Origin of the sequence: Nostoc sp. FACHB-190, from assembly GCF_014696905.1 — a bacterium.
In the GTDB taxonomy this organism is placed as follows: domain Bacteria; phylum Cyanobacteriota; class Cyanobacteriia; order Cyanobacteriales; family Nostocaceae; genus Nostoc_B.
The window spans coordinates 461,372-681,897 of record NZ_JACJQW010000001.1 but is presented as its reverse complement, the minus strand read 5'-3'; the positions used below and the strand labels follow the sequence as shown (position 1 = coordinate 681,897).

The 220,526-nt window shown below is 41.1% G+C and carries 168 protein-coding genes, 1 tRNA gene and 2 pseudogenes; 91 read left to right on the top strand and 80 right to left on the bottom strand.

Annotated elements, in window-relative coordinates:
* Positions 1-128 precede the first annotated feature (128 nt).
* Positions 129-470, bottom strand: coding sequence for a hypothetical protein (locus H6G28_RS03005; RefSeq protein ID WP_190668838.1), 342 nt, complete (start codon positions 468-470; stop codon positions 129-131).
* A gap of 538 nt (positions 471-1,008) precedes the next feature.
* Between H6G28_RS03005 and grxC the strand changes: the two genes are divergently transcribed.
* Both grxC and gshB read left to right on the top strand, forming a co-directional pair.
* Entirely contained in the window at positions 1,009-1,281 is a 273-nt protein-coding gene (gene grxC / locus H6G28_RS03000; RefSeq protein WP_190587912.1) for a glutaredoxin 3, read from the top strand.
* A 119-nt stretch (positions 1,282-1,400) separates the two neighbouring features.
* On the top strand, positions 1,401-2,375 hold the full coding sequence (gene gshB / locus H6G28_RS02995) for a glutathione synthase (RefSeq protein WP_190587913.1): 975 nt from the start codon (positions 1,401-1,403) through the stop codon (positions 2,373-2,375).
* Between the two features lie 70 nt (positions 2,376-2,445).
* Here gshB and H6G28_RS02990 read toward each other — a convergent pair whose 3' ends face one another.
* The 4 genes from H6G28_RS02990 to H6G28_RS02975 all read right to left on the bottom strand — a co-directional run bounded on the left by H6G28_RS02990 (position 2,446) and on the right by H6G28_RS02975 (position 5,778).
* On the bottom strand, positions 2,446-2,631 hold the full coding sequence (locus H6G28_RS02990; protein ID WP_190587914.1) for a hypothetical protein: 186 nt from the start codon (positions 2,629-2,631) through the stop codon (positions 2,446-2,448).
* A gap of 133 nt (positions 2,632-2,764) precedes the next feature.
* Entirely contained in the window at positions 2,765-4,051 is a 1,287-nt protein-coding gene (gene ftsZ / locus H6G28_RS02985) for a cell division protein FtsZ (RefSeq protein ID WP_190587915.1), read from the bottom strand.
* A 57-nt stretch (positions 4,052-4,108) separates the two neighbouring features.
* Positions 4,109-4,666, bottom strand: a complete 558-nt coding sequence (locus H6G28_RS02980) for a hypothetical protein (protein WP_190587916.1) — start codon at positions 4,664-4,666, stop codon at positions 4,109-4,111.
* Between the two features lie 269 nt (positions 4,667-4,935).
* Entirely contained in the window at positions 4,936-5,778 is an 843-nt protein-coding gene (locus tag H6G28_RS02975) for a cell division protein FtsQ/DivIB (protein ID WP_190587917.1), read from the bottom strand.
* Positions 5,779-6,773: 995 nt separating this feature from the next.
* On the opposite strand from H6G28_RS02975, the gene H6G28_RS02970 reads away from it, so the two are divergent.
* Positions 6,774-8,105 carry a P-loop NTPase fold protein gene (locus H6G28_RS02970; RefSeq protein WP_190587918.1) on the top strand — a complete coding sequence of 444 codons (1,332 nt, stop codon included), beginning with the start codon at positions 6,774-6,776 and terminating at the stop codon, positions 8,103-8,105.
* Between the two features lie 116 nt (positions 8,106-8,221).
* The gene (locus H6G28_RS02965) at positions 8,222-13,246 is read left to right on the top strand and encodes an NACHT and WD40 repeat domain-containing protein (protein ID WP_190668836.1); all 5,025 of its coding nucleotides are present in this window, start codon (positions 8,222-8,224) and stop codon (positions 13,244-13,246) included.
* A gap of 26 nt (positions 13,247-13,272) precedes the next feature.
* Here the strand turns inward: H6G28_RS02965 and H6G28_RS02960 are convergent, their stop codons facing one another.
* Positions 13,273-13,587 carry a hypothetical protein gene (locus tag H6G28_RS02960; RefSeq protein ID WP_190587920.1) on the bottom strand — a complete coding sequence of 105 codons (315 nt, stop codon included), beginning with the start codon at positions 13,585-13,587 and terminating at the stop codon, positions 13,273-13,275.
* Positions 13,588-14,331: 744 nt separating this feature from the next.
* Here H6G28_RS02960 and H6G28_RS02955 point away from each other — a divergent pair.
* The 7 genes and pseudogenes from H6G28_RS02955 to H6G28_RS02930 all read left to right on the top strand — a co-directional run bounded on the left by H6G28_RS02955 (position 14,332) and on the right by H6G28_RS02930 (position 22,078).
* On the top strand, positions 14,332-15,165 hold the full coding sequence (locus H6G28_RS02955; protein ID WP_190587921.1) for a photosystem II manganese-stabilizing polypeptide: 834 nt from the start codon (positions 14,332-14,334) through the stop codon (positions 15,163-15,165).
* A gap of 674 nt (positions 15,166-15,839) precedes the next feature.
* Positions 15,840-16,616 (top strand): RNA polymerase sigma factor SigF, encoded by a 777-nt coding sequence (locus H6G28_RS02950; RefSeq protein WP_190588307.1) that lies wholly within the window; start codon positions 15,840-15,842, stop codon positions 16,614-16,616.
* Positions 16,617-16,778: 162 nt separating this feature from the next.
* Complete coding sequence (locus tag H6G28_RS02945; protein ID WP_190587922.1) at positions 16,779-17,657, top strand: hypothetical protein; 879 nt, start codon at positions 16,779-16,781, stop codon at positions 17,655-17,657.
* A gap of 2 nt (positions 17,658-17,659) precedes the next feature.
* Positions 17,660-17,905 carry a hypothetical protein gene (locus H6G28_RS02940; RefSeq protein ID WP_190587923.1) on the top strand — a complete coding sequence of 82 codons (246 nt, stop codon included), beginning with the start codon at positions 17,660-17,662 and terminating at the stop codon, positions 17,903-17,905.
* Between the two features lie 317 nt (positions 17,906-18,222).
* Positions 18,223-18,573, top strand: a pseudogene (locus H6G28_RS02935) (hypothetical protein); the annotation flags it as partial.
* Positions 18,574-18,720: 147 nt separating this feature from the next.
* The gene (locus tag H6G28_RS37915) at positions 18,721-21,825 is read left to right on the top strand and encodes a hypothetical protein (RefSeq protein WP_524538602.1); all 3,105 of its coding nucleotides are present in this window, start codon (positions 18,721-18,723) and stop codon (positions 21,823-21,825) included.
* Positions 21,826-21,934: 109 nt separating this feature from the next.
* On the top strand, positions 21,935-22,078 hold the full coding sequence (locus H6G28_RS02930) for a photosystem I reaction center subunit VIII (protein WP_190587924.1): 144 nt from the start codon (positions 21,935-21,937) through the stop codon (positions 22,076-22,078).
* A gap of 338 nt (positions 22,079-22,416) precedes the next feature.
* Here the strand turns inward: H6G28_RS02930 and H6G28_RS02925 are convergent, their stop codons facing one another.
* The 6 genes from H6G28_RS02925 to H6G28_RS02900 form a co-directional block, all read right to left on the bottom strand.
* Positions 22,417-22,539 carry a photosystem II reaction center protein J gene (locus H6G28_RS02925; protein WP_062295774.1) on the bottom strand — a complete coding sequence of 41 codons (123 nt, stop codon included), beginning with the start codon at positions 22,537-22,539 and terminating at the stop codon, positions 22,417-22,419.
* A gap of 73 nt (positions 22,540-22,612) precedes the next feature.
* Positions 22,613-22,732: a photosystem II reaction center protein PsbL gene (gene psbL, locus H6G28_RS02920; protein ID WP_071989460.1), complete on the bottom strand. Its 120-nt coding sequence runs from the start codon at positions 22,730-22,732 to the stop codon at positions 22,613-22,615.
* Positions 22,733-22,741: 9 nt separating this feature from the next.
* Positions 22,742-22,879 (bottom strand): cytochrome b559 subunit beta, encoded by a 138-nt coding sequence (psbF, locus tag H6G28_RS02915; RefSeq protein ID WP_015115279.1) that lies wholly within the window; start codon positions 22,877-22,879, stop codon positions 22,742-22,744.
* 9 nt (positions 22,880-22,888) lie between these two features.
* Complete coding sequence (gene psbE, locus H6G28_RS02910) at positions 22,889-23,137, bottom strand: cytochrome b559 subunit alpha (protein ID WP_062295772.1); 249 nt, start codon at positions 23,135-23,137, stop codon at positions 22,889-22,891.
* Positions 23,138-23,257: 120 nt separating this feature from the next.
* Positions 23,258-24,280 (bottom strand): photosynthesis system II assembly factor Ycf48, encoded by a 1,023-nt coding sequence (locus H6G28_RS02905; protein WP_190587925.1) that lies wholly within the window; start codon positions 24,278-24,280, stop codon positions 23,258-23,260.
* A gap of 90 nt (positions 24,281-24,370) precedes the next feature.
* On the bottom strand, positions 24,371-24,706 hold the full coding sequence (locus H6G28_RS02900) for a rubredoxin (protein WP_062295768.1): 336 nt from the start codon (positions 24,704-24,706) through the stop codon (positions 24,371-24,373).
* Between the two features lie 195 nt (positions 24,707-24,901).
* Between H6G28_RS02900 and ndhC the strand changes: the two genes are divergently transcribed.
* The 5 genes from ndhC (at position 24,902) to H6G28_RS02875 (ending at position 29,792) form a co-directional block, all read left to right on the top strand.
* Complete coding sequence (gene ndhC / locus H6G28_RS02895; protein ID WP_190587926.1) at positions 24,902-25,264, top strand: photosynthetic/respiratory NAD(P)H-quinone oxidoreductase subunit C; 363 nt, start codon at positions 24,902-24,904, stop codon at positions 25,262-25,264.
* On the top strand, positions 25,255-25,989 hold the full coding sequence (gene ndhK, locus H6G28_RS02890) for a photosynthetic/respiratory NAD(P)H-quinone oxidoreductase subunit K (RefSeq protein ID WP_062295764.1): 735 nt from the start codon (positions 25,255-25,257) through the stop codon (positions 25,987-25,989). Before ndhC ends, ndhK begins: the two co-directional genes overlap by 10 nt.
* Positions 25,982-26,509 carry an NAD(P)H-quinone oxidoreductase subunit J gene (locus tag H6G28_RS02885; RefSeq protein WP_190668834.1) on the top strand — a complete coding sequence of 176 codons (528 nt, stop codon included), beginning with the start codon at positions 25,982-25,984 and terminating at the stop codon, positions 26,507-26,509. Before ndhK ends, H6G28_RS02885 begins: the two co-directional genes overlap by 8 nt.
* Positions 26,510-26,749: 240 nt before the next feature.
* Positions 26,750-28,042: an ATP-binding protein gene (locus H6G28_RS02880; RefSeq protein WP_190668832.1), complete on the top strand. Its 1,293-nt coding sequence runs from the start codon at positions 26,750-26,752 to the stop codon at positions 28,040-28,042.
* On the top strand, positions 28,032-29,792 hold the full coding sequence (locus H6G28_RS02875; protein ID WP_190668830.1) for a tetratricopeptide repeat protein: 1,761 nt from the start codon (positions 28,032-28,034) through the stop codon (positions 29,790-29,792). Before H6G28_RS02880 ends, H6G28_RS02875 begins: the two co-directional genes overlap by 11 nt.
* A gap of 164 nt (positions 29,793-29,956) precedes the next feature.
* Here the strand turns inward: H6G28_RS02875 and H6G28_RS36660 are convergent, their stop codons facing one another.
* Positions 29,957-30,304, bottom strand: a complete 348-nt coding sequence (locus H6G28_RS36660) for a type II toxin-antitoxin system VapB family antitoxin (protein WP_242054432.1) — start codon at positions 30,302-30,304, stop codon at positions 29,957-29,959.
* Between the two features lie 126 nt (positions 30,305-30,430).
* Between H6G28_RS36660 and H6G28_RS02865 the strand changes: the two genes are divergently transcribed.
* Positions 30,431-30,661: a hypothetical protein gene (locus tag H6G28_RS02865; RefSeq protein WP_313888521.1), complete on the top strand. Its 231-nt coding sequence runs from the start codon at positions 30,431-30,433 to the stop codon at positions 30,659-30,661.
* Between the two features lie 7 nt (positions 30,662-30,668).
* On the opposite strand, the gene H6G28_RS02860 is transcribed toward H6G28_RS02865, so the two are convergent.
* Together H6G28_RS02860 and H6G28_RS02855 are read right to left on the bottom strand one after the other, a co-directional pair.
* A complete protein-coding gene (locus tag H6G28_RS02860; RefSeq protein ID WP_190668829.1) occupies positions 30,669-31,451 on the bottom strand; it encodes a TrmH family RNA methyltransferase in 783 nt (260 codons plus the stop codon).
* A gap of 66 nt (positions 31,452-31,517) precedes the next feature.
* Positions 31,518-31,599 (bottom strand) — tRNA-Leu (locus H6G28_RS02855).
* A gap of 354 nt (positions 31,600-31,953) precedes the next feature.
* Between H6G28_RS02855 and murA the strand changes: the two genes are divergently transcribed.
* Both murA and H6G28_RS02845 read left to right on the top strand, forming a co-directional pair.
* Complete coding sequence (gene murA / locus H6G28_RS02850) at positions 31,954-33,327, top strand: UDP-N-acetylglucosamine 1-carboxyvinyltransferase (protein WP_190588309.1); 1,374 nt, start codon at positions 31,954-31,956, stop codon at positions 33,325-33,327.
* A 217-nt stretch (positions 33,328-33,544) separates the two neighbouring features.
* The gene (locus H6G28_RS02845) at positions 33,545-34,420 is read left to right on the top strand and encodes a M48 family metallopeptidase (protein ID WP_190587933.1); all 876 of its coding nucleotides are present in this window, start codon (positions 33,545-33,547) and stop codon (positions 34,418-34,420) included.
* Between the two features lie 167 nt (positions 34,421-34,587).
* On the opposite strand, the gene H6G28_RS02840 is transcribed toward H6G28_RS02845, so the two are convergent.
* Complete coding sequence (locus tag H6G28_RS02840) at positions 34,588-36,006, bottom strand: DUF3370 domain-containing protein (protein WP_190668827.1); 1,419 nt, start codon at positions 36,004-36,006, stop codon at positions 34,588-34,590.
* A 161-nt stretch (positions 36,007-36,167) separates the two neighbouring features.
* Between H6G28_RS02840 and H6G28_RS02835 the strand changes: the two genes are divergently transcribed.
* From H6G28_RS02835 to H6G28_RS02810, 6 genes are all read left to right on the top strand, one after another.
* Entirely contained in the window at positions 36,168-38,414 is a 2,247-nt protein-coding gene (locus H6G28_RS02835) for an ATP-binding protein (protein ID WP_190668825.1), read from the top strand.
* Positions 38,415-38,419: 5 nt separating this feature from the next.
* A complete protein-coding gene (locus H6G28_RS02830; protein ID WP_190587935.1) occupies positions 38,420-38,869 on the top strand; it encodes a response regulator in 450 nt (149 codons plus the stop codon).
* A 2-nt stretch (positions 38,870-38,871) separates the two neighbouring features.
* Positions 38,872-41,775 carry a response regulator gene (locus tag H6G28_RS02825; protein ID WP_190668823.1) on the top strand — a complete coding sequence of 968 codons (2,904 nt, stop codon included), beginning with the start codon at positions 38,872-38,874 and terminating at the stop codon, positions 41,773-41,775.
* A 241-nt stretch (positions 41,776-42,016) separates the two neighbouring features.
* Positions 42,017-42,403 (top strand): hypothetical protein, encoded by a 387-nt coding sequence (locus H6G28_RS02820; protein WP_190587937.1) that lies wholly within the window; start codon positions 42,017-42,019, stop codon positions 42,401-42,403.
* Positions 42,403-42,735, top strand: a complete 333-nt coding sequence (locus H6G28_RS02815; protein ID WP_190587938.1) for a hypothetical protein — start codon at positions 42,403-42,405, stop codon at positions 42,733-42,735. The genes H6G28_RS02820 and H6G28_RS02815 overlap by 1 nt, the downstream gene beginning before the upstream one ends.
* A gap of 251 nt (positions 42,736-42,986) precedes the next feature.
* On the top strand, positions 42,987-43,625 hold the full coding sequence (locus tag H6G28_RS02810) for a histidine phosphatase family protein (RefSeq protein ID WP_190587939.1): 639 nt from the start codon (positions 42,987-42,989) through the stop codon (positions 43,623-43,625).
* Positions 43,626-43,820: 195 nt separating this feature from the next.
* Here the strand turns inward: H6G28_RS02810 and H6G28_RS02805 are convergent, their stop codons facing one another.
* The 4 genes from H6G28_RS02805 to H6G28_RS02790 form a co-directional block, all read right to left on the bottom strand.
* Complete coding sequence (locus tag H6G28_RS02805; RefSeq protein ID WP_190587940.1) at positions 43,821-44,252, bottom strand: NUDIX hydrolase; 432 nt, start codon at positions 44,250-44,252, stop codon at positions 43,821-43,823.
* Between the two features lie 8 nt (positions 44,253-44,260).
* A complete protein-coding gene (locus H6G28_RS02800; RefSeq protein WP_190587941.1) occupies positions 44,261-44,713 on the bottom strand; it encodes a DUF3531 family protein in 453 nt (150 codons plus the stop codon).
* A gap of 440 nt (positions 44,714-45,153) precedes the next feature.
* Positions 45,154-45,450 (bottom strand): DUF3593 domain-containing protein, encoded by a 297-nt coding sequence (locus H6G28_RS02795; protein ID WP_190668821.1) that lies wholly within the window; start codon positions 45,448-45,450, stop codon positions 45,154-45,156.
* Complete coding sequence (locus H6G28_RS02790) at positions 45,447-45,794, bottom strand: DUF2499 domain-containing protein (protein WP_190588311.1); 348 nt, start codon at positions 45,792-45,794, stop codon at positions 45,447-45,449. The genes H6G28_RS02795 and H6G28_RS02790 overlap by 4 nt, the downstream gene beginning before the upstream one ends.
* Before the next feature lie 175 nt (positions 45,795-45,969).
* On the opposite strand from H6G28_RS02790, the gene csaB reads away from it, so the two are divergent.
* The 5 genes from csaB to H6G28_RS02765 all read left to right on the top strand — a co-directional run bounded on the left by csaB (position 45,970) and on the right by H6G28_RS02765 (position 52,298).
* Positions 45,970-47,007, top strand: a complete 1,038-nt coding sequence (csaB, locus tag H6G28_RS02785; RefSeq protein ID WP_190668819.1) for a polysaccharide pyruvyl transferase CsaB — start codon at positions 45,970-45,972, stop codon at positions 47,005-47,007.
* A 96-nt stretch (positions 47,008-47,103) separates the two neighbouring features.
* Positions 47,104-47,904: a PD-(D/E)XK nuclease family protein gene (locus tag H6G28_RS02780; protein WP_190668817.1), complete on the top strand. Its 801-nt coding sequence runs from the start codon at positions 47,104-47,106 to the stop codon at positions 47,902-47,904.
* Positions 47,905-47,961: 57 nt separating this feature from the next.
* Positions 47,962-48,597, top strand: a complete 636-nt coding sequence (locus H6G28_RS02775; protein ID WP_190668815.1) for a GNAT family N-acetyltransferase — start codon at positions 47,962-47,964, stop codon at positions 48,595-48,597.
* Between the two features lie 53 nt (positions 48,598-48,650).
* Positions 48,651-51,125, top strand: coding sequence for a single-stranded-DNA-specific exonuclease RecJ (locus tag H6G28_RS02770; RefSeq protein WP_190668890.1), 2,475 nt, complete (start codon positions 48,651-48,653; stop codon positions 51,123-51,125).
* 462 nt (positions 51,126-51,587) lie between these two features.
* Entirely contained in the window at positions 51,588-52,298 is a 711-nt protein-coding gene (locus tag H6G28_RS02765) for a choice-of-anchor E domain-containing protein (protein WP_190668813.1), read from the top strand.
* A gap of 411 nt (positions 52,299-52,709) precedes the next feature.
* Here the strand turns inward: H6G28_RS02765 and cobS are convergent, their stop codons facing one another.
* Entirely contained in the window at positions 52,710-53,486 is a 777-nt protein-coding gene (gene cobS / locus H6G28_RS02760) for an adenosylcobinamide-GDP ribazoletransferase (RefSeq protein ID WP_190668811.1), read from the bottom strand.
* A 364-nt stretch (positions 53,487-53,850) separates the two neighbouring features.
* Between cobS and H6G28_RS02755 the strand changes: the two genes are divergently transcribed.
* From H6G28_RS02755 to H6G28_RS02710, 10 genes are all read left to right on the top strand, one after another.
* Complete coding sequence (locus tag H6G28_RS02755; protein ID WP_190587948.1) at positions 53,851-54,303, top strand: hypothetical protein; 453 nt, start codon at positions 53,851-53,853, stop codon at positions 54,301-54,303.
* A 120-nt stretch (positions 54,304-54,423) separates the two neighbouring features.
* Positions 54,424-55,554 (top strand): tRNA guanosine(34) transglycosylase Tgt, encoded by a 1,131-nt coding sequence (gene tgt / locus H6G28_RS02750; RefSeq protein WP_190668810.1) that lies wholly within the window; start codon positions 54,424-54,426, stop codon positions 55,552-55,554.
* Between the two features lie 172 nt (positions 55,555-55,726).
* A complete protein-coding gene (locus tag H6G28_RS02745) occupies positions 55,727-56,533 on the top strand; it encodes an aminotransferase class IV (protein WP_190668888.1) in 807 nt (268 codons plus the stop codon).
* A gap of 93 nt (positions 56,534-56,626) precedes the next feature.
* Positions 56,627-58,465 (top strand): ATP-dependent zinc metalloprotease FtsH3, encoded by a 1,839-nt coding sequence (gene ftsH3 / locus H6G28_RS02740; RefSeq protein WP_190587950.1) that lies wholly within the window; start codon positions 56,627-56,629, stop codon positions 58,463-58,465.
* Positions 58,466-58,647: 182 nt separating this feature from the next.
* A complete protein-coding gene (locus H6G28_RS02735) occupies positions 58,648-59,685 on the top strand; it encodes a WD40 repeat domain-containing protein (protein ID WP_190668808.1) in 1,038 nt (345 codons plus the stop codon).
* Positions 59,686-59,870: 185 nt separating this feature from the next.
* Positions 59,871-60,860, top strand: a complete 990-nt coding sequence (locus H6G28_RS02730) for a metal ABC transporter solute-binding protein, Zn/Mn family (RefSeq protein WP_190587952.1) — start codon at positions 59,871-59,873, stop codon at positions 60,858-60,860.
* A gap of 103 nt (positions 60,861-60,963) precedes the next feature.
* On the top strand, positions 60,964-61,632 hold the full coding sequence (locus H6G28_RS02725; RefSeq protein WP_190668806.1) for a response regulator transcription factor: 669 nt from the start codon (positions 60,964-60,966) through the stop codon (positions 61,630-61,632).
* Positions 61,633-61,748: 116 nt separating this feature from the next.
* A complete protein-coding gene (locus tag H6G28_RS02720; RefSeq protein WP_190668804.1) occupies positions 61,749-63,299 on the top strand; it encodes a sensor histidine kinase in 1,551 nt (516 codons plus the stop codon).
* 154 nt (positions 63,300-63,453) lie between these two features.
* On the top strand, positions 63,454-63,915 hold the full coding sequence (locus H6G28_RS02715; protein ID WP_242048156.1) for a PepSY-like domain-containing protein: 462 nt from the start codon (positions 63,454-63,456) through the stop codon (positions 63,913-63,915).
* A 100-nt stretch (positions 63,916-64,015) separates the two neighbouring features.
* Positions 64,016-65,590 (top strand): iron uptake porin, encoded by a 1,575-nt coding sequence (locus H6G28_RS02710; RefSeq protein ID WP_190668802.1) that lies wholly within the window; start codon positions 64,016-64,018, stop codon positions 65,588-65,590.
* Here H6G28_RS02710 and H6G28_RS02705 read toward each other — a convergent pair.
* The 8 genes from H6G28_RS02705 to H6G28_RS02670 form a co-directional block, all read right to left on the bottom strand.
* Entirely contained in the window at positions 65,587-65,952 is a 366-nt protein-coding gene (locus tag H6G28_RS02705; RefSeq protein ID WP_190587956.1) for a response regulator transcription factor, read from the bottom strand. The two genes, H6G28_RS02710 and H6G28_RS02705, sit on opposite strands and share 4 nt — an antisense overlap.
* A 187-nt stretch (positions 65,953-66,139) precedes the next feature.
* Positions 66,140-67,390: a glycerate kinase family protein gene (locus H6G28_RS02700; protein WP_190668800.1), complete on the bottom strand. Its 1,251-nt coding sequence runs from the start codon at positions 67,388-67,390 to the stop codon at positions 66,140-66,142.
* Positions 67,391-67,454: 64 nt separating this feature from the next.
* The gene (locus H6G28_RS02695; RefSeq protein WP_190668797.1) at positions 67,455-68,918 is read right to left on the bottom strand and encodes an SLC13 family permease; all 1,464 of its coding nucleotides are present in this window, start codon (positions 68,916-68,918) and stop codon (positions 67,455-67,457) included.
* Between the two features lie 942 nt (positions 68,919-69,860).
* Positions 69,861-70,358 carry a DUF427 domain-containing protein gene (locus H6G28_RS02690; protein ID WP_190587959.1) on the bottom strand — a complete coding sequence of 166 codons (498 nt, stop codon included), beginning with the start codon at positions 70,356-70,358 and terminating at the stop codon, positions 69,861-69,863.
* Positions 70,359-70,457: 99 nt separating this feature from the next.
* Positions 70,458-72,041 carry a beta-barrel domain-containing protein gene (locus tag H6G28_RS02685; RefSeq protein WP_190587960.1) on the bottom strand — a complete coding sequence of 528 codons (1,584 nt, stop codon included), beginning with the start codon at positions 72,039-72,041 and terminating at the stop codon, positions 70,458-70,460.
* Positions 72,042-72,087: 46 nt separating this feature from the next.
* Positions 72,088-75,084 (bottom strand): peptidase domain-containing ABC transporter, encoded by a 2,997-nt coding sequence (locus H6G28_RS02680; protein ID WP_190587961.1) that lies wholly within the window; start codon positions 75,082-75,084, stop codon positions 72,088-72,090.
* A 370-nt stretch (positions 75,085-75,454) separates the two neighbouring features.
* On the bottom strand, positions 75,455-76,129 hold the full coding sequence (locus H6G28_RS02675; RefSeq protein ID WP_190668795.1) for a 5'-methylthioadenosine/S-adenosylhomocysteine nucleosidase family protein: 675 nt from the start codon (positions 76,127-76,129) through the stop codon (positions 75,455-75,457).
* Between the two features lie 420 nt (positions 76,130-76,549).
* Positions 76,550-77,401, bottom strand: coding sequence for a ferritin-like domain-containing protein (locus H6G28_RS02670; protein ID WP_190668794.1), 852 nt, complete (start codon positions 77,399-77,401; stop codon positions 76,550-76,552).
* A gap of 288 nt (positions 77,402-77,689) precedes the next feature.
* On the opposite strand from H6G28_RS02670, the gene H6G28_RS02665 reads away from it, so the two are divergent.
* From H6G28_RS02665 to H6G28_RS02645, 5 genes are all read left to right on the top strand, one after another.
* On the top strand, positions 77,690-80,389 hold the full coding sequence (locus tag H6G28_RS02665) for an efflux RND transporter permease subunit (RefSeq protein ID WP_190668791.1): 2,700 nt from the start codon (positions 77,690-77,692) through the stop codon (positions 80,387-80,389).
* On the top strand, positions 80,389-81,372 hold the full coding sequence (hpnA, locus tag H6G28_RS02660; RefSeq protein WP_190668789.1) for a hopanoid-associated sugar epimerase: 984 nt from the start codon (positions 80,389-80,391) through the stop codon (positions 81,370-81,372). Before H6G28_RS02665 ends, hpnA begins: the two co-directional genes overlap by 1 nt.
* A 109-nt stretch (positions 81,373-81,481) precedes the next feature.
* Positions 81,482-82,501, top strand: coding sequence for an adenosyl-hopene transferase HpnH (gene hpnH, locus H6G28_RS02655; protein ID WP_190587966.1), 1,020 nt, complete (start codon positions 81,482-81,484; stop codon positions 82,499-82,501).
* Positions 82,502-82,667: 166 nt separating this feature from the next.
* Positions 82,668-84,470: a serine/threonine protein kinase gene (locus tag H6G28_RS02650; RefSeq protein ID WP_190668787.1), complete on the top strand. Its 1,803-nt coding sequence runs from the start codon at positions 82,668-82,670 to the stop codon at positions 84,468-84,470.
* A gap of 11 nt (positions 84,471-84,481) precedes the next feature.
* Complete coding sequence (locus H6G28_RS02645) at positions 84,482-84,853, top strand: DUF2237 family protein (protein ID WP_190668785.1); 372 nt, start codon at positions 84,482-84,484, stop codon at positions 84,851-84,853.
* Between the two features lie 171 nt (positions 84,854-85,024).
* Here the strand turns inward: H6G28_RS02645 and H6G28_RS02640 are convergent, their stop codons facing one another.
* The 4 genes from H6G28_RS02640 to H6G28_RS02625 form a co-directional block, all read right to left on the bottom strand.
* Positions 85,025-85,855, bottom strand: a complete 831-nt coding sequence (locus tag H6G28_RS02640; RefSeq protein WP_190587969.1) for a squalene/phytoene synthase family protein — start codon at positions 85,853-85,855, stop codon at positions 85,025-85,027.
* Between the two features lie 669 nt (positions 85,856-86,524).
* On the bottom strand, positions 86,525-87,736 hold the full coding sequence (locus H6G28_RS02635) for an aspartate aminotransferase (RefSeq protein ID WP_190668783.1): 1,212 nt from the start codon (positions 87,734-87,736) through the stop codon (positions 86,525-86,527).
* A gap of 161 nt (positions 87,737-87,897) precedes the next feature.
* Positions 87,898-89,085 carry an iron-containing alcohol dehydrogenase family protein gene (locus H6G28_RS02630; protein ID WP_190668781.1) on the bottom strand — a complete coding sequence of 396 codons (1,188 nt, stop codon included), beginning with the start codon at positions 89,083-89,085 and terminating at the stop codon, positions 87,898-87,900.
* A 436-nt stretch (positions 89,086-89,521) separates the two neighbouring features.
* Complete coding sequence (locus H6G28_RS02625) at positions 89,522-90,043, bottom strand: Ycf51 family protein (protein WP_190668779.1); 522 nt, start codon at positions 90,041-90,043, stop codon at positions 89,522-89,524.
* 1,320 nt (positions 90,044-91,363) lie between these two features.
* On the opposite strand from H6G28_RS02625, the gene H6G28_RS02620 reads away from it, so the two are divergent.
* Both H6G28_RS02620 and H6G28_RS02615 read left to right on the top strand, forming a co-directional pair.
* Positions 91,364-92,329 carry a terpene synthase family protein gene (locus tag H6G28_RS02620; protein ID WP_190668777.1) on the top strand — a complete coding sequence of 322 codons (966 nt, stop codon included), beginning with the start codon at positions 91,364-91,366 and terminating at the stop codon, positions 92,327-92,329.
* Positions 92,330-92,419: 90 nt separating this feature from the next.
* Positions 92,420-93,811 (top strand): cytochrome P450, encoded by a 1,392-nt coding sequence (locus H6G28_RS02615; protein ID WP_190668775.1) that lies wholly within the window; start codon positions 92,420-92,422, stop codon positions 93,809-93,811.
* 10 nt (positions 93,812-93,821) lie between these two features.
* Here H6G28_RS02615 and H6G28_RS02610 read toward each other — a convergent pair whose 3' ends face one another.
* Positions 93,822-99,485: a trifunctional serine/threonine-protein kinase/ATP-binding protein/sensor histidine kinase gene (locus H6G28_RS02610; RefSeq protein ID WP_190668773.1), complete on the bottom strand. Its 5,664-nt coding sequence runs from the start codon at positions 99,483-99,485 to the stop codon at positions 93,822-93,824.
* A gap of 524 nt (positions 99,486-100,009) precedes the next feature.
* Positions 100,010-100,402: an MAPEG family protein gene (locus H6G28_RS02605; protein ID WP_190587976.1), complete on the bottom strand. Its 393-nt coding sequence runs from the start codon at positions 100,400-100,402 to the stop codon at positions 100,010-100,012.
* Positions 100,403-100,593: 191 nt separating this feature from the next.
* Between H6G28_RS02605 and H6G28_RS02600 the strand changes: the two genes are divergently transcribed.
* A complete protein-coding gene (locus H6G28_RS02600) occupies positions 100,594-100,995 on the top strand; it encodes a nuclease A inhibitor family protein (protein WP_190587977.1) in 402 nt (133 codons plus the stop codon).
* A 368-nt stretch (positions 100,996-101,363) separates the two neighbouring features.
* Here the strand turns inward: H6G28_RS02600 and H6G28_RS02595 are convergent, their stop codons facing one another.
* Both H6G28_RS02595 and H6G28_RS02590 read right to left on the bottom strand, forming a co-directional pair.
* The gene (locus tag H6G28_RS02595) at positions 101,364-102,218 is read right to left on the bottom strand and encodes a DNA/RNA non-specific endonuclease (RefSeq protein WP_190668771.1); all 855 of its coding nucleotides are present in this window, start codon (positions 102,216-102,218) and stop codon (positions 101,364-101,366) included.
* 774 nt (positions 102,219-102,992) lie between these two features.
* The gene (locus H6G28_RS02590; protein ID WP_190668769.1) at positions 102,993-106,829 is read right to left on the bottom strand and encodes an ATP-binding protein; all 3,837 of its coding nucleotides are present in this window, start codon (positions 106,827-106,829) and stop codon (positions 102,993-102,995) included.
* 742 nt (positions 106,830-107,571) lie between these two features.
* Between H6G28_RS02590 and H6G28_RS02580 the strand changes: the two genes are divergently transcribed.
* Complete coding sequence (locus H6G28_RS02580; protein WP_190587980.1) at positions 107,572-107,808, top strand: hypothetical protein; 237 nt, start codon at positions 107,572-107,574, stop codon at positions 107,806-107,808.
* A gap of 146 nt (positions 107,809-107,954) precedes the next feature.
* Here H6G28_RS02580 and H6G28_RS02575 read toward each other — a convergent pair whose 3' ends face one another.
* Positions 107,955-111,725: a hydantoinase B/oxoprolinase family protein gene (locus H6G28_RS02575; protein ID WP_190668768.1), complete on the bottom strand. Its 3,771-nt coding sequence runs from the start codon at positions 111,723-111,725 to the stop codon at positions 107,955-107,957.
* Between the two features lie 103 nt (positions 111,726-111,828).
* Here H6G28_RS02575 and H6G28_RS02570 point away from each other — a divergent pair, with 103 nt between their 5' ends.
* On the top strand, positions 111,829-112,743 hold the full coding sequence (locus H6G28_RS02570; protein ID WP_190587982.1) for a bestrophin family protein: 915 nt from the start codon (positions 111,829-111,831) through the stop codon (positions 112,741-112,743).
* Positions 112,744-112,754: 11 nt separating this feature from the next.
* Here H6G28_RS02570 and H6G28_RS02565 read toward each other — a convergent pair whose 3' ends face one another.
* Positions 112,755-113,600, bottom strand: coding sequence for a M28 family peptidase (locus H6G28_RS02565; protein WP_190668766.1), 846 nt, complete (start codon positions 113,598-113,600; stop codon positions 112,755-112,757).
* 332 nt (positions 113,601-113,932) lie between these two features.
* Here H6G28_RS02565 and dnaK point away from each other — a divergent pair, with 332 nt between their 5' ends.
* Together dnaK and H6G28_RS02555 are read left to right on the top strand one after the other, a co-directional pair.
* Complete coding sequence (gene dnaK / locus H6G28_RS02560) at positions 113,933-116,029, top strand: molecular chaperone DnaK (protein ID WP_190668763.1); 2,097 nt, start codon at positions 113,933-113,935, stop codon at positions 116,027-116,029.
* A gap of 154 nt (positions 116,030-116,183) precedes the next feature.
* On the top strand, positions 116,184-117,176 hold the full coding sequence (locus H6G28_RS02555; protein WP_190587985.1) for a DnaJ C-terminal domain-containing protein: 993 nt from the start codon (positions 116,184-116,186) through the stop codon (positions 117,174-117,176).
* Positions 117,177-117,214: 38 nt separating this feature from the next.
* On the opposite strand, the gene H6G28_RS02550 is transcribed toward H6G28_RS02555, so the two are convergent.
* From H6G28_RS02550 to H6G28_RS02540, 4 genes are all read right to left on the bottom strand, one after another.
* The gene (locus H6G28_RS02550; RefSeq protein WP_190668760.1) at positions 117,215-119,578 is read right to left on the bottom strand and encodes a heavy metal translocating P-type ATPase; all 2,364 of its coding nucleotides are present in this window, start codon (positions 119,576-119,578) and stop codon (positions 117,215-117,217) included.
* 262 nt (positions 119,579-119,840) lie between these two features.
* Positions 119,841-120,059 (bottom strand): DUF6887 family protein, encoded by a 219-nt coding sequence (locus H6G28_RS02545; RefSeq protein WP_190668759.1) that lies wholly within the window; start codon positions 120,057-120,059, stop codon positions 119,841-119,843.
* A complete protein-coding gene (locus tag H6G28_RS37745) occupies positions 120,059-120,235 on the bottom strand; it encodes a DUF6888 family protein (RefSeq protein WP_397328983.1) in 177 nt (58 codons plus the stop codon). The genes H6G28_RS02545 and H6G28_RS37745 overlap by 1 nt, the downstream gene beginning before the upstream one ends.
* A 282-nt stretch (positions 120,236-120,517) precedes the next feature.
* On the bottom strand, positions 120,518-120,814 hold the full coding sequence (locus H6G28_RS02540; protein WP_190587988.1) for a DUF3288 family protein: 297 nt from the start codon (positions 120,812-120,814) through the stop codon (positions 120,518-120,520).
* A 229-nt stretch (positions 120,815-121,043) separates the two neighbouring features.
* Here H6G28_RS02540 and H6G28_RS02535 point away from each other — a divergent pair, with 229 nt between their 5' ends.
* Positions 121,044-123,485: an ATP-dependent Clp protease ATP-binding subunit gene (locus H6G28_RS02535; RefSeq protein ID WP_190668757.1), complete on the top strand. Its 2,442-nt coding sequence runs from the start codon at positions 121,044-121,046 to the stop codon at positions 123,483-123,485.
* A gap of 574 nt (positions 123,486-124,059) precedes the next feature.
* Positions 124,060-127,578, top strand: a complete 3,519-nt coding sequence (locus H6G28_RS02530) for a WD40 domain-containing protein (RefSeq protein ID WP_190668755.1) — start codon at positions 124,060-124,062, stop codon at positions 127,576-127,578.
* A gap of 372 nt (positions 127,579-127,950) precedes the next feature.
* Here the strand turns inward: H6G28_RS02530 and H6G28_RS02525 are convergent, their stop codons facing one another.
* Both H6G28_RS02525 and H6G28_RS02520 read right to left on the bottom strand, forming a co-directional pair.
* Entirely contained in the window at positions 127,951-128,172 is a 222-nt protein-coding gene (locus tag H6G28_RS02525) for a hypothetical protein (protein WP_190587991.1), read from the bottom strand.
* An 89-nt stretch (positions 128,173-128,261) separates the two neighbouring features.
* Positions 128,262-129,101, bottom strand: coding sequence for a hypothetical protein (locus tag H6G28_RS02520; protein WP_190668753.1), 840 nt, complete (start codon positions 129,099-129,101; stop codon positions 128,262-128,264).
* 302 nt (positions 129,102-129,403) lie between these two features.
* On the opposite strand from H6G28_RS02520, the gene H6G28_RS02515 reads away from it, so the two are divergent.
* Complete coding sequence (locus H6G28_RS02515; RefSeq protein WP_313933864.1) at positions 129,404-129,592, top strand: CopG family transcriptional regulator; 189 nt, start codon at positions 129,404-129,406, stop codon at positions 129,590-129,592.
* A gap of 79 nt (positions 129,593-129,671) precedes the next feature.
* Here H6G28_RS02515 and H6G28_RS36655 read toward each other — a convergent pair whose 3' ends face one another.
* From H6G28_RS36655 to H6G28_RS02505, 3 genes are all read right to left on the bottom strand, one after another.
* Positions 129,672-129,824 (bottom strand): ribbon-helix-helix domain-containing protein, encoded by a 153-nt coding sequence (locus H6G28_RS36655; RefSeq protein ID WP_062289322.1) that lies wholly within the window; start codon positions 129,822-129,824, stop codon positions 129,672-129,674.
* Positions 129,825-130,593: 769 nt separating this feature from the next.
* Positions 130,594-131,331 (bottom strand): 2-phosphosulfolactate phosphatase family protein, encoded by a 738-nt coding sequence (locus tag H6G28_RS02510; RefSeq protein WP_190668751.1) that lies wholly within the window; start codon positions 131,329-131,331, stop codon positions 130,594-130,596.
* Between the two features lie 139 nt (positions 131,332-131,470).
* Entirely contained in the window at positions 131,471-132,106 is a 636-nt protein-coding gene (locus H6G28_RS02505) for a Uma2 family endonuclease (RefSeq protein WP_190668749.1), read from the bottom strand.
* Between the two features lie 201 nt (positions 132,107-132,307).
* On the opposite strand from H6G28_RS02505, the gene H6G28_RS02500 reads away from it, so the two are divergent.
* From H6G28_RS02500 to psb35, 3 genes are all read left to right on the top strand, one after another.
* Positions 132,308-132,727 (top strand): BlaI/MecI/CopY family transcriptional regulator, encoded by a 420-nt coding sequence (locus H6G28_RS02500; RefSeq protein ID WP_062289328.1) that lies wholly within the window; start codon positions 132,308-132,310, stop codon positions 132,725-132,727.
* A complete protein-coding gene (locus H6G28_RS02495; RefSeq protein ID WP_190668747.1) occupies positions 132,728-133,573 on the top strand; it encodes a M56 family metallopeptidase in 846 nt (281 codons plus the stop codon). It abuts the gene before it with no gap.
* A gap of 288 nt (positions 133,574-133,861) precedes the next feature.
* Positions 133,862-134,089: a photosystem II assembly protein Psb35 gene (gene psb35 / locus H6G28_RS02490; protein ID WP_190587996.1), complete on the top strand. Its 228-nt coding sequence runs from the start codon at positions 133,862-133,864 to the stop codon at positions 134,087-134,089.
* 104 nt (positions 134,090-134,193) lie between these two features.
* Here the strand turns inward: psb35 and H6G28_RS02485 are convergent, their stop codons facing one another.
* Entirely contained in the window at positions 134,194-134,616 is a 423-nt protein-coding gene (locus H6G28_RS02485; RefSeq protein WP_190587997.1) for a tellurite resistance TerB family protein, read from the bottom strand.
* A gap of 57 nt (positions 134,617-134,673) precedes the next feature.
* A complete protein-coding gene (locus H6G28_RS02480; RefSeq protein WP_190668745.1) occupies positions 134,674-136,023 on the bottom strand; it encodes a 16S rRNA (cytosine(967)-C(5))-methyltransferase in 1,350 nt (449 codons plus the stop codon).
* 267 nt (positions 136,024-136,290) lie between these two features.
* Between H6G28_RS02480 and arfB the strand changes: the two genes are divergently transcribed.
* Positions 136,291-136,704, top strand: coding sequence for an alternative ribosome rescue aminoacyl-tRNA hydrolase ArfB (arfB, locus tag H6G28_RS02475; RefSeq protein WP_190668743.1), 414 nt, complete (start codon positions 136,291-136,293; stop codon positions 136,702-136,704).
* Between the two features lie 136 nt (positions 136,705-136,840).
* Here arfB and H6G28_RS02470 read toward each other — a convergent pair whose 3' ends face one another.
* Both H6G28_RS02470 and H6G28_RS02465 read right to left on the bottom strand, forming a co-directional pair.
* Positions 136,841-137,230, bottom strand: a complete 390-nt coding sequence (locus H6G28_RS02470; RefSeq protein ID WP_190668741.1) for a hypothetical protein — start codon at positions 137,228-137,230, stop codon at positions 136,841-136,843.
* Positions 137,227-137,694 (bottom strand): hypothetical protein, encoded by a 468-nt coding sequence (locus H6G28_RS02465; RefSeq protein WP_190668739.1) that lies wholly within the window; start codon positions 137,692-137,694, stop codon positions 137,227-137,229. The genes H6G28_RS02470 and H6G28_RS02465 overlap by 4 nt, the downstream gene beginning before the upstream one ends.
* Positions 137,695-137,869: 175 nt before the next feature.
* Between H6G28_RS02465 and H6G28_RS02460 the strand changes: the two genes are divergently transcribed.
* Positions 137,870-138,178, top strand: a complete 309-nt coding sequence (locus H6G28_RS02460) for a hypothetical protein (protein ID WP_190668737.1) — start codon at positions 137,870-137,872, stop codon at positions 138,176-138,178.
* 105 nt (positions 138,179-138,283) lie between these two features.
* On the opposite strand, the gene H6G28_RS02455 is transcribed toward H6G28_RS02460, so the two are convergent.
* The 5 genes from H6G28_RS02455 to H6G28_RS02435 form a co-directional block, all read right to left on the bottom strand.
* Entirely contained in the window at positions 138,284-139,729 is a 1,446-nt protein-coding gene (locus H6G28_RS02455; protein WP_190588001.1) for a glycoside hydrolase 100 family protein, read from the bottom strand.
* A gap of 777 nt (positions 139,730-140,506) precedes the next feature.
* A complete protein-coding gene (locus H6G28_RS02450) occupies positions 140,507-141,682 on the bottom strand; it encodes a M20 family metallopeptidase (RefSeq protein ID WP_190588002.1) in 1,176 nt (391 codons plus the stop codon).
* 296 nt (positions 141,683-141,978) lie between these two features.
* Positions 141,979-142,554 carry a pentapeptide repeat-containing protein gene (locus tag H6G28_RS02445; protein ID WP_190588003.1) on the bottom strand — a complete coding sequence of 192 codons (576 nt, stop codon included), beginning with the start codon at positions 142,552-142,554 and terminating at the stop codon, positions 141,979-141,981.
* Positions 142,555-143,204: 650 nt separating this feature from the next.
* Positions 143,205-144,947, bottom strand: coding sequence for a serine/threonine protein kinase (locus H6G28_RS02440; protein ID WP_190668735.1), 1,743 nt, complete (start codon positions 144,945-144,947; stop codon positions 143,205-143,207).
* Between the two features lie 143 nt (positions 144,948-145,090).
* On the bottom strand, positions 145,091-146,692 hold the full coding sequence (locus tag H6G28_RS02435; protein WP_190668733.1) for a peptide ligase PGM1-related protein: 1,602 nt from the start codon (positions 146,690-146,692) through the stop codon (positions 145,091-145,093).
* Positions 146,693-147,543: 851 nt separating this feature from the next.
* Between H6G28_RS02435 and H6G28_RS02430 the strand changes: the two genes are divergently transcribed.
* Positions 147,544-148,482, top strand: coding sequence for a phosphoribulokinase (locus H6G28_RS02430; protein WP_190588006.1), 939 nt, complete (start codon positions 147,544-147,546; stop codon positions 148,480-148,482).
* A gap of 487 nt (positions 148,483-148,969) precedes the next feature.
* Positions 148,970-149,680: a tetratricopeptide repeat protein gene (locus tag H6G28_RS02425; RefSeq protein WP_190668732.1), complete on the top strand. Its 711-nt coding sequence runs from the start codon at positions 148,970-148,972 to the stop codon at positions 149,678-149,680.
* 329 nt (positions 149,681-150,009) lie between these two features.
* Here H6G28_RS02425 and H6G28_RS02420 read toward each other — a convergent pair whose 3' ends face one another.
* From H6G28_RS02420 to H6G28_RS02400, 5 genes are all read right to left on the bottom strand, one after another.
* Positions 150,010-152,346 (bottom strand): two-partner secretion domain-containing protein, encoded by a 2,337-nt coding sequence (locus H6G28_RS02420; RefSeq protein ID WP_190668730.1) that lies wholly within the window; start codon positions 152,344-152,346, stop codon positions 150,010-150,012.
* 337 nt (positions 152,347-152,683) lie between these two features.
* The gene (locus tag H6G28_RS02415) at positions 152,684-152,932 is read right to left on the bottom strand and encodes a hypothetical protein (RefSeq protein WP_190668728.1); all 249 of its coding nucleotides are present in this window, start codon (positions 152,930-152,932) and stop codon (positions 152,684-152,686) included.
* 229 nt (positions 152,933-153,161) lie between these two features.
* Positions 153,162-153,437 (bottom strand): hypothetical protein, encoded by a 276-nt coding sequence (locus H6G28_RS02410; RefSeq protein WP_190668726.1) that lies wholly within the window; start codon positions 153,435-153,437, stop codon positions 153,162-153,164.
* 233 nt (positions 153,438-153,670) lie between these two features.
* Positions 153,671-153,877: a hypothetical protein gene (locus tag H6G28_RS02405; RefSeq protein ID WP_190668725.1), complete on the bottom strand. Its 207-nt coding sequence runs from the start codon at positions 153,875-153,877 to the stop codon at positions 153,671-153,673.
* 561 nt (positions 153,878-154,438) lie between these two features.
* Positions 154,439-156,016: an alkaline phosphatase D family protein gene (locus H6G28_RS02400; RefSeq protein WP_190668723.1), complete on the bottom strand. Its 1,578-nt coding sequence runs from the start codon at positions 156,014-156,016 to the stop codon at positions 154,439-154,441.
* A 215-nt stretch (positions 156,017-156,231) separates the two neighbouring features.
* Between H6G28_RS02400 and H6G28_RS02395 the strand changes: the two genes are divergently transcribed.
* Both H6G28_RS02395 and dprA read left to right on the top strand, forming a co-directional pair.
* Positions 156,232-157,686, top strand: coding sequence for an aminotransferase class I/II-fold pyridoxal phosphate-dependent enzyme (locus H6G28_RS02395; protein ID WP_190668721.1), 1,455 nt, complete (start codon positions 156,232-156,234; stop codon positions 157,684-157,686).
* Between the two features lie 426 nt (positions 157,687-158,112).
* Complete coding sequence (gene dprA / locus H6G28_RS02390) at positions 158,113-159,231, top strand: DNA-processing protein DprA (RefSeq protein ID WP_190668719.1); 1,119 nt, start codon at positions 158,113-158,115, stop codon at positions 159,229-159,231.
* Between the two features lie 442 nt (positions 159,232-159,673).
* Here the strand turns inward: dprA and H6G28_RS02385 are convergent, their stop codons facing one another.
* Positions 159,674-160,252, bottom strand: a complete 579-nt coding sequence (locus tag H6G28_RS02385) for an Npun_F5749 family FMN-dependent PPOX-type flavoprotein (RefSeq protein WP_190668717.1) — start codon at positions 160,250-160,252, stop codon at positions 159,674-159,676.
* A 124-nt stretch (positions 160,253-160,376) separates the two neighbouring features.
* On the opposite strand from H6G28_RS02385, the gene nrdJ reads away from it, so the two are divergent.
* The 8 genes from nrdJ (at position 160,377) to H6G28_RS02345 (ending at position 172,492) form a co-directional block, all read left to right on the top strand.
* On the top strand, positions 160,377-163,772 hold the full coding sequence (nrdJ, locus tag H6G28_RS02380) for a ribonucleoside-triphosphate reductase, adenosylcobalamin-dependent (protein WP_190668714.1): 3,396 nt from the start codon (positions 160,377-160,379) through the stop codon (positions 163,770-163,772).
* A gap of 301 nt (positions 163,773-164,073) precedes the next feature.
* Complete coding sequence (locus tag H6G28_RS02375) at positions 164,074-164,292, top strand: ssl0294 family protein (protein ID WP_190588016.1); 219 nt, start codon at positions 164,074-164,076, stop codon at positions 164,290-164,292.
* 482 nt (positions 164,293-164,774) lie between these two features.
* Positions 164,775-165,074 (top strand): RNA-binding regulator, encoded by a 300-nt coding sequence (gene rbp, locus H6G28_RS02370; protein ID WP_190588017.1) that lies wholly within the window; start codon positions 164,775-164,777, stop codon positions 165,072-165,074.
* Positions 165,075-165,760: 686 nt separating this feature from the next.
* Positions 165,761-166,810: a class 1 fructose-bisphosphatase gene (fbp, locus tag H6G28_RS02365; RefSeq protein ID WP_190588018.1), complete on the top strand. Its 1,050-nt coding sequence runs from the start codon at positions 165,761-165,763 to the stop codon at positions 166,808-166,810.
* Between the two features lie 293 nt (positions 166,811-167,103).
* Complete coding sequence (gene tal / locus H6G28_RS02360; protein WP_190668712.1) at positions 167,104-168,249, top strand: transaldolase; 1,146 nt, start codon at positions 167,104-167,106, stop codon at positions 168,247-168,249.
* Positions 168,250-168,353: 104 nt separating this feature from the next.
* Entirely contained in the window at positions 168,354-169,883 is a 1,530-nt protein-coding gene (gene zwf / locus H6G28_RS02355) for a glucose-6-phosphate dehydrogenase (protein WP_190588020.1), read from the top strand.
* Positions 169,884-170,047: 164 nt separating this feature from the next.
* The gene (opcA, locus tag H6G28_RS02350) at positions 170,048-171,418 is read left to right on the top strand and encodes a glucose-6-phosphate dehydrogenase assembly protein OpcA (RefSeq protein ID WP_190668710.1); all 1,371 of its coding nucleotides are present in this window, start codon (positions 170,048-170,050) and stop codon (positions 171,416-171,418) included.
* 393 nt (positions 171,419-171,811) lie between these two features.
* A complete protein-coding gene (locus H6G28_RS02345; protein ID WP_242054431.1) occupies positions 171,812-172,492 on the top strand; it encodes a YlcI/YnfO family protein in 681 nt (226 codons plus the stop codon).
* An 875-nt stretch (positions 172,493-173,367) separates the two neighbouring features.
* Here H6G28_RS02345 and clpB read toward each other — a convergent pair.
* From clpB to H6G28_RS02325, 5 genes are all read right to left on the bottom strand, one after another.
* Entirely contained in the window at positions 173,368-176,010 is a 2,643-nt protein-coding gene (gene clpB, locus H6G28_RS02340) for an ATP-dependent chaperone ClpB (RefSeq protein ID WP_190588022.1), read from the bottom strand.
* A 61-nt stretch (positions 176,011-176,071) separates the two neighbouring features.
* Complete coding sequence (locus tag H6G28_RS37255; RefSeq protein ID WP_277877193.1) at positions 176,072-176,203, bottom strand: hypothetical protein; 132 nt, start codon at positions 176,201-176,203, stop codon at positions 176,072-176,074.
* Between the two features lie 285 nt (positions 176,204-176,488).
* Positions 176,489-176,923: a lactoylglutathione lyase gene (gene gloA, locus H6G28_RS02335; RefSeq protein ID WP_190588023.1), complete on the bottom strand. Its 435-nt coding sequence runs from the start codon at positions 176,921-176,923 to the stop codon at positions 176,489-176,491.
* A gap of 290 nt (positions 176,924-177,213) precedes the next feature.
* Positions 177,214-177,783 (bottom strand): HMA2 domain-containing protein, encoded by a 570-nt coding sequence (locus tag H6G28_RS02330; RefSeq protein WP_190668707.1) that lies wholly within the window; start codon positions 177,781-177,783, stop codon positions 177,214-177,216.
* 626 nt (positions 177,784-178,409) lie between these two features.
* A complete protein-coding gene (locus H6G28_RS02325) occupies positions 178,410-178,892 on the bottom strand; it encodes a protein tyrosine phosphatase family protein (RefSeq protein WP_190588025.1) in 483 nt (160 codons plus the stop codon).
* Between the two features lie 325 nt (positions 178,893-179,217).
* Here H6G28_RS02325 and H6G28_RS02320 point away from each other — a divergent pair, with 325 nt between their 5' ends.
* The 6 genes from H6G28_RS02320 to hetR all read left to right on the top strand — a co-directional run bounded on the left by H6G28_RS02320 (position 179,218) and on the right by hetR (position 188,093).
* On the top strand, positions 179,218-179,682 hold the full coding sequence (locus H6G28_RS02320; RefSeq protein ID WP_190588026.1) for a helix-turn-helix domain-containing protein: 465 nt from the start codon (positions 179,218-179,220) through the stop codon (positions 179,680-179,682).
* Between the two features lie 18 nt (positions 179,683-179,700).
* Positions 179,701-180,255 carry a VapC50 family PIN domain-containing toxin gene (locus H6G28_RS02315; protein ID WP_190588027.1) on the top strand — a complete coding sequence of 185 codons (555 nt, stop codon included), beginning with the start codon at positions 179,701-179,703 and terminating at the stop codon, positions 180,253-180,255.
* A 93-nt stretch (positions 180,256-180,348) separates the two neighbouring features.
* On the top strand, positions 180,349-181,395 hold the full coding sequence (locus H6G28_RS02310; RefSeq protein WP_190588317.1) for a zinc-dependent dehydrogenase: 1,047 nt from the start codon (positions 180,349-180,351) through the stop codon (positions 181,393-181,395).
* Positions 181,396-181,535: 140 nt separating this feature from the next.
* A complete protein-coding gene (locus H6G28_RS02305) occupies positions 181,536-182,840 on the top strand; it encodes an inorganic phosphate transporter (protein WP_190668705.1) in 1,305 nt (434 codons plus the stop codon).
* Between the two features lie 638 nt (positions 182,841-183,478).
* Entirely contained in the window at positions 183,479-185,665 is a 2,187-nt protein-coding gene (locus H6G28_RS02300) for a DMT family transporter (protein ID WP_190668703.1), read from the top strand.
* A gap of 1,528 nt (positions 185,666-187,193) precedes the next feature.
* Positions 187,194-188,093 carry a heterocyst differentiation master regulator HetR gene (gene hetR, locus H6G28_RS02295; protein WP_062295448.1) on the top strand — a complete coding sequence of 300 codons (900 nt, stop codon included), beginning with the start codon at positions 187,194-187,196 and terminating at the stop codon, positions 188,091-188,093.
* Positions 188,094-188,654: 561 nt separating this feature from the next.
* Here hetR and H6G28_RS02290 read toward each other — a convergent pair.
* On the bottom strand, positions 188,655-189,266 hold the full coding sequence (locus H6G28_RS02290) for a peroxiredoxin (RefSeq protein WP_062294438.1): 612 nt from the start codon (positions 189,264-189,266) through the stop codon (positions 188,655-188,657).
* 141 nt (positions 189,267-189,407) lie between these two features.
* Here H6G28_RS02290 and H6G28_RS02285 point away from each other — a divergent pair, with 141 nt between their 5' ends.
* The 4 genes from H6G28_RS02285 (at position 189,408) to H6G28_RS02270 (ending at position 196,915) form a co-directional block, all read left to right on the top strand.
* Positions 189,408-191,507, top strand: a complete 2,100-nt coding sequence (locus H6G28_RS02285) for an amylo-alpha-1,6-glucosidase (RefSeq protein ID WP_190668701.1) — start codon at positions 189,408-189,410, stop codon at positions 191,505-191,507.
* A gap of 287 nt (positions 191,508-191,794) precedes the next feature.
* Positions 191,795-193,345: a YcjF family protein gene (locus tag H6G28_RS02280; RefSeq protein WP_190668699.1), complete on the top strand. Its 1,551-nt coding sequence runs from the start codon at positions 191,795-191,797 to the stop codon at positions 193,343-193,345.
* A gap of 722 nt (positions 193,346-194,067) precedes the next feature.
* The gene (locus H6G28_RS02275) at positions 194,068-194,727 is read left to right on the top strand and encodes a PEP-CTERM sorting domain-containing protein (protein WP_190588032.1); all 660 of its coding nucleotides are present in this window, start codon (positions 194,068-194,070) and stop codon (positions 194,725-194,727) included.
* Between the two features lie 427 nt (positions 194,728-195,154).
* Entirely contained in the window at positions 195,155-196,915 is a 1,761-nt protein-coding gene (locus tag H6G28_RS02270; protein ID WP_190668696.1) for a serine/threonine-protein kinase, read from the top strand.
* A gap of 108 nt (positions 196,916-197,023) precedes the next feature.
* Here H6G28_RS02270 and H6G28_RS02265 read toward each other — a convergent pair whose 3' ends face one another.
* The 4 genes from H6G28_RS02265 to H6G28_RS02250 all read right to left on the bottom strand — a co-directional run bounded on the left by H6G28_RS02265 (position 197,024) and on the right by H6G28_RS02250 (position 201,488).
* Positions 197,024-198,694: a phosphatidylglycerol lysyltransferase domain-containing protein gene (locus H6G28_RS02265; RefSeq protein WP_190668694.1), complete on the bottom strand. Its 1,671-nt coding sequence runs from the start codon at positions 198,692-198,694 to the stop codon at positions 197,024-197,026.
* Positions 198,695-198,777: 83 nt separating this feature from the next.
* Positions 198,778-199,680, bottom strand: coding sequence for an alpha/beta hydrolase (locus H6G28_RS02260; RefSeq protein ID WP_190668692.1), 903 nt, complete (start codon positions 199,678-199,680; stop codon positions 198,778-198,780).
* A gap of 5 nt (positions 199,681-199,685) precedes the next feature.
* A complete protein-coding gene (locus H6G28_RS02255; RefSeq protein WP_190668690.1) occupies positions 199,686-200,645 on the bottom strand; it encodes an alpha/beta hydrolase in 960 nt (319 codons plus the stop codon).
* 9 nt (positions 200,646-200,654) lie between these two features.
* Positions 200,655-201,488 (bottom strand): alpha/beta fold hydrolase, encoded by an 834-nt coding sequence (locus H6G28_RS02250; protein ID WP_190668688.1) that lies wholly within the window; start codon positions 201,486-201,488, stop codon positions 200,655-200,657.
* Between the two features lie 114 nt (positions 201,489-201,602).
* Between H6G28_RS02250 and H6G28_RS02245 the strand changes: the two genes are divergently transcribed.
* Positions 201,603-202,547, top strand: a complete 945-nt coding sequence (locus H6G28_RS02245) for a lysylphosphatidylglycerol synthase domain-containing protein (protein WP_190668686.1) — start codon at positions 201,603-201,605, stop codon at positions 202,545-202,547.
* A gap of 501 nt (positions 202,548-203,048) precedes the next feature.
* Here the strand turns inward: H6G28_RS02245 and H6G28_RS02240 are convergent.
* Entirely contained in the window at positions 203,049-203,852 is an 804-nt protein-coding gene (locus tag H6G28_RS02240; protein ID WP_190668683.1) for an SDR family NAD(P)-dependent oxidoreductase, read from the bottom strand.
* A 353-nt stretch (positions 203,853-204,205) separates the two neighbouring features.
* Between H6G28_RS02240 and H6G28_RS36650 the strand changes: the two are divergent.
* Together H6G28_RS36650 and H6G28_RS02235 are read left to right on the top strand one after the other, a co-directional pair.
* Positions 204,206-204,382, top strand: a pseudogene (locus H6G28_RS36650) (IS701 family transposase); the annotation flags it as partial.
* A 520-nt stretch (positions 204,383-204,902) separates the two neighbouring features.
* Positions 204,903-205,988, top strand: coding sequence for a glycosyltransferase family 4 protein (locus tag H6G28_RS02235; RefSeq protein WP_190588041.1), 1,086 nt, complete (start codon positions 204,903-204,905; stop codon positions 205,986-205,988).
* Between the two features lie 93 nt (positions 205,989-206,081).
* Here the strand turns inward: H6G28_RS02235 and H6G28_RS02230 are convergent, their stop codons facing one another.
* Entirely contained in the window at positions 206,082-206,483 is a 402-nt protein-coding gene (locus H6G28_RS02230; protein WP_190668681.1) for a DUF4189 domain-containing protein, read from the bottom strand.
* Between the two features lie 251 nt (positions 206,484-206,734).
* Positions 206,735-207,130, bottom strand: coding sequence for a DUF1499 domain-containing protein (locus tag H6G28_RS02225; RefSeq protein ID WP_190668678.1), 396 nt, complete (start codon positions 207,128-207,130; stop codon positions 206,735-206,737).
* A gap of 428 nt (positions 207,131-207,558) precedes the next feature.
* On the opposite strand from H6G28_RS02225, the gene H6G28_RS02220 reads away from it, so the two are divergent.
* On the top strand, positions 207,559-208,704 hold the full coding sequence (locus H6G28_RS02220; protein WP_190668675.1) for an alanine--glyoxylate aminotransferase family protein: 1,146 nt from the start codon (positions 207,559-207,561) through the stop codon (positions 208,702-208,704).
* A 178-nt stretch (positions 208,705-208,882) separates the two neighbouring features.
* Here the strand turns inward: H6G28_RS02220 and H6G28_RS02215 are convergent, their stop codons facing one another.
* Positions 208,883-209,119 (bottom strand): hypothetical protein, encoded by a 237-nt coding sequence (locus H6G28_RS02215; RefSeq protein ID WP_190588045.1) that lies wholly within the window; start codon positions 209,117-209,119, stop codon positions 208,883-208,885.
* 542 nt (positions 209,120-209,661) lie between these two features.
* On the opposite strand from H6G28_RS02215, the gene H6G28_RS02210 reads away from it, so the two are divergent.
* Complete coding sequence (locus H6G28_RS02210) at positions 209,662-210,669, top strand: cyanophycin synthetase (protein WP_190668671.1); 1,008 nt, start codon at positions 209,662-209,664, stop codon at positions 210,667-210,669.
* Positions 210,670-210,877: 208 nt separating this feature from the next.
* Here the strand turns inward: H6G28_RS02210 and H6G28_RS02205 are convergent, their stop codons facing one another.
* Positions 210,878-212,527, bottom strand: a complete 1,650-nt coding sequence (locus H6G28_RS02205) for a Ppx/GppA phosphatase family protein (RefSeq protein WP_190588047.1) — start codon at positions 212,525-212,527, stop codon at positions 210,878-210,880.
* Between the two features lie 451 nt (positions 212,528-212,978).
* Between H6G28_RS02205 and H6G28_RS02200 the strand changes: the two genes are divergently transcribed.
* The 3 genes from H6G28_RS02200 (at position 212,979) to H6G28_RS02190 (ending at position 215,361) form a co-directional block, all read left to right on the top strand.
* Entirely contained in the window at positions 212,979-213,860 is an 882-nt protein-coding gene (locus H6G28_RS02200; protein ID WP_190668668.1) for a 4-hydroxybenzoate solanesyltransferase, read from the top strand.
* A gap of 427 nt (positions 213,861-214,287) precedes the next feature.
* A complete protein-coding gene (locus H6G28_RS02195; protein WP_190588049.1) occupies positions 214,288-214,866 on the top strand; it encodes a hypothetical protein in 579 nt (192 codons plus the stop codon).
* A gap of 6 nt (positions 214,867-214,872) precedes the next feature.
* Positions 214,873-215,361 (top strand): TIGR00725 family protein, encoded by a 489-nt coding sequence (locus H6G28_RS02190; protein ID WP_190668664.1) that lies wholly within the window; start codon positions 214,873-214,875, stop codon positions 215,359-215,361.
* A gap of 72 nt (positions 215,362-215,433) precedes the next feature.
* On the opposite strand, the gene H6G28_RS02185 is transcribed toward H6G28_RS02190, so the two are convergent.
* Both H6G28_RS02185 and H6G28_RS02180 read right to left on the bottom strand, forming a co-directional pair.
* Positions 215,434-216,456 (bottom strand): GGDEF domain-containing protein, encoded by a 1,023-nt coding sequence (locus tag H6G28_RS02185; RefSeq protein ID WP_190588050.1) that lies wholly within the window; start codon positions 216,454-216,456, stop codon positions 215,434-215,436.
* A 732-nt stretch (positions 216,457-217,188) separates the two neighbouring features.
* The gene (locus H6G28_RS02180; RefSeq protein WP_190588051.1) at positions 217,189-217,389 is read right to left on the bottom strand and encodes a heavy-metal-associated domain-containing protein; all 201 of its coding nucleotides are present in this window, start codon (positions 217,387-217,389) and stop codon (positions 217,189-217,191) included.
* A 347-nt stretch (positions 217,390-217,736) separates the two neighbouring features.
* Between H6G28_RS02180 and alaS the strand changes: the two genes are divergently transcribed.
* Complete coding sequence (gene alaS, locus H6G28_RS02175; RefSeq protein ID WP_190668662.1) at positions 217,737-220,379, top strand: alanine--tRNA ligase; 2,643 nt, start codon at positions 217,737-217,739, stop codon at positions 220,377-220,379.
* Positions 220,380-220,526: the final 147 nt, after the last annotated feature.

Here is a 220,526-nt window from a genome sequence, read left to right as displayed (position 1 = left end):
TGTGATAAAGCTCAGAAAGAAGCTCAGAGCAAGAAGGATGATTGTGACAAGGCTCAGAAAGAAGCTCAGAGCAAGAAGGATGATTGTGACAAGGCTCAGAAACATTCTGACAATAAAAAGTCTGAGGCTTACAACAAGAAAGTAGAGTGTGATAAGGCGGAGAAGGAGTCTGGTACACCCACACCCGCGCCAGCACCTGCACCAGCGCCAGCACCTGCACCTGCACCAGTACCAGTACCAGCACCCGCGCCAGTACCCGCACCTGCACCCGCACCAGCGCCTGAACCAGCGCCTGCACCAGCACCAGCACCCGCGCCTGAACCAGCACCAGTACCAGCGCCTGCACCAGCACCAGCACCTGCACCCGCGCCTGAACCAGCACCCGCACCTGCACCCGCACCAGCGCCAGCACCCGTACCAGCACCCGCACCAGTACCCGCACCAGCGCCTGCACCATCTCCATCTCCCACAACTTACTATCAACCACCTGCTTCTCAGCCTCAGCCAAAGAAGGTACCTGAACCTAGTACATTAGCTGCGTTAGGCTTGTTTGGTCTCTGTACATTCAAACTGAAGAAAGTTAACAAGAAAAATGATGTGTAAGCTTCGGCAATACTTTTAAGCTTTCATCTTTAGCTATATATGGGTTGAGAGGTAACAAAAAACTTCTCGCCCATTTTTTTTGACCAATAATTTCTGGATGCTACAAACCACCAAATTCTCTAGATGCAAACATCCTAGTACAACAAGGCAAAAGTAAAAAGTAAGAATAGTGATACCACAAGCCTTTTAGCAATTCCTTATGGTCACTGAGCGTACTTTTACTGCGCGACTTGCCTTGAGCGTTCGCGCAGCGTCTCCGTCAGGAGAAGTCGAAAGGAGCCGAAGTAGCTGAGGTGTGATCTGTTGATTTACGCCCACCTGTACTAGAGTTGCACAGATTGATTTTTGGCGACACAGATAACAAGGTTTTAGAATTGAGAAGTATAGAACAAAATAGAGGACATTATGGCTGCTAATGTAGAAATTTACACTTGGAGGACTTGCCCGTTTTGCATCCGTGCCAAACATTTGCTGACTAGTAAGGGTGTTGACTTTATCGAATACAGTATCGATGGCGATGAAGAAGCACGGGATAAAATGGCTCAAAGAGCAAATGGCAAACGTTCTTTACCACAAATTTTTATTAACGATCGCCACGTTGGTGGTTGTGATGATATCCACGCCCTCGACCGTCAAGGTAAGTTGGATGAGTTATTAGCCGTTGAAACCAATGTATAAAATGAGCGGGGATATAAATTTTACTCTTTTCTGCTGCTCAGGTTTGTGACTCAGTTAAATCATCAGGAGTTACTCTAAATTGAGTAACTTAAAATTTCCTGGCGATTGAGGCAAACAGCGTGAAACTGGCTTTTATTATTGATCCCATCCATCTGCTTGATCCTTGTCATGATACCAGTGTTGCACTGATGGAAGCAGCACAGATTTTAGGACATGAAGTCTGGATAACTCAGGTAAACTGGCTGAGTGTGGTAGACGGTAAAGCTTGGGCAATTCTGCAACAAGTGGAACTAGTACCAATAGATTTGGTAGAAGGACGTTGGGTAGCAGCTAATCCTTGGTATCGCTTGCAAGAACGCTCCTTGATTTCTTTAGAAACAATGGATGCCGTATTTATGCGGACAGATCCACCAGTTAATGACTCTTACCTCTTTGCTACTTACATTCTTGATTATGTTGACCAAAATAAAACTTTGGTGATTAATAACCCCGATGGGATCAGGAGGGCAAACGAAAAAATGTATGCCCTCCAATTTAAAGAAGTGATTCCAGAAACCATTGTCAGTGCAGATAAGCAGTTGATTCGGCAATTTGTCGAAGCTAAGGGAGCAACGGTTCTCAAACCACTGGGGAACAAAGCTGGGGAAGGGATTTTATTTTTACAAGCAGGCGATCGCAACTTTAACTCCATTGTGGAACTTAGCACCCATCAAGGCAAACTACCAGTGATGGTGCAGACTTATCTCCCAGAAGCTAAGGATGGAGATAAGCGCATTATCTTACTGCATGGTGAACCGATTGGTGCTTTAAATCGGCTTTCTAGTGGTAGTGATTTTCGCAACAATATGGCTGCTGGTGGTACAGTTGCGGAAACAGAAATTACCCCCAGAGAACATGAAATTTGTACTCGATTAGCTGATAAATTACGTCAAGATGGGTTAATTTTTGTCGGGATTGATGTAATTGGTGGCTACCTCACAGAAGTCAACGTCACCAGCCCCACAGGAGTGCGGGAAATTGACAGACTAAGTGGTACTCGTTTAGGGCATCAGGTAATTCAATGGGTGGAACAGCGTCTACAAGCTAAAAAATAAAATAATTGCAATTGTTTTGAATATTCCCGGTCAGCCTTGGTTATCTACTGTTAAGTCACTCTAGAATCAATCAAATAATTTGAGCGATCGCACCTGTCAAGTAAGGCTGAGAGCTTTTGAGACAGGTGCCAATTACCTGAAAATCAATCGTTAATCTACTCAAAATTTTTTCTAAATACAAAACTAGGACATCAAAGCCAGCAGGCTTTTGCCCAAATAAATTTATTCTGTAAATAGTGTGGACGAGTGTTTTCACCAATTCGCCAAATCAAAAATAGCAACAGAATAATTTCTGTTCCTGATGCAATTTAGTCATTAACAAGTTTTATACAGTACTCAGTGCTATCTGAGACTGCAAACTTGATCTCATATCTCGAATCCAAGATCCTTCAATTACGTGGTGGTGTACGCCGTCTTTGCAGAAATTCAGGAATGTCTAAACCTGATTTTTCTTTCGGTTCCACAACTGGTGTTGATGGATTAGCTGTTGGCGATTGTGTGGTTGATTTTTTGGGTGGCGGTGCAACGCGGGGGTTGCTGGCGTTTTGTGGTGGTGCTGCTTGGCCTTCACCAGTGAACCCTGTCGCAATCACAGTAATTCTGACTTCTCCTTGTAAACGGTCATCAATTACTGCTCCAAAAATAATATTGGCGTTGGGATCAACTACCTCATAAATTGTTTCTGCGGCTGCGTTCACTTCATGTAAGGTTAAGTCACTGCCACCAGTGATGTTAAAGACTACTCCTCTAGCACCTTCAATAGAAGATTCTAGCAACGGAGAAGAAATTGCGGCGATCGCAGCTTCCCTAGCGCGTGATTTTCCCGAACTAATTCCAATTCCCATCAATGCTGATCCCGCATCAGCCATCACCGCTCGCACATCTGCAAAGTCAACGTTGACTAACCCAGGGATGGTAATAATATCAGAGATCCCTTGTACCCCTTGACGCAACACATCATCTGCATAGCGAAAGGCTTCTTGTACAGGTGTCTGTTCGGGAATTACTTCTAATAATTTATTGTTGGGGATGATAATCAGTGTATCTACCCGACTTTTCAGTCCTTCAATACCTTGTTCGGCTTGGCTAGTGCGGCGGCGACCTTCAAACACAAATGGCCGTGTGACCACACCAACTGTCAAAGCACCCATTTCTTTGGCTACTTCTGCCACAATTGGCGCAGCACCTGTTCCGGTTCCACCACCCATCCCAGCCGTGATGAATACTAAATCAGCACCCTCTAAAGCTGTGGCAATTTCATCGCGTGATTCTTCCGCCGCTTTTTGACCGATGGCTGGATTTCCCCCAGCACCCAAGCCTCTGGTTAACTTCTGCCCAATTTGCAAGCGACTGGGCGCTCCAGCTAAAGTCAAAGCTTGAGCATCAGTATTAATTGACCAAAACTCCACACCACTTACATCAGACTCAATCATCCGATTAACGGCATTACCACCACCACCACCAACGCCAATGACTTTGATGTTGGCAACTCTACCGGGAACAATCTCGCCAATGCGGCTATTTTCTAAAGATATTTTTTTACTGTCTGGGCCTTGAGCAAAGTTCAGCCCAGAATGATTAAAGGGATTATTTGAGTTTACTGCCAGTGAAAATCCTGGCTGTCCCACAGATTGGGAGTTTTTATAGGTAAGCCCTTGGTTATTATCAAGCGTCATTGGATTTGTGAAAGGTAGATAAACGACTTTTCCGGGTGCTACTCACCGCAGAATCAACTATAGTTTGACACTGCCAAAATCTATAGGTACTGCTCTTGTATTTTGATTATGATTGGCAACTTTAACAAGCTTGTCAATCTGTAAGTCGGCGATTAAAGCCAGCGATCGCCCAACTAATTCTAGAGAAGTATACCTACATTTACCTAAAGTTGATCTGTCTAAATTCAACAAGCTATTAATAGCTTTCCTACTATGTTGCCAAATTGGCACAGTATACATTTTGCATACTGAATGCCCTCCCATGATTTTTGGTGACGATTTAAGTTGGTCATTAATTTTACAACTACCTGTAATGTTTTTTTGGGCGGTAAATTTCGCTTTTCTTGAGTTTAATGAGTAATTTTTATGATTTCTTAATATCAAATAATACTCAAAACTATGATTACTTTTACTTCTATCATATGTAGTCTTGACTAGTTTTACATTGTCAAATACAAGCTCAATGAGCTTAAAAAGCACACTCAGCTTATATAATTGTGCAAATAACATAATTGCAAAAGACACAAGGTAGCGCGTCTTATCTGCTTTAATAATATAGTTGATAGATTTCACCATTGGCGATAATTACAACCTCAAATCTGAAATTTATCTTATATCTACCTATCACTAGATTTGACAGTGCCAGGGAACTATAGACTGATAGCGACAAAGGAGACTTGCAAATTAAGCCTCCTGTCACACCGCATGAAAATTTCATCCTAATATTTTGAGTGTGTTGTCAAAATATGCAAAATTATCAATAAACTTATATATTTATCTATTAGCATCAAATTTCTTAATTTACTGAGAGTAATTGATACACAAAAGTTAATATAGATGATTTGCTAAGGGATTTGAGAGTCAGCCTTTGGAGTTTTTTGGATCATGTGTACTATGGGAGAATCAGGATTTTTGAGATCAATATACTCTATTTGACTAGGATTAATTTTGGCTGGTAAATTTCGCAGTTGCGACAGTATCTTGATTTGTGCTGGCAATAGAGAACTAGGAGTACCCAAATGTACATTACCAATTTCAGTTTTCAGGATTAAATTTGCCAAATCTTGAAAATTAACTTCCATAATTTTCACGGAACTTTGACTTAGCAAAGGATACAGTTGACTCCAAGACTGTTGGTATTGTTCTGGTGTGCCAATCACTTTCAGGCTGGGCAACTTCAACTTAGGATTTACCAATGTATATTTTTCTAACGGTATCCAAACACCATTAGCATCTAGTAAGCCAGTAGATGACTGTTTGTTTTTCGGTTGATTATTTGGTGTAGGTCTTTGGGCTACAGCTACAGGTACTCGTTCTTGGATTTCGATGATTAATCCCGGTGGCAACAGACGACGAGTCACAGTAGCTTGAGCAATAGTTGATTGTTTTTTCAAAGAATCTGCGATCGCTCCAGGTTCAACTTTCCATAAAGATTGCGGATAAGACAGCTTTAACATTGACTTAATTGCTGTTTCTGGGAGGACTTGATTTCCAGTTTTGATCACAATTTGTTTGGGATCACGCAGTACCCAGACAGGTTGTAGGGCTACCCAAAGCAACCCACCAGCTAAACCACTAATAGCCAAAGTTCGCCAAATAGCTTGGATAACTTTCATTTGTCGCTGGCGACGTAGTTTTTTGCGGCGCTGGGACAAATCTGTTTGAGAAACGGATACAATACCTGCCATTCTCACCTCTTATTGATGACATTCTCAATTTTTGGCTAAATTTATCAACCCCTTGAGCATCGGGATTAGCTATGAGAAATTTTGCCTATTCTATTTTGCAGTGCGGAGTTGCCGTTGAGTTAAGTTGATTTTAGTGAATTACCGTCACTGCGATCGCCATAAACTTGACTAGAGAATAATTATTGACAAAAATATTATTCTGTATATGCAAAATATATAACTGCTTTGCAGTAGTTATGCTGTTATGTGATGCAGATCGCACTCAGTGTCAAAAAATCTAGCTAACTTTGTAGATACAGATGTTTTGTGGCCAAAGCAATCTTGTGTAGGACTTACGCATCAAAACGAAAAATCAAGAGTTTTGGCAAGGGTTCAGGGGTATGGGGGTGTACTTATTTAAAATCCTTACACCCCCATACCCCTGAACCCTGACACCCAATCTCCACAGCTAATTTTTGTGCGTCAGTCCTGCTTGTGATCTACATCTAACTCAAGCGACACAACACAATCTTGAGTCCGACATTATAGCAATCTTATTTGATTTGTAAACATCGCCCATCATTAAACAAGAAGCGCGATCTGAGTTATGCCCCATATTCAACATCAAAAATGTGACAAGCATTAAACTGTGGGGCTGCATCCAAATTCGACTACGCATAATTACGTAATCATTTAGCAATAAAACGACTTGTAAATTCTTGCTTTTTAGTAAAATTATTGACTTCCTTTATAACCAGATATTCAGTTGATTAGAAGCTTAAAGATTGTCAAAAGCTACACATAATACAAATAAAAGATGGATATACTGTAAGTATCAGGGACAATAGTGGCTCTAGTCTTGTTTTGATAGTTACTGGTAGCAAAAAATTACAAACTGCTATCCACCCATAATTCACAGCCCAGAAGTGAGTTAACAAAATAACTATCATTGACTAGGAACACTTTGTATATAAACAGACAAACAACACCGTATCTCCAACTGCATCTACATCTAAATGATCAATACAGATTATTTGTCACGCTTTTATAAAGCATGTAACCCTAGCTATGCGCTCAATATGAGCGTTCGCAGTGATCAGCAGTACTATATAGATTTCGCTGATGTCCGTGGCTGCAAGATTGTGGAAGAATTGCAACGGACTATCAGCCGTATTTCTCCCGATGAACCTACCTGTCAGTTATTTACAGGTCATATTGGTTGCGGCAAGTCTACAGAATTACAACGCCTCAAAGCCGAACTAGAAGCAGTGGGATTCCACGTAGTTTACTTTGAGTCCAGTCAAGACCTAGATATGGCTGATATTGATGTCAGCGATATTTTACTGAGTGTAGCTCGTCAAGTCAGCGCCAGTTTAGAAGCAATTAAAATCAAAGTCCAACCACACTACTTCATCAACCTCTTCAAAGAAATCGGAGATTTTTTACAAAGCCCCATAGAACTTTCTGGAGAAGCCGAATTATCTCTGGGGATTGCCAAAATTACCGCTAAAACCAAAGATAGCGCCCAAGCGCGAAATCAACTCCGACAATATTTAGAACCACGTACTAACAGCATTTTGCAAGCAATTAACGAAGAAGTTTTAGAAAAAGCCGTTGAACAACTAAAACTCCGTGGTCAAAAAGGTCTAGTTGTCATTGTTGATAATTTAGATCGAGTTGATATGCGTCCCTTAGCATCTGGGCGGACACAACCAGAATATCTCTTTATCGACCGGGGTGAACAATTACGCCGACTCAAATGTCACGTCGTCTACACCATTCCCCTAGCGTTAATTTTCTCGAATGAGTATGAAACACTCAAAAACCGCTTGGGTGGAGGTATTTCACCAAAAGTCTTACCAATGGTGAGAGTTAAACAAAGAGATGGTAGTGATTACGAACCGGGGATGTTGCTACTGCGTCAGTTAGTCTTAGCTAGAGCATTTCCAGAAGTTTCTTATAATGAAAGACTTTCATTAATCACAGAATTATTTGAACATCCTGAAACCCTTGACCGTTTATGTCGCGTGAGTGGCGGACATATCCGTAACTTATTAGGCTTGCTATATAGCTGCTTGCAACGACAAGACCCGCCTTTTTCGGCACAATGTTTAGAAGCAGTCATTAAAGATTACCGTGATGATTTGCTATTAGCCATTGATGAATATCAGTGGGAACTATTGTTTGAAGTAGTGCAACAGCAAAGCGTTAAAGGTGAGTCTGAATATCAAAGTTTGCTGCGAAGCATGTATTTATTTGAATACCGCGATCCTGTGGGTCGTTGGTTTGGGATTAGCCCAGCATTAGCAGAAACCGAAAAAGTCTTAGCTTGGCAGCAAAAAAGGTAATAAAACTGAGCAAGCAAATAATTATTAGTATCAGTCATTAGTCTAGGTGAGTTTGACTAATGACTAATTTATAATGAGCAATTTCTTCTGTTGAGGCTGTATTCCAGTTTTGAGATATGAAAAAATCCCCATTCACAATAGAGAGCGTGAATCAGAATCAACATTCTCTACAAAGATTAGTTCGCTCAATCAAACTTTCTAAAGGGCAATTTGCTCTGATTTTAGTGCGATGTAATTACAGCCATTTAAGAGAGCAAATGCTAGAAAGCATTCGCTCTCTGACAAAAGATATCAATTTAAAAGAAATTTATTTACAACCAGCAACTAAAGCCTTACATACAACAATCATCAGTAAATTATCTCTAGATAATCCTGCTGTCATGACCGATGCTTTACCATCGGCAGTCATGGTTTTTGGTCTAGAATCAATTCTGGTGCTGGAAGATTTATTAACAAGTCTGAATCAAGCTAGAGATATTTATACAGCTACTTTTCCTTTTCCTGTAGTGTTGTGGCTACAAGATGAAGTAGCAACAATGCTCACTAAGCTTGCACCTGATTTTAAAAGTTGGGCTGCTACCACGATTAAGTTTGAATTAGCCAAGGAAGATTTAATTGCTTTAATCCGTCAAGAGACAGAATCGCTATTTGCTAAATTTTTAGAAGTAGGTGCAGAGAAATTTCTGTCTAATGCTGATTTGAATTTAGCCCCAAAGTCGCAACATCGTCATGAAATTGATGCAGCTAGAAATGATTTATTACGTCTGTATAATGTGCAGTTAGAGCCTGGTTTAGAAGCTAGTTTAGAATTTGTCTTAGGTCGAGATAAATACGCTAATGACCAAATTAATAGTGCATTAGGTCATTATCAAAGAAGCTTAAGTTTATGGCAGAGAGATGGAAAAAGAGAGAATGAAGCTGTTCCGAAAGTAGAGGGTATTGATGACAAGAATGAATGTAACTCTGCTTATCGCATTCGGCAGGCGATAGTTTTATTTCATCTTGGTTTGTGTTATCGCCGGATGGCTGACTTACATCAAATTACAAATAGTAACTATTGTCAACATGCTCTTTCCTGGTTTCAAAAATGTTTAGATTTATTAGAAAAATTACAAAGGCAAGACTTAGTAGCAAAATTTATTATCCCTGCTTGTGAAATGCTACAACGTCTCAAATATTGGGACGAATTAGAAGTATTAGCCCAAAAAGCTTTACGACTGCATGAAACCTATGGTAATACCGCTAAAGTTGCCCAAAGTTATGGTTTTTTAACAGAAGTAGCAGCATCGCGCCATAATTGGGTAATGGCTCATGAATTAGCCAGTACAGCCCTTTCAATTGCAGAATTAGCTACAGAAGTTTCTCGTCAACAAGAAAGTTGGTATCTTTTATTATTAGCGCGGACGCAGAGACATTTAGGGCAGTGGGAAGAAGCTATTAGTCATTTAGAATGGGCGAGGGTTGTTTGTGAATTACAGTATGAACCATCGCTGTATTTAGAAATTTTAGAGGAATTGCGATCGCTATACTTTTTTGAGCGTCATGATTATGCCGAAGCCTTCAATCTCAAGCAAGAAAAAATTCACATAGAACATCAATATGGCTTTCGTGTATTTATTGGCGCAAGTCAGTTACAGCCCAAACGTTATCGAATTAACCCGGTTTTAGATACCCAAACAATTCCCTTTATTCCTGAAGATATTGCTCAAGAAATTGCGGCTTCAGGACGGCTGCAAGATGTTAATCGGTTAATTGAAAGAATTACCCGTGCTGACCATAAATTGACCATTATACATGGACAGTCAGGAGTTGGTAAAAGTTCAACAATTAAAGCAGGTTTAGTTCCGGCTTTAAAGGCAAGAGTGATTGGTGAAAGGATTCCTTTACCTATTGTTTTATCTGGATACACAGATTGGGTAACAGCTTTAGGACGAAGTATCAATCAAGCCTTAGCACAATCAGAATTACCAATTGCGGTGGAATTCAACTCGACTATCTTACTAGAAAAGTTACGTCTAGCAACTGAAGGTAATCATATTATTGTGATTATTTTTGACCAGTTTGAAGAATTTTTCTTTACTAGTAACGCTGACCAAAGATTAGAATTTTATAATTTTTTTAGTGCTTGTTTAAATATTCCTTATGTCAAAATAATTATTTCCTTGCGTGAAGATTATTTGCATTATTTATTGGAGTTTGAGCGTCTTGGCAAGGAAAATACAGATAATTTATATGATTTAGGCGTAATTAATAAAAATATTTTAGATAAAGACATTCGTTATTATCTAGGAAGATTTTCTATAGAAAATACGACAGGCATTATTTATAGTTTTATCAAACGCTCTCACTATGAAATGAGTGATGAATTAATTCATCAACTAGTCCAAGATTTAGCAGGGGAAGCCAAAGAAGTCAATCCAATTGAACTGCAAATTGTGGGAGTGCAGTTACAAGCAGAAAATATTACCACACTAGAACAATACAAAATTTGTGGTGGTTCGGCAAAGTTAGTAGAGCGTTGGCTGGAGGAAGTAATTAAAGATTGTGGGCAAGAAAATGAAGAATTGAGTTGGCAATTATTATTTGAACTCACTGATGAAAAAGGTTTTCGTCCTCTCAAGACTAAATCTGATTTAGCCATTGCTTTAAGCTCACATATTTATCAAACATCAGGAACCCCATCAAATTGGGAGCTAATTCTAGAAATTTTGGTAGGCTCAGGGTTGATTTTGCGCTTACGTGAAGAGTTGGGCGATCGCTATCAATTAGTCCATGATTATTTAGTCGAACCAATTCGTCAACGCAATAGCTACGGCATAGTTGCGGAACTGGAAAAAGTCAAATCTGAAAAAAAACGCGCCGAAGTCGCCCAAAAGCTTTCCCAAGAACATCTGAATTTGATTTTGCAACGGCGGTTGCGGGAAGCACGCATAGCAGGTGTGATTTTGGCAGTCATGGGCGGAACCATAGCTGCTTTGTGGTGGCAAGCTGACTTGCAAAAACGCGCCGCCATTCGTCAAACAATTCGGGCAGAACGTAGCGAAACTAATTTGAAAATTAGCGCGATCGCAGCCACAAGTGAAGCTTTATTCGCCTCCAATAAAGAATTTGATGCCCTCCTAGAAGGGTTACGCGCCTGGAGAAAGCTAAAACAAGCCAACGAAGTATTACCAGAAACTCGAATGCGTGTAGTAACTGCTTTACAACAGGCAGTTTATGGCGTTTCTGAATTAAATCGTTTGGAAGGACACACTGATATTGTTTGGGGTGTCGCCTTTAGTTCTGATGGTAAATTCTTGGCATCGGGTAGTCGGGATCAAACTGTCAAACTTTGGCGATCTGATGGCACTTTACTACAAACCCTCAAAGGGCATACTGAGTCAGTTACCAGTGTGAGTTTTAGTCCAGATGGGCAAAGTCTGGCATCTTCCAGCCTTGATAAAACCGTGCAAATCTGGCAGAAAAACCCCGTAACTGGTGAATTTGACTTACAACCAGCCAAAACCCTAATAGACCGCGATTGGATTTATTGCGTAACTTATAGCCCTGATGGCGAGTTATTAGCCACAGGTAATCGAGATGCTACAGTCAAACTCTGGAGCAAGGACGGTACCTTAGTTAAAGTCCTCAAAGGGCATCAAGGCTGGGTGAATTGGGTCAGCTTTAGTCCTGATGGTCAATTAATTGCCTCTGCGAGTGACGATCGCACTGTCAAAATTTGGCGGCGTGATGGCACACTCGTAAAAACACTGTCCGGTCATCAAAATGGTGTAACCGTTGTGGCGTTCAGCCCAGATGGGCAAATGATTGCATCAGCAGGTAGAGACAAAATCATTAAATTGTGGCAGCGCCAGCAAAATAGCGACAATAACTTTGACTTTCAAGCTTATAAAAATTTAGAACAGCACACCAGTACAATTTGGAGCTTGAGCTTCAGCATTGATGGACAAAAGTTAGCGTCAGGAAGTGATGACAATACGGTTAATCTGTGGAGTAGTACAGGTGCATTAATTAAAACTTTTAAAGGTCATAGTGATGCAGTGGCCAGTGTGGCTTTTAGCCCAGATAACAAAATCTTGGCATCAGGAAGTTATGACAAGAGTGTCAAACTCTGGAGTTTAAATGCCCCCTCGTTACCAATTTTGCGGGGGCATCAAGATCGAGTTTTGAGTGTGGCTTGGAGTCCTGATGGGCAGATGTTGGCTTCTGGTAGCCGCGATCGCACTGTCAAACTCTGGCAAAGAGAAATTATCAATGGCGAAGCCACCACCAGACTTTACAAAACCTTAGTTGGGCATACAGAGAAAGTTCCTAGTGTGAGTTTTGATCCCTTCGGTGAATTAATCGCATCCGGTAGTTATGACAAAACAGTTAAACTCTGGCGGCGCGATGGTACTTTACTCAAAACCTTACAAGGACATACAGATAGCGTCATGGGTGTGAGTTTTAGCCCTGATGGCCAGTTATTAGCATCAGCGAGTAAAGATAAAACCATTAAACTTTGGAGTCGTGATGGTCAATTAATCACAACTTTAGTGGGCCACCAAGGTTGGGTTAATGCCGTTAACTTTAGTCCTGATAGTCAGTTGCTGGCCTCCGCTAGTGATGATCAAACCGTCAAACTCTGGCGGCGTGATGGCACCTTGATCAAAACATTTTCGCCCCATGACAGTTGGGTATTGGGTGTCAGCTTCAGCCCTACTGACCAATTAATCGCTTCTGCGAGTTGGGATAACACCGTCAGATTATGGCGACGCGATGGCACTTTGTTAAAAACACTGTTAAAGGGGTATAGCGATAGTGTGAATTCCGTGACATTCAGCCCGAATGGTGAATTATTGGCTGCTGCTAGTTGGGATAGTACAGTCAAATTGTGGAGTCGAGATGGCAAGTTAATTAAAACCTTGACTGGCCATCGCGCCCCAGTTCTGAGCGTGAGTTTTAGCCCTGATGGACAGACATTAGCATCGGCAAGTGATGACAACACAATTATTTTGTGGAACTTACATTTGGAAGACTTACTGCTGCATGGTTGTAACTGGGCCGAGAATTACCTCAACCACAACTACAATGTCGAGGGGGGCGATCGCTTGTTGTGTGATGGAATTAATCGCAGTCAATCAAAATTTCCCTTGAGGTAAGTCAGTGCGATCGCGCCTCAAGCTTTTTAATCGCCGTTTTCTGCTATCACCTCTGGTTGCAAATTTACTAAAAACGTATGCAATCTCATTCTTTCAATGTAAGGCCAGCCACCCTCAGACTCAATATCTTTCAGGAGTGAGTAAAGTTGCTGGCGATTATCGGGTAGGCTATCCTGAAAAGCACCATCCCGAATTGAGCGATGTAAATACTCCAACTGCCGCAGCAAGGTCAACAGCGCCAATGGATTTCCTTGGCAATCTCTCGCTACATCATGTACAGCTGTGGCAATCTTCTCTAGTTGCTCGACAAAATCTATTGATTCAAAACTTTTGTTGCTCATGCAACTCTCTCTGTCAAAATTAGGTCTACTCAAATTTACCGAAGATTGTCAGCTTTCAGGCGCGATCGCCTCTTACCTATACATAATCCTCACAGTCAGAAAGATAGGGCTTGTGCAAGCTTCTAGGAGTGGCTGTTGAATTATTTTTAGCTGAACTCCTTACACCCAGTCAGGACTTACGCACAAAAATAGTCTGTAGAGATTGGGTGTAGGAGTGAAAGGGTATGGGGGTGTAAGGGTTTTGGATACATACACCCCTACACCCTTCCCAAACCCTTGATTTTTGTCAGTCCTACTTCAACAAACAATCTTGCGGCCTCAGTCCTAAACTAATTTTGCTCACTCAACACAAATTGCATAACATAGCAATTCTCAGCAAAAGAGAGTGGTGGCTTTGATTACAGCCTCTCAGGAAGCTAGATAGGATCAAAGACTTCCTACTTTAAACTAGAGTGCTTTGATTTTGAGTTAAAAAAAATCGTATGATCTGGCTGATTTCCCTATAAAGCAATGGGCTGTATGTAGTGGCAATACATACATAATACAGAACGACTTCAAAAAACCCTGCAAATGCCTATAGTAGTTGCAAGGTGAGAGGTCGGAGCGACGTTAAAAGCGTCATTGATGCAGCAAAGCCTAACTTTCGGGAACAGCTTGCTGTCAGTGAGGACTGCTTTTCGTCAGAGATCAAAACTTCGTGCAGTTTTACAACTTAGATATTAATTTTTGACATTGAGGTTGACCATGAGGTATCGCGCTTTAATTGTTGCATTCTTGGCTTTATGCCTAGGGCTATTAACTGCTTGCAGTGATGCTCCAGAGGCTAGTGTTAGAGAAGTACTCACCTACGAACAAATTCGTGGAACAGGCTTGGCTAACAAATGTCCTCAATTGGCAGAAACCAGCCGTGGCTCTATTCCCCTTGACAGTAGCCAGTCTTACGCCATTAAAGAACTGTGCTTGGAACCTACTAATTTCTTTGTCAAAGAAGAACCAGCTAATAAACGCCAAATAGCTGAATTTGTAACTGGCAAATTGTTAACCAGATACACTTCTACCATTGACCAAGTACAAGGGCCACTGAAGTTCAACTCAGATGGTAGCTTGACTTTTGTTGAAGAAGATGGTCTAGACTTCCAAGCGATTACAGTTCAACTTCCTGGTGGTGAGCGAGTACCTTTCCTCTTCACCATTAAAAACTTAGTAGCTCAAACACAACCTAGTTTGACCAGCATCAATACTTCTACAGATTTTGAAGGCGAATTTAAAGTGCCTTCTTACCGTGGTGCTGCCTTCCTAGACCCCAAAGGTCGCGGTATTGTGACTGGCTATGATAATGCTGTGGCTCTTCCTGCTCAAGCAGATGACGAAGAACTCACCCGTGCAAATGTGAAGCGTGCTGATATTCTCAAAGGCAAGATTTCTCTGCAAGTAGCTAAAATAGATAGTTCTAGCGGTGAAATTGCAGGTACTTTTGAGAGTGAACAACCATCTGATACTGACTTAGGAGCCGGTGAACCCAAGGAAGTGAAGATTCGCGGTTTATTCTATGCCAGAGTTGAATCTACTCGTTCTTAAACTCAGCACATTGCTGGCATTTAAGATCAAAATTTAAAGCCATTAGGCTTCAAATCAGTCTTTAGAAAATGGACAGGTGGATTTTGAGCTAAATTGACCTAAATGGCCACATATTTCACAACTAAAGGGCTTTTCGCCCTTTTTTTATTGCTGTTCAGAACTTAAATATTATGCGTTGAGATGGGTGTATGGGGGTAAGGGTATAGGGGTGTAATGGTTTTGGATACATACACACGCCACTACTCCCAATTCCTTACCTTAAATTTAGGTCTATTGAATATTTGTAAAAATTGTATTAATTCTTTTGTGAGATACCGTAAGCATACTGAAAAATTACCTTTTATTCAGGTAAAAAAATAATCACAAACAAACTTCATACCCAGGTAAACAAATTAAGTACAATCTCGGTTTGAAATTAAGTAAATTATTTTATATTTTGTTGCTATGTAGTTTTTGATTGGCTACAGATAATAACCAATTCTAAATAACTAAAAAACAATTTTGCCGATTTAAATATTGCTTGATTGTTCAAAATTTCATAGTAGTAGCAGTGCTATATGACGACAAAAGCCTTTACATGTGCATATAGCCCGTTACTTGCTGTGAAATTTTGTAATCTTGGCTTGTTTAAACGCACTTACCCTACTGTTTATTTGCTAAATAAATCCGGTGCTATGCCTACCACAGCCACCAACGAACTGAAGCATGAAGTTTGGCAGTTGTTGAGAGAATATAAGCAATCTCGCTCAGAACATATTCGCAACCAACTGGTAAAACTAAATTTTGGACTGGTAAGAAAAGAAGCTCATTACTGGATTAATCAATGTCGTGAAAGTTATGATGACTTACTCCAGGTTGGTTGTTTAGGTTTAATTCGAGCTATTGAAAGATTTGATATTTCTAAAGGTCACGCTTTTAGTTCCTTTGCCATTCCCTATATTCGTGGTGAAATTCAACACTACCTGCGGGATAAAGGCGTGACCGTCAGGATTCCCAGACGCTATTTAGCAATACAACAACAAGCAATTGGGGTGTCTCGTTCTTTACGAGAAAAATATAATCGCCAACCCACAGATGCTGAATTAGCAGCAGCATTGGAAATTACTCTTAGTGAGTGGCAAGAAATCAAATTAGCGTGGATTAATCGCGCTCCTCTCAGCTTAGATGTGCCAGTTCAAGACTCCGAAGAAGGTGCTACTAGTCTAGGAGAATTAGTTCCTGATCCTCATTACCGCAGCTTTCAACTGGCGCAAGAAGACCAACTGCGTTTACAACAAGCATTGTTTCAACTCGAACAGTGTACTAGAGAAGTTTTAGAATGTGTCTTTTTGCAGGATTTGACACAAAAACAAGTAGCAGAACACTTGGGCATTAGTGTTGTGACGGTTTCTCGGAGAGTAAAAAAAGGGTTGGATTTATTGAAACATCTGATGTGTACAGCAGATGATTGAACATCAGCAAAATAAAACCGTATTTGTACTGGTTTAATTATGTAGAAACCAGCCCTTAAAATTTAATAATTTAGGTTATAAAGGTGAAATACTTTGCCTGAAATAAATACAGGCTTAGTTAATTTCCACAAACAAATTTTCTATAGCTTTTGAGAACAGCCAATGGGCAGAAAATCAAAAATTGCAATTGCAACTATTCTAACTTTGGCGATCGCTGGATGTGCATCAGAAAGCACACCACAAGCTAGTACTCCTGCGCCGGCTCCAACGGCTCCAGGAACACCAGCACCACCCGCCGCAGCCCCGGCCGCAGCGCCACCTGCTAAAACACCACCAGCCACGGCGGCTCAACCGTTTAATAACCCTGTGGTGTCCACAAAAAAGGTCACTAACGTTGCTTTTACCTCTCCTACATTAATTCAACCCACTGATGGTAAAACCCGGATAGATTTGGTAACTAAGGGAAGGCCAGATCCATTTGCCCAGCTTGTTACCCCAACTAGTGCTGAAGTTGGCAAAAATCCTAACGTCAAGCAAATTCCTCGCTTACCTCCTTTATCGGTAGCTATTGTCAAAAATCGCAAAGTGCCAATCAGTACTGCTAGTACTAAAAAAACTCCTATTGCATTGGCGGGAACTACCACCATTCTGCCCAAGGTTTTGCCGCAGGTTGTTCCCAGCAACCCTTTTAGTTCTGTATTACCCTCTACACCCCAACCAGATTTGGCTAAATCAGTGGTGGTGACTGGTGTAGTTTTGATTGGTAGAGAACCCCAAGCTATTATTAAAATTCCCAATGAGCCTTCTAGCCGCTATGTACAAGCGGGACAGCGATTAGCAAATGGTTTGTTGATTAAACGCATTGAAATGAATCAGGGTTCAAATCCGATCGTGATTCTGGAACAATACGGTATTGAAGTTGCCAGAATGGTAGGAGAAGCCCCGACTAACTCAACGCCATCAGTCACATCGGCTGCTAATGGCAATGCAATTTCATCAACTCTACCAACCCAAAATCTAACTGCTGTTGGAGCATCTTAAGGATGGATACTCAGGAAAAATTTGAATTTACTGGTTTACCTCTAGCTGTCTATCGAGAGATAGCTGCTCATTTACGTCAAGTTGAAGGAGTTGAGGCGGGTTTAATTCCCCAGTCATCTCAACAATTTGATTACAACCAAAGTCAAATTGATGGTTTATGGATATCTTGGTCGCCTAACTCTCGTCCTGCAAGCCGACAACGTGTGCAGCAAATTTTGGCTTACTATCACAGCCTTTATGGAGTTTGACGACTGAAATTTCCGTAAATTGCTCAAATTATATCAATAAATTTTTAATTAGCTGGGTGAAGTCAATCTATCCGATCAAGTTTGTAGTGATTGGGTAGTGTTTGTCTTGACCCTGTTTAATTATTTGGATACTATCTGGTTTCTTGCTGACTATTGGCGTTTGATCTGTTGTGATATGTGCCAATTGATAAAAAAATGTTAGTGTTTGGCTCAAAACATGATATTAAGTGATGCAATTATAAATTGCTGAGGTAAACTTGCAAGCAAAATAATGCAAAATATTACTCAGCTGCTCTTCGGTCTGGGCATCACTCAAAATGGAACACTGGCAATTTCTCATCCAGAAACAGGGCGATCGCTCTTGGCACACTTTAGAATCGCCAAATCTACAAATTTTAGAGGGTCGGTACAGAGTTTTAGCTCGTTCTAACCTGCCAAATACAGATGTGGAAGTACGGGTAACTCACTCTACAACTCATGAAGTTCCCCCAAAACGACGGATTCAAAAGTTATCGCGGCGCACTAATTCCGAAGGTTTAATGGCGGTGATTCCCTTTACGCTGCTGAAGCCAGGACTATGGGAATTACGCTGTTCTGGCGATTTGATGTCAGATATTTTTGGTAAATCTTGGCAACAAAGTGTTTATCTACAAGTCTTGTCTCAACAGGCAGAAGTTGAAGTCGATAAATTATCTGGTGGTGGGAATTTAGAGCCAAATTCTCTTGACTTTTTCATAATTTCTTTGCCGGATGCTCCTAATATTCATCAGGTTGATATCAATGCTGGTAGTCAGTCAATTTCGCCAACTACAGAGGTGAAGACAGATAGTGACTTAGTGACTAACGAACTTTCGGCGGAAATTGCGTCAATTGCCAGTGATAATGCTATTACGACAACGGCAGAAGCAGTCCCTGAGAGTAATTTAGATGAATTACCTGTAGAAGCAAATTTAGTTACCAGCGATCGCACTTTATCTGTCACCCCAGCCGAAATTCCTGATAGCAATTCCATAAACAGCGAATTGGCGGCGGAAACTTTATCTACAAATGATGAAACATTTGCCGTTACTAGAGAAGAAATTCCTGATCATCACTTGTCTGTCAGTGAAGTAAGCGATCGCACTTTATCGGAAACCACACAGGAAATTTCTGATGATGACTTGCAGGTAAGTGCAGTTTCGGGACAAGAAACTGTCAGCACAGAGGAAATTTCTGATGATGACTTGTATGTACAAGAAACTTTACTTATCAGCGATCGCACTTTATCAGTAAGTACTGAGGAAATTGCTGATGATGACTTGTATGTACAAGAAACTTTACCTACGAGCGATCGCACTTTATTAGTAAGTACCGAGGAAATCTCTGAGCATAATTCGCAGGTAAGTGAAGTGTCAGTACAAGAAACTTTACCTACAAGCGATGATACTTTGTCAGTCACCACAGAAGAAGAAATTTCGACTCATAACTTGGTTGTGAGTGAATCGGCTTTTGCGGAAACTCCAGCAGAAATCCCTGATGGTAGCTTGGTTGTGGCTCAATTTTCTGGTGAAAAATCAGAATATGGTATTGATCAACCTGTAAGTCCGGTATGGCTAAAAGGTGAAACAGCAGAACAAATATTACAAAGTTTAATAGATCAAGCTTTACCCACCTTGTTGTTAGAGGATGAGCAGCTAGAAGAGGAGGAAACGATACAACCATTACCACCACTCAAGCTGACTTTAGAGCAAGAAAACTATGTGGCGCGTTGGGGACAAGGACTCAGCATTAATGCCACTGTGGAGTTACAAACACAGCCTGATTTGGAAGATGAGCTACAGTACCCCACTACTTTTTATGCACTAGAAGCCAAAATTGAGCTACGCTCACCTTTAAGTTCAGAAGTTTTGGCTCAGGTAAGGCAACCTTTAGCAGATAATGTACTGCCTTTTGCAATTAACTCGGCCATTAATATTCCGATTGATTGTGAATCTAAACTGCTTTTGGGTGAACTCAGTTTATATGGCGCAATCAGTGATTTTGATGATGTCACATTGTTAGCTAATAGCTCTTTTACAATTACGGCGGATGTATCAGAATTATTAGCGATCGCTACAGTGGCAAAATCTTATCAGCAAAACTTTTTTGATAACTCTAGTACTTTAGCGGTTTCTCTACCGAGTCAAGAGCCAGAAACATCGGTCAGCTTGGGTTTGGAACTGTTTAACCTGGTCAAAACTACTGCTACACAACCACAAACTATTCTGCCATCACCAAGCCAGCCTTTACCGCCGCAAATTAATTTGTTGTCTCTGAAAAAGTCAGGAGATTGGCGATCGCCACAATTGCCTAAGTTACCAGAAAATCAAACAAGTGCGATCGCAATTAATGATGAGTTAACAGAGGTTCCCCCAGAAGGACAACAAGAAGGGGATTTGCAAGACCAGACACCTCCCATCCCTTTAGCACCCATTAACTTAGAACAGCTAGAAATTAAAAGTCGTCCAGGGTGGATGGCGGGGAATGTCTTTCCTTATCTCAAACGCCGGAAAACTGCACCGACTGAGACGACAGATTTAGAAGATGTTTCTGATTCTCCGATATTTGAAGAGTCTCTGGTAGTTGAGCCAGAAATTGAGAACCCAGAGACAGATAATGCTGTGGTGGAAACTTTGGCTTCCCCAACTTCGGAATTGCAAAACCTAGATTTAGATGATTCTGTAACTGAAACGTTAACTTCAACCGATGCTTTGGAACTGGAAAATCTAGATTTAGATAATTCCGTAGCTGAAACCTTAACTTCAAGCGATTCTGAGTCGGAGAACCCAGATGTCAATGATTCTGTGGTGGAAGAACTAACGCCAGCTAGTTCTGAGTTATTTGCTGTGTCTATGCTAGAAATGCCTGTGACACCAAGTTTGGAATTTAGTGACGACTCCATCTTAGAACCAGCTGCTCCCTTAAGCTCAGAATTGATAGCAGAGGTTAATCCTTATTCCTCGCCGTTAATTAGGAAGTGGATGCAGAGCCAAGGCTATGTTGTACCTGAACTTCCGCCTCTACCAAAGCAACGCCGTAACACAGAAGTTTTAGAGCCTGTTCCTGTGGACGAGGATTTTATAGAGACTGATTTACCAATGCCAAGTTTTGAGGCTGATTTGTCATCAAATCTTGATACAGGGATAGAAACTATTCATGGTGAATCTGAGGCTAATGCGGAAGTGGAGAGTAATTTAAATATCTCTGAAACTGAGGAAATTACAGAGGCGGAAATAAATACAGTAGAATCTGAGCTTGAGGAACATCCAGAGACAAGCATAATTACAGCAGAATCTGAGGAGCTAAATATCTCGGCGGATGTGGAAACAGAAAACATTCCTCTTGAGGAATCTAACTCTTCATTGCCATTAACAGAGCTACCCTTAAATCAAAAGATTAAAATACCGAGAGCTTGGTTAGCGCAAGAGATTGTGGTTGATGATACTGATAGTGAACCTATCGAAGATCATTTTGTCGAGCAACCACAGCAGTCAATTCCGGCTGTAGCGTCATTCCCCTTAGATGGCGAAAAATTGGAACCTTTACCCATTCCGCAATTACATATACCCGCAGGCGAACTGATTGCGGGTCAGTCGGTGCGTGTGCGTGTAGAACTACCAGAAGTTCCTGCGCCAGTGGTGGTGAAATTGTGGATTGAGGATTGCCAAACTCGCGGGTTATTGGATGGCCCTCATGTGTTCAAAGATTTGCTACCTAAAGCCTTGGGTGGTGTAGAGGTGATGACTCAGATCAATATTCCCTTTGGCTGTGTGGAAATTCGTTTAGAAGCGATCGCCTTTAATCCATCTACTCAACAAGAAAGTCACAAAGCATCGGTTGTCAGGACTGTAATTCCACCAGATTTACCAAATTATCAGTTAGATGAATTGTTGGGTTTGTAAACAACAGCTTTACATAACTGTGTTAAAAATCTTTAGAATTTAAAAAATCTGACTGAATTTGCAGTAAGCTCATTTTGAATTGTAGTGTGATTTAACAGGAACCTTTACCATGTCCACTGAACTTTTCCCCCAAATTTTTGCTTATTCTGCATCTTTCTTGTCTCCTATCTTTGTACCTATTATTGGTTGGGTTCTGCCAATAGCAACATTCTCGTTTCTGTTGTTATACATTGAGCGTGATGACATTGCCTAAATAGGTATTTAGTAATAATTAATTGGTAAAAATTTTAGTAGCCAATTAATTATCACTTCCTTACAATTCACTAGATTGTGCAATCAATTAATACTTAAAATACCGCCTAACTCCAAGAGTCAGGCGGTTTTCTTGTACTGATTTCTAAACAAGTGCTAGAAAATTCAGTGAATATATAGAAGTAGTCAGATATATCAGGAAATTGGGAAAGCTCGAATGCTAGGAATAATAAGATTTTTACCTCCTGCCTTTTGCCTTCTGAAGACAGCGCGTTGCGGGGGTTCTCTCCGTTGTAGCGACTGTCGTCCTCCTGCTATATTATGAGGTTCAAACCACTTTTATAGTGAAGAACCAATCCCAGCGTAGGCTCCGTAGAAGAAGATACCTACAACAGTAATTACGCCTAAACCTGCGATTGTAGCGACAACCCACAGGGGAATTCTTCCAGTTCCAGCAGACACAGATTTTCCTCCTCCCTTAATAACAAATCAACACAAATTTTAGATAAACAAAGTTTCCCAAAAATAGTTCCAGTTAGTTAAAGAAGTAACTGGAAAAGAGAATACCTAGAACAAAAATCAGTAGCAATCCCAGGTATAAAGAAGTACGGTTAAGTTCAACCGGTTGGTTATTGGGATTGGGCGTTCTTTCCATGATTTGCTCCTAGCGTTGAATAAATTGCATTGCGGCGATCGCGCCCAAGAAAAACACGGTTGGCACACCCAAGGTATGAACTGCCAGCCATCTAACTGTAAAAATTGGATAGGTAACTGGTTGATTGATGTTATTTCCGCTAGTCATGATTTCAAACTACTTTCCAATAAATTTTTCAACTTGTTTCTTGGCTTCATAACGGTTATTCACAATTGGCAATTCCTGCCGTGTTTGTGTGTAATACTCGTTAGGGCGAGGTGTGCCAAATACATCATAAGCCAGCCCGGTGCTAACAAATAGCCAACCGGCAATAAATAATGCTGGGATGGTGATGCTGTGAATTACCCAGTAACGAATGCTGGTAATAATGTCCGAAAACGGACGTTCTCCAGTGGTACCTGACATTTAGATCCCTACCTTCACAAAGACTGTTATTGAGTTTATTATCCTACAAAGTTTAGAAAGAGTTACAACTTGCAACGCTGTTCTCATAAATCAGAATTAACACTTAAACTTCGGTTATGTCTAAGCTGCTTTTTCTGACGCAGTTTTTTCAGCCCTGGCGTTATATTTCAGCAATACACCGCGATCGCCAATGATAAATCCTTGGTCGGGACTGAGAAAGACTATTTTATATAGATTAGCGGCTACCTGTTCCACATCACGGTCTTTTTCCCAGGTTTTACCACCATCAGTACTCCGCAGCAAGTTACCGCTACCACCGCCTATCCACAGTTCATTGGGTGTGCGATAAGCCAAATCCAGTAAACCCCAACTGGTGGATAACTCTGGATATAAAGCTTCTTGCCATTCTTCGGCGTTATTGGGTTCACTAAATTGAATCTGACCACCGCGTGCTAATAACCACAGTTGGCCATTATCATTGAAACCCATATTTTCTACACGCCGAGAACTAATGCGGTTATGGGGAACCCAAGCATTTTGTCCTGGTTCCCAAGTCGAGTAAAAGCTACCCTTAGCTGAAACTGCGACATATTTACCATCAGCAGAACGCTGCATATTCCGTACTACACCAACAGCAGCTTCGACTTGGGCTTTCCAATTTTTACCACCGTCAGTAGTTTTGTAAATTGCACCCACATCTGTAGCCATTTCGGCTGAGTTGGTTCCCAGTGCATGAACAGAAATGGGATTACCAGGTAACTTTTCGCTCAAAGGAATACGTGACCAAGAACGACCTTCATCGGTGGTATGCAGTAATAGGGAAGGTTCGCCGACTATCCAACCTTCTTTGCCAGAAAAACTGACAGAATCAAAGCGATATCGAGAATCATCCAGTGCTAAGGACAAGGGTTGCCAATTTTTACCACCGTCTTGAGTTTCTAAAAGTGTGGCGTTGCTGCCTACTAAAAAACCATGCTGAGAATCTTGGGTAAAAGCGATATCTAGCAACTTCTCGTTGGTTGGCACAGTAATAATTTCCCAAGGGTTGAAGCTAGTGGAAGGCACTTTACTACAACCTATACACAAAACAACTACTATCAAACAGGCAATTATGCGTTGCCAACTTTTCACAATGGATTGCATCAGTATTTCTTAGTGTTTTCTAAATTCGTTTAAGTTTTACCTTAAGAGATGCGATCGCTCTCTAAAATCGGTAAAGCAAGATAGCGGGTCTTATTGTAAGCCGTAAAGACTGATAAAGAACAAGAAAGCCAGAGCCAAAGCCCCAAAAATTAAGATATTCTTCTGCCCTGGAGTCAGTTTGTTCACACCCAAGCCAAAACCCAGATTTTCTTTAAAACCAGATGCTGTACCAGCCGGGCCAATATTGGTAAAAGCAGTTTTTTTAGCACTACAAACTGGACAACGCCAGTTTACAGGCAAGTCTGTAAACAGTGTCCCGGAAGGGATATCATGCTTATCATCTCCCTTCTCAGGTTCATAAACATAACCGCAGGCGCGACACTCATAGCGGTCTAACGCTGGAGTCTCAACAGCTTGTTCGCTCATGGCTAAGGTCTCCCAGAGGGGAATTATTAAATATACGTTAAAAATTATGACATAACTGTTAGACTTTTCTATCACTCATACAAACGAATCAAATACCTGAAATCCGTCTGTTTCCCAGATTTCAGAAAACTCGAAAAGATATAATGTAAAAGAAAGTAACAGCGTTATTTACACCATAAGCGGTAGAAATTCATTGTGTTTGTCCTTAGCGGTTACGAGTACTTCCTAGGCTTCTTAATTATCTGTAGCCTAGTGCCAGCCCTGGCGCTTTCTGCTTCCAAGCTTCTCAGACCCAGTGGTAACAGCCTGGAACGCCGCACAACTTATGAATCTGGGATGGAACCCATCGGTGGAGCCTGGATTCAGTTCAACATTCGCTACTATATGTTTGCGCTGGTTTTTGTCGTCTTTGACGTAGAAACTGTGTTTTTGTATCCTTGGGCGGTTGCTTTCAACCGTTTAGGGCTATTAGCATTCATTGAGGCGCTAATTTTTATTGCAATTCTTGTAATTGCTTTAGTTTACGCATGGCGTAAAGGAGCTTTGGAATGGTCTTGAATTCTGATTTAAGCACCCAAAACAAAGAGCAAATCATCAACCCCATTGAGCGTCCGACAGTCACTCAAGACCTTTCAGAAAATATTATCTTGACAACGGTTGATGACCTCTACAACTGGGCTAGGCTTTCAAGTCTTTGGCCTTTGCTGTTTGGGACAGCTTGCTGCTTTATTGAGTTTGCAGCTTTAATTGGCTCTCGGTTTGACTTTGACCGCTTTGGTTTAATTCCCCGTTCCAGCCCCCGTCAAGCTGACTTGATTATTACCGCCGGCACAATCACGATGAAGATGGCACCCCAGTTAGTGCGTCTTTATGAACAAATGCCTGAGCCAAAATATGTGATTGCGATGGGCGCTTGTACAATTACTGGCGGGATGTTCAGCGTCGATTCTCCCACAGCTGTACGCGGAGTTGATAAGTTAATTCCGGTAGATGTGTATTTACCTGGTTGTCCTCCCCGCCCCGAAGCGATTATTGATGCAATCATTAAGCTGCGGAAGAAAATTGCTAATGATTCCATGCAAGAACGCGCTCAAATCAAGCAAACCCACCGCTTCTACAGTACAACTCACAACTTGAAGCCAGTCGCAGAAATTTTAACTGGCAAGTATATGCAGTCAGAAACTCGCTTCACTCCACCCAAAGAATTAACAGAAGCAATTGGTTTACCAGTACCACCTGCGCTGCTAACTTCTCAAACCAAGGAGGAATTGAACCGTGGCTGATGAAGAATCTAAACCAGTTCCCGCAGGACAAGATGCTTTAGTGCCGGCTGGGCCGATTTCGCAATGGTTAGCAGAAAATGGCTTTGATCATGAATCTTTAGCGCCGGATAAAAATGGTGTAGAGATTATTAAAGTCGGGCCAGAATTTTTACTCCCCATTGCTACAGCTTTGTATGCTTATGGGTTTAACTATCTCCAGTTTCAATCGGGTATTGACCTTGGCCCAGGACAGGATTTAGTCAGTGTGTATCACTTAGTCAAAGTTGGTGATAATGCTGATAAACCGGAAGAAGTGCGAGTTAAGGTATTCCTCCCCAGAGAAAATCCCCGAATCCCTTCAGTTTACTGGATTTGGAAAACCGCAGACTGGCAAGAACGCGAAACCTACGATATGTTCGGCATAGTCTACGAAGGACATCCCAACCTGAAGCGGATTTTAATGCCAGAAGATTGGGTGGGCTGGCCTTTGCGGAAAGATTACGTCTCGCCTGATTTTTACGAGTTGCAAGACGCTTATTAGGTAGTGCTGAGTTTCAGTTGGTGAGAATTTTGATGTCTCATTCTTAACCCTTCTCCGGTGACGGAGGAGGGTAATGTTTTTTAAACGCGGAGGAATGGGGAGGTTGGCGCAGCGAAAAGTTGCGTGCGGGGGTTCCCCCCGTTGAGCAAACTTTTCAAGACAGAGTTTCGTAGAGGGATATGTTCTAGTTTTGGGTGGATGGGTGATGATATGAATAGTTAAGTTATGCAGTGATGTCTTATGTCTGATGAATTATTAAAGTCTTTTCAGCAAGCTTATAGAAATTTAGAGTTATTACCACTCATTGAGACAAAAGATTTAGATAGATTTAGGGTGAATTATGGTGATGAGGTAATTGAGGAATTAGAGCAGTTAGTCGAAGATAGTCCTAATGGTGATGGCAAGATTATTTTTACCGGACATCGTGGTTGTGGTAAGTCTACTTTGTTGGCTGAGTTTAGTAGAAGAACACAAAACCGTTATTTTGTAGTTTTATTTTCGATTTCCGACACAATTGAAATGTCAGATGTTAATCACATCAATATTTTATTTGCGATCGCTGTTAATTTAATGTATGAGGCAGAAGCCCGTAGAGTCGAAATTCCTAAGTCTGCGAAAAATGCTTTTTATAAGTGGTTTGCTACTCGGACTAAGACGGAAGAATTTAATATTGAAGCTGAAACTTCACTTGGGTTTGATTTGCTCAAGTTGATTAGTAATAAGTTAAAGGCTGATGCGGCTGTTCGCTATGAAATTAAGCAAGAGTTTGAGAGAAAAATTTCTGATTTAATTGCTCGGATTAATGAAATAGCTGCCGTTATTCATGTAGCTACTAAACAAGATGTTTTAGTGATTATTGATGATTTAGATAAATTGGAACTGGAAAGGGTAAATGACATATATAGAGACAATATTAAAACTTTATGTCAACCAAATTTTAGAATTATTTATACACTACCTATTGCTGTTTTACGAGATAAGTTTCTCAGACGACTGATTGAGACGGAAACTAATGATCAAGTTGTAGTTATGCCTGTATTAAAGTTATTTGAACAAGGGCAAAGTCGTCAGGTTGGTGCAAAGCCTCGACCGCAAGCAGAGAATATTTTATGTGAAATCTTACAAAAACGAATCGCATCTGAACTTATAGAAAAACAAACGGCAGAAAAGATTGTTTTAAATAGCGGTGGTGTGTTGCGAGAGTTAGTAAGAATTGCTAATGAATGCTGCCGCATTTGTCTGCGATTAATTAGGCGTAAACCTGGACAAGCTGTGGTGATTGATGAGCAAATTTTAGATGAGGCGGTTAATAATATCCGTAATGATTTTGCTGTGCCTTTGGGGAAACTGGATTATGGCATCTTGCAAACTACTTATAACAACTTTATGCCCGATGATCCGAGAGATTCTGAGTTTTTAGATTTGCTCCACGGACTTTATATTTTGGAATATCGCAACCGCAAGAACTGGTACGATGTTCACCCAATAGTTGTAGAACTCTTAAGAGACCGGGGGTTGATAAATGACAGTTAATGAACTATTTGAAGATGCAAAAAATCGAGATGTTTATGATGATTTAATTGTTTCTATAGAGGCTAAAGCACATCAGTTAAATTTGCTAATTGCTGTTTGTGATGATGCTAGTTTTCGGGATGAAATTATTGCTCAGTATGAATCTGAATTACAGAGGGAAATCCGTCCTTATCGGGTGACATTGGCAAGGGGTGAACCGAGTTTAAGGGCTGCTGTTGCTCAACTAGTAGAAAGTGAAAAGTATTTGCAGCAACATAACCCAGCAGTAATTACAGTCACAGGGATAGAACAGCTTTATTTTCTAAAACTGGGACAGGAACGTTCAGAACAAGAGATTTTTTTCGGTTATTTGCAGTGGACTAGGGAAGGGTTGAGGGAATTTCCTTTTGCGATTGTCTTGTGGGTAACTAATCAGATTTTAGTTAATTTGATAAAGAAAGCTCCTGATTTTTGGAGTTGGCGTAATGGTGTTTTTCACTTTGTGTCTAGAAAGAAAAATACAATTTCTGGTAGAGAATTGGAACCAATTCGTTTTGCTTTCAGTGGCAATGAGTTTTCCGGGTTGGATGATGAGAATCCCTATTTATTACCCATAGAAGATTTGCAAGGATTTATTCAGAATGCAGAAAAGCGAGGTGTTAAAGATGCAACTTTAGCAACTTTGTACTTTAGTTTAGGAGAAATTTATAGAAAAAGACTTGAACGAGGTGAGTTTCAAGATTACAAAAAAGAGCAAGAATTAGGAATTGAATATTTGAGCAAGGCTGTTGAACTGCAAAAAGAGTTAGCTTTAGAAAAGGACTTATCCAGTAGTATCACCAAGCTAGCGTTACTCTACAACTCCCAAGGCAGATACAGCGAGGCTGAACCTCTTTTTATCCAAGCCTTGGCACTCAGACGCAAGCTGTTGGGTGAAGAACATCCTGATGTGGCACTTAGTCTCAATAATCTGGCGTTACTCTACAACTCCCAAGGCAGATATAGCGAAGCCGAACCCCTTTTTATCCAAGCTTTGGCACTCAGGCGCAAACTGCTGGGTGAAGAACATTCCAATGTCGCTTCTAGCCTCAGTAACCTAGCTAATCTTTACCACTCTCAAGGCAGATACAGCGAAGCTGAACCCCTTTACATCCAAGCTTTGGCACTCAGGCGCAAGCTGCTAGGTGAAGAACATCCTGATGTCGCCTCTAGCCTTCACAATCTAGCGGGACTCTACTATTCCCAAGACAGATATAGCGAAGCCGAACCTCTTTACATCCAAGCTTTGGCACTTAGACGCAAGCTATTGGGAAAAGAACATCCCGATGTCGCCTCTAGTCTCAACAACCTAGCGACACTCTACTCTTCCCAAGGCAAATACAGCGAAGCCGAACCAATGTGCATCACAGCTTTGGCACTCAGGCGCGAGCTGCTGGGAGAGGAACATCCAGAGTTTGCACAAAGCCTCAACAACTTAGCGCATCTCTATCACTCCCAAGGCGAATACAGCAAAGCCGAACCACTTTACATTAAAGCTTTGGCACTTAGGCGCAAGCTGTTGGGTAAAGAACATTCCAATGTCGCCTCTAGCCTCAATAACCTAGGGTTACTCTATAAATCTCAAGGCAGATACAGCGAAGCTGAACCCCTTTTCATCCAAGCTTTAGATATTCTAGAACGAGGCTTAGGTGAAAATAATTCAAATACTATTACTGTACGTAAAAATTTAGCAGAGTTGCGCGATCGCCTCCCCTCAGAACAATCATATTGAGTCCCATATCTTTTTTTATCTCGCGCAAAGGCGCAAAGTCGCAAAGAAGAGCGCAAGAGTGTAGTTTCAAGCTCGAAGTTTCGTGTTCTGAGGTGGAATGATGGAGTTGTGAAGGCGATCGCTTGACCTTTTTACTCAGAGTTTTAGGTTCTAAGTTGAAATCCTTATATTGTTTTTGTTTTACTCTCATCAAGGTTGCCTTCCCATTTGAGATTACCTCGATAAGCCTTGATTTTTTCTTGCTGCTTTAGTTTAATCAGTGTCTTCAACCCAAGTTCAATTACTTCTTGTGCCGTCTTCAGCCCAGTGACTCTAATTGCTTCATCTATCAGCTTTTCGTCAATCACAAAATCAGTTTTCATAACAGGTTTAGATGTTTGTATTACGATTTTACTGAAAACTTTGCATTCAGAAGGGGAATAATGGGGTTGAAAGGGCGATCGCTGGAGGATTGTGTCATCTACTCTAGCAACACAACACGATCGCCTAATCCCTTGATTTTGCGGATTCATACTTAAGTGCTAAATGTGTAAAGTAGATACAGCAGATAGCCATCAAGGTTGTATATATGCAAAATAGAGATTTGTAGGAATTGCAATTTAAAACTAAAGTTAGTAAATCAATATTTTTCAGTCAGTATGATGGAGCAAAATGATCATCAACAGCGCCGCGCCGCTAATCAAGAGTTTGAACAATCTCTCAACCAGTTGGAAGGTATTCTACAGCAAGGTCTGACTGAAGACGACGAAACCCAGATTGAAGAACCAATCGATATTGAACTAGCTGATGATTTAACAGAAATTGATTTAGCTGCTTTTGAGGATGCGGTGGCTGATATTGAACAATATCTGGAAGAAAAGACAAAGTGATGCTGCTTTAGTTTGTGGTTATTTGTCGCCGAGCTTCGTATAACATTAAAGCAGCTGCGATCGCCACATTTAAAGACTCGACTCCAGGACTCAGGGGAATATTGACTTGTTTATCTGCCATGTTTGCCAAGTCTGCCGATAAACCTGCGCCTTCGTTCCCCAATAAAATTAAACTGGGTTTGTGCCAATCAATTTCCCAATAAGTTAATTTTGCTGTCGGCAAAGTCGCTATCACTTGCATTCCCGCCTGCTGACTTTGCTGGACTGTGGTTAATAAATCTTCACTCACTGCCATATTTAAGCGAAACCATTGTCCAGCACTAGCACGCAACACTTTGGGATTATCTAAATCTACACTATCACCAGTCAACCATAATCCCGATGCACCAGCCGCAGCCGCCGTGCGAATAATCGTACCTAAATTCCCAGGGTCTTGGATGGTTTCTAAAGCTAAAACAATGCCATCAAAGGGGACTTGATTGATGGACTCGCTGCGTTTGGCTGTGGCGACTACACCATCTGGTTGTATTGTAGTAGCGATCGCTCCTAAAACTTCCTCGCTGACAATTTCTGCCCTTTCACAACTACTACATAACCTCTCCCACAAGGAAGCATGAGCCGCTTGCCAGTCTGGTGTACAACACACCGTTTCTAAGGGATAATTTACCGTACAAGCTTCTTCTAACAAATGCGTCCCTTCCAACAAAAACAACTCCTGCTTGTGACGCTCCTTAGTAGAGTGCAGCTTGCGAATTTGCTTAACGAGAGGGTTTTGTAAACTAGTTAACATTTGCTAATAATTTGCTAGTAGTGGAGCTTTGATTTTACTCAGCACTTAGCACTTTTTACTCTAAAATGCGGAACCCGGGACTTGAACCCGGAAGCCTTGCGGCACTAGAACCTGAATCTAGCGCGTCTGCCAATTCCGCCAGTTCCGCGTGACATTCGTTTTTTAATCGACAATTTCTAATTGTTACTCAATTATTTATTTTTGTCAACTTATATTCAAAATATCTGTATCGTAGATATTTTAAATTCCAGATTGGGAACTATGATGAGTGGTTGAGTTTCCTACAACTCAAAGACCATCCCTAAAAAAACAGCGCCTATAGTCTACTAAGTATTGAAATTTACCATTACATCTGAGATTAATTACCGTTATTTTTTGCCCTCAACTCACGAGCCAAAAAATATATTGATTAATCCAAAATGTAGACAAATGAAATCTTTACTGTAGAATCAAAACCAACTTCAACCCTTGAAAATTAAGTATTATTTTTGGAGGTAGGCTTATTAATCCTTCTACCAGCTTACCAGATGCCAAGCTTGCACCTCAAGCAGACTCCTCAGTCTTGCAAATTTTCGGTGGGCATCGTTTGCACGGTCATGTCAAAATTAGCGGGGCAAAAAATTCAGCACTGGTAATCATGGCTGGAGCATTGCTCTGTTCTGGAGATTGTCACATCCGCAATGTTCCCTTGTTGGCGGATGTCGAAAAAATGGGACAAGTTTTATCAGCTTTAGGTGTAAAGGTTTCACGCCAAGGCGATATTTTAGACATTAACGCCAGTAATATCACTACATCTAAAGCTCCCTACGAACTCGTGACTCAGCTACGAGCCAGTTTTTTTGCGATCGGTTCTATTCTGGCTCGGCTAGGGGTGGCACAAATGCCCTTACCAGGTGGCTGTGCAATTGGCGCTCGACCAGTTGACTTGCATGTCCGGGGACTGCAAGCAATGGGAGCCGAGGTGCAGATTGAACATGGCATTTGTAATGCTTATGTTCCCAATGGTGGCAGATTAAAAGGAGCCAAAATTTACCTCGACACTCCCAGCGTCGGCGCAACAGAAACATTGATGATGGCGGCTACCCTGGCTGATGGCGAAACGATCATCGAAAATGCGGCGCGTGAGCCAGAAGTTGCAGATTTAGCGAATTTCTGTAACGCAATGGGAGCCAAAATTCACGGTGCTGGTACTAGTGTCATCACCATTGAAGGTGTCCCGCAATTGCATTCTGTTGACTACAGCATTATCCCCGATCGCATTGAAACCGGCACCTTTTTGGTAGCTGGTGCAATTACACGTTCGGACATCTTATTATCTCCAGTTGTACCCGACCATTTAATTCCCGTAATTGCCAAACTGCGGGAAATCGGTGTGCAGATTATTGAAGAAGCCCCAGACTGCTTGCGAATACTACCTGCGGAAACTCTCAAGGCGACATATATTGAAACCTTGCCCCATCCTGGTTTCCCCACAGATATGCAAGCACCGTTCATGGCGTTGCTCACCTTAGCAGAAGGTGACAGCATCATTAACGAGTCTGTGTTTGAAAATCGCTTGCGCCATGCTTCCGAGTTAAACCGCTTGGGTGCAGATATTCGCGTTAAAGGTAATGCAGCTTTTGTGCGCGGAGTCCCTAATTTATCGGGTGCGCCTGTTATTGGTACAGACTTACGGGCATCAGCAGCCCTCGTCTTAGCTGGCTTGGCGGCTGATGGACAAACCACTTTCCAAGGCTTGCATCACCTCGATCGCGGTTATGATCGTCTTGATATCAAGTTGCAGCAATTGGGAGCTAAAATCAAGCGCGTCAACGAAGTCTCAACCCCTGGGGTGACTTCTAATGGCAGCACTCCCCCGGTCACAATTGCTAATTAGAGGGGAGTGTAGAGAGAGGGGGGAGTGTGGGGAGTGTGGGGAGAGAGGGGAGTGTGGGGGGAAAGATTTCTTCACCATCCTCCCACACCTCCCACCCCTCCCACCCCTCCCACACTTACCCCCTTCTTCCACCGAATGAATCGTTATACTAGCTTGTGGATGGCTGTTAAATTAGCAGCCAAGTTTTTACAGTCTTTGTGTTCAAGCTGGCTATATCATGTCATTCATTAAAACTCCGCTAATTGGTTTAAAAGCTGACTCCTTTCGTCATCCCTTAGACTTGGAATCTACCAAAGCTCTCAAACAAATACCTGGTATTGATTTGATGGTGCGAAATTGGCTGGGGCCAATGGCGGAGCAGATTTTTTATGTAGAAAATATTGCTTCTAGTGTTTTAGTCAGTGAAAATCAACTGCCAGATTTACATAAATTATTATTAGAAGCTTGCAAAGTTTTAGATATTGAACCGCCGCAATTATACGTCCGACAACATCCAGCACCCAACGCTTATACTTTTGCGATGCGGGGTAAACAACCTTTTGTGGTGTTGCATACTTCCTTGATAGATATCCTCACACCAGAAGAAATTCAGGCGGTAATTGCCCATGAGTTAGGGCATCTAAAATGCGACCATAGTGTTTATTTAACGCCTGTAAATTTACTGGTATTAGCGGCAGCAATTGTGCCGAATGTGGGGAACTTTTTGGCGCAAGCCATCCAAACACAACTTTTAGAATGGGTACGTTGTGCTGAGTTTACCTGCGATCGCGCCGCTTTACTAGCCACCCAAAACCCCAAGGTGGTTATGTCTGTACTCATGAAACTGGCTGGTGGTTCGCCCACACTTGCACCGCAACTCAACCTCGATGCCTTTGTTGCCCAAGCCCGTGCTTATGATGAAATTAGTAAAACAGAATTGGGCGAAATGGTGAAAGTCGCCCGCACAGCCCAATTAAGCCATCCCGTACCAGTGCTACGCGCCAGAGAAATTGACCGTTGGGCGAGTAGTCAAGAATATCAAACTTTACTGCAAACTCATGGGTTGAAAAGTTCTGGTGAAGTACCAACAAAAGGCGGCTGGCGGAACTGGTAAATTGGCATTCAAAGGGAGTAGGGAGTGGGGAGAAGGGGTGTGGGAGGTGTGGGAGGATGGTGAAGAAATCTTTCCCCCCACACTCCCCTCTCTCCCCACACTTCCCCCTCTCTCTATACTCCCCTCTCCCCAAACGTGAGAAATTCGGGGATGAGTAATTTTGATTACTACTCTAAAGTTCGGACAGTCAAAACCTGCGGTGGTGTTGAGTCTGGTGGATAAATCACGTCTACTTGTAGATTTCTTTGGCTGGCGGGTGGGAGAACAAACTGCACCAATGGTTCTAAAACCTGGCCAGTTCTGTGCCATAAATGCACATACCGCGTTTTCTTTTGTCCTTGGTCATCAACATAACGCAGTCGTACTGTCCCGCGAAAGAAGGGAAAATCAAGTGATGGTTTGCGGAAACGAATGCCACCTTGAGATAACTTGTCTTCTTTTAAAGGTGTTTCTAGGGTGACGGTGACTTTTTGAGTTTGGTTTGTCTGATTTTTTAACGGCAAACTCAGGTTATATTCCACCCCATAATTACCGTGTGCTTCGTAGGCGGTATCAGGATAGCGCACCAACATTTTAGCTGTTTGGATTTGGTCAGTACCCAATCGACCGCCCCGGAGAGTAACTAAAGGATAGGAAATACCTTTACCGCGTTCAGGAATAGTTAAATACTGGGCTTTGGGATTATCTACCAAGTTAGCTTGCCATTGGGAACCTTGAGAAACACCAGCCACACGTCCGTAAATAAGAGAACCGCTAGTAGCATTGGGTGGGGTTGGGGTTTTATCTCTCGGCCCGGCAAAACTGCCATTGTTTAATAAAGCTTGCCATTCACTTAAAGTTGGCGCACGGTCAGAATTATCAGCATTTTTTTTAGCAAACATCGCCAAACTAGCCGCGTATACTTTACCGCTACTCTGCAAGCGCAAAAAACTAGAACGACCATTCACAGGCTTGGCTAAATTTCTCACAGGAATTGGATGATTTAATAACATCCGGCTACCACCAGGAGGAATGACGAACCTGGCGGGGAAATCTGCTTGACGCACACCCCGCAACACATCACTGACAGCCCTCGCCCCTGGGCCAGAATAAACCTTGCCATCATTATTTTCTAGGTAAGGCGCTAAGGTCACAAAGGGCGCATCCTGCATTAAATAACTTGCGCCCTGCAAGACATTAACTGTCACAGGTTTTTTACTAGGATTTTGGAGTATGACACCGATATAGAGAGTTTGTAAATCTTTGGGCGTGTGGGTGTAATGATGGGCAAATAAATCGAAGCGTCCCTGAAAGGGAAAATTGAGGTGGGCGGCGGGGACTTTTTTATTATTAGCGGGAAAGGTAGAAAGTAAAATCCCTTCGTTTTTAATCCATTCGGGGCTGTTACTGTTAAACACCGGGATGGTATCTAACTTACCGGGTAAGGCGCGGACTTCTCCTGGTTGGATGATTTCTTGGGGTGCTGGTTTGGGGGAAGTTTGGGCGACAACTGCGGAGTTATTTTTATCAGTTGTGCAGCCGACTGCTTGAATAATAGCCAGTCCAAATAAAAGTGTGAATATTGGTAATGCTAGTTTCTGGGGCATAAATTCAGGAAATGGAAGTGTTGACAATATTTCTGCTAACTACAACGTGAGTTCAACGAATTAATGCAAAATCCAAAATCTAAAATCTAAAATCTAAAATTACAATAAGGGAGATTACGGAGATCAGTTACGGGCAGTGGCTGGAGTTGGGTGGTTAGTGTATGGCTGATGAAATAATAGATTTAACAAATTGCGATCGCGAGCCGATTCACATTCCAGGTTTAATTCAGCCTCACGGAGTTTTGCTGGTTTTGCAAGATGCTCACCTCGAAATTATCCAAGTTAGTGATAACACTGAAAAAATCATTGGTCATCCACCAGAGGCACTTTTAGGCAAACATTTATCAGTTTTATTTGATACCAAGCAAATTCAAAAAATTCAGCAATGCCTCACCGCAGATTTCGAGACAATTAATCCCCTGGATTTATCAATTAAGCATGGCAATAAATTGCGGTACTTTGATGGCATTATCCACCACTCAGACACAGTAATTCTTTTGGAATTAGAGCCGAAAAAAGTTAACCAAAAAGCTGATTTTGTTGATTTTTATCATCAGGTAAAATGCACAATTACCCGGATGCAAAAATCTGTCACACTACGAGAAATGTGCCAAGTTGTTGTTCAAGAAGTGCGGCGGATTACTGGCTTTGAGCGGGTGATGATTTATCAATTTGATGGGGAAGGTGCAGGTTGTGTGATTGCTGAAGATACTGATTTAGCAATTCCTTATCTAGATTTACACTACCCATCTTCGGATATTCCCAAGCAAGCCCGACATCTTTACACCCTCAATTGGCTGCGGTTAATTCCTGATGTTAACTACCAACCTGCACCGTTAATTCCTCATAATAATCCTCTGACAAATCAACCACTCGATTTAAGTTTGTCTGTGTTGCGGAGTGTGTCTCCAATTCATTTGGAGTACTTACATAATATGAATGTGACAGCTTCAATGTCTATTTCTTTGTTGCAAAATCAGCAGCTTTGGGGATTAATTGCCTGTCATCATTCATCACCTAAATATATTCCTTACAATATCCGTACCATTTGCGAATTTATTGGGCAGGTAATGTCTGTGGAACTGGCAAACAAAGAAGCCAGTGAAGATATTGACTACAAAATGCAGTTGAAGTCCTTACAAACTCAATTTGTGGAGGCTTTGTCCCAGTCTAAGTATTTTTTGCATGGGATGGTGCAGTTACAATCTCAATTACTGAATTTGGTGAATGCTACAGGGGCAGTAATTTGCAGTGGTAATCAATTTATCCCTGTGGGTGAAGTGCCATCAGAGGCAGAGGTAAATGCTTTACTGAACTGGATGAAACCACGGCTACATCATAGTTTATTTGCAACGCGATCGCTCTCTCAAGATTATCCCCCAAGCGAGTCATTCCGCGCGATCGCTAGTGGTGTGTTAGCTTTGGAAATTTCACGGGTACAACACAATTACTTGATTTGGTTTCGCCCAGAAGTAATCGAAACTGTCAACTGGGGTGGCAATCCGCACAAACCTGTGGAAGTATTATCTGATGGCAGTTTGCGAATGTCACCACGCAAATCTTTCGAGTTGTGGCAAGAAACGGTGCGGGGTTGCGCTTTACCTTGGAAACCCAGCGAAATTGCCGCCGTTACCGAACTGCGAAGTTTAATTGTCGGTGTTGTCTTACGACAAGCCGATGAACTCGCCTCTATGAATTTTGAATTACAACGCAGCAACGAAGAACTTGATTCTTTTGCTTATATTGCTTCCCACGATTTGAAGGAACCACTGCGCGGGATTCATAACTACGCTAATTTCTTAATGGAAGATTATGCCGAAACGCTCAAGGGTGATGGGGTGGCGAAACTACAAACCCTGGTGCGCTTAACCCAGCGTATGGAAGATTTAATTAATTCTCTGCTGCATTTTTCGCGGTTGGGACGGGCGGAACTGATGCGCCAACCAGTCAACCTGAATGATTTAGTCCAGCAGGTAATTCATACCCTCAGCATTACCCGCCCACAAAGTGAAATAGAATTTCGGCTTCCCCAAACTCTGCCCAGTATAGAATGCGATCGCGCCCAGGTAAATGAATTATTCACAAACTTAATCAGCAATGCCATGAAGTACAACGATAAAGCCCAAAAATGGGTAGAAATTGGCTATATTCCCCAGGAAGACACCTCCCAACAGCCAATTTTCTATGTGCGTGATAATGGCATTGGCATTTTAGAAAAGCACCTCGACAAAATCTTTCAAATCTTTCGCCGCTTACATGGACGAGATGAATTTGGCGGTGGAACTGGTGCAGGCTTAACCATTGCTCGCAAAATTGTGGAACGCCACGGCGGGAGGATTTGGGTAGAATCTACACCCAAGCAAGGTAGTACATTTTACTTTACATTAACAGCAGAGGCAATCAATTGAAGACAATGAGAACTGCGCCCATACCCCTGCTGTTAGTGGTGGAAGACAGCAACGAAGACTTTGAAGCCCTGCAAAGATTGTTGGAGCGATCGCCCATTCAAGTACCGATTCAGCGATGCGTCAATGGAGAGCAAGCCTTGGCTTTTCTGCATCGTACTGGTAACTATAGCGACATCTGCTTTTCTCCGGGCTTGATTGTCTTGGATTTAAATCTGCCGGGAACCGATGGCCGAGAAGTATTGCGCCAGATCAAGCAGGATGATAATCTAAAGACCGTTCCGGTTGTGGTATTTACCACCTCCAATAACCCCAAAGATATCGAAGATTGTTACCGCTACGGAGTTAACAGCTACATCGTTAAACCGATTAATTTTGAGCAGCTAAAACGAGATGTGCAAACATTGATCCAATACTGGTTTGAGGTGACAACACTTCCTGAACACCTGGAGTATTAATCATGGTTCAAGCTCGGTGCAACGTCTTAATTGTCGATGATTCTCCTGAAGACCGAGAATTTTATCGGCAGTGTTTGTTGCGCGATCGCGATTACTCCTACAATATTTGGGAAGCCACCTTGGGGAGTCAAGGCCTGGAACTTTGCCAGCAACAACCAGATGTGATTTTGCTGGATTATCGCTTGCCTGATTTGGATGGCTTAGAATTTCTCGCTCAGTTAAAAGCTTTTAGCCAACAGCCTGAATTACCCGTAATTATGGTAACAGGCCAAGGCAGTGAAGCGATCGCTGTCCAAGTCATGAAAGCAGGCGCACAAGATTATCTCGTCAAAGAACACATCACCCCAGCAACTTTGCAACGAGCAGTTCAGGGAGCCATTGAAACAGTCCAGTTGCGGAATCAATTACAACAGCGCATCAAGCGAGAAAGATTAACAGCACAAATTATCCAAAAAATTCATCAATCCTTAGATTTACAGGAAATTCTGCAAACAACAGTCACCGAGGTCAGACAGTTTCTCCACACAGATCGAGTTGTGATTGTCCGTTGGCAACCAGATAATAGCGGCATTGTTACCAACGAATCAGTCGGTGCAGGATGGACACCACTGTTGTCTACTTGCTTATATAACCCTTGTTTCAAAGAATACTATACTGAATTTGCTCATCAGGGATTAATCTCTGTCAAACCGAATATTTATGATGGCACTCTCAATTCCTGGCACATCGAATTGTTAACAAATTTACAAGTCCAGTCCAAAATAGTTGTGCCGATTTTGCAAGACCAACAACTGTGGGGAATGCTGATTGTGCATCATTGTCAAGCTCCCCGTCAATGGCAGCCTTTAGAAATTGATTTGCTCCAAGAATTAGCCACTGCTCTGGGTATCGCCCTACGACAAGCAGAACTTTATCAGCAAACACAACATGAATTAATTGAACGTCGAAAAGTAGAAACAGAACTGCGAGCCAATGAAGAACGCTTCCGTACTTCCGTAGAAAACATTTTAGATTGCTTGGGGATTTACACAGCCATCAGAAACGAGCAAGGAGAGATTATCGATTTCCGTACGGAATATGTTAACCATGCAGCTTGTCTCAACAATCACATGAGCTATGAACAGCAAATTGGGCGGGGGTTGTGTGAATTATTGCCAGGACATCGAGAGAGTGGGTTGTTTGCAGAATATTGTCAGGTAGTTGAAAGCGGACAGTCACTGATGAAAGAAAACCTGATTTACAGTGATGAATATGGCGAGAAATATTTAACTAGAGCATTTGATATCCGCGTGGCGAAATTTGGGGATGGCTTTATTGCCACCTGGAGAGATATCACCCATCGCAAACAAGCCGAACAATCACTGCAAGACAGTGAAGAACGCTTCCGCACCCTGGCTGATAATATGTCGCAATTTGCCTGGATGGCGGATGCAAGCGGCTGGATATTTTGGTATAACCAACGCTGGTTTGATTACACAGGTACAACTCTAGAAGAAATGCAGGGATGGGGCTGGCAAAAAATCCACCATCCCGATCATTTAAATCGGGTAATCCAACACTTCCGCCACTGTTTAACAACAGGTGAAGCCTGGGAAGATACCTTTCCCCTGCGGGGCAATGATGGGGAGTATCGTTGGTTTTTGTCCCGTGCTATTCCCATCCGTGATCAGCAGGGTGAAATATTACGTTGGTTTGGCACAAATACTGACATTACTGAACAAAAGCAAGCGGAAGAAGAACGTAGTTTGCTGTTAGAAAAAGAACAACTAGCCAGAGCCGAAGCCGAACGCGCCAACCGCATCAAAGATGAATTTTTAGCCATTCTCTCTCACGAATTGCGATCGCCCCTCAACCCGATTTTAGGTTGGGCAAAACTGCTGCAAACCCGCCAATTTGATGCCGCGAAAACCGCCGAAGCTTTAGCCACCATTGAACGTAACGCTAAATTACAGTGTCAATTAATTGATGATTTGCTAGATGTGGCGAAGATTTTGCGGGGCAAACTCAACATAGATGAGGCTCCCGTAAATTTAGTATTTGTCTTAGAAGCCGCACTGGATACAGTCAGAACAGCCGCCATCGCCAAGTCAATTTTGTTACATTCCACCATGCCCCAAATTGGGCAAGTATCCGGTGATTCGGCACGACTACAGCAAATTTTCTGGAATCTGCTATCGAATGCCATTAAATTTACCCCGGCTGGTGGACGAGTCGATGTGCAATTACAGCGTGTTGATCATCAAGCACAAATCACCATCAGCGATACAGGTAAAGGCATCAAACCTGATTTTCTGCCCCATATTTTTGAATCATTCCGCCAAGAAGATGCTTCAACAACTCGTAAATATGGTGGATTGGGGTTGGGGTTAGCCATTGTGCGCTATTTGCTGGAAGCTCACGGCGGTACAATTCAAGCCGACAGCCCCGGTGAAGGATTAGGGGCGACATTCACAGTTAAATTGCCCTTGTTAGCTACTACATCAGTGCGGAGTCAACCTGATGAATTATCAACACCAGAACTAGATTTAACCGGAATTAAAGTCTTAATTGTCGATGATGAACCCGATGCGCGAGAATTAGTCACAGCAGTACTGGAACAATACGGTGCAGAGATATTAGCTGTAACCCGTGCGGCAGAAGTTTTAGCTTCCCTGGAATCGTTTCAACCAGATGTCTTCATCAGTGATATTGGAATGCCCGATATGGATGGCCATACACTCATTCAACAGATTCGCTCCTTACCAACAGACAAAGGCGGCAAAATAGGTGCGATCGCGCTTTCCGCCTATGCCAGAATAGAAGACCAACAGCGTTCTTTATCTGTCGGTTTTCAACACCACATTTCTAAGCCACTTGATTTAGATAAATTAGTAGAAACCGTCTTTGAACTTGCTCGCAAATCTTAAGTTAACCAAACATATTTAGCCTCTAAAGTTTATGTATTGTGCTTTACACTATGGCATTCCTACATCATTCGTGAACCAAAAGATCCCCGACTTCTTGAAGAAGTCGGGGATCTGAGCCTCTCGATTCTCACCAATCAAATAAGATTACTATATTTATAACCGCTACCAATCACACTTCAAATATCGATAATTATCAGCTATATTAAACTTAGTTTCCTATTCTGATTCAAGCATTAATTAAATGGAAATACTCATTGAATCAACTAAAGCATTTGAAAAAGACTTGGAAAAATTTAACAATAGAGAGAAATTTAAAATTGTTAAGAAATTAAATCGTTATGTTGACCTAATTTCTAAAAAGAGAAACTTACTAGAAAATCAAGCATTTAAATTAAAAAATATTAAATTTAATACTGAGTATGATTCTTCCCTTTATGCCTTAATCATCGATAAAGAAATCAGAATCATACTTACCATAGATGATGACCCAATTTTTGATACAACAGTCATCACCTTATTTAGAGTTGTCAGTACAGAAGATGCTACTCAAGCATATAATTCTGTAGCTGAGTATCTCTACCAAGATTTTAGTATGCAAAATCAAGAAGTTGAGGTTCACTCTAGCTGATGCCACAGATTAAACCACTTTTTGATGAGCATGGTGTAATTTATGAAGCGATGAAAATTTTGCCAGATGAATTGAAAATTGATTTTTTAGAAGCTTTAGCAGAATTAGAAGATAACGAATGTCACAGAACTAGAACTTTTCCTAAAACCAGACTGCGGAAAGTTAAAGGTATTAAACAAGCAATTTACCGCGCCGATATCGATAAATTATCTGGCTGGCGGATTCATCTGCAATATATTGATGGCAAAATTCATTTAAGTGACATTATCGAAGGGCAACGTCATGATGATGTAATTGAAGTGATTAAATCGAAAAAACATCGATATGAGTAGATATTAGGAGGGACTTACGTAAGTGTCACAATTGGTGGTTGGTGCGTGACGCTATAAATCTGAGAACTACGTTTAAATCTTCTCGTTGCGTCACACACCCTACAGAAACAATATGCTAGTTGCGTAAGTCCTGATTGTATTTGATTGACTTTTTTGGTTGATTACTTTGTCCTGGTGTTACATACTCAATTGTGAGATTGATGGTACTTTATAGTTACACAAACTCTTTTATCGCAACTGCAATATAATTTATGACGCTCAATTTATATTTACTGCGACATGGCGAAACTACTTTTAGTCAAAGTGGTAATTTCTGCGGTAAAACTGATGCCGAATTGACAGAAGAAGGAAGACAGATGGCAGAAAGTTTTGCCAATGTTTATCAGAAATTGAAGTGGGAAGCAGCTTATGTTAGCCCGATGAAACGCACAATTGCCACAGCAAAACCATTTTGTGATGCTACTGGTATAGATATGCAGTTGCGTGATGGACTGAGAGAAGGTAGTTATGGCGAATGGGAAGCTAAGAGTAAATCTTTTGCTCAAGATAATTATAGTGAAAACTATGTAAAATGGCTGACAGAACCTGCTTGGAACGCACCCAAAGGTGGCGAAACAGCAGTAGATATTGCTAACCGTTCGATGCCTGTAATTGCGGAAATTCAAGAAAAGCATCCCGCAGGTAATGTGTTAGTAGTTTCCCATAAAGCCACCATTCGGATTTTGCTTTGCAGTTTACTGGGAATTGATTTAGGACGCTATCGCTATCGCGTGAATATTTTGGTCGCGTCGGTAAGTATGGTGAAATTTGATGTTCATGGGCCATTGTTAGAAATATTAGGCGATCGCCATCATATCCCAGATCATCTCCGCTCTCGTCCTGGAACTTAAATTGCTACAAATGTAAATTGTTAAATTAACGAAACCCAACAAAGTCTAGACTTTGTTGGGTTTTGCGATCGCTTGTAACTACTCTCGAAAAAATCTTGGCTTTATAAATCAATACAGTTCAGTTAAGGTGATGAGAGTTGATTTCTCAATTTCTACTCTATAACCTGTAACCTGTCACCTATTACCTGCCTTCTGCTATAAATAATTAAAAAATTCCTCTGGAACTAACCGCAGTTCGCCAGATTTGCAACGGGCAATATCTACCCACAACGCTCGATGATGATGGGTTCCTGATTCCGAAAACATTAAACTTTCTAGTTGATAAAACTTAGAATCAGCAAAATCGCATTGATAAAGTTGAATGATTTCATGCCCTTGCCGATTGTTATAGATAAATAAGTTTTCAATACAACCCAAATAGCGAATGTTAGTTAATTCAGCTTGAATTTCTTCTTGAAATTCTCGCTGTAAAGCTGCATAACTAGTTTCACCAAAATCAACGCCACCACCCAAGGCGCGATAAAATGTGGACTGCTTTGCAGGATCATAGCCTTCAGAAACAAAAATGCGATCGCCATCCCGAATTAGTCCTAAAGCTATGACCCGAATTTCCCCTGATTTACTCATTCTTGTTACTAATTATCGTATATGGAGTAAGAACGGCTTTCGCTATCTTCCACAGGCCAATCTTCATTTTCGCCGCCAATATACAATTGTTCAATAGTGACATATTCTTCACTAAGCTGGGTGAGGGCGTTGATTAAAATATCTAAAGCGATCGCATCACTAGTTCCCAAGTCAAACCAGCAACGCGCCCATTGTCCTTCGTACTCAATCTCACCCATGTTGTGCATCAAAGCTAACAAGCTTTTGTCATAGCCCTGTACATCATAATCCATATAGCTAATTTCTAGCCCTGTTTCTTGGACTTGCAAATTTTCCGCATTAAACGCGCCCAACTTACCCAAGTAAAACCAGGAATTAAAAACTTCTTCTATATATTCTTTTTCCCGTTGTGAAGGAATGGTACTAAACTGCAACCAAATCCAGACATCAAACGGATTAAATTCACGAAACTGAATGTACATTCAACTATCTCAATTACTGTCGTTCAAAATAAGCATATCAAAGTAGGGAGTAGAGGCTAGGGGTAAGGAGACAGAAGAGATCAGGGAAATGCTTTTATCAGGCAATGTGGTATGACAAAGTGCTGAGAATCCCTAACCTCTAGTCTCTACCTGGATTTCTCTCTTGTGAGAAATCCAGGGGGGTGGGAAGTGTGGGAGGATGGTGAAAAAATCTTTCCCCCCACACTCCCCACACTCCCCCTTTCAAGGGCAGGCTTTTTTTATTAGACAAATTTTTGGGCTTTTAAAACCAAAATTATTGTCTGAACAGTTAAAACTACGTTTCATAATTGAGAATATTCTCAACTATTTATCGAAGGTTTAAAAACCTGCCCTTGAAAGCCACACTCCCCTCTCTCTCCACACTCCCTACCCATACGTGAGAAATTCGGGTCTAGCCTCTAATCTCTAGCCTCTAACCTCTCTTTCACAGCTTGGCGAAAACCAATCACCAGCAAGATGTTAGATAGGGTTAAAAAGACTTCCGCACCCCCATGTAGCCAGTCTACATTTGCCAAAGCTTCGCCATAATGAACTTTGGCGTAAATACCTGCGGGGATGGTAACACCGACAAATACAAGTGTGCCGTAAAATCCATACAATGCTAACCTGGGTACTTGTTGACTGCGGCTAAGAAACCACAAGAAACCCAAATAGGGAAACAGGGAAAGGGCAAACAGGGTTTCTTTTGAGATCATGGTTTTGATTTAATAGATGAGACTGCAACATTATCTGTGACATTTTTGGCAGACTTGCTGGAACGCCAAATCCATACCGCAGCTGCCCACAGTGTAAAATTACCAACTAAAGTCATGGTAGCTTGCAAAGTTACCAGCCATTCTAGAGATTCTGCATTGTCAAAATAATGCCAAGTACAAGCACACATAGCACTCACCAAAGCTGGTAACATAGCCAGGGACAATCCCCACCAACTACGATTACCAGTGAGTTCGCCGTAAGTCCAGATTAACCAAATCGCGGCAATCCACTCAATAACGCTAGAAATGTGAATAATCCAAGTGGGAATTGATAGGGCGTGCATAAATAAGTCAAAAGTCAACAGTCAACAGTCAAAAGTTAATCTTCCTCTGATTCTTTCTTCTGTTCTTCAATCTTCCCACAAGGAAATTCCTCTTTGATTGACAAGATGGCTGACATACTAGGAACTGTTGAGAAAAAGTTGATAATCTAAAATCCAAATTCTGAAGATGGGAACTATGCGGGCGTTATTGTCTGGTTATTATGGCAAAGGTAACGGTGGTGATGAAGCTTTACTGGCGACACTTTTACAAATGTTGCCATCTCATGTTACGCCTGTGGTGCTTTCTGGTAATCCCGAAGAAACGCGCGATCGCTACAATGTAGAAACTTACAACCGGATGGCTATAGTACCTGTGCTGCAAGCTTTACGTTCCTGCGATGCTTTGATTTGGGGCGGTGGTAGTTTAATTCAAGATGTCACCAGCACCATTAGCCCTCTGTATTATGGGGGATTGATGACATTGGCGCAAACAATGAATTTAAAAACCATTGCTTGGGCGCAAGGTATCGGCCCTTTAGTGCGTCCGCAAACGCGCTGGTTAGCAAAGCGAAATTTTGCTGGTTGTACCAAAGTTAGTGTCCGCGATCGCGCCAGTGCGGCTTTATTATCAGATTGGCAAATTCCCCACATCATCGCACCTGATCCTGTTTGGGCGCTACAAGGAAAACCAGTTCCCGAACTTCAAGATTTACCTACGCCGAGAGTTGCTGTAACATTGCGATCGCACCCTCAACTCACCCCAACCCGCCTAGCCAACCTCACCAAAGCATTAGTAGATTTTCAAAAAGCCACCCAAGCATTCATTTTATTACTGCCATTTCAAAAAAGTGAAGATTTAGGCATTGCCCAAGCCATTCAACCCCAGCTTGCTGATGTTAGCCAAATATTGTGTCTAGAAGATCCACAGCTTTTAAGAGGTGTATATCGTGGTGTGGAAATGACAATTGGAATGCGGTTACACAGTTTAATTATGGCTGCGGCTGAAGGTTGTCGCTGTTTTGCACTGAGTTACGATCCCAAAGTCAATCGTTTGATGGAAGATTTAGCAATACCTGGCTGGGATTTAGAAGATTTACCAGATGACGCAAATCTAATTAGTAAAACTTGGCTGGAATATTACGCCAATGGTGAGCCACTTCCGCCTGAAAAAATCCAATCTTTAGTCGATAAAGCCTTAATGCACCGCGAATTGTTGAGTGAAGCTTTGAGTTAAATTTTTGGATATTTGTTAAGGGAAAACCCAGATAAAAATTATTACAAATAAAATAGGGTTCAGCAAGGCGATCGCAGCTAAATCTATAATAGAACAATGCTATCAACTTCTCCTAATTTATTAAGACTATCCCAAGGACAACTCAACTTATTAGAACGTTGTCCCCGTCAGTTTCAGCATACCTATTTAGAGCAACTCAATTCTCCCGCAGATCCAGAACACGAGGAAAGACAAACTTTAGGTAGTCGGTTTCACTTACTCATGCAGCAGCGAGAAATCGGTTTACCAATTGATAGTTTATTACAAGCCGATGCCCAACTACAAAAGTGGATGTCTGCATTTGCTAATGCTGCGCCAGATATTGTAACGCCTACAACAAATAATCAAATTTTCCGCGAAAGCGAACACTATCGTACCTTACAAGTTCAAGATTATTTACTAACTGTTATCTACGATTTATTAATTGCCGATAACCAGCAAGCGCAAATTTTAGATTGGAAAACCTATCCCAAACCACCAGATAAACGCAAATTAGCCCAAAACTGGCAAACACGCCTTTATATGTACGTCTTAGCCGAAACCAGCGAATACTTGCCAGAAAATATCTCAATGACTTACTGGTTTGTTCAGTCTGAAGGTAGACCACAAAATATAAAATACACCTACGATAATAAGCAACATCAGCAAACAGCAAAAAAACTCAATCAGCTATTAAATAATCTAACTACTTGGCTAAAACTTTATCAAAAAAGTCAGCCATTCCCACAAGTTATCGAGACTAGTAAAGTCTGTAATTACTGCCAGTTTGCCGTTCGTTGTCAACGTATACAATCAGGTGAAGATACAGTAATATATCCATTAGTAAATATTGATAACATTCAAGAAGTCACACTGTAAATTTACGTTGTTTTTTTGCGCCTTTGCGCGAAACTTATAATTCTTATTATCTAACTTATGACTACATTTGATGAAAGCGACGCAATTTATGTCCGCGAATTAGGAATTGATGATATCGCCCCTGTATATCATTTGGGTGAAGAATTATTCACCAGCGATTTGTATCCATACCTCTACCGCACTTGGGATGAATGGGAAGTAATTGGACTTTATAATACAGACCCAGAATATTGCTTAGTCGCTGAAACTAGCGGAGAACTAGCGGGATTTATTTTAGGAACAATTATAACTAAAGCATCTTGGACTTATGGTTATATTTTGTGGCTGGGAGTTAACCCAAACTATCAGCGTCAGGGAGTAGCAGATAAACTAGTTGATAAAGTCGTTGCCCGCATGATTGAAGATGGTGCAAGATTCATGTTAGTAGATACTGACCCCACCAATGTAGCCGCAGTTAAATTTTTTAATCGCAAAGGTTTTGGTAATATTCGTCAACATATTTTCTTGTCGATGAATTTAAGTAAACACCCACATTATGGTAGGCTGATTGATTACGAACATCAAAAAGCCGAAAGAGCAGGTTACAGGCGATCGCGTCCCACAATTCGCCCCCGAAAATCTGATGGCGTTGCGAATGAATTAGTCCTCAATCCTTTAGTAAACGAATCCCCAATTATTGAAGACCAAAAGTAGGGAGTAGAGAATAGAAAATTTAAAGTAACAAATAACTATTGGCTATTGACAAAATGCAGTGGATTTTAGCACCTACTGAACAACCTCCAGATTGGTTTATTGCAGCAGTAAAGCAGCACACACCTACATCTAGTGGACTATATGCAGCACAATTATTGTGGCAAAGAGGTATTCAAGATTCTCAACAACTAGCCACTTTTGTTAACTATCAAAATTATCAACCTGCTAATCCCTTTGAATTTGGGGAAGAAATGCACCTAGCAGTAACCAGATTACAACAAGCACGTAAGCTTGGTGAAAAAGTGGCGATTTGGGGAGATTTTGATGCTGATGGTATCACTTCCACTGCGGTGTTATGGGATGGCTTGGGGCAGTTTTTTCAGCAACATACACATTTAACTTATTACATTCCCAATCGCCTCAGAGAATCTCACGGACTGAACAATTCAGGAATTGAGAATTTAGCGAAACAAAATTTTAAATTAATAGTTACTTGTGATACTGGTAGCACAAATATTGATGAAATTATCTATGCTAAACAGTTAGGTATAGATGTCATTGTTACCGACCATCACACTTTACCCGCCCAACGTCCACCAGTTACAGCAATTATTAACCCCCGTTATTTACCAAGCGAACATCCGTTATTTCATCTTTCTGGGGTAGCAGTTGCTTACAAGTTAGTAGAAGCACTTTATCAAACTCTGCCTAATATTCCGCAAGATGCACTGGAAAATTTATTAGATTTAGTCGCAGTCGGATTAATTGCTGACTTGGTACAACTCAAAGGAGATTGTCGGTACTTAGCACAATTGGGAATCCAACGTTTACAAGCAGATTTTAAACAACCACCCACAGCACGACGCAGACCAGGGGTAGGACGATTATTAGAATTGTGCCAAAAAAGTGGCGATCGCCCCACAGATATTTCCTTTGGTTTGGGGCCGCGCATCAACGCAGTTAGCCGCATTCAAGGCGATGCCAGTTTTTGCGTAGAATTACTGACTAGCCGCGATGCCAAACACTGCAATCAATTGGCTGAAGAGACAGAACTTGCCAACACTCGCCGTAAGTCATTACAAAAAGATGTCCAAACCCAAGTAGCCCAAAAACTCACCCAATTAGATTTATCAACAACCAGTGTCATCGTCCTCGAAGATCCCCAATGGCCAGCCGGTGTATTAGGCTTAGTCGCCGGACAAGTAGCCCAAGAAACAGGCCGTCCCACAATTTTGTTAAGCACTGAATTAGCAGGGGAGCAGGGGAGCAGGGGAGCAGGGGAAGAATTAGCTCCTTTATCTTCTAACTCAGCACTCAGCACTCAGCACTCAGCACTCAGCGAGAAGTTGCGTGCGGGGGTTCCCCCCGTTGAGCAAAGTTCGGGGACTCAAAACTCAGCACTCAGCACTCAGCACTCAGCACTTGTACTAGCCCGTGGTTCAGCCCGTTCCATCAATTCTGTTGATTTATATCAACTCGTCAAAGACCAAGCACATTTATTACATCGCTTTGGTGGACATCCCTACGCTGCGGGTTTGAGTTTACCAGTCGAGAATATTCCTTTATTTACCCAAGCAATTAATCAGCAGCTGCGGCAATCTTTGGGTAGTACAGAATTAATGCCTACAGTTCAGGTAGATTTAAAAGTCACGGTAGCAGACTTGGGCAAAGAATTATTCTTAGAACTGAAACTACTAGAACCTTGCGGGATGGGAAACCCAGCCCCAAAACTCCTCATTCAAAACTGCTGGTTTGAAAACGCTTGGCATCGTAATCAGCAAGACTGGCAAGGAAAAAAAGTACAGTACATTAAAACCGATTTTAATATTCGGGATGACTCTACTAAAAATCCTTTTCCTGGTGTGTGGTGGGGACATTACAAAGATGAATTACCTGTAGGCAAAGCTGATTGCATCGTCGAATTAGATTACAACAGTTTCAAAAAACGCTATGAAATCAGATTAATTGCCGTCCGTCCCAGCAATGACTCAGAACTCAGTCAACAATATTCAACACAAATCCTCGACTGGCGCAACCGACCCACTCCCAACTCCCCACTCCCAACTCCCAACTCCCCACTTATCTTAGAACAATGCCCCACTAGCTGGGATCAAATACGTATTTGGTGGCAACGCTCACTTTACAATCATCAACAACTAGTCCTAGCTTGGTCTAAACCTCACCTACAACCACCGCAAGAAATTTGGCAGACTCTAGTTGGCATAGCTAAATATCTGAGTCGTACACAGCAGCTAGTTACTCGCACGCAACTACTAGGAAAATTAGGTATATGCGATCGCAGCTTACTACTAGGCATCAAAGCTTTGAAACATTGCGGATTTATAGCTACCAGACAAGACCGTTATTTACAAATCAGCCAAAATCCTCAAACAATTTCACCGCACCTAGTAGATACAGCCGTTACTCAATTTCTGTCCGCAGTCAGCGAAGAACAGTTTCAGCAACAGTATTTTTCTGAAGTCCCTTTATCTACAATTGTGGCGCTTGTTAATCGACCTCTCAATTGAAATTGCTGAGTCATTACTGTACTCGCTTTTTCACACTTACATACGCAATAAAGCGGATTTACAAATCATAGATAGTGCCTAATTACACCTATAGAAATTTTAAATTTTTAAGATGCAAACTAGTTTTTATGCTCATCATACTAGCTGTTTATCCATTTTCATCATCAAGATATGTATAAAAAAATACTTTATTCATGAGAATTTACGGCTTTGAAAGAGTTGTGGTTTGGCAAAACTTCTGACACTTTTTGATAGTCCAACAAGGCTCTAGCAATACTCTATCTAATTTGCCAACCTTAATACAACTTTATATATATTTCTCAAAGCTAGATTTATCCGGGTTTTTTCCTAATCAAAGCTTCACAGAAATTTCGGTAGATTTAGCAAGCCAAGAACCAAAAACTACAAGTTAGAAATAATGTAGCAATCTTGCGTTTATCCAGTTTGAGAAGATAAATTTCCATGACAACAAAACTATTCCAAACTCTAGCAGCAGCTACCACCGTAGCAGGTATCGTAGCCACCGCAGGCGCAGCAAACGCAGCTTCACTCTCATATACTGGCTCCACAAACTTTAGGAGAACCAATATTACCAATGAAGCCATTAATATCCAGAAGTTTGATGCTACTCTTGGTACATTGAAAGGAGTAACATTACAATTTATTAGCGATATCCAAGGTAGTACTGGTTTTGAAAATTTAGGCGAGTCTCCCACAGACATTACTGTTACTCTTAGCAGTAATGCTAACCTCAGATTAGGAAACACCTCTTTATTTAACATCAGCCCTCAAACATCCCAAACATTTCAAGCTGTTCCTGCATTTGATGGTTTTTTAGATTTTGCTCCACCCTCTGGGAACAGTCTTCAAGGGCTGAATGCGACCCAATCAGACCAAAAGACTATTACAGATAGCCAAATGTTGCAGTCTTTTATTGGTACTGGCAACCTAAACTTCTTATTCTCCGCTTTAGCTACCTCAAATGTTAGTGGTTCTGGTAACGTTGCAAGTTTCATCAATACATTTGCTAAAGGAACTGTTTCCGTTACTTATGACTACGACCCAGCATCTGTACCTGAACCATCTGCTGCAATTGGTCTTGGCTTAGTAGCAGGAATTGGGTTAATGTCCCAACGCAAAAAAATTGGCTCAAAGCGTCTAACTAATTGGTAGAAATAGGTGGGTCTTCTCACCTGATTCAATTTACTAATGCCAATTAATCATCAAAAAGCACATTGCATTAGTTACAAAGGTGTGCATCTGTTAGACCGCTTTCATGTCGATTATTACTGTCAGAATCATTTTTTATTTAACACTGAAAAACCTAGACTTTTAGTCTAGGTTTTTTATTTTGGTTGACACTAGGACTTACTCAACAATACATATATGCTATAGGACTCATATTTGATTTCTGAAAAAAAATCAGTACACCCAGATCAGGCTTCTTTCCTACTCCCTACTCCCTACTCCCTATTCCCTACTCCCTACCTACACAACTAGATTCAGGAATCAAACCTTATTCCTATATCAATTCGCGATCGCTATCTGCCAGTTGCATAAGTCCTGTTAGATTGCTTTTTTGTTTCACTCAAATCCAGTTAACACACAGAGAAATAAGGCTTCTGTCCATTCGACGACTGCGCCGTAGGTATCGCCTGTGTGTCCGCCTAATTTGTGATTAAACCATAGACCTGTGAGAAAGGCGATCGCACTGCCAGCTAGTATCATTGTGAGTGGGAGAAATAGGTTTTGGCTATCTATCAACCACAGCAAACCACCCACACTCAACAGTAACAGCAGTCCCGGAATGACATCTTTGTAGGAACGAATAGCTGCTTTGTGAAATGCACCTTTACCTGTGGGTTTAAGGTAAGGATATCGCCAGATTGCTAGTTGTTGTCCCCACCTTCCCCAACCGCAAGCGGCCATTAAGATTAACCAACGGTGAGTTTCAATTTCTGTTAAGGCTACGGTTTTTAATAATACTATGGCGATCGCTGCCATTGCCCCAAACGCACCGGTGGCACTATCTGTCATCACTTCCAACCGCCTTTCGGGATTGCCTACTGCTAAACCATCCGATGTATCCATTGCACCATCTAAGTGTAATCCTCCAGTCAAAGCAATCCAAGCACAAATAACTAAAGCTGTGCGGGTTAATACTGGCACGCCAAAATAATTCATACCAGTGTCAAATAGCCCTAAAAGTCCGCCAATTATTAATCCAACTAGTGGTGCAAATTGAGATACTGCCTGAAAATCTAAGCCATTAATATTAGGAAAAGGCACAGTACTGTAAAATATTACACTAGCTATGAAGTTGGACAGCGATGTTTTCCACCACTGAAAAAAGTTTGTCATTTTAGTTACTTTTATAGCAGAAATGCTTCAGGGATAATATTGATTACTGTGGTACAACCACTAGTAGATAAGTTTAAAGCTTTGGATAAGATAGCTATTAGTTTACAGACTCGGCTGAAAAATTTTGTTATGCTGGACTCGTTAAGCTAAATTTTTTAGCTTGCAATAATAACATAAAAAAATAAATTTAACAACGTAAAGCTAGTACAGCATTTTGTGTATTCATTAGCTAACAAATTAGATCGAGAGTATTGAAGCGATCGCCCCACAAAATTGATATTTTTTAAATGTAGGGAACTAATTAAGCTATTAATTTAAGTTTTTTTAGCTGCGTTCTCATCTTTTTCCTCTCTTTAAATTTCCTATGAGTCATCATCTACCCGATACCAGGATACCGGCTCCGTGCATTGTTAACACGGGCGTGATTGTGAATAAACTCGACATGCGGCGATTACTTTCTGATTTAGGTCGAGTTCACTATATGTACACCCACGGAGAGCAGGTAGTCAGCGAGGGTGAAGGAGATGTCATAGAAGTATTCGCAAATCCCCAGCGTTCGACTTTAGTAGCTAACAGTGCGCTTTATTTGAACGTGTATAGTTTTGATTATATTGAATTAAAGCAGTTATCCCAACAAGAAACTTGCTTTGATTTGATGCAAGAAGGAATGTGTCTGCGCTTAATACCCCTCACTACCCCCATCCAAGAGCGTCGAGAGAAAACCTTTAATGTCAGCGCCATCGAAGCCATGATGGAACAAGTACTCTCTGCTAAATGGGATGCAGAAATGGATGATGACTGCACTGATTCGTTTTAGAATTGTCATCTGTCATGAGTCGAGGCACAAAGTTTTGCGTTCAGATAAACCAAGACGATTAATAATTGCTATAACCAAGGACAAATGACAATCACTTAGTATAGTTATCTAATTTTTACTTTGAGCGATAATTTCTCTTTTCAATCCTTAGCTCGTTGTAGCCAAACAAAGGCCAGAGCCGGGATATTTTACACGCCGCATGGTGCTGTGGAAACCCCCAGATTTATGCCTGTGGGGACATTAGCCAATGTCAAAACAGTCACACCTGCCCAGTTGAAAGACACTGGCGCACAGATGGTCTTATCTAATACTTATCACTTGCATTTGCAACCAGGGGAAGCAATTGTCGCTGGTGGTGGTGGCTTGCATAAGTTTATGGGCTGGGATGGGCCGATGCTCACCGATTCTGGTGGGTTTCAAGTATTCAGCTTGAGTGAGATGCGGAAAATTACGGAAGAGGGTGTAACTTTTCGCTCGCCTCACGATGGGCAGATTATCAATTTAACTCCAGAACGTTCCATAGAGATTCAGAATACTTTAGGGGCGGATGTGATTATGGCATTTGATGAATGTCCGCCTTACCCCGCCACTCGCCAAGAAGTAGAAACTGCTACTCAAAGGACTTACCGTTGGCTAGAACGTTGTATAGCCGCCCATAAACGTCAAGATCAGGCATTATTTGGAATTGTGCAAGGGGGCGTGTATTTAGATTTGCGTTCCCAAGCGGCTGTGGAGTTGGCTAAGTTAGATTTGCCTGGATATGCTATTGGTGGTGTGAGTGTAGGCGAACCCGCAGAATTAATGGCTCAAATTGTCCAAGCCACTGCACCATTATTACCACCAGAAAAGCCCCGTTATTTGATGGGTGTGGGGACTTACCGGGAAATGGCGATCGCGATCGCTTCTGGTATAGACTTATTTGATTGCGTCATTCCGACTCGTTGGGCGAGACATGGTACAGCAATAGTGCAAGGCGAACGCTGGAATTTAAAAAATGCTAAGTTCCGTGAAGATTTTGCACCATTAGATGAAACTTGCCCTTGTTATGCTTGTCAAAATTTTAGCCGGGCGTATATTTCTCATTTGGTGCGATCGCAAGAAATTTTAGCCTACACTTTACTCAGCATTCACAATATCACCGAACTAATTCGGTTCACCCAGAAGATTCGCCAAGCAATATTAAACGATTCCTTTCTGGAAGAATTTGGTTATTGGCTCAATTCACCAGAAACTGGAGATGATCTATCTTGATGAAAATTTACACAAAATCTCACTAAAATAATCTTTTCTTTGTGTCCTACCCTGCGGGAAGACGCTATCACGTCGATGCGCCAGAAATTAAAACGAACCACAAAGAGCGCAAAGAACGCAAAGAGAAGAGATAGAAAGAGAATTTTTTGGGTTGACTAGAGTGGGTAAACCTATTTATTGGTATAACGGCAAATTAATCGAATCTCAAACCCTGGAATTAGATATTAACGATCCGGGGTTACTTTATGGCGCAACGATATTTACTACACTGCGGGTTTATGAAAATTCTCTCGATAGTAGTTTAAGCAACTGGCAGGCACACTGCGATCGCCTGAAGTTGAGTTTACAATTTTTTGCTTGGCAACAACCAGACTGGCAGCGCATATATCAAGGCGCACAATTTCTCATCCAACATTTCCCCGTTCTCAGAATTACCTTGTTTCCTGATGGTAGGGAATGGATAATTGGCAGAAATTTACCAGCAGATTTATTAGAAAAACAACAGTATGGGGTGAAATGCGCCATTGCACAACCTCAATTTTCCCGCAACTTGCCTTCTCATAAAACAGGTAATTATTTGGGTGCTTGGTTAGCGAAAAATAGTGTGCAGAATTTAGCCGCCCAAGAAGCGATTTTAGTTGATGGGGCGGGTAATTGGCTAGAAACCACCACTGGCAATCTTTGGGGATGGCGAGATAATTGTTGGTGGACACCGCCCGAATATGTAGGGATTTTACCCGGAATTGGGCGATCGCAAATTATCCAATGGCTGCAAAATCAACAGCTACAAGTGCGAGAGGAACCTTGGACACCCCAGTTAGTCACGGGATTTGAAGCGATCGCCTACACTAATAGTGTGGTAGAAATTATCCCGATTCATACCGTTGAGCAAGCTTCAGGGTCGCTACAATATAATCCCAACCATGCAAATTTTCTACAAATTAGGAGGCTTTTTAGCATGACAGCCGTACCATTTTGAGATACCTTAAAATAAGTTAACATAATTCTTAATAATCCCCTCTCATACAGAGACACTCCGCGAAAGCACAGAAAATACAGGAGATAGACCTCAGTGAATAAAAGATGGAGAAATGCGGGGCTGTACGCACTACTGTTTATTGTTGTCATTGCGCTGGGAACAGCATTCTTTGACAAACAACCCCAAAACACACAAACATGGCGCTACAGTCAATTTATTCAAGAAGTTGAAAAAGGTAAAGTTACACAAGTTAGGCTGAGTGCAGATCGTTCCACAGCCATTGTTAAATCTCAGGACGGTAGCCAAATTAAAGTTACCTTAGTTAACGACCCCGACCTGATTAACACTCTTACCTCTAAAGGCGTTGATATTTCTGTATTGCCTCAAACCGATGAAGGCTTTTGGTTTAAAGCACTGAGCAGTTTATTTTTCCCTGTACTGCTGTTAGTTGGTTTATTTTTCTTACTCCGCCGCGCTCAAAGTGGCCCCGGTAGCCAAGCCATGAACTTTGGTAAATCCAAAGCGCGAGTGCAGATGGAACCCCAAACTCAAGTTACATTTGGTGATGTTGCGGGGATTGACCAAGCCAAACTTGAATTAAATGAAGTTGTAGACTTTCTGAAAAACGCCGATCGCTTTACTGCTGTCGGTGCCAAAATTCCTAAAGGAGTATTATTAGTAGGGCCTCCAGGTACAGGTAAAACCCTCCTCGCTCGTGCTGTAGCTGGGGAAGCTGGTGTACCTTTCTTCTCTATCTCTGGTTCTGAATTTGTAGAAATGTTCGTGGGTGTGGGTGCTTCCCGCGTCCGTGATTTATTTGAGCAAGCTAAATCTAACGCTCCTTGTATCGTCTTCATCGATGAAATTGACGCAGTTGGTCGTCAACGGGGTGCTGGTTTAGGCGGTGGTAACGATGAACGGGAACAAACCCTCAACCAGTTACTCACCGAAATGGATGGTTTTGAAGGCAACACTGGCATCATCATCATTGCTGCTACCAACCGTCCCGACGTATTAGACGCAGCTTTATTACGTCCTGGTCGCTTCGACCGTCAAGTTGTAGTAGACCGTCCCGACTACGCCGGACGTAGCGAAATCCTGAAAGTTCACGCCCGTGGCAAAACCTTAGCCAAAGATGTGGACTTGGATAAAATTGCCCGTCGGACACCTGGTTTTACTGGTGCAGATTTATCTAACTTGCTCAACGAAGCCGCAATTTTGGCAGCCCGCCGCAACTTAACCGAAATTTCGATGGATGAAATCAATGATGCCATCGATCGCGTGTTAGCTGGCCCAGAAAAGAAAGACCGGGTAATGAGCGAAAAACGCAAGACCTTGGTAGCTTATCACGAAGCTGGTCACGCCTTAGTTGGTGCATTGATGCCCGACTATGACCCAGTACAAAAGATTAGTATTATTCCTCGCGGTCGTGCCGGTGGTTTAACTTGGTTCACCCCCAGCGAAGACCGGATGGACACAGGTTTATACAGTCGCTCCTATCTGGAAAATCAGATGGCTGTGGCATTAGGTGGTCGTTTAGCCGAAGAAATCATCTTTGGTGAAGAAGAAGTAACTACAGGTGCTTCTAATGACCTACAACAGGTAGCAAGAGTAGCCCGTCAAATGATCACTCGCTTTGGCATGAGCGATCGCTTGGGGCCTGTTGCTCTGGGTCGTCAACAAGGTAATATGTTCCTCGGACGCGATATTATGTCAGAGCGCGACTTTTCCGAAGAAACTGCTGCTGCCATTGACGAAGAAGTGCGGAAACTCGTAGATACAGCCTACATCCGCGCCAAAGAAGTATTAGTCAACAACCGTCACATTCTTGATCAGTTAGCCCAAATGCTAGTTGATAAAGAAACAGTAGATGCTGAAGAATTGCAAGAAATTTTGGCAAATAATGATGTGAAAACTGCCGCCTTTGCTTAATCAACTGCGGTAATCATCTAAAATTTGGATTTGGGGTAGTTCTGAAAAAGAATTACCCCATTTTTCTTAAAAGTGCTGAGTCACCGAAGTTTACCCGCAGGAAAACCCTCATCACAACTTCTCGCTGAATTGAGATTTAGATAAAATTAACCGCAGATGAACGCGGATAAACGCAGATAAAAATGAACTTGACAACTAACCAATCCTCAGAATTTGCTATATATGATTCCGGGATGCTGTCAGATTACGTCACAGCATTAGCTTGGTCTCCTGGAGGTGAAATTCTCGCGGCGACATCTGCGGCTGGCGAGGTGGTGCTATGGAATGATGGCAATGCCATAGAGTTGCAAAGTGGTAGTGGTAAATCTGTAGACTGTGTGGCTTTTTCGGCTGATGGCAAATTTTTAGCCGTTGGTGGACAGGATGGACAAGTCAAAATTTGGCGGGAACAGGAACTCATCGCCACCTTAGAAAATGCACCAGCCTGGGTAGATAAGTTGGCTTGGAATCATACTAGTAACTTACTGGCTTTTAGTTTGGGGCGTTACGTGCAAGTCTGGGATGCCGATTTGGGTGAGATAGTCGTCACCTTGAATTTTGATAACTCCTCCGTTTTAGGGATAGATTGGCGCAGCGATGGCCAGTATTTAGCAATTAGCGGCTATCAAGGAGTCAAGATTTGGCATAGTCAAAACTGGGATGAAGAACCCTATTTTCTGGCTATGCCAACTGTCAGTGTAGCTATGGGTTGGTCGCCTGATAGCAAATATCTGGCTTCCGGTAATATGGATCGCAGCGTCACGGTATTGGAATGGGGCAACCCCGACCCGTGGATTATGCGTGGCTTTCCTGGTAAGATTCGGCAGTTGGCATGGTCGGAAGCTACTACCGAACTGGGTGCGCCTATTCTGGCTTCTTCCAGTGTTGAGGGTATTGTCGTCTGGGAAAAGTTAGAGGATGAGTCTTTGGGTTGGGAAGCGCGAGTGTTGACTAATCATGTGGATGTGATTAATGCGATCGCATTTGCACCCCACAGCTTCTTATTAGCCTCCGCCGGCGCTGATGGTTTATTGTGTTTGTGGTCAGAAGCAGCACAAGTATCTCAAATTCTCACAGGTGCTACCGCCGGTTTTTCCACCTTAGCTTGGCATTCTCAAGGCAAGTTTCTCGCCGCAGGTGGTGAACAAGGCGAATTAATTATCTGGTCAAACGAAGTCTGAAGTCTGAAATGGTCTCATAATTTTTTCTGGCATTTTGTTTTTTACTTAACAACAAGGGAGACAGAGTATTTATTGATAAAAGTTTACTTATTTTATGGCTTATTCCTGAATATTTAATATTTCACTGTTATTTAATAATAATGATTATTGTTAAATTTATTCAGGAAAGCTACTAGCCCTTGATTATGCTCAATAAATTGCTATTTAATACTTTGTTACGGGCTGCTTGCGTTAGTTTTTTGATTGGCTTGGTTGGTTGTACAAGACAAGCGACTCAAACTTCCTTTACACAAACGACAACAGCAGATGAAAATCTACCCAAAGTTGTTGCTACAACCAGTATATTGTGTGACTTAATCAAACAAGTTGCTGAAAATACAGTCAACCTTGCTTGTTTAATTCCCCCAGGTACAGACCCCCATAACTATCAACCAAAAGCCGCAGATAAGGAAACTATCGACCAAGCTAATCTGATTTTCTATAATGGCTATAATTTTGAACCAGGCTTGATCAAAACTATAAAATCAAGTAGTAATACTGCACCAAAAATAGCTGTGAATCAGTTAGCAGTGCCAAAACCACAAAGATTTATTGAAGATGGCAAAAGAGTTATCGACCCCCATATTTGGCACAATCCGAAAAATGGCATCAAAATGGTTGATGTTATTAACAATAACCTGAAAAAGCTAGAGCCTAATAATGCAGCAATTTATAATCAAAATACTAAACAAATTAAAAGTGAATTAACTCAATTAGATAGTTGGATAAAAACCAGAATTGCTAGTATTCCTAGTGATAAACGTGAATTAGTTATCAGTCATAATGCACTGGCTTATTATGCTAAAGCCTATGGGATGACTTTAGTGGGGGTATTGGCTGGTATTAATCCCGAAAATCAACCAACAGATAGGCAGTTAAATAGTTTAGTTAAAAATATTCAACAAGCTAAAATACCAACTATTTTTGCTGAGAAAAATATTAATAAACAGTTAATTCAATCGATAGCCCAAACAGCAGAAGTCAGAGTTTCGGAAAGGGAACTTTATACTGATGGTCTTGGAGATGCCAATAGTGATGCTAATAGTTATCAAAAAATGTTGGAAGCAAATACACGCACTATTGTAGAAGGTTTGGGAGGAACTTATTTAATCTTTACACCGAAGGCTAGTAAGTAGCATAAATGAAAATTCAGCAATGTTAACTAAAAAATCCTCTTGGGAACAGGTGGTACATTTACCGATGTCTTACCTTTAAAACTCAGAAAAGTAGGTGCATCAGATGAATAGAATTCTTATTGCGGAGGATGAACCCAGAATTGCCGCTTTTATTGAGAAAGGATTGCGTTCTCACGGTTTTACAACGTCTGTGGCGGTTGATGCACGTTCAGCTACGGAAATGGCTTTAGGTAGTGCTTTTGACTTGATGATTTTGGATTTAGGACTACCGGGTAAGGACGGCTTGGGTGTTTTAGAAGAAATACGCGGACAAGGTGAGAATTTTCCTGTAATTATTTTGACTGCGCGTGATGATATTCAAGATAAAGTTGCAGGTTTTGAAGCTGGTGCTGATGACTATATTACTAAGCCTTTTCGCTTTGAAGAATTATTAGTACGGGTAAAAGCGCGATTACGCAACAGTGTTAGTAACCAAGGTACTGATGAGATGGTGCTGAAGGTGGGAAATGTAGTTTTAGATTTGCGATCGCGTAAAGTAAAAGTGGGTAATAACACTGTAGAATTACCAGCACGGGAGTTTACCCTGGCAGAAACTTTCTTTCGCCACCCCGGACAAGTTTTAAGCCGTGAACAATTGTTAGATAGGGTGTGGGGTTACGACTATGACCCAGGTTCTAATATTGTCGATGTTTATGTAGGATATTTGCGAAAAAAACTCGGCAACCACCTCATTGAAACTGTCAGAGGTATGGGTTATCGTCTGCGAACATGAGAAATTTCTCATTAAACTTTTATCTGTTTATCGTATACTCAAGAAAATCATCAATAGTAAAAATGCGACAGATAAGGTTTTTATAGATAATTTATCTGTCGCATTGTTGTTTGACAATGAGAAAAATTAAACACCATCAACAAGAAGTCAAAACTAGCCTTTTAAAAAATTTTAAGGGTCTGTTTTGGGCAACACGTACTCAAATACTTTTTTGGTATTTTCTCATTTTATGTTTTATATTTATCTTTTTTGTGCCAGTATTTCGTTATTTTTTATATGCCCAAGTTGATAGGCGGGTGCATAAGGAAATTAATGAAAAGATGGGGATTTTTTTAGAATTAGTTAATGGTAAACCTCAATTCTTAGATTATCTCGAAAATAGGGAAGCAGATGAGACAATTAATCTTTTAAGAGAAGCAGATAACCGCTTAATTAAAGCTCCCAAATCTTTAGATGAATTAAAAGATTTTTTTGATGCTTTTTTGGTAAATCAAATTCCTGAAGACGATACTTTTTTAATTGCGCTAACAGAAGGTAAATTTTACAAATCTAGCCCTAGAGGTAGACCAAAAGAACTGAGTAGAGACTCAAAACTAATTCGCTATTGGTCAAACTTAACTCAACCAGAGGAAGGGGAAAAAATAATTCCGGGTAGCAGTGTTGGGAATATTATTTATTTGGCTCAACCTGTGAAAATTAACGGAGAAGTTATCGGAGTATTTGTTATTGCCCACACTACAGCCGGGGAACATGGCGAGGTGGGAGAAGCTATCAGTGTGATTATTCCTGTAAGTGTAGGAATTATATTATTAGCTTTAGTTTTAGCTTGGTTTGCTTCAGGAAGAATTCTTGCACCTTTACGCTTGTTAACTCAAACTGCACGGAATATTAGCGAGTCTGATTTAAATCAACGCCTTTCTATAGTTGGTGAGGGTGAACTTGCAGAATTAACAGCTACTTTTAATGAAATGATGGATAGGTTGGAAGCTGCTTTTATTAGCCAACGTAATTTTATTAATGACGCGGGGCATGAATTACGTACACCAATTACGATTATTCGTGGTCATTTAGAGTTGATGGGTGATGACCCAGAAGAAATAAAAGAAACTCTAGCTTTAGTCATGGATGAATTAGAACGGATGAACCGATTTGTGAATGATTTAAGTTTACTGGCAAAGGCGGAACGTCCTGATTTTTTATGTTTAGAAACAGTTGATGTTTGCGCCTTAATTGAAGAACTGTTTGTGAAGGTTCAAGCTTTGGGCGATCGCAACTGGCAACTAAGAGCCACTGCTAAAGGTAAAATTGTTGCAGATCGCCAGCGTTTGACTCAGGCTGTAATGAATTTAGTGCAGAATGCTACACAGCATACAAAAACTACTGATACCATCACCCTGGGTTCGGCTATTCGTCACGGTAAAATTTGCTTTTGGGTTAGCGATACTGGTGAGGGTATTGCTAAAGTAGACCAAAAAAGAATTTTTGAGCGTTTTGCGCGTGCGGCAAACAGTCGCCGTCGTTCTGAAGGAGCCGGGTTAGGATTATCTATAGTTCAAGCTATTGTAGAGGCTCACGCTGGAGAAGTGACTCTCGAAAGTCAACTAGGAACAGGAGCCACATTTACAATTACTTTACCTGTGGAACCGTCCCAAGAGAGCAATAATTAAAAGATTACAGCCTTTCTTAACCTAGTGAGGTACAAACAAAAATAATTAACCGCAGATGGATGCAGATGGATTTGTCCTTCAGTCAACTAGTCAACGCTATCTTGATAAAGTAAAAATAGAATCATCTCAATGTAATTGGTAGAACTCAAGTTTTATGATGCCTCTACAAAAAACTATAGTCGGCATTTTTAATGCTGTGTTAGTTTTAGCGATCGCTGGTTGTGATATTGTATCAAATCAAGACAAATTGCCAGAAACTCCTGCAAGTGTAGAATCTGCATTCACAAATAAATATTCTGAAAAACCGCGTCTCTGGCAAAGAAATTATTATGGGTATGAAGCAACTTTTATTAAAAAAAATGTTAAATACGAAGCTGAGTTTTCTGAGACAGGTGAATGGTTAGAAACAGAATACTATGTGACTGAGAAAGAATTTCCTGATGTTATTTTAAAACGTATTCGCCAAGAATATCCAACATTTAAAATTACCAAATATGAAATTGAAATTACACCCAAAGGTAACTTTTATGAAGTAGATATTACTGATGGTGAAATGGAATATGAATTATATTTTGATGTTCATGGCAATACACAAGTAGATATGTATGAAGATTAAGTTTAATCATGAGAAAATTCTCATGATTTATCAGCTTAATTTAAGATTCAATTAAGATAGAGTTAATACAAAGTATTGATCATTAACTCTGGCTGTTCCCATGTCTAATGTGTGTAAAAAAATAACTTTTTTATCAAGCTTATTATTCTCCACATTTCCAACTATTTCACCAACTTTTGCCGGAGAAACTCAGCTAGATACACCTCAAAAAGAACTAGCACAATTAACTTCAGTTTCTCAACTGTCTGATATTCTACCTACAGACTGGGCATTTCAGGCTTTACAATCTTTGGTAGAAAGATATGGTTGTATTGCTGGTTATTCTAATGGCAGTTATTTAGGCAATAGTGCAATGTCACGTTATGAGTTTGCCGCAGCTTTAAATACTTGTCTAGCGAAAATTCAAGAAATCATAACTACAGCAAAAGATAGTTCTATAACTAAAGTAGACTTAGATTTAATTCAAAAACTCCAAGCAAAATTTTCTGCTGAATTATCCATAATTCGCAATCGTGTAGAAACTTTAGAAAGTCACACTTCTAATTTAGCAGCAAATCAATTTGCTACCACTACAAAACTAGAAGCGGAAGTTATTATAGGCGCGGCTGGCGTTTTTGGTGAAACAGTTGCCGATAAAGATGATCATCTTAATAACAATCTTGATTTAAATACAAATCTCACCTTAGCTCAACGTGTGCGGTTAAATTTTCTCACGAGTTTTACTGGTAAAGATGAATTAAATATCCGTTTAGAGTCAGGTAATATTCCTGAATTTGATGAAAATATTACCGGAACAGGAATGACACGTTTAGGTTTTGATGAAGATACGAATAATAATATTGGTCTAGATGAAGTATATTATGCTTTCCCGATTGGAGATAGAATCAAAACCACAATTGCTATCACTGAAATGGAGTTAAATGATATTGCTAAACCAATCAATCCTTTAGCAAGTAGTGATAGTGGTGCAGTTTCCCGCTTTGGTAGATATAACCCGATTGTAAGAGGTATAGATGGCACAGGGTTAGGAATAAATTATCAAATCAATAATAATACTAATTTTGGCTTTGCTTATCTAACTAATAATGCAGCTTTACCAACAGAAAAAAACGGTTTATTTAATGGTAATTTTGCTGCACTGGGAAATGTTACTTATCAACCAACTCACAATTTAGGCATTGTTTTTACCTATATTCATACTTACTATGCAGGCGGTGGAGCAAGTGACGTAAATTTGACAGGTAGCACGGGTAGTTTAACAGCGCGTAGCCCTTTTGGTAATGTTTCAACCACAGCCAACTCCTTTGGTTTAGAAACTAGCTGGCGAATCAATCCTAAGTTTATTGTTTCTGGTTGGGTGGGATATACACAAGCAGCCTCGCCAGTCACAAATAATGATGCAGAGATTTTAAATTATGCCATTAGTTTAGCTTTTCCTGATTTGGGTAGTGAGGGTAATTTAGCAGGTTTAGTTGTGGGAATGCCACCAAAAGTTATTAATAGTAGTTTGCTGGCTGATCATGATACTTCTTTACATATTGAAGGTTTTTATCGGTTTCAGGTGACAGAGAATATTTCGATTACTCCCGGAATATTTTTAATTACTAACCCTGAACATAATGCCAATAACGATAGTCTTTTAGTCGGAACTATTCGCACCAGCTTAGAATTTTAATTATTTGGCGATAAATGAGCGCGAACGCTGTTCAATAAATCGGTAAATTTAAATGGTTTACTGATGTAAGGGACAGCTTTATTTCCTGATTGAGAAACTTTTTTTAAAATGTCATGATTTGCGCTAACTATGATGGTGGGAATCAGTAAATTATGTTCGCGTAATTCAGACATAACTGTTAAACCATCCTTGACAGAGATATTAATATCTAATAACAATAAATCAAATTTGGCTGTAGTTAACATTTGTAAAGCTTGTTCGCCATTATTTGCGATCGCAGTATTAAAACCATTCTGCCGCAAGCCTTTTTCAATAAATGATGCAATCCGAATTTCATCTTCAACAATCAAAATTTTCTGCATGATTACTCCTGATTTATCCACATTTAAAATTCCCCAAAATTACCGTATAAATAGTAAATTTTGGGGAAATATTTCAATTCAAATTAAGTAAGTCGGTGGGGAAACATAACTATGTTAAGAAAAAAATCAAACTAAAACCCTTTTTCCTCCTGCCTCTTCCCAACTACAAATATTTACTTTGCTATACTTAACTGATAGATTTATAGCTGGAAGTCACTAACTGACTCTCTCCAACTCTGCGTCTTCTGTGATTTTTTTTATTCCCCTGGCGTAAGTCCTGATAACGGCGAATTTGCTTACCAACTAATAGCAACCGCGCCACTTGTTCCGCCGCATTAGTTAATAAAGTTGCAGTTTGAGAAATCGCCTCATTTAATTGACAAGGATGAGTCAAAATACTATTGAAATAATCAATTCCTTGTTGAAAATTAATTTCTGCGCCTTCGCCAATTGTCCCAACTAATGCAATCACTGGTAATTGATAACGCTTGGCACGTTTAGCAACTTCCGCCGGAATTTTACCCCGTGGCGTTTGAAAATCAATGCAACCTTCTGCTGTAATTACTAAATCAGCTTGAGGAATTAAATTATCTAATTCCAAATACTGCATCACAATATCGTAGCGTGGGTGTAATGTCGCGCCAATTAAAGCGTGTAAGCCCGTACCCAAACCACCAGAAGCACCACTACCAGCCATTTCTCGCACATCTAAACCTAAATCTGCTTTGATAACCGCCGCATAGTGTTCTAACGCAAAAGCCATTTGTTCTACCGTTTCAGCAGATGCGCCTTTTTGAGGGCCGAAAACTCTCGCCACGCCTTTCTCTCCACACAAAAGATTATGCCAATTGCAAGCAACATCAATCTCGACTTGATTTAAACGACAGTCCTTGGCAGATAAATCTATGCGTTGGAGTTTAACTAATTCACTACAACCCAAACCTAACTCATTACCATTGTTATCTAGCAACTTCACACCCAAAGCTTGCGCCATTCCCGCACCACCATCGTTTGTGCCAGAGTCGCCACAGCCGACTAAAATACGTTCAGCACCAGCATCTAAAGCAGCCTTAATTAACTCACCTACTCCATAAGTCGTGGTTATCATGGGATTTCGCATATCGGTAGGTACAAGCCGCAACCCAGCCGCCGCCGCCATTTCTAAGACTGCGGTTTTTTTCATAGTTCCACCCAAAAAGCCAAAGTGAGATTGTACTTTTTGTCCTACAGGGCCAGTTACTTCCAAGTGATGCAAGGTTCCGCCTGTGGCTGCAACTAAGGTTTTGGTAAAGCCTTCACCGCCATCTACTAAAGGTGCTTTGCAAATATTTACATCGGGTATAACTCTGGCGATACCTGTAGCAATACAGTCAGCGACTTGTTCTGCATCAAGACTTTCTTTAAATCCAGAAGGAGCGATTAGAATGTTTAGTGTCATTATTAATTTCCTGCGGCAAACCAGCCGCTTTTTTTGTCGTTAAATTTAGAGAGATGGGGAAGAATTAGAGAGATAATCCTACCCAACGCCACCAGGTGTAATAAAACAGCAGAATTAAAGCCAAGTGAATCACAATCATTACTGAACTTAACCGGAGTAAATCTGTTGGTTTAAAACCTTCGTCGGCATCTTGATAAACCATTAATGCTTTAGAACTGACAGGAAAAGTTAGGCAATAGTCCATACCCAAAGTGCTGAGAAATAAGACAGCAACAGGATTGATATTTAAACTGTTAGCGAGATAAAGCAACGGCGGTACTAAAGCTGCTGCCCTAGCGGTGTGAGAAGTCATATATATGTGGGAAGTGAGAGAAATAATGGCAATTAGTAACAAAATTAAGAAGTGAGATTTGGCGCTGTTGATGTCACTAAATTGAAAAATATTGTTAATCAACCATCCCGAAGCACCAGAACTGATTAATGCTTTACCTAATACTAAAGTTGCCCCGACAAAAATAATTAAATTCCAGGAAACAGCTTTGACAGCATCTTTCCATTTAATCACTCCAAAGTTCGGCGCGGTGAGAATCATGGCACCGATGACGGTGACGGTAGCTATTTCTAAACCATGCCATTGTTCTGTTAGCCACAGTGCCAACATTAACAAAACAACCCATAATGTTTGGCGTTCTGGTGGAGATAAAGGTTTTGTTTGTAAACATTCCACATTTAATTTTTGTTGCAGGCGTTGTTTGTCTAAAAACAACCGCATAATTACCCAACAAGAGGCGTAACTAGCAACAACTCCAAAAGGTAAGCCATAAAGTAACCACTGACTAAAAGAAATACTGGTATTAGAAATTTCTTTTAGTAAATCTTGGGCGACTAAATGGGAGCCTGCGCCTGTGAGCGAAATGATTGTAGAGACTAGAATTACAGTGGGCATTAAGAGTGCGATCGCCTGACGAGTTCGTTGATCGTCTGTAGCATTGGCGACACTACGATAAATCGGATGGGTAACAGCAGCACGTCCCGAAGTCGAGGGAATTAAAAAAGATAGGGGAATTAAAACTGTAGTTAATAGCCAAAATAAACTGCTAACATTATGTGCTTTTGCTGCCACTATTTGAGTCAGTCTTGTGGCTAAACCTGTTTGCTTAACTGCACCTCCTAAAATAAACGCCCCTATCATTAACCAAACAACATCAGACCCCAAAGACTCAAAAAACTGTTCTTGAGAAATGCTTCCGGTTAATAGCAGCAATAGCACAGAAAATAAAGCCACATAACCAGCATTAATTGAAGTCGTTGACCACAAAATGACTGCTAGGAGAAAGACAAATATAGTCAACCTTCCTGGTATAGATAAACCCTGGGGCAAAAAGACTACTACTCCAGATAGAGATGTTAAAAATAGTGTTACGAGTGACTTAATTTGCCAACGGTTGGAAATGCGAAAAAATTTACTAAGTCTCACTAATAAATTATTTATCGGGATACCCTTGTGTTGATTTACAGGTAGTTTCATGTTCTAGGTTTTGCTGACACTGGTTGAGACAGACTTATTTGTAGGTGTGCCTCTTGACTGAAATTGCAGCCTGAAGTTTAACTTTGACTTAATCTAAATTTAATTAGGGCTTGATGAGAACATAATTAAGGAAACATGAGAAAAGTCTCATGAAACATCAGCAGTTGACTCACGTCGTCAATCTCATACTCATTCCAGATCCCCGACTTGTTTAACAAGTCGGGGATCTATTTCATAAAGAGTGCTGAGTTGAAAGTGCTGAGAATGATAAAATTTGCGTAGCTTGGGTGTAATGAAGCGAATTTAGTAGGGGCGGGTTTATTTAGATCATCGTTAATTGGTGAGCATATCTGTAAACCCATCCCTACTTTAAACCTTTTGGCAGAGGGTAGATTTATTTTCTAAAACCCTAATATCTCCTAACTTTGACTCAGGATGTCTTAATATTTAGCAACATATTATGTAAGTAATATAATGTCAAAGAGTAAACTTTGGTATCAAAGTTAATTCTCAAGATTTAGCTGTGATAAATTAATAATTGAAGTTGAGAAACTTCCCTGGCAGATCAACAGCCAATGTTCAAGTTAGTTATGAGGTAAAAACGCTGTTTAATTTGAATCTGTCTCGCATAAACGACAACACCCAACTCGAACACTAATATTTCCTCCTCTGGGTAAACTGAGGCGTTATAACTGATAGTTGAATGTATATCGGTTAAAGCCTAAGATGAATGATGTATTTGAGGAAATTACTAAGTGAGTAGTAGTTAGGGTGTTGTTGTTTTGAGTAGGTTATAGGTTACAGGTTATAGGTGACAGGTATAGCGTTTTCTGATTAAGTGCAGTACAAGTTGATAGAGGCTAGAGGCTAGATTGATGTACGTTATTGGAATGAAAAACGCTATGACAGAGTTTTGATTATTTCAACTCAGCACACAGAAATTTACCATCCCCAAGTACCGGGGCTGCCTTTAAATGGCCCGACAATATTATTAGTCACCCAACCACCGTAGAAGTTTCCTGGTTGTGGTTGGACTTTTTCACCATCTACATAACAAGCATCCATTAAATGAGCGTAGAAAGCCACATGGTCTTTAATAGATGCAAATGCTGATGTTGGGCTGGGATAATACCAAGCGGCGTTTTGGACTTCTTTATCACCAACGCGAATGGTGTAATAACCGGCGCGTCCTTTCCACTCGCAAAAACTAGATTGGGGTACTGATATCAAATATTCCATTTTGATATCTTCTGGTGGGAGGTAGTAGGAGGGGGGATGGCTGGTTTCTAAGACACGTTTGGCGTTGTGGGTGTCTGCAATGGTTACGCCATTAAAAATTATCTGTATGTGTTTGTTGACAGGTTCTAAGCGCGGGGGACGGGGATAATCCCATACTGATTCTTGTCCAGGTGCTGGTTCGATGCGTTGATGAAAAACCATACAAGTAGGTAGAAATAAATATGCGATCGCCTTTACTTTACCGTAAAGTCATAGGTTGGTGTAAATGCGATCGCTGCAACAAAACTCAAAGCGCCTAAATTAGCGTACTTCTTTTAAACTGTCCACTTGCTTGGTAAACAACTCAGTAAATAGACTCATGACCGTTCTTTCTTCCCTTACCTTAATATTAGCTGTGATTGACATCCCAGACTGCAAGGGTAGTTCTTTCCCATTCATTTCGAGTGCTTGCTTATCTAAGGATATTCTGGCAGGGAATCGGTAGAATTTATGAGTTTCATCCGGTGGTAAAGCATCAGAACCCACAGAAACTAATTCTCCTTTAATATCACCAAATTCGCTGAAAGGAAAAGAATCAATTCTGATATCCGCCTTCATTCCTTCCCGGACAAATCCAATATCTTGATTAGTAATAAATACGTCAGCAATATACTTATCGTTGGGGACAATTTGCAGTAATTTTTGGGTTGAATTAGCTACAAACCCCGGATTTTTTGCTTGTAAATCAAAAACTGTCCCACTCACAGGTGCGCGGAGTTCTTGGTATCTGAGATTGAGTTGGGCTTGGGAAAGTTTACTAGTAATATCTGCTAAACGCTGTTCGTTCTCTAGGACAATTTTGATAAATTGGCTATCAATATCTGCGATACGCTGTTTATTTTCTGAGATTTTTTCTAAAACATTTTTACCGGAAACCGCTACAGTATTAGTTAGTTCTTGCCGTCCTCTTTCGATTTCATATTTGAGGCGTTTATCTTCTTCTTGTAGTTGGGCGACTTCGGCTTCTAGGGTTTGTACTTGTTGTTGTTGATTCAGATATTGTAACTGAGAAATTCCCCCTTCTTCAGCCAAGGTTTTCAGTTTATTGAAAATCTGCTGTTGAATTGCTAAACTTGATTGGGTATCAGCGATTTTAACTTGGTTTTGGGTTAGTTGTTTTTTGGTTTTTTCAATTTCTAATTGTGCTGCATTGGCGCGGGTAGCTAATTCTAGTTTAGACACTTGTAGACGTTGTTGTTCATCCACACCCAGCCCTTGAGTAGATGAGGAACTTCTTAGTTCTTTGCGTAACAATTCATTTTCAGCAACTAAGGCGGCGCGACTTTTCAACAAAAATACGGCATCTGTTGGTAATCTACTGCGTAAAAACTCTAATTCTGAACCCACAGTATAACTAGAATTCATCAAGCGACGATAAATTTGATTTTCTCGAATCAAACTATTCCGTACTTGAATTAAGGAATTTAATTCGGCTATAGTTGCAACGGTTTCAAAGGTGAGTAATAAATCTCCTTGGTTGACTTTCTGTCCATCCTTTACATAAATTGCTTTGACGACACCATTGACTGGTGCTTGCACTTCTTTGACTGTTCCTTGGGGTTTTAATTGTCCAGTCGCAGGTACAACTTGTTCAATTTTGGCAATACAAGCCCAAGCAATACCAAACCCAGCTAATGCTATCAAGGTCAACATAATTGTGCGTGACCAAACTGGGGACTGGCGTAAAACAACCGATTGTTCAAAGTTATCAAATCTTTGATTTATTAAAGGCTGTTGGGAAACTTTCTTTACAGATGTTAATACAGGTGATTCGGTAGGAGTTTCTGAATGATGTTTACCGTTACCATTATTGCCATTGAGACGATTACCATTTACTTGAGTCATAGTAGTTTTACCCTTGAGGAATAATGAGTGATTAACCCTTGACTAATTACAAATTAACTTCTTGCTGTTGATATAGGTAAGAATAATGACCTTTAGCAGCCATTAACTCTTGATGACTTCCTTGTTCTATGACTCGGCTTGCGTCCATGACAACGATAGTATCTGCATGGCTGACGGTGTTTAGGCGGTGGGTAATGAAAAATACTGTACTACCTTGAAAGGCTTTGGCTAAGTTTAAACAAACTTGGCGTTCTGTGGGGTAATCTAAGGCACTGGTGGCCTCATCTAAGACTAGCAGTTTTGGTCGTTGAAGTACAGAACGAGCGATCGCAATTCTTTGTCTTTGTCCTCCCGAAAGTCCCGCACCTCTTTCACCAACGCGGGTATTGTAACCGTTGGGTAAGCCCATAATAAATTCATGGGCGCAAGCCACACGCGCGGCTTCAATAATTTCTTCGGTGGTTGCTTCGGGGTTAGTTAAAGCAATATTTTCTTGTACTGTTCCGTCAAACAATAATGTTTCTTGGGGAACGACACCTATTTGTCTTCTTAAAGAGTAAAGTTCAACTTTGGCAATATCATAACCATCAATTAAAATTCTGCCGGATTCCACATCATATAATCGCAGCAGTAATTTCATCATTGTACTTTTACCAGAGCCACTCTGCCCGACAATGCCTATAAATTGTCCGGTGCTAAATTCCAGGTTGATATTAGTTAGTTGTAAGGGGCCATTGGGGTTAAAGCGGAAGGAAACATTGTCAAATTTCACTGCACCTTCAATGGCTGGTAAGGGAATGTTACCTCTGTCTGCTTCCCCTTCTTCTGGAGTATCAACAATATCACTTAATCGTTCTAAAGATAAAGCAGTTTCTTGGAAGTTTTGCCAGAGTTGGGCTAAACGTAAAATTGGGCTGGTGACATAACCAGAAATAATCCGAAATGCAATTAATTCACCTAATGTCAGTTCACCTTGCAAAACTAAATAAGCACCCACCCATAAAACTAGTAAACTACTGAGTTTATTGAGAAAGTTACTCGTAGAATTAGCCAAGGTTGAAGTAACAACAGTTTTAAATCCTGCGCCTACATAACGAGCATAACGCTCTTGCCAAGAAAAGCGCGATCGCAATTCGATATTTTGCGCTTTTACTGTTTGAATACCAGACATCACCTCAACTAAATAAGACTGAGTTTCCGAGTTGCGTTCGGCTTTGTTGCGTAACTGTTTACTAATTGTAGGTGAAGCGATTAAGGTAATTACAACAAATATGGGAATTGTCCCTAAACCAACTAAGGTTAGTTGCCAACTGTAAAACAGCATGACAACAATATAAACTACAGAAAATAAGGCATCTAACCCGACAGTTAAGGCTGTCCCGGTGAGAAACTGACGAATATTTTCTAACTCGTTGATTCTGGTTGACAATTCACCGACGGGACGGCGTTCAAAATAGCGCAGTGGTAATCTTAATAAGTGGTCAATAATCTGTGAACCCAAACCCATATCAATGCGGTTGGTTGTATCCACAAATAAATAAGTCCGCAAAGTCCCAATTATCGCTTCAAACAGTCCCACTACTAACAGTAATGCACCCAGAACATTCAAAGTACTAATGCTGTTCTGGACAATTACTTTGTCGATAATTAACTGAATTACCAGTGGGTTTGCTAGTTGTGCTAACTGGACAAAGAACGAAGCGATAAATACTTCAATTAGCACTCGACGGTAGCGCGACAAATAAGGTAAAAACCACGATACACCAAATCTTTCTTTTGGCGTTTCTTTGGTTGCACTTAGCAGTAATACCCGCATTTGTGGCTGGTAATTACCGTCTTCTAGTTCTAAATTTGCCAGTAATTCTTTTGGTTTACAGCGTACTATACCTTGGGATGGCACACCCACAACAACATGATGTGCATCTGCTGAATACAACACAGCGAAATTGCTGCGATAACGAATGAGTGCTGGTGTGGGGAGACGTTCAATTGTCGATGCGGGTAAATCTACTAACTGGGATTTTAAACCAATTAATTCTGCTATGTATGCACAAGCCGGAAAAGATATACTACCTTGGCGTTTAATTTGTTCAGATAAAATGCGTCGTACAACTTCTCGACGTATGGGAATTTGTAAATGCTTGGACAGCATTTGAAAACAAGCAAAAGTCGCATTGACTTCTCCACTACCACGAACAAAGGGGTATTTGAGGTGCTTTTGTTTTTTGGGTGCTGGATAGTCTACCGCCGTAATTTCTTCCGGTGCGTAGGGAATATCTAACTCATCTGTAATCTCTGTTTGTGTATCATAAATAGACTCTTCCTCAGCTTGAGAATAGTTATCTAAAAATGATAAATCTCCTGGTGCAAAACCAATTAACCTTGCAGGATTTTTCCCAGTAACGTCTATTGTGGCTGCATTTAAGTCTAGGCGAGAACCGGGAGGAAAATTCTTAACTTCACCCCCACTCACAAACCAAATGCTATCAATATCTAGCTGGTTAGATGATTTTTTGCCGGGTGATAAGTATTGTATTTGAGTGTTGAGTAAAGCTTGCTCAGATAATTCCAGAAAATTCGTGACAGAATTGGCTTGTTTGGCGACTTGTACACCCAAAACACTAAAAACTTCGGAAATATGGCTGTGATTTTGTCGGGTGTAGGCAAATTCTGGATATTCTGTTATGAGGCGGGAATATTCTTCAATATTTAAAGCTAAACATATCACTTCCGTGGAAGCGATCGCCACTTCACAAGGAACCTGACGCAAAAAACTAATTTCCCCAATAGCTGCACCCGGTTTGAGCAATTTTAATGTAATAGCTGCTTGGGTTTGCGGTTCATAACCCAACAGGCGTACTTGCCCTTCATATAAAAATATGATTTTTTGTGGTATGGTTTCATTGCCTATAATTTTCTGCCCAATGCGATAGCGCCAAGCTTCTAGTTTTTCCGCAATACTCACAATCACTTCGGCAGGTAATTGCTCAAATCCTGCTACATTAGCAATAAAATCTTGAAAGGCGCTTTTAATATAGGTCATACTTTAAACTTGATTTGATATTGGGAAAAACTTACAATCTTGACTGTGTTCAAGATAATCAAAAAGCAATTAATTTATATTATGGTTCGGTTAAATAGGTCGCTTAAACTACAACTAATAAACATACCTTCTATCCTGGTTAAATAAATTCAGTTTTTGTTATTTGATAGCTTGACTTTTTTAGTTACAGCCAAGTCTTAACATTAATTAATATTCTCTCTAGAAGTAATAATACATAACCTATTTAACTTGAAAAATTATACTGACTCAGATCCCCGACTTCTTCAAGAAGCCGGGGATCTGGTTGTTCATGTAAAACAAAATTATCACACCCTCGTGTATAGATATCGTAAATTATTGGTTAAAAATTTTAGGTATTGATCAAGTGACGATTCAACAGTGCTTGAGTAACTTTTTCCAGTACCTTTAAACCTTGTAAAGAACCACGAATTAGCCGAGTCGCTGCAATGGGTTGACTGATTAAACCCCACGCTAAAGGTAAAGTTTGCAGTGAACCATCGGTACTGATAGCGGCGGAAAGGTCAGGAATATCATGTAAACTGTCATCACTGACCACCCGTAAGACAGTCACTTCAATTCCCATTGCTTGAAAAAACTGTAAAGCGGCAAAACTTTCCATATCAACAACATCACAGTTAGATGTTGCCGCTAACGATGATTTTTCTGTAGCAGACCAGATGACGCGATCGCTTGTCAAGCCTTTCACTAATGAGACTTTTGATAGTACAGCAGATAAATGATTCATCAAGGAGCGATCGCATTCTTGCACAAGTCCTTGATAAGTGCAACTTTGATACAATACTACGTCCCCAACAGCGTAATTCTGGCGCAAGCTACCACACAAACCCATCACTATTACCTTGGCTGGTGAATGCTGTTTGTCCAATTGCTGCAAGGATTTCGTCAACGATTGCATTCCCACTGGTATTGCCAAAACCGTTGGTATAGACTCCGTATTTTGACGCAAGCCACGAGACACAGCTTTATACTCCGCACCCTGCGGCACTAAAATCACAGTGTTCATTATCAATATTTGTGTGGAGACAATTATTTTGTGAAGGGGGACAAGGGAGACAAGGGAGAATTATCAGTATCAGTACTAGTGAATGTTTCAGCCTTGCAGCCACTTCTTCCCCCTACACCTCTAAGCTACGGTGTACACACAAATCTGGGTTGAGTACATCTGTCCCGCCTCGGAATCAATTCCGAGTCTCACAGCGCAAGTCCTCTGAAGAGGACTCAACAAGAAACTCATTCCAGTCCACCAAGCGTGGACTTTAGCTATGAGCCTGGAACTTTAGTTCTAGGCGGGATGCGTTTCATACTGCCTATTTTCGACTTGTGTGTACACGGTAGACACCCCTACGGGGAAGTCAAAATTCAAAAGTTCAGAGATTTTTTTACTTTTGACTTTTGACTTTTAACTTTTGACTTGATTTTGCCCCTACACCCTTACCCCCTCCCCAAACGCTTTCCGTTTCGGTAGTAACTGGAGAGTATTCCAAGCTGTGGTGGCGAGTCGAGGTAGCAGTTGTGGTTGCAATATCCGCGAGTCGAACTTACTCATTCGCCGTTGATTTTCTTGGATGCACACTTTGAGGAATTTTTCAAGTGTTAAATCTTGACTAAACACACTGGCTCCACTGGCGGTAAAACCTGCACCGTTGGGATCAGATTCACCAATGGCTTTAATCACACTGCTCAAGGCTCTACCGTAATACCAGAGAGTTTTAGCACTCCGCAGGGGTAAAAATCCATCACCACGTTGAATTTGTAAATCAGTGAACCAGTTGACAAAAAATACAATATGCCGTATCTCTTCATCAACAATTGAGTCAAAGATTGTGAAGATTTGCTCAGGAAATACTCTGGCTTCTCGCGCAATTTCAAATAAGCCAAAGGCAAAAAAAGAATCGAGACATTCTTCAAAACCAAATTCAATGAATGTTTGCTCAAGGTTAGCGGGAATTTCTATGGGTGGACAAGCAGGCATAGGAATGTCATAACGCTCAATAAACACTTTCAGCAAGCGAGCGTGACGAGATTCTTCTTTACCTTGGAGAGCGATCGCATCTTGTAAAATGCCACTGTCTAAAGTTTTGGCATATTCACTGACAATAACACCCGCTTGACGTTCTTTATTCAAAGCCTGACCCCAAAAAGGGATGCTTCGCAAAAGTTCCAAAGCTGCATTATCCAAATCAGGCCAAGGGAGATGCTCAGGCTCATATTCCCTGTAACTCTCCATAAAACTACGACAGAATAATTCCCTATGGTCAACAGAACCAATCTTCATAATTAAATTTTATGTGTGCTTAAAATTGCCGTTAGAATCAGGACTATGTAGTGAGTAACACAAGTTATTTCTCAGCATAGAGTAATACATTAATGATTACCTAGTGCTGATTGCTCAGTATTAATTATTAAGTGTTTAAGTAGAAGAAATTTTTTGACCGTTTATCCTTTATGCTTTTTTAAGAAACCCATTAAGTAAAATTGCCCACCAAAGGAAACTAAACCACCCAAACTTTAGACGATTAATGTAGCATGACAATTAATTGGGACACCAGCAAAATTTTCCAAGATGGTAAAGGTTAGTAGCGCAAAATCTGCACGAGAACGCTTCAATATCTCCAAATTGGCCATTGACTTCTCGTGGTTGACAGTGAGTTTCTGGATTGCTGTAACGGTAGCTGGGCTTTTGGCGTTCAGTTCCCTCAAGTATGCTTTGTTTCCAGATATTACTTTCCCGGTGGTGGTAGTTAACGCCACAGCACCACTAACAACAGCAATTGATACAGAAGCCAAGCTCACCAAACCAATTGAAGAGCGCCTCCGCTCTGTAGAAGGACTAGATGATCTGCGTTCATCAGCTTATCCTGGTCAAACGGCAGTTAGTTTAGCTTTTGCAGTTGGTACTGATTTAGAAAAATCCACCAGCAAGGTAGAAACTGCACTTAAACAGTTAAGCCTGCCGCAAGGGGCAAATTACAAAATTATTCCCCTAAATTTAAACGAATCAGCAGCCGTTAGCTACACAATAGAGAGTGCTTCGCAGAATCTCACAGAATTGACCAAGGTAGCAAAAGACAAAATTATCCCAGTCATTACCAAGGTACCGGGAGTTTTGAAAGTCAATTTGTTGGGAGAGCCTAGTTCTCAACCAGCTTTACCAAGCGCCCAAAATGCAACTGCGGCACTTCCCCAAGGTGGAGCCACATTAGTTCGGTTTAATGGGCAAGATGCGCTGGCTTTTCAAGTAATCAAACGGGGTAACGCCAACACCTTAGAAGTTGTGAGTCGGGTAGAAAAAGAAGTTCAAAAGCTCACAACTAACCTCAAAGATGTCAAACTCACTTTAGCTGCTACCCAAGCTGAGTATATTCGTAATGCCACCAAGTCAACCATTGACGCGCTGATTGAAGCCATAGTGTTGGCTATTGTCGTCATCTTTCCTTTCTTGTGGAGTTGGCGAGCCACCTTAATTTCGGCACTGGCGATTCCGACTTCATTGTTGGCGACGTTTATTGTCATGGCAATTTTCGGCTTCAACTTAGAAACGATTACATTGTTAGCGTTGGCATTAGTCATTGGCAGCGTGATTGATGATGCCATCATCGATGTCGAAAATATTATGCGGCATATTGAAGAAGGAGAAAGCCCTCGTCAAGCTGCCTTCTCAGCCACCAGTGAAATTGGGTTAACCGTTGTTGCCACCACAGCTACAGCCGTGGCAGTGTTTTTACCAATTGGTTTGATGGGTGGTGTCGTTGGGCAATTCTTCAAGCCCTTTGGAATTACAGTTTCCGCTTCTTATATTGCTTCTACCTTAGTAGCCCGGACACTATCACCAGTTTTGTCCACTTACTGGCTCAAACCAATCTCTACCAATACTCCCCGCAAGGAAGGAAAACTGTGGTCAGGGTTTGCCCAAGCCTACCGGAAGTTGCTGTATTGGTCGTTAAACCACCGCAAAACAGTAGTTTTATTAGCGGTTCTCAGCTTTGTTGGGGGAATTGCCCTAGTACCCTTCATTCCCAAAGGTTTTATCCCGAAATTAGACCGGGGCGAATTTAATATTACCTATACGGCTCCCTTACCACAAATCCCTGATATTGCCACTTTGCAAAAACAAGCAGCACAGGCAGCACAAGCCGGGATTCCCTTGTCATCTCAACCCCCCATTTCTCTTCCCAACCCGCTCAATGATTCTCTGGAAGTTGCGAAAAAACTAGAAGCGGTGGTGAGAAAATCCCCAGCCGTGGAAACAGTCTTTACTACCGTCGGTTCCCGCGAAGGTGAACCCAATAAAGGTACGCTTTACGTCAAGTTGAAGGAAGACAGAGAGCTAAAGACGGCGGAAGTCCAAGACCAAATACGCGCTCAGTTGCCTAATTTACCAGGCGTAACTACCAGTGTGGAAGACATTCAATTTATCGATACTGGTGGGCAAAAACCCTTACAAGTGTCATTAAGGGGAGAAAATCTCCAAGAACTGAACAAAGCAGCCCAAGCGATTAAAGAACGCATCGCCAAAATGCCGGGATTTGCTGATGTGACGGTAACAGGTGACAGTAAAAACCAGGGGGGAATTTTCCAAATTGAGCGACTGAATAATCAGCGTGTGGCTTATATCAGTGCCAATTTAGGGCAGGATTTGTCTTTGGGTAGTGCCACAGACAAAATCGTTGCGGAAGCCAAAGAAGTGTTACCTGCTGGTGTAACTTTAGACTTGGGTGGCGATTCTGCCCGACAAAACGAAGTCTTTAGCAGTTTTGCTTCTACTTTGGTACTATCGGCACTTTGCATTATTGTGGTGCTGATTTTGTTGTTCCGCAGTTGGATAGACCCTGTAGTTATTGGTGTTTCACTGCCTTTGTCAATTGTGGGAGCCATGCTGGCCTTACTCTTTACCAAGAGTGATTTTGGCATGATTTCCTTAATTGGTTTTGTCTTTTTGTTGGGGCTGGCTAACAAAAATGCGATCGTCTTGGTGGATTACATCAACCAACTGCGTCAAGCTGGTTTAAGCCGCAAAGAAGCCATCTTGAAGGCGGGGCCAGTGCGCCTGCGACCGATTATGATGACCACTGCTTCCACTCTATTAGGGATGTTACCCATTGCTTTGGGTCTGGGTGCTGGTTCAGAATTGCGATCGCCTATGGCTGTTGCTATTGCTGGCGGCTTGATCAGTTCCACAATCCTCAGTTTGATTGTTGTCCCCGTAGTTTACGCCATCTTAGACGACTGGTTCCCCCGCTTTCGTCAGGAGGCAAAATACTAATGCAGGCTTTTGTTACAGGTGGAACCGGCTTTGTCGGTTCCCACTTGGTGCGTTTACTACTGCAACAAGGATACAAAGTCAAAGCTTTAGTCCGCCCCAGCAGCAATTTAGATAATTTACGCGGCTTGGATGTGGAACTAGTCAAAGGCGATTTGACAGATGCTGATATTTGGCAACAAATGAAAGGTTGTCAATATTTATTCCATGTCGCCGCCCATTATTCTTTGTGGCAAGTAGATAGACAACTACTGTATCGTTACAACGTCATCGGTACACGCAATATTCTCGAAGCTGCCCGCAAAGCTGGTATTGAACGCACTGTTTACACCAGTTCCGTATCAGCCATAGGAGTCGGCCCAGGCGGTAAACCTGTCGATGAAACTTATCAAAGCCCTGTCGAAAAACTGATTGGTAATTACAAACAGTCAAAATTTCTCGCCGAACAAGAAGCCAAACAAGCCGCAGCTAGAGGACAAAATGTCGTAATTGTCAACCCCAGTACACCGATTGGTTCACTAGATATCAAACCCACACCCACAGGCGAGATTATCCTGCGGTTTTTGCGGCGAGAAATGCCAGTTTATTTAGACACTGGGCTGAATTTCATCGATGTGCGGGATGTGGCTTGGGGACATTTACTGGCATTGCAAAAAGGGAAAACAGGCGATCGCTATATCTTAGGACACCAAAACCTCAGCCTCAAACAATTACTAGAACAACTTGCCGAAATCACTAATTTACCAGCACCCCAACGCACCATTCCCTCTTGGATACCCTTGAGTGTGGCTTGGATTGATGAGAAAATTCTCGCACCGTTAGGAAAAACGCCTTCCGTCCCTATAGATGGTGTCCGTATGGCTCAACAGCACATGTACTATGACGCGAGTAAAGCTGTCCGCGAGTTGGGACTACCCCAGTCCCCCTTAAAAGCAGCACTTAAAGATGCTGTGGATTGGTTTATTACTGAGGGTTATGTCAAATGAAAGGCAAAAGTCAAGAAAGGAGCTAGAGGCTAGAGGCTAGTATTTTTACTCAGCACTCAGCACTCAGCACTCAGCACTTTTTACTTATAAGAGAGGAGTAATAAATAAAGTGGGAATTAATTTACAACAAGCGATGGATATTGGGAAGTATCTGGTGACTCAGCGTTTTTTAGGGCGCAAACGCTTCCCCTTGGTATTGATGCTAGAACCATTATTTCGCTGTAATTTAGCTTGCACTGGTTGTGGCAAAATTCAGCACCCCGTGGAAATTCTCAAACGCAATCTCACACCAGAAGAATGCTTCGCCGCCGTGGAAGAATGTGGCGCACCTGTAGTTTCTATTCCTGGGGGAGAACCGTTACTCCATCCCCAAATTGATGAGATTGTCCGGGGCTTAGTAGAACGCAAGAAATATGTTTACTTGTGTACCAATGGCTTGTTACTGGAAAAAAGCCTCGACAAATTCCAACCTTCGCCTTACTTTACCTTCAGCGTCCACTTAGATGGAATGCGGGAATGGCATGATAAATGTGTTGATCGCAAAGGCGTGTTTGATACTGCTGTCAACGCCATTCGTGCAGCCAAAGCCAGAGGTTTCCGTGTCACCACCAACACCACCATCTTTGAAGGTGCAAATGTCAAAGAAATGCAAGAATTCTTTGATTTTCTCGAAAGCTTGAATGTTGATGGGATGATGATTTCCCCTGGTTACAGCTACGAATGGGCTCCAGATCAAGACCATTTCCTCAAACGCGAACAAACCCGCGCCCTCTTCCGGGAAATTCTCACACCCTACACATCAGGTAAGAAAAACTGGAACTTCAATCACAATCCCTTGTTCCTAGACTTTCTGATTGGTGAAAAAGACTACGAATGCACACCTTGGGGAAGTCCGAGTTATAGCGTTCTTGGTTGGCAAAAACCCTGTTATTTGTTGAATGAAGGACATTACACCAGCTTCAAAGAATTGCTAGACAAGACAGACTGGAGTAAATACGGCCGCGCTAGTGGTAATCCCCAATGTGCTGATTGTATGGTTCACTGCGGCTACGAACCAACCGCCGCAATGGACGCAATGCAACCGCAAAACATCGCCCGTTCTCTAAGTACAGTGTTTGGCAAGAGTTAGCGTTAAAAGGGAAGAGTAGTTTAGTAGGGTGCGTTAAAGCAAAATGCAACGCGCCCTGCTTTAACATTGTTAAAAACGTTGATTAATAAAGTTAGTTTTGTTATCTTAAGTGTAATCACGTAATACAACAGAAGAATTAACAAACTATAGCTCTTCCTCTAGAACTATGAATAGTACTCCCTATCCAAACTTTAGTGAACAAGGCTATCGAGTTGTACGAGAATTAGGACGCAATCGAGAAGGAGGAAGAATTACTTGGTTAGCATCAGATGTTAATACTACACAACAAGTAGTATTAAAGCAGTTTTGCTTTGCTCAAGTGGGTTCTAGTTGGTCTGGGTTTGCGGCGCATCAACGAGAAATTGAGATATTACAAAAACTGACTCATCCTGGGATTCCTCGATATATAAGCTCGTTTGCTACATCTGATGGGTTTTGTTTAGTACAAGAATATATTCATGCCCAATCTTTAGCAGAACGCCTCGGTGATTTTGACGCAGAAGAAATTAAGCGGATTGCTATCAAAGCCTTAGATATTCTCAGATATTTACAAAATCTGAATCCTCCGGTAATTCATCGAGATATCAAACCGGAAAACATTTTGGTAGATGAAGAACTCAAAGTTTATTTAATTGACTTTGGTTTTGCGCGTATTGGTAGCCAGGAAGTTGCAGGGAGTAGTGTATTTAAGGGGACTCCTGGTTTTATTCCACCAGAACAAATGTTTGAACCGACGCAAGCCACAGACTTGTATGCTTTGGGTACAACGTTGATTTGTTTATTAGCAAAAATTAAGTCTACAGAAATACGCGAATTGTGCGATCGCAATAATCCATACATCATTAAGTTTAAACCTCTTCTCCCCCAATTAAGTCTGCGGTTTCTGGGTTGGCTAGAAAACATGGTACAACCAGAACAAAACAAACGCTTTGCTAATGCACAAGCCGCCTTCACAGCACTCCAACCGCTTGAAGTTGTGCGCGTACCCGGAATAGATTTTAGTGAAACAGTATTAGAGTTTAAAGCGAACCGATTAGGTGAAAAGCTCACCCAAAGCATCACCGTTGAAAATACTATTCCCGATACTTTATTACAAGGGAAATGGGAAGTTGCACCCCATCCTCATGATCCGCCACATACGCCAGATTCTCACGCTTGGATTTCAGTAACACCTACTACGTTTAGCAGGAATCATACCCAGTTTCAAGTTGAGGTGGATACGATTAAATTGATGGCGGATAAGTCGTATAAACGTCAACTCATACTGCATAGTAATGCTTATCCAGCAAGTCATACTTTAACGGTAAAAGTGCAGACAGCCGCTTTACCAATTGAAAAAACCGAAATATCTTACACTTGGCTTGTTGGTGTGGCATTAATTGGAGCGATCGCACCTTTATTGATAAATTTGTTGATGGTGCTTGCTGGTATATATTCAACCTTGAATTGGTTGATAGCTTTTGCTGTTACATATTCAACCTTGACTTGGGTTATAGGTTTTGTTGGTTTAGAGAAAGTGATGAAGACTGTGATTGGGGCAGGAATTGGGTTAGTCAGTGGCTCTTTTGTGGGGCTTTGTGCTGGGCTTTTCATTGCTATGATTCCAACGGTATTTGGCGCTAATTATGATGTTGTTAACAACATATTCAGGATTATGGGAATAATTGGGTCTGTTGTGGGATTAGTGTATGGTGGTTTTTTGGGGTTCGTAGTTTGGGGAAAAGATGATATTCAGTCCAATAAGGATAAAAAATTCTACTGGTCTAGAGCGATATTGTATTTACTCACAGCAGGGTTAGGAACTAGCTTTGGAATTATTGTTATAATCGGCTTTGTCACTCCCTACACGCCAATAGCACTAACAGGGATAGGATTACCATTAATCAGCCTCTTGCTTTATCCACCCTTAAAACGACGCAGGCTAATAACTAAATATCGCCAGTCCGAAGAGTCTTTAATCAAACCCTAATAAATACAGATATGGCAGAAGCTAAAAATGTACTCGGCACAGATTTAGAAGTTTGTTGTACTTCACCGATGACTGGTTATTACCGTGATGGTTACTGTAGCACTGGTGGGCAAGATTTTGGAATGCACGTTGTTTGCGCCCAGGTGACAGCCGAATTTTTGGAATTTACCAAATCCCGTGGTAATGATTTGAGTACAGCATTTCCTGAATATAATTTTCCCGGATTACGCCCTGGCGATCGCTGGTGTTTGTGTGCAGCCCGTTGGCAAGAAGCAATGGAAGCTGGTTACGCGCCCCCTGTCGTTCTCGAAGCCACCCACGCTAGAGCTTTAGAAGTCTGTTCTTTGGCAGATTTAAAAAAATACGCCTTTTCTGCGCCTTAAGCCTTAAGTTAAAATACAGACGCGATCGCTCACGTCTGTATTGTATGGTTACTTGCTTTTGAGATTTACGACGTAGTTAAAAATTTGGGTTAATAACCAAAATACACCACAGTCTAAAAATCAGCACTATTAAACTTGAACTTACTTAATCAATCGTATTGAACAAAGTTATTAACTAGCTTTGACATTGACAGCATTTAATTGCTCAAGCAAGGCGATAACTTCACTGCGGCTGAGTTTCTCCTTACCATTGGCAAGAGCATCAATCGTACCATGTGCCAAAGTTAACGGAATTTGACAAAAGTTTAAAGCTGGGCCAGCAGGTAAAGCTTGAGTATAAGCATCAGCTAACGCTAAGTTGCGTAGGGCATACTCTTGCATTTCTGTGACTGTCCAACCATCTGGAAAGAAGCTGACACCACGCCCCATATCTTCAATGTGGTTGCGGAGGATGTTGACAGCTTGCAAGCCACGACCAAAGCCAATTGCTAAAGTCCGGTTGGTTTGCGTGCCATCATACCAAGTCCATAAATCTGAAAGTAACAACCCAACTGCGCCAGCAACCCCAAAGGTGTAACGATCTAAATCAGACTCGGTTTCAATTTTCCAGTTGTTTTCTGCCCAATAAGCCATCCGGTCAGCCATTGCTGCGGTTGCATCCCAAATCCGTGGTGCAATAGTCTCAGGGGCTAATAAAGACCATTCTCTGACTCTCAGAGTTACTTCTGCCAAAACATCCTCGTAGCCGCTAAACCCTACGGAAAAAGCGTCAACTGCAAAGCCATCTACTCCTGCTTGTAATGTCAAACTAATATTGTGTAACAGTTGTGCCTTTGTTGAATTATCCAGGTCTGGATGATCTTCAATTTCATCAATGGCACGCATACACAAATATGCTGATGCAACGGCTTCTTGCAATCCTGACGGTAAAATACTAATTGGAATATAAAAAGTTCGACTAGTTGCTTTGAGGATTTGCAAGGCATCACCACGTAAATCCATGTTGTCACTCCCCTCTGAGTTTTTACACCACATGCAGTTGAAAGTTGTTTAATGATCTGGGATATACTTTTTACCTTGAGATGGGTTAGTATTTCATCTCAAGATTAATAGTCTTTGTATCATAATTAACGACAAATTCAAACCGATTAAATTCATGTCTAGTATATAAGACTTTGGTTACTGAAATTTGTGCTGTGTGATTTTATATCTGAATTAAGCGCAATTTTTTGCTGTAAATATAAACAACTGTGCTAAAATCCCGCAGTTTATCTAATTGGGCTTTTCAGTAGTGATGAGCGAATTGATACGCCCAGATAGCCTCTGATTAGGAAGATAGCATAAAATTCCCAAGCAGATTTCTGTATTGTAAAAATATTATGAAAAACCAAATAAAATTTCTCAAAAAATGCTTCTAACTATAAATATCAACAATTAGGGACTTGCAAGGTATAGGAAAACTTTAGCTATTGACCAATTAGCTTGGCAAATACAATATTGCAGCCTAGACAACAATTTTTGCAGCAAATTCACAAGATGAATCTCATTCGGCAAAGTACAATCTTTTTCCCCAACTTGCCCAATGAAAACACAATAATTCAAGACTTTTGAAATTTAACCCTCCACTATAATGGAGTGGAGGTGTTAATAGTTAAAATCTCATGTCACTTATTAAAGTGGCACAGAAACTAATTTTTCCGATTGATATGAGATGCCGGCTTGTTTAAAGCGGTGTAAAGCTTCACCTAAGCGATCGCAATCTGCAATTAAACTAATCCGCACATAGCCTTCACCCGCAACCCCAAAGGCATTCCCCGGAGTCACTACCACGCCTGTTTGTTGCAATACATTCAAGGCAAAATCGGTGGAAGTTGTACCCACAGGACATTTCACCCAAAGATACATGGTGGCTTTGGTTTTCGGAATATCCCAACCCAACTCTCCTAACCCTTGAATCAAAAAGTCGCGGCGGGTACGGTAACGCTGTTGAACTTCGTGTAAATAGACATCTGGCAATTGCAGGGCGGTTTCGGCGGCTGTTTGCAAGGCGGCAAAAATCCCATAATCCAAGTTGGTTTTCAGCGTCCGTAAACCTTGGATAATTTGGCTGTTGCCGACAACAAAACCTACCCGCCAACCAGCCATATTATAAGTTTTGGATAAGGTATGAAACTCCACGCCAATTTCTTTAGCGCCAGGAATTTCTAACAAGCTGGTGGGTTGATAGCCATCAAAAGCTAACTCGGCATAACACAAGTCATGCACCAACAGAATTTCATATTTCCGGGCAAAGGCGACAATTTCTTCAAAAAATTCTCGCGGTGCAGTGGCAGCAGTGGGATTACTGGGATAATTGAAATAGAGAATTTTGGCTTTTTGGGCAACTTCTTCGGGAATTGCCGCTAAATCAATCAACCAATCATTTTCCGGTTTGAGAATCAAGTTATGGATTTGCGCCCCAGCAATTACCGGCCCGCGAAAATGGGCGGGATAAGCTGGTGAAGGTACTAAAACCACATCACCAGGGTTAATATAAGCCATTGCCAAATGTCCTAATCCCTCTTTAGAACCGAGTAGCGGTAAGGCTTCGCTGTCGGGATCAAGCACTACACCATAGCGGCGATTGTACCAGTTGGTAATCGCACGGCGAAAACTCGCAGTTCCTTCAAAGGGCGGATAACCATGATTGGCGGGATTTTGCAAAGCGGCGATCGCCGCTTCTACGACTGGTTGAGGCGTGGGGCCATCCGGGTTCCCCATCCCCAAATCAATCAAATCCAATCCTTGTTCCCTTGCCTTAGCTTTGAGTTCATCCAGACGGGCAAATACATAAGCTGGCAGTTTCTGTATACGTTCTGCTGGGGCAATCCAATTCAGTGTCATTGATGTACCACTTCTTGATACAGTTGATTTGTGAGTAAAATTTCTCTCATACATCACAGTTGGCGGCTGTGGATCAATTGGAGAAATCTATAAAGTGAGCAAAATCTGAGTTTGGTAATCTGGGCAAAAAATCAAGCGTCATTTTGCCAGCCGGAAGTTTTTTACTCTTCAATTGGCTGATCACTTGTCTTTACTGCCACCCGAATGTTTGATTCTCTGCTGTCTGTGGGTGCAGTTGTCGAAACCATCGCGGCCATTAACTGTTCTAGTCCTACCTTGAAAGGTAAGCGGTGAATATCCGAATTGGGTGCGAGAGAAATTTCGGCTGCGGTTTTTAACTCGCTCAATTTAATGTTGCCTAATCCCAAATCATCTAATTTTTGGGGCAAGCCAATCTCTGCATAAAACTTCAACAACTGTTGTCTAGCAGTGCTGGCTAACTGATTACCCAAAATCATTTCTTCTAAACGCAGTTGCACCAAAATACCAAATGCGACTTTTTCGCCGTGGATGCTGGTGTGTCCGGCAATGTGAGTTAAGCCGTTGTGTACAGCATGGGCAGCAACGGTGCGACACTGCGCCCCACCCAAGCCGCCAATGACTCCGGCTAGTAAAACGGTTGCATCCACAACTTCTTGCCAAACTTCACTGCCTGGTTTTTCTAAAGCCTCGGCTGACTTTTGGAATAAAATATCGCGTAAAACTCTGGCTTGTTGGACTGCGGCAATAATTAAAGTCTGTTGTAAATGTCCACTACTCACCGAGGCTTCGTACCATTTAGCGATCGCATCCCCAATGCCAGCTACTAAGGTGTGTTTTGGCGCTGTGGCAATCAAATCATAGTCCAGAATCAATAAATCAGGACAGCGAGACAGCGCCACATCATACAAAAAAGCCCCTGTCTCAGAATATACATTAGAAAGGGCTGTCCAAGCTGCACAAGTAGCGGCGGAAGTGGGAATTGTCACCATTGGTAACTGCAACTGAAAAGCAACTAGTTTTGCAGTATCCAATGCTTTACCGCCACCAACACCAATAATCATGTCGGCTTTGTGTTCTTTTGCCGCCTTCCTTAAAGATTTCAAAGTGGCTTCTGAACAATCTGCACCATAAGAAGCTTGAGCAGTATGCAACTGTTGTTGCTCTAAAATTGGTTGTAAAGTATTTTGAGTCAGGGCTAGAGTTTGATTGCCTGCAATTATTAAAGGACGACTGCCTAACAGGGCAATCTCCTCTGGTGCTGCTGACAAGATTCCAGATCCACGGATGACTTTTGCCGGAGCGATCGCCAGTGCCGATAATGAACTAGATGTTTGAGTAGACAACGTAGTAGCTGATTGATGGGGCATATAATAACTAGTTAGGCAAAACCTGAATTTGTATTGATGCTAGTAGGATTACATAATATTTATAGAAGGCAGTCGCCTATCAACAAAACTCACCATCACTTACGAGCAGCACCCACTAAACATTTTTCCATTGATGAAATTAGTAAGTAATATCTTAATCTAAAAATAATCTCTATTGTATAGTCAAATACAAAAAAAATTGATGTCTTCCCTAACACCAAAATTAGACTTTGCTGTTAGGGAAAATACTTATAAACTAGCAAAAAACTGAAATAATCTAGCGTAGGTGGGTTTAGTTTGTATAGCCCCAGACTTTAGTCTGGGGCTATATGCTTTTTTCTTTTTCCCCCTGCCCCGGTTGGTGAGCGACTTGCCTTGAGCGCAGTCGAAAGGAGCCGAACCACTGCTCCCTGCTTACTCTTTGAGTTAGAAGTCCCTAAGCCGTAGGCTTTGACAACTGAGCAAATTTATCTGTGTAAATCTCAACTGACATATTCATATCTTCCCGTGAAGCCAAATTGCGTTTAATTTGACCAAGGTAAAGCGGTACAGAAACTCCAGGTTCAGGATGTACCAGAGTACGAGCGCGAATTATTAGATAATTGTCGCCTTGTTTACCTAAACGACCATAGGAATATAAATTACTGGCGGCTTGACGCAAAGTTGCTTCTAAAGCTGAAGGGGAAATTTTGGGATTAATGGAAATTACTGTTTGCGTAGAACCATTATCATAAACCAGCGTATATTTTTCGGCTCCCGGAATCACTGTGCGACTTAAGGGTACTAAAGATAGAGCAAATAACCCGCCTGTTAGCACCAGCATAAAGCCAGTTGTACCTACCAGCCGAAAGCGAATGCCCCATTTAAAAATAAAAGCCAGTATTGCTAAGGCAGCAAATACTAAGGTAGCAATACCCGACCACTGGGTGTATTGAAGAAAATCAGCTGTTGAGAACATACAGATTGGCTACTTTGGTGTCTTAACACGATTTACAGACACACCCATTTTACCGATTACTTACACCCCATAACTGATGGAACTCTTTGAGAGAGTCGCTATTCATCAGATTAATAGCCTCATGCTGCAAGTTGCGATCGCTATTCCAGTCCATAGCTAATAAAAATACGCTTATTTGCTTGATATTTATTGGTTATAGATTATACTGCCAATAATAATTTCTTTGATGTTGACCTTGATCAGCTAATGTCAGCATTTAAAGAGAATCTTTTCTGCTAGATAACAGACTTGTTTTATCAAGCTAGAAGACTAGCCCTTGCAAAATGTAACTTTGAGCCATAAAAATTGACCTAGCCTATGCTGCAAGCTAGTAAATAGAACACCCATAAAAGCTTATATTTTTCAACTATCATTTGAAATAAAATAATTAAATACTTAGTGTATCTTTTTAGCTAGTATCAATTATAGCTTTGTGTATTTACCCACTATTTCATCTACTAAAAGCAAGAAAAATGTATAAAGATTAAGATATTTCATGATTTTTTGATACTTTTTAAGTAAGTATTACCTGTCTAAATTAGTAATATGTCAGAGTATCGTGACAATATCGTAATAATGCTGAAAAAATAAGTAATTTAAAATGCTAGTATTACTTGTATAAAAATAAAATTTTTATCAAAAGAATAAATTTAATCGATTTATTAAAGCAATTCATTAAATCAATTTAGAAATACTTAGATGAATACAGTATTTTATCTTACACTGTATCAAAAATACATAATTTGACTTAACTAATTACACAAAATTACTGTTATCTTTTATTTAAAAGTATTAAAAAATGATGAAACAAGTTAAGTCTTGAGTTTAAAACTTCGTTAAACAAAGTCTCAAGATGTGTTCGATATAGTGGCATAGACAAACAAAAACAAGCTTTACACTGTGTTTCATGCAGTGTAAAAACCAAGGTGCTGTTCATTAAAGTTTCGACAATACTCTAGCAAATCTAATTAATTAGTGAGTTTATTTTGGTAGCTATTGCTGAATATTTAGCTACTCATTGCTCATAGCTTAAAGCTGGCTCTGCGTGAGACTATTTTTATATACGCAGATATCAAATATTTCTCTGCAAAATTAACGTGTATTTTTGCAGCTATTTTGTTATGGCTGCAAAGTAAATTAAGCATGAATAAGAGTTAAATATCTGGTTTATAGCTGCATAAATTAGATGCTGCAAGTATTGTGAGTGCAAGTGTCAATCTCCGAATTAGCCACTGTCTAAAGCTTCAGAAATCGAGAATTGATTACAATTGCAGAGGATTTATGGAAAAGTTGGTTTTCCCCGATTTATACTGCCCATTTCCTTCTCAAATCAATAAATATGCTGATCTGTTAGAAGAATCTGCTTTAAATTGGGTTACACAATATAATCTTCTAACTAACAACTTAATATATCAACGCTTTTTAAAAGCAAAATTTTATATGTTAGTTGCACTTACCTATCCTTACTGTCAAATAGAAGAACTCAAAGTCGCTAATGATTGGATGAGTTGGATATTTATTTGGGATGACCAATGTGATATGTCAACCTTAAAGCCCGAACTATTAAAGGCTTATCATACAAGATTTATTCAAATATTAAAAGGGGCAGAACTTACTAATGAAGATATACCTCTTAGTTATGCTTTAAGTGATATAAGAATAAGAATGCTAGGATTAGGTAGCCAACAAGTATTCAATCACTTCATTAATACCTTTGAAGATTATTTTTATGGTTGTGAAAAAGAAGCAAATATCAGTACGCTGAAAATAATACCTAGTATGGAAACTTATATGAATATACGTAGAGCAACAATAGGAGTAGAAACTTCTCTGGCATTAACTGAATTCTGCGATAAATTACAGATTACAGATTTTTTGAGGAATCACGAAATTTTAAACCAAATAAAACTGATGGCTACCAATATTATTTGCTGGTCTAATGATATATTCTCATATCCAAAAGAATTAGCAATTAACCATGTTCATAATTTAGTATTAATCCTTCAAAATCAACAAAAAATATCTTTGAATTTAGCAATTAATCTTGCTATAAAAATGCACAATCAAGAAGTTGAAAATCTAATTCAAATGGAGTCATGTATTCCATCTTATGGAGAAAAGATAGATAATGAAATTGCTAAATATTTATCAGGAATACATGCTTGGATTAGTGGACATTTAGCATGGTATTCCTATTCTGGAAGATATCAAACCCTTGAAAAAATAGATTTAGCTAAAGTTAGTTAGAAGTTATTTGAGGTGGAAAATATTTCCAATTAATCTAGAATTTATCAAAATTCAAAAGATATCAATAAAATGTTGTAATGGTATATTCGTATGCAACTACCAAATCAGTTGAAAACTGCTTCTTTGATACAAAAGCTACATTGGGTTGCTGATCCTGTAGGATATATGAAACAGGCAAACAAGCAATATCCAGATATCTTTACTGGCAGTATAGTTGGTTTTGGAGATACTGTCGTATTTGTCAGCCATCCTCAAGGAATCCAAGAGATTTTAAGCAACGATAGAAAACAGTTTACAGCACCTGGAAGCTTTAACAGAATAGGAGAACCCATCGTTGGTAGTTCTTGTATTGCTATGCTTGATGGTAGTCTTCACAAAAAACGCAGACAACTATTGATGCCTGCTTTTCATGGAGAACGAATGCGAGCTTATGGTCAAATAATATCTAATTTAACTGAACAAGTTTTTGCTCACTTACCTGTAGAACAACCTTTTTCAGCTTGTGTTGCGATGCAAGAGATTTCTCTACAAGTAACACTACAAACTATTTTTGGATTATATGAAGGTGAACGTTATCAAACAATCAAGCATCTCTTGGCATCGCTTCTAGATGTTTTTGGTTCACCACTTAATGCCAGCTTGCTAATGTTTCCTTTGTTGCAAAAAGACTTAGGCGCTTGGAGTACTTGGGGGAGATTTTTGAAGTTGCGGCAACAAATTGATGAGTTGCTTTATGCTGAAATTAACGAACGTTGCCAAAGATTCGATCCAAATCGAATAGATGTTCTCTCTTTGCTCATGTCAGCAAAAGATGAAGAAGGCAAAGCAATGACAAATCAGGAGTTGCGAGATGAATTAATACTGATGATGTTTGGTGCCAAAGAAACTTTAGCAATGTCGATGGCTTGGGTATTGTATTGGATTCACTACAAACCGGAAATTCTGAAAAAATTACTCGAAGAACTTGATAATCTTGGTGAATCACCAGATCCTATGAATATTTACAGACTGCCTTATCTGACAGCAGTCTGTAATGAAAGTTTACGAATTCATCCAGCTGTAATTTTGACTTTGCCCAGGGTAGTTCAAGAACCAGTAACAGTACTTGGATATCCATTAGATATTGGTACTGTTGTAGCTGGCTGTATTTATCTTACTCATCACCATAAAGATTTATATCCAGAACCTGATCAATTTAAACCAGAACGCTTTCTCGACAGACAATTTTCCATTTATGAATTTTTACCTTTTGGTGGTGGTTCACGCCGTTGTATTGGTGAAGCTTTGGCTTTATTTGAAATGAAGCTAGTAGTCGCAAAAGTTTTGTCCAATTATCAACTTGCTTTGGTAAGTCGAAAGCCAGAGAGAGTTCATCGGAGAAGTTTCGGTATTGGGCCTACTAATGGAATTCAGATGTTAATTCGTAGACCACGTAACTCTCATAGGTCGTTAGCGAGTGCAGCAACTACATCTGCATCATAAGTCAGTCACTTTACTGCTTAATTGGTATTTCAATCACAAACTCAGTTCCTTGGCCGGGGGTAGAATCGCAAATTAACTGACCCTTATGTTTATCTACAATCACCTGATAACTGATAGATAATCCCAACCCTGTACCACTACCAACAGGTTTTGTAGTAAAAAATGGGTCAAAGATTTTCTTCTTAACTGCTTCAGTCATCCCACAACCATTATCAGCAATGCGGACTTGCAAAGTATTTGAATCTTTTAGAGCAGTATAAATATGAATTTGGGGTTTCTTAATATTAGCTCTTGAATCATTTACAGCATCGATCGCATTACTCAAAATATTCATAAATACCTGATTCAGTTGACCAGCATAACAACTGATTTCAGGTATTTTTGCATATTCTTTAATAACTTCTATTTCCAAAGCATCACTTTTTGCTTTAAGTCTGTGCTGTAAAATCATCAAGGTGTTATCAATACCTTCATGAACATCAACAGTCTTCATTTCTGCCTCATCCAAGCGTGAGAAGTTACGCAAACCTAAAACTATATTGCGAATACGAGAACTACCCACTTCCATAGAATCCAGAATTTTTAGCAAATCTTCAGATAAGAACTCCACATCAATTTCTGCGACTTTTGCTGTTAATATATCAGAAGGATGAGAACATTCTTGCTGATAAATATTTACTAAATCTAGCAAATCTTTGACATATTCACTAGCATGAGCAATATTGCCATGAATAAAGTTAATTGGGTTATTAATTTCATGAGCAATTCCCGCTACCATTTGACCCAATGAAGACATTTTTTCGCTTTGAATTAATTGGGTTTGTGTGCGTTGTAGTTCTTGCAATGCTTCTTGCAGATGTTGATTTTTATTGTTTAGTTCTTGGGTTCTAGCTTCTACTTTTACTTCTAAGCTATGGTTATATTCCTCTAAGTTTTGATTTGCCTGGGCTAGATTATTGTAGAGTATGGCATTTTCTAAGGAAATAGCCGCTTGAGTAGTTAGCAGTTTTAAAACTTCAATGCGATCGCGGGTGAAGGCTCCGGTAGTTAGACTATTCTCCAGGTAAAGAATACCCAGCAATTTACCTTGATTTATAATCGGGATGCACAAGAGACTTTTAGGCTTCTGACTGATAATGTAGCGGTCTTCTGCTAAGAAATCAACAGTCTTTGCATCATCAACTACAAATACTTCTTTGATGCGGTTAACATATTTAATCAAAGTAATCGGAATATCATTACTAGACCCCGCATAAATTGATGGTAATTCTGTAGAAATAGCTGCAAAATTCTCACTAGAACTGAGAGCTACGACCCTTAATTCTGAGTTATGATTTCCACTTAAAATCAAAGCAGATTTAGATGCTCCGGCATTTTCCATCACAACTTGCATTAATTTAGACAGCAGTTGATCCATCTCAATTTCTCCAGAGAGTGTTTGAGAAGCCTTGATCACAGAAGCTAAATCTAGTGATTCCGAAATACTTGTTTTAGAACCAAAGAAGGTTGGATAATTACTTTGCGTTGATAGAGATTGATAAGTAGGAATCGTGATTCTGTCAGCTACTTGAAAACTCAATTTTTCTTGCTGAAGTATGGGCATAAGTAATTGAGGATAGCGTGTTGCCAAATCATCAACTTTTGCCTTTGCTCCCCAACGAACATAGCAATAATAAGCATCAGTGAGATAGGTTTGAGCGATTTTCTCTTTGCCCCATTCTAAATAGAATCTAGCTGCTAATTCATTAGCCAGAGCTTCTTCATTGATGTACTCGTTTTGTTTAGCAAGGGAAATAGCACGATCATAAGATTCGATCGCTTCGAGATATTTACCTGTAACGCGATGTTTTTCTGCCTCCACTAAATAAAATTTATGTAGGTAATTCATCGGGGTATGATGCGCCCAATTCTGCATTTTTTCCTGATTAGCTCTGATTCTATCCAGTAAAGAATTTTGTTCTATTGTGAGAATCTCATCATAAGTATCAAGTCGCACTAGCGAATCATAAAAATAGAAAAGAGGCATAACTAAATTGCCAATTCCACTATCTAAATAATGTTCTGCCAACTCCAAGTTTTCAATCGCTTGGGTAAAAGATCGAAAGAGATAGCAGAGATATGCTTTATTAAAGTGTAAATATAAAAGTCCTACCCTATCTTGAGCTTGCTGATGAATTATTAGCATTTCATCCTCATTGTAAGCTTCACCAATCAAACAAGTTGCTTTTTCTTGAATCTGTAACAAATTTAAAACTGTTTGGCGATAAATATTATGCCATTTCAGTATTGTTTCTTGTTTGATTTGAGATATGGCATCACTATATTTTGACATGTCAGATGCTAATTCATTCAATTCTTTGCCTGTGAAATACGAAGAATATGAATGGCAATAAATACAGTAGGCTGCGAATTCTAGATCCCCTGTTTGTAAGCCAACTGAATAACCTTCTAATAAAGGATTAATTATAATTTTAGTATGTTTTTTCCAATGGGCTATAGTGGCATAAAAGACTTGAATTACTTTGGATTTTAATTCTTCAGCACTAAACTTATCGATTAGGTTTACAGCTAGATTCCCAAACTCATAGCCAGAGTCAATATCTCTCATGATTCCACTCAGGATTAAGCCGTAAAGGACATAAGCATAAGCAGACAATTTAGCATTACCATATTTGAGAGATAACTCAACTTGTTTAATGACAATCATGATAAAAAGTTGAGGATATACTTGATATACCCAAGCAGATACCCCAGATAAAAGACGCATTATTACAAGTGATTCATCAGCTATCATCTCTGGTAATTCAATTAATTCTTCTATTGATTTACCATCAAGATTTGATTTTATTTCTGCTATTGCTAATTGAATGTCTGATGAATCAGGATTTTGTGGAAATTCGACACCTAATTGTCGTAAAACAGTGAGTGCAGTATTAACAGCTTCCAATGCTTTATTTTGTGCGCCGTAAGCTTGAATTTTGACTTCATAGACTTTTACTTGCTCTAGCAGAGTTTTAGCTTGTGCTAATACCACATTAATTAATTGCTCCATCTGCTCAAATTCACCAGCTAGGTATGCTGCTTCTGCTGCGGTTTCATACAAAGCTAACGAAAGTTCATATTGTGTTTGCCAGCTATCAGATGAGAGGAGTGAGATTCCTGTTGTTAAATACTTAATTGCTGCTGCATAAGCTGTTGAGCTTAAAGCTTTACGTCCAGCCAAAAAATTCATTTGAGCTAGTTCATTACGCTGTTCCTGCTCGGTAATTAGTTCTAACGCAATATTAAATTGATTGACAATCTGAAAAATTTTATCTTCGCGCTCTGCTACTGGGATGCTATTAAAAAGTAACAGGCCAATTTTTAAATGAGTTTCCTGCTTTTGACTTTCCGAAATTAAAGAATAAGCAGCTTGTTGCACCCTATCGTGAATAAATTTGTATTTCGGAACTGCAAAACTATTGTTGAAAAGTTCTGGAGAGTTTGTAATTTCGGGATTTTCTGCTGATTTAGAATAAGTTTGAAACAACTTATAAACATCAGTTTGAGGTAAAATAATACCTTCATGTAAGGCTATCCATAAATCTGAGGCTGTGTCTACTACAGATTTTTCATTGACGATCGCCAGAGTTTTTAAGTCAAATTCATGTCCAATACAAGCTGCCATCTTTAATATATTCTGTGTCAATGATGGCAATTTTTCAATTTGCTGTGCCATAAAATCGACAACATCATCAGTCAGCACTAATGCCTGTATTGCTGCCAAATCATACTGCCAATGACCTAAATCAAAGTTAAATTTAATTATGCTATCTTGGTGCAGTGACTTCAAAAACTGAGTAGTAAAAAATGGATTACCTTTGGTTTTAGCAAACACCATTTGACCCAGAGCCATAGACATTGCTTGAGGGCAATGTAAAGTATCACTAATTAAGGTATTTAAGTGAGTTTGATGGAGAGGAGCTAGGGTAATCTGATTAATCTTTGCTCCTGCTTGCTCAATTTGTTGCAACGTTAAGCAAAAGGGATGTGCTGGATAAACTTCGTTATCACGATATGCACCAATTAATAAAAAGTTTCCTTCTGTTGGGATAACTTTCTGGTCAGTATCATCTTCCCAAACTTCTTCCTCAAATACAGGGTTCCATAAATTATTTTTGAGTTCAGGCGTAACTACATTAGATTCTTTATTACTGGTTGGAGTTTGACTCATTAAAAGTTGGATAAACTTCAAAGAAGCTGAGTCTGCCCATTGTAAATCATCCAAGAAAATCACTAAAGGATGTTCTTTAATGCTGAATACTTGGACAAATCTTTGAAATAACAAATTAAATCGATTCTGAGCAGCAGTTCCAGAAAGTTCTGTAACGGCTGGCTGTTGACCAATAATTTGTTCTAGAGCCGGAATTACATCGATAATTACCTGGGCTTGTTCACCTAATACTGCCAGAATTTTGTCTTTCCATCGGCGAATTTGACTATCAGTTTCTACTAAGATTTGTCCTATCAAATCTTGAAAAGCTTGGACTAATGCTGATAAGGGAACATCTCGTTGGAATTGATCAAATTTACCTTTGATGAAATAACTATGCTGTCTAGCAATTGGTTTATGTACTTCATTGACTACGGCGGTTTTACCAATTCCAGAAAAACCAGCGACGAGAATCATTTCTGTAGTACCTTTAGCAACTCGCTCAAAGGCTGCAAGTAAGGTAGCAACTTCTTTCTCACGTCCATAGAGTTTTTCGGGGATGAGAAAACGGTCAGAAACATCTTTAGTTGCTAACTCAAAGGTGGCTATATTACCGCTTGTTTGCCATTGCTGATAGCAAAGTTCTAAGTCATACTTGAGTCCGTACGCACTTTGATAGCGGTCTTCAGCATTTTTAGCCATTAATTTGTTGATAATGGCTGATAAAATTGGCGGATGATTGGGATTAATTTGATGTAAGCTTGGTGGTTGTTTCGCAATATGGGCGTGAACCAACTCCATCGCTTCAGTGTTGTTGAAGGGTAACTGTCCGGTGAGAAGTTCAAAAAAGGTGACACCTAAAGAGTAAAAATCACTGCGGTAATCAATCCCACGGTTCATTCTACCTGTTTGTTCAGGAGAGATATAAGCTAGTGTTCCTTCTAGTACGTTGGGGTTTGTCAGGTATTGAACTTCTCTTGGTAGGAGGGTAGCAATACTGAAGTCAATAACTTTGATTTCTAAAGTCTGGGGATGAATCAGTATATTTGCGGGTTTAATGTCTTTATGAATGATGCGATGACGATGTAAACCTTCTAAAATAGATGCGATCGCAATAGCAATAGGAAAAAATTCTTGTAGGGTAATCCCAAACTCTTGTGTAGCCTTATTATATCTGCCCCAATCTTTGAGCGATAGGCCGCCAAAGTCCTCCATGATTAAGGCATAGCGATTGCGATAGTTCTCTAAACAAAGATGCTTGATTATTCCTGGTAAATTGAGATCCTTCGTGATTGTATATTGATTCCGAAATTGAGCAATTTCACTGAAGGTAGGATATTCATTTCGGATCAGTTTAATTACTACTGGTTGTTTGTTTTGTTCTTGAATTCCTCGATAAACTAGGGTCTTGCTACCAGAATAGATTTGTTCTAAAATTCGATAACCAGCCAAAGAGAACACTTTATCAGATAATGCTAACATCGCAGTTATAGTCGAAGTATTTTAACTGCGCTTAGTATTCCCTTAAATTTGCCTTGTTTAACATCAAAATAATTTTTAACAATTATACTGTTATTCTCTTTTCTCCAATATTTTAGGTTTCATCTAACGATATTATGAAAATATTTATCAAGTACGAAGCTGTGTAAAGCTCTGTGAGAAACACCTTAATCTAAGGAGACTTTATTTAATCTCTTATCTGATTTTCCTGGAAGGTGGGAACTAAAACTATTTTATAAATTCAGCGCAAGTATCAGACAGGCTATCATATCAGTTTGAACCAGTATTCATATTTGATTATTACAAAAATTCAGTATCTTTAAGGTGAGCATTCACTAATATATTGTAGGTTAATCGAGATTTTTACTGAAAATGCCCACCCTACTTATCCAGTACTTACGCAAAAATTCCCGAAAAGCTTAATTTATCAAACCGCCAAGCCGCCAAGAACGCCAAGAAATCGTAGAGTCTGCGTAAGTCCTAATTATCTCAAGCTCTACAGTATTTTATGGCTTCACCAAAGCGAGAATGATACCAATTAACGAACCTAAAAGCAGCACCATTCCACTCATAGTAGTAATGGCAAAACCAATCATTCGTTTTTCTGCGGCCTGATAGTATCCCCAAGCGTAGACAATACGGCCTATGAGCCAAATAGCACCAATTACTGCCCCCCATAATGGGTTGATGTAAACAGAAAACAACCATAAGCCAGGGAGAAATAAAATAGTTTGTTCTAGAGTATTTTGCTGAACTCTTAGTACTCTTTCAAAATTGGGGTCGCCTGTCATTTGGGGAGGCATAACTTTATATTTTGCCCTAGCTCGACCGACATTAATTGTGATAACTGAGTACAGCAGTAATGTTAAAGCAGTGATCAGACTAGTCCAAGGTGACATATTCAAATCCTCATCGCTCATCAAAGTATAATTCTTACCTATGCTTTAGGAACAGCCGCCGGGAAACTCAATATGTTGATATAAAAATTGAGCGATCGCACCAGTTCTTAGAATAGTGTTAAAATTTGAGAAAAATTTTATAGATATGTTTTAATTTCTAAGGTTTAATTTATTTTTACTTGCCCAAGTATATGACTAATCATGTTATGCAGAAGCTCCAGCAAAATTCTCATAGTTTGCTGATGATGAGTGAATCAGAATCTCCCTTTGAAGTGTTTTTTTGGTCTGGAGAAGGTCAAGAGAGTTTAACTAATCAAAAACTTCTTCAGCTAACAAATCATCCCGCAGAAACGCCCATAGAAATAGTAGAACTAGATTATTTTTTTCGTAACTTAGCTGAAGAAAAAGAATGGCACGATGAAATTCAAAGACAAGATGTACAGAAATTTAAATCCTTAGTTCAAACACTCAAGGAAAATCTCTCAGATATCAAAGTTTATCGTTTAGGGAGGATAGATATTGATGTCTATATTTTTGGTAAAACTCCTGCTGGTGATTTAGCAGGAATTTCGACAAAAGTTATTGAAACCTAATCTAGTACAACAAGGCAAAAGTAAAAAGGCAAAAGGAAAAAGAAAGAATAACGATACCACAAGCCTTTTAGCAATTCCAGATAGTCTGTTTATTTACGCCGACCTGTACTAGGTATAACTCGTAGAGTTGAACAAATTTCGCCAATGGTAAAAACCAAAATCATTATGTAGAGACGTTACATCTAACGTCTCTACTCCACTAATATACTTCCGTTTTTTTGCGTAAGTCCTATAACTATAGGACTCATAGTTGATTTGGGAAAAAAATCAGTACACCCAGCGCAGGCTTCTTTCCTACTCCCTACTCCCCATTCCCTGCTCCCTGCTTACACAACTAGATTCAGGAATCAAACCCTATTCCTATATTTTTATAAATTATCTACTCTAGCCTCAATCGTACTTTGAATAGAGGTAGAAACTTGAGAAAGGAAATCGTACCCAGTTCTTGATTCCAAAGTATCAACACTAACTCTGTAACTTCTCCAATTTGCATTTCTGACACCTTGTACATTGGGTATATCAACAGCAATTACCCTAGTAGCATTAGTTACGCCACTAACTCCTAAACCTGGTCTGTCTAAAACTACAATAACTTTCCAAGTTCTGGCGGGAACCGTGACGCGACCATTATCAATAGTAGTGCGACTACCGTTTGATCCTGTTCCACCAGTGCCGTAACCGCCAGAAATAATGTAAAGTTCTTTACCTTGAGCCACTAAACTTCTAGAATAATCTTCCAAATTTGCCCAGACACCCTGATTATTATCAGGAGCTTGAGGAATGATATTTGTCATTAAGAAGGTAGCAGAATTATTGGCAATTGTATTAGTTCTATCAGCAGAAGGAGCCATGTGTCCTCTGTCAAAGCCGCTACCTGTGTAACTAGTAGTAGTAACTCGATAACACCCAGAAGGTAAGGTAGTATCTGCACGGAAATCATCTTGGCGTGGCGCACTTCCTAACCATGATGAGTTTAATTGCCAACTTACCCAATTTGGGATTCCTTTGGCACAGTTATGTGAGGTTGCATACTGGGATTTAACTAATAATAAGTTATTGCTTACAATACCATTATTTGTTGCGCTGCTTGGGTTTCCCATTGTTAAATGAACATTTGTTGAGCTTTGCGCTGTTAGAGGTTTTTGGACAGCATTCAACAAAGTGAAAACTAATGCTGGTAAAGCAATAGGTAGAAGAAGTTTGGCAAATTTAGACTTTTTCATTTGTGGTTATTTTTTTAGGCAGAACAAAATGATTTCTGTAGTCAATACAGAAATAAAAGAAGAGTTAGCGACTGAAATATAAATCCGGTTTAATAAGGAGAGATGAAAAAACCGTAAACCGGACATTAATATTTGGTAATGATTAGTGCTAAATATAAGTACAATTTCTGAGCAGTAATTTCCGCAGGAGTAGGTTGTAAAAAGAATAAATCATACCAAGTTGCAATCAAAGATAGTAATTTGGGCTGGGAGTAGGGAGTAGGAATACTATTTCTGAACGCAACTTATACCAATTTGAAAGAAGAATGCGACAGATAGAAATCAGGAAAGTCTTACTGGAGCTAGATTTCTTAATTGCGTTAGCGAGGAACGAGCGTCGCGTCATTGCGAATTGGTATAAATTTCCAGGCTCATAGCCAAAGTCCACGCTTTATGGACTGTCAGACATTTTTGCTTGAGTCATCTGAATATGACTTGCGCTATGAGACTCGGAATTGATTCCGAGGTGGGACTCAACTAACATTTATTTGTGTGTTTACACCATAACGCGATGTGCAACTTATTCTTGAAACCCCTCTCCAAACCTCTCACGCCAGTCGCTACAACGGAGGGAACCTCCGCAACGCGCTGGCTCCCCGAAGCGGAGAGAGGCTTTGAATCTTGCTCCCCTTCCCTTGTAGGGAAGGGGTTGGGGGTTAGGTTTGAGAGAAAGTTGCACACGGCGTACCATAAGCCTTTTAACTCTTGCCTTCTTCCAGGAAATGAGGGGAGGTTTCAAGTTCTACCGACTAAGCTGGCGACTACTGTCACTAATTCAGCAGGTTTGATGGGTTTAGGTAGATGTAGTTGAAAACCTGCTTGAATAGCACGCATTCGGTCTTCGGCTCTGGCGTAGGCGGTGAGGGCGGCGGCGGGAATTTTACCGCCTTGTGCTGGAGGTTGCGATCGCAATTGGCGAATTAATGAATAGCCATCTTCACCGGGCATCCCAATATCACTAACTAACACATCTGGTTGCCACTGAGCAATCATTTGTAATGCTTCTGGGACTGAAGCAACGGTTTTTACTTGGGCTTGACATTGTTGCAATACTGTGGATATATAATCCCTGGTGTCGGCTTCATCATCTACAACTAGGACGCGCACACCAGCTAGGGAGGGAAACGCAGGTAAAATATCACTGTTAGCTTCAGTTAGGCTGACTGGTGCAGATATAGTTTCTTTATTGAGTAGTAAGGGTAATTTAACTGTAAAGGTTGTACCTTGTCCGTCTCCGGGGCTATCAACAGTGATCATACCACCGTGTAATTCTACTAGGTGACGCACAATTGCTAAACCTAACCCTAAGCCACCGTGCGCCCTGGTGCTGGAACTGTCGGCTTGACGGAAGCGATCGAATACGTAAGGGAGAAATTCGCCGTTAATCCCTATACCCGTGTCAATGATTTGAATTTGGGCGTAAGTGATAGATTCGGAATGATGAGCAACACTTCTGGTAAGTTGAATTTCAACTTTACCGCCTTGGGGTGTAAACTTAATAGCATTTGATAGCAAATTCCAGATAATTTGTTGTAAGCGATCGCTATCACCAGAAATTAAAAATGGTGCTTCTCCATAATTTGCCCACGCAAATTGCAACTCGATTTCTTTGGCTTGGGCGGCTAAAGTGACAGTTTCAATTGTCGATTCAATAATCGTGATTAAATTACAAGTAGCAACTTTTAGCTGTAACTTACCGCGAATCATCCGTGAGATATCAAGTAAGTCTTCAATCATTTGGGTTTGCATCTTGGCATTCCGCTCAATGGTTTCTAGCGCCTTACTGATTTGAGTTTCGTTGAGTTTGCGACTGCGTAATAATTGCGCCCAGCCGAGAATTGCATTGAGGGGCGATCGCAATTCATGGGAAAGTATAGCTAAAAACTCATCTTTCATCCGGTTGGCTTGCTGCAACTGCTCTGTTTGCTGCTGCAAGGAAGTAATTAAACTTGAGCGTTCCATTGCGATCGCAATTTGATCACAAATCGCCTGCATCATACTTCTTTGATTTTCGGTGAAGAAATTACGGCTGCAACTACCAAAAGAAAGAGTCCCGAACAACTTGTCTTGAGCAATTAAAGGGTAACTGTAGTAAGCCTGAATACCTAAAGAACGAATTAATGCTGTTTTGATATCAGTTGATTGTTGGACATTTTCAACATAAATGGGTTGGCGATATTGGGCTGTAGTACCGCAGACTGCTTGACCAAATTCTAACAACTCAATCTCTTTTGCTAGTTCCTCGCTAAAGCCTCGATAAGAAGCAAGACGCATGACCTGAGAATTATCTTCAACCAAGTAGTTAAGGTAAATATCTATACTAATTTGTTCTTGGAGTTGGCAGAAAACGCTATCAATGAGTGTGACTGGTTGCTGACTAGATAATAAGGCGCTGGCAGTACTAAATAGTAATTGCAGCCGTTGATTACCTACTGATAATGCTTTTTCGGCTTGCTTGAGTTTGGTAATATCTTGGAAGACGAAAATGCAGGTAGCTGGAAAACCGTGCATTGCTGGCAGTGTATCTGCAAAAATTAATAAAGAATATGTGCCTTGGCTGGTGTGCCAGTCTACTTCTATACCATTTAAACGTTCACCACGGGCAACACGTACCCCTGGCATTTGCTCATTGGGGATGCGATCCCCTGTGGCATCTGTATAATAATATGCTGTGTGATATTCTTCGGCTGGGATGCCTTGGGGAAATTCACCGCCTGCTAACTCATTGGCTGTGCGATTGGCAAATGTCACCCTTGCTGTTCCTGGTTCAATCAACAGCAATGGTCTGGGCATAAGATTTAACACATCTTCCAGCCATTTGCGTTGGTTTTGCTGTAATTCTTCAGCTTGCTTGCGACTAGTAATATCTAAAAATGCGCCAATACAACCTCTGCTGTTGCCTTCTTCATCAAACAATGGTGCAACATATTCTAATAAGTTAGTGACTCGGCCATCGTTATGAACCACATCCACTTCCAAATCCAAAACTTCTACACCATGTGCGGCTGCATACTGCATTGGTAGTTCTTCTGGCGATAATTCTCGACCTTCGCAGTAAACTTTAAATGTTTGGGGTCGTTCTGCGGTAGGCGCAGTCAGAGAAGCATTGATATCTGTGGAGATACCGAGTTGCTTGGCAAAACAAGGGTTAACGCGAATATTTCTACATTCACGATCTTCCGCAATCCCAATTCCTATCGGAATCACATCTAATAAGGTTTGCAGTTCGACTACTCGCCGTTGTAAATCTCGATTGAGTTGGAGAATTTGTTCTTGTGCTTGTTGGCGTTCGGTTAAGTCCAGAATAAAAGCTACCAATTCTTCCCTTGTTTCTCCCACGAGAACATAACCAACTAATACAGGTATGCGACGACCATCTTGGCGGAGATATGCTTTTTTGTATGGTGTACAAGCGCCATTGGTATTACTTTGGGCTTCGGCGATCGCTTGTGCATCTAAATCCAGGTACTCTGGTAAGATGATTTTGTCTTTGTTTAATTCACCCGCGAGTAAATCTGCGCGGGTATAGCCAACCATTCTCAAAAATTCGTCATTGGCTTGGTGAATGTTGCCATAAATATCACCCAACACAATTCCAATGATGTTCGCATCTACGAAACTTTTGAGTTTTTCTTCATAGACTCTAAGTGCTGTTTGCGTGTGTTCATGCTTGTACCACAGCCTTTCTACTAAAGCAGCACACTGCCAAATTAACAGAGCAAAAATAATAATCAAAACCAGTGCAAATATCGCTATGGCAAAAGCTGAATCATAATATCCGACTCGTTGACCTTGAACAATTAACCAGCCTAATAATAAAGGTACAGCGATCGCCGCTATTAATAAACGACGCGCCAACAAACCGCCATAACTTTCACTGGTAATGACGTGCATAAATCCTTGGTCAGTACTTGACCAGAGAATCCCGATACACAGCACACTAAACATTAATACTGTGTGCAATGCCATTGGTGTGCCATTCAAAAACAAACTGTAGAGAATTTTGATGTCGTAGGTGTAACCAATCAATGCTTCTAAAGAAATTACACCAGCTATCAAAGTCAAAATTTGAGCATACCAATAATGGCGTTCGCGTTTTGGATGGATTAAAATTTCTAACCCACAGCCCAAACAGAAAAAGTTAATGGCGGTATTAATTCCCATCCGTCCAGGATAAGCTGACACAGCAGGAGTTTGTGTATCTCGCAACAGCAGCTGATCAATGCCAAAATTCTCACCAAACAAATATTGAATGATTGTGAGTAAGCCAATAATTATAGGGATGAAACTCAATACTCTCATCAGCCAGAAATAAACTTGCTGTTTTTGCTTGGCTGGCTGATTTTGGTTGATTTGTAGCAGCCACAGCGACACACCTAATAAGATAAAACATAATGCTGTGTTCGCTTTCATGGTGAACAACCTAGGGTTGTTACCTATTTTGAGAAATTCAATGTTGAACATCCACCCAAGCAGCACAAAACTACCTGTGAAGGTGGCGATCGCTGCTGCAACCTTAACTACTTTTGAATTCCGTGCATTTTGCATTTGCAAGCGGTTTCTGTTTAACATTGATATTTTTACCGCATCTCTAACTAGAATAACTTGCTAAAATTTCGCTGCAACGTGCTTTTACATCTTGTATTGCTCGTCTCCGATATCATAATAAATGAACTCTTTTTCACCTGTATATAATAAAACTCTGAGTTGATTTTAGCGAAGCTGAAATTAACTGTGATTGTCTATAGTTCTTTTTTCCTTGCTAACATTTTTACAATATTCAGTCATTGCCTGTATTTATCTCTCACTAAAGTTTAGATTTTTCTGTCTTCTTCCGTAAGAGAGAGGACTCATTTATGTCTATTGTGAGATGATGCGATCGCTTGTTTATAAAAAAGCAACTTTCGGAATTCAAATAATATCCCAGCAAAATTAACTATCTTCAGCCAACGTCGATTTTTTGGCTGCTTGTACTAATTCTTCTTCAGTGCATTGATATAAATCCCGCAAACGAAATACTTGCCATACTTCCATTTTGGGTGTTGTTCTACCTTTCTCCCAGTTACGAATCGAAGATAAAGCGCAATCTAATTCAATAGCTACATCACTAATTCTTCATCCTGTACGGTGTCTTAATGCTCTTAGATCCATATTTTTGGGCGTTAAAATTTGTTGGCGCTAAAACTTGGCGCTAACAATTGACAATTGACAAACGATATGGTATTGAGATTCAATTTTTGTTGAAGAGGCGTTAGCATCCCCGCCAAGAGACTCGCTAACGCCCTTTACTAAACTCCTTATGGATAGATTAATCATGCCACAAAACAGCAATTACAAAGATTTCGTCTCAGAAACTCAGACCTACGCTTACAAAGAACGTTTAAATTCTTGGATTGTTGCGCGTTTATTTCCAGATATGCAACGGGTTACAGTTGCAAGATTTCGCAGTCGTTCCGATGCAGATGGTCATTTACAAAGCTTACGTAAACTCATTCCAGACGCTAATTTTGTGGTGGTGTTTGACTGTCCACGTCAGAAAGCAGTGATTTAAAGCAGAAGTGATTTAAGTAGGGTGCGTTATGGCTTCAGCCTAACGCACCGCCAGATGATGATGGTGCGTTAGGCGCTATATATTTTGTGATGAATGAGTTACACAATTTGCGCCTAACACACCCTACGAGAATTTTTATTTTTACTTTATAAATAATCTCTTATGAATGATTCAGTAAAACCATAACCACCACCGCCAGGAGTCTCAATCACAAACACATCATTAATATTCATTTCCACCACAGCTTTACTACCTAAATCCTCAACAGTTCCATCACACCGTTCAACATAATTTCGTCCGACTTCACCGCTTGCACCATCAGATAAACCAAAAGGCGCAACTATGCGGTGATTTGACAAAATTGCTGCGGTCATTGGTTCCAGAAAACGCAAGCGACGAGTGACACCATTACCGCCATGATGATGACCTTGACCACCACTATTTTCCCGAATAGCAAAATTTTCTAACACAATTGGGAAGCGCCATTCTAACACTTCGGGATCTGTGAGACGGGAATTAGTCATGTGGGTGTGAACTGCATCTGTCCCATCAAAATCTGCACCTGCACCAGAACCGCCGCAGATAGTTTCATAATATTGATAACGCTCATTCCCAAAAGTAAAATTATTCATCGTTCCTTGAGAAGCAGCGAGAATACCCAACGCACCATATAAAGCATCGGTAATAGCTTGGGAAGTTTCCACATTTCCCGCCACCACCGCCGCCGGATAAGCAGGATTTAACATACAACCTTCAGGAATGTGAATTTCTAAAGGTTTTAGACATCCAGCATTTAAGGGAATATCATCATTAACTAATGTGCGAAAAACATATAAAACTGCCGCTTTACAAACTGCGGCTGGGGCATTAAAGTTATTAGTTAACTGTTGGCTAGAAGTACCTGTAAAGTCAATTTTGGCGCTGCGGTTTTCTCTGCTAATTGTAATTGCGACTTGAATCACGCTGCCATTATCTAAGGCATAGCTAAAACTACCATCTTTCAAAACTTCAATCACACGTCTTACAGATTCTTCAGCATTATCCTGCACAAAATTCATGTAGGCTTGGACAGTTTCTAAGCCGTAGTGGTCTACCATTTTTAACAGTTCTTGTACACCACGTTCATTGGCGGCAATTTGGGCTTTTAAATCTGCTAAGTTTTGCAAAACATTGCGTGCGGGGTAAGGTTCACTGGTCAGCAAACTAACTAATTCAGCTTCTCGGAATTTACCTGCTGCAACTAACTGGAAATTATCAATTAATATGCCTTCTTCAATGACATTTGTACTATTTGGCGGCATTGAACCGGGAGTAATACCGCCAATATCTGCATGATGCCCCCGTGAAGCGACGTAGAATAATGGGCGTGGTTCGACTGCGCTCACCAACCGAGAGTGGGGGAAGACTGGGGTGATAACGGTAATGTCTGGTAGGTGAGTACCACCGTTGTAGGGGTTATTGGAAACAAAAACATCACCGGGTTTGATGGTGTCGCCATAGTTAGTAATTAAAGCTTGCACACTTTCACTCATCGAACCCAAGTGTACGGGGATGTGTGGTGCATTGGCGACTAATTGTCCAGCACCATCAAAAATTGCACAGGAGAAATCTAACCGTTCTTTGATGTTGACAGAGGAACTGGTATTTTGTAAGGTTATACCCATTTGTTCAGCGATCGCGCGAAACAAATTATTGAAAATCTCCAACATCACAGGATCTTTTTGTGTGCTGAGTGCTGAGTGCTGAGTGCTGAGTGTTTTTTGTGTTGTTTGTCGCGTCAGTACTAAGTGATTGCGTGCAGTTAACTCGGCTTGCCAATGGGGTTCAATCACATTTGTACCCGTCGCCTCGACAATAATGGCTGGCCCTGCTACACAATCTCCTGGCTGTAAATCTTGGCGTTGATACACTGGGGTAGTTTGCCATGACCCAGCAGTATACATTTGTATAGTTGCTATTGCTACAGTCTCTTTATTGTCCCTACGTGTAATTACAGCTTCCTCCAGTGCGTCATGCTTCTCCACCACCTCAACCGCCACCGCTTCCACAATCAACCGCTTCTCAGGCGCAATAAACCCGTAACGCTGACGATGCAACTCCTCAAACTGAGCCTGCATCATCACCACATCAGCAAAATCCACAATCAACGGTGCATCCGTCCCCTCATACTTGAGATGCACCTTGCGATAAATCTCCAAAAAGGGTGTAGGGGTGTCAGAGTGTAAGGGTGTAGCAGCCTCTCCTCCCTCCGCGCCCTCCGCGCCTTGGCGGTTCGTTTCCCCTACCGCCTCCGCCACCAACCCCACAAACTCTAACTCCACTTCTCCCAACACACCCTGATTCAAAACCGCTTCCACCGACTTCTCGCGGATGACTCGTACATCTGCCAAACCCATACCGTAAGCAGACAACACCCCCGCATAAGGATGGATAAATACCTGCTGCATCCCCAAAGCGTCGGCAATTAAACAAGCATGTTGCCCACCAGCGCCACCAAAACAACACAACGTATACTCCGACACATCATAACCACGCTGGAGAGAGATTTTTTTGATGGCATTCGCCATTTTATCAACTGCGATCGCTAAAAATCCTGTAGCGACTTCTTCCGGCGTTCTCCCATCTCCAATTTCCGCCGCCAATTGCTGAAACTTCTGCCTCACCACCTCTGCATCTAAGGGTAAATTGGCGTTCGCCCCAAACACCTTGGGGAAAAACTCTGGCTGTAACTTGCCCACCATCACATTGCAATCAGTCACCGTCAACGGCCCACCTTTAGAATAAGCCGCCGGGCCGGGATTTGCCCCTGCCGATTCCGGCCCCACCCGATACCGCGAACCATCAAACTGCACAATCGAACCACCGCCAGCCGCAACGGTATGAATTGCCATCATCGGTGTTCGCAGACGCACTCCCGCCACTTCGGTTTCAAAGGTGCGTTCATACTCGCCGTTGTAGTGCGCCACATCAGTAGATGTACCGCCCATATCAAAGCTGATAATCTTGTCAAATCCAGCTATACGGCTTGTTTGCACTGCCCCAACTATCCCGCCAGCCGGGCCAGATAAAATACTGTCTTTACCTTGGAAGTTTTCTGCATCCGCGAGTCCGCCGTTGGATTGCATGAACATTAGTTTGGGGGAGTGGGGGGATGATCCTTGTTGCTTGTTACTTATCTCGCCAGTTTCTGCTTCTTGATTCCCTAATGCCAATTGATGGGAGACTTGATTTACATATCGCCGCAAGATGGGGGATAAATAAGCATCGACAACCGTTGTATCACCCCGGCTGACTAATTTCATTAAAGGGCTGACTTGGTGAGAGACGGAAATTTGCGTAAATCCAATACTGTTGGCTAAAGCTGCAATTTCTTGTTCATGGGTGGTGTAGCGGTAGCCGTGCATGAACGCGATCGCACAACAGCGAATGCCATCATTGTATGCTGCTTGTAATTGTGGGCGAACTGCATCCAGATTTAACGGGATTAATTCTTCACCTTGGGCGCTGTAACGTTCCTCTACTTCAATGACTCTTTCGTAGAGCATTTCTGGCAAAATGATTTGACGGGCAAAAATATCGGGACGGTTTTGATAACCGATGCGTAAGGCATCCCCAAATCCTTGAGTAATCACTAAAACAGTGCGATCGCCTTTTCTTTCTAATAAAGCATTTGTCGCCACAGTTGTTCCCATTTTAATTGCCGCAATGCGATCGACTGGGATTGGTGCATCAGCCGCAATTCCTAAAATTTCTCTGATTCCTTGGACTGCTGCATCTGTATATTGTTCAGGATTTTCTGAAAGTAGCTTGTGAATTATTAACTGGCCATCAGGACGTTTTGCCACAATATCAGTGAAAGTTCCGCCTCTATCAATCCAAAACTCCCAACTTGCAGCCGATAATGATGCCCCATTCATTCTTTATTCCTTAAGATTTATTTTGCTACTTCTCAGGTATGATTTTTAAGTTATCAGATTATTTGCTTGATTTGTTACCTAGATGTTCCTTGAGGTAGACGGTATGACACTTGAGAAGATTCGCTGGTTTCAGATGGCTTTTCAGTTAAAAGGGTCAGTTGTCTCATCAATTTATCAACGGGTTTTGTGGTGTGGCTTGTTTGGATTTATTATATCTGTCCTGCATTATTTAGAATGGCCTGTATCCAAACCGATGATTGGCACGATTTTGCCGAGTTTGGTGTTAGGTTTATTGTTGGTTTTTCGGACAAATACTGCTTATGAACGTTTTTGGGAAGGCAGACGCTGTTGGGGAAATTTAGTTAATACTACCAGGAATTTAGCCAGACAAGTTTGGGTAACTATTAATGAAAAATCTCCTGAAGATAGAGAGAATAAAATTGCCACATTACGCCTAATTATCGCTTTTTCAGTAGCTACAAAATTGCATCTCCGGGGAGAACGAGAAAATCAAGAATTAAAACAATTAATGTCTAATGCTCGATATAACGAGTTATCTACTATCGAGAATTTGCCTTTAGAAGTAGCTTTTTGGATTAGCGATTATTTACAGGAACAGTACAATCGTGACTGTTTACATACATATCAATTAATTAATCTGCAAGAACTCTTAAATATACTTGTCGATAATTTAGGTTCTTGCGAACGTATTTTAAAAACACCAATGCCTTTAGCTTATGCAATTCATCTGAAGCAACTGTTACTTGTATATTGTTGCTTATTACCTTTGCAAGTAGTAGATACATTGGGCTGGTGGACAGGATTTATGGTGGCTGTTGTTAGCTTTACCGTATTTGGCGTTGAGGCGATTGGGTTGGAAATTGAAAATCCCTTTGGTTATGATGATAACGACCTCCCATTAGATGCCATTTGCAACACAATCAAACATAATATCGAAGACTTGATTACAACACAATCAAATGCGGCGCGATCACTACAAGATAGTATAGCTAATTGAAATAATTACAATTAACTTAACCGTCTAATTCCCTGTTCCAAACCTTGGCAAACACCAGTGAGAAAATTTAAATCTAAGGAAGCAATATTATCGCTGGGTTGATGATAATGGGGATTCCGTAAAAATGCCGTATCTGTCACCATAATGGCGGGATAGCCCAAATCCCAAAATGGTGCATGATCACTGAGTCTGGTTTGACGTACAATTAAGCCTCGGTTGGGTACTGGCAACCACTGGCTAGGTACACCCACTTTCCGAATACTCCGACTGAGGCTGATTAAATCGCGGATTGTTCGCAAATTGCCGATTAAAGCAATAAAATCACCTGTATTGGGGTAAAATTTCTCCAACGGACTAGGGTAACGCTGGGAACCTGGGATAAAGTTGCAATAACCCAGCATTTCCAAAGAAATCATTAACCGGAGTGGTTGCTGTTGTTGATGCAATAAAGCGGCATATTCCGCACTACCGAGTAAACCATATTCTTCCATATCAAACGCAACCAGTCGCAACGGATATTTAGCTGGTTCTGCGGCAAATTTCCGGGCTAATTCTAATAACACCGCCACTCCTGTCGCATTATCATCTGCCCCTGGGGTTCCTGGCACAGCGTCATAGTGCGCCCCCATCAAAATCGGGGGTAAATTTTGGTGCTTCCCTTCAGCAGATAAATTTAAAATCAGGTTATTACAACTTTTCCCATTCACTTTAAAGGTGTGGATTTCCACACTTCCCCATTGGGAAAATTGTTGACGAATATATTCTTGGACAAAGAAATGTCCTGCTGTTGCCAAGAAAGGATCACGTTCTCTTGCAATTTCAGAGAGATGGATTTGTAATTGCTCTTGTAAATTCAACGGAAGTATTAAGGATAAAGTATGAAGTTAACCCACCAATAATTAGTAGTTCTGCCAAAAATCAATTACAGAAGTGTGGATTTCCCAACTTAAAGCACTGATAAAGTAGAGTTTTTCCACTATGGAGATTTCCCGATGCTGGGACATACTTAGCGTCGTGAATGCTATCCTAGTCTTGCAACTAGCTCTTTAACCTTAAATTTATTCAGCTTTTGCCTCAATTGATTATTATACCATTGAGGTGTTTTCCACTAATAGCTTACTGCTATTGGTAGTCTTGGACAATCATAATAAATTAATAGATATAAGACGCACTAGGAGAAGAGTAACGCATGGGCAAGGTAGTCGGCATCGACTTGGGTACAACCAACTCAGTAGTCGCCGTGATGGAGGGTGGCAAGCCGGTGGTGATTGCCAATGCAGAAGGAATGCGAACAACACCCTCCGTAGTTGGTTTCAGCAAAGATGGCGAGAGAGTGGTTGGGCAAATGGCAAGGCGGCAAACCGTCCTCAACCCCCAGAATACTTTTTTTGCAGTTAAACGCTTTATTGGGCGGAAGTATGGCGAACTGAATCCCGAATCGAAACGTGTGCCGTACACCATCCGCAAAGACGACATCGGCAATATTAAAATTGCTTGTCCCCGTTTGAGTAAAGATTTTGCCCCCGAAGAAATTTCGGCAATGGTACTGAAAAAATTAGCCGATGATGCCAGCCGTTATTTAGGGGAACCCGTTACTGGGGCAGTCTTGACAGTTCCGGCTTATTTTAACGATTCTCAACGACAAGCCACCCGCGATGCTGGCAGAATTGCTGGTTTGGAAGTGTTGCGGATTCTCAATGAACCTACAGCCGCTTCTTTAGCTTATGGTTTAGATCGGGGTGATACCGAAACCATCTTAGTCTTTGACTTGGGTGGCGGAACTTTTGACGTATCGATTTTAGATGTTGGCGATGGGGTATTTGAAGTTAAATCAACCAGTGGTGATACACAACTGGGGGGTAATGACTTTGATAAAAAGATAGTTGATTGGTTAGCAGAACAATTTTTAGAGACGGAAGGTGTAGACTTAAGACGCGATCGCCAAGCTCTACAAAGGTTAATGGAAGCCGCCGAAAAAGCTAAAATCGAATTATCGGCGGTGAGCATTACCGATATTAACTTACCCTTCATCACCGCTACAGAGGACGGGCCAAAACACATCGAAACACGCCTGACTCGTTCTCAATTTGAAGCTTTGTGTAGTGATTTACTAGGACGTGTCCGCACTCCAGTCAAACGGGCATTAAAAGATGCAGGACTCAGGCCGGAAGACATCGAAGAAGTGGTGTTGGTGGGCGGTTCGACGCGAATGCCAATGGTGAAACAATTAGTCCGCGATTTAATTGGCATTGAACCCAACGAAAACGTTAACCCTGATGAAGTCGTCGCCGTGGGTGCAGCCATTCAAGCAGGTATCCTGGCTGGGGAACTGAAAGACTTGCTGTTGTTGGATGTCACACCTTTATCTTTGGGATTAGAAACCATTGGCGGCGTGATGAAAAAACTCATCCCCCGCAATACAACCATCCCCGTTCGCCGTTCTGATATCTTCTCCACTTCCGAAAATAATCAAAACACCGTGGAAATTCACGTAGTCCAAGGTGAGAGGGATATGGCAGGAGATAACAAATCTCTGGGACGGTTCAAGTTGTATGGCATTCCCCCAGCCCCGCGCGGTATTCCCCAAGTTCAGGTATCATTTGATATTGATGCCAACGGTATTTTACAGGTAACAGCTTTAGACCGGACGACAGGTAGAGAACAAAGTATTACCATTCAAGGTGCTTCTACCTTGACTGAATCGGAAATTAACCGGATGATTCAGGATGCACAAAAATACGCTGATGTTGACCGCGAACGCAAAGAACGTGTAGAAAAACGCACCCGTGCGGAAGCATTGATTTTACAATCAGAACGCCAACTGCGAGAAGTCGCCCTAGAATTTGGGATGCAATTTGCCCGCAGTCGTCGTCAACGCATTGATAATATTTGCCGCGAACTGAAAGAAAGTTTACAAGCCAACGACGATCGCGGTATTGATCAAACCTACGCCGATTTACAAGATGCCCTTTATGAATTGAACCGAGAAGTCCGTCAGTATTACGCTGAAGACGAAGACGACGACTTGTTAGGCACAATTAAAGAAATCTTCACGGGAGGCGGCGACAAAGAACGCGATCGCGAACCAGATTACTACCGCGATAGCTACCGCGATCGGGATTCCTACAACAGCCGCGACTACGGTAGGGACAATGGTAGAGATTACAGCCGAGATTATGGCAGAGATAGAGATAGCCGTTCTTCCGCCTACGACAGTCGCCCCACACGCCGCCCATCTCGCCCCAGCTATCAAGATAATTGGGATGATGAAGATGATTGGTTGTAGTACTCCCCCTCCTTTACTTGATTAAGAAACTTGATTCAAAATACGGATTTAGTCATTGGTGATAAGTATTAAGTAATTGGTAAATAGTATTACTAGTTACTTAAAAATTATTACCAACCTCTAAAATCTAAAATCTAAATTTAAATAACTGACTATGCAAAATTTGCAAAATTTCCGCGATTACTACGAGATTTTGGGAGTACCTAAAGATGCCTCTAATGAAGAAATTAAAAAGAATTATCGGCGACTAGCTAGACAATATCACCCTGATTTGAATCCAGGGAATAAGGCAGCCGAAGAAAAATTTAAAGATGTGAATGAAGCTTACGAAGTGCTTTCTGATACTGCTAAAAGAGCGCAATACGACCAGTTTAGCCGCTATTGGAAGCAACAAGGCTTTGCAGGCAAAAAAACACCAAAACCAAAAGCTTGGGGAGAAAAACCAAGCGATCGCACCAATGGTAATCAAGTCGACCCCAGTCAATTTGCCAACTTTGAAGACTTTATCAATCAAGTAGTTGGTGTTGGTAGTCGCCAAGACACCCGAAATGGCAGTAATACCAAAACCGATCCGTTTCGTTCGCCGAATAGCAAAGTTCAATACACAGTTCCTAAAAACCCCCCCAAACCAACACGGCGAGATATTGAAGCGCGATTAACCTTACCCTTAGAAAAGGCTTATCAAGGTGGTAACGAACGCATTCGTTTAGAAGATGGGCGATCGCTAGAAGTGACAATGCCTCCAGCTATGGTCACAGGCCAAAGCATTCGCCTGAAAAATCAAGGTATTGGCGGTGGCGATTTATACCTTAAAATTACCGTCGAGCCACATCCTTTGTTTAAACTAGAAGGCGCAAACATTTCCTGTCAAGTACCAGTCACTCCCAGCGAAGCGGTTTTAGGCGGATCTGTTGAAGCACCAACCCTCGACGGCCCCGTAAAAATGACCATCCCACCCGGAGTGAGGTCTGGTCAAAGATTCCGCTTGGCAAATAAAGGCTACCCTACCGATAACGGTAAACGCGGCGATCAATTGGTGGAAATTCAGATAGTTACACCGAAAAATATTAGCCCTGAAGAAAAAGAACTGTACGAAAAAATTCGACAAATTGAAACCTTTAAACCTCGTACTGATTTAATCAGTTAGGTGTTGATTTAATGACAGGACAAGGAAGATAAAATACCTTAGCCAATTACTTTGGCTCGAAAGTGCCGCAAACGCAGCGCATTAGTGACTACAGAAACTGAACTAAAAGCCATTGCTGCACCTGCAATGATGGGGTTGAGCAACCACCCAAATATCGGGAACAGGATTCCAGCAGCGATGGGAATACCCGCGACGTTGTAGATAAACGCAAAAAATAAATTTTGGCGGATATTACGCATAGTGGCGCGGCTGAGTTGAATTGCTGTGACTATACCTTGCAAATCACCAGAGATGAGGGTGATGTCACTAGCTGCGATCGCCACATCTGTACCTGTACCAATCGCAATTCCCACATCCGCTTGCGCCAAAGCCGGTGCATCATTAATCCCATCACCAACCATCGCTACAATTGAGTGCTGAGTTTTAAGTGCTGAGTGCTGAGTGCTGAGTGCTGAGTAATTCTCCCGTGTCTCCCTTATCCCCCATGTCTCCCTTGTCCCCCTCGTCTCCCTCCACCTTTCCCCTTGCAACAACTTAATTGCTTCTACCTTCTGCTCAGGACGAACTTCAGCTAAGACTCTAGTAATCCCAACTTCACGGGCAATACTTTCGGCAGTGTGGCGATTATCACCTGTGAGCATTACAACTTCTAAACCCAGTTTTTGCAAGGCTCGCACAGCTTGGGGAGAAGTCGGTTTTATCGCATCAGCAATCCCCATTAATCCTTGGATTTCACCATCTACTGCTAACCAAACTGCCGTTTTACCCAAGTATTCTAAGCGTTCTTGATTTGGTTGCAAATCTGCGGTGTTAATATCTAACTCTTTCATCCAGCGTTGTGTACCGATTTGCACCAGCCGATTTGCCACGATACCCTGTACACCACAACCAGCGATCGCAGCGAAATCTCGAACATCTATGAGGCTAACATCTTGAGATTGAGCATATCTCACCACTGCTTCGGCTAATGGGTGTTCGGAATTGCGTTCTACAGAGGCGGCTAGTTGTATTAACTGAATTTCGTTACTATTAGCCGTACCGTTAACTGTGACAAAATCTGTAACTGTGGGTTTACCTTGGGTAATTGTGCCAGTTTTATCTAAGACAATTGTTTGAATTTGGTGGGCTAATTCTAAACTTTCTGCACCTTTAATTAAAATGCCATTTTCTGCGCCTTTACCTGTGCCTACCATAATTGAAGTTGGTGTGGCTAAACCCAAGGCACAAGGACAAGCAATGATTAATACTCCAACTGTGGTAATCAATGCCAAAGAGATATTACCTGTGATGTTGAACCAAATAATAAAAGTGAGGATGGCGATCGCAATTACCGCCGGCACAAACCAGCCTGTAACTTGGTCTGCTAATCTTTGAATGGGTGCTTTTGAGCCTTGCGCCTGCTGTACTAATTGGACAATTTGCGCCAATACTGTATCTTTTCCTACTCTTGTGGCCCGAAATTGGAAACTACCAGTTTTGTTGATGGTTGCGCCAATCACTTCATCTCCTGGTTGCTTTTTCACAGGAATACTTTCACCAGTCACCATCGCTTCATCAACTGTAGATTTCCCATCAATCACTTCCCCATCAACCGGAATTTTCTCTCCAGGACGCACCAGCACCACATCACCAATCTGTACTTGTGCGATCGGTACATCTATTTCTCGTCCGTTGCGAATCAACCGCGCAGTTTTCGCCTGTAAACCAATCAACTTACGGATGGCTTCGGAAGTTTGTCCTTTGGCACGATTTTCAAACAGCCGTCCTAATAAAATCAAAGTAATCACAATCGCCGCAGTTTCATAATATACATCTGCCATCAATCCCTGAGTAATGAAAAAGCCGGGAAATATTGTAGCGAATAGGGAATAAAAATATGCTGCACTCGTACCCAACACGATTAAAGTATCCATTGTGGCAGTATGACGCTTGAACGCTTTCCCCGCATTGACATAAAAACTTTTACCACACCAAAACTGTACAGGAGTAGTCAGAACTAATTGCAGCCAAGGGTTATGCAACCATCCAGGAATGAAAGGTAGGTGCAATCCTGTCATCATTGGCAATGAGCCAATCACCAGTAAACTGCTAATTATCCCCCCTACTATGAGCTTTCGCTGCAAATCACGGGATGTTTGCTGGCGATGTCTTTTTTCTTCGTCATCTTCACCCGCCAGCAAATTTTGTTCTTGTAAAGGATAGGCAGAATAACCAGCCGCATCCACCGCATTTTGGATAGCTGGTAAATCTGTTTTTCTGGAATCATAATTAACTGTTGCCTGTTCTGCGCCAAAATTCACACTACATTCATTCACACCAGGGACAGCACTAATAGCATCTTCAATATTTTTGGCACAGGAGGCGCAACTCATCCCGCGCAGCTTCAATGTGGCATTTTCCATTTGACTCACCCCAATAGCTAACGACTATCTTCATCTTGAAGTCTCTAGCTAACTGGAGAGTCAAGGGGTTGTTGGCAGAATTTTTTGTAAGTGTGGGGTGATGTTATCCGCAGATGGATGCACCTACTCATACTTTATCAAGTAAGGCAGCAGGTAGGAGTTTCGCTTTGTTGAGTTCGGGTTTGTTTTACAAACTTACTTTTCTAAGTAATTAGGCTGCGATCTTTAAGCAAGTTCTGAAAGATGGCGATCGCGCTAACATTTAGCTTGACTTGCCACTCTGATACTCTGCCATTTGCTGATGGATAGCCGCCTGAATTTTGCTGTCAAAATCTGGATCGTTGATTGTTGTGATCACAGGACGTGAACGTTCTCTACGCCTTGCCAAATAAGCTTGGAACGCAGCATTATCATCTCGATGAGTCAGAAAATAACGCCTTAATTCTTGATAGGACATCGCTGCATAATCAACTGAACTCATCACAGTACCTCCCCATTCGGAGTAACTTCAAATTCGATTTCTTCGCTTTGCCCTGCCAACACATACAAATTTTGGGTTCGATCATCGATACAAACCAGATGAATCGGCTGCAACATTCGATATGTTAAATGGTAGCAAATTCGATACAGGCACCCCAACTGACTATTAGTAGGCATCAAACCCAACTAGGTAAACAATTGTCCTGATAATACTTCCTTGCGTTTATACGCAAAAGCAAAGTTCTTGGGATGTTGGATTTTGTTTCTCAACACAACCCCCGCCTAAAATCAATATTTTTGCTATAAATCTTATTTTATTAAGTATTAGGACTTACGCAAGAACCATCTCCAATCCTCTTAACTTCGTGTCCTTTGCGCCCTTTGCGGTTCGTTTTTTCATGATTTTGCGTAAGTCCTGAGTATTACAGATTAATATTTCTCGAAATAGATAACAAAGGATTAGTTCCAATCTTGTTCTTCTTTCTTACCGCGACTTTTGTAAATCCCCCCTACGTCGTGAATTTGGCGGGTTTTAGCGAAAAGTTCTGCTTCAGTTAACCCCCATTGTTGCAAAACTTTATCTAGGTCTTTTTGGATGTCCCGTGCGCCGGGAAAGCCCTGATAACGGATGCGTAACCGGGCCAATTCTGCCAAATTATAGTCTGTTGCCTCTTGAGCGAGTAGAATATCAATAAAGGGGCGATCGCGGTTGTAAAGTGGATGTTGTTGATCTTTACTCCCGTGCTGTTCTGCCATAGTTTATACCTTTAGTCGGATTCTTAATTCATTCTGAGTCTAGAGTTGAGATTCCGTCCAACGCCAGATAATAGAAGATGAGGGCAAACACACCTTTACGCTTACGGCTCTCACCACTGCCAGTCAATCATAAATAAAGATACATTGTCTTTAAGAAAATAGAAAAAGTTTTAACGAGGGTGAACCTCAATCACCCCCAGTCCAAGCAGCAAGGGAGCAAGAACCCGCTATGTTTGAACACTTCACTTCCGAAGCCATTAAAGTCATCATGTTAGCTCAGGAGGAAGCACGTCGTCTGGGACACAACTTCGTAGGAACTGAACAAATTCTCCTGGGTTTAATCGGAGAAGGAACGGGAGTTGCTGCCAAAGTGCTGAGTGAGTTGGGCGTTACCCTCAAAGAAGCACGACGGGAAGTTGAAAAAATTATTGGTAGAGGTTCTGGCTTTGTACCGCCAGAAATTCCTTTTACACCAAAAGTCAAAAACCTCTTCGAGCAATCGTTTAAAGAAGCTCACAGTCTAGGACATAACTACATCAACACTGAACACTTGCTGTTAGGTTTAACAGAAGCAGGTGAAGGTGTTGCAGCTAAAGTATTGCAAAATCTGGGGGTTGACCTCAGACTCATCCGCACTACTGTCTTACGTCGTTTAGGTGAAGATGGCAATGTAGCTGTAGGTGGTAGTAGTCCCCGCCGCAACCAACAAGCACTCACCCTAGAAGAGTTCGGCAGAAATCTCAGCAAACTCGCCCAAGAAGGCAAGCTAGACCCTGTAGTTGGTCGGGAAAAAGAAATTGAGCGTGCCATTCAAATTCTCGGTCGCCGCACGAAAAACAATCCTGTGTTGATTGGTGAACCAGGAGTGGGAAAAACTGCGATCGCAGAAGGTTTAGCACAACGTATTGCTAACCAAGATGTTCCTGAACAGTTGTTGAATAAACAAGTAATTAGCCTTGATATGGGCTTATTAGTCGCAGGAACTCGCTTCCGTGGTGATTTTGAAGAACGCCTGAAAAAAATCATGGACGAAATCCGCTCTGTCGGTAACATCGTCCTAGTAATTGACGAAATTCATACCCTTGTGGGTGCTGGTGGCACAGAAGGCGGCTTAGATGCAGCCAATATCCTCAAACCAGCTTTAGCACGCGGTGAACTCCAATGTATCGGTGCAACCACCCTGGATGAATACCGCAAGCACATCGAACGTGATGCCGCTTTAGAACGCCGTTTTCAACCAATTTTGGTCGGTGAACCTTCTGTAGAAGAAACCATCCAAATTCTTTACGGTTTGCGCGGTGCTTACGAACAACATCACAAAGTCGAAATTTCCGATGCGGCGGTATTAGCAGCAGCCCAGTTGTCAGATCGTTATATTAGCGATCGCTTCCTGCCCGATAAAGCCATAGACTTAATTGACGAAGCTGGTTCCCGTGTCCGGTTGCGGAACTCCCAAATTTCCGCCAACAAAGAACTCAAGCGTCAACTAACCAGCATCACCAAAGCGAAACATGAAGCCGTCAGACTTCAAGACTTCGATAAAGCAGGCGAACTGCGCGACCAAGAATTAGAACTGGAAGCGCAAATTCACCAAGACCAAAATATTCCTCAGCCCATTGTTGACGAAGAAGACATTGCTCAAATCGTCGCCTCTTGGACTGGTGTCCCAGTCAACAAACTCACCGAATCTGAGTCAGAGTTGCTGTTACACCTGGAAGACACCCTGCATCAACGCTTAATCGGTCAAGAACAAGCAGTTACCTCTGTATCTCGCGCCATCCGTCGGGCTAGAGTTGGGTTAAAGAGTCCCAAGCGTCCAATAGCCAGTTTTATCTTTTCCGGCCCCACAGGCGTTGGTAAAACAGAACTAGCCAAAGCTTTAGCTTCCTACTTCTTCGGTGCAGAAGAAGCGATGATTCGCTTAGATATGTCCGAATTCATGGAAAGCCATACCGTATCTAAGTTGATTGGTTCGCCTCCTGGTTACGTCGGCTACGATGAAGGCGGTCAACTTACCGAAGCCGTGCGGCGCAGACCCTACACAGTGCTGTTGTTCGACGAAATCGAAAAAGCGCACCCCGATGTCTTCAATATGCTGCTGCAAATCTTAGATGACGGTCATCTAACTGATGCCAAAGGTCGGAAAGTTGACTTCAAGAACACTTTGATCATCTTGACTTCTAACATCGGTTCTAAGGTGATTGAAAAAGGTGGCGGTGGTTTAGGTTTTGAATTTGATAATCAAGCCGAAGCCAGCTATCACCGCATTCGTAACTTAGTAAATGAGGAACTCAAAACTTACTTCCGTCCCGAATTCCTCAACAGAGTTGATGAAATTATTGTCTTCACTCAGTTGAGTAAGGATGAAGTCAAGCAAATTGCTGAGATTATGCTGCGTGAGGTTGCTAATCGCTTGACAGAAAAAGGTATCACCTTGCAAGTGACAGACGCATTTAAAGAATTGGTCGTCAATGAAGGTTATAACCCCAGTTATGGTGCTAGACCTTTACGCAGGGCAATTATGCGCCTGTTAGAAGATTCTTTAGCGGAAGCACTACTAGCCGGCGAAATTGGCAATGGTGACACAGCAATTGTCGATGTCGATGATGATGGACAAGTGAAAGTCCGTAAATCAGATACACGAGAATTACTTTTGGCAAACGCTCGTTAATCTTTAATCATCTAATAGCTTGACACTTGAAAATCCCTTGGGAAATCAACCAAGGGATTTTTGCAATTGATACTAACTGAATCAAATTAAAAGTAATGCTCCAAGATTTTCTTAGTGAGTATTGACCTGGTATATGCTAAGATACAGCCGAAATTACGTTTAATTTACTTACTGGTGTATATAAATAATTCCGCATAAACCATAGCTTTTGAATTGTCTTTTGATACATTCAGAATAATTTGCCACTATTTCCAGATCAGTCCGTTTTATTCAAGATCATAAAACTGGCATATTCTCAGAATCTTCCAGCCAAGATTGTGTGTATAAATTTAGAATCATCACATTCGTAAGAATTCAGGAGCCGCAAAGCCGACGACAGTCGCACGCCACTTGCTACAACTTTGGCAAACAAAGCAACGCGCTGTCTTCCCAACGCACTACCGACGCTCATACGTCACTAGCACTGCGCTAACACGACGGCACATTTTCCTCCTGAGTGCTGACTTCTTAGTAACATTCTTTTTTTAAAGCCAAAAATATCAGGGATAAGTGATAGTTATTATAGTTTTAATACATGGTTTTACAGAATTGGAGACGTAAGCGTGGTGTTGCACTTACTACTAGAGGTTTACAAAAACTTCAGGAGGCAAAACGTAAGTCAGAAGCACAAGAAAATTTTGGCAATAGCTACACATTAGAAGATATCAGCGAACTTTCGGGGTTACATCCTAGTACGATATCCAAAGTACTAAATCGAGAAGGTGGAGTTGATAAAAAGACTCTGGAAAAACTATTTTTAGTTTTTGATGTCAAAATCAATGAAAGTGATTATTTAAGCTCTAATACTCGTTTAGATTGGGGAGACGCAAGTTTTTTACCTGTTTTTTATGGGCGTAAAGAAGAACTGGCTGCATTAGAACAATGGATTTTAGATGAACATTGCCAATTTATCGCCTTGTTAGGGATGGGTGGTATTGGCAAAACGGCGCTGGCTGTAAAATTAGCGCAAGAAATTCGGGAAGATTTTGAATATGTAATTTGGCGATCGCTCCGCGAAGCTCCACCTGTAAAAGCTATCATCAATCAATTACTGCAATTTTTATCGGATGAGCAAGAAACAGAAGCGAACTTACCCGAAAGTTTAAGCGATCGCATCTCCAGGTTAATTGATTATCTGCGAAATCATCGCTGTCTAGTAATTCTGGACAATGCCGAATCAATATTACGTTATGGTAGTCGAGCCGGCAAATATCGGGAAGGATATGAAGGTTATGGTGAGTTGTTTAAACGTCTAGGAGAAGCGACTCACCAAAGTTGTTTAATCTTAACCAGTCGGGAAAAACCCCAAGAAATCGCATTATTAGAAGGCGAAGCTTTACCAGTCCGTTCCTTACAACTAAGTGGCTTGAAGGTAGTTGAAGGACAGGAAATTTTAAAAATCAAAGGGTTATCGGCCGCCGAAGAAGAATGGAAAGCCATGATTGAATCCTATGGTGGTAATCCCTTGGCTTTGAAAATAGTCGCTACAACCATTGAAGATGTATTTGCGGGGAATGTCAGCGAGTTTTTACAGCAAAATACCGTGGTTTTTGGCGATATTCGAGATATTTTAGACCAGCAGTTTGAGCGGTTGTCAGATTTAGAACAAGAAATTATGTACTGGTTAGCAATTAATCGTGAACCAGTGACACTCTCAGACTTGCGGGAAGATATTGTCTCGCCAGTGGCACCACAAAAATTGCTAGAGGCGGTAGAATCTTTGGTGAGGCGATCGCTAGTAGAAAAAAGCACAGCCACTTTTACCTTACAACCTGTAGTCATGGAATATGTGACTCAGGTATTAATAGAACAAGTCTGTGAGGAAATTGTCACTGATCATATTCAACTTTTGAGATGCCATGCTTTAATCAAGGCCAGTGCAAAAGACTACATCAGAGAAACGCAAATTCGCCTGATTCTGAAACCAGTCATTGATGCTTTGCTGACGGCATTAAGAAGCAAAAAAAGAATTGAAAACCAATTAACTCAAATTTTAGCCAAACTCCGAGAAGAATCACCACAGGAACCAGGTTATACAGGTGGAAATATTCTCAATTTGTTTTGTAAACTCCAGACAGATTTAACTAGTTTTGATTTCTCTCAATTAACTGTTTGGCAAGCAGACTTGCGGAATGTAAAACTACATAATGTCAATTTTCAAAACGCTGATTTAACTAAGTCTGTTTTTGCAGAAACCTTTGGCGGCGTTTTATCTATTGCTTTTAGCCCTAATGGCAAACTTTTAGCAATGGGTGATACCAATGGCGAAATTCGCCTATACCAAGTTACCAATTGCAATCAAGTTCTCACCTTTCAAGGTCATACTAACTGGGTACCATCACTTTCTTTTAGCCCCGATGGCAGCATCTTAGCCAGCAGTAGTAGTGATCATACAGTGAAGTTGTGGAATTCTCATACTGGTCAATGCTTGAAAACTTTACAAGAACATGAACACGAAGTTTGGACAATTGCCTTTAGCCCAGATGGGAAAACACTAGTAACAGGTAGTAATGATCGTACTATCAAACTGTGGAATGTTAGTACTGGTGAATGCCTGCAAACATTTCATGGACATACAAGTTGGATCATTTGTGTAATTTTTACTCTGGATGGTCAAACTCTCGTGAGTGGTAGTGATGACGACACAATTCGGATGTGGGATGTCAAAACTGGTGAATGTATCAAAATTTTGCAGGGACATCGTGATGGTATTAGGTCGTTAACTCTCAGTCCTAATGGGCAGATAATTGTCAGTGGCAGTGATGACCAGACAGTGAAGTTATGGAATATAGACACGGGTGAATGTATTAAAACCTTACAAGGACATCATGCTGCTGTCTGGTCTGTGGCCATTCATCCCCAAGCTCATCTCATCGCTAGTGGCAGCCTCGACCATACAGTGAGATTATGGGATTTAAATACAGGTCAATGCTTAAAAATTCTTCAAGGACATTCCAGTTGGGTATTTTCTGTGGCTTTTAGTCTGCTAGGAGATATTCTGGCTAGTGGCGGTGACGATCAAATCGTAAAGTTATGGAACGTTAGTACTGGTCAATGTCTCAAAACTCTCAGTGGATATACGAGCCAAGTCTGGTCAGTTGCTTACAGTCCAGATGGACAGTTTTTGGTGAGTGGAAGCCATGACTGTATAGTGAGGTTATGGAATGTTAATACAGGCCAGGTCTGGCAAACTTTTTCAGGACATCGTGCTGCCGTTAGATCAGTAACGTTTAGTCCTAATGGACAAATTTTAGCAAGTGCTAGTGACGATCAAAGTATCAAATTGTGGGATATTAAGACAGGTCAGGCTTTGCAAACTTTTCAAGAACATCGTGCTGCCGTCCAGTCAATTGCTTTCAGTTTTGATGGTCAGATGTTAGCAAGTGGTAGTGATGATCAAACTATCAGGTTGTGGGACATTAATACAGGTCAAGTCTTACAAATCCTCCAAGGACATCATGCAGCTGTTCAATCAGTTGCATTTAATCCGCAAGGGAGGATATTGGCCAGTGGTTCTTGGGATCAGAAAGTCAAGTTATGGGATGTCAACACTGGTGAATGCAAACATACATTAGAGGGGCATACAAATTGGGTATGGTCGATCGCTTTTAGTCCCAATGGCGAACTACTGGCAAGTGCTAGTTATGATGGAACAATACGGTTGTGGAGTGTTAACAGTGGTGTATGTGTACAAACTTTTGAGGTTTGTGCAAATAGTATTGTGAAAGCTGTGGCTTTTAGTCAAAATGGACAAATCCTAGCTAGTAGCAGTCCCGATTACACTATTAAGTTATGGAATGTGGATACAGCTAAGTGTCAGAAAACTTTATCTGGACATTCTGCTTGGGTCTGGTCAATTAACTTTAGTGCAGATAATCAAACTCTGGCTAGTAGTAGTGCAGATGAAACAATTCGACTTTGGGATATCAACACAAGCGAGTGTTTAAAAACTTTGAAAGCTCAAAGATTTTATGAAGGAATGAATATTAGGGGAATGACAGGTTTAACCGCTGCTACTATTTCTACTCTTAAAGGTTTGGGAGCAATTGGCTAGGAACCATTTGGTTAAAAGGCAATACAGTTCAGTTAAGGCAACAACTTAGACTGGTGTAGGTTGGGTTACGCTATCGCTACACCCAACCTAATATGCTCTTAACTGAACCGTATTGGGTTAAAAGGTTTATTTCTATCAATCCCTGAATTGTTTAATTTGTGATTATTTGAGTCTAAGTAGTTTTTAACTTTCTTTAATACAAACTAAACAATCGAGGGATATTCACTAGTACCGCTACCCAGAAGTCAAAATTCAACAGTTAAAAAGCCTATAAAACAAGCTTTTTACTAACTTGAAATGGTATCTTTATGTTCGCTGCGTTGTACTAGTTAGCTCAAGGTCTATTTAAAAATTGTGTAGATAGACAAGCAACTAAAAATCAGCCATAGGAATGTCACTGGGTAATCCATATACGAATTCTTCAAACATAATTTTCTCCAGTTCCAAGTCTGTGTCATCTAATATTACTAAGTTATTTTCGCTGACATTAATATTAGAATCCTGAATATTTAAAGTTTGGTACTGGAATGCAGCATCATCTTGGGTAAAAGATGGCTGTTTGAGAGTTTTGTGCGGGGATGTTGCAGTTTTCATGGTCTTCTCCTTGGTAGTTGCACCGAATTCTATGTTGTTAAAATTGCTGACAAAATTTCAGTTTTGTTTTTTAGGAAGTTAGCCGTTGATTACTTAGATTGACCTGCGCTTATTGACAGTTTTAGCGGCTTTAAAACATTCTCAATCTCCTCATCTGTTATGTAAGCTTCTGATGGTGGGCTAAAACGCAATAAAGCAGCTTGGTAACAAGCTTGTACCACGCGATCACGCTCTTGATGAGTTAGCCCTGTAATCATCGCCACCGTTTCTTTAACGTGCTGTACCTCTGTGGTGCTAATGGCACTATGTACACGTAGACAACGAGTGGCATTGATTCCTGGTGGTAGTAATGCTTCTACTTTCTGGATGTAAGCTTCTCCTATACATGTACCCAGGCGTTCTGCTGTATAGGAATAGCCTACACAATCAATTGGATCTGAATCCTCGGCGCTTTGAGCAAAATAATCCATCAATGCTTTAGCCGCAGGCGGATAAAATGCTCCGACAACAGCTTCAGCTTGATACCCCATTGAGCGAATGTCTCGCAGTGCAAGTATATCGTGACCTGCTTCTTCTCTACCTTTTTGTTCTGCCCACTGTGACAAACTCTGACGATTGGTTGCAGCAAAACGCGATCGCGCTTTTTCCATGAGTCTTGGTGTTGAATGACACAAATGGTAAAAACCAGCAAGTCGCCATACCCAACGTGTAGGAGTTAAAGCTGGTGGTCTTCGCTCAGATTTGACGGCGTGCCAAGCAGATACGATGGCACGATCTAAAAATTTCTGGGTTTTATTTAAGATATCTGCATCAATTCTTGTGGGAGTACAGGAATCACTACTATCCATCAATGGTGGTTGATCTACCAAAATACTGTGGCCTGTTTTAACCTCTACTTTGTCAGGCTCATTTAAAAATGGATTAGGCATAGTTTGTTGTATAATCTCCTATCTGCCAGTATCTTGAAGGCTACTTATGCTGTTGCGAAAAATGTGGATTTTTCAACCATAAGAAGACTTAAACCCCCCATTTATGAGAGTTTTTTACACATTTTGCCTGTATTCACTAATAAAACTGGGTTCTCAAAGGCTAATTTCTTTGCTTTTAAATTCAATTTTGGAAAAACGAAGATAAGTAAAAGCTTAACTTTAAGCTCAAAATCTTGATTTTCACTGGTCAAGATGTTGCAGTCTTGGCAATATCTTAATTAGCCTCCATACACATTGAAAAAATGATGGATAGAACAGCTGCGCTTGGATTTTCTAGTTTTCCAACCTCCAGTAAAAAACAAATAGTCAAGCAAATAACTGTGGACTTGACTCCAGACGAAGCTCAAACGCTAGAGAAATATTGTGGGCAAACAGGCCAAGCAATCTCGAATGTGATTGAGGAACTCATCCGAGGCTTACCTGTGAGCTAAGTTTTTCACTCCAACTCTTTAATTTAGAGTTGAGAAAATTATCAAGACAACGGTTTGCAACACAGACCGAACTGCAATCCTACTCAGACCTTGTAGTAGCCAATCCGCGAATCAGTTCTCTGATGACATCTGTTGCTGGCCTTCCTGTCTGGTCACAATATTTTTCCAGGTTCTTCGCTTCGTTTAGTGCTAGGTTGATGGTTATTCGCTTGACCGCCCATTTTTTATTCATGCTATCAGTCTGGTTGTATTAGATAAAACTACGAAAATTTTCATTTATTTCGACCATTCTCTTGTCTTAACTATGCGTTTCGGCGTAATTAGACAGAGATTTTTTATCTGTTTGAAATTAGTTAAGAAAAGCATTTGTCTGCTTTCATCAGCTATCTTCAGACAAGATAAACAAGTTTATTTGCATTGCTATGAGTCTTGGTGTATAACCTGCTCATAACATCTTTGTTTTTTCCTGGTATTTAGGCCAAGTAATAAATTTCTTATTGAGAATATTACCACCCAAGTCAACTATCAGCCAAATATGATGTCATCACAAGTTGTTGTGAAACTCAGTAAGAAAATGCGACCAATTCTTGCTGTTTTATAGATTTAAAATGGCAAAATCAGCCCGAAGTAAAGATATAAGCGCAAAAGTAAGGTTGAAAATGGAAAAATTACCTACCAATCCATTTTAAATCGCTCAGAATACCTATTACGGCTGTTTTTAGTTCGGTACTGAAGTTATGCCTGAAGTATTTTAGTTAAGTTTTTTAAATAGTAAACAAATGTTATATTAAATAATTTGATAAAATATCCCTGGTATTGATACCAGGGATATTTTTAATCATTCATGAATGCAAACAGAACAAGGGTTACGTAAAGATTAAGCTTCCAGATAGATAAACAAAGATAAATTTGTTACATTTGCATCTAAAAAAATCCCCAATAATACTAAGATAAGCATCTGAAAAAACTTGGGAATGTTTTGGATGATGTTTGAGTAATGCTTAGTTGTTGCTTTTTAAAACTCCTATTTCCTGTTGCATTGGTAAAACATCCAAAATATCAGTTTGGGAGCAATATTTCAGGTCTTCATGACATTCAAGGCGTAATAATCGTTTACCGTGACTAGCATGATGAAATAATCCCAACAAGTTATCTTGCCACTGGGTGTAAAGAGCGATCGCACCAATCAATTCATCATTACCAGCTAATTGATCTGGAGACACATGAGTTTTTTCGAGGATACTATGAGCGATCGCACCTGCACAAACTGTATCTTCTAAAGCAAAACTCCCTTCCCAACCAGAACCAACAATCCAGACTGTTTCGGGCTGTTTTTCTAACAGAAAATCTACTATGGCAGCGCGGTTAATTAAAGCGGCTGCTAATACAGATGGAGAGTTTTGGATTCGTTGTAAAGCACGAGTACCGTTAGTCGTACTAATAAACAAGCGGCGACCATGCACTAGTTCTGGTGTACAGTCTAGGGGAGAGTTACCAAGTTCAAAGCCAGTGACTTTAGCTCCGCCACGTTCTCCTGCTCTTAAGCGTTTCTCTACTGGCCATTGTTCGCTAACTTCGATGAGCTTTTCTAAATCACTGAAGACTTGTACTGCTTCACCGCCAGCCGCTAAGACTGTGGCAATTGTACTAGTGGCTCGCAAGACATCAACTGCGATCGCGCAGTCTGGAATTTCATCTTTAGGAGTTAATTCCGGAGTGTGGTATAAGAATAACTTCACGCGCTGGATACACCTGCTCTAAATATTATTATCGAGATACATTCTAATTTGTGTTAACAACCATAATGACAATTTAAGCAATAGGAATTTTTCGGGGTTATGGCAAGACATTGGCCAATGAGGGCAAATATCCTTGACTTTAACTGTTATTTAACTGTTGTTTAAGATGGCGAATCGCCGCACTAGTATTACGTTGATAAGCAATTTGTACACACTGAGCAATGACGCTGTGCAGATCCAAGCCTGGAAAATAGCGACTCTGGGTTTGCAGTTGGTAAATACTTCCCTGTAATTGGTAAATTAATAACTGCTGTTTTTTGAATAGCCACACTTCTGGCACACGATAAGGCAGATAATCTTCCACATCGGAATAACTAGTGACATCAATTTCAATTACCAAATCAGGCGGGGGATCTTGTCGCCAGTCAATTCGCTTTTTGCCGGAAACAGCTTGCCAATTATCAATGTAAAAACAATAGTCAGGCTCAATACCGCTTTCTTCCGGTAGAGTCATCGTCACAGGGGTAAACGCATCATATTCCCTGCCATCATGATCTAAAAGTGTGACAACAATATTGGCAATCAAATGAGCATCTCGTCCATGTACAGGCAAAGGTGACATTAGTAATACTTCTCCATCACGATATTTAATGCGGGGAATTGAGCCATCTCCCCGTTGTTCACAAAGGCGCTGATACTCTTGCCAAGTAGCAGGTAGGCGCACCACAGAACCAGCAGGTAATTGAATTTTGTCAATTGAGACAAGGGCATACATAATTGCAGATCCTTTGAGTGGTAGTGAAGGACAATGATTATGAAGATTTGCGATGGTATTTTCAGAGGTGCGATCGCTTGATTGATTTAATGGAATTAGGTATGTAAAAAGCAAGGGATATATAATAACTCTACCTTGGTCAATCAAGAGGGGAATTTTGCATCAAATCTGCCAATGTAAACTCTAGGATCTAAAATCGACATGGCACCTTTACCCGATTACCGTCCAAAACAACTGTCTGTAGGCCCTTTGGAAGCAGAAATTTTAAATATTGTCTGGGAGCTTGGTTCCGCGACAGTTAAAGATGTACACGATCGCATTTTGGCTGATCCTAACCGAGAATTGGCTTATACTTCTGTCACCACAGTGCTGCGTCGGCTCACCGAAAAAGGCTGGCTGGCCTGCGATAAACAAGGAAGAGCTTTTTATTGGCGACCTTTGCTGAGTAAACAACAGGCGCAGGTGATTAAAGCTCATGATCAACTACAACGCTTTCTCGCAGTGGGTAATCCCGATGTGATTGCGGCCTTTGCTGATAGTCTGGATGAAACAGCCCAAGCGCAAATCGAAGCCATAGCCAAGCGGATTCAAGCTGCACGCCAAGCCAGGGAGGAACAATAAATGCACCTAATCATGATTTTGACGGCTGTAGCAGTTTCTTGGATATTAAGATGCTCTTGGGTGAATAGTCCGGGTAATTGGAATTTGCGCTGGCGGAAAGCTTTATTTATCTTTTTGTTTCCGCCTTTGTTGATATTTATGACTGCGATCGCTCTGCTGTGTATGGGGCCGCAAGGTAAAATGGGCGGAGTCTACACAGGCTGGTTGAGCTATGATTTAGCGTTTGTCATTCTCGGCTATTTTGCTGTTTTGTGCATAAAACTCGCCATCCAAGGTTGGCAATCTGTAGAATCTGCCCGTCATGCTCCCTTGATTAATCTTGATGGTAAATCAGCTAGGCTAATTAACACACCAACGTTGTTTGCTGGTCAAATTGGTTTTTGGCAACCAGAACTAGTAGTTAGCCAAGGATTACTCCAAAATCTTTCACCTGCTCATGTTGAAAGTGTCTTAGCCCATGAGCAAGGACATCATTATTACCGCGATACATTTTGGTTTTTCTGGCTGGGTTGGGTGCGTACTTGCACCGCTTGGCTACCGAATACAGATGCGTTGTGGCAAGAATTATTAGTGTTGCGCGAACTACGTGCGGATAGTTACGCGGCTGCTCAAGTTGATCCACTGCTGTTAGCAGAATCGTTAGTGTTAGTTGTGAGTCAAACTTCTGTCCTACCGGAATCTGAGGTTTGCTGTGCGGCGTTGGGTAGTAGTTTAGGCGATCGCTTGGAACAAAGAATTGATGCTTTACTTGCACCACCAGAACCAAAATTAGCGATGAACTGGCAGTCTTGGCAAGGATTTATCTTAGCGTTTATCCCGTTATTTACTGTCTTATTTCATACATAAAGCATGGAGTTGCTTGCAGAAATAATATTTTTACTCTCACCTCAACTAGAGACGTTGTATACAACGTCTCTAAAAATTTGAATATAAAGCGTTTAACACTGTCACCTGTCCCCTGCTATATATACAGAATTTTTTATTGAAAATTTTTTTGTAACCCTTACACTGTCAAGGTTTCACGTCTTCTGTATCTGCTGAAAGAGCCACTATTTCAAACTTGGGGAGGATGTAAGTGATACTCTAGTTTTATAGTGTCTTAAGTAGTGTTGCGTAAAAAAGGAACATATACTCATGCTTATATTAATGCAGGCAGCAGATTCAGTAGCAACAGGCGGAGGTCATTTCCCCCTGGCTTTTACATTGGTTTATGTAGTTGGGTTTATTGCTGCTGTCACCATTGGTTCTATTGCTTGGTACAACTCTAAACGCCCAGTTGGTTGGGAAAGTAAAGAACGTCCCGACTTTGTACCCAAAGTAGACAAAGAAGAAACTCCCGGTATTGGTGAACCGAAAGCATAGTTGGTCAATAGTCAACAGTCAATGGTCAATGCTCAAAGTTTTAGATTGAGAAATCTAGACTTTTGACTTTTGCCTTTGGACTCTTGACTATAGACATTAGAGCATTAATTCTGTACCTCGACCCAACGACGATAAAGCGTTTGAATTTGTTTAAGCAACGCATTATGAACTGGTTGTTGGGCAGAATCTTGTTCAGCTAAGTCCTGAATTTGTGTCAGGAGTCTAGCTTCTTCGGTTGCGACTTCGCCATCGCTATAAATTAAGCCGCTAATAGCTTCAATCAGACTTTCGCAATCTTCCAAGCTTGGGCGATCGCCTAAATATTCTTTCACCCAGGCGTAACACTCTTTGGGTTGCACGGGTACTAATTCGTACAACCAAGGCTTAATTTCTGGATCGGTAGCCAAACCTTTAGCTTGGGCAATTTCGCGGAGATACTGTCGTTCCTCTGGTTGAATTATCCCATCAATCCAAGCTGCTCCAATCAAGATTTTAACTAAGTTCTTTACATTGGAATCAGTAACCATTGCTGCCTCCTGTGGGAGATTGGGGCTTCCATCAAATGGTACAATCCCTGGCAGTAATCACCCTGAATCATTAGTTTTTCTTAAGCGCACCATGAAAAAGCCATCCATATCCCAACGGTGCGGCCAGACTTTCAGCCAGCCTTGGGGTGTGGAATAAACAGAGTAGGGTGAACTAGGTTCGAGAGGCTCAATTTGCCATTGCGGATTTTCTGCTAAAAATTCCGAAATTACGGCTTCATTTTCGGCTGGATGCAGTGTACAAGTAGCATAAACCAGCACGCCACCGTTTTTGACAAAATTTGATGTGTGGGAAAGTAATTGCTTTTGTAGCTGTGAAAGTTCTTGGCTAGATTCTGGTGTTTGTCGCCAACGTGCATCGGCGTGGCGGTGTAAGGTTCCTAAACCCGAACATGGAGCATCTAGTAACAGGCGATCGCCAATATTGTAAAATTGCGGCAAGTTACGACTGTCGCCAGTACAAATTTCAATTGATTGCAAATTGAGTCGCCGCGCATTTTCTTGGAGTTTTCGCAATCGGGAATCAGTGCGATCGCAAGCCCAAATTTTACCTTGATCCTGCATCAACTCTGCAATGTGTGTTGTTTTCCCTCCAGGGGCGGCACAGGTATCAATCACCACTTCACCCGGTTGGGGGTCGAGTAAATGACTCACCAGTTGGGCGCTTGCATCCTGCACAACCCACCAACCTTCAGTAAACCCAGGTAAATTTTGCATCGCACCAGGACTGCTAATTAACCGTAAAGCTTGGGGTAAATTGGGGATTCTTTGAGCTAAAACTCCCGCCGATTCTAAGGCTGTGGCTACTTGTTCTAAATTGGTGCGGAGTGGGTTGATGCGTAAATCGATTGTCGGTGTTTGGTTCATCCATTCACAGAGTTTTTCGGTTTCCGCAACACCAATTTGGTCTAGCCAAACTTGAATTATCCAGTCGGGTAAACTATGCAAAATCCCCAAGCGTTCCACAGGGTTATCTGGTAACTGCAAAGGTTCGGGGGATTTTTCTGCAAGACGGATGTATTGACGTAACAAACCATTGACAAAACCTGTGAGTCCCGAAAAACCATTTTCCTTAGCGAGTTCCACGGTTGTATTCACTGCTGCTGAAGGGGGAATGCGTTCTTGGTAGCGGAGTTGATAAAAACCGAGATGTAGGATGGTACGCAGTTCTGGTGGTTGTTGATGAGATTTTTTCGTGGCGAGTTGGTCAATTAAAGCATCGAGGGTGCGTAATCTGCGGACACTGCCATAAACTAATTCTGTCGCTAGGCGGCGATCGCTATCTGGCAATTTAAATTTTCGCAACACTCTATCTAAGGCAACATCAGCATAAGCCCCTTTGTGAACATCTCGCAAAGCAACAAAAGCTATTTGGCGGGGGTTGGTCATAAGTTTTCATTTACCCCCGTTGACTTGGCAGGGCTGTATTATTCTATCAGCATGGTACACACAAATCGAATCGCCTTAAACCAAAAACCCAGTCGGGATGACTGGGCTTTGGATGGGGTAATTTTCCCCTAGTTATTTATAGAAGTTATTTATAAGTTGCTTGACTAATAAGGACTACACCGCCTAAATTACAAATTCCAGAAAACACTAGATACACAAAGTTTAACTGCCCTACTTTCTCTGTGGCTTCGGGCGTATAGTAAAGTTATGCTGCAAATTAAGAATAAAATCATCATCCCCGATAGCGAACTCGAAATTAGCGCGATTCGTTCTCAAGGAGCAGGGGGTCAAAACGTCAATAAAGTTGCTACAGCCATTCACTTACGCTTTGACATTGAAGCTTCATCACTACCCGTTTTCTATAAACAGCAACTTCTCAAGCTCAACGACCGACGCATAACTCAAGATGGAGTTGTTGTCATCAAGGCTCAAGAACACCGTAGCCAAGAACAAAATCGGGAAGAAGCTTTGCAACGACTCAAGCAACTCATACTCAGTGCAGTTGTACTGCCCGAAATCCGCAAACCCACCAAACCAACTCGTAGTTCTCAAAAAAAACGTCTTGACAGTAAAACTAAGCGTAGTCAAATTAAGTCAACCAGAAGGCAGGTAATTGATTAAAATCTGATGCAGCCAGAGAAAAGTGCGGATATCGCTCCTTTTTCCTCTAAGAAATTGCAGATATCCAGCAGTGAAGTAAGAACGTTCACGTATCACTTGAATCAATGTATTAGCACCCTATCATTGATTTTAAGTATTATTCATTACCTATAACCCAAGGTTGATTTTGTTGAATCAACTGGTTAATCGCTTCTGGTTTTATCGGACTGTAATAGCAGTAGATAACAGCACTATGCACTGGTGCAGTTTCACACGAGGGCATGTTTCCATTACCAACTAAAACCATTTTTTGAGGTACAAACACCTCATAGCTAACCAGTTTCCATTCATGTTCAGGATTGTTTTTGTAACCAGCAGTCCACACAATAGTTTCAATCTCAGCGATCGCATCATCAACTCCACCACAAATTTCCATTCCACCCGTAAGTTCATATCCTGGTGCATTGAAACTAGGAAAAGTCAGAATGGATGTTAAAAGCGTGTCGCCTCTCAACTCGTTGAATTGTTCTAATTCTTGTAAGTTCATCTGTTGTCTCCAAAACTTGTTTGTTCTCCAGGAAAAATACACCAGTATCCACCACCAACGGCTGGGTGTTGTCTTTTTAGTGTTTTACCTATCTTTTTGGCAATCTTATAACAGTCAGTAACAGTATTAGCCCAGTGAGCATCTCCTAGTTTTGCTGCCTCAATCCCAGATATAGCTCTACTCTGTAAAGGTTTGGCTGTACCAACTAATCTTTCAGAATTGTTGATTTGTCCATTTGCGTCTGCTGCATAATGCTTCCCATCCCTGGAACGCCAGATATAGTAAGCCGTGCCACCTACAATAGCAACTCCAACCAGTACACATCCTACCCCAGCCGTGCCTGCACAAAAAGCTGCGGGTGCAAGTACCGCAGGATTCGCGTTAACTGGGTCATTTGGCAAAGCAGTCCCACACAGAACCAAACTTGTTCCTATGGCAACAATTTTTGACTTGAATTTAAGCATATTTTAATGGCTTTGGTTCGCCAACTGAAGCAGCTTGTTATGTACTTCTGCATCCTATCAAATGTGGGCTTAATTGTGACATATTTGGGTCATATTTGGGATAATTATTTTGTTCATCCTTTTTTGTGCCAACTCTGGGGCAAATCTGGAACAATAGAATCGCTTAGGTAGCAATATGAATGCAGTAGAATCAAACCCCAAAAAGGATGAAATGCCCAGAAAGGATGAAAGGTTAGCGATTCCGGCGCTTGGTGAGTATTACAATGATTTACTCACTGTTGATTCATGGGTAAATGGTCGAACTAAGGTTGCCCAGGCACAATCTCTTTTATGTGCCAAACTTCAGGAGCGAGACAAGTTAATTAGAGAAAGGGTGGAATATTTAGCGAAAAAGCGGGGTATTACCTTTGATGAAATGTGGGCAGAAATCCTGAATGGCACTGCTCAAAAAATAGTTCCCGGTGAAGGTGAAGGGCTAGAGTAAGCTTTTTGGGAATTTTTGCGTGAGTCCTGATAAAAACAGAATATATAGCTCAGTCGCCAGAATTCAATTCTGAATGCTGGCGACTGAATTCTTTGTTACTCAATATCAGGAGCTAAGAGGATCTACACTGCGGATTTCAAACTCACATGCTCTTGATACTAAATCTGGTGGTAACTTATCGAAACTTACTAGCGGTAAATGAGAAGCATCTTTAACTAATTCTTTCGCTAATAAGAAACCTGCAATTGTCCAGGTTTGATACTTTCTCGCTTGTTTACCAATTAATCGTCCTTTTTTACCATCATAATATTCCGGCCATTCATCTTCACCAATGCGTGCTTCTGCAATGGCGATCGCTTTTTTTGCCAAACTGGTTCTATTAGTTTTCATGGCTGCTGCTGTTAACATCCACATCAGCACAGGCCAGCTACCAGCATTATGATAAGACCAAGGTATATTTTTCGGGTCACATCCAGTTACAATTCTGTACTCTTCATCTTCTATCGCTGGGAAACAGATTTTCATCGGCATATCTCCGACTAAATCGTCCCATCTTTTCTCAATCAGATTCATAATGGCTTGTGACTGTTCTTCTGTGGCTAGATCAGAAATTATCGCCATCAAGTTACCCAAGGCAAAAAAGCGCGTATCTAACTGAGATGGCCCGACATTCCCAGCCAGATAACCGCCTTTTTTGGGTAGCCATTTATCTAATTCATAATAGGGAATTGAGTCTACATAAATGTTAAATAGATTCACCGCCGCCTTGCCATATTCTTCACCTTTGAAGCGATAAATGGCATTTAAGCGATTAATATCTATCCAATAATGCTGGCGAATATGTCCGCATAAAAGTGGTAAACGATTATCAATTGCCATCACAATATCTTGATTACCTTGGCAAATTAATAACTCCCGTGCTGCCCTGAGTGCTGTGTAGAATAAAACTTGTATTTCGAGAGGATGGCCATATATACCCATCCGACGATCAATCATACAAGCACCGTCGGGAACTAACAGTGTTGGGTACATATCAAAACGATTCGCCAAACAAATTTCCATAATCAACCGAATGCCATTTTGAAATTCTGGCTGATAAGCTATGGAAAAATCTTTTGTCGCTACAACATAAGCACGCAACAAAATAATCCACCACAGACAAGAATCTACAGGTGTGACTCTGGCGATCGCATGTTCCCCAAAATCTGCTTCTAAATATTCTTCGCCATTCTCGACAACAACTTTAAAGCTGGCCGGAATTAAACCTCTCCCTGGCTTATAAGCATCTAATTGCCGTTCTTTTGGTTGTAACTTTAAAGTTTCTTCCAAAAAGTTACGCACAATATCTGTTCTACCTTTAGCAAGAAAAATTAATGCTGAAGAGACAAAATCTCGAACAAAACACTGGTCATAATTAAGTGCTTCTACAGAATTATCATAAGCGGCAACTGTACCAATCGGTCGCCCTCGATAATATAGAATCGATTTTTCTAGTGCTTCCCATGCGGCTTTTTCTGTAATTTCATCTGTTAATAAGTTCTCTATCTGCATTGTCAAACAAACTCCTTATGGGATGTATTTTTGTGGTAAATGCTCCTGATTTGCTGATTTTCTGCCATCATCATAACAAAGAGCCTTTAAGAAACGACAGAAATGTTATCTTCTTAAAGTTGATTTTTGCTGATTATAATTAACAGTTTTGTAGGAATTTAAATGCTGATTAATTTACAGCAATTCAATGATAATTTTTATGAATTGCCTGGGAAAATACTCCTGAAAATCTGGAGACAAGATATAGTCTGAGATTAATTACGTTCTTTTTCTATGTAGAACCATTTATATCAATCAAAATATATCTCGTAAGCTATTTAAAGCCTCTATTATTTTCAGTATAATTACGGATGATAATTGGGTTTTGGAAATGACAATTTTGATTTCCCCTACAAATTAATAATTTATAACCTTTTGTAAGAATCTGCAAGATAAATTGCTATAAAAATTAAGATGTCAATACCTCAAAAGAGGTATAAACACCTGACTATAGTTAGATTTATTAACTAAATAAGTACAAGAAATTGAGAAAAAATACTCAATTTTCTGCAAAATTTATATCATTAGTAGAGAACAGGTTTGAAAGCTATGGATATTTTTTAGATGAGTTTATATCCTCTAACTGCTGCAATCCTGTTCTCTATAGGACTCATATTTGATTTGGGAAAAAAATCAGTACACCCAGATCAGGCTTCTCTCCTACTCCCTATTCCCCATTCCCTACTCCCTGCGTACACAACTAGATTCAGGAATCAAACCATATTCCTATATTTGCTGTTATAGCCAATATTTATAAGCGGCATAGGCCATAGTTACCACACCTGTGATAATCGCCGACTCATCGATTTCAAATTCGGGATGGTGTAATGGGTAGTTGATGATTCGATCTTTGAAACCGACACCCAAGCGAAACATTGAACCAGGGGCGTGTTCTAAATAAACAGAAAAATCTTCCGCGCCAAGAGAAGGTTCGGGTAAAACTTGGACGCGATCGCTACTCCAGGCTTCTTCTGCGGCTGATTGTAACAACTGGGTTAAAGAATAATCATTTTGGACGCTGGGGACACCTTGACGGTAATTAACTTGATATTTTGCGCCGTAAGCATCACAGATATTCGCCACAATATTTTCAATCCAATGAGGGAGATGGGCGCGGGTTTCGGGATGGAGCGATCGCACCGTTCCCCACAACTGCACTTGATCAGCAATCACATTGGGCGCTCTACCACCCTGAATTTTCCCTATACTCAACACTACAGGGCGCAAAGGATTCTGAGTCCGGCTGATGGCTTGTTGCAAAGCTGTAATCACTTGTGAAGCAATCCAAATCGCGTCAGTTGCTTCATGGGGACGTGCGCCGTGTCCAGACTCACCAATAATCGTAATTTCTAAATCATCAGCTGCGGCTGTCAACGCTCCGTAACGTATCCCAATCGAACCTGCGGGGATAGAAGGAAAAACATGAACGCCTAAAATAGCTGAAACATCCTGCATCGCCTGATCTTGCACCATCCAATTCGCACCCTGGGCAATTTCCTCGGCGGCTTGAAATAAAAATCGCACCTTCCCGCCCAATTCATCAGCGATTTGGGACAAGATCATTGCCGTACCTAACCCGACAGTCGTATGTACATCGTGACCACAAGCGTGCATCACCCCATCTTTACGGGAAGCATAATCTAAACTTGTACGTTCTTGGATAGGTAAAGCATCCATATCAGTCCGAATCGCTAATAAACGCTCATCGGTTCCTGTACCCCGCACTTCCCCAATTACACCTGTTTTTCCCACACCTTCTTGGACATGCAACCCACTGGAAGACAGAACCCCAGCCACAAAAGCAGCTGTTTGATACTCTTGACCACTGAGTTCTGGATGAGAGTGAAGATGACGGCGAATTTCAACTAAACGGGGTGCTAGTTTTGTGGCTATCTCTTTAATACGGGTTAACATCAATCAATTTTAGTTACGAGCTTTGTTCCCATGATAAATAAGTGCTAATGAACAAAATGTTCTTTATCAAAGGGAACAGGGAACAGGGAATAGGGAATAGGGAATAGGGAATAGGGAATAGTATAGGACTTACGCAAGAACTCTCTCAAACTCTCATTCCTCCGTGTCCTCTGCGTCTCTGTGATACCCTGCGGGAAGCCGCTTGCGCGTCTACGATTTTCTGTAGCCTGTGCGTAAGTCCTGTAGTAGACAAAAATTTAAACCATCTCCACTCCCAACTCCCTACTCACCACTCCCTACCGCTTACTTTCCACTTCCTCAGACTGGGTATAACAAGTTGTCCCTGCTTTAAATTTATTACATTGCTTGGGAATTACACGCTCAGATGACCACCAGTAAGGTTTATCGGAAGTGACATCACCTGTAGTTAAAGTAGTTAGTCGGAAGTTTGCTCCGCGAAAATTAGTAAAGTATAATTTAGCACCGGATAAGTTAGCGGCTGTTAAATTAGCACCCAGAAAACCTGTAAAAGACAAATCCGCACTTTCTAAAGATGCTGAAGTTAAATTTGTACCTGTGAAAGATGCTCCAGTGAGATTGGCAGATTTCAGGATTGCACCTTCGAGATTTGCATCGGTTAAATCTGCATTGGTCAGATTCGCTTCGGATAAATTTGCTCCCTTTAAAATAGCCCCACGCAAGTTGACACCAGCTAAATTAGCTTGATTGAGGTCAGCACCACTCAAATCGCAACGAGGACAAGCACCAGATTTTCTGAACTGTTCTAGGTCTTGTTGATTCAGCCCCAAGGCTTTTTCGGTTAACCCCGTGCAAACTATTAGAGCAACAATGCTGGCAATCTGGAGTTTCATAGGTTTTACGGATATTTGTGTCTGTGATCAGTTAAACGTAGAGTTACTGTCATACTTAACATATACACATATACCGTTAACTCAGCAAATCCTAGCAATGAAGTGGTGATGAAGAAGCTATAAAAATAGTATAAATTCTGATTTTGGGACTACACAAAACCAAATTTAGGCTTTAAGATTGATTCGTAAGGAACTATACAGAACTCTCTATAGACTATCACATATTCGATCCCCCCAGCTAAAAGAAAAGTAGCTGGGGGGATATTAATTTGAGCATTTATACTGTGTTGAGTCAGTTAGTGATCATTCGGTATATCTATTATAGGGCTTACGCACAAAGGTTATTTGTGAAGAATGGGGATGAGGGTGTAAGGGTGTGAGGGTGTAAGGGTTTTGAACATCTACACTCTTACGGGGAAGTTAAAAGAAAAGTAGGTTGGGTGGAGCGATAGCGAAACCCAACATCCTCAAGACTTTTTTGGTTTTCGTTCCTCAACCCAACCTTGTATAGGACTCATATTTGATTTATGAAAAAAATCAGTACACCCAGATCAGCCGTCTTTCCTACTCCCTACTCCCCATTCCCTACTCCCTACCTTGTATATTGAGACAAGTAGTAGACCATCCCCTAAACGATTTTTCGATTTAACTTAGCGCCATCCCAAAAAACGCAGTCCGGGAACAATTAAGTAATGACTGACCCCTAGCCAAAAGCTTGTAAAAATGGCGACTAAAACAAATAAAGCCAAGGGTAGACCTAATTCTGTCCAAAGTGGCTGGGGTGAAAAGTAAAAGACTGTGGCGGGGAAGCCTAAAACAAATAAACCAGAAAATATCACTGCTGTGCCTAAAGCGGCGACTAAGGCATAAACTATGTGATGACTGCGAAACCCAAAACTCAGGGATAGTAAAAATATTGAGACAGCAATCATCACGACCAAACCATCACTGCTTTGTTTGGGTGAAATGAGTTCCCAAAATAACCAACCAAATCCATAGCTAATCATACCCATGAGTGATGCGACTAAAAACCGCCGCCTTTGACCAAAACACCCGGATAAGGTGAGTCCCCAGGCGGTTCCCAAGCCAGCACTCACAAAGACTAAAATATCTGCGCCAAAGTTAGTTTGAGAATTAGGAATGAGTTCTGGTAGTTGACCCACGATTAATTGCACAATGCGATCGCCTAAAATTGTGCGGTAAGCTACAAAAAAACCGATAATTGTGCCTAAACAAGCTCCTAAACTAGATAGCACCATTGCCCACACAATCGCTACACAAGCTTGAATCATTTTCAGCAAGGCTTTGGCAATAAACAAAGCTGTTTTACCAATTGCTGTGAGAAAATCGGTAAAAGCTCGTTCAATGGTTTGAATTAGCCTTGTTAAGTTGTTGCTGGCTGAATTTGAGTTTGGTGGTTGGGAGAATGACTGCGGTTTGGCAGATTTGTTAATTTTTGCTAACCGTTTGAGAATAATGGCTGCATTAGATGGACGCGATCGCACGTCTTCCTTTACCATCTCATCCAGTAAATCAGCAAACTGTGAGCTAATATTCACTCGATTCCGCCACCGCAATTCCCCAGTCTGCAAATCTTCCATCTCTGGCGGATACTTACCTGTGAGTAATTCAATCATTGTCCGGCCAAGAGCATAAAAATCAGCCGCAGGCCCCACATTTCCCCCAGTGACTTGTTCTGGCGGACTGTAACCAGAAGAAAATAACCGCGTTGAACTCGACTCTCGACGCTGCATAGCAGCATTTATTTGCTTAACACCACCAAAATCAATTAATACTAATTGTTCCCACCCTGTTTTGGGTTGAGTTGGTGGCGCGGTTGAGGCTGGTATCCGCAACATTAAGTTAGAAGGTTTAATATCGCGGTGAATAATTTGGCATTTGTGCAGTTCTTGTAAAATTTTCACAGCTTGGGTGAACCAGTTGAGTACCAAATTCTCTGGACATCCTTGAGGATAATTATTCATAATTTCATCCAGAGTCGGCCCATTGATTTTTTCCATCACCAAACAAGCTAACTGGCGCGGTTTTGGACTGCTGATATTTACCTGAAAAAAACCATCAGCTTCCACCTTCGGAACACCAGGATGCTGCAAACTAATTAAAACTGCTGCTTCTTGTGTAAATAATTCCTGGGCTTTTGGTGAATCTTCCACCAAAACTTTTAGCACCTTTTCAGTTTGAGTTTTTTCATCCCAAACTGTATAAATTTGGGCAAAACCACCAGAACCCAATGGTTCCAGTGGGACATAGCGGTCTAGCAACTGTAGCAATGCGCCACAGCTGTTACAAAATTTGTTTCCCCAAGGTTGGGGGTAAGGACGTTGACAATCAGGATTTATGCAGTGAACCGCCCTTTGAGGGATATGGGACACAACCGCTACAATACAAACGCTGAGTTGATTTTAACCTATGGTCAAGAGTCAATGGTCATTTGTCATTCGTCATTTGTCATTTGTCACAAGTCAGAAGGATAAAAGACAAAATTTCATACTTCAAACTTCACACTTCATACTTCCTAGCTGTACCCATCCCAAGCAAGAGGGAATGTGTAATCAGAAAAGAGGGGAAAATTTGGATTGTCACTGCGGGTTTCTTCATCCAATACATTGACAACCTTGTTATATATATCTTCTGCCTGTTGGGGAGAATCGCCAATGCTAGTTAATCCTAATTTGCCAAATTGAGAGAGACATCCCATCAAATGAAAGACTGTACCTGTTTCTGTACCACTATCAAAATGTAATCTGTGATGGGCAATAATATCCATTAAATCGTTTGGTAATAATCCCCGATAGCGGTCTTTTTGTAAGTTATCAGTGGCAATATAATATTTAGGACGACCTTGCTGACTATAAAACAATCCTGTGGACAAATCATAGCGACCATTTGTTAATAGTTTTAAGGTCATGAAAGGATGGGTTGTACCACCTTTACGTAAGTTAATTTCAATTGCTTGAATATCCCAATTCTTATTACCTTGGTCAACGGTGACAAAATCAACACCAAATCTTTCTAAGGCTCCTTTTTCTGCCAGCTTTCTGCCAACTTTTAAGCCTAATTGTTGCAGTTGTAGGCGATAGCTTTCATCGGCGGGAAAGCGACATCCAAGATAAATTTGACCATCTGGGCCGCCAAGAATTTGGTCGTGGGTAGAGAGAATTTCAACTTCGCCTGTGGGTGTAATGCGTCCTTGGACACTGGGAGAACGCTTGATTTCTCCTTCAATAAATGCCTCAACAATTGCACCTAACTCTGTGATTCTTCCTGAAAAATTTGCCCAAGTTTCTTGTTTAGCTTGAAAGCGCAGGGTAGAAAAGCTGTTGTTAATTGCTGCTATTCTTGATTCACTGGTAGCTTGCCCTGGTGCTACATTCATAATTGGTCTTAAATCGAGTAGGGCGTTACCTTCTCCAGAAATGCCTTCGTTGAGTTTGACTACCATTCTTTTTAAGGTTGGTTGGCGTTCCCATAAATCGCTGGCTGCTGTTGCTAATTCTTCGGCGTTCCAAACTCTTTGACTGCCATCTGGATGGGGAACTTGACTTTCTGCAAAAATTTGCCGACTGCCACTTTTTGTTCCCCAAATTTGTAAATCTGGCGCGGCAGCATATAACGGTACATTTAATTTTAAAGATAATTCTGCTTCTAAATCTGTGGCGTTGTAGCAAATCATAAATGATTTTTCCAGCCTTAAAGCTTGCCGAACTCGGTCTAACAAGCGGGGACGTTCTAAGATTTTTTGGCTGAGAGGTTGCAGAGAAGAATCATAAGTAGAAAGTAAAAGTAGGCGATTGCGTGCATGAGAAAATGGAATGCCTGGTAACAGTTGCAAATAGTAATCAATAATGCTGGGATGCAGTGGCATTGAAGTAATATAAATTAGCCTTGTGCGAGGATTTCGCAACCGCATTAAAGAAAATAACAATCTTTCTTCATAATGTTCACAACCTTCTACTTTTTGCAGTTCCCGTTGATCGATGCTGAGGGAAGGAATAACCACGATATCTGCTTCACTATTATCAAATAGCTCAATGGTTTTCCAGCGATCGCGCAAAGTTGACTGCAAGCGGCGAAATTGATCAACCTGATCCAACTTTGAAACATTTAAAGTTACCATAATCCCTGCCCTGTAATGATCCCCAACACTAACCTCTTTCTTCGGTATACCGCACAGCCAGCTAGATGTGACTAAGCCTTAATACTTCTTGACTGCAAATATTAATTCCAGGACTTACGCATCAAAATTTTCTGTGGGGATTGGGTGTGAGGGTGAAAGGGTATGGGGTGTAAGGGTTTTGAATACTTACACCCTTATACTCTCATACCCCTGCAACCTGTTCTAAAACCTTATTTTTTCGTTTTTTTGCGTAAGTCCTAAATTCTTTACTCTGTCATCGTAGAGATTTTTGTAATTTCTTGCCTATGCACCCAAAGTAAGAAAAATTAAGTATTCAAACAGGCATATAACCAGATTAAAATACCATTTTATACTGTTAAATTACTGATATTTTTTGGCGCGATCGCTAATCAACAAAAAACTCTTAACATCCCAACAAAATTAATAAGTCAATAGCAATAAATATTAATAATTTAAGAATAGGACTTACGCAAAAACCCTCTCGAATCCTCTTAACTTCGTGTCCTACCCTGCGGGAAGCCGCTATCGCGTCTATGCGCCCTTTGTGGTTCGTTTTTTCATGATTCTGCGTAAGTCCTGAAGAAAAGAAAAATATTCCTAAAATTCACCCATAACCAAGGAAAAATGACAAATGACAACCTTAAATATTTAACTTGATTTGTATCAACTTATTTACATAAATATCTTGGCAATTAACAATAACACAGATATCTTTATGTATAGAGATGTTGCAGACAAGACCTTGAAACCAGCTAGGCGCTAATTTCCTTCTAAACTAGAACAACGGTGTCTGCAAATTTATTACTAATTGTTCGTGTCGGGGGTGGGTAATGAGCCGTCCAATAATTCTTGGGATTGTGGGTGATAGTGCTGCGGGAAAAACAACACTAACTAAAGGTATCGCTCAGGTACTAGGGCCAGAAAATGTTACGCTGATTTGTACAGATGATTACCACCGTTACGATCGCAAACAACGTGCTGAAATTGGCATTACAGCTTTACACCCAGACTGCAACCATTTAGATATTATGCAGCAGCACCTGTCCTTACTCCGCACAGGACAGCCAATTCTCAAACCTGTTTATAGCCACAAAACAGGCACGTTTGAGGCTCCCCTATACATTAAGCCGAATAAATTTGTCATTATAGAAGGCTTGCTTGGCTATTCTACCCGTGCCGCCCGTGAATGTTATGATGTCAAAGTTTACCTTGCACCCCCCGAACCCTTACGCGCCAAGTGGAAAGTTAAACGAGATACGCTAAAACGCGGCTACACTCCCGAACAAGTATTAGCAGAATTAGAAAAACGCGAACCAGACTCAGAACAATTTATTCGTCCCCAACGCCAATGGTCAGACATTGTAGTGAGTTTTTATCCGCCTAACGGTGAAGTAGATGAAAGCAATGGTCATCTGAATGTGCGGTTAGTGCTGCGTCCCACGATTCCTCACCCCGATTTCACTCCAATTATTAATTTGACCAGTGGTGTTACTGGGTCAGCCATCCGTCTGGGGTTAGACCGTGATATGAATAAACCTGTGGATGTCTTGGAAGTGGATGGTCACGCTACTTTAGAGCAGGTGAATAAACTCGAACATATTATCTGTTCGGATATGCCGCATTTACGTAGTGTATGCGATCGCGAAAGTAATCCCGAACTTGGCAAAATTGCGGGTACAACTGGCGAAACCCTACAAAGCTATCCTTTGGCTTTGACCCAGTTAATTATTACCTACCACATGCTGAAGGCAACGCAAATGTATCAATAGTAAGACTTCCGCACCAAGATTATCTGTGAAGAATGGGTGTAGGGGTGTAAGGGTATGGGGTGTAAGGGTTTTGGATATATACACCCCTCTAACCCTACACCCTTACACCCTTTTAGTTAAAAGAATAGTAGGTTGGGTGTAGCGATAGCGTAACCCAACAAAGTATGCGTGAATGTTGGGTTCCGTTCCTCCACCCAACCTACACCTGTTAACTCCATTAATTTTTTGCCATTTCTAATCCCCGCCAAGATTGATATTTATTTTTTTCTGGAATTCTACTTGCGAGTGAAGTATCTATTACTTAGTTAGTGCATGAATTGTAGGTGTAAGACCTAATTATTTACTGGTTGTAGTACCTACTATTGCGGCTAAGATACTTTTTACCAAGTAATCGAAAGCACACTATACATAACCTTGGGTCAAAACTACCAGCATAGATAAAACTCTAAATTAATTTCTAAGTACGAGCATCTGAGGCGGGTAAACTATGAATGGTCACTCATTTCTAACTTCTGGCGATCAGCAAAATAACAGTTGTCAATATGTTGTAAATAATACATTTGGTTTGCCAAGTCATGAGGCTAATGGTAGTGGAAAATCTGCGGTCAAAGAAAGTTATTTACGCGCTTGTGCTTTGAAATCAGCGAAACAAGGAAATTATCATCAAGCGATCGCTTTATTAAATGAATTAATTCGTCGTTATCCCCACAACGCTGCTGATTACAACAATCGCGGGTTAATTTATTTTCAAAGTGGTGAAAAGCAAAAGGCTTTTTGTGATTACAACACAGCTTTAGATTTAAATCCCAATTTGGCTAGTGCTTACAATAATCGTGCCAATTACTATGCAGCTTGTGGAGAATTAGCCGCCGCTTTGGCTGATTACGACCAAGCAATTGATTTGAATCCCCGTTATGTGAGAGCTTGGATTAACCGGGGGATTACTTTCCGCGATTTAGGGCAGTATGAAGAAGCGATAGAGAATTTGGAAATTGCCCTCTTGTTTGGTCAGTTAGAAGCGCATATTTGGTCAGAACGTGGCCGGACTTATCATCTGTGGGGTGATTGGAATTGTGCGATCGCTGATTATCGTCGTGCGATCGCACAACTATCTACAAACCAGAATAGCGACGTTTCAGGTTATCGTTTGCGCTTACAAATCGAAACTTGGTTAAATGAACTACTATCGCAAGGCTAGGGAATAGGGGGTCAGAATTAATTTTTTCTGTTCTCCCAAATTGCTACAGCCTCTTTTGTCTAACAATAGCCACACAGGTATTGCTCTTTTTTGATCTATTAAACTGATTACCAATACATTTTGTGAACGCCATTACGTTCTAGCGATCGTAAATATCAGATGTTTCTCTCCTGTTTTGAAATTATTTTTACCCATTGTTTGAGCAGGGGGAACCACAGATATGGAATTGACAACTGGAGTGGTAGTAAAAATCTTTGTCTACTGTGCCGCCTACTTTCAAATTTTATCGGTTGTGGAAATCTCGATTGTCACAGCTTTATGAAATCTAATTACAAATTAGCAGCACAAGCAACAGAATTGAGCAATGGACTGTGGGGTGTCACCGTTGGTGCTTGGGCAACTAAAGTCACATTACCTTTACCATCTTGTACCCAGCCTTGGGCGGGGACAATTTGAGTTTCTAGAGTGACAGAATCTAATTCTCGTTTACTTATATGATGGGGTGTATAACTCACGCTATTTTCACTTTCACCATCAAGAGTAATCCAATTTACTAAAACCGAGTCATCCATTAAAGGGTCTGTGGGGCTGGGTGCAATTCCACCCTTACCTGTAGCAATCAAAGAACCTCTTTTGAATTTCCCCCCTGGTTTACAATATGTGGCAATTTGCCGCGAAGCATCAAAAGGTTCTGCGGGGAGTTCGAGCAAACCACGACTGGGGTCAACATCAGGCGTGTTGATTTGAATAGTACCGTTTAATGAAGGGTTTTGTTGGGAAAAAGCGGTAATATCGCTGGTGGGGAGTCGGTTTGGGTTTAGTTGTCTGGAATCTTCAGTACCTAACAGTTGTATTAACTCAGCGCGAGTGCGTGGCACAAATCCAAATATATTATTGGCATTGATAATAATCCGACCACCAGCACCAGAAAAAGCATTGGCTGTAATATCATTATTACCTTGGGGAGTGGCGACAATAAAACCATTAGGTGCATTGATAGTGATGTTTCCACCATTTCCGGGTGCGTTGGCTGTACCTGCATTAGTTGAGATTTGACTATTGCGTCGCAATAACAGTACATCCCGGACTTGTAACGTAATATTTCCGCCTCCGCCTGTTTGACTATTGGTGGAGAGTTGCCCTCTGTTATCCAGCAAAATTGAGTTAGCTTTGACATTTATTGCGCCTGCTGGCCCTAAGTTACTTGGATTGCCTAGATAAACTCCCAATCTTGGTACTCGACTTGTAACGTTGATTGCAGCACCATCTCGGATAATCAATCTTCCAGTCGTTAGTGTCAATTCTCCAGCTTTTCCAGAACCGAACGTACTAGATGATAAGGTACTACCAAAACCGTTAGGTGAGGTTCCAATCAGTTCTACAGACTCAGAAGCATTGATAGTTAAATTTCCTGCGTCTCCTGTAGCTGGTTGAAATTCGGTATTTTGCGGAGGAATAGTAAATCCACTGGATAGTGTTGATATCTGTGCGCCATTTTGAAGCAGTAACCTCCGGGTATTGATGTTTATATCGCCAGCTTTTCCTTCACCACTAGTTGCGCTAATCAAGAAACTAACTTGATCGAAATTAGTATTTGGTAAGGTAAAGCTACCAATTAACTGCACAGAATCAGAAGCGTTGACAAATAAGTTTCCTCCTCTACCCTTTCCTGCTGTCGAACTATCTACTTGTGCGCCATCTCGAACAATTAATTTTTCAGCATTAATAATTAAATCCCTACCGTCTACACTACCTGTCGTCCGACTAATCAAGGTAACAAGATCACCAGTTAATTCCACTGTCTTACCCCGTACCTGGATACTACCACCACCTTTACCACTGGCATCTACAGTAGACGGAATTTCAGCAGTTCCCTCAATTAGTTGAATATTCCCGAAACTCTGGACTTTTTCATATCCTAATACCCAGCCTTGGCTATTGGGGTTAAGACTGACTAAACTATTACTAGCAACACTTCCTAGCTCAATTCTTCCTGACTTTGCTGTTAAACTTCCACCTTCCAGTCTAATGTCACCGCCCACAAGTGCTAAAGTTTTACCTGCTTGTACTTGTAAACCTACAGGTTTCTTAAAGATATTAATTGCATTACCTGGACTAGCTTGAGATTGATTGCGGATAAGAGCCGCAGTTGAGCCAAACTGTAAACCAATAGGAATATTGATTGACAATGTAGGTGTTGTTTGGGGTTCTGTAGCACTAAATTTTTGACCATCGGCAAAGTTAATACTACTGGCTGTAGTCGCTAAAAATGAACCACCAATATCTAATACAGCATTAGGCCCAAATACGATCCCGTTGGGATTAATCAAAAATAAGTTGGCTGTTCCTTCTGCCTTCAGAGTGCCATTAATATCAGAGATAGATTGACCTGTCACCCTGGTAATAATATTTTGAACACCTGTACCATTTTTGAAGTCTGCTATAGCTTCTCTTGTTAAAGAAAACTTTTCAAAACTATGAAATAGATTGCTACCCGCCAGCGTACCACCTGTAATTGTTGTAATTTTATCATTGGTTGTAACTTGCGAATTATTTGGCAGAGTTCTATCTGGGATAATTTGGGCAGTTGCGGAGTTAGCACAAAAAGCTATAAAGCTACCTATAGCAATTCCTAAGCTTTTAAGCTGAAACTCAAGATTATTCATACCCAAATATTGCACCCATCTACAACAACCTTTGATTTATGGAATTATACCAATAGACATCTCCAAAAATGAAATATGCGTGATTTAAGAAGTTTGAACAACAAGATACCCGACTTCTTAAAGAAGTCGGGTATCTGAAGTCCACTAACTTTACCAAATCCAATAAGAATCCTATCGCCTTAGTAAGGTAATAGATTGGCTACAGTTTAATGGATTGATTTTAGTTATTGGTATCACCTTAACTGAGAATCGTTAAATATAGTATCTTCAATAATTTAAAAAAATCTTTTAAAAATACCATATTATCTCACTGCTTCTATATCTGACCTAAATTTTATTAGCAGGCAACCCATTTACCATTAACTAGACAACCTTCCTTTAGTTTTTTTCCTGGCAGTTCTAGTGTATTTTCTGTAGCTTTTTGCTCACTAGCATCTCCACTAATTCCAAATTCATTGGTGTTGGTGCTGCTGTCTAATTCAAAACCACTAACTTCTGACACTACATCATTTTCAGTTACAACATCTAAGTCAGAGTTATTCAAGCTTTCTTCAGTTTGTAATTGCTCTACGTTTTGAGGTTCCATAATTACTTCCTTGTTTTGTTGATTGTATGAACGAATTGTTTTGTCGTGATAATAATGACTTCAGCGTAGCTCCTAAGAATTACGCACGAGTTAACAAAAGTTCATATTTTTTCTGAGAAATTACCCAAATGCACGTAAAACTGAGGGTTTCTGCCAGTTGTTTGAAGACACAAAGTTATTTAGGGGAATATTTGTAGGACTTGAGTTCTGTTCTGCAACTCAGCCACTACTACCAAGGCCAACTACAAATTGTCCCTTGATTAGTAGTAATACAACCTGCAAGTAAAATTTCATTACTTGGAATTGTTTCTACCAAATTTTTCAGTTCTTGTTCATCAACAGTGTCTTTCTCTTGAGTTTTATCATTGTCGATATTGTAATTAGCATTACTGGGTTGCTCTGCTGATGATGTATTATAGTTTTCAGGTAAAGTCGTACCTTGGTTCATTACAGCAGTAGCAGAGTTACCAGAAATAATTAATAAACCTGCTGTTACAACGCCCAAACTTTTAATCCAATTACCAATGTTAACGCGATGTGCAACTTATTCTTGAAACCCCTCTCCAAACCTCTCCCCTGCAAGGAGAGAGGCTTTGAATCTTGCCCCCCTTCCCTCGTAGGGAAGGGGTTGGGGGTTAGGTTTGAGAGAAAGTTGCACACCACGTAATGTTATTCATATTTTATTTCCTTTGTTTTTGTTGAGTCTTTTAACTTTAGCCATAACTGACCTGAACGCTATTAGCAAGGAACCCATTTGCCATTAACTAGACAACCCTCTGACACATGCTTACTTGGAAATTGTGGTGTAGTTTCTACAATTTCTTCTTCATTAGCAGCAGGATTATGGCGTAACGTAATATCTTGATTGGTAGTAGCAATAGCCGCGTTACCATAAAAAGCTAATACACCACTTACTGCAATTACTAAAGCTTTAGTTTTGATCATGTTGTTACTCCTAGTCTGCTATTTACGTTTTCCTGATATCTTGCACCATTCTCAATCATTGTAGGGTTGGCAATGCTCACAACCTAAAAATCAGCCAGTCAGCGAATTTTTAGCATTATCCACATTAACTGAATCGCCATCAAGCTACTGCTGCAAAATGTAAGTTTTCTAAAAAAGAACATTTACGCCGTTAAAGCGCAGATGTACGTCGAAATTGATAATTTCAGAGAATATCAGAGTCCAATAATAAGTATTTTTCTACTTACAAAACGTAATATATAGATGTATGGTCGTTGATTTCATCATCTAGTTTTAGGTTATGCGATCGCTATAAAAACCCGTCATTACGAGGAGGAACGACGTAGACACAAAGTGGCTTCTCGGAGGGCGATTGTGCGATTACTTCCCGCCACGCCTTCGGCTCGCGGCTTCGGCTGTTATCCCTGCGCTCGTAATGACAGTTTATGTGGTTTATAATGCTTGAAACTCTTGCAGATATTACTTGTGTTTTACATCGTGAGCATTGCCCACCCTACGGTTGAGAATAGCGCAAGATATAAATTAAGCTTGTCGATATGCTCCTGGTTGTTCATCTTGGACAATGAAGGAAGCTAGGGTGCTGATAGAGGCATTGGGGTCAACAATGCTAGAAACTGCCCGATAATCACTCTGCCACTGTTTAGGAGTAACTTGGCAACGGACGTAACCCCGGAATGCACCATCGAAAAACTTGGTGTGGGGATTACTTCTCAAGGCGGCTTGCACTGGCGCGATGAATGAGGTGGGGAAGTCGGAGGAAATGGAAGTTCCAACAAACTCAGTCGCTACAGTTGGAGAAGCAAGATTATTAAAGTCAAGTTTGATGTCGTGTACCCAACTGGAATGGATATCGCCTGTAATGACTACAGGGTTAGAAGGTCGGCGATAGTTGAGATAGTTCACAATTCGATTACGTGCGGCTACATAACCATCCCATTGGTCTACATTGAATAATCCAATTTCTGGGCGAGGGTCAAAATCAAATTGAGCAAACATTGTCTGTTGAGCAATAATATTCCAACGGGCGCGAGATTGGTCTAAGCCGTTGAATAGCCAGCGTTCTTGTTGTGAACCTGTCATTGTGGCATTTTCATCAAAGGCTTGCACACACCGGGGTTTGAGTCCATCATTACAAGGTTGGTCGGTGCGATATTGACGAGTATCTAAAACGTGGAACTGAGCTAAGTTGCCATAACTCAAGCGCCGATAAAGTTGGAGGTTCGCACCATTGGGAAATGAAGACAACCGCAATGGCATGTGTTCATAGTAGGCTTTGTAGGCATTGGCGCGACGTTGGGTAAATAGTTCTGGGTTGACGTTATCTTCTTCAGAAATTAAGTTGGCGTAGTTGTTTTCTACTTCATGGTCATCCCAGGTGACTATCCAAGGAAAGGCTGCATGAACCGCTTGTAAATTTGGGTCGGTTTTATAAAGTGCGTGACGGTTACGGTAGTCTCTCAGAGTAATAATTTCTGGGCTATTATGCTGACGTGGCCCGCCTGTTTCTGGCCCGTACTCGTAAATGTAATCACCCAAATGTACAACTAAGTCAATATCTTCTGCGGCTAGATGGCGGTAGGCGGTGTAGAAGCCATTTTGCCAATCTTGACAAGAAACAAAGGCGTAGTTGAGTTGTTGAAGAGAACTGTTGAATGCTGGTGCTGTGCGAGTCCGGCCGATGGGACTAAGTTCATTACTGACGCGGAACTGATACCAATACCAACGGTTAGGTTCTAAGCCTGAGACATCAACGTGTACTGAGTGGGCTAAATCTGCGATCGCTAAAGTTCTACCACGTCGGACAACTTTTCGCATATTCTCATCTAGGGCGACTTCCCAATGTACCACCACATTTCTTGGTGGCATTCCACCACCATTTAAGGGGTCTGGTGCTAACCTTGTCCATAACACCACTCTATCTGGTAAAGGGTCGCCAGACGCTACACCCAAGGTAAAGGGATAGCTAGAAAATCTGGATGTTGCTAATGCTGGTTGCCATTGGCTGGTTAATGCTAAACCTGTAAAAAATCCTGCACCCAGTAAAACACTCCGCCGTCTATAACGATTTGATAAGAGGCGATCGCAATTGATAAAATCCATATCCACCCTTAATGAATTTGCCGTATAAATGCGATGAACTTATCAACCGACAATCAAGCGGAGATTAAGAAAAAATTAAAAGTATGAAGTGTGAAGTCTGAAACTTTCATAGCATTCCCAAATCATTAGTGAACCCAAAGATCCCCGACTTCTTCAAGAAGTCGGGGATCTGAGCCTCTCGATTCTCATCAATCAAATAAGATTGCTATAGATTAATGCTCAAGCAAAAGGAAGCACCTTTATTAGATGCGCTCAAAGCTTGTACAATCAAGCCTCACGCGCCGTTTTACACGCCTGGACATAAGCGGGGTCAAGGAATATCGCCAGTATTGGCTGATTTACTGGGTGAAAAGTTATTTCGGGCAGATTTAACCGAATTAGCTGAGTTAGATAGTTTGTCTTCTCCCCAAGGTGTAATTCAAGCCGCCCAAGCATTAGCAGCAGAGGCGTTTGGTGCTTCACAAACATGGTTTCTTGTCAATGGTTCTACCTGTGGCATTGAGGCAGCAATTCTGGCTACCTGCGGTATGGGCAATAAAATCATTTTGCCGCGCAATGTACATTCTTCAGCGATCGCGGGTTTAATTCTTTCTGGTGCAATACCAATTTTTATCAATCCCGAATATGACCCAGTTTTTGATATTGCCCACAGTATCACGCCCAAAGCTGTGGCAACTGCCCTGAAACAACATCCCGATGCCAAAGCGGTGTTAATAGTGTATCCCACATATTACGGTGTTTGTGGAAATTTAGGTGCGATCGCCAACATCACCCATCAATATAATATTCCGTTGTTGGTAGATGAAGCCCACGGCGCACATTTCGCTTTTCATACTGAATTACCTACCCCAGCTTTAGCCGCAGGTGCAGATTTAACTGTGCAGTCAATTCATAAAGTTCTTGGTGCAATGACACAAGCATCAATGCTGCATATTCAAGGAAAGAGAATTGATAGCGATCGCATTAGTAAAGCTTTGCAACTTGTCCAGTCTACCAGTCCGAGTTACATACTTTTAGCTTCGTTAGATGCCGCACGTCAACAAATGGCGTTGAATGGTGAACAACTCATATCACAGACTTTGCAACTTGCAGATATAGCCAGAAACCAAATCAGCCAAATTCCAGGTTTAGCAATTTTGTCGCCACAATTATCACCCGGTTTTCGGGAATTAGATAGAACTCGGTTGACAATTAACGTCAGTAATTTGGGTTTAACTGGGTTTGAAGCGGAGGAAATTTTAGATAAAAAGTTGGGTGTGACTGCGGAATTTGCTTCCTTACATAATTTGACTTTTATTATTAGTTTGGGAAACACCATCAATGATATTGAGCAATTAATTCAAGCTTGCCAAATTCTTGCCGAAAAGTATCACCATCACAGAGTTGTGATCAAGACTCCACTTGAGCAGAATTTTGCCGAGTATACCGTGCAGATATCACCCCGAACGGCGTTTTTTGCCACTCATGAAACTTTACCAATAGAACAAACAAGCGATCGCATTTGTGCCGAAATTGTCTGTCCTTATCCTCCCGGAATCCCCGTTTTAATGCCAGGAGAATTAATCACTCAAGCAGCCATATCATATCTACAACAAATTCAAGCAATGGGCGGGATAATCAGTGGATGTGCAGATCCAAGTTTACAAACTTTAAAAGTTGTTAAAAATTAGGGTGTTGCCACATTGTTGCACTCGCAATATAGCGGTTCTCGGTTGGATGAGGTAGATTTCAACCCCACCCCCAACCCCTCCCCGCTTGCGGGGAGGGGTTGGGGGCTTTCAAGGGCAGGTTTTTAAACCTTCGATAAATAGTTGAGAATATTCTCAATTATGAAACGTAGTTTTAACTGTTCAGACAATAATTTTGGTTTTAAAAGCCCAAAAATTTGTCTAATAAAAAAAGCCTGCCCTTGAAAGGGGGTTGGGGGTGGGGTTCCGACTGTATTACATACAAGCAAGTAAGAACCGCTATAACAGTCATAACAACCCCATAACCTGTAACCTGTAACCTCTAACTTATCCCCTCTTTTTGAAAAAACTGTAGCTACTGCGGATGATTTGGGAATACTCAACGAGAGTGGGTGTGAGGATCAGTCAGTGGTAGAAGAAAGGGCATATTGGTTAGCTTGGGGGCAAATTTCGGGAATTGGCCCAGTTTTATTGCAACGTTTAAAACAGCATTTTGGCAGTTTATCTACAGCTTGGGAAGCTAGTAAAGCTGAATTGGGGGAAGTTGAGGGTTTTGGTTTGCAAACTTTGGGCAAAGTAATTAAAATGCGATCGCAGTTACATCCAGAACAATTACTTACCCAACACCAACAAGAAAACCCGCATTTTTGGACACCAGCCGATGCAGAATATCCCCGCTTACTTCTAGAAACACCCAGTCCGCCGCCTGTTTTGTACTATCGGGGTGAAGTTGATTTAGCTGAAAACTTCGGACAAAAACCGATGGTGGGAATTGTTGGTACTCGTCAACCTTCGGAGTATGGGATTCGTTGGACTCGCCAAATCAGCACAGCTTTGGCGAAAAATGGCTTTACTGTGGTTTCTGGGATGGCGGAGGGAATTGACACCGAAACCCACAGCGCCACCATCAAAGCTGGGGGACGCACACTCGCAGTTTTAGGAACGGGTGTAGATGTGATTTATCCCCACAAAAACCGAGATTTGTACCACCAGATTTTAGGCGCAGGTTTAGTGTTAAGCGAATATCCCGCCAAAACCCCACCTGACCGCACTCATTTTCCCCGACGCAATCGAATTATTGCTGGCTTAAGTCGGGCAATTTTGGTGATGGAAGCGCCTTTAAAATCTGGTGCGTTGATTACTGCTACCTACGCCAACGATTTTGGCAGAGATATCTATGCACTACCAGGAAGATTAGATGATTATCCATCCCAAGGTTGTTTAAAGTTGATTTCCCAAGGCGCTTCGATAATTTTTCGAGAATTAGATGAACTATTAACTTTGTTGGGTGCGGTACCCAAGTTAGATACAGTCGCACCTTCCCAAACCACAGAACAGTTAAATTTGACGAATTTATCACCGCAAATGCAACAGATAATTGATGCGATCGCTTACAATACTGTACCCTTTGATGCGATCGTTCAAACAACCGGCATTCCCGCCAGTTCTGTTTCTGGTTTGTTGTTACAACTCGAACTCATGGGTTTAGTTTCCCAACTCCCCGGAATGCGCTATCAAAAAAGTTAACACCAAATTGAAGAATGATTGCGACAAATGAATTGCCCAAAAGCTTACCAGTAAAGCCTATCTCAATCCAAAATCTAAAATCTAAAATCCAAAATGGTATAACTTTCCCGGAATGTTAGAGTTAGGACTTACGCATCAAAACGAAAAATCAAGGGTTTTGGCGAGGGTGTAGGGGTTCAGGGGTATAGGGGAGCCACTGGCGTGGGCGGGTTTCCCGACTTGAGCCAAGTGGCGTGTGTACTGATTCAAAATCCTTACACCCCAAACCCTTTCACCCTTACACCCAATCTCCACAGATAATCTTTGTGCGTAAGTCCTGAGAGTGTCAGAATTTTTCAATACCTAGTATTCCTTCTATGCAAGGCATTGCGTTAATTTATACCTTGCACCAAACAACTGAAGTCGTGGTTCAACAGTCAAACCCTTGGCTGTTTCTTGAGAATTAGGGGTTTACTTCCTCTCGATGCCATTCTTGATTTTCACCAAGCTGATAAATAGTTCTATTTTGTGGTTCGCCGCGCAATTCTAAATGATCAACTTCTACGGGATCAAGTAATAGCAAGCAAAAATTGACAACTGGTTGTAAAGGATCAGGGGCTGGTGGTGTAAACGCCTCTGGGGTTGTGTCTCTAGGTTTACTGGGATGAGGCCAAGCAAATTGTAACCGCGCTGCATCGCTGAGGGCTTGCCAAGTAGCAAGTCTGGCTGATTGCAGTGCAGCATCATTACTATCTACTAAAGTTAAGCCGCCAGCAATGCGAAACTGTTCGCGGGTGTTGGGGAAATACCAGCAAGCTTCCGCCCAAGGTTGAGATTTTATTTGGTCAATTTTATCGCTACGGGTGTCAGTAATAAATTTTAGCTGATTGGTATCGTTGAGAAAGTCACGAAAGACTACAGTCCGATTAGCAGGACGATGATCTGCCCGGATTGTCGCCAGTTGTAGGTAACGAGAGTATATCAGACTACGGTTGCGATGTAGGGCGCGAGCGATCGCACCTCGCCAAGGAGCAAGGGACATTATGTAGTTTCGTTGCAATTGGTACAGCTACAGACGTAGCGCAAAGTGGGAAATTTTGCAATCTTTTATCCTCAACCTACTTGGCGTATAGTCGTAATCTGTTCAAAAGCAACAAGACTGGATTATGGTTCGAGAGCTTGAAAGAAAACGTCAGGGTGTTAAATTTCCCGAAACCGCGCCAGCAGCCAATCCTGTGTTTTTCAGGACTTACAGCCGCCGGACTGGGGTAGGGCTGAGAGAATCTTACGATGAAGTGTGCGATCGCACCATCCAAGGTTTAATCGAATTAGGTAAACTCAACCCAGAAGAAATTGCCCTCCTAGAAAAAACCCAACGCCAACTCAAAGCTTTACCTAGCGGCCGCTGGCTGTGGGTAGGCGGTACAGATTGGATAAACAAACCCAAGAACTTCTCCGGTGGGTATAACTGCACGTCCACCAATCTCCAAGACTGGAAAGCCTTCGGGTTGATGATGGACTTGGCTATGATGGGCTGTGGTACAGGAGCCATCATCGAACCACAGTATATTAATCAACTGCCTTCTATCCGCAATCGCCTTCATGTCACAGTACAAGGCGAAATCGGCAGCACTCCGAAAAACTTACGTCGTGAATTTACACAAACCGATATAGAAGGCAACCGCGTTACCATTCATGTCGGCGATAGCCGCGAAGGTTGGGTTGCATCTTATCAAACTCTGTTGGAACTCTCCACGGATGAAAGATTTACAGATGATGTAGAAGTATGTGTTGATATCAGTGATGTCCGTCAAGCCGGAGAAACCCTCAACGGTTTTGGCGGTGTTGCCAATCCGGTAAAATTGCCTGGATTGTATCAACGTTGTGCTGACATTTTAAATAAAGCTTTAGGCAGACAATTAAATTCTGTAGAGTGCTGCTTATTAATCGATGAAGCAGCAGTAACAATTGTTGCAGGCAATATCCGAAGAAGTGCGGGTATTCGCCAGTTTGTTGCTGAAGACCAATTAGGAGCAAATGCCAAAGATAATCTCTGGCAACAAGACGAAAACGGTAACTGGCGCATTGATCCTGAGCGTGATTCTCTACGTATGGCAAACCACAGTAGGGTATTTCATCACAAACCAGCCCTACAAGAGTCAATTGAAGCCGTCCGTAAGCAATATTACAGTGGCGAAGGCGCGATTCAATGGGCTGGGGAAGCTGTAGCCAGAGCGAACTGCGATTTATTAACAACACAAGCCTTAAAAGTTGATTTTTTGAAGGCTTACGATCAAGGAAAAGCTAAAGATTGGGTACAACAACGCTACCCAGAAATTGATGCTAAAGAATTAGAACATCGTTTAGGTAGATACGGCTTAAATCCTTGTCATGCAGGCGACACTTTAGTATCTACTAATCAGGGGCTAATTCCGATTAAAAATTTAGTTGGGAAACCATTTCAAGCATTAGTTGATTTGCGTTCTGTAGGATTAGATGGAGTTAGATTAACTGATGCGATCGCTTTTCCTACAGGAGTACAAACAACCTATACTATCAGCCTAGCAAATGGTCAGCAAATGAGATGTACTGCTGATCACGAACACTTCACTAATCAAGGATGGGTTGCAACCAAAGACTTAACTTCTGAGCATTATATTTATATTCAGAAAGGAACAGGTCACTTTGGTGAAAGTACAATCACTGTTGAACAAGCACAAATGCTGGGTTGGTTGTACGGCGATGGTTCAATTTACAAAGGAGCTAAAGGATTAGATGCAGTATTCTATATCAATCAAAAAGAGTATGAAACTGCTTTTCCTGTACTGACCTCTGCCGTACAATCTTTGACCGGATATAACCATCAGCCTAGTTTTATCAAAGGTGTATACACATTTCATAGTGGCTCACTTTTAATGAGAGCTTTCCTGGAAAAATTAGGTGTACAGTCTAAAGACTGTTTACCAGATAGATTTTTATCTGAGTCACAAGAGGTGATCATTGGTTTTTTACAAGGCTTGTTTTGCGCCGACGGTTGCGTAAATGTTACAGGTAAAAATATCGAACTACGCAACCGTTCAAGAAAACTCCTCCAACAAATTCAATTAATTCTGCTTAACCTGGGAATTAAAAGTAGTTTAATAGTCAAACAACAACCAGGAGACCCAGGTGTTCCATATAAATTGAAAGATGGAACACAAAAAATTAGTCAAAATCGAGGTAGCTGGCGACTGATCATCTATTCAGGAAGCGAAGCTAGAAAATATTGGCAATTAGTTGGTTTTCCTTTGACACCTGAAAAGCAAGAACGGCTAGAAAAACTGGCAAACAAAAAGCCGTTAAGAATTTATGCTGAAACTGTAGTTAGTAGTAGGTTTTCTTCCAAAGTTAAAAGCATAGAAGAATTTGGTGAAGAACCTGTATATGATCTCCATGTACCCCTCACTCATTCTTTCATTGCTAATGGTTGTATTACTCACAACTGTGGGGAAATTATTGGTAGCAATTTTCACTGCAACTTGTCTGAGATTCATCTCAATCAAATTGACCCATTTAATTACAAAGAACAAGAAGAAGCTTTCACGGCTGGGGCGTTATCTGTAGCCACACTTTTGAATCATAAATTCTTAGAGCCGCGCTATCAATATAGTCGGGAATTAGACCCAATTGTTGGAGTTTCTTTTACCGGCTTATTTGATTTCTTTGTTCATGCTTTTGGTGTAGACTGGTTGCGCTGGTGGGCAGAAGGCAGACCAGCTACTCCCCAAGGGTTAGCATTTAAACACCAAGAAGAAAAATATCTCAGCTTTTGGAGAGAAGTAGTACACAAAGCAGTGTGGGATTATTGCGATCGCCATCACATCAAACGCCCTAATCGCTGTACTACAGTCCAACCCAGTGGCACTAAAGCTCTATTATCTGGTGCGAGTTCTGGATGGCACCCACCTAAAGCTCAAAGATTTATTCGCCGCATCACTTTCCGCAAAAATGACCCCGTAGCCTTAGCCTGTATTGACTATGGTTATAATGTCATTCCCTCCCAGTCAGACAAAGACGAACAAGGTAACTTATTAAACGACCCCTTCGATCCCCGCGTCAGCGAATGGTTGGTAGAAATTCCCGTTGCTGTACCTTGGGCTGATTTACCCGGTGCTGATCAAATTGATGTTTCTAGATTCCCCGTCTTAGCCCAATTTGATTTTGTCATGCAAGTGCAGCGCCATTACGTCACCCACAACACATCCGCTACCCTAGAACTCCGCGCTGATGAAGTGGAACCCTTGGGAACACGCATTTACGAAGCCATCCAAAATGATGAAGGCTATATCTCCGCCGCCCTGTTAGCACGATTTGACGATTTACAATCATTCCCCCGCTTGCCATTTGAACCCATAGACAAAGCCACCTATGAGCGTTTATCTCAAGAAGTGTTAGCGCGACGCAAAACCGATGACTTCTGTGCTGTTCTCAGCCGCTACGACTCTGGCGAGTTAATGGAAGCAGGCCCTAGTGGTTGTGATTCTGATAAGTGTATGTTTCCAGATCAACAACCAACTTCGTAATTAAGGAGTGGGGAGTGGCCGGAATTTCCCTACTCCCTATTCCCTACTCCCTATTCCCTACTCCCTACTCCCTACCTTTCAAGGGCAGGCTTTTTTTATTAGACAAATTTTTGGGCTTTTAAAACCAAAATTATTGTCTGAACAGTTAAAACTACGTTTCATAATTGAGAATATTCTCAACTATTTATCGAAGGTTTAAAAACCTGCCCTTGAAAGCTACTCCCTACTCCCTACTCCCTACCTCTACGTTACGATTGATGAAGAAGTAATAATTTTTTATGGCATTGCCAGGAGAATTTTAATGTTTCTTGACGAATTGTCACCAATATTTAAAGAATTAACACAGCACCCAGTCTCTTTTCTCGGTGGTTTCTTTTCCGGTGTACTCAGACTGAACCTTAAGGATGATCCTGTCAAAAGCTGGCTAGATCAACAAAGAGGCGTAACTAGCCACTCCCAATCTCCAACCGAAGCCAACAATGGCAAAGCTACAGGGCCGCAAACAATTTCTATTGAATAAATTTGCTGCTAATTTCCAATTAAATTCATCACTTTATGCCTGCAACTCCCAACTCGTAGCTAGAGGAAAGTTGCAGGTTAATTTTTGGTTTCTTAGAGTAATGTAAAGATTAATTAATAGAATGTATAAAATCCGACTTTGATCCAGTACAAAAAACTTGCAAAATCGGTAAAGACATCAGTTAATCTTAACACAAGCAATTTTTATCCAAAAAAAATATAAGTTTGGCTTATTTTATGTTATTTGGGATTGTAATGTCCCATACTTTGAAAAATGTCACAATCAGTTATCATTATGAGCGTAAGCGTAAGTTCAGCCGCATGGACAGTTTAGTTGAAGTCACGCTAGCACTATGATTGCTGCGCCACAACGTTCGCCATCAATGAAAATAAATCATAAGCCACGACACAAAATTTGTAGTTTGTTGATCTCTGTTTTCTCGCTGAACTAACCTCTGTTTGTTGACAATTACGTGATCCCACATGACTATTTACGTTGGAAATCTCTCATACCGCGCTACTGAAGCAGATTTAAGAGCAGTATTTGCAGACTATGGCGAGGTCAAAAGAGTTGTCTTGCCTACTGATCGAGAAACCGGGCGGATGCGAGGTTTTGCTTTCGTTGAAATGGAAGAAGACGCTCAAGAAGACGCTGCCATTGCTGAGTTAGATGGTGCTGAATGGATGGGTCGGCAACTCAGAGTCAACAAAGCAAAACCGCGAGAAGACAACCCAAGAGATGATGGAAGACGAGGTGGTTGGGCGAAAAAACAAGAAATCTAAAACTAGGCGGGAGACAATAGTAACAAATTGGTTTGCAGTAATGCAAGAATTTGACTAACAGCAATTGCAAAACTAAGTAGAAGGACTAGATTAAACTAAAAAAGAGATGATCGGGTTTCGACACTTCGACAAGCTCAGTGCATCGCTGCGCTCAACCCTCGTCTTCTCAAGGATCGAGCATTGAGCGCAGTCGAAATGCGTCTTCTAAATAATTGTGTCTACCTACTTAAAAGTCAGCAAATTAAATATTTGGGTTTGAGATGTGGATGCTGATGACCTAGTTACAAATTGTTGTAATTATTCAACCGTCACACAAAACTTTACCCGACTGTTGTGAGTTAAAAACCAAGTCTCAGCAGCAGTCGGTTTTTTACGGTTCAGGTAAGTCTGGGAGTGATATTACTAACGTTGGTAGCTAGAGAAAACTTGGCGTAACGTAGTTTAACATGACTGAGCCGCTTTAAGTAAATTTACCTTGTTTAGTCTTGGTCGGGGCAAGCACTTCAACTGCCAACGAGACTTTTCTACCTTGAGACATTCACCCAAAATTGAGCCATTTCTTTAGTTTGTCTAAAGCCAAGTCAAGGTTATCAAATTACCTTTCTAAGATAGAAGCAGCAGCTATGAGTTGCTACCCATGACTTTACCCACCCAACTATTAACCAGTCGCTAGGGAGAATGCCAAAATGGCTAAAGCGCCAGAATCTCTAGAGTTGCCAGTCAACGATCATACAGATAAAAGCTTAGATCGTGATTGTACAACCTTATCTCGTCATGTTCTTCAGCAACTGCAAAGCTTTTCTCCTGATGCCCAGGATTTAAGTGCATTGATGAATCGCATTGCCCTTGCGGGTAAGTTAATTGCCCGTCACCTCAGCCGTGCAGGTTTAATGGAAGGCGTTCTCGGATTTACCGGGGATGTGAATGTCCAAGGTGAATCTGTGAAAAAAATGGATGTTTACGCCAACGATGTGTTTATCTCGGTGTTTAAGCAAAGTGGCTTAGTTTGTCGCCTAGCTTCCGAGGAAATGGACGACCCCTATTACATCCCAGAAAACTGCCCTGTCGGTCGTTATACCTTGTTGTATGACCCAATAGATGGTTCTTCTAACACAGATACTAACCTCAGCTTGGGTTCCATTTTTGCGATTCGCCAACAAGAAGGAGACGACGCTGATGGTTTAGCCACCGATTTACTGACCAATGGACGCAAGCAAATTGCTGCTGGCTACATACTATATGGGCCAAGCACTATGCTGGTTTATAGTATAGGTAGAGGGGTGCATTCATTTACTCTCGATCCCAGCCTGGGAGAGTTTATCCTCACCGAAGAAAATATTCGCATTCCTGATAATGGCTCTGTTTACAGTGTGAATGAAGGAAATTTTTGGCAGTGGGAAGAGTCAATTAGAGAATATGTCCGCTATGTTCATCGGACAGAGGGTTACTCGGCTCGCTATAGTGGCGCGATGGTAAGTGATATCCATCGAATCTTAGTTCAAGGTGGTGTATTTCTCTACCCAGGTACAATTCAAAAACCAGAAGGCAAATTACGCTTACTGTATGAATCGGCACCTCTGGCTTTTTTGATTGAGCAAGCAGGTGGTCGTGCCACTACGGGATTAGTAGACATTCTAGACGTAGTGCCGAAAAAATTACACCAACGCACACCTCTAATTATTGGTAGTAAAGAGTCGGTAGCAAAAGTGGAGTCTTTTATTCAAAACGGTCACTAGTATTAGAAGTTAAAAGTCAAAAGTCAAAAGTCAAAAGTAAAGTTTATTTACTGATAACTGTTGACCATTCATTTTTAACTGTTTCTTACTGTGAAGTTATTTTTGTCGTGATTTGCTAGTGTCTGCTTGGAGATGAGGAAGAGAAAATCTCGCTACTAAAAACAGAAGTAGGGATTATTTCAGCTGGTCGATGCGATAAGTGATTGGCAAAGCCAAAATGCAAAAGTCACCATCATTTCGGATGGATTGCCAAGTTCACTTGGAGACATCATTAAACGGAGGGAACTACAGCGATGGCCACCAATCATCTACAGGAGATTCAAGAATACGGTCAAAGTATCTGGATAGATAATTTGACGCGGGACATTATTCAATCAGGGGAATTGAAAAATCTGGTAGCAAATCAAGGAATCTCCGGAATCACCTCAAACCCAGCGATTTTTGAAAAAGCGATCGCCAATAACGCAATTTATGATGCGGACATAGAAGCAGGTGTTCGCGCTCAATTACCAACCTATAAAATTTACGAATCTTTAGTTTTTGCAGATATCCGTAACGCTGCTGATATTCTGCGACCTGTATATGAAGCCTCGAATGGAGTTGATGGTTATGTGAGTATCGAAGTACCACCAACCATTGCTCATGATACCCAAGCCACCGTTAACGAAGCCCGTCGTTATTTTCAAGAAATTGGCCGGGAAAATATCATGATTAAAATTCCCGGTACAGAATCAGGTTTACCAGCCGTAGAACAGGTAATAGCCGACGGGATCAACGTCAATATTACTTTGTTATTTTCTGTACAAAGCTATATCAATACAGCTTGGGCATATATTCGGGGCTTAGAAAAACTTGTAGCTGAGGATAAAGACATTAGCAAAATTGCTTCTGTTGCCAGCTTTTTCCTCAGTCGCATTGATAGTAACATTGACGCAAAAATCGATGCAAAATTGCACCGTGGCGTTGATGATATTAACCAAGAAGCCAAACTCAGCGCCGTAAAAGGCAAAGTAGCGATCGCTAATGCCAAGATAGCTTATCAAGAATACAAAAAAATTATTGAAAGCGATCGCTGGCAAGCTCTTGCAGCCAAAGGAGCAAAAGTACAACGGTTACTTTGGGCTAGTACCAGCACCAAAGACCCGCACTACAGCGACGTGATGTATGTTGATGAGTTAATTGGCCGCGATACCGTTAACACCTTACCACCCTTGACAATAGCAGCTTGTGTTGACCACTGCGATGTAGGCGATCGCTTGGAAACCAAACTTAAAGAAGCTTATCAACTCATCGAAAGCTTGAAAGATCCAGACATCAACATCGATATCAATACCGTAATGGATGAACTGTTAGTTGAAGGTATTGATAAATTCGTTCAACCTTTCCAGTCCTTGATGAACTCTTTAGAAAACAAAGTCAAGCTATTGTCACCTGTGTAGGAAGTCTGAAGTAGGAAGTTTGAAGTCTGAAATTTCATACTTCATAATTCATACTTCATACTTCATCCCATTCCAAATCTCAACTCCAAGATCGAAAAATTGTTATGGTCAGTCTGCTAGAAAATCCCTTGCGCGTTGGCCTACAACAGCAAGGGATGCCCGAACCCCAAATTATAGTTATCTTTGGCGCTTCTGGTGATCTTACCTGGCGCAAACTAGTTCCAGCATTATACAAACTCCGGCGGGAACGGCGAGTGCCACCAGAAATCACTATTGTTGGTGTAGCCCGTCGGGAATGGAGCCACGAATACTTCCGTGAACAAATGCGTAAAGGCATGGAAGAAGCACACGGTGGTGTGGAACTAGAAGAACTGTGGCAAGACTTTTCTCAGGGTTTGTTCTATTGTCCTGGTGATATAGATAACCCAGAAAGTTACCAAAAACTCAAAACCTTATTAAACGAATTAGACGAGAAACGCGGCACACGCGGGAATCGGATGTTCTACCTCTCCGTCGCTCCCAACTTCTTCCCCGAAGCCATCAAGCAACTAGGAGAAGGTGGAATGCTGGATAATCCAGAGAAACACCGCCTCGTAATTGAAAAACCCTTTGGTCGAGACTTGGCTTCTGCCCAAAGCCTCAACGTTGTTGTCCAGAAATATTGTAAAGAAAACCAAGTCTATCGCATTGACCACTACTTAGGTAAAGAAACCGTTCAAAACCTACTAGTCTTCCGCTTCGCCAATGCGATTTTTGAACCACTGTGGAACCGTCAATTTGTTGACCACGTACAAATCACTGTTGCTGAAACCGTAGGTGTAGAAGACCGGGCTGGTTACTATGAAAAAGCCGGCGCACTCCGCGATATGTTGCAAAACCACTTAATGCAACTGTATTGCTTAACAGCAATGGAAGCACCCAACTCAATGGATGCGAACAGTATTCGGACAGAAAAAGTTAAAGTACTCCAAGCTACTCGTCTAGCCGATATCCATAACTTGTCTCGTTCTGCCATCCGTGGTCAATACAGCGCCGGTTGGATGAAAGGACAGCCAGTACCAGGGTATCACCAAGAACCAGGAGTTGACCCCAACTCTGGTACACCCACTTATGTAGCTATGAAATTCATGGTGGATAACTGGCGTTGGCAAGGTGTACCCTTCTACCTGCGGACTGGCAAAAGAATGCCGAAAAAAGTCAGTGAAATTTCCATCCATTTCCGCGAAGTGCCTTCACGGATGTTCCAGTCCGCCGCCCAACAAAGAAACGCCAACGTCCTGGCAATGCGGATTCAACCCAACGAAGGCATTTCCTTGCGTTTTGATGTGAAAATGCCAGGAGCAGAATTCCGCACTCGTTCCGTAGATATGGACTTTAGCTACGGTTCCTTTGGGATTTCCGGTACTTCCGATGCCTACGATCGCCTCTTCTTAGATTGTATGATGGGCGACCAAACATTATTCACCAGGGCGGATGAAGTGGAAGCAGCTTGGCAAATAGTTACTCCTGCCCTTTCCGTTTGGGATGCGCCCTCAGACCCAGCCACCATTCCTAAGTACGAAGCAGGTACCTGGGAACCCGCAGAAGCCGAATTTTTGATTAACCAAGACGGCCGTCGCTGGCGCAGACTGTAAAATTTTAGATTTTAGATTTTAGATTTTAGATTAGGGACTAAATAAATAGCGAATAGGTAATAGATAAAAGTAAAAACCATTTCTTGCTAATTATGTTTAGTAGTTCTTAATCAAAAATCTTAAATCGTCAATCCAAAATCCAAAATCCAAAATCCAAAATTACTATGACCCAAGCTCCTACCATTTTTTCACTCCAAGCCCCCAAAGACATTTCGCTCAACGAAATCGAAGCGGAATTGAATCAAATTTGGCAAAGTTACGGCATCACCGGTGAAGATGGCGCACTACCCGCAGCCACTCGTGCCACAACTTTTACCTTAGTAGTTTACGAACCAGAAGAAACCCAATATCTGTTGGCATCTCTGGGATTTTATAACGGCCCCATTGATGGGATTTTAGGGCCACAAACTGACATCGCCCTGCGGTTAGCGCAACAAAAATATGAACTGCCCGAAACCGGCACCACTACACCAGAAACTTTAGCCAAACTACGGGAAGAATACAGCAAACGTCAAGGTAATGGAATCGTTACAGACAATGGTAACGGTTCTTATAACGTCAGTGTCACCAGCCCCAGAATTGCTGATGAAATTGCTTTGCGTAACCCCTGCCGGATCATTGCCCTCTGCCCGATCGCCGGCGAAGATGAAGGTGTAAAAGCTCAAGTTTCGGCTTACTGCCCAATTCAAAAGCAATCTTCCAGCACTTTGGTTTGTTGCGAATACATCACCCTCTCCGGTACCACCTCAGCTTTAGAAAGAATTGGTGGGATGATTCCCGCATTACTCATCGGTGGTTTACCCAAGTTTTTGTGGTGGAAAGCTACTCCCGACCCCAACAACCCCTTATTTAAGCGACTAGCCGCAGTTTGCAACAACGTTATAGTTGATTCCTGCAACTTTAACGAGCCAGAACATGACTTACTCAGCTTACAAGAATTGGTTGAAACCAACGTACCTTTAGCTGACCTGAACTGGCGACGGATCTCAGCATGGCAAGAGTTAACAGCAGAAGCCTACGACCCACCCCACCGTCGTGCCGCATTAAAAGATATTGACCGCGTAATGCTGGATTATGAAAAAGGCAACTCTGCCCAAGCACTATTGTTTTTGGGTTGGCTGGCTAGTCGTCTAGAATGGATGCCAATTTCCTGCCAAAAACAAAGCGATGACTATGATATTCTGCGGATTCGCTTTGTCGCACAAGACCAAAAACAGATAGAAGCCGAATTAGCCGGAGTTCCCGTTGCTGATGTAGGCGAAATTCCCGGAGACTTAATTGCATTACGTCTCAGTTCCACCAATCCCAAAGCCGACTGTAGCACCTTAATTTGTACAGAAACCGGCGGTTGTATGCGGATGGAAACCCACGGCGGCGCTCAAACTTCTGGTTTAGTCCAACAAGTTAGCTCACTTTCCGAACAAAAAGCCGAAGTACTGCTGAGTCAGCAAGTACAACGCTGGGGACGTGAGAACCTGTTTGAAGATAGCTTAGGAGTGATCTCCCAAATCCTGAAATTAGCAGTGAAGAATTAAGTCATCCTGAAAATAAGGAAGATTTCAGTAGTTTTCATCTCAGCTTGTGCCAATTAAGTTAACCCCGGTTTTTTCACAAAATCGGGGTTTTTGAATTTCATCTGGTTGAGATTAATTCTAAAAACCACTGCGCTCAGATAGAATTTTTCATTGAAATAAATTCTACAAATCTAGCCTTGCTCTCCTCTGAATTTTACTGCGAATAAATAAAAAATACCGATTATTGCTAATTTACATAAGATATTGTCTGCAAAAAAATATGAGTAATTTCTTTCACTTTTGATTGTGGCTTTAGTCAATTGAGGCTGGGTTTAGGGGTGAAAACGTATAGGGCTTCGCCGTGAGCGTCAGCCGAACGGTGTAAGGACTTTGAATGAGTACACCCATTAACCCATGTCACCAACCTTGATAAAACCTGGCAACTTGCTTTACCAGAATTTGACCACCGTAAATACTGGTGTTAAAAATGATGAATTATTTTTGGTGCATTTTGCCATTATGACTAAGGTTCAAAGATTAGCACACAAGATGTTGCAGTGCCAGGAAGAGTCAGTGAGGTTTTCTGTAACACTCTTACCTACAGACCACTCCCGCCTAGAGAAACTAGCGCAATTGATGGGATACACAAAAAGCGCCTTTTGCAGTGAACTGATTGCGGCGGCGTTGGATGATATGGAAGAGGTAATTGATACTCCTGACTCTCACATTGATAAATTTCTCCCCTCGGCTGAAGAATATGCTGAAGCTTTTACCACTATTGAAGCCAGTCTTACACCGGGACACCGAGCGATGTTGGTGGCTCATTATCATTTTCCTAACCGGACTACGACAACTTCGGAATTAGCCAAAGCAGCTAGTTATGACCATTACGGGGCTGTGAATTTGCAATATGCTAGGCTTGGCTATTTGCTGGCAAAACATTTAAATTGTGTGTTGCCGACTCACTCTGATGGTTCGCCATTTCCGACTGCTATTTTAGTTGAGTGGAGTTTTGAGGATGTTTGGTACTGCACATTGCATCCACAAGTGGCTGAAGCATTAGAAATTGTGGGTTTAGTAGGTTGGCAAAGATAAATCTGCTTGATTTGTGAGAATTTGAATATTTACTATTATTTTTGCTTGGTAAATAACTGAGGAGTGTTATCACAAATCAAATATGTTTTTATCTCTGCACCTTGGAAATCGCACTCGCAGCAATGATGTTTGCAATCAATAAAAAAATCCCCCAGTGGTGGCAGCCTCTGGGGGAATTAGTTATCAGGGTGCATCTACCAATTAATTGTTCTGTTGACGGCTGGCTCTAACCGGATAAAACTTTTCTGATTCTGGAATTACGCAAAAAAAATCCCCCAGTTGGTGAAAACCAGCTAGGGGAATTAGTTATCAGGGTGCATCTACCAATTAATTGTTCTATTGACGGCTGGCTCTAACCGGATAAAACTTTTCTGATTCTGGAATTATGCAAAAAAAATCCCCCAGTTGGTGAAAACCAGCTAGGGGAATTAGTTATCAGGGTGCATCTACCAATTAATTGTTCTATTGACGACTGGCTCTAACCGGATAAAACTTTTCTGATTCTGGAATTACGCAAAAAAAATCCCCCAGTTGGTGAAAACCAGCTAGGGGAGTTAGTTATCAGGGTGCATCTACCAATTAATTGTTCTATTGACGGCTGGCTCTAACCGGATAAAATTTCCAAAAAAAACCCCCAGCCATGTTAAATAGCCAGGGGAGTTGAAGATCAAGGTGCATCTACCAATAAACTGTTCTCGGTAGATACTAATTAATCCGGATAAAGTTATGACTCTTAGTTAGTAGTAGAACTTAACAGGTGATAACAAGGCTAAAGAGATTGTTTCACAAGGGATAGAGCCTGAAAACACGTTGAAAAAATTCCTTACTAAAACTACAATTGATCGGCGAATTAGCTATTTATACATAGCTTCTTGTTATGTAATTGGCTGTGGGACTGATACTTTCACAGTGGATTTTTTGCGAAAAATCAATTTGTCTTCGGCTTTGTCAATGAGGATGGTATCACCGCCAATGAAGGTATTTTCTAATATCTTTGTAGCGATGGGGTTTTCGACTTCTCGGCGAATTGCTCGTTTTAAGGGACGTGCGCCATAAACAGGGTCGTAGCCCATTTCTACTAAGTAATCACAAGCTTCCTGGGTGATTTCAAAGGAGATTTTTTGCTCTTTCAACAAGTTCTCAACGCGCTTGAGTTGAATGCGGATGATATGGCGCATTTCGGAACGGCTGAGGGTGTGGAAGAGAATGGTATCATCTACACGGTTGAGAAATTCGGGGCGGAAGTGCGATCGCAGTGCATCTGTTACCCTCTCCCGCATCATGTCATATTTAGAATCATCACCAGACACATCTAAAATGTGTTCGCTACCAATGTTACTGGTCATAACAATTACGGTATTACGAAAATCTACTGTTCTGCCTTGAGAATCAGTGATTCTACCATCATCAAGTACCTGTAACAGAATATTAAACACATCGGGATGGGCTTTTTCCACTTCATCCAACAACACAACTGAGTAAGGATGGCGGCGCACAGCCTCGGAAAGTTGACCGCCTTCTTCGTAACCCACATACCCAGGAGGCGCACCAACTAACCGCGCTACCGAGTGTTTTTCCATATACTCGGACATATCCAGGCGTACCAAAGCATCCTCAGAATCAAAGAGAAACTGCGCTAAAGCACGGGCGAGTTCTGTTTTACCTACGCCAGTCGGCCCCATAAACAAAAATGAACCGATGGGGCGGCTGGGGTCTTTCATCCCGGCGCGGGCGAGACGAATGGCGGCGGCTACAGCTTCGACGGCTTCATGTTGACCAATTACCCGTTCGTGTAAATGGCTTTCGAGTTGCAGTAGTTTTTGCCGTTCGGACTCTAGCAGACGGTTGACGGGGATACCTGTCCATTTAGCGACGATTTCAGCAATGTCGGCTTCGGTGACTTGTTCGCGCAACAAAGTCGAACCTTGGCTTTGGAGTTCTAAAAGTTTGGTTTCTTTAGCTTCGCGATCGCGCTGCACACCCTCTAATTTGCCATACTTTAATTGAGCAGCTTTATTCAAATCATAAGCCCGTTCTGCCTGATCAATTTGTACGCGCAATGCTTCTTCTTCTTTCTTTAAAACACTAATAGCTTCTAATAACTGCTTTTCACCTTGCCATTGTTCGTTAAATTCTTGCTGTTTTACCTTTAAGGTGTCAATTTCCTGTTCAATGCGCTGCAAGCGTTCCCGCGTTTGAGTAGGAACTTTTTCTTCGCCAGCCAGTGACAGTTTTTCCATTTCTAACTGCATCAAGCGGCGGTCGATGGTTTCCAATTCTGAGGGTTTGGAGGTAATCTCCATTTTCAACTGTGCCGCCGCTTCATCTACTAAGTCAATGGCTTTGTCGGGTAGGAAGCGGTCAGAAATATATCTGGCTGACAAAGTAGCTGCCGCCACTAGGGCTGAGTCGGAAATTTTGACGTTGTGGTGGACTTCGTAGCGTTCTTTCAAACCCCGCAAAATCGAGATAGTGTTTTCTACGTTAGGCTGATCGACAAAAACTTGTTGAAAACGGCGTTCTAAGGCTGCGTCTTTTTCAATGTATTTGCGATATTCATCTAAGGTTGTCGCGCCAATACACCGCAGTTCACCCCGCGCCAGCATCGGTTTGAGTAAATTCCCTGCATCCATCGCCCCTTGTTGGTTGGAACCAGTACCAACAACGGTGTGCAGTTCATCAATAAACAGGACAATTTGTCCATTAGATTCAATTACTTCCTTGAGGACGGCTTTCAGGCGGTCTTCAAATTCACCCCGATATTTTGCCCCAGCAATTAAACTACCAATATCTAAAGAGATTAATTGCCGATTTTTCAGCGATTCTGGGACATCACCGTTGATTATACGTTGTGCCAAGGCTTCTGCGATCGCAGTTTTCCCGACACCCGGTTCACCAATTAAAACGGGGTTATTTTTACTCCGGCGTGACAATACCTGAATCACACGGCGAATTTCATCATCCCGCCCGATAACTGGGTCGAGTTTTCCGGCTTTGGCTTGTTCTGTTAAGTCCCTACCAAATTTTTGCAATGCTTCGTAGCGAGACTCTGGATTTTGGTCTGTCACTTTTTGGCTACCGCGTACAGCTTTAATTGCCGCTTCTAGAGTACCACTATCCGCATTAAAACCTTTAAGTATCCGCCGCCCAATACGTTCATCTTCTGCAAAACCTAAGAGAATATGTTCTACAGAAATGTAGGTATCTTTCATTTTGACTCTAGCTTCCTCGGCGCGGTCAAGCAGCACATCTAAAGTGCGACCGAGGTAAAGTTGGTCATTATTGGCAACTTTGGGCTGACGTTGAGTATATGCTTCGAGTTGCTGTTGTAAACGGATGGGGTCGATTTCCGCCCGTGCTAAAATGCGAATCGCTAAACTAGTGGGTTCTTCTAAAAGGGCAATAATTAAATGTTCAACGTCTAATTGTTGTTGTTTATAAGCACGAACTATATCCTGAGATTTAACAATTGCTTCCCAGGCCTTATCTGTAAATTTATTGGGATCTGTAGGCTGCATCGTTACGAAGTTGAATTGCGGATTTTATTTAAGAAATTGGAGTTGGGAAAAGGTAGAGGACTTATGATGAGATGCGATCGCTGCATCCCCTGTTAGTAGCGTAGGATGAAATAGAGCGATAAGCTAGGGGCGAGGAATAATCAATAATAAAGGATTTATAACCACGAAACTTGCCACCCACAAGAATAAACATTTACACTTCATACTTCACACACTTCACACTTTTACCGTATTCTCTCCCCAAATCATCATCCAAGCACTATTGACTTTAAATCCGCGTGTATCTGTGGTTGCAAGTTTAGCGTAATTTATTTTCGGGAATGCTTTGGGGGTATAGGGGTCAGGACTTCCGCACAAAGTTTGTCTATGAAGAATGGGTGTAAGGGTTTTGAATACCGGGGAAGTCAAAAGTAAAAAACCTTTTGACTTTTAACTTTTGACTTGATTCTGCCCCTTACACCCTAATCCTAATCAAAAATTATTGCGATACCAGTTGTTCTTGTGATGTTTGCTTGGCGGCTGATCCTTGAGTCCCCAATTGAATGAGTTCAATTTTGTAGCCATCGGGATCTTCCACAAAAGCAATGACTGTCGAACCATGTTTCATTGGCCCTGGTTCCCGCGTTACTTTACCACCACGATTTTTAATTGCTTCACAGGTAGCATAAATGTCATCTACTCCCAAAGCAATATGACCGTAAGCGTTACCTAATTCGTATTTTTCTACTCCCCAGTTATACGTTAATTCAATTACTGCATTGTCACTTTCATCACCATAGCCAACAAACGCCAAGGTAAATTCTCCCCCTGGATAATCTTTTTGACGCAGTAATTTCATACCTAGGAGATCACAGTAAAATTTCAATGATTCTTCTAGGTTCCCTACCCGTAACATTGTATGTAGTAAACGCATAATGACTAATGAATTTTTAGCTTCAAGTTGTTGATTTCTGCCAACATTCTACAAGGGACTGCTCAAAAGTATAGGACTCATATTTGATTTGGGAAAAAAATCAGTACATTCAGATCAGGCTTCTTTCCTACTCCCGACTCCCCATTCCTTATTCCCTACCTGCACTAGATAAAAGTGCTATGTGCTGCACCACTAACTACATTTTGACGAAAAACAATCTGGCTGGTAGAGTAAAAACCGACCAAGACATTACCTATTGGACAATATGTTAAATTATCAAATCTGAAGAATTAAGCAGAGTTGAGTACTGATTGCGATCGCCACTGCTTGCCAGGTAAGATAAACACTACAGCAGATTTAAGTCCTTGAATTATCCTTTCTCCAGTCGAAAGTAATCTTTCCCAACGGTCTTTTCGCAGTTCTCGATGCTGAATAGCGTTACGTGCTTTGTTGGCGTTACGTAAGCTCTCTATTAAGTTAGCGCAAGCATCAAAAATAGTTGTGACAATTGTTTTATTGCTGACCTTGGTTGGTAATACGATATTTGGGGCGGTTTGAATTAGATGAACTAACTGCGATCGCATTTGTTCATCTGGCATTAAACCTGATGGATAATTAATCACAATAGACGAAGCTGAAGGGTTAATTCTCACTTTTGCATTCTTAATTTGAGATTCTATTGCTACCTTCAGTTTATTGGCATACTCTTTATCTTTAGCAAGTCGCGGCACTCGCAAGCGGATTCTTCCAGCAATTGCATGAGCAATGCTATATGCAATTGGTTGAGTTTGTGGTTGATGATGAGTTGAATTTTTCCTTTGCTGATTTTGGTGTAAACTCAATAAATTTTTATAATTCATATCCAAATTTGTCTTAACTAAAAAATATTTTTTATATGTATTTTGTAATTGTTTTCAGCAATTAAAGATAACATCCAATATAATAAGTGTGCCATAAGGGAAAAAACTCTATCCGCAGAAGAGTATCCGCAGCTATCAAAGGTATGACGATAAATCTAGGCTTACTGCTCAGTTTACTTGGATAAAATGAAACCATTTAAGTTAAAGGTTTTAAATCAATGTCAGAGGATGTTTGAAAAGTATTTATCCGTAGTTTCAAGCACTCGTTGATCCCCCCTAGCCCCCCTTAAAAAGAGGGGAATTAATCTCAAAGTCCCCCTTTTTAAGGGGGATTTAGGGGGATCTAAAGTATTTTGCTACCAACAAGCAGACTTTTAAAACAACCTCTCAGAGGCTTTTCCATTCTCAAATTCTGCTGAACTCAATAAATGGCATCAAGGTATTACAATGGCTAACCGTAATAACATTTTCTGTTATAGCCTTTCTCATTCTAGTGAAGTACAAGCAAGAATAATTAACCGCCGATGGCCGCAGATAAATTTGTAACTCAGCAGACCAGGAAAGGCTATATAAAATTACGACAACATTGAAACTTATAAATTTCACTGTTGTCGGAGTAATAAAATTTAGCGAGCAAGTACCGCTACTTTGGCATGTTTATTCACATAGTTAACAAATAATTGCTTCAGCCTCGGACTCACACTAAAACCATTAAAGTCTTCTAAAAAGCCAAAGCCTAAACTTTTGGCTTTAGCTAAGGTTTGTTCTGCGTTTAGTCCTTCTTTGATGGCTATACTTAACAGCGCAATTCCTGTTGAACGCATTCCGGCTGCACAATGGATGAGAACTGGTTTAGGTAGCTGTTCTAGCGTCTTTAGGGTTTGGGTAATCAATTCCTCATTCAGTGCTTCTAGCTTGACAGGTACGTTGACATAATATAGTCCCAATTTTTCCGCAAGCTTCTGCTCATCCCGAAAAAATCCTAATTCATCAGGCGATCGCAAATTTAACACGGATTTATAACCTTCTTGGATAGCTTGCTCTAGCTGTTTTACTGAAATTTGTCCTGTTGTTGTTAAGCTGTCGTTGATTAATATGGCGTTATTCACATTCACTCCTTCTAACTTGGCTTGCAAAAATGCTGTGAGCAGCTATTCAAAAATGCACAGCGAAATTTGACAAAAATGCAATTAATCGGCTGATTAACGCTAAATTTGTCTTTTTGTTTTGATAATTTTATTGCTCTATCCATAATATACGGTTAATCTATCGACTTACCGATGTTTAGAACAAATAATCGATATGACCGTTAGATTTAGTGGTTTTTATCTATTTGCTAAGTTGTCCAACTGTAGGAAGCGAGCGATCGCAGTTTGTTTCGGATATTGCGTTTATGAAATACAATTGTGCTATTACAGTTGCATAAACTTCGCCATGACTTCCATCATCCCTGGACAGAACAAACCATTAGAGCCAGTTTTACTTCAAGAACAAGAAATTCAATCTATCAAGCAGCTAGAAAGTATACTGGAACCAGAAGATACTCAACTGCATTTAGTAGGCGCAAATGGCGAAACAATTCCCATCCCTGAATCAGTAGATAAAGTGTTGCGTAAAGTTGTTCAGGCAATGGCATCAGGTAAATTAGTCTCAATAGTAATTCAAGAGCAAGAATTCACAACACAACAAGCAGCAGACTTTCTGAACGTATCACGTCCCTATCTAATTAAGTTGTTAGAGCAAGGTGAAATTCCTTACATTATGGTAGGGACTCATCGGCGTGTACGATTTGAAGATTTGCAGCAGTATAAACAGCAGCGAGATAGCAAGCGTAGAAAATTTTTGCAAGAGCTAATAGAGATGACTGAAGAAGCTGGTTTGTATGAAGATGCTGAGTAACAGCTTAGGAAAATAGCTATGCTCAAAGTTATCTTAGATGCGTGTGTTTTATTTCCAATGTACTTAAGAGACACCTTGCTATCCACTGCGGAATCTGGACTGTATCTACCTTATTGGTCACAGAGAATCTTAGATGAAGCAATGAGTAATCTAGTTCTCAGGGGTAAGATTTCTGCTGAAGGCGCTAAAAACTTAGAGGAAGTTATCAAATATGCTTTTCCTGAAGCAATGGTTGACGAAGTGCCTTGGGAATTAGAACAGGCTATGACGAATGATCCCAAAGACCGTCATGTTCTTGCTGCTGCGGTCATAGTCAAAGCTGATATCATTGTCACGAATAATCTTAATGATTTTCAAAACCAAGCTTTAACACCGTGGCATGTCAAAGCACAGTCGCCTGATAATTTTCTGAGTGAGCTATTCGATGAATACCCAAGAGAAATGATTCAAGTTCTCCAGAAACAGTCCCAAAATTATAAAAGAAGTCCTAAAACTTTTATTCAGTTACTTGAACTGTTGAGTAAACAGTTACCGGGATTTACAAGCAAAATTTTATCTCATGAATCTATCTAAAAATTAGTGGAAACACAAAAATCTCTGAGTTTATAGCTCAACGTTGACTGCAAATGTTACATCTAAGATTGTTGAGCAGTGAAAAAAATCAACGTGAAAGCACAGGTATTCAGAGGCGTAAATCAACTTTCTTACGAAGAAATCCCAGTTCCAACCCTAGAACCAGATGAGGTACTGGTGCAGGTGCAAGTTGTGGGGCTGTGTCAGTCGGATATTAAAAAAATCCTTTATCCTCTTTATGAACCGCCACGCATATTTGGACATGAGACTGCGGGAAAAATTGCCGCCGTGGGTTCAGAAGTTAGAGGTTGGCAAGTGGGACAAAGGGTAGCGGTGATGCACCACATCCCATGTATGCGTTGCGCTTATTGTTTAAATGAAAATTTCTCGATGTGCAATGTCTACAAAAATATCTCTACCACAGCAGGGTTTAATGCTAGTGGTGGTGGTTTTGCAGAGTATGTGAAAGTACCAGGACACATTGTGCAGAATGGTGGTTTAATTCCGATCCCCGAAGATATTAGTTTTGAAGAAGCAAGTTTTGTGGAACCGACAAATTGCTGTCTCAAAGCAGTGAAGAAAGCCCAAATTGCCCCCGGACAAACAGTATTAGTCACTGGAGCCGGGCCGATTGGGTTAATGTTTGTGATGTTGGTGAAGTATTTTGGGGCAAAAGCGATCGCCACTGATTTACTGCCCTCTAGAATCGAAAAAGCTTTGGAGGTTGGTGCAGAAGCAGCTTTTGATGCCCGTGATCCCGATTTACCCACGAAAATTCACGCCCTCACAAATGGACTAGGTGTGGATGTGACCTTGTTGGCTGTACCTAGTGAAAAGGCGTTTTTTCAAGCACTAGACTGCACTCGTAAAGGGGGGAAAATACTGTTTTTCGCTGAGTTTCCCGATGAATTAGAAATTCCTATCAATCCGAATATTCTTTATCGCCGAGAAATTGATTTGATGGGGAGTTACAGTTCTTCTTACCGTCTTCAGGCGCTGTCGGCGGATATTGTATTTAATCGGCGGATTGATATTCCCGCCTTAATTAGCGATCGCTACCCTCTCAAAGATTTATCAGCAGCCGTAGAACAAGCGATCGCCCCTTCTCCTGATACATACAAAATATTAATCTATCCTTGATCCGGGCAAACAAGCTAACACGTAGAAAATACTTATAGCTGATTGTCAATTCTAGTGGGAAGTATGAAGTATAAAGTATGAAAATTTATTCTCTACTTGACTACTTCTGACTTTCCACCGATCTCCATCTACCCCAACTTATGCCCATGACCTTAGTGATAGTTGCCATCCTCGCTTTTTATGTCGCCTGTAATCTTGGTGCTAACGATGTTGCCAATGCAATGGGAACTTCTGTGGGTTCCAAAGCTGTGACTCTCAAACAAGCCATCATTATTGCTGGAGTTTTAGAGTTTACTGGCGCTGTCTTATTTGGGCATGAGGTGTCAGAAACTTTAGCAACAAAGGTTGCCAATCCTAGTTTATTTGCTGCCACACCCCAATTATTGGTAACAGGGATGATTACTGTATTAATATCTTGCGGTGTATGGTTGCAAATTGCTACTGCCAAAGGTTTACCTGTATCATCTTCTCACGCCGTCGTTGGTGCGATCGCAGGCTTTAGTGCTGTGGCAATGGGTATAGGTGCAATTGATTGGTCATCAATTGGCATGATTACCATTGGTTGGTTACTCACACCGATAATTAGCGGTAGTATTGCAGCTTTGTTTTACAGCCAAATTCAACGCTGGATTTTAAATCAACCAAATCAAGTTGCACAGCTAAGAGAATGGATTCCTTGGCTGAGTTCGGCTTTGTTGGGCGTGTTTGGCGTGATTGTCCTACCTTCGCTAACGCAACCTTTAACGAATTTCTTAACTGCACAAGTAGGAATTAACATCCCTGTATATGACATCCCCTTATTCACAGGTGCATTAGCAGCAGTGGGACTGACTGTAATGAGTTGGCGACAACTAGAAAAAGAGGCAGGAGATACACAGAGCAGAGAGCAGAGGAATAATATTTTACTCCCCACTCCCAACTCCCAACTCCCGACTCCCGTTGAAAGATTATTCGGTCGTTTCCAACTACTCAGTGCTTGCTTTGTGGCGTTTGCACATGGTTCTAACGATGTGGGAAATGCGATCGCACCTTTAGCCGCGATCGTTTATATCAACGCTACTGGTAACGTACCAATCAATGGTATCGATATCCCCTTGTGGATTTTGGTTGTTGGTGGTGCAGGAATTGTTACAGGTTTAGCGATTTGGGGAAAAAACGTCATTGCGACTATTGGCGAAAACATCATTGCTTTGCAACCTAGTAGTGGGTTTTGTGCCGAACTAGCTACCGCCACTACCATTCTTTTAGCTTCTCGCTTGGGTTTACCTGTTTCGACATCTCACGCACTGGTTGGGGGTGTAGTGGGGATCGGGATGGTGCAGAGCCTGAACTCAATTAAATTTCAAACTCTGCAAGCGATCGCTGCTGCATGGTTAATTACAGTTCCTTTAAGTGCAGTCCTGAGTGCAAGTATCTTTAGTATTGCGCGGTTGGTTTGGCACTAACTGAAAATGGGGAGTAGGGAGTAGGGAGTAGGGAATAGGGTTTTTAAATTCACTGGGAAAATTTGTTGATGGATGCCTAATTCAAAAAAACTAGGAGTAAAAATTGCAAAATAAATATTTAAATTATCCTGATGCCTTTTGCGGAATACTTTGAAATACTAGAAGTAGCTAAAATATATTTTAGGAGAGAATAATACTTAAAAATTCCCCAGGAAAACAAACTAAGCTCTCAGATAAATGTAAACTGTTGCCAAAGTTACATTCTAGAATGATTTACATCTAGCTTTTACAAAGTTATTATCCTGAATCATTTCCAGGCATTTATTCGCAAGTATTTAAAATTTACTGTTGCTATCAAAATAGTAAGTACTTATATTGAGTGATAGATTTTATATTTCAAAATCTCACTTTTAAAGGACTGAATTTTCTGGCTGATACGTGGCACAAACTATGTGAAGCTGTACAGCCCAAGACTATATACTTTGCCAAGCTGTGTTCAGCGTGACAAAATTACTTTGATACGTGCAAATCTTGTTAAATTTTTTGGTCTATCTGACAAAATACTGAAATTTAGTATGAGCGCCAAGCAAATTTACGGGAAGCAGCTTTATCTTCAAGGTGTTAGAGGTTAGAAGCTAATGGGGCGAATTGAAAAACGGCCAGATAGCCCGCGAGTTAGAGGCGAACTATCGAGATCAGCAGAAACAGCACTCTGGGCTGTTGTGGAGGATTTAGAAAATCTCCAACAAAATGTGCTGAGATCATTGCAAGAAGAAATTAAACGGTTACAAGCAGATAAAGAACGACTGTACGATGACATTCAAAAACTGCTAGAGGAAAAAGAACACTTACAACAAGTGCGACAAATTACCGAACAGCAGGTGTTAATCCGACAGTTGGCAGAAGTTTTAGCCAAACATATTTCTTCTCAACTGCAATCATCACTGAAGAATTTAGCTAACGAACTAAAAATGACTGGTGCTGATGAACAAGCAGTACTAAAATCAGCCGAAAGTAATGAGCAGATTAAACAAATGCTGGGCAGTTTGGATGATACTCTGACCATTACTTTTAATTCGCTGCAACAAGAACTAAAAAATTATCAAGGTAATTTGTCTCAGCAGTTGTCTCGGATGCAAAGCCAACAACAGCAAGGCGAAACGATTGTAGAGGAATTAGTTAATCGCCTGCGTGGGGAATTAACTAAAGCTATCCAAGAAACTACCCAACCTACAAAGCCATCGCCACCAACGGTTCTACAACCAGATGAGCCAAAGTTGGAAAGTGCTGTGAAAGTATCTCCCCCGACAGTTTTACAATCAAACGAGCGATCGCCTGCTAATTCTTTTACAGTATCTTCAGCTACAGTTTTACAACCAGATGAGCCACAGCCGGTAAATTACCCTCTGTTATCGGAAGTCACCAATAAATCGAATGACAACCAAACGACTGCTTCTTCAACAGAAACATCTTCAGCCGTAATTGTTCCACCAGTTAAGGAAAGCCCCACTCAGCCAATTTCCATCGCTCCCAAGGACTTTCCCCCCAAGGAAAAACCACCGGAACCAATTGTTTTACCGGACAAAGATGTGGCGGAATCTACATCTAGCAATGTTGCAGCCAGTGAACAAAATGCTGTACTCCGGTTTGATGTACCAGAAACCCAAATCCAATCTCCTTCTAGCAAGGCTAGTGAGCCAGTTTCGGTTATCAGTGCAGATTTAGTAGAAGATGAGCCAATTTCTCCACCGCCTGCACCAGCACGCAGATCCCGAAGACCTAGCAAACCTCAAAGTTTATCTCCAGTGCAGATTGGGTTTTTGCTAGTTGTTTTGTCTACGGTGGTGTCTTCACTGTATAACGTCGCTGTAAAAATGATGTTCCACCAAAGTTCTGCGGTGGTGGGCAGCTTGGCTGTAGAACGGTTATTATTACCGACTTTGGGCAATATTTTCTTAATTTTATTGCTGCGCTTGGCGATTGTAGTACCGCTCACGTTGCTGTTAGCACCGATGATGCACCCCCAAGTTTGGCAAGATATCAAAAACTTAATGGAATCATTTCAAGGTAAGCCTTCAGCCGCTAAGGTGAAAGCCCAGAGAGTGTTGCAACTATCAATTGCTAGTGGTTGCTTTTTGTTTTTATCGCAGGTGCTGATTTATCTGGCAATTGGTCAAGTAACAACGGGTATGGCGATCGCACTATTCTTTATCTATCCCGGTATTAGCGGTTTGTTGTCTTGGCTGTTATTCCGTGATAAACCCAATAGCGTGCGTGGGGCTGCCATTGGTGCGATTTTCTTAGGTGAATTATTAGTTTTAGCTGGTGCTGCAACGGCGGGGATCAGCGATTTTTCTATTGGTAGCAGTGCCGCAATTTTTGGTGGGATCGCCTTTGCCTGCTACGTGATGCTGACTCGTGTCTGCGCCGCTAAACTGCATCCTGTGTCTTTTACTTTAGTTAGTTTCACCACCATGTTTGTTTTGAGCTTCATTGGTTTGATGTTACCTTTACCAACCGCTTGGAGCTTAACAATTGATGGTTCTAAGTTATTAGAGATTATTCTAAGTGCCTTTATTTTGGGCGTGCTGACACTTTTAAGCTATGTCCTCAACAATATTGGTATTGGTAAACTTGGAGCCTTGCGATCGGCAATTATTGGCGCAGGCGTACCGATATTAACCGTAGTGTTTGCTGGGTTGTTGATTCAAGAAAATTTAGAAATAATTCAGATTCTCGGCGTTTTATTTGTCACATTTGGTGCTGCGGCTTTTAGTTTTGAGAAAATGCGTCATCAAGTTAAATCATCAAGTGCTGAAAATTAAATAACATAAAGCAGCGATAGCAGTAGCCAAGTTGCTTAGGACATCGATAAATAATAAGACTTAGACACAGACACCACAAAGCTTTTACCCCTGTCATCTGTCACCTATTACCTGTCCCCTGCTATATGTGTCCGTGAGGAAAGTTAAAAGTCGAATGTTAAATAAAACTTTGATTATCTCAACTTTGATTTTTAACTTTTCAATTTTTTATTTTGTTTTAATAATTGTCAACAGGCGACGACAAACTTAGTAATCAATCCAAGTCAATCGTCTTATACAATTCCCAAAAATCCTGCATCCTAAAACTTTTTTAGATATTGTCCGGTTAATCCAGAATGATTTGGGAAATTTGTACATTAGCAGCAAAACCCTCTGCTCTAGGCTCTGAACTCTCAGTCAGTCTTTCACCGATAAATTTATTACCCTTGGTATCACTCTAAAAGTCAAACAATATGAAATCTGGTAATTGCATTACGTCACCAGATACCTGTATATTTTATAAATAACAACGTACAACAGCCTTTTGACTAACTTTCCGACCTGTTTAACACCCAAATATTTAGGACAAAATAAATAAGAAAGTTACTATTCCTGTACGTAATTTACAATTCTGATACTGTGAATATTGAAACATATTCACTGCTACTCACCACCTCAAAACATAGGTTTTACAGTTAAAAGGGGCTATAAAATCATCAGATACTACATACCGTAAAAGCGGCTTTTTTATATTCATTGAAATATCAGGAATCCTTAATAATTCCTATTGTGTAAACTAAAAAATAGAGAGTCTTAATATAATATTAAGATTGAGTTAATTTACATAAACTTGATAAAAAAGCTGACAGAATAGAATATCATGATTAAAGGCAATAAACGGTATTTTGGACGGGAAACTATCTACCTGATTTGAGGAATTAGATTTCTCTAAGTACTAACTACCTAAAGATGCCCGAAATTTGCCGAAAGCTGTGAGCATTATGGTAGTCTACTAGTATCTGCTAAACCTGTAATTTGATTCAAGTTCAGTAGATGATTGACTCTCAGATTACTCATCACGAATAGGAAATCGACGAGTAACCAGAATTCTCTACAAACCCAAAGAAAGCAGTCATTCTTGGGAAAGGTGCATACCATCAAGTCCATCGGCTGGTTAGGTGTTGCCACAATCAGGAAGTATTTTCCGTTTGTGAACTAACCTAGGTTGTAACATCCTGGCTACCGAAGACAATCTTTATAGATTAAATCGGAAAAATAGATGGTTTTGTAATTGGTATGACAAGTAGAGGAATTTCATGGTTATTTGTGAATCTGTCAGGAAAAGATGACAATAGCCAAATCAACTAACTTCTTTTTAGTAGTGATTTGCTATATAATTCGGAGCCATTGGCAATTTCAACTGCTAGTAACCTGAAAGTCACAGCATCCTAGAAAGTCTCAAGTAAAAATATCGCCTAAAGTTTGGGTGTATACTACTTACTTCCCTCTGACTATAAATCTGTAAACGTGCTATTTAACTGTCTGTAATATGAGTAACGACATAGATCTGATCAAACAACTTGGCCCTAGTGCAATGGATCAGATCATGCTTTATCTGGCTTTTAGTGCTATGCGGACTAGTGGGCACAGGCATGGAGCATTCTTAGATGCAGCAGCTACGGCAGCTAAGTGTGCAATTTATATGACCTATCTTGAACAGGGACAAAACCTGAGAATGACGGGTCATTTGCACCACCTGGAGCCAAAAAGGGTCAAAATTATTGTGGAAGAAGTCAGACAAGCTCTGACGGAAGGCAAGTTGCTAAAAATGTTGGGTTCTCAAGAACCACGCTATTTAATTCAACTGCCTTATGTCTGGATGGAAAAATACCCTTGGCAACCAGGGCGATCCCGTGTGCCAGGAACTAGCCTGACAAGTGAAGAGAAAAAACAAATTGAGCAAAAATTACCTGGTAACTTGCCAGACGCACAATTAGTGAGTTCGTTTGAATTTCTCGAACTAATTGAATTTTTGCATAAGCGATCGCAAGAAGTCCTCCCGCCTGAACATCAAATGCCCTTGAGTGAAGCCTTAGCAGAACACATCAAGCGCCGCCTACTTTATTCAGGTACGGTGACAAGAATTGATTCACCTTGGGGAATGCCCTTCTATGCGCTAACTCGTCCTTTTTACGCACCAGCAGACGATCAAGAACGTACCTATATCATGCTAGAAGATACTGCGCGGTATTTTCGGATGATGAGAAACTGGGCAGAAAAACGACCAAATTCCATGCGTGCTTTAGAAGAACTGGATATTCCTCCAGAAAAGTGGGATCAAGCAATGGAGGAACTTGACGAAGTTATCCGCGCTTGGGCAGATAAGTATCACCAAAGTGGTGGTATTCCCATGATTTTACAGATGGTTTTTGGTAGAAAAGAAGATTAACACCTCCGGCTCATAAAAAGTAAGCATCCTAACACTCAGCAACCGGTAAATCTCAAATCAAATGTACAAGCGTTACGACGGGTAGGCTCCTGCTGCAAAATTTAGAGACATTGTTAGCTTTTGTCTCGAATGGCAGGATGCTTCCGTTGCCATCCACATTTATAAATTGGATGATTCATTATTTTATTAGCTTATATAAATAAACAGGGTTATTCTAGTCACCAGTAAGACTTTCTTGATTTCCATCTGTCGCATTCTTTTTTCAAATTGGTATATAGCGTTTATCAGTTTAGTGCAGTACAAGTTGATAGGGGACAGAGGCTAGAGACTAGAGGAATGTACCTCATTGAGATGAAAAACGCTGTAAGTAATATTAGGTTTAGAGACGATTTATCAAGTAAACATTAAATTATAGTAGCTGTCTTAAAAGTCAAGCGATCATTAGCTAGAAAAAGCTTATTAATACAAGAAACCACAGATAAACACTGGGTTTATCTGTGGTAAAAATGAATTTTGCCTTCAATGCCAACAAAAACTATTGGAATTGAAAGCGAGAAAATTCTAGACGGAAGCGAAGTAAACTTTAGACTTCACAGGATCAGGAGTCATTGTCTGATCACCAGGTTGCCAACCAGCCGGGCAAACTTCATCTGGATGTGATTGGACGTGCTGAATAGCTTGTAATGTCCGTAGGGTTTCATCAACGCTACGACCAAAAGCTAGGTTGTTAATAGTAGCGTGTTGAATGATACCATCTTTGTCAATCAAGAACAGACCACGCAATGCAACTCCTGCTGCTGGATCAAGCACGTTGTAAGCGGCGCTAATTTCTTTCTTGATGTCGGAAACTAGGGGATAATTGAGGTCGCCTACGCCACCAGATTTGCGATCAGTTTGAATCCAAGCGAGGTGGGAGAACTCACTATCAACGGAAACACCGAGAACCTCAGTGTTAAGTTTCTTGAATTCTTCGTAGCGATCGCTAAATGCTGTGATTTCAGTAGGACAAACAAAGGTAAAGTCTAGGGGGTAGAAAAATAAGACTACATACTTACCACGATAGTCGGAAAGTTTGATTGTCTTGAATTCCTGATCAAATACAGCAGTTGCTGTAAAGTCGGGAGCTTGTTGACCAACGCGGAGGCTTCCTTCTGTTCCGTAAGTGAGGGACATTAACCTAATTCTCCTTCAACTTATATTTCGTTTTAGTAGCGTTAGAATCCGGGTCAGGTAAACTCACCCATCTACGCTGATTCACAGTTTAATTACGATCTGTTACGACTATATCATAGTCATAACGATTTTGAGTAGCAAATGACCAATTTAGATACAAGAGAATGGTTACTCACCAATGGCTTAGGCAGTTTTGCCAGTGGGACAGTTTCTGATGTCCGCACACGCACCTACCACGGTTGGTTATTTGCTGCTACAAATCCGCCATCAGGGCGTGACTTGCTGTTGTCACACTTGGAGGCGAGTTTAGAAGTATCGAAGGGGGTTGTGGCATTAGGAACAAATATTTGGGGTAGTGGAGAGATTAAGCCCAGAGGTTACGAATTTCTCCGATCTTTTGATATTAACCCCGTACCCAAATGGATTTGGGGTGACGAACACTGGCAGTTAAGTAGACAACTGTTAATGCCTTGTGGTGTTGAGGGGAGTAGGGAAAATAGCCCCCACTCCCATCGGATTTTGATTCACTACCGTTATGACGGACTAGAGACAGCGATTTTAAAACTGAGGTTGTTGATTTGCGATCGCGACTTTCATCATCAACAAACTGCCACAGGGTTACAATTTTCCCAATTGTTAGGGCAACAACAAGTTTGTCTACAAGCGATCGCATCGGGACACTTTGGTAAACCTTGGTATTTACGCTGGACACAGGGGAAATATCAAGCAGACGCATTTTGGTATTGGAATTACGTCTTACCAGAAGAAACACGGCGGGGATTAGGTAATTATGAAGACTTGTATAGTCCTGGCTATTTAATCGTCACTCTCCAGCCAGGAGATAGCGTCACTTTGGAAGCAAGGTTAGGTTTTCCTGATCCCCAACAAAGCCCGCTATTACCAGAAAGCTTTGCAGAAGCAGTCGAAGCAGAACAAGAAAGACTCAGCCAGATTTTTGGCTACATTCAACCCAAACATCAAGATTGGCAATCAACAACAGGCTTATTAACGAGTAAAGCAATATCAGCCAAGGAAAACCCTCTACCCCCTGTTTCTTGTCCACTACTGAATACTCAATCGCTGATTTGGCAACAACTAATCAAAGCCAGTGATCAGTTTATTGTGTATCGGGCTGCCGTGGCTGGCCCAACCATTATTGCTGGTTATCACTGGTTTAACGACAGAGGACGTGATGCGTTAATTGCCTTACCAGGTCTAGCATTAGTACCGCAACGCTACGAATTAGCCAAAGGAGTATTACACACCTTGGGGCTTTACTGTCGCCACGGTTTAATTCCCAATGGCTTTCCTGATGTTGATGGTGAGCCATCTTACAACAGTATTGATGCGGCGCTGTGGTGGATTGAAACATTAGGACTGTATTTAGAAGCTACCCAAGACTGGGAATTTTTAGCAGACCAATTCCCGATAGTGCAGCAAATTCACAAAGCCTTTGTAGGTGGTACACGTTATAACATCCAAGTTGATGCTACAGATGGATTAGTGGGTTGGTATGCTCGCGGTGTAGCTTTAACTTGGATGGATGCACTAGTTAACGGTCAACCTATCACGCCGCGTTATGGTAAACCAGTAGAAATTAATGCCTTGTGGTATTCGGCTTTGTGTTGGATGAGCCAATGGGCGCAACGCTTAAGCCAAATGCGAGTGGAGGATGCACCACGTTTAGCCAAACAAGCGCAACGTTATACACAGCAAGCACAACAGGTAAAAGTTTCCCTACAAAAATTCTGGAACCCGATGTTGGGTTACTTGTACGACACCATTGAACCAGACGATCGCCGTAACTCCCAAATTCGCCCCAATGCTGTGATTGCATTATCTTTACACCATTGTGGATTTTCCCAACAACAAGGCCGTCAGGTACTTGACTTAGCAACTTATCGCTTGCTGACTCCCTATGGACTGCGTAGCCTGGATGCCATTGATCCCGAATATGTCGGTAAGTATATTGGTATGACTCATGAGCGCGATCGCGCTTACCATCAAGGTACAGTTTGGAGTTGGTTAATTGGGCCGTTTATTCGTGCTTGGCAGCGTTTTTATCCCAAACAACCAATACCCTTTCATTGGCAACCCCTCATCGACCATTTTCTTGCTGATGCTTGCCTTGGCTCCATTTCCGAAATTTTTGACGGCGACCCCCCACACACCCCCAGAGGTGCGATCGCTCAAGCTTGGTCAGTAGCAGAGGTGATGCGTCATATCCAGGGATTTCCGTAGGTAGAGGGTAAGGGGTGGGTGCAGGGGTGCGAGGGGGCAAGGGTGCAAGGGTGCGAGGGGACAAGGTGGACAAGGAAGCAATCTTTCTCTTTCTACCTTGTCTACCCCCTCGCCCTTGTCTCCCCCCTCGCCCTTGTCTCCCCCCTCGCCCTTGTCTCCCCCCTCGCCCTTGTCTCCCCCCTCGCCCTTGTCTCCCCCCTCTACCTTGTCTCTCCGAACTCCCCACTCCCCACGCCATCAGTTCTACTATTAAAAAAGTGCCTCTTGAATACTAACTCCCGCTACCCATGCCTTTATCGCGCATAGTAACGCTAATTGTTGGTCTAATTGTCATTTTGGCAATGAGCCTATGGCTGATAGATTCCCTATCACGCCTTTATTGGCAATTGTCTTATTCACCATTACTCGGTAATTTGCTGCTGTTGCTGCTGGTTGTCTTGATTGGTGGATTAGTGGCGGCGTTTGTTTATTACGTTCTGGTGCTTCAGGCTGGAGAAAAACGTTCTCGCCAAGGGCGCAGGCGGGTGACACCAGCCCAAATCCCGGCGGCAAAATCTGATGCAGCTTCCTCCACACTCCAAGCTGTGCGCCAACAAGTATCGCAAATACAAGATGAAGTCGCCCGACAAGCTTTATTAAGCCGATCGCGGGAAATTGAAGCTAATTTAGCACGGGGTGAAATTCAAGTTGTGGTGTTCGGTACAGGAAGTGCCGGTAAAACTTCCCTGGTGAATGCGATTATGGGGCGGATGGTGGGTCAAGTCAATGCGCCAATGGGTACTACCACAGTCGGCGAAACTTATTGTTTGCGGTTGAAGGGATTAGACCGCAAAATTTTAATTACCGACACACCGGGAATTTTAGAAGCAGGAGTCGCAGGTACAGAAAGGGAACAGTTAGCGCGAGAACTGGCGACAGCCGCAGATTTATTGTTGTTTGTGGTGGATAATGACCTGCGTCGCTCAGAATATGAACCATTGCGGGGTTTAGCAGAAATTGGCAAGCGATCGCTGTTAATTCTGAATAAAACTGACCTGTATACAGATGAAAATAAAGAAGTGATTTTGGCACGGTTGCGTGAACGAGTCCGGGGTTTTATTTCTGCTCACGACGTGGTGGCGATCGCGGCTAACCCCCAATCGGCACAATTAGAAACAGGGGAACTTTATCAACCAGAACCAGATATTGTCCCACTGCTGCGGCGGATGGCGGCTGTACTGCGGGCTGAGGGCGAGGATTTAGTGGCGGATAACATTTTGCTGCAATCTTTACGCCTGGGTGAAGAAGCACGTAAACTCATCGATGCCCAGCGTCGCCGCCAAGCCGATAAAATTGTTGAGCGATTTCAATGGATTGGGGCTGGTGTCGTCTCAGTTACACCCTTACCTTTTGTAGATTTATTGGCGACAGCCGCCGTCAACGCCCAAATGGTTGTAGAAATTGGCAGAGTCTACGGCTGCGAGTTGAATATGGAACGGGGGCGGGAATTAGCTTTATCTTTAGCAAAAACTATCGCTAGTTTAGGGATAGTGAAAGGCGCGATTCAATTAGTTTCGACAGCTTTGCAATTGAATGTTGCCACATTTATTATTGGCCGAGCCATTCAAGGCGTAACAGCCGCATATTTAACCCGCATTGCCGGCAAAAGTTTTATTGAATATTTTCGCCATGATCAAGATTGGGGCGACGGCGGTATGACAGAGGTAGTACAGCGCCAGTTTCAAATGAACCGCCGCGATGAGTTTATTAAAGCTTTTATTCAAGAAGCGATCGCCAAAGTTGTCAAACCTTTACAAGAAAAAGTAGAAGCCCTTGATCAAGATGAAGAAACTCATTAGTGCTGAGTTGGATTAGACAAGGTAGAGGGGGGAGACAAGGTAGAAATCTTGCTTCCGTGTCCCCCGTATCTCCCGTGTCTCCCTTGTCCCCCTTGTCCCCCGTGTCTCCCTTGTCTCCCTCATCCCCTAGCCCCTAACCTATTTCATTGTAAACTTTCCACTAAGTAAAAATTACGTAAGTAATGTTGCATCTTCGGATATCAGTATTGATAAATCCTTACGTAATCAAATACAGAGAGAATTTTCACTGAGATAGTACGGAAATAGGAATTTAATCTTTTCGTAAAATAACCAGATTTTTATTGCCGTTTTCTTTTTCTACTGACAGTATGGAAATATGCAAAGGCAACGATGACAATCGAGCTTTAAGGAACTAGGGAGTTAATTAGAGATGTAAGGCAGCGAGCTAAATTAGTGTACTTATTTAATTGAGCAAGTGCGTAGCCAAAACAGCATTTCTGACATTGCAAAAGCTATTGAACCTCATAATTTCGACTTCTGCTAATTTGCGTAAATATCGCTTGCACAGCGCGTTTTGTGCTGCTTCGACATGATGCAAATCAGTAGGAAATCACTTAAAAGAAACTACTGAGGTTATCAAGCTGATTGATATATAACCTGCCGTTAATGCAATAACTTGATGTCTACTTTATGAACTGCTGGAAATTTCTTTCTAGTGCAGAAGTAATTTGGCAAAAAGTTTATTGACACTCCCCCATTTTATGAAACCTAATTTTGGAGAAATTCAACTCATGCTGACAACATCTTACAAAAAACTATCTCAAGCGACTGCTGGTATTGCCCTTGGTGCTGCAATGTTAGCGACTGTGGGTAATGCTCCTGCACAGGCTGTAACTTTAAAAACATTTAATATTTCTGGACAATTCGCGCCTCAAGCTATTTCTGGTTCCACTGGAGTAGCTGTAGATTTACAGAATGGTTCTTTTTCTGGAACTTATACAGTAGATATAGACCAACTACCAACTGCTACGAGTGTCCTTTTAAATGATTGGTCTATTGTTCTCAAAGATGCTTCTAACAATATTTTGAGAACATTTTCTAGCAGCTTGCTGGGACACACTGGTCAAGTCATGCAGAATAGTTTGCTATTTAGTAACAACATAGGTACAAACGAAGGTGAAGTCACAGAAAGTTTAGGATTAACATTTCCCTCTGGTTTTACAGGCTTACCTATGGCTGTTGCATCTAGCGGAAGATTCAGTAGTGTTATAGATATCAACGATACTTTAACTGCTGGAAGAATAGCAATCACATCTGCAACTGTCAAACCAGTCCCAGAACCTGTTTCTACTGCTGGTGTTGCTGTGGCTGGTGTTGTGGGTTTATGGATGAAGCGTAAGCAAAAAGCACCAATAGCATAGTTGCATTCCTGAAAGACGGGGATAATTCATAAACTGGATTAGCTTGATTGCAGAGTTCTTTTCTACGCAAATACGCACTGGGGTTCCTTCTCTCCTCGCAAAGGAACCCTTTTCTTTGGGCTACCAATCTTCCTTGTCCCCTTTGTCCCCCTTGTCTCTAAATGATGCTTAAGTCCCCTCTGAAAATATTGCCAGTAAAAACACGGCATTGATGGCTCTTTTTGCGATACTATATTCAATGTTTGGTTAATTTCGATTTATATGTAGTGCATATAGCAAAAAAAAATAAATTTGTGGATAAAAATACGTAAAAATTAATAAGCCAGGACAACCTTCAGTAAAGCTCAGGTAATTATTTTGCAGGACATCCGGAAACAATCAGGTGATGTCTGAAAAGTTATATGCGGACTTACTAAGTAACCAGCTTATGAGCCACTACATGATCGGTAAAGTACTACAATCACGGTACCAAATCGTTGAAAGTCTGGGTGCAGGGGTGTTTGGACAGACATATACTGCTATTGACATTGAATACCCAGAAAACCCTAAATATGTCGTGAAGCAGTTGAAAACTCACAATTGCCAAACCAGCTATTTAGAAACTTTAAGGTTACATTTCCTGACGGAAACAGAAACTCTCAAGCGTCTGGGTAGCCATTGCCAAATTCCAGAACTCATCGCCTGTTTTGAAGAACATGAGCGACTGTATTTGGTACAGGAGTTTGTGGAAGGACATGATTTAACAGCCGAACTACCCATCAATCAAATGTGGGGATGTTTGTGGGGTGAAAGTGAAGTTGTGGAATTTTTAGAGGATGTTTTGCAAATTTTAGAATTTGTTCATTCTCAAGGCGTGATTCATTGTGATATTAAACCAGAAAATTTAATTAGACGCTGTATTGATGGCAAACTGGTTTTAATTGACTTTGGTTCTATCCAGTCGGTGAAGTTTTCTTTAGATACAGAATTGCCTATTGATTGGATTCCTGTAACATCTTTGGGTTACATTCCACCAGAGCAATTTATTGGTCAAACAAGACCTAATAGTGATATTTATGCTTTGGGGATGATTGCTATTCAGGCGCTGACAGGTTTAGAACCGTTACAGTTTAAAGTTGATCCCCAAACGAATGAGATTATTTGGCGTTTACCAGATACTCAGGTGAGTGATTATTTAGCTGTTATTCTCAGCCAAATGATCCGCTATGATTTTCAAGAACGCTTTCAGTCGGCGGGTGAGGTATTGCGTATCCTCAAACAAATGCGCCATGAAACTCAGCTATCTCAAGTTTTACCAATATCAGAGCATGAACCGTCAGAACTGGTAAGGGCGAATGATGAGACACAGCAAAATTTCACCATTAATAATTTAGCGCCCCTGATGACAGGGATGAAAATTGGACTAGCGGCTAATTCTTTGTTGATGGGGTTTGGTGTTTATTCTTTAGTGAATAATTCGCCTGCATATTCAGAAAACGAAACTTTATATAAAGCGACGGAAAACTATCAAGCTGGAGATTTACAAGGTGCGATCGCTCTGGCTAAGTCCATTCCATCTTATAGTAATGTTTATCCTGAAGTACAAGCGACTATTGAAGTTTGGCAACAACAATGGCTGCAAGCGGCGGAACAATATTTATTAGCCGAACAAGCTTTGAATGAGGGTAGATGGTCTGATGTTTTTAAAACAGCTAATCTCGTTCCTGATATTTTATATTGGCAATCGAAAACACAACTACTCGTACAAAAAGCCAGAGTTAATCTCGAAAGCCAAAGCCAAAGTTTACTAGCGAAAGCTTATGCAAAGGCGGAAGCGCGAGATTTTTCCAGCGCCTTAGAATATCTGCGCCAAATTCCTCAAGAAAGTTCGGCTGGGGCGATTGTCCAGAGAAAATTGACCGAGTATAATCACAAACGACAGATTAGAGCCGCTTACTTTTTACAAAATGCTTATAAAAAAGCAGCTTTTGGCGACTTTGATGGCGCGGTTAAGTTTCTGCGCCAAATTCCCAAAAACACAAAAGTATATGCTCAAGCTCAAGCTAAATTGCAAGAATACACTCAAAAGCAACGTTGGCAAACTCGCACTCAAGAATTAGCATTTGATGTAGATTCACCTAAAAAAAATACCACTAAACTGATCAATTCTCATTTCGACTATCAACTACAAGAAGTAAATATTCGCTAGAAGAATAAGGCAAAAGGCAAAAGGAAAAACTCTTTCTCCCCCTGAGACCTGCGGTTTTTATAATTGATATTATCCCCCCATGTCCACCTTGTCTCCCTTGTCTTGCTTCTACGCTCCTGGTTTGAAATAATCAAGGAGGCGATCGCCTGAATCAGCGCGAATTAATGCTACAACTACATCAGGTAAGGCTGTCAAACTTGGGTAAACCAAATAACGGGGTTCCCAATTAGGGCGAAACTTGTCTTTATAGGCGTGTAAGCCTTGGAAGTTATAAAAGCGGTTTAAGTGTTCATAAAGATAGTGCAGCACTTTTTCTAAGCGGCGTGAGGTGGAATTTTCCCCGACTCCAGCTAAGGCGGACAGGCCAAAATTAAAGCTGTCGTAGCCTTTTTCTTGAAAGTGCTGAAGCAGAGAAGTAAACAGAAAATCCATCATTCCATTTTCCATTGAGGCACGATGCCGCATCATATCAATGGTAATTTCATTCAGCTGATACTCTGGCAAAATGTTGGTAAACGCTGCAATTCCACCATCAGGTGTATGCACAACCGCAATTTCGCAATTTCGCAGATAAGCTTCATCAAACCATCCTAAAGAAAAGCGTTTTTCGGAACCTTGCGCCATCTTTAACCATTCATCGCTGACAGATTTCAGTTGATGTAATAAGTCATGATTGATTGGTGGTTGATAAAAACTCACTTGATAGCCGAGTTTAGTTAAACGATTAATTGATGGGCGAAAGTTCTTTCCGGCTTTCCCTTGGAGGGTAAAGTTTTTTAGGTCAACGATCGCTTCTTCGCCAATCTTCAGTATTCTAAATCCCAGAGAGATATATAAATCAAGGTCATCGGGTGAGGTTTGATAAAAAGCGGGATACCAGTCATTGCGCTGACAAAACTGCTGAAAACTAACAATTACCTCTTGACGCTCTTCAATGGGGCCGATGGGATCTCCGAGAGCGATCGCACCCCGCCCTTTTGGTACATAAGCAATTACACTTTTACCAGAAGGACTAAAAAAATAACTTTTATCGCTTAAAAGTGTAATTGCCGCTAAAGAAGAACATCCATAATCTTCTACTATTTTTTTGGCTTTTTGCTGCTCAATTAAAGTTGCTGGATTCTGTAAAAATACAGGCTGTAACAACATCACCACAGCAAATGTAATTGTACTGGCAGCAATAATATAAATAGAATCAGCAAAGAATTCACCAAATCTAGTTTTTGGTTGTAAGCCCCAATTATCCTCTGTGAAAAACATTGCTAAAGTCTGAAGTAGGGCATTCTTCCAACTAAAATTTTCTGTAAACTTGCCATCTAATAAATAAAATCCGATTGTGCCGTAAGCTAAGGTAAACAGCAACGCTCCCATTAAAACTCGCACACCCCTAGCAATAGAAGGTCGGTCTGATTGGGCTGTAAACACATGGCGCATCAAAATCAATTGTGTTAGCAAAATTCCTGATAATATACTTTCTTCGTAATCTAATCCTTTAATTAAATGGCTCAGAATCGAAATAACTAGTAATCCAATAGTTAATAGCCAAGCAATTCGCTTACGGCGTAATAAATTAGTTGCCAAAGTCAATAATATAAACCCTGTTAAGGCAGCAAATACATGACCAGTTACCCGAATTTCAAAGGGTAAAAAATCTTTTAACCAATGATTACGACCATACAAGGTGGGTGTAACTGCGGATAAAACATTGACTACGCCGACTAACCCTGTTAAGAAACCGACACTCCAAATTCCAATCTTATTTTTTAAGTTTTTATTCATTATTTTTAACTAAATCAATACATTTTTATAGCGATTAATAATCTACTTTATCGGCGTTTATAGTGTCCTCAATCTATATTGAATTATTTTTTGAATGTTTTAAATTGTTCTCCCACATAAGCCAGAGAGTCTTTTAAATGCTTGTGAAAATAATTCCAACCAACATCTGCGCCAGATAAACCATGACCTCCAGGAAAAGCATAGAATACGTTAGCAATATCTAAATTATTTAAGGTTTGATGAAAAATTTTAGTAGAAGCCAAGAAATTCTGATCATTCAACCCCGCATCAAGATATATTCGTAATCGTTTTCTATCAGCAGTTGATAACTGTTGGACTATTTGTAATGGACTATTTTGCGCCCCACTACTGTCGGTAAAGTAACCGCTATGACTAAATAATATATTGAAGTTGTTGAGATAGCGTAACCCAATATTAAATGCGCCCCATCCACCAGAAGATAGACCACCCAACGCCCAAAATTCTGGGTTTTCTAGAGTCCGGTAACGTGACTTAACAACCTGGACTAATTCTGCACCAATTAAAGTCCCAATTTTGCCATTCGGCCCGTCATAATAATCAGGGTCATATAAAGGGCTAGAACCACGGTTATCATTGCCATCAGGAGTAATAATAATTGATGGTGGTAATTTGCCACTTTTATACAATTCATGTAAGACATTTATGATGGCATATTTATCAGCATAGGCACGCGCATCATCGTGACCACCATGTAATAAGAAAATCACGGGATAGCGGGTTTTGGGATTTTTTTGATAGTTAGGCGGTAAAATCACGCCATATTGGCGGACTGTACCCATAGCTTGGGAATTGAAGGTTTCTAGCTGAAATTTTAAGCCTGTATCTGCTTGCTGTTGGGGTGGGTCTAATTGCGGTGCGCCTAAGATAAAAACATAATAATATGCAGCACCTGTAAGAATGGCGATCGCTCCTGCTAAACTCAAAAATAATTTCGGAATTTTCATAAATTTCAATTTACTTTCTGTTTTTTCGGCTGAGAAATTCCTAAATTGTCAGCAGCATGAGCAATTTCCGCAATCCGAAACTGTTCACCTACAAATGTCAAAGAATCAGCTAAATGTTCTCGCCAATATTGCCAAGTATGACTACCAGGAAATTGCTGTAATAGATTGTAAATTTTTTGCTGATTCAGGACTTTTGAAAATTCTTTGGCATCATCGAGTTCTTCCGTATCAGACGTACCGGAATCTAAATAAATTCGCAATCTTTTTTTGGCTTGATTTGGTAGAGTTTTAATATAGCTAATTGGGCTATTTTGCGGGCCACTTTTATCTTGAAAATAGCCACTATGACTAAATAAAATTGAAAAGTTTTGTAAGTTATGTAACCCTACATTCATTGCACCCCAACCACCAGAAGATAATCCTCCCATTGCCCAAAAATCAGGATTAGGTAAAGTGCGATAACGCTGCTGCACTACTTTTACCAGTTCATCACCTACGGCTGTCGCAACTTTACCATTGGGGCCGTCGATATATTGAGGGTCAAAATAGGGGCTAGAGCCGCGTTTATCATTACCGTCGGGAGTGATAATAATACTGGGTGGTAATTTACCTGTAGTGTATAGTTTGGTTAGGGTTTTGAGGGCTTGTCCTTTCTTTTCGCTAAACCAATCAATTGGTTCACCGTGACCACCGTGGAGAAGAAAAATTACCGGATAAAGTTGTTGAGGATTTTGTTCATAACCAGGGGGTAAAGATACTCCATAAGTGCGTTTTCCTGCCATGACTTGGCTATCGTAAGATTCGATTGTATAAGTTAAAGGTGTGGCTAAGGTGTTAGCGTCTGGCTGAGTTGGTAATAGAGAAACTTTTGTTTGCGTCGGTTTAGCGGCTATACCTTGGGAATAGTTACAAACAACTAAAGTCAATGCCGAAATGAAAATTACTAAGATTTTTTTGTAATTCATATTGAACAATTAAGAATAAACTTGTTGTGTTAACCAATTTGCGATCGCCTGATTAACTAACTCAGCACATTCCGCCATAACCAGATGTCCAGCTTCGGCGAAATGTAAATGAGTACCATTCACAAAATGACTTGTTAATTCATCTCCCATTTTTTGAGTAAACATCGGGTCTTTTCCCGCAGTAATTACCAAAGTGGGAATATGTAAATGCTGTGGTAATGAATGGCGGACAAAAAAGTTATAGTCCCAAAAAATTTCTAAAGCTTTGTAGGCATCAAAATCTGTTGGTACAGGATTTTCTGCAAAAAACCTTTCCATAACTTTGTGACGGTAAGAAGTAGAAATAAAGTTATTAAAAACTTGCACACCTGGTAAATGGTAAAGATGTCTCCCGCCCCAAGCCATCAATTTCATCAGGGGAATTTCCCACCAAGGTGCTAAATCATGAGTACCACCAGCAATAGCAATTATCGCACTCACTCTATGGTGTTGGGCAAATTCTAAACCAATAGGAACACCATAACTATGACAGCAAAGCACAGGTGATTTAATCTCAAACTTGTGCAGCAAACGCGATAAATCTCGGCAATGTCTTCCAATAGAATAGCGCGAGTAACGACTAGATTTTCCATGTCCAGCCAAATCATAAGCGAGAACTTCCCAGCCTTGATTGTGGGCAAATTCATACTGGTTTCTAAAGTTAAAATGATTGCCCATTCCGCCGTGAATAAAAACTATCGCCGGAGTTGTACCAGGACTATGGCAAACTTGTAAATTTACTCCTCGCCGCAGATGAATTGAGGAACCAATTAAAGCATCTATAAAACAGTCATCATCTGTCATGGAAAGTTGCTACATTACTGATCTAAACTTTGATGTTGTACATTCAAAGCTTAAGCCTGTGATATGACAATGCTGTGTCAAGGTAATGGAAAATTTGCGAATAGGAAGTAAATAATGCACAAAAAGCTGCAACTCAACGGAAATTTTTTATTTGGCTTGTTGCTGCTGGCGATTTCTGTCTGGGCGATCGCCAATGAACTGCGCGAGTATAATTACCATGATATTCTGCGTGCGATCGCCTCAATTCCACTACAAAGCTTGAGTTGGGCGATTGGATTCACGGCTATGGGCTATTTTGTCATGGTTGGTTACGATATTTTAGGTTTTGCCTATATTCATCGTTCCCTACACTGGCAAAAAATTGCTTTGACTAACTTTATTAGTTCTAGTTTTAGCAATACTATCGGTTTTGCTTTGCTAACTGGTAGTGCTATCCGCTATCGTTTTTATTCTAGATGGCAAGTCTCAAAAATTGCGATCGCTCAAATTATCGCTTTTGTGAATTTCACATTTTGGCTGGGAATGTTTACTGTTGCTGGGTTACTTTTTTTGATTCACCCTTTCGTGATTCCCCTACAACTACATTTACCATTCACCACTGTTAGTCCTCTTGGCTGGATATTTTTGAGCTTGATGGGAATTTATTTAATTGGTAGCCTAGTTATTCACCGACCTTTAATTATTCGCAACCATGAATTTCGCTTGCCATCTTTCCAGACATCTCTGATGCAAATCATTATTTCTAGCCTTGATTGGATATTTGCTGCATCAGTACTATACAGCTTATTACCCATTAACACAGCTTACAATTATTTAGATTTTTTAGGTATTTATTTACTTGCTATGTTTGCAGGTGTGGTGAGTAATGTTCCCGGTGGTTTAGGTGTATTTGAAACAGTAATTTTATTGATGCTGTCCAATAAAATTTCAGCAGCAGCAGTTTTAGCCGCAATGCTGGCTTATCGCGGTGTATACTACTTTTTACCTTTATTATTAGCAACAGCTTTATTAATATTTGATGAAGTTAAATCTAGTACACAATATATCATCAAAAAATAGATCATATAGCTATTTCCCAGACTTGAAAATTACAGACAGATAAATTTAACTGCCGATGGAAAAGGATGTAGAAGCGTAAGCGGCTTGCCGCAGGCTACGCAGATAAATTCTTACCTCGAAAGTCTAGTAATCGCTATATAAATATTTGAAATAGCTGTAATATTTTATCTAAATCCTGACAAATCTTATATCCTTCCGGATACAGCTAGTATTTATATGTAAACACAAATAGTAGTAGATGCACCCTTATTAATTTCTCGCCTTCAGTTATTCACTGAGGGCTTTTATTTATTGCACAGGACATATAGCAATTCTCATTACAGTAAAGTACAAGCAAGAATAATTAACCGCAGATGTAAACGCGCACTTCAGCTTACCGCAGACTACGCAGATGGCAACAGATAAATTTGTACCTCATACCATTTTGGATTTGAGATTTTGAAATGTTTTACTCTTCAGCTTTTAGCAATCTATCTGTCGCAACCATTTTTCAAATTGATATTACTTATCTTCCTGCATACTTCTGACAATTTTTGGTACTAGCCTTCTGGGTACAAATCGAACAATTTTGGCGAGAAATTTATTCATTAACCCAGGAATTACCAAGGTTTTACCGTTCATTAAAGCATCATAACCAATTTGGGCGACTGTTTCGGCATCCATCATTTTTTGCCGCTTCACCAATTTGGAATCTGCCATTCCGGTTCTTTCATGAAAGGCTGAGGCGGTTGATCCTGGACAAAGTACTGTCACAGTCACACCTGTACCTTCTAATTCGTTGGCGATCGCTTCTGAAAACGATAATACATAAGCTTTGGTAGCAAAGTAAACTGCCATCAAAGGCCCTGGTTGAAAAGCCGCCGCCGATGCTACATTCAATATTTTACCTTCTCCCTGTTTGAGCATATCTTTCAGGAATAATTTAGTTAAATGGGTAAGACATACTAAATTCACCTGAAGCATTTCTAGTTCAGCATTTAAGTTGGTGTTACTGAACAATCCATAAGTCCCAAAGCCAGCATTATTCACTAGTACATCAACTTGAATATTTGTTTGTTGTAACTCTCGAAAAATTTCCTCTGGCGCTGTAGATATTGCTAAATCTTTAACAATATATTTAACGGCAATCGAAGATTCATATTGAAATTTTTCGGCAACTTCTGTAAGTTTGATGGCATTTCTATCTACTAATACCAGATTATAATTATTTCGCGCAAAAATACAGGCTAATTCGTAACCAATTCCACTCGCAGCCCCAGTAATCAGAGCAGTTTTTCGGCTCTTAGCTTGGTGTGTTGTATTCATATTAGACAATTGGTGAATTTAAGGTGACTAATTGGTTATCTCAATCGCATTCAGGAGTCAGAATCCACCACTAATTGACCCTTCGACTACACTCGGTGTTGATTCTGATTTCTGAATTCTAGGTATTGAATCTAATTACTACAAAAGCTTTCGTATTTAAACTGTTTGATAGATAAGTAAGTAATTACTCACATTAATCAACAAAATTTCGCGCTGAACAATTTCTATCTTATCTTCAACGTTGAAATTGATATGTCATATATGAACCTTTGTCTATAAAATATGACATACTGCTCTTTCATCACTCTCATAAGATAATAAGAAAAAAAGTATCATAAATTCTTTGCTGGACTATATTTGGGGGAACAGATCCTACTGAGACGGTAAAATTTGTCGATGATTACTGTGAATGGGAAAGAAAGCTAGTTCCCGATGTCAGGAGTTATGTAGCATTTAAATATCTGTATGTCGGCATGGTTTCAGAGATGCAACGCAAAAGTTTACCGGAGATAGCAAGATTAGTAGGGTTAAGTTTTGGAATGATTAATATTTGGCATTTCTGATGAAGGGGATGAATTTTGTTTCGTGCCTTTGCACTACAAATCAATCTTTCATGTTGCTTCGACATCTCAATTCATCCTGCATTTACGTAACGCCTAATATTCAAGCCCCTTGGTTAATTCTTGCCCATTTCCCCAAAAATTTTTCGCTCTCCCTAAAAGATGGTTATCACTATCACGACTTGGTATAAAGATGATTTAGGAGATATCCACCCCATAAAGACTTCATCAAGTCTCTCGATTTACCTCTAGAGGATAATCAAATTCTCTACAAAGATAGACAACTTTTTGATAAGTTAAGGTCTAATATTTTAATGCGCTTATTTATAAAATTGCTTTTGAAACTGAGTTGATAGTGCTAGAAAAAATCCTGAGTTAGAACTTTGGTGAGTGATTCTCACTCAAAACTCATTGCTAGTTGAATGACAAATAACTGTGAATCAAACAGCAGACTCTATCAATTCAAAATTCATCTTTTAGGAGGTTTGTGATGAGAATAGCTCAAGTTTCCCCACTATGGGAGAGAGTACCTCCTCCAGCTTATGGGGGTATCGAGTTAGTAGTGGGGTTACTAACAGATGAATTAGTGCGGCGCGGACATGAAGTTACTTTATTTGCATCTGGTGATTCTATCAGTTTAGCCAAGCTAGAATCAGTGCATCCTCGTGCTTTACGACTTGATAAGGATGTCAAAGAATGTAATATTTATGAAATGTTGCAGTTAGCTTCTGTCTATGAACGGGCAGATGAGTTTGATATTATTCACTCTCACATGGGTTGTGCAGCTTTACCTTATGCCAATCTTGTCAATACTCCAACAGTTCATACATTACACGGAATTTTTACACCTGATAATCAAAAGATGTTTCAATATGCGAAACGTCAACCTTTTGTCAGTATTTCTGATGCCCAACGGGATATTTCACTGGGATTGAATTATACAAGCACAGTTTACAACGGTATTGATGTTAGCAGTTACAAATTTCATCCCAAGTCAGAAGAACCACCTTATCTAGCATTTTTAGGTCGAATATCGCCGGAGAAAGGGCCACATTTAGCCATTGCAATTGCTAAACAAGCAGGTTGGCGGTTAAAAATGGCTGGTAAAGTAGATGTTGTGGATGTCGAGTACTTTGAACGAGAAATTAAACCTTTAATTGATGGTGAACAAATTGAGTATTTAGGTGAAGCAAACCATCAACAAAAAAATGTTTTGATGGGAGGTGCTGTTGCGACCTTGTTCCCAATTACTTGGCGTGAACCTTTTGGTTTAGTCATGGTGGAATCAATGGCCGCAGGTACACCAGTAATTGCGATGAAATTAGGTTCGACAACTGAGGTAATTGCCCACAGTAAAACAGGTTTTATCTGTAATAATGTGTCAGAATGCGTCAGTGCAATTAATCAGGTGGCAGATATAGATAGATATGCTTGTCGTCAGTATGTCGAAAATAACTTTAGTTTTCAGCGTATGACTGATGGTTATGAAGAAGTTTATCGGCAAATCATCCAAAAGAAAATCGCTAAAAATGGATATCTTCGTAGTAATTTGATGTCAGGAAGTATCAAAAAATAAACTATAGCATTCCTAAATCATTCATGAGCTAAAAAATCCCAGACTTCTTTAAGAAGTCTGGGATTTTAAGTAGAAGTAGGACTGAATTTTGATTTATCTGGCTTGTTTAACAAACACAACCTGACAATTTTGACTACCGTACTTTTCACAGGTTTCTACAGCAAATCTTTCTGCAAGAGATTGGTCAGTTCCCCAACCTGTACCATAACCACCATCAGAACCTACAGCTAAAGCTCCCCAAGCATTTTTAAACCACAATGGTGTTGTACAATCTTTAGCACCACTTTGACGACGACAGTTATTTAAGGAGGCGTTGATTGCGGCTTGCTTGGTTTTCGCAATTCCTGATGAGTAAGTTCTAGTAGAAGGAGAATAAGAAATTGCCCCAAATACATTTTTGGTAGAACCAGCCTCAGCAGTTGAGGTAATTACTGGTAATATCGAAATAACTGCGATCGCTGTTAATAAGCCTTTTTTCAAACCAGTTTTTAACATATCATTTCCTAATAATATTTAGGTTGTGATTACAACAAATCAAGTTGTATTGCAACTATTATTTGCTAAGTTAATTAATTTCGAGATTCGCGTTTATACTGGTTTTTGATGAAGATATACTTCATAAGTAATTTTCTGTTGAAAACCCCCAGTTTCTTGAGAAAGCTGGGGGTTTTAATTTACGAAGATGGTCTAGTTTTTCCATCTTTTTAGTTTACAAAAAATTACAATCTCCTGCACCTGGCATCAGATTATAATGCTTGGAGTCCGGCACGAATAGTTTCTATTCGTTTACGGTTAACACCTAAATCACTTTGTCCTAAACGAGAAGCTGAACGGACATGAAAAATATTCGCCTCTCGGTCTAGATAAAACTCGACATCATCCACAAATCCCATCAAAGCACTTTTAAACTCAGCATATAAATAGTCTGGAGTTTCAGTAATAATTGTAGTTCTGGGTAAGGACTGGATAATACTTTTGAGATTAGCGATCGCTTCTTCGGGACTAGTATTAAAAGTTAGGGGTGCAATTTGGTGAATTGCGTCTGTACTTTGGCTAGATACACAATTAGGCGAATTAGGGCAAGCTGCTAATCTGCCATTATTTACACCCAAGTTATTCGGGCGTTTACCTGCAAATATCATAGTTTCGTTGGCTGATGGGGAAGTAAGCTGTTACATCCCTAATTTACACGCAGTCATTACCCGAATTTATCACGCATGGGTAGGAGGTGTGGGGGTGTGGGGGGTGTGGGGAGTGTGGGGAGTGTGGGGGGTCTCACAAGTGTAGGTTTTTAACAGAGTGATGAGTAGCGACTCTAAAAATCACGATTTAATCAGAGTTCCACCCCCCTCACACCCTTACACCCCTACACCCTAAATCAAGGTTTTTGGGGCATAACGTAAAAAACCTACACCTGTCAGGGGTGGGAAGTGTGGGGAGGGTGGGGAGGGTGAGAAATCTAGGATGAATGCTTGTTGATTCATGGTGGAAATGTGTTATCCCCCAGAGGATACAAGGGTGATGCGATCGCTCTATGATGCGGTAAGTACTGTCTAGACAAAAAGGAATTATGTCGCCAACCATCTCCATTAACGATAGTCAGCGATTACAACTCAAACCCCTGGAAATCCCTTCCAAGCTGCTATTAGGCCCTGGCCCTTCCAATGCCCATCCTACAGTTCTCCAGGCAATGAATACCACACCTCTAGGGCATCTTGACCCAGATTTCTTAGGGCTGATGAATGAAATTCAATCTTTACTCCGCTATGTTTGGCAAACCGAAAATCCGCACACTATCGCCGTCAGTGGTACTGGTTCTGCTGCAATGGAAGCAACTATCGCCAATGCTGTCGAACCCGGTGATGTGGTATTAATTGGTGTGACTGGATATTTTGGAAATCGCTTAGTTGATATGGCGGGGCGATATGGTGCTGATGTCCGTACCATTACTAAACCTTGGGGGCAAGTTTTCTCTCTAGAAGAACTCCGCACAGCTATGGAAACCCATCGCCCGACAATTTTAGCTTTGGTTCACGCTGAAACTTCTACAGGTGCGCGTCAGCCTTTAGACGGTGTTGGTGAACTCTGTCGGGAATTCGGCACGCTGTTATTAATCGATACTGTCACTAGCCTCGGTGGTGTGCCGATATTTTTAGATGAATGGGGAGTTGATTTAGCTTATAGCTGTAGTCAAAAAGGCTTGGGTTGTCCGCCTGGGGCTTCACCATTTACCATGAGTCCTCGTGCTTGGGAAAAATTGCAGCGCCGCAGCACGAAGGTGGCAAACTGGTATTTAGATATGACTTTGCTGAGTAAGTATTGGGGTAGTGAACGTGTTTATCATCATACAGCCCCCATTAATTTGTATTATGCTCTGCGGGAAGCTTTGCGGTTAGTTGCCGAGGAAGGATTAGCTAACTGTTGGCAACGTCATCAAAAGAATGTGGAATATCTCTGGGACAGGCTAGAAGAAATCGGACTTAGCTGTCACGTTGAACGGGAATATCGTTTACCCACTTTGACTACAGTCTGCATTCCTGAAGGGGTGGACGGTAAAGTTATTGCCAGACAGCTACTAACAGAACATGGCATTGAAGTTGGTGGTGGACTGGGAGAACTGGCTGGTAAAGTTTGGCGTGTTGGATTAATGGGTTTTAATAGCCGGAAAGAAAATGTTGACCGCCTGATAGAAGCACTGGCAAAAGTCTTACATTAGAGGCTAGGGGCTAGGGAATAGGGAATCATTTTCCTTATTCCCAACTCCCGATTCTTCATTCCCCATCTTCATACATCATTTAATACAGGTGCGTTAATTAGGATGTAACGCACCGTCATAACAATGGTAATCGCACCCTTAATCCTTTATTTGTGAAATTAAATAACGACTCGACACTTTAAGCAACAACTTCTTCCCGTTGACAATCAAATACAACCATAAAAGAAGCATCAGGAATCATTTGACGTAGGCGCTGCATATAACCATCGGCATCAGAACGACTGCGAAAGCGAGCGACAATTTCTCTTTGGGCATCGGGCTGTAAACGGGCAATTGCCCAAGAATTTAGGCGTTCTTTGTAGGCGATCGCTTGATTTTCGTTCTGATTAGCTTTGTATTCAGTATTTTGTGGCATGATCTAAAAATATCCGTGTGTAATTTTCAGTGAAGGCGTTACTGACTTCTCTTGGCGGGGATGCACTAACGCCTTTTTTCAAGTTGCTGCCACCTTGTTATTCGATTATTTTTGGATTGTCAAGATTTCGCGGATTATTTTACAAGAACTTATCTTGTTAATTAAACTTGCGATCGCTCTCAAAGCCTTTATTAGCAACTAACAAAGGTCAAAACCAATCCAAAATTTTGAATATTAACAAGTGTGGCATCTCCACGAGAGTTACTTACTTCTACACGCACATTTAATACCAACCGGAAAAATTTCTTAACGTCTTAATATATACATTTATTCAATTCCGTATCCAAAATTACTTTCCCAAAGGCTATTTATATCTGAATAAATAATATTAATTTTTATCAAAAATTATTAAATTGATTGAGGGATATTTTTAGTTGCTGAGATAAAAATCATAAAAACTGCCTGATTTTAATTAGCTTGACCAACTGTTTAGTAATTCGTTAAAATTTCTGCGAATTAATACTTTTGTATACAGAAAATAAATGCCATTAGTAACATCGATAATTCAAAAAATTGCTCCCCAACTAGGAGCAGTAGTTGTAGTAGACCCAGAATATGCTTTTGTTGGGCATATTACATTTAAAAACGGTAATAAAGCTTGTTTTAGTCATAGTAAATTAAATATCAATGGTTTTGGGTCTGCCGAAATAGCTAAAGATAAAGCATATTCAAACTTTTTTTTGAAACACTTTGGTTATAAAGTTACGGAAGGGCAAACTTTTTTTAGCAAAAAAATCTGTGAAAAAATCAGCAGTGAGAGAAATATTGATGCTGGATTTGATTACGCTAAAGAATTAGGTTTTCCGGTAATTGTGAAGCCGATTAATCTCAGTCAAGGCAGATTTGTTACCAAAGTTCATAATAAAACTGAATACTATCAAGTTGCGAAAAAAATCCTCCGCATCACTCCCGGATTTATAGTGGAGAGATTTTATGCAGGTAATGATTATAGAATTGTTGTTGTAGATGATGAAGTCCTTGCAGTTTATCAAAGAATTCCTTTTTGTGTTGTTGGTGATGGCAAGTCTACTATTGCAGAATTAATCCAAAAAAAATCAGCAGAATTGACGGCAAATGGCCGCAAAAACAATGTTGATGCTGAAGATTTCCGCCTCAAGCGCAAATTAAAACGACAAAAGCTGAAGTTAGAGAGTGTCATCCCTGAAAATCAGGTGATTTATTTGTTAGATAATGCTAATTTATCAAGTGGTGGTCAGGGAGTCGATGTGACAGAACATATCCATCCTGACTTTAAAAAGTTAGCGATAAGTGCGACAAAAGATATGGGTTTAAGATTGTCAGGTTTAGATGTAATTACTGATGATATAACTCAGCCAATGAACAATTATGTAATTATTGAAATTAATGGTTCGCCTAGTTTAACTAATTTTGCTTCTCTTGGTGAGGTGCAAGTACAAAGAGTTGAGAATTTATATCTCAAAATTCTGAAAGCTTTGGAAAATGACCAAGTTTGTCTTGAGTCTAATTGAATTAAATTGGATACTAACTGTATGTTTCAGAACCCCGACTTCTTATAAGAAGTCGGGGTTCTGTTTGGTCAGTTGAGACAATATCAGGACTTACGCAAAATCATGAAAAAACGTAGACGCGCAAGCGGCTTCCCGCAGGGTACCGCAAAGGGCGCAAAGGACACGAAGTTAAGAGGATTTGAGAGGGTTCTTGCGTAAGTCATAAATATTAGTTAACTGCAAATTTAGCAGTTTCTAAAGTTGCAACTAATTTCACCCCAAATTCTGCTTCAAATATGCCTTTTTTGTAGTCTAAACTCCACATTTCTAAAGAGCAATCATCATCAGGATTGGTGGGAAAAATTGAGAGATGAGCCTGCTGTAAATCAGGATAATAGCTGAATTTTACCTGAGAGATTGCGCCGATTTGTCGCCTATCTAACGCAACAGCTAATCGGAGAACTGCACTTAATTGACAGACTATTTGTCGATGATCTTTACTCAACAAGTTGCGGAAATTTTCGTGCTTTTTCTTGGGTGGTGATTTGCGATGATAACGGGCTAAGTTGGCAATAACTTCGATTTCGGTTTCGGTATAACCTAATAATTCACCATTGCGAATTAGATAGTATGAGTGTTTGTGGTGAGATGAATGGCTGATATGATGACCGCAATTGTGTAAGATGGCTGCTGCCCATAAAAGTTGACGTTCCTCATTGCCCCAGTTGTGGAGAATGCCTTGGGTTTGGTCAAATAAACTCAGGGCAAAAACAGCCACGCGATCGCTATGTTCAATATTGATATGGTATTTGCTAACCTGTTTCAATACACTGCGCTGGCGAATGGAACTTTGGTAACGCAAGCGGTCTTCAATTAAACCGTGAGTCAGCATCCAATCGACAATTACGCCTTCACGCAACGCCCGCCCGCAAAGTGTGACCGCATCTACACCCAACAAGGTCATTGCTTCTTGCAGCACAACTGCACCAGCCAAAATCACTTCTGAACGCTTTTCTGGCATTCCTGGAATGGCTGTCCTTTCCACATTGGTCATTTTCGCCAAGCGATTCACCCAGCCGCGCAAATCTTGAAGACTCAATTGATAGCCATTCAGGGTGGAAGGTACTGTACCTAACTTTTCCCTAGCATCAATCATGGCTAAAGTTTCAATTGTGCCGGATGTTCCTACTAATTTGGGCGATTCACCAAATTGAATATTTGCTAAAACATCTTCTACAGAACGTTCTAGCATTCCTCTTGCATAAGCTTGCAGATATTGTAACTCGCTATTACTAATGGGGTCGGTAGTGATGAATTCCCCAGTTAGCCGGACTGCGCCAACTTTTGTACTAGTGAGTGTGCGGGGTTCTTGGCTATCTCCCAAAATAATTTCTGTGGAACCACCACCAATATCAATAATGATGTGGGGTTGGTTGTTAAATTCCATCCCCGACAGCACGCCTAAATAGATGCGGCGTGCTTCTTCTTGACCAGAAATTAAGTCAACGCTTAAACCTAATTCGCTATTGATTCGGTGGAGAAAATCTTTGCCATTGGGGGCTTCCCGCACTGCGCTGGTGGCTACAGCAATGATGGTTTCGGCATTAAAAGTTTTTGCAACTGCTTGAAAGCGTCTTAACGTGGCGATCGCCCGATCCATTACTTCTGGTTTTAACTCACCAGTAACTAAATTGCGATCGCCCAGTCTCACCGTCTCTTTTTCTCTGGTAAAAATACTAAAAGCTGGTAGGGTTGGGTCAATTTTTACCACTACCATGTGCAGAGAATTAGTTCCCAAATCAATGGCAGCAATAATCCGGTGTTGCTGAACTGGTTGAGTTTTGACACTCTCCCAGTTAGCAGAAACTAAATTTAGCATCTAGTTTTCTCTCTCTATTTAGGAAGGACGATAAAAGATGGGATTGCGGACTATTCAAGACTAGTGCTGAGTGCTGAGTCACCGAAGTTTGCTCAACGGGGGGAACCCCCGCACGCAACTTCTCGCTGAGTGCTGAGTAATAATACTTAGTCTCTTGTCTCTCGCTTTTAGTCTGTAGATTTACCCTGCCATTTAAAATTTAAGTGACGAAGCCCTATTTGAGCGGGTGTGAGGATGAAGAATTAACCTTTAGATATCAAGGATCTGCATCAATAAGTTGATACGCCTTACCCTACACCCTTATTCTCTTAACACCCCGATTTTTTGACGATGAATTATGTATCCATCGTTGCAAATTTAGGTTGTGTTTTTACAAATAACAAATAAAGTTATTCTATAGATGTAAAGAAGTATTAACTGAGAAAATTTTAGTAATTTCTGCTTAATTTCTATGTTGAGTACGCCAAAAAGCAACCAAGAACCTGTGTGGTCTGTGATTATCCGGCTTTTACGGTGGCATAAACCAGAAGGGCGGTTAATTTTGATGATTCCGGCTTTATGGGCTGTGGTTTTAGCGGCGGCTGGTCAACCGCCTTTGCCTTTAGTGGGAGTGATTGTTTTGGGTACTCTGGCCACAAGTGCGGCTGGGTGTGTGGTCAATGACTTGTGGGATAAAGATATTGATCCCGAAGTGGAAAGAACACGCGATCGCCCTTTGGCTTCTCGTGCTTTGTCAATTAAAGTAGGCATTGCGGTGGCGATTATTGCCCTGGGATGTGCGGCGATGCTGGCATTTTATTTGAATCCTCTGAGTTTTTGGCTTTCATTTGCCGCCGTCCCCGTAATTCTACTGTATCCAGGGGCAAAGCGCGTGTTTCCTGTGCCGCAGTTGGTACTATCTATTGCTTGGGGTTTTGCAGTGTTGATTAGTTGGAGTGCTGTCACGCAAAATCTTTCTCAACCAACTTGGTTACTTTGGGGCGCAACTATCCTCTGGACATTGGGATTTGATACTGTGTATGCCATGAGCGATCGCGCCGATGACCGACGCATAGGTATTAATTCTAGTGCTTTGTTTTTTGGTGATTATGCCCCAGAGGCGATCGGTATTTTCTTTGCTGGCACAATCTTGTTATTAGGCTGGTTGGGGATTGAGATTCATCTACACCTCGCTTTTTGGATAACTCTCGCCTTGGCGAGTATTGGTTGGGTTTGGCAATATTGGCGATTGAAACAACAAGATTTGCCAAATGCAGCTTATGGCGAAATGTTTCGGCAGAATGTGTGGATTGGCTTTATTTTACTGGCAGGGATGATTGTTGGCTGGCTTTAATTTTCAGATACCAGACTTCTTCAATAACAATGGGTATGGGGGTGTGAGGGTATGGGGGTGTAAGATTTTTCCCGGATTTCTCACCACACCTTTCAAAGCCTGTGCAGGGGAGCAGGGGAGCAGGGGAGAATGAAAGTACTCTCTCCCCTGCCCCTCCGCACCTCTGCCCCATCAAACGCCTGAAGCTTGTGAGAAATGCGGGTTTTGAACACCCATACCCCTACACCCGTTCATCCTTCCTCAAACCCTTTATTTGAAGAAGTCGGGGATCTCAGCCTCATTTGATTTACAAGAATTTTATGAAGTTGCCGTATTTTCCCTGATTACACAAAGATTTCATCAATATTATAAATATTAGCTCCGCAATCTTACGAATATAGTTTATTTGTTGGGTATATGCAGATAAAGTTTAGCAGCACCCAACGCAATGCAGCGATCGCACCTTGCTAAAGCGGCCATGATAGTTTTCCTTTCCCTTGGTAGTTTAGGGATTGTGGGCGGCAGTTTTTTAATCCGAAGGGCTTTCAGTAGTACTACTGAATCAAGCATTATTACTAATGCAGACCGTTACAGTGAAATCCGCAATCAACTATGGGCAAGTCCCGCCGAAATTCAGCATTTTCCCCGCACAATTTCCGCCGATTCTCCAAATGTGCGAATTGCCTATTCTCCAGGGGTTGCCCAAGCTAGTACTTTTTTCCAAGTGCGAGAAAAACAATCTCCCGCCCAAATTCAACAATTATTAGCAAAATACCGAAAACTAGCCAAGCATCAATACTTAGGTGGCGATACAAATGTCCACTCTAACCTTCCTAATGGTGTTCCCACTACCTTTTTTTATACTGGTGATGCTGAGAGAGAATCTTTTCCGCCTTCTTATGAAATTTTAGTGTTGAATGCGAAAGATAAAGGTACTGCGGGATTTAGGTGGAATCACGGTGATAGTTACGGCGTAGCTATTGATAGTACAGCCTCAGAAATTGTTTATTGGGCTGAAAAATGGTAAGGCTGAATGCGGAAAATTATCATTGGGGTAATGGGGCCGGGAGAAACGGCGACAACAGATGATTTACACAATGCTTATGAATTAGGTAGACTCATTGCCCAACAAGGATGGATTTTGTTGACTGGTGGACGAAATGTTGGCGTGATGGAGGCCGCAAATCAGGGTGCAAAGTCCGCTAATGGCTTAACTCTAGGGATTCTTCCTGGTAGTCAACCAGATGGCATTTCGGCTGCGGTGGATATTGCAATTTTCACAGACATGGGAAATGCGCGGAATAATATCAACGTTCTTTCTAGTGATCTGGTAATTGCTTGCGGTATGGGTGTAGGAACTGCTTCCGAAATTGCCTTAGCGTTGAAAGCACATAAGCCAGTGATTTTGTTAATTGACGACACAGACAGCAGAAATTTCTTTCAAAAATTATCTGGGGATAATGTTTATCTTGCGGATTCTGCTTTAGATGCGATCGCCACTATCCAAAAATATCTCATCTAGCCCTTAAAAGTTACAGCAGTAGTCGCGTTGATTCAGACATCGTAACTCTGTAACCTGTAAGCTCTCACCTATTCACGAAGACATAACCTTGAGATTGGAGAAATCAGCATATTCCCAACTCACAACTCGATTTCGTCCTAAAGCTTTGGCATTTAGCAAGCATTGGTCAGCGCGATGAAGCAAGCTATAACCTTTATCATCGTCATCTGCTTGCAGACTAGCAACGCCTAAGCTAATTGTAATGGGAATGGTTAATTCCTTACTAATAGCAAATGGTTGTTCTGCAACGATACGATTTAAGCGTTCAGCGACGATGACGGCTTCTTCGCCAGTGGTGTTAGTCAGCACAATTACAAATTCCTCCCCACCGTAACGGAATGGTGTATCTTTAGAGCGGAGGTTGTGCCGTAGGCGAGAGGCTAATAATTGTAGGAGGCGATCGCCCACTAAATGCCCGTAAGTATCGTTAACTTTTTTAAAATAGTCGATATCTAGAATAATCAAACTCAAAGGATTACTTTGAGTCCGGGCTTTTTTGACTTGTCGAGGTAAATCCCATTCCATCGCCCGACGATTACTAATTTCCGTGAGTGAATCTGCTAGTGCGATCGCAGATAATAAATCATTTGTCCGCATCAGTTCCCGGTATTTTTGAGCTTTCCGTAAACCAACACCCACTTGAGCTAGTATTACCTGATGATGGGTTGTTATACTGGCAGGATTTTTGCCAATTATCTCATCTGTGAGTTGCCAAATATAAGCATCTGCGCCTTGTCTAAGTGCAGTAGCGGTCATTTCCCATTCCCAACACAAATCCTGCTCACTTTTGGCAGCTAACTGATAGGAACGATCCTCGAAAAGAATACAATACAACCAAGATAGCTGGTTCTGGTTTTTTAACCAACTGCATAGTTCTATACTTTTATCCAAACTTGCCTGGATAAATATGACATCAGGTGGTTCATTTTCTAGTTGAGAAATTGCCTGATGAAAATCAGCTATCACTTCTAAAGTAAAAGCGGTTGTATCCAGTATCTGATCGGGAAGTTTGGCGACGAATTTCTCACTTCCAAAGACCAGAATTGAAATATTCATTTTTTTGTATCTGCCTTATTTCGAGCTAAAAAATCCTACTATTTTTTACAATAGAGAAACTATCCGTATTTTTATTATCGATATATTTCCCTATACTTGATAGTCATAACCTTAAATTAACTATGCCTGGATAATTTTAATATCATCTTAATACATGACCCTGAATAAAACTACTGAGGTTTACAGTTATGATAATTACTTTCCGTCTTTGACCTTTTTTTTTAAAACAGTGTAAATACGGAAATTATATTTGTTTTTAATATAATCACTGTAGTTTCCAGGTGTTAGTTATTTGCAAGTGCAAACACAATAAAATAGGAAATTTTATGTTTGGGATTGCTGGATTTTATTTATATAAATTAAATGCTTAAAAAAATATAAATTTTTGCTTTTATACGTAAAAACCGAGATGCTTCATAAATATGAGAAATGCTATGTGGGTTCATCAGGGCAAGGATTACCACCTCAATCAAGCTGAGTTGTTAGAGGATTTTAACTAGGCTTTTGAGATAGGTATTATTTAATGAATAAGTGAATCTACGAGAGTGAGAATTTTGATAGCAGACTACAAAGGAGTCAAGTAGAGGATTTAGTTATCAAATCTAGATGGGGAGCATATTTTGATATTGAATTATATAGGGGCTAAAGTTCATTAGCCCCTAAAAATCTTTAATTGTGCTGTAGGTTTAGCATCAACTAATCTAAAAATTTTGTAAACCCTTTATGAAGAAATCAATAACCTTCAATGTCGTAACCAGACGCAACAATTACCTGTTTGATTGACTCTTCCGAAGCGGCAGATTCTACGGTGACAGTTTTATCTTCTACATTCACATCTACCAGAGCATCAGGTTCCATTACATGGATAGATTCAGTAATTTTGTCAGCACATCCTGCACAAGAAATGTTGGAAACTTTTAGTTTTAGTGCCATTATTTGCCTCTTTTGAGAAAGTTTAATATTTCTTTTATAAATAAATTTTATTTCTGCATTGGGATCGCATACATCTAGCTAAGGTGGGGTAGTAAAATTACGTATATAGGCATAGGCGATCGCGGGCAAGATATCTCTCTCAGTAATAATTACTAGCAGTAACGGAAAACAGAATGCAAAAATAAGGCTAGAGGTTAGGGGTTAGAGGCTAGAATGATGTTTATAATTTCTATTTGCATTAGTGTCTAGCTGAAAAGTACTGATTTATTTATAAAATTACTAGTCTCTAGCCTCTAGTCCCCAGTCCCTAGCCCCAGTCCCTAATCATTCTTTTTTGTTTTCTATCCATGTCTTCTAATCCCCAGTACCGCAGTGGTAACGAAATTCGTACTTTATTTCTTGACTTCTACGCCCAACGGGAACACCAAATTCTGCCGAGTGCTTCCCTAGTACCAGAAGATCCAACCGTGCTGCTGACAATCGCGGGGATGTTACCATTTAAGCCGATATTCCTGGGACAGCGCACATCCGAATTTAAAAGAGCAACCACATCACAAAAGTGTATTCGTACCAACGATATCGAAAACGTCGGACGCACCAAACGCCATCACACGTTTTTTGAGATGTTGGGTAACTTCAGCTTTGGTGATTATTTTAAAGAACAAGCGATCGCCTGGGGTTGGGAAATTTCTACACAAGTTTTTGGCTTTTCTCCCCAAAACCTCGTCGTCAGCGTTTTTGAAGAAGATGACGAAGCATTTAATATCTGGCGTGACAAAATTGGTGTAACCGAAGCCAGAATTAAACGGATGGGTGCAGATGATAACTTTTGGGCTTCTGGCCCCACTGGCCCTTGCGGCCCTTGTTCGGAAATTTATTACGACTTCCACCCAGAACGCGGCGAAGATAATATTGATTTAGAAGATGACACCCGGTTTATCGAGTTTTATAACTTGGTCTTCATGCAGTACAACCGGGATGCGTCCGGGAATTTAACGCCACTGCAAAATAAGAATATCGATACTGGTATGGGTTTGGAGAGAATGGCGCAAATTCTCCAAAAAGTACCGAATAACTACGAAACAGATTTAATTTTCCCGATTATTAAAACCGCCGCCCAAATTGCTGGCATTGATTATCATACAAGCGATGAGAAAATCAAAGTCTCTCTAAAAGTAATTGGGGATCATGTACGCGCAGTAGTTCACATGATTGCTGATGAAATTCGCGCTTCCAACGTGGGACGGGGTTATGTGCTGCGGCGATTAATTCGGCGGGTGGTGCGTCACGGTCGATTACTGGGCATTTCTGGGAATTTTATCACCCAAATTGCGGAAACTGCGATCGCCCTGGCTGAATCTGCTTATCCCAATATCCGCCAACGGGAAGCAGCTATCAAAGCAGAATTAGAACGAGAAGAAACCAATTTCCTCAAAACCCTTGATAGAGGCGAAAAGCTTCTCGAAGATATTATCCAAGAACTCAAACAAAAAGGGCAAACAGAAATTAGTGGGAAAAATGCTTTTAAACTCTACGATACCTACGGCTTTCCCCTAGAACTAACTCAAGAAATCGCTGAAGAAAATAACCTCACTGTTGATGTTGAGGGATTTGAGGCGGAAATGGAGATTCAAAAGGGACGTGGTAGAAATGCTCACGAAACCATTGATTTAACTGTACAAGGTTCCCTCGACAAACTCGCAGAACATATCCACGCCACAGAATTTTTAGGTTATACCCAAGCTGCGACGACGGCGAAAGTGGAAGTATTGGTAGTCAATGGTGTCGCCGAAGAAGCTGCTGAAGCCGGAACAGAAGTGCAAATCCTCCTCAACCAAACCCCATTTTATGCCGAATCTGGCGGACAAATAGGCGATCGCGGTTATATTTCTGGCGATGGTATTGTGGTGCGCGTGGAAGATGTGAAGAAAGAATCTGATTTCTTCGTTCACTTCGGACGTATCGAACGCGGAACACTGCGGGTTGGCGATACAGTTACCGCCCAAATTGATGCTGCTTGTCGTCGTCGCGCCCAAGCAAACCACACCGCCACCCACTTACTGCAAGCGGCGTTAAAGAAAATTGTAGATGAAGGTATATCCCAAGCTGGTTCACTCGTTTCCTTCGACAGATTGCGCTTTGACTTCAACTGTCCCCGCGCTTTAACTGCTGAAGAAGTCCAGCAAGTTGAAGAACAGGTGAACACTTGGATTTCTGAGGCACACTCCGCCAAAATCGAAGTATTACCCTTAGCCGAAGCCAAAGCTAGAGGTGCAGTGGCGATGTTTGGGGAAAAATACGGAGAAGAAGTCCGCGTGATTGATTTTCCGAGTGTGTCTATGGAATTGTGCGGAGGTACGCACGTAAGTAATACTGCGGAGATTGGCGTATTCAAGATTATTTCTGAGGCGGGTGTGGCTTCTGGAGTACGGCGGATTGAAGCAGTTTCTGGCCCGGCGATTTTAGATTACTTAAATGTACGGGAGAAAGTAGTCAAAGATTTAAGCGATCGCTTTAAAGTTAAACCCGAAGAACTACCAGATAGAATCACAACACTACAAACTGAACTGCGAAACGCTGAAAAGCAATTAGAAACGCTAAAAGGACAACTAGCGATCGCCAAATCAGACAGCTTGTTAGACACAGCCCAAACAGTAGGCGACCATAAAATTATTGTTGCCCAACTCGAAGGCGTTGACCCCGAATCCTTAAAAACTGCGGCGGAACGCTTACTACAAAAAATCGGTAACGGTGCAGTGGTACTCGGTTCCGTTCCCGAAGCTGGTAAAGTCAGCATAGTTGCAGCCTTCAGTCCAGAGGTGAACAAGAAAGGTTTGCAAGCCGGAAAATTTGTCGGTGCGATCGCTAAAATCTGCGGCGGCGGTGGCGGCGGTAGACCAAACCTCGCCCAAGCCGGCGGCCGCGATGACAGTAAATTACCACAGGCTTTGGAACAAGCGCAGAGTGAGTTACAGTCCGCTTTGGGTTAACTGTTTTTTAGAATAAATTTGTAGGATGGGTTAGGCAAAGCCGTAACCCATCACTTATCTTGACTAGTCTACACAGGTAAAGAAGAAACGAACCGCAAAGGACGCATAGACGCGATAGCGGCTTCCCGCAGAGTAGGACACAAAGGA

Bases quoted from the DNA above. Each gene is read 5' to 3' on its own strand.
- H6G28_RS02515 (WP_313933864.1), top strand. From the start codon at position 129,404: ATGATGGATAGAACAGCTGCGCTTGGATTTTCTAGTTTTCCAACCTCC.
- H6G28_RS02735 (WP_190668808.1), top strand. From the start codon at position 58,648: ATGAACTTGACAACTAACCAATCCTCAGAATTTGCTATATATGATTCC.
- H6G28_RS02290 (WP_062294438.1), bottom strand. From the start codon at position 189,266: ATGTCCCTCACTTACGGAACAGAAGGAAGCCTCCGCGTTGGTCAACAA.
- H6G28_RS02695 (WP_190668797.1), bottom strand. From the start codon at position 68,918: ATGAAACTACCTGTAAATCAACACAAGGGTATCCCGATAAATAATTTA.
- psb35 (WP_190587996.1), top strand. From the start codon at position 133,862: ATGCTTATATTAATGCAGGCAGCAGATTCAGTAGCAACAGGCGGAGGT.
- H6G28_RS02275 (WP_190588032.1), top strand. From the start codon at position 194,068: ATGAAACCTAATTTTGGAGAAATTCAACTCATGCTGACAACATCTTAC.
- arfB (WP_190668743.1), top strand. From the start codon at position 136,291: ATGCTGCAAATTAAGAATAAAATCATCATCCCCGATAGCGAACTCGAA.
- H6G28_RS02375 (WP_190588016.1), top strand. From the start codon at position 164,074: ATGTTTCTTGACGAATTGTCACCAATATTTAAAGAATTAACACAGCAC.
- H6G28_RS02610 (WP_190668773.1), bottom strand. From the start codon at position 99,485: ATGTTAGCATTATCTGATAAAGTGTTCTCTTTGGCTGGTTATCGAATT.
- H6G28_RS02845 (WP_190587933.1), top strand. From the start codon at position 33,545: ATGTCATTCATTAAAACTCCGCTAATTGGTTTAAAAGCTGACTCCTTT.
- H6G28_RS02635 (WP_190668783.1), bottom strand. From the start codon at position 87,736: ATGACACTGAATTGGATTGCCCCAGCAGAACGTATACAGAAACTGCCA.
- H6G28_RS02270 (WP_190668696.1), top strand. From the start codon at position 195,155: ATGAGCCACTACATGATCGGTAAAGTACTACAATCACGGTACCAAATC.
- H6G28_RS02950 (WP_190588307.1), top strand. From the start codon at position 15,840: ATGCCTACCACAGCCACCAACGAACTGAAGCATGAAGTTTGGCAGTTG.
- H6G28_RS02260 (WP_190668692.1), bottom strand. From the start codon at position 199,680: ATGAAAATTCCGAAATTATTTTTGAGTTTAGCAGGAGCGATCGCCATT.
- psbE (WP_062295772.1), bottom strand. From the start codon at position 23,137: ATGTCAGGTACCACTGGAGAACGTCCGTTTTCGGACATTATTACCAGC.
- grxC (WP_190587912.1), top strand. From the start codon at position 1,009: ATGGCTGCTAATGTAGAAATTTACACTTGGAGGACTTGCCCGTTTTGC.
- H6G28_RS02210 (WP_190668671.1), top strand. From the start codon at position 209,662: ATGCCATTAGTAACATCGATAATTCAAAAAATTGCTCCCCAACTAGGA.
- H6G28_RS02700 (WP_190668800.1), bottom strand. From the start codon at position 67,390: ATGACACTAAACATTCTAATCGCTCCTTCTGGATTTAAAGAAAGTCTT.
- H6G28_RS02880 (WP_190668832.1), top strand. From the start codon at position 26,750: ATGTCTGATGAATTATTAAAGTCTTTTCAGCAAGCTTATAGAAATTTA.
- H6G28_RS02545 (WP_190668759.1), bottom strand. From the start codon at position 120,059: ATGAGTTCAGTTGATTATGCAGCGATGTCCTATCAAGAATTAAGGCGT.
- H6G28_RS02200 (WP_190668668.1), top strand. From the start codon at position 212,979: ATGTTGAGTACGCCAAAAAGCAACCAAGAACCTGTGTGGTCTGTGATT.
- H6G28_RS02975 (WP_190587917.1), bottom strand. From the start codon at position 5,778: ATGGCAGGTATTGTATCCGTTTCTCAAACAGATTTGTCCCAGCGCCGC.
- hetR (WP_062295448.1), top strand. From the start codon at position 187,194: ATGAGTAACGACATAGATCTGATCAAACAACTTGGCCCTAGTGCAATG.
- H6G28_RS02555 (WP_190587985.1), top strand. From the start codon at position 116,184: ATGCAAAATTTGCAAAATTTCCGCGATTACTACGAGATTTTGGGAGTA.
- H6G28_RS02940 (WP_190587923.1), top strand. From the start codon at position 17,660: ATGGATACTCAGGAAAAATTTGAATTTACTGGTTTACCTCTAGCTGTC.
- H6G28_RS02650 (WP_190668787.1), top strand. From the start codon at position 82,668: ATGAATAGTACTCCCTATCCAAACTTTAGTGAACAAGGCTATCGAGTT.
- H6G28_RS02320 (WP_190588026.1), top strand. From the start codon at position 179,218: ATGACTTCCATCATCCCTGGACAGAACAAACCATTAGAGCCAGTTTTA.
- opcA (WP_190668710.1), top strand. From the start codon at position 170,048: ATGACCCAAGCTCCTACCATTTTTTCACTCCAAGCCCCCAAAGACATT.
- H6G28_RS02435 (WP_190668733.1), bottom strand. From the start codon at position 146,692: ATGGTAACTTTAAATGTTTCAAAGTTGGATCAGGTTGATCAATTTCGC.
- H6G28_RS02255 (WP_190668690.1), bottom strand. From the start codon at position 200,645: ATGAATTACAAAAAAATCTTAGTAATTTTCATTTCGGCATTGACTTTA.
- rbp (WP_190588017.1), top strand. From the start codon at position 164,775: ATGACTATTTACGTTGGAAATCTCTCATACCGCGCTACTGAAGCAGAT.
- H6G28_RS02430 (WP_190588006.1), top strand. From the start codon at position 147,544: ATGAGCCGTCCAATAATTCTTGGGATTGTGGGTGATAGTGCTGCGGGA.
- H6G28_RS02535 (WP_190668757.1), top strand. From the start codon at position 121,044: ATGTTTGAACACTTCACTTCCGAAGCCATTAAAGTCATCATGTTAGCT.
- H6G28_RS02865 (WP_313888521.1), top strand. From the start codon at position 30,431: ATGATGGAGCAAAATGATCATCAACAGCGCCGCGCCGCTAATCAAGAG.
- H6G28_RS02215 (WP_190588045.1), bottom strand. From the start codon at position 209,119: ATGCCACAAAATACTGAATACAAAGCTAATCAGAACGAAAATCAAGCG.
- H6G28_RS02715 (WP_242048156.1), top strand. From the start codon at position 63,454: ATGATGCCTCTACAAAAAACTATAGTCGGCATTTTTAATGCTGTGTTA.
- H6G28_RS02415 (WP_190668728.1), bottom strand. From the start codon at position 152,932: ATGGAACCTCAAAACGTAGAGCAATTACAAACTGAAGAAAGCTTGAAT.
- H6G28_RS02495 (WP_190668747.1), top strand. From the start codon at position 132,728: ATGCACCTAATCATGATTTTGACGGCTGTAGCAGTTTCTTGGATATTA.
- H6G28_RS02205 (WP_190588047.1), bottom strand. From the start codon at position 212,527: ATGCTAAATTTAGTTTCTGCTAACTGGGAGAGTGTCAAAACTCAACCA.
- H6G28_RS02795 (WP_190668821.1), bottom strand. From the start codon at position 45,450: ATGATCTCAAAAGAAACCCTGTTTGCCCTTTCCCTGTTTCCCTATTTG.
- H6G28_RS02710 (WP_190668802.1), top strand. From the start codon at position 64,016: ATGTCTAATGTGTGTAAAAAAATAACTTTTTTATCAAGCTTATTATTC.
- H6G28_RS02465 (WP_190668739.1), bottom strand. From the start codon at position 137,694: ATGCTTAAATTCAAGTCAAAAATTGTTGCCATAGGAACAAGTTTGGTT.
- H6G28_RS02280 (WP_190668699.1), top strand. From the start codon at position 191,795: ATGCCTTTATCGCGCATAGTAACGCTAATTGTTGGTCTAATTGTCATT.
- zwf (WP_190588020.1), top strand. From the start codon at position 168,354: ATGGTCAGTCTGCTAGAAAATCCCTTGCGCGTTGGCCTACAACAGCAA.
- psbL (WP_071989460.1), bottom strand. From the start codon at position 22,732: ATGGAAAGAACGCCCAATCCCAATAACCAACCGGTTGAACTTAACCGT.
- H6G28_RS02620 (WP_190668777.1), top strand. From the start codon at position 91,364: ATGGAAAAGTTGGTTTTCCCCGATTTATACTGCCCATTTCCTTCTCAA.
- H6G28_RS02755 (WP_190587948.1), top strand. From the start codon at position 53,851: ATGAGTCATCATCTACCCGATACCAGGATACCGGCTCCGTGCATTGTT.
- H6G28_RS02905 (WP_190587925.1), bottom strand. From the start codon at position 24,280: ATGCAATCCATTGTGAAAAGTTGGCAACGCATAATTGCCTGTTTGATA.
- H6G28_RS02345 (WP_242054431.1), top strand. From the start codon at position 171,812: ATGTCACCAACCTTGATAAAACCTGGCAACTTGCTTTACCAGAATTTG.
- H6G28_RS02965 (WP_190668836.1), top strand. From the start codon at position 8,222: ATGAAAAAATCCCCATTCACAATAGAGAGCGTGAATCAGAATCAACAT.
- H6G28_RS02645 (WP_190668785.1), top strand. From the start codon at position 84,482: ATGGCAGAAGCTAAAAATGTACTCGGCACAGATTTAGAAGTTTGTTGT.
- H6G28_RS02860 (WP_190668829.1), bottom strand. From the start codon at position 31,451: ATGTTAACTAGTTTACAAAACCCTCTCGTTAAGCAAATTCGCAAGCTG.
- H6G28_RS02720 (WP_190668804.1), top strand. From the start codon at position 61,749: ATGAGAAAAATTAAACACCATCAACAAGAAGTCAAAACTAGCCTTTTA.
- H6G28_RS02770 (WP_190668890.1), top strand. From the start codon at position 48,651: ATGCAGTGGATTTTAGCACCTACTGAACAACCTCCAGATTGGTTTATT.
- H6G28_RS02945 (WP_190587922.1), top strand. From the start codon at position 16,779: ATGGGCAGAAAATCAAAAATTGCAATTGCAACTATTCTAACTTTGGCG.
- gloA (WP_190588023.1), bottom strand. From the start codon at position 176,923: ATGCGTTTACTACATACAATGTTACGGGTAGGGAACCTAGAAGAATCA.
- H6G28_RS02820 (WP_190587937.1), top strand. From the start codon at position 42,017: ATGGAAATACTCATTGAATCAACTAAAGCATTTGAAAAAGACTTGGAA.
- H6G28_RS02420 (WP_190668730.1), bottom strand. From the start codon at position 152,346: ATGAATAATCTTGAGTTTCAGCTTAAAAGCTTAGGAATTGCTATAGGT.
- H6G28_RS02690 (WP_190587959.1), bottom strand. From the start codon at position 70,358: ATGGTTTTTCATCAACGCATCGAACCAGCACCTGGACAAGAATCAGTA.
- H6G28_RS02190 (WP_190668664.1), top strand. From the start codon at position 214,873: ATGCGGAAAATTATCATTGGGGTAATGGGGCCGGGAGAAACGGCGACA.
- H6G28_RS02980 (WP_190587916.1), bottom strand. From the start codon at position 4,666: ATGGTGAAATCTATCAACTATATTATTAAAGCAGATAAGACGCGCTAC.
- H6G28_RS02315 (WP_190588027.1), top strand. From the start codon at position 179,701: ATGCTCAAAGTTATCTTAGATGCGTGTGTTTTATTTCCAATGTACTTA.
- H6G28_RS02230 (WP_190668681.1), bottom strand. From the start codon at position 206,483: ATGTTAAAAACTGGTTTGAAAAAAGGCTTATTAACAGCGATCGCAGTT.
- H6G28_RS02445 (WP_190588003.1), bottom strand. From the start codon at position 142,554: ATGAAACTCCAGATTGCCAGCATTGTTGCTCTAATAGTTTGCACGGGG.
- H6G28_RS02605 (WP_190587976.1), bottom strand. From the start codon at position 100,402: ATGTCACCTTGGACTAGTCTGATCACTGCTTTAACATTACTGCTGTAC.
- H6G28_RS02790 (WP_190588311.1), bottom strand. From the start codon at position 45,794: ATGCACGCCCTATCAATTCCCACTTGGATTATTCACATTTCTAGCGTT.
- H6G28_RS02765 (WP_190668813.1), top strand. From the start codon at position 51,588: ATGACAACAAAACTATTCCAAACTCTAGCAGCAGCTACCACCGTAGCA.
- H6G28_RS02235 (WP_190588041.1), top strand. From the start codon at position 204,903: ATGAGAATAGCTCAAGTTTCCCCACTATGGGAGAGAGTACCTCCTCCA.
- H6G28_RS02180 (WP_190588051.1), bottom strand. From the start codon at position 217,389: ATGGCACTAAAACTAAAAGTTTCCAACATTTCTTGTGCAGGATGTGCT.
- dnaK (WP_190668763.1), top strand. From the start codon at position 113,933: ATGGGCAAGGTAGTCGGCATCGACTTGGGTACAACCAACTCAGTAGTC.
- H6G28_RS02525 (WP_190587991.1), bottom strand. From the start codon at position 128,172: ATGAAAACTGCAACATCCCCGCACAAAACTCTCAAACAGCCATCTTTT.
- H6G28_RS02220 (WP_190668675.1), top strand. From the start codon at position 207,559: ATGTCGCCAACCATCTCCATTAACGATAGTCAGCGATTACAACTCAAA.
- H6G28_RS02835 (WP_190668825.1), top strand. From the start codon at position 36,168: ATGGCTGATGAAATAATAGATTTAACAAATTGCGATCGCGAGCCGATT.
- H6G28_RS02780 (WP_190668817.1), top strand. From the start codon at position 47,104: ATGCTATCAACTTCTCCTAATTTATTAAGACTATCCCAAGGACAACTC.
- H6G28_RS02385 (WP_190668717.1), bottom strand. From the start codon at position 160,252: ATGTCCCTTGCTCCTTGGCGAGGTGCGATCGCTCGCGCCCTACATCGC.
- H6G28_RS02575 (WP_190668768.1), bottom strand. From the start codon at position 111,725: ATGAATGGGGCATCATTATCGGCTGCAAGTTGGGAGTTTTGGATTGAT.
- alaS (WP_190668662.1), top strand. From the start codon at position 217,737: ATGTCTTCTAATCCCCAGTACCGCAGTGGTAACGAAATTCGTACTTTA.
- H6G28_RS02775 (WP_190668815.1), top strand. From the start codon at position 47,962: ATGACTACATTTGATGAAAGCGACGCAATTTATGTCCGCGAATTAGGA.
- H6G28_RS02615 (WP_190668775.1), top strand. From the start codon at position 92,420: ATGCAACTACCAAATCAGTTGAAAACTGCTTCTTTGATACAAAAGCTA.
- H6G28_RS02595 (WP_190668771.1), bottom strand. From the start codon at position 102,218: ATGAAAAAGTCTAAATTTGCCAAACTTCTTCTACCTATTGCTTTACCA.
- H6G28_RS02825 (WP_190668823.1), top strand. From the start codon at position 38,872: ATGGTTCAAGCTCGGTGCAACGTCTTAATTGTCGATGATTCTCCTGAA.
- H6G28_RS02570 (WP_190587982.1), top strand. From the start codon at position 111,829: ATGACACTTGAGAAGATTCGCTGGTTTCAGATGGCTTTTCAGTTAAAA.
- H6G28_RS02930 (WP_190587924.1), top strand. From the start codon at position 21,935: ATGTCCACTGAACTTTTCCCCCAAATTTTTGCTTATTCTGCATCTTTC.
- H6G28_RS02265 (WP_190668694.1), bottom strand. From the start codon at position 198,694: ATGAATAAAAACTTAAAAAATAAGATTGGAATTTGGAGTGTCGGTTTC.
- H6G28_RS02810 (WP_190587939.1), top strand. From the start codon at position 42,987: ATGACGCTCAATTTATATTTACTGCGACATGGCGAAACTACTTTTAGT.
- tal (WP_190668712.1), top strand. From the start codon at position 167,104: ATGGCCACCAATCATCTACAGGAGATTCAAGAATACGGTCAAAGTATC.
- H6G28_RS02455 (WP_190588001.1), bottom strand. From the start codon at position 139,729: ATGCAGATAGAGAACTTATTAACAGATGAAATTACAGAAAAAGCCGCA.
- H6G28_RS02630 (WP_190668781.1), bottom strand. From the start codon at position 89,085: ATGCCCCATCAATCAGCTACTACGTTGTCTACTCAAACATCTAGTTCA.
- H6G28_RS02285 (WP_190668701.1), top strand. From the start codon at position 189,408: ATGACCAATTTAGATACAAGAGAATGGTTACTCACCAATGGCTTAGGC.
- H6G28_RS36660 (WP_242054432.1), bottom strand. From the start codon at position 30,304: ATGAATCCGCAAAATCAAGGGATTAGGCGATCGTGTTGTGTTGCTAGA.
- H6G28_RS02550 (WP_190668760.1), bottom strand. From the start codon at position 119,578: ATGGAAAATGCCACATTGAAGCTGCGCGGGATGAGTTGCGCCTCCTGT.
- H6G28_RS02900 (WP_062295768.1), bottom strand. From the start codon at position 24,706: ATGAGCGAACAAGCTGTTGAGACTCCAGCGTTAGACCGCTATGAGTGT.
- H6G28_RS02470 (WP_190668741.1), bottom strand. From the start codon at position 137,230: ATGAACTTACAAGAATTAGAACAATTCAACGAGTTGAGAGGCGACACG.
- H6G28_RS02705 (WP_190587956.1), bottom strand. From the start codon at position 65,952: ATGCAGAAAATTTTGATTGTTGAAGATGAAATTCGGATTGCATCATTT.
- H6G28_RS02395 (WP_190668721.1), top strand. From the start codon at position 156,232: ATGCTCAAGCAAAAGGAAGCACCTTTATTAGATGCGCTCAAAGCTTGT.
- nrdJ (WP_190668714.1), top strand. From the start codon at position 160,377: ATGGTTCGAGAGCTTGAAAGAAAACGTCAGGGTGTTAAATTTCCCGAA.
- H6G28_RS02460 (WP_190668737.1), top strand. From the start codon at position 137,870: ATGAATGCAGTAGAATCAAACCCCAAAAAGGATGAAATGCCCAGAAAG.
- H6G28_RS02600 (WP_190587977.1), top strand. From the start codon at position 100,594: ATGACTAATCATGTTATGCAGAAGCTCCAGCAAAATTCTCATAGTTTG.
- H6G28_RS36655 (WP_062289322.1), bottom strand. From the start codon at position 129,824: ATGAATAAAAAATGGGCGGTCAAGCGAATAACCATCAACCTAGCACTA.
- H6G28_RS02815 (WP_190587938.1), top strand. From the start codon at position 42,403: ATGCCACAGATTAAACCACTTTTTGATGAGCATGGTGTAATTTATGAA.
- H6G28_RS02730 (WP_190587952.1), top strand. From the start codon at position 59,871: ATGCTCAATAAATTGCTATTTAATACTTTGTTACGGGCTGCTTGCGTT.
- H6G28_RS37745 (WP_397328983.1), bottom strand. From the start codon at position 120,235: ATGCCTACTAATAGTCAGTTGGGGTGCCTGTATCGAATTTGCTACCAT.
- cobS (WP_190668811.1), bottom strand. From the start codon at position 53,486: ATGACAAACTTTTTTCAGTGGTGGAAAACATCGCTGTCCAACTTCATA.
- H6G28_RS02530 (WP_190668755.1), top strand. From the start codon at position 124,060: ATGGTTTTACAGAATTGGAGACGTAAGCGTGGTGTTGCACTTACTACT.
- H6G28_RS02225 (WP_190668678.1), bottom strand. From the start codon at position 207,130: ATGATATTTGCAGGTAAACGCCCGAATAACTTGGGTGTAAATAATGGC.
- H6G28_RS02665 (WP_190668791.1), top strand. From the start codon at position 77,690: ATGGTAAAGGTTAGTAGCGCAAAATCTGCACGAGAACGCTTCAATATC.
- H6G28_RS02480 (WP_190668745.1), bottom strand. From the start codon at position 136,023: ATGACCAACCCCCGCCAAATAGCTTTTGTTGCTTTGCGAGATGTTCAC.
- H6G28_RS02250 (WP_190668688.1), bottom strand. From the start codon at position 201,488: ATGACAGATGATGACTGTTTTATAGATGCTTTAATTGGTTCCTCAATT.
- H6G28_RS02405 (WP_190668725.1), bottom strand. From the start codon at position 153,877: ATGATCAAAACTAAAGCTTTAGTAATTGCAGTAAGTGGTGTATTAGCT.
- H6G28_RS02840 (WP_190668827.1), bottom strand. From the start codon at position 36,006: ATGCCCCAGAAACTAGCATTACCAATATTCACACTTTTATTTGGACTG.
- H6G28_RS02240 (WP_190668683.1), bottom strand. From the start codon at position 203,852: ATGAATACAACACACCAAGCTAAGAGCCGAAAAACTGCTCTGATTACT.
- clpB (WP_190588022.1), bottom strand. From the start codon at position 176,010: ATGCAGCCTACAGATCCCAATAAATTTACAGATAAGGCCTGGGAAGCA.
- ndhK (WP_062295764.1), top strand. From the start codon at position 25,255: ATGGTCTTGAATTCTGATTTAAGCACCCAAAACAAAGAGCAAATCATC.
- H6G28_RS37255 (WP_277877193.1), bottom strand. From the start codon at position 176,203: ATGTTTATTCTTGTGGGTGGCAAGTTTCGTGGTTATAAATCCTTTATT.
- H6G28_RS02590 (WP_190668769.1), bottom strand. From the start codon at position 106,829: ATGTTAAACAGAAACCGCTTGCAAATGCAAAATGCACGGAATTCAAAA.
- fbp (WP_190588018.1), top strand. From the start codon at position 165,761: ATGGCTAAAGCGCCAGAATCTCTAGAGTTGCCAGTCAACGATCATACA.
- H6G28_RS02800 (WP_190587941.1), bottom strand. From the start codon at position 44,713: ATGTACATTCAGTTTCGTGAATTTAATCCGTTTGATGTCTGGATTTGG.
- psbF (WP_015115279.1), bottom strand. From the start codon at position 22,879: ATGACTAGCGGAAATAACATCAATCAACCAGTTACCTATCCAATTTTT.
- H6G28_RS02195 (WP_190588049.1), top strand. From the start codon at position 214,288: ATGCAGCGATCGCACCTTGCTAAAGCGGCCATGATAGTTTTCCTTTCC.
- H6G28_RS02875 (WP_190668830.1), top strand. From the start codon at position 28,032: ATGACAGTTAATGAACTATTTGAAGATGCAAAAAATCGAGATGTTTAT.
- H6G28_RS02425 (WP_190668732.1), top strand. From the start codon at position 148,970: ATGAATGGTCACTCATTTCTAACTTCTGGCGATCAGCAAAATAACAGT.
- H6G28_RS02685 (WP_190587960.1), bottom strand. From the start codon at position 72,041: ATGACTCAAGTAAATGGTAATCGTCTCAATGGCAATAATGGTAACGGT.
- hpnA (WP_190668789.1), top strand. From the start codon at position 80,389: ATGCAGGCTTTTGTTACAGGTGGAACCGGCTTTGTCGGTTCCCACTTG.
- H6G28_RS02960 (WP_190587920.1), bottom strand. From the start codon at position 13,587: ATGAGCAACAAAAGTTTTGAATCAATAGATTTTGTCGAGCAACTAGAG.
- H6G28_RS02500 (WP_062289328.1), top strand. From the start codon at position 132,308: ATGGCACCTTTACCCGATTACCGTCCAAAACAACTGTCTGTAGGCCCT.
- H6G28_RS02185 (WP_190588050.1), bottom strand. From the start codon at position 216,456: ATGAATATTTCAATTCTGGTCTTTGGAAGTGAGAAATTCGTCGCCAAA.
- H6G28_RS02485 (WP_190587997.1), bottom strand. From the start codon at position 134,616: ATGGTTACTGATTCCAATGTAAAGAACTTAGTTAAAATCTTGATTGGA.
- H6G28_RS02580 (WP_190587980.1), top strand. From the start codon at position 107,572: ATGCCACAAAACAGCAATTACAAAGATTTCGTCTCAGAAACTCAGACC.
- H6G28_RS02625 (WP_190668779.1), bottom strand. From the start codon at position 90,043: ATGTTCTCAACAGCTGATTTTCTTCAATACACCCAGTGGTCGGGTATT.
- H6G28_RS02680 (WP_190587961.1), bottom strand. From the start codon at position 75,084: ATGACCTATATTAAAAGCGCCTTTCAAGATTTTATTGCTAATGTAGCA.
- csaB (WP_190668819.1), top strand. From the start codon at position 45,970: ATGCGGGCGTTATTGTCTGGTTATTATGGCAAAGGTAACGGTGGTGAT.
- H6G28_RS02830 (WP_190587935.1), top strand. From the start codon at position 38,420: ATGAGAACTGCGCCCATACCCCTGCTGTTAGTGGTGGAAGACAGCAAC.
- H6G28_RS02805 (WP_190587940.1), bottom strand. From the start codon at position 44,252: ATGAGTAAATCAGGGGAAATTCGGGTCATAGCTTTAGGACTAATTCGG.
- H6G28_RS02505 (WP_190668749.1), bottom strand. From the start codon at position 132,106: ATGTATGCCCTTGTCTCAATTGACAAAATTCAATTACCTGCTGGTTCT.
- H6G28_RS02450 (WP_190588002.1), bottom strand. From the start codon at position 141,682: ATGTTAACCCGTATTAAAGAGATAGCCACAAAACTAGCACCCCGTTTA.
- ftsZ (WP_190587915.1), bottom strand. From the start codon at position 4,051: ATGACGCTTGATAATAACCAAGGGCTTACCTATAAAAACTCCCAATCT.
- H6G28_RS02330 (WP_190668707.1), bottom strand. From the start codon at position 177,783: ATGAATTATAAAAATTTATTGAGTTTACACCAAAATCAGCAAAGGAAA.
- H6G28_RS02640 (WP_190587969.1), bottom strand. From the start codon at position 85,855: ATGGATTTACGTGGTGATGCCTTGCAAATCCTCAAAGCAACTAGTCGA.
- H6G28_RS02970 (WP_190587918.1), top strand. From the start codon at position 6,774: ATGATCAATACAGATTATTTGTCACGCTTTTATAAAGCATGTAACCCT.
- H6G28_RS02245 (WP_190668686.1), top strand. From the start codon at position 201,603: ATGCACAAAAAGCTGCAACTCAACGGAAATTTTTTATTTGGCTTGTTG.
- H6G28_RS02670 (WP_190668794.1), bottom strand. From the start codon at position 77,401: ATGAAGATTGGTTCTGTTGACCATAGGGAATTATTCTGTCGTAGTTTT.
- H6G28_RS02400 (WP_190668723.1), bottom strand. From the start codon at position 156,016: ATGGATTTTATCAATTGCGATCGCCTCTTATCAAATCGTTATAGACGG.
- H6G28_RS02955 (WP_190587921.1), top strand. From the start codon at position 14,332: ATGAGGTATCGCGCTTTAATTGTTGCATTCTTGGCTTTATGCCTAGGG.
- H6G28_RS02520 (WP_190668753.1), bottom strand. From the start codon at position 129,101: ATGCCTAATCCATTTTTAAATGAGCCTGACAAAGTAGAGGTTAAAACA.
- H6G28_RS02540 (WP_190587988.1), bottom strand. From the start codon at position 120,814: ATGGCAGAACAGCACGGGAGTAAAGATCAACAACATCCACTTTACAAC.
- H6G28_RS02300 (WP_190668703.1), top strand. From the start codon at position 183,479: ATGGGGCGAATTGAAAAACGGCCAGATAGCCCGCGAGTTAGAGGCGAA.
- H6G28_RS02725 (WP_190668806.1), top strand. From the start codon at position 60,964: ATGAATAGAATTCTTATTGCGGAGGATGAACCCAGAATTGCCGCTTTT.
- H6G28_RS02675 (WP_190668795.1), bottom strand. From the start codon at position 76,129: ATGAACACTGTGATTTTAGTGCCGCAGGGTGCGGAGTATAAAGCTGTG.
- H6G28_RS02305 (WP_190668705.1), top strand. From the start codon at position 181,536: ATGCCCATGACCTTAGTGATAGTTGCCATCCTCGCTTTTTATGTCGCC.